The organism is Variovorax sp. 160MFSha2.1 (assembly GCF_048305075.1).
GTDB lineage: Bacteria > Pseudomonadota > Gammaproteobacteria > Burkholderiales > Burkholderiaceae_C > Variovorax > Variovorax guangxiensis.
Genome location: NZ_CP157624.1, coordinates 4,801,706 through 5,028,902 on the forward strand (window position 1 = coordinate 4,801,706; position 227,197 = coordinate 5,028,902).

The window sequence follows — 227,197 nt, forward strand, 5'->3', positions numbered from 1 at the left end:
TTCCTGTCTTCCGTCTTGATCCTGCGCCGCGGCGCGGGATGGAGAAGTGCTGCCGCAAGAAGCGCGGCCTCTTTCTTCTCTCTTCACCGGGTTCGAGCAAAAGAAATTCGATCGAGGACGCAAATGGCCGCTCTCTCATCACCGACCGCCTGGCCTGCAGGCACGCACCGGCCCGCCGCCTGGGCGCAGCGCACGCCCGCAGGAAGCCGCGTTCACGGCGCACATGGCCCGCATGCCGAGCCCGTGGCCCGGAACTCCACCGCGGCTGCGGAACGCATCGCCGCTCGCAGGGCCTGCGCCTTCGTGTTCATCGCGAACCTGCCGTATCTGGTCGAGGCCTACGGGCAGGACTTCGCGTCCGCCACGAGCCTCGAAGTGCAGCGCCGGCTGTGCGCCAACTTCATCTCGCTGCCCTCGTCCGACATGGCCCGGCTGCGTGACGACTGCTTCCTGCTGTGGGAGAACGAGGCATTCGATTGCGCGGCTCACGGCATGCGCGATCGAGGTGACGCGCCGCATGCCTCCCGCCCCATCGAGACGCTGCTCGCGGTGCTCGGCGCCGAGCCCGTGCGGGCCGGCGGCATCGCCGCGCTGGTGCAGCTGCATGCCGACTGGATCGACGTGCGCTCGCCGCAGCAGCTCGGCGCCTCCGAGATCGAGCTCACTCTGTGGACCGCGCAGCCCTTCCCCGACTCGCGCGAGAGCCGAGCCGACGGCTGGCGCCAGCTCTACCGCGCCGACATGGACGTGGCCGTGCGCGTGAGCGAAGCGCTGCGCGCCGAAGACCTCTCGTTCTCGTGGCAACCGGTGGTGCACCCGGGCAGCGTGGCCACCACTCTCTACCGCGCCGGCCGTGCGCGCATCGCGCCGAGCCACGGCGAAGCGGCCTCGCTCCTGCCCGAAGTCTTCATGCCCTGCCTGCAGCGACTGGGCCTCACGCGCGCCTTCGACCGCACCGTGATGCGGCGCGCCGTGGCCGCGCTGCGGCTGCAGCCTTCGGCGCATATCGGCGTGAGCATCTCGGCGCAGGGCATCCAGGTCGACCACTGGTGGGCCTCGCTGCTCGCGGTGCTGGACAGGGAGCCTGCGCTGGCCTCGCGGCTCGTGATCGAGATCGCGGACAGCGCCGCGCTGCCCGACCTCGAGGCAGCGCACGACTTCTGCGTGCAGCTGCAGCTGCGCGGCTGCCGCATCGCCATCCGCGACTTCGGCAGCGGCACCGACAACCTCGCGGCCGTGCAGGCATGCGGGCCCGACATCGTGAAGCTCGACGCGGCCCTGCTGCGCCGCGCGCGCGACAACGAGTTCGGCCGGGAATGCCTGCGCGGAATGCTCGCGATGTGCGCGCACTTCGCGCCGCACGTGGTGGTCGACGGCGTGGAGCGCGACGACGACGTGCACATCGCATCGCACGCCGGCGCGCAATGGCTGCAGGGCTACGGCATCGGCCGCGACGGAGGCAGGCCATGAGCATTCCCGCCGACATGCAGCTGCGCCTCGCGCGCCTGAGCACCGACCTGCTGCAGATGCAGCGCGCCGTGCTGGAACTCATGCAGGAGTGCGGCCCGCAGGACCCCGAGGCCAGCGAGCACGACCTCATCGCCGCCGCGCAGTACCGCGCGCTCGAAGCTGCATTGCACGCGCCCGGGGCGGCTTCGCCATCGCGCAACGAAGCAACCAACGAGGGCGGCGAGCTGCTCGCATGGCCCGGCTTTCCCCAACCCGTGCAACGGGCGATGCGCGCATGAGCTTCAGGCGTTCACACCCGGTTCCCGTCTTTCCCATTTCCCTACGCAGGACTCCCATGCCAATCCAATTTGCCCTGGCCCCCAGCGGCGCGTCGCCCTCCTTCGCCGCGCGCTCTCTTTCCTCGAACGCCGCACGCGCCGCGCTGTGCATGCTGCTCGCCGTCGCGGCCGCGTGCGCCTCTGCCAACAACGTCGGCGAGAACAGCGCCTGGCAGTTCCAGACCTCCGCCGACAAGGCCAACCAGGCGGCGGTGCAGGACATGATCCAGCGCAAGAAGGCCGGCTCGTACGGCGCGGCCAACTACACGACCAACAACTACGTCGGCAAGCAATACAACTGCGACGTCACCTCGACCGCGCAGGGCAACCAGGGCACCAACAGCACCACCGCCAACTCGCCCGGCACCAGCGGCGCGTCGGCCAACTCCACCGGCAACTCGAGCACGGGCGTCGGCGGCACCGGCACGGTGAGCACGGGCCAGGCCAACAGCGGCGCCGTGGGCTCCGCGGTGATCGGCTCCACCACCAGCAACGTGCAGGGCTGGTCGAGCCAGGCCCTGAACTCCAACCAGACCAACACCGGCAGCCAGAGCGCAAGCATCAGCGGCAGCACGGCCTGCGCCTTCGGCGCACTCAACTGACCACCCAACCGACAGGGAAGAAAAAGGAATGACCGCATTCAAGTCGATCCGCGCGTTGCCGCTCGGAAAAAAAGCCGCATCGCGCGGACTGGTTGCAGCCGCAGCCGTCATGAGCCTGGCCGGCTGCGTCGTCGCGCCGCAGCAGCAGATGGCGCCGAAGGAAGCGCCTGTGGTGCTCGGCCCCGCCGTGCGCGAGAACGTCACGCCCATGGAGGCGGTGCTCGCCTGCTTCGGCGATCACGTGGCGTCCGCGATGACCGCAACGCAGCGCCCGCCCATCGTCATCACCGTGGGCGACGTGAAGGACTACACCGGCAAGTACAGCATCAACGAAGGCAACGCCATCACGCAGGGCGGCGCGCTCATGGTGTATTCGGCGCTGGGCAAGCTCGGCGGCGCGGTGCAGGTGGCCGAGCGCTTCGACCCGGTGATCGCCGAGCGCGAACTCGGCTATGCCGACCGCCGCCAGCTCGGCGACGGCCGCACCCACCAGCTCGCGGGCCCGAACGGCGGCCAGACGGTGCCATGGCTGCCGTACTTCGGCGGCTCGATCAACAAGTCCGACTACTTCATCGTCGGCGGCATCACCGAGCTCAACTACAACATCAACTCCGGCGGCGCCGAGATCGGCGTGAACCAGGTGGGCGTGAAGGCGCGCACCTTCAGCCAGTCGGTAGGCATCGACCTGCGCATCGTCGACACCAAGACGCTGATGATCGTGAAGACCATCAGCCTGACGAAGCAGTTCAACGGCTACGAAGTCGGCTTCAACGTCTTCCGCTTCTTCGGCAGCAAGCTCTACGACATCGACGTGGGCGCCAAGGGCCAGGAACCGGTGCAGATGGGCGTGCGCGCGGCGCTCGAGGAAGGCGTGGTGCGCCTGGTGGCTGCGGTGTCCAAGGTCGATCCGAACCCGTGCCTGGGCATGCGCATGACGGGCGAACTGACCCTCACGCCCGCCGAGCAGATGCGCAAGGTGCCCAACCCGCTGGTCGACGCCTCGGGCGCGCCGGTGCAGCAGGGCGAGGCCGTCAACGCGGCCAGCCAGACGGGCGCGAGCCTCACGGGCTCCAGCCTGCAGATTCCCTTCGAGTTCGGCGCGGCCGCGCTCACCGGCGGCACGCTGAACCTCATCGACCAGATCGCGGCGGCCGCGGCCAAGGCCCCCACCGAGGTGGTGCTGGTGGCGCGCGACACCGAGAACTGGGACGCCGGCAAGCGCGACCTGCTCACCGACCAGCGCATCGGCGTGGTCACCACCGCGCTCGCATCGCGCGGCCTCGCGCCCGGCGGCATCAGCGTCACATGGCGTCCAGACAAGGCCGACACGTCGATCCACCGCGACGGCCCCGGCCTGCAGGAGATCGCCAAGCTCCGCGTCCAGGGCGCGGGGAGGGGTGGGCCGGCCCGTCCGGTCCGTGAGGAGAACGCAACCGGAGGGAAGTAAGTCACCGAGAGGCACCACGAAGTCTTCATCCCAGGACGACGCGACGTCCGTCATTTCGCTTTTCATCGAACCAGTCTTTTTTCCAGATTCATCAAAGGAAGAACCATGCAGAAGAACCGCAAGAACCCGCGCGGCCGCGCCAACGGCGCGCCGCTCAGCAGCATCGGCCTGGCCGTGCTGGCCACGCTCGTGGCCGGCGGCGCACAGGCAGCCGACACGACGGTCTCCACCATTCCCACGGTGGCCGTCAACACCACGGCCTACCAGAGCGTGCAGTCGGTGCAGGACAAGTCGCAGCCCGTGACGGCCACGGCTGCCGGCAGCGTCATCGACGTCACCACCGCAGGCCCGCAGACCGGCGGCAGCAACACCGTCACGCAGAACAGCGTGAAGGCCAGCGCCACGGCCAACGCATTCACCAACGCCGTCGACCTGTCGCTCGCGGGCGGCAGCGGCCAGGTGCCGGCCGAAGGTGCGGCCTCGCTCGGCGTGCAGACCAACAGCGGCGTGGTCTCCAGCAGCGCCACCGGCAACACGGTGAAGGTCGACCTCGACGGCTTCTCCGGCGGCGGCGCGGCCAACACCGCCAACACCATCTCGGCGAGCACCACCATCAACAGCGGCTCGTCGACCGTCTCCGGCACGGTGCCGGTGGACTACGCCTCGACCAGCCCCGGCTCGGTGACGCTGAGCTATTCGCCTGCCGGCTCCAGCAGCGCGGCGCACGGCAGCCTGGTCGCGACCTCGGTGCAGCAGGGCACCGGCGGGGCTTCCTCCGCCTCGGCCAGCGGCAACACGGTGACGCTCACGCTGACCGCCGACGGCGAAAACAGCGTTGCCGCCGCACCCGCGCTCGACGGCAACACGGTATCCGCCACGCTCAAGGGCAACACCGCCAACAGCACCATCAGCGTGCAGTCGGGCGGCGCGCCGGCCTTCACCGGCTCGGCCGTCGTCTCCAACCAGCAGGTGAACCAGTCGGCCACGCCGGTCACGCACTCGGCTTCGGCCAACGGCGACGGTGTGATCGCCTCCATCGGCGGCAACGCCACAGGCGACACTAATACGCTGAAGGGCTCGCTCTCGGTCCAGGGCAACACCATCTCCAGCGCCGCCACGGGCAATGAAGCCCTCGGCGCCACCGCCGGCACGGCCGGCAACCGCATCGTGCTGGCCGACGGCGTGTCGGTCTCAGGCTCGGGCGGCGCGACGGCCAACACCGGCGCCTACAACGGCGGCAGCCTGTCGAGCACGCTCGCGGCCGACCTCGCCGTGTCGAGCAGCCAGGGCAACGTGGGCGTGTCGCTCTCCGCCGCCACGCAGGGTTCGGGCGTCATCGCCGCCGTGCAGTCGGTGGACGGCGGCGCGGTCACCGTAGCGAACAACGCTGCCATCGCCTCGGCCACCGGCAACGCAGCGTCGAACGCGATCCTCAGCGGCAAGGATGCCGCCGCGTTCACCGCGACCGCCGCGCTGGCCAACCAGCAGAGCAACTACAACGGCGGCGTGAGCGCCCTCTCGAGCCTGGGCGTCATCGGCGCGATCACCGGCTCCGAGGATGGCACCAACAACGCCAGCGCCGTCTCGGTCACGGGCAACCGCTCGGCCGCCACCGCCTATGGCAACAACGCCAGCCAGAGCCTCGCGCTCGCGGCCAATGCGCTGCCGCTTTCGGGTTCCACCGCCGTGCTGTCGGGCGGCAGCCTGCCCGATGGCAACGTCACCGCATCCGGCGCGGCCACCGTGACGAACCTGCAGGGCAACTACTCGGCACCGGTCTCGGCGCAGACGGTGGGTTCCGTCGTCGGCCTGATGGGCGACTCGCGCGGCACCGGCGGCGACACCATCCACGGCAGCAGCTTCACCGTGGGCGGCAACACACAGGAAGCGGTGGCCGTGAGCAACAGCGCCGGCAATGCGCTGTCGCTGACCGGCACCACCGTCGGCTCCGGCGCGGGCGTGGCCAACGTGCAGGTGACCGACGGCGGCTCGCCGGTCGGCGCCCTGCTCGCGGGCTCCACCGCCGCGGCCTACCTCGGCACGCACGCCACCGACAGCACCGTCGCGCTCACCAACAACCTGCAGCGCGCCGTGGCCTACGGCAACTCGGCGGCCAACAGCCTGAACGTGACGGCCAACAGCGCCACCGTGGCTCCCTCCGAGGCGCCCGCCTCGGTCGCAGTGCCCGCAGCCGGCTCGGCCGGTGTCACCGCGGCCTACGGCCTGCTGAGCAACCAGACCGCCGCCGGCGCCGTGAGCGCGGTGGCCGATGGCACGGGCTTCCTGCCCGTGGGCGCGCAGACGGTGCTGATCGAAGGCAACGTCACCCGCAGCAGCGTGTCGAACCAGGGCAACGCCTTCGTCGCCGCCGCCTACGGCAACGACGCGACCAACGCCGCCAAGCTGGCGCTGGGCACCGGAGGCACCGTGGCCGGCGCGGCCTCGGTGGGCAACCTCACCAGCGTGCAGAACGCCGCCGGCTCGGTCGTCACGGCGACCGCCTCGGGCGGCAACGTGGTGAACACGGCCATCGAGGACGACGTGGCCGCATCCACGGTCGCGACTTCGGGCAACCAGCTGCAGGCACTGGCCTACGGCAACCGCGCGAGCGGCAACACCCTCGACGTGTCGGGCAACACGCTGGCCACCGTCAGCGCACAGCCGCGCGCCGTGAGCAACGGCGGCACGGCCATCGCCGATGCGGCCTTCAGCGTGCAGAGCGTGCAGAACGCCTCGGGCAGCCTCACTGCCTCCCTGCGCTCCGAAGACGCCCCGGGCACGACCGCTTCGCAGATCCGCACCCAGATCGGCGGCGACGTGACGGGCTCCAGCGTGGCATCGAACGGCAACGGCGCCAGCGCGGCCGCAACGGCCAACAGCGCCGCCAACGGCCTGACGCTCGCGGGCAACGGCCTGTCGACCTCCAGCGCGGTGCAGAACGTACAGAACAGCAGCGCTTCGGTGCAGGCACTCGCGGGCCAGGCCGGCACGCCGGGCACGCCTGCGTCGCCTGCCACGCCGTTCACGTACAGCGCTCATGTGCTGGACCCTGATGCCCTTGGCGGCAGCACACTCGGCGGCAACACGACCATCACCAGCGGCACGCTGGGCGTACTTCAGTCGAGCCTGACTTCGCAGGAGATCGCCTACCTGACCTCGAACGGTTGGACGGTCGGCACCGGCGCGAACACCGGCCTGCTCACGGCACCGGCGAGCATCCTGGGCACGGTGACCACCGCCACCTACGACAACCTGCGCAACGCACAGTCGGTCCCGTTCGGCGCCACCATCCCCGGCACGTCGGCCGTCGCCGCCATCCCGAACCAGGGTGGCGTCGCGGTCGCGGTGGGAGGCAACGTCACGGGTTCGCAGCTCGCGGTCAACGGCAACAGCAGCAGCGCCGCCGTCACCGGCAACAGCGCCACCAACAGCGCCTCGGTCACCGGCAACACCATCGCCTCGGGCGGTGCCGCGACCACGGCCAGCGCGGGCAGCCTTGCGCTCGGCGCGACCGGCGCACAGGCCGACCACACGGTATCGAACCTGCAGCAGGTCACGGGCGGCGCGACGCTTTCGACCAGCGTCTACGGCACCTACGCCATCGACGCGACCGCCGGCGCGGCCATCTCCGGCTCGACGCTGAGCGTGTCCGACAACAGCCAGCGCGGCAGCGCCGTGGCGAACACGGCCACCAACAGCCTGAGCCTGAGCGGCACCAACGTGTCGAACACCACGGCCCTGTCGTCGGCGCAGTCGGGCAACGCGGCCGTCTCGGCGGCTTCCGACCTGGAGCTGTATGCACCGGGCGCGGTCTCGGCCTCGTCGGTGGACCTGTCGCGCAACAAGAACGTATCGCTGGGCGTGATCAACGATGTCGCCAACACGCTGAGCGTGAAAGCCTCCAACGCGACGCCGGCCGGCGCCACCGCCAACGCGCAGCTGGTGGCAGGCACCGCCACGGGCGACAACGTGCTGAACAACGCGCAGTCGGCCACCACCTCGGTGAGCAGCGCTGCGACGACGCGCCTGTACAACCAGGACCAGACGGCCTCGGCCACGACGGGCCTGGCCAACAGCACCGCGACGATCGCCGGCAACAGCACGACCGCCGAGGCCTCGGCCAACCGCGCCGACAACAGCGTGGCGCTCAACGGCGCCGCGGTGCTGGGCGCGAACGCCGGACTGAACAACACGCAGACCAGCAGCGCGGCCGTGTCGGCCAACGCCTCGACGTCCGCCACGTTCAAGCTCGAAGGCACCTCGCCGGCAACGGCCGCGGCGCTGAACAGCGGCATCACCATCGACGGCAACAGCACCACGGCGCTGGCACGCGGCAACGCAGCCAGCAACGCGCTGAACGTGTCGGCAGGCAGCGGCTACGCCGCGGCATCGCCGGTCGCAGGCAGCTCGGCCGGCGGCGCGATGCAGGCCACGCAGGCCACGGCGGCATTGCTCAACACGCAGGGCAACACGGGTAACGTGACGGCCAGCGCGAGCGGCACGTACCAGGTCGCGCTCAACGGCGTGACCGCCGGCACGGCGCCCGGCATCACGAACGGCACCGCCGCGCTGACGAACAACACCGTCGCCGCGCAGGCCTACGGCAACTCGGCCACCAACGCGGTGACCGTGGCTGCCACGGCGGCCAACCGTCCGACGGTCGCGGTTGGCAACTACCAGACCAACAGCGGCGCCATCACCGCGACCGCCACCGCCGTGAACTACGGCGTGGGCGTGACCGGTGCGGCCGCCGGCAGCACGCTGCGCGCGGCAGGCAACCAGGTGACGGCGACCGCGGTGGGCAACTCCGCCGTGTCGACGATCGCCTCGGCCCGCTGAGCGTCGCCCCCCTTGCCCCGGCCGGTGCGCTGCGCGCCCTGCCGGGGCTTTTTCCGCCCGCCTCCGGGCCGGGCATTCGCGCGAACCATGTACCTGCATCCCCTCATCACCAACGTGCCGCCGGCGGAGCGAGCGGCGCTCGTCCAGAGCTGCGAGCTGCGCTCATTCAGGCGCAACGAGATCGTGCTGGAGGCCGACACCTGGACCGACCGCATCTATTGCGTGGCCAGCGGGCTGCTTCGTGTCGTCGCCCACGGCAGGGGCAGCGCGCAGGCCAGCGACGTCACCACCGATTTCATCCGCCAGGACGACTTCTTCCTGAGCCCCTCATTCGCTGAAGACCGCTACCAGGCCATGCAGACGCTGGTCGCCGCGCTGCCTTCGGCCGTCTACCTGGTGCCCGTGGCCGCCATCCGCCGCATCTGCGGCGCGCACCCCGAAGTGGCCATCGGCCTGCTCGGGCTTGCAATGAAGCGCATGAGCGTCATCCGCAGCCAGCTGCGCCGCATCTCCGCGCTCTCGGCCGAGGACCTGGTGGGGCGCGTGCTGCACCAGCTCACGCTGCTGGCGCCCGCTGGCACTGGCGGCTACGACAAGCGCATCACCCAATCGGTGATCGCCTCTTATTCGGGACTGTCGCGCGAGGTGGTCAACAAGACCATGCGCGACATGGAGAGCCGCGGCCTCGTGCGGCGCGACGAGCACGGCGTGCATGTGCAGCCCGACTTCGCCGCAACCGACTTCGGCGGCCTGCTGCCGCTGGAGCAGAACCTGTCTTCGGTCGAGCCGCGGCAGCACGACCCGATGCTGCCGCCGGAATTCTTCGACCTGCCACGCACGCGGCGCGAAGCCGAACCCGGCAAGGATTGAAAACGTGCGCCCGGCGGCGAATGCGAACGCCGGGCTTTCCTTCAGGCGAAGTCGGTCGTCGCGAAATCGTTGGCGACGTGCACGCCGTCATCGTCGCGGCGCACCAGGCCACGCAGTTCGAAGTCGCGCATGGTCTTGTTGACCACCTCGCGCGACAGCCCCGAATAAGAGGCGATCACCGACTGGGTGATGCGCTTGTCATAGCCTTGCTCACCCGCGGGCGCGAGCCGCGTGAGCTGCTGCAGCACGCGAAGCACCGAGTCTTCGGCCGTGTGCACGGAGATGCGGTGGAACTGGCCCCGCAGCGTGCTCATGCGCTTCATCGCAAGGCCCAGCAGGCCGAGCGCCACTTCCGGATGTCTCTTGCAGAGGCTGCGCATCTCCCCGACCGGAATCAGGTACACCGACGAAGGCAGTGCGGCAACCAGCGTCTTCTTCGAGCAGTAGCTGTCTTCCTGCATCGACAGATGGAAGAAGAAGTCGTTGGGTCCGATGAACTCCGTGGTCATCTCCGTGTCGCCGCGCTGGTTCAACGAGACCACGCGCAGCAAGCCGCTCGCCACGCAGTAGATCTGGTCGGTCGAATCGCCGGCGGCCAACACGACTTCGTTGCGCTTGTAGGAATGCAGGCGGGTGGACTCGCCGAGCTTGGTGCGCTCCGCCAGCGGCAGACTCGCCATCAGGGGATGTAGGTACATCATCGAATGGTGCTTCCCAAGGCCGCTTCGAGGGAACACACAAACATGGGAGGCCGTGCATCCGATCCGCTCAGGCAGGCTGCGCAAATGTATGCATGACATGCACCGCCGCGCATCGCGACGCAGCAGGCCGCGCTGCTCCATGTCGCGCATGGTCTTGTTGACCACCTCGCGCGACAGGCCCGAGTACGAGGCGATCATCGATCGCGAGATGCGCTCGTCGTAGCCGCCCTCGCGCACGCGCGCCAGTTGCGTGAGCTGGCGCAGCACGCCCCGTTAAACAGCACGGCTCCCGCAGCGGGGGCATTCCAGGCGCCGGCCGCCTCTGACCAGCATTCGAACCGATGCGCTGCTGGAGCCTGTTCGGGGGCTGCGAGACTCTTTGCACCGGAATGTGATGCGCAGCACATCTGCGCCCCGAAAGCAGGTGCGCGAGGGCAAGGCGATTAATACCATCGACTTCGCTCTCCGGCGCCACGGACAGGACAACGATCCGCCAGCCGCAGGCCAGTGCAGCCTTCCACCACTTTTCATGATGCAGTCCCTCCACGCCCCAGAGGAAATCGCCGTGCCCATGCACCCAGGCCACTCCGCCCACGCCATGGCGGTGGCCGGCGCCCTGTGCGAACTGTTCACCCAGGCCAGCGAAGTTCAGCTGGCGTTCCTGCTGCGCTCCATCGAGACGGGCGACGCACCGGCCGCGGCCCGCGCCGCGCAGGGCATCCTTGGCGCCATCGCGTCTTCGGCGGCCCGATGCGAACCAGCGTCCGACGCTCCCGCCGCCCCGCTGTCGTCGCGCGAGCTCAAGGTGCTGTGCATGATCGCGGGCGGCTCGACCAACCGCCAGATCGCGGACGCGACGCATCGCTCCATCAACACCATCGAGGCGCAGGTAAAGAGCATGTACCGCAAGCTCGGCGTGCGTTCGCGCACGCAGGCCGTGCGGGAGGCAATGCAGCGAGGACTGCTGATGTGGCGCGACGAGGGCGCGCCGGTCGCCGTGGTTCGCACGCAGAGTTCAGCGCTCTGCTGAGGAGCCTGCAGGCAGCCACGCCCGCTCTCTCGCAACGGCCCTTTCAAGCGGAGGGCAAACAGGCAAGCTATATTGCCCGCTCCCAACCAAGACGAGAGAAGCCGACATGGCAAAAGCCTACTGGGTCAGCGCATACCGCGCCATCAAGAACGCCGACAAGCTCGCGGCATACGCAAAGCTGGCAGCCCCGGCAATCACCGCAGGCGGGGGCCGCTTCCTGGCACGCGGCCTGCCCACGAAGGTCTACGAGTACGGCCTGTCGGAGCGCACCGTTCTGATCGAATTCGACAGCATCGAGCAGGCCACGGCCACGCATGACAGCCCTGAATACCAGGCGGCGCTTGCTGCGCTGGGTGATGGCGCCGAGCGGGATCTGCGGGTTGTCGAGGGACTCTGATCGGCCTCTGAGCTGCTGAAGTCTTGAGGGCGTCGAGCACGCCCTGCAGTCGGACATCGTGCTCGGCCCTCGCTGAGCCTCCACATCCGGCCATCGCCGGGAGACAACCCCATGCAACCGACCGGAACCCTGCGCGGCATCGCCGCAATGCTGCTGGCCTGCGCCTTCTTTGCCTGCATGGACGCCATGCTCAAGACCCTGGCGGGGCACTATCCGCCGCTGCAGGTGATGGCGCTGCGCGGCCTCACCGCCCTGCCCCTGGTGTGCATGTACATCGCCTGGCGGCGCGAGATGGGCGGCGTTTTCAACCGCAAGCTGCGCTGGCGCCTGCATCTTCTGCGCGCCGTGCTGAACATGACGATGCTCGTGCTCTTCGTCCACGGCCTGAAGACCCTGGGCCTGGCAGAGGCCTACACGCTCACCTTCATCGCGCCGCTGCTGATGGTGCTCATCGCGGTGCCGATGCTGGGCGAATCGATACTGCCGCGGCACTGGGTCGCCATCGGGCTGGGCTTCACAGGCGTGGTGATCGCGCTGCGGCCCGAGCAGGGAGCCTTCCTTTCGACGGGTGCGCTGGCGATCCTCGTGGCCGCGGTCTGCTATGCGCTGTCGAACATGCTGGGCCGGCTCATCAGCCGTACCGAGCCGAGCGCCGCGCTGGTCTTCTGGACGACGATCGGCATGGCCGTGGGCGGAGGCCTGCTTTCGGCGCCGCAGTGGGTGCCGATCCAGCCCCAGCACACGTGGGTGCTCGCCGGCCTGGCCATGAGTGGCTTCCTGGGCCAGCTGGCCATCGCCGAGGCTTTCCGCCATGGCCAGGCCGCCGCCATCGCCCCCTTCGAATACAGCGCGCTCGCATGGGCGCTCTTGATCGACTGGCTGTTCTGGCAGACCGCGCCTGACACCTGGACGCTGGGCGGCGGCGCATTGATCATCGCGAGCGGGCTGTGGCTGGCGCGAAGCGAGGCGCCGAAGTCCGCGCGGGAGAATCAGCAGGCAGCCTGAGCCGATAACGTATCAGGGCGCGACGCGGCTCAGGAACATGTGCGTGGCACGCTCGCCCGCCACCTGCCGTTCGCAGCGGTAGCCCAGCGCCGGCAGATCCAGACCCGCGAACAGTGCCTCGCCCTTGCCAAGCAGTACCGGTCGCACTGCAAGGTGCAGTTCGTCGATCAGCCCTGCCTTCAGGTATTCGCGCACGGTGGCCACGCCGCCTCCCACGCGCACATCGCGCCCGCCCGCGGCGGCCCGCGCCTGCGTCAGCGCATCGTGGATGCCGCCGGTGACGAAGTGGAAGGTGGTACCGCCCTTCATCGTCAACGATGCACGGGGATGGTGGGTCAGCACGAATACGGGCACGTGGTACGGAGGCTCGTCGCCCCACCAGCCCTTCCAGCTTTCGTCGGGCCAGGGGCCGCGCACCGGGCCGAACATGTTGCGCCCGAGGATCCAGGCGCCCATCTCGGCGAAGCCCTGCTCGGCGATCTCGTTGTCGATGCCGGTCTCGCCATTGGCCTCACCCGTCTTCTGCATCTGTTGCCAGACGCGCGTGGGAAAGAACCAGTCCATGAGTTCCGGCCCGCGGACACCCAGTGGGTGCTCCAGGCTCTGATCGGGGCCGGCCGCGAAGCCGTCCAGCGAAACACCGAAGCTGCGCACAAGCAATCGGGACATGGGGTCGTCTCCTGCAAAAAGCGGAGCGACAGTTTAGACCTCGCAAGCCGAGAGCAGATTTCCCGGGCGAAGGGGCGAGAGTGAGCACCCTGTCCGCCCTCTGATGGACAACAATCGGCCAGCAACTCAGGACTTCATACCCTCGCACTCGCAGCCATGGCTCACCTACCAATCTCCGCTTCCGATGAAGACCTCATCAAGTTCGCAGACGAATGGGCAAGGCTCCTCGAAGCCGAAGACTACGCGGCAGCCTTCGGATTCACCGCGCAGGAACCATCGATGCAATGGACGCCGGAACTGATCCGGCAGGTCATCAAGTCGTACGGCGAATGCAGCGCCGGCCAGAAGGTCACGCTGAACGGCGAACCCACCGACATCCACCAGCGAAAGGAAGTCACGCGCTGGCAGGATGATGGCCATGGCAGCATCGGCGAGATATGGTACGACCTGAACATCGACGGATATGCCTCCGACCTCACCGCGACCTTCTACATCGAAGAAGGCCCGGATGGGCTGACGGTGCGGTTGAACGACATTCACGTCATGTAGTTTCCGTTCGGCCATCGGCAGCCCCGTACGGCCACCACACAACTCGCTCTTCGCTTTTCATCCACCAATGAACCTGCCGAATTTCGACCGCGACGCGGCGCGCGACCTGATGAAGGAGAAAGCCGGCGCGCCTTTCTCCGCGTTCGATGTGGCCACCCGCGCTCATCACCGCCAGGACAGGCAATTCCACGCGGAGGCAGCCCTTCTCTTCTGCCTTGCAGCCGAAAGAGCCGATGCCGAGCATCGCGCGGATCAGTCCAGGCCCAATCAGGCGATCAACCATCTCGTGCGGGCGGGCATCGCGTTCAACCGCGCAGCGGAGATCGAGACCGCTGAACCATTGCTGCGCCAGGCCATCGCCTTCGATTGGGCCGGAAACGGACTTTCGAACGACAGGCACATGGTCGAGTGGGCCTTCTACCAGCTGCTGCTGAACGCCCGGCAAGAGCCGGAGCGCTTTGCGCAACTGTTCGATGAAGCCGTGTCGCGATGCGCCGAAGTCGACAGGGACTACACGGCGATCCACCCGCACCAGGAAGAACTGCTGGAGATCGCCATCGGCATGGAGCATCGTCCCATCGTCGAACGGCTCGCCACAAAGATCGCGGAACGCCGCCCGGCCAAGAAGGCGACCAAGGAATTGCTGGCGCGGGCCAGGGCACTGCTCGCGAACTCCACCTGATCGATGAAGGGAATGGGAGACATGGCAGTCAAGCGAATGGACAACATCCTGATCGTTGTCGATGACCTGGAAGCGGTGAAGGCATTCTTCGTCGAACTCGGTCTCGAGCTCGAGGGCCAGACCACGGTCGAAGGGCCTTCCGTCGGCGGCCTCATAGGGCTTGGAGACGTTCGCGCCACCCTTGCGATGCTCCGGACTCCGGATGGGCAAGGAATCGAGCTGGACAAGTTCCACACGCCGGATGCGGTGCGGTTCGGCCCCGTGAATGCGCCGGTGAACACGCTGGGCCTTCGCCGCATCATGTTCGGCGTGGACGACATCGATGCCGTGGTTACCCGGATGCAGGCCCATGGCGCGGAGATCATCGGCCAGATGCAGTACGGGGAGTCGTACCGGCTCGCATATATTCGCGGGCCCGAGGGCATCATCGTCGGGCTTGCCGAGCAACTCGGGTAAGAACCGCCTCGATCAGCCAGCCACGCAACCTGCGCACGACTCTGGTAGAGGCACTCACGCCTCATCTCCTGCGAGGGCTGTACTCGGCGCAGGACTTCTTGCCTGCAGAAAGCAGGCATTGCATCCGCTCATCCTCCACACCTACCGCATCAAGGTATGGACTCGTCCCCGTCGCACCGTCGGGGTAGGTCACCAGATAGCGGTGGCTCTCCTGAGGGTCGGCGCGAACCGTCATGGCCATGTCTTCGACAACTCTCACTTCCAGGGTCATGGTTCCAGATGCCGAGGGATCGAGGTTCGGCGGAAAGAAGAGTGACTTGGGCCGCAGCCGAAGTTCATTCTTCGAAGGATCGTCCTTCACAAGGATCACAGGGAAGTACGCGAACTCCGCCTTCACGTTCGGGGTGCGAATGGCATCCTTCGCGCTCCTGAAGTTGAACTCGCTTCCATGCGAGATCACTTCCCTGCCTTTGACCAGCCGATGGTTGCTGCGGTACTTGAATGAAGTTTCCAGCGATGCCAGTTTCCACTGGCAAGCACCTCCTGCATCGATGGCGAAGCGCGCCTTGTAGGCGTCACCCGCAGTCTCCCTGACGAGATCGACCTTCTCGAAACTCAAGGCTCGCATCATGGCAGTGCCGCTCTGCGACTGGCCACCCACGCCGTAGCGCGTCGCTTCCTTGCATTTCTCAGATGCGTACCGCAGCGTGACGGGCTGGGGCTCCACACCATCCGCAGCCTTCACGATCAGCGTCAGCCAGCGTGCATCCGCGGAGGGGCTTTGCGTGCGGTCTGCCTTTCGATCCAGGTCAGATGCCGATGTGCAGCCCGCCAGGAAAGAACAGATCACGAACAGGGGAATGCCAAGTCTCTTCTTCATGTGTCTCGTGTCGACTTCGTCGAAGCGGCCGGCGATCTTGATGAGCCGGCGCGCTCCGGGTTGCCAACACTATAGGGGCCGGCAGGTTGGCCGGATGCCTGGCCCTCGGGACTTCAGAAGAGCTCAAGGCGCAAGCGTGAGCTTGAAGATCTGGTTGCCGTTCGATGCACCCACGTAGATGGTCCCGTCGCCGGCAACGGCCACGCCGATCGGGAAGTTGAACGCCAAGGCCGTGCCGCTGCTGTCCCGCAGCGTGCTGATCTCACCCGATGGCGAGACCACGCGCGCCACGCCATCCCATGCCTGGGTCAGGAACACGTTGTTGTTCGCATCGACCGTCACGCCATAGGAGTAACCGAGCTTGGCCGGCGTGGCGGAGGTGCCGTCGACCACGCCGGCGCCCGCATTGCCGTTGGCGCAATCGCCCAACAGCGTGCTCACCGTGGCGCTGGCCACGTCGATCTTGCGCAGGCAGGGGCTGTCGGTGTCCGTGTCGTACAGCGTGCTGCCATCGCGGCTGATCGCCAGGCCCTGCGGACGAGCCATCTGGGCGGCCGTGCCTACTCCGTCCAGGTAGGCCTGCGTGCCGTCGCCCGCAAGCGTGCTCGTGGTGCCGTCGGCCGCGACCTTGCGCACGCGCTTGTTCTCCGTGTCTGCCACGAACAGGTTGCCCGCGCTGTCCAGCGCAATGCTGGCGGGGTTGTGGAACAGCGGAGTGGCCGGGCTGTCGGCATAGCCGCTCGTGCTGTCGCCAACCCAGGTGCTGAAGGTCGTGGCGTTGGGGGCGATCTTGTTGATGCGGTGATGGTCGCTCACGTACAGCGTGCCATCGGCTCCAAGCGCCAGGCCATACGGCGTATTCATGGTCGTGCCTGGTGTCACCTCTGCGCCGTTGCCGCTGGCCGTGTCGATTTTGTAGACCGAGCCATTGCCGCCCATGGCCACGTAGAGGTTCGCGCCGCTCGCATCCAGAAGCAGTTGATAGGGATGGTTGTAGCTCACACCCGTGGTCGCCAGCACGTTGGCGACCCATGGCTTGACCGTCAGCGTGGCGGCGTGGCTGGTCACGCTGCCGTCTGCGCCCGTCACCCGTACGCGCAGTTGCTGGCCGCTGTCGGCCAGTTGATTCGCAGCAGTGGTGAAGCTGTCTCCGCTGGCTCCGGAAATATCCGTCCAGCTGGTGCCTCCATCGACGCTGCGCTGCCACTGATAGGCCGTGGCGCGCACGGCTTGCACCTTCAACGTGGCGGACACACCCTGGCCAACAGTGGTATCCGATGGCTGCATCGTGATGGAGGGCGTGGTGTCTTCCGGTGCGGGCGCAGGCGCCGGTGTTCCCTGCGAAGCGGGCGCGGGCGCGGGGGCGACAGCGAACCCGGGGAACCCGCCGCCTCCTCCCCCGCCACCTCCGCAGGCGGCCAGCAGGAGATTCGTCATGAGCAGCGCGGCAGGTGCACGCCATGCACGGGAAACGGTACGAGTGGCAATCATGATGGGCCTTCCTTTTTTCAAGTGGAGTGAACGAGAAGGCCTTCACGTTAGGGAACGTAACTCCCGCAATCCAGTGTCGAAGGTCATCGGATTGCGCAGAAAAAAAGATGCTCAGGAGTGCAGGGAAGTGTCCGTCGTATCGCGTCGCTTCAACGCTGAAAGGGCCTGCAGCAACCTCTCGGCGGCCACCGGCTTGAGCAGCACCTGCAACCCGGAGTCGCGCATCTGCTGTTGTCGTTGCGGTGCGGTTTCCCCGGTGATCAGCAGCACCTGCAGGCCGGGGCCGAAGCGCGCGCGCAATCGCTGCGCCGCAGCCAGTCCGTCGGCACCATCGGCCAGGCGGACATCGCACAGCAGCACTTCGACAGGGGCACTGCCATGTGCGGCGTGCGACAGCACGGCCTCAGCCTCGGCTTCGCCAGCCACTGCATCGATGGCCACGCCGTGGGCCTGCAGCAGCCCGGTGACGGCCTGGCGGATCGCGACTTCATCGTCGACGATCAGCACGCGATGCGGCAATGGCAAGGCAGCGCCCTGGCGCGCAGCGGATGGCGCGACGCCAAGGGCCGACACCGCAGGAAGCACCAGGCGAAAGCGACTGCCGCGATGCAGGCGCGAACGCACCTGCAGCGGATGTGCCAGCAGGCGCGAGATCCGCTGCACGATGGACAGGCCGATGCCCAGCCCTCGCGCCCGGTCGCGTCCCGGATTGCCCACCTGGTAGAACTCGTCGAAGATCCGGCCGAGGTGCTCGTCCGCAATTCCGATGCCGGTGTCGCAGATGTCGATCCACACCACCGGCCCTCGCGCACGGGCGGCCACCACCACGCCGCCGCGCTGCGTGTACTTGAGCGCGTTGTCGACGAGATTGGACAGCAGCCGCTGCAGCAGCTGCGGATCGCTCAGCACCCAGCACGGCGTGGCGCGCAAGCGAAGCTGCAGTTCCTTGTCGGCCGCCTGCGCCGCAAACACATTGTTGAGCGCGAGAAACAGTGGATTGAGCTCCACGGGCCGTATCTGCGGCGCCACCTCGCCGGCATCCAGCCGCGAGATGTCCAGCAGCGTGTCGAGCGAATCGCCGAGCGTTCCGACCGCATCCATCAGCCGCGCAGCGTGATCCCAATCCTCGCTGCCGCGAAGCTTCTTCTCGATGACGGCTCCGAACAGCGCGATGGCATGCATGGGCTGGCGCAGGTCGTGGCTCGCAGCGGCGAGAAAGCGCGTCTTCTCCTCGCTGGCGCGCTGCGTGGCTGCAATCTGGTGGCTCAGCTGCTCGGCCAGCGCCTCCTTCTCGAAACGCATCGTCAACGAAGCGGTCAGCAACCGGTGATGCTGCAGCGCGAACATGATCATCACGCACATGTACAACAGACAGCCGCTGGCCAGGAACAGGTGCGTGCTGTCGCCCCGCCAGGCCAGTGCCAGGGTAAGGCTGGCCATGCTGGGCACGATGAAGCGCGGAATGTTGCGCTTGAGAACCGCCAGCGACAGCGCTCCGCCCGCGCAGCCGCCCATCATCATGACGATGACCATGACCCAGAGCCCCAGGTTGCGCCCCGCCGGAACGCACAACCAAGGCGCAAGGCCCCAGACGCAGGAGCGCAGCAGCACATTGCGCGCATTGAAGCGCGCCCAGTACTCGGGGTGCTCCGCCGCATCGGGGCTGCGCTGATAGCGCCTGTAGGCGCGCCGCAGCGTCAGCGCCAGGTGCAGCGCCATCCACAGCAGGACTTGCCAGCGCCACGTGGCCAGGAACAGGCCGATGCCCAGCGACTGCGCCGTGAGGAAGTCCGCAAGATAGGCCGCAGGCGCGTTGGCATGGACCGCGGCGACCTGCTCGCGCAGCACCCGCTGGGCCAGTTCGGGCGGATGCAGGTCATTCATGCAGGCATCGCCACGTCGAAGGCCGCATGACGCAAAGAGATCAGCTCACCGAAGGCTGCTGATGAGCTGGGCCCGCGAGCGCATGCCGAACAGCAACAGCAGGGTGGACACATGGTTCTTCACCGTGCCTTCGGTCAGATGCGACAGCTGCGCGATCTCCTTGTTCGACTTGCCGGACAGCACCCAGTCGAGGATCTCGACCTGACGCGCATTGAGCTGCGGCTGCAGCTCGGCTGGTACTGGTGTTGCGCAGATCGAGACCGCAGGCGCAGGCTGCGAGACCGGCTGAACGACCAGATCGTTGTCCCTCACGTAGCGCAACACCTCGCCCAGATGACCGGTCTTGGGCAGGAAGGCCTGAGCCCCGAGCGCCATCACTCCCTGCATCAGCGCATGGCTGTCCTTGCCCGAAAGCACGACCACGCGCGACGCGGGAAAAGCACGCCTGAAGCGCACCAGCGTATCCAGGCCTTGAGAGTCGGGCAGATCGAGATCGAGCAGCACCAGAAGATGCGACGAGATATGGAACTCGTACAAGCGCAATGCGTCGGCGAGGCTGCGTGCCTCGTGCACCGGCACGCTTGCGGTCTCGGCCAGCAGCAGCGCCCGAAGGCCCAGACGCACCAGCTCGTGGTCGTCGACCACCAGGATGCCCCGCGCCGATATGGCGACACCGGCCTCGCTACGCAACGGTGCGGCATGCGAAGACAGTGATGCGGCGTTGGCCATGGTGCGGGCATCTTAGTTCCGATGTTTGCGAAGCTGAAATGACCAAAGTCATGAGGAACAGGGCACTGTTGCTTGCAGCGGCGGCTGTTCTCTTGCCCTGGCGACGCATGAACTCTGCGGATCTGGCTGGCGATCAAGTTGATCTCCAACGGTTCGATACCAGCTCTCACAGAGGAGAGAAGCGTCAGAAGCATCGCTCTCGCCGACTCCAGATGCCTGACCACGATGCCGGACGTGCTCGCCCTTCCGGAGTTCGGTTGCCTCGCAAATAGGAAGGCATACGCAAGAAGACATATGCCTTCAGAACGCCTCGCTTCAGGAAGCATGGAGCACTCGCCCTGCAGACCTGATGCCTCGCGTGCGGGCCCGTGCTCCATGCCGCTGGATAAAATGCGTGACTGCTTCCCTGGCCAAGCCCCATCGGGCTCTGCGCCGCTGCTCCTCAACCACTTGCCAAACTCCTTGCATCCCACGGACTCGCCGATGAGAAAGGCTCTGCTCCGTCCATCAATCTGGGTAGGCATCAGCATGAGCCTTGCCGCGACGCTCGCCGGCGCAACGGCGGGGGTTCAGGTGGAAAAGATATCGCGAGACATGCCCGCAGGCGTCGCGCTCCCGGGGCCGGATGAAGTTGTCCCTGCAAGCGCCGCAGCCAGTACGCCCGCGGCAGAGGCCGCCTCGCTCGCCGAGCGAAGAATCCGTGCGGTTCGCGCTCAGTGGCCCATCGAGGACGAATCATTGCGTCGCGTGATCATGCACTGGGGCTCCACCGTGGGCGTAGAGGTCCGCTGGGACAGCACTCGCGACTACACCCTCACACCCGAGGTACGCGCCGGACATTTCAGCGGGTCGTTCAAGGATGCGTTGTTCCAGCTCGCGCAGAAGTATCAGATGCTGGATGCGCCGCTGCTGCTCGAGTTTTCGGAGGACGGCACCGTTCTTCGGGTGAGCGATCAGGAAAGGCCGTAGTAGGTTCTTCGCTCCTTGTGGCGATGCGTGAGCTGCGCTCCGCGAGTGCGGTGCCAACCTTCCTTCAACTACAGTCGGCCGTGGGCGGACGCATGATGTCCCCCCGAACGTCCACCGTTCCACAAGGAGTTTCGATGAACTTCAGGCCATCAAAGTCCGCACGTTCCCTGCCGGCGACCGCAACAGGCGCGCACGCCGTCGGTACAGCCGCAGTGGGCTCCATCGTGATTGGCGCCGCAGCCCTCGGCGCCCTCGCCGTCGGGGCCTTGGCTATCGGTCGGCTCTTCGTGGGCCGGGCACGAATCCGTCGGCTGGAGATTGACGAACTTGTTGTTCGTCGCATTCGAATCATTGAGCAACTGACGCCGCCGCCGGCGTCGATGCCTGTCGGCGAGCCCATCAAGACACGGGCCGAGGCGGCGAAGTAGCCGCAACGGCTACCGGTCATCAGCCTGGGCAACATGAACCCACACCGGAACATGACCTCCGCCAAAGCACGCGCCGTCCCCATGCCCAGCAACAGCGCGCTGACACCGCTCTACGCCGTTGCCGACCTCCTGGACGCTTTCGCAATCCGACTGCCGGCAGAGGCCAGCAACGATATCGAGGTGCTGGCACGCTTCGCGCTCGAGCGGCAGGCGGGGTGGATTCGCGCGCTCACGTTTGCACGTGACGTGGTGATGGCCCCATTCGGCGTGAAGTCATCTCGCGCCGTCGGTCTTGCCGGAAAGGCGCGTGGGCCAGTCACCAGGAGTAAGGCCTATTCCCGTCGTATGGGTTGCTTTCCAGCCGGTCGCCTGGGTTAGGAAGCCTCGTTATCTCCATTCGGCGACCGCTTCTGGGCGTATCGGGCGACAGCAAGAGCTTTTCTCGCACCTACAACCTATCCGGCATTGGTCGACCAAGACCCACTTTCCCTCAGTCGCTTGATCCATCGTCCATCCATGAAGAGCTACGTCCTTGCTCTCGATCTTGAAGGCACCTTGATCTCGAACGCCATGAGCCAGATACCGCGCCCGGGCTTGGTTGAGTTCTTGACTCGTTGTGCCGAACTCTTTCCGCGCATCGTCATGTTCACCACGGTCAAGGAAGAGCGATTTAGAACGATCGCGCGCTTGCTGGTGGATGAGGAAGTCGTGCCCGCCTGGTTTGCGGATATGGAATACATCACCTGGCACGGCGAGACAAAGGACCTCCGGTTTGTCCCCAGCGTGCATCCATACCAAGTATTGCTAGGGGGCCTGCTCGCTTCGCATCTCGGCCTTCAGCCCACGCACGCCGCGTCCAAGCTTGCGACGCAGCAAGGCCCTGAGCGTTGCCGAGTTGGCGTAGCCGACTTCGGTGGCAATGTCCTCGAGGCTGTAGCCTATGGACGTGAGATGCAAGGCGTGTTCGACCCGCAAATCCTGCACGAACGACAGAGGCGTCTTACCAAGCACTGCTTCGAGGCGTCGGTGCAGAGTGCGCGGACCGACAGACAGCGCATCGGCAGCCTCCTGAATCGAGAAGCCGCGCGTGAGGTTGTCGCGCACCCAGCGATCGAAGCGCGCGATCAGCGGATCCGCCTGCGACAGGTGATCCTGAATCATGTAATTCGCCTGAGACGAGCGCTTGTCTATCAGCAGGAAGCTGGCCACGCGCTGTGCAAGCTCAGGGCTGCGCTGGCGCACCATCCATAGAGCAAGATCCAGGTGCGCCATCGCGGCACCGGCCGTCACAACGGCCCCGGAAGGCACAACCATGCGCTTGTCGTCCAGCTTCACCGCCGGATAGCGCTTGCGAAACATCGATGCCAACGACCATGTGGTCGTGGCGTGTTGTCCGTCGAGCACGCCTGCCTCCCCCAGCAGGAAGGTACCACCGCACGCCGCTGCGATGTTGACACCCGCGTTGCTCCAGGTGCTGAGCAAGCCGATGGCTTCTCGAACGTCGGTCCGCGACAACGCGCGCTCCAGCAGTTCCGGCAGCTTTGCATTGAGTGCTGGCACTACCACCCAGTCCACGCGCGGTAGCGTCGGAGCCACTTCGGTGGTGAGCGTCAGTCCATGCGCGGTCCGCACGCGTCGCCGCACGCCTATTGCGCTCACGGTGATCGGTAATCTGCGCGCCCCCTGCAGCGCGGCCAGTTCGTTGGCCGTAGAGAACGTATCGAGCAGCACGGAGAGCCCGGAGTCGAACACGCCGTCGAGCGTTAGTATTGCAATACGCATGTCAAAATCGATGCCAAAGTAGTCATTTTTGACTGTAGCTTATCGGCCTGGTCAAGCCTAGAGTTCGTGCACTCTTCAGCTCCATCACCGCCGATGCCACACGATCTCGCCTCAAGGCTCCCTCCCGAACTTCACAGCCTCGCCCTGGTCACGCTGACCACAGCGCTGATGTGGATTCCCTATCTGCTGGCGCGAGTCCTAGCCCACGGCTTGTGGCCTGCGCTCGCCAATCCGCCTTTGGCGCCGCCCGCCATCCGACCGTGGGCAGATCGCGCGAAGCGCGCGCATGCCAACGCCGTCGAGAATCTGGCCGTGTTCGCGCCGCTCTTGCTCACCGCGTCAGCAATCGGCGCGGCCGACGCAACAGTCGTCCTTGCAGCACAGGCCTATCTAGTCGCGCGTGTGGTGCACTACGTGGTCTACGTGTTCGGCATCCCCATCGCGCGCACGCTGGCTTTCCTGTGCGGCTTCGCGGCTACGCTGGTTGTGGCTTGGCGAATTCTCGGCATGGCTGCGTGACGGAGAGTTTCACCATGAACGCGTCTGGGAATAAGGGTATTGCAATAGCTTCGTCGATTCTTGATGAGGTGACTTGGGCGGCGCTCGGCGGCCCTCAGGCCCATCTGGCGCAACTCGACGCCGATGGGCGGCGATACACGCCGGAGGTAGCACCCTTCGCGGCCGTCCGGGGGGACGATGTCAAATTGGTCGCGGCGATGGTAGGTCGACTGGGTGCAGCGGAAACGCTGGCGTTCGCGACGCTGGCGCCGCTTGGCGAGGTCGATGGAGCGGTCACAGTAATGCGTGCGATGCTCCTGCAGATGGTGCTTGGCGACGCGGCGGCGGCTATAGACGGTCCGACGCGGGCCGACATCGGGAAGTTGTCCGCTAATGATGTGCCGGCGATGCTCTGCCTTGCGCAGGCGACACGGCCCGGTCCGTTTGGGCCACGCACGATCGAAATGGGCAGCTACCTCGGTATTCGTGTCGATGGTGCGCTGGTCGCCATGGCGGGAGAGCGTCAGCGCGTGCCCGGATTCTCTGAAGTCAGCGCGGTCTGCGTGGACCCGGCATGCCGCGGAAGAGGCTACGCCGGCGCGCTCGTGGCACGGCTCGCACTTGACATTCTTGATCGCGGTGCAGTCCCGTTCCTGCATGTCGTGAAGGAAAACGTCAATGCGATCGCGCTCTATCAACGGCTGGGCTTTGTGACACGCCGAGAGCTTCATCTCGCGATCTTCAAAAACGGCTTGCGCGACCAGACCTGAACTCGCCAGAGGAATGGATCCGAAACGCGAACATCAAAGCGAGTGATATTTATCGGCCCACGCGCGATCGCTGGCAGCGGCTTAAGCAGCAGTCACTTCAGCCATGACCGTCCGGCGACCGGATTAGAGGGGCAAATATCAAGGAGCGACTGTCTTGTACTGGCCCCAAGCTGCCGCCCAACGCTCCAGCACCCTGTCGACATCAACCGCCCCCAGAAGCAAGCCCCCGAGCCCCGCGCCTGCTCTCCCGAACCAGCACCATCACCCCCGAAATCAGAAAGTACACAGCCCCGACCGCCGCGTACCCCACGATCGTCTGAAGCACCGGCGCACCACTCCCCTGCTGCGCCACGAAGAACCCACCAGCCAGCGCTGACTGCGCCCCGCTCAGCATCATCACCCACTGTCCTCCGTTGTCCTTGCGGCGGCGAACGGCCGTGGCCAACTGCAGCAGGCCTGCAACGATCGCCCAGCCCCCGAAGATCGCCAGTGCGATGTGCAGCTTGAACACGAGGGAGCCCGCGACCGCCAGCGTAACCAGCGCGCTGATCCAGATGTTGAGCAGCTGCGTGGCATTGGCCTTCGCACCACCTGTCATCCTCACGTCCAGCAGGTTCGCAAACGCATCCCAGGCGGGATAGACGATCAGCAGCACGGTCGCCAGTGCGGGCGATTGCTTCGCGACGGTGAAGACCGCCGCGACCCACGCGAACGAGAAGGCGGCACGGACGAGGTAGTACTTGCGCAGCCAGGCGGCTCGCTGGGATTCGGTTTTCAAGGGGTCGGACATGATGAGGAATGAAAAGGAGAAAAGATCGTCGTCCATCGAGTGAACGGTACGGACGCACCCATTCTTTTCCCTCCCCGCCGCACGCGGTATCCGTCGGATGACCGACAGAGCCCCGAAAAACTGTGCGATGCTGGGTGCCCGCCGCCGCGATTCCCTCCTGCCCCCATGTCCGACGACACGACGACCATCACCGTTTTCGACGCGGTCCGCGCGCTGGCCTTCATCGGCGACCTGAGCATGGGCCAGCCGACGGACCACTCGCTGCGCACGGCCTGGCTGGCCGGGAAGATCGCCGCCGAGGCCGGGTGCGACGCGTCGCAGGTCGAGGCCGTGCGGCATGTCGCGCTGTTGCGATGGTCGGGCTGCACAGCCAATGCGCAGGAGTTCGCGGATTTCCTCGAAGACGATGTACAGGGCCGGCAAGCGCTGCTCGCATCGCGGGCACCCCGCATGCGCCAGCCGCACATCAGCGGACCGGTGCCCGATGCCGTGCTGGCCATGGCCGACATCCATTGCGAGATTGCCGGCGACATCGCGAACACGCTGGGGCTGAGCCGCGAGACCGAAGCCGCGCTGCGCACGGTGTTCGAGGCTTACGACGGCAGCGGCGTGCCCGGCGTGCTTCAGGGCGAAGACGTTCCGCTTGCGACCTACGTGGTGGCGCTGGCGAGCGATCTGGAAATCTTCGGGCGTCTCTACGGAATCGATGAAGCGCTCACTGTGGCGCGCGGACGTGCGGACAGTCTCTACCCGGCCTTCCTCGTCGATGCGAGCATGCCCTTCGCCCCGGCATGGATGAAGGAGCTGGATTCCCCCGCCGCGCCATGGACCGAGCCGGCGGAGCAGCCCGCATCGATGCTGCGACGCATGGGCCTGGAACTGGTCGGCGATGTGATCGACCTCAAGCTGCCGTGGATGACGGGCTACTCGCGCCGCGTGGCCAGCCTGGCGCGCGATTGCGGCGCACAACTCGGTCTGGACGAGGCCGCATGCCACCGCACGTACAAGGCCGGCCTGATCCACGGCATCGGTCGGGCGGCGGTTCCCAACGCGATCTGGAATGCACCCGAGCCGCTGCCGGCGTCGTCGCTGGAGCGCGTGCGGCTCGTGCCCTACTGGACTTCGCGCGCTGCCGGGCAGATCGACGGTCTCGCAGCCGAAGCGGAGATCGCATCCTTCGCCTTCGAGCGGCGTGACGGCTCGGGCCACTTCCGCGGCCGCTCGGGCTCGGCGATGCCGCTGGAGGGGCAGATCGTCGCCGCGGCCGAGCAGTGGCAATCGCACCGCACCCGCCGTCCCTGGCGGCCGGAACTCACGCAGGCACAGGCGCTCGACTGCATGAAGGAAGACGCCAAGGCAGGCCGCTTCGATCAGGAAGTCGTCACGGCGCTGCTCGCATGCGTTCAGCCGGGCAGCGTTTCAAAGCCCGTTGTGCCGGCACAGGTCGATGCGTCCCTTTCCCAGCGCGAACTCGAAGTCCTGCGCTGCATCAGCCAGGGCCACAACACGAAGGAAGTGGCCCGTGTGCTGGGCATCAGCCCGAGCACGGTGCGCACTCATGTCGAGCGCGTGTTCCAGAAGCTCGGGTGCACGACCCGTGCGGCCGCGACGCTGAAAGCCGCGACCAGGGGGCTCATCTAGCAGCAACGGCGGCACGCAACGACCGCAGCGTGCCCTCGGCCGCCTCGATGCGCCGGCGCAGTTCGTCGTTGACGACGCGCACCAGCGCGCTGAGTTCGGAGCGGCTGGAGCAGACCTCCTCCGCATCGTTCACGCGCTGCGGGCAGATGAGCCTTTCGAGGCCGGCGTAGGCGTGCCGGACCTCGTGCAGGCTATCGATGTCGTCACAGGCCTGCAGCGCAAGCGATTCGGCGCCGGTGGATTCTTGAGAGTCGGGGAATGAAGAGACGCGCGCGGACGCGCGAGCGGATGCAGCCATGAATTGGCCTCCAAGACGTTCAGTTATTAAAAACAATGCCGCTGGCCAAGAGGCGCTTGCGGCGGCGTCGCAGAGGTGACTCGGGAGACCAAGCCCGGTCACGCCTTTTTGTGACGTGACGGGGCGCAGTATAGCTACGGAGGTATTCATGGCAGCGGCCCCAAACCGGCGATGTCCCTACACCCGACGGCCTCATCCCGGAAGCTGGAACAATCCGGCCACCATGGACGGTCTGGATCTCATCAAAACATTTCGCGAAGTCGCCTTTCGCCGCAGCTTCTCCCGCGCGGCGATCTCGCTGGGCATGTCCAAGGCCACCGTGAGCCGCTACGTGGCCGAACTCGAAGCCCGCAGCGGCGTGCGGCTGCTCAACCGCTCCACCCGCTCCCTGAGCCTCACCGACGCCGGCCAGGTGCTGCTGGAACGCAGCACGCAGTTGGTGACGATGGCCGAGAACACGCTCAACGACCTGCAGGCGCACGGCTCGCATCCGCGCGGGCGGCTGCGCATGAGCGCGCCGCACGGGTTGATTGCCGGATGGCTCTCCGACGTGATCGCGGGCTTCATCAAGCTCTACCCCGACGTGTACGTGAGCCTTGTATTCACCAACGACGACCTCGACCTGATCGAGGAAGGCATCGACATCCACCTGACCGGCGGGCGCATCGACGACATGAACCTGATCGTGCGCCGCCTCGTGCAGTTCGACATGGTGGTGTGCGCGGCGCCTTCCTACTGGGCGCAGCGCGGCATGCCGCAGGTGCCCGAAGACCTGAGCCGCCACGACGTGCTGAGCTTCTCGGCCAAGCAGACGACCAACCTGCCCTTCGAGACCGACGGCGAGCCGTACGAGGTGCCGGTGCACAGCCGCATGGAAGCCAACGATGCCGTCGCGCTGATCGAACTGGCGCTGCGCGGCGTGGGCGTGGCCTACGTGCCGGAGCCGCTGGCGCAGTCGCACCTGGAGCGCGGCGCCCTGGTGCCGGTGCTGCGCGACCACATGCCGCGCGAGCACTGGCTGTACGCAGCCTACTCGCAGCGCCGCCACAACAGCGCCGCGATGCGCGCGATGCTCGACTACCTCGAGCAGTCGATGGACGCGCTCACCGAAGGCCCTGCCCTGCCGCCTCCGATGCCCGTGACGGTGGCACCGCCGCCACCGGTCACATGCGCCCTTTCCAAGGCACAAGGCGCCGCTCGAGCCACCGCATCAGCAGGTCGAAAAGATAGGCCACCACGCCAATGACGACGATGCCCATGATCACGATGTCGGTGCGCAGGAAGTTCGACGCGTTCAGCACCATCTGACCCAGCCCCATGTTGGCCGCCACCATCTCGGCGGCCACCAGCGTGGTCCAGCCGAAGCCGATGGCGATGCGCATGCCCACCAGGATGTCTGGCAGCGCCGAGGGCAGGATCACGTGGCGGATCACCTGCATGTAACTCGCACCCATCGAGTAAGCCGCGTTGATCTGCTCCTGCGACGCGCTGCGCATGCCCGAGCGCGCGGCCAGCGCCAGCGGCGCGAAGCAGCTCAGAAAGATCAGCAGCACCTTCGGCAGCTCGTCGATGCCGAACCAGATGATGATGAGCGGCAGGTACGCCAGCGGCGGCAGCGGCCGGTAGAACTCCAGCGGCGGATCGAAGATGCCACGCCAGAAGCGGCTCATGCCCATCGCGATGCCCACCGGAATGGCCGTGGCACAGGCCAGCAGGAAGGCCGAGAACACGCGGAACATGCTCGCCAGGAAGTGCTGCCACAGCGGCTTGTCGTTGGCCTGGCCGGTGAGGTATTCGTAGAACTGCTGGAACACCGCCTGCGGCGTGGGCAGGAAGAGCGGCTTCACCCAGCCCATGTTCGTGACGAGGAACCACAGCGCCACCAGCGCGATCACCGTGACGATGCTGATCGTCAGGCTGGAGCCCTCGCCCGGCACCTTGAAGGAGCTGGTCTTGAGCTTGGCGCCCGTTGCCGGTGGTGCTGCAGGCGTCGGCGATGCGGCGGGCTTGGAAGGTGTTGGCGTCATGGCGACGGGGGATGCGATCGACACCTCAGGCATGTGCAACCTCGCGATGATGAATGATCGACAAGACTTCTTCACGCATGCGGATGAAACCGGGCTCCGACTTCACCTTGCGCGAATCGCCGTGCGAGAGGTACTGGCGCGAGAACGGCACGTCGTCATACACGTGCGAGATGCGCCCCGGGCTCGGGCTCATCACGATCAGCCGGGTGGCGAGGAACAGCGCCTCCTCCACCGAGTGGGTGATGAAGAACACCATCTTGTTCGACTTCGACCAGGCTTGGAGAAGAATCTCCTGCACCTGCTCGCGCGTGAACGCATCGAGCGCGCCCATGGGCTCGTCCATCAGCAGCACGGCCGGGTCGCTCGCCAGTGCGCGCGCAATGCCCACGCGCTGCTGCATGCCGCCCGAGAGCTCGTACACCGCGCGATCGGCGTACTTCTGCAGGCCGACAAGATTCAGTTTCTCTTCGGCAATGCGGTCGCGCTCGGCCTTGCCCATGCCGCCGAGCCGGAGGCCCAGCGCCACGTTGTCGCGCACGTTGAGCCAGGGCATCAGCGCGTGCTTCTGGAACACCACGCCGCGGTCGGCACCGGGGCCGGCCACGGGCTTGCCGTCGAGCAGGATCTCGCCGGTCGAAGGCGGCAGGAAGCCCGCGATGCTGTTGAGCAGCGTGGTCTTGCCGCAGCCCGAGGCGCCGAGCGCGACGACGAAGTCGCCGTCGTGCATCGTAAGGTTCACCGGCGCCAGCGCTTGGAGCGTGCCGCCCTTGACCGCGTAGTTGACCGTCAGGTCGCGAATGTCGAGCGTGGGCATGTGGTGCCGCTCCGGTTCACTTGCCCATGGCCTTTTCGACGTACGCCGTCGTCACGTAGGCGCTGTAGTCGGGCTTCACCTCCTGCACCCGCCCCTGCTCCTTGAGGAACACGGCCGTGTTCGCCATCGCCTTGGCCGCGCCGCCACCCAGCCACGTGGGCGAGACCTGCTCGGCCATGGTCGGGAACGAATAGAGCGCCATCGCCGGGCCCACGTCCTTCGGGTCGGCCTTGGTCCACTTGGCCATGGCTTTTGTCTGCGGCGAATCGGGTGTCCAGCTCTTGCCCGTGGCCTTGTATTCCTCGTTCGCGCGGTTGAGCGCCTTCACGAACGCGACCATGAAAGCCTCGTTGGCGGCTGCCCACTTGGCGTTCACCACGATGCCCTCGAAGGTGGGCGCGCCGCGCTTGCCGATGCTGCCCGACGTGGCGATGGTCTTGCCCGTGCCCTTGATCTTGGAGAGCACCGGGTCCCAGATGAAGGTCGCGTCGATGTCGCCGCGCTCCCATGCGGCGGCGATCTCCGGCGGGCGCATGTTCATCACGTTCACGCTCTTGGGGTCGACACCGTCCATCTTCATGCCGGCCATCAGCTGGTAGTGCGCGGTCGACACGAAGGGCGTGGCTACCTTCTTGCCGGCCAGGTCCTTCATGCTGTTGATGCCCGACGCGTTGCGGGCAATGAGCGCCTCGGCGTTCGCGATGTCGGCCGAGATCCAGAACAGCTTGATGTCCTGCCCCTGGCTCGCCGCGGCGGTCAGCGGGCTAGAGCCGGTCTCACCCATCTGCACGTCGCCTGAAGCCATCGCGCGGATCACGTCGCCGCCGCCGGAGAACATGCGCCAGTTGATCTTGTAGCCCGTGGCTTTCTCGACCTCGCCGGATTCCATGACCAGGCGCAGGGGGACGAGCATGTCCTGGTGGGCGAAGGTAACTTCCTTGGCCTGCTGGGCGTAAGCCGTGCCGCACAGGGCTGACAGCGTGGCGGCGAGAACGGCGAACTGGAGGGGGAGACGGCGGGACATGGTCATCTGGTTGCTCCGGTGGGTGAATTGAGTCTCGCCGGACTTTGCACCCATCGGGAGCAGCCAGGAAGTACCAGCGACTGTGTCGGCATGGAGCCAGTCGGTGAGTGAATACCCTTGTTGTGGTGCGTTCTGCACGGGGGAGGTGCACTTTGGAAGTTGGCTTTGCCTCGGTGAGACGCTGCTGGGTGGTTGCTTCCCGAGGCCGGGTCTCGGCCCGGCGGCCGACCTACTTTTCTTTGCTTCGCCAAAGAAACGTAGGCAAAAGAAAGGCGACCCTACTGTCTGCGTCCCTCCGCTTCGCTACGGGCAACCTGCGGTGCTCGACGTAGGAGGGGGTCCGCAGAACTCGCTTCGCTCAAACAGCTGCGGCCCTTATCCCTCCTACGTCTGCGCTCCTCGGCGCAGCCAGAAGGGAGTTGGAAACCAACAGGCCATCGCTGCGCTCGGCCTTCTGAACAGCCTGCACTGGCCTTCGCTTCGCTCGGCGAGGCGTCCGACCTCAGCATCAACTTCAACGGCTCCAGTAGCCACAAGAACTCATTCCAAGCACGGCAGGCGCGCAGCGCCTGCCGTGCCTTGGGGGCCGAGCAACGCGATGGCCCGAGCATCTCCCCTCCCCTCTGGCTGCGCCGAGGAGCGCAGCGTTTCGCGGATCAGGGCTCGCAGCTGTCTGAGCGAAGCGAGTTCTGCGAGACCCCGCGAAACGCGAGCACCGCAGGTTGCCCCTTCGCAAAGCGAAGGGGTCGCAGACAGTGGGGTCGCCTTTTCTTTGCCTACTTTCTTTTGGCGAAGCAAAAGAAAGTAGGTCGCCCGCCGGGGCGAGTCCCGGCCTCGGGAAGCAAACAAACTCAGTGATTGAACCCGCTAAAAGAACGCACTTCCCCACGAGCCAAAGCCAGTTCCCCCACAGCCAAAGCCAAAGCCCGAATCCCAGCCGGAATCTGCCCAGCAGCAATAGAAGAAAGCCTCAACCGAAAGAACGGACAAGGATAAGGAGGCCGAGCAAAGAACACATCCCCCGCCTCGATCAACACCCCATGGCTTCGAGCCATCAACGCCAACTCAGTCGCATCCACCCAAGTAGGCGCCTGCACCCATATGGAAGCCCCTCCGGAAGGCAGCCGAAACTCGAAATCAGGCAAGTGCTCCCGCAACGCCTGCGCCGCAATGGCCAGCCGCTCCTGCATCGCATGATTGACGCGCCGCGCATGCGACTCGTGATGCCCCAGCGAAAGAAACAGCGCGTACGCATGCTGCAGAAAGGCACTCGGATGCCGCACCATCGCATGCCGAATCACCCTCAGCTCCTTGATCAAGGCGCGCGGCGCCACGATGAACCCCAGCCGCAGCGCAGGCGAAAGGCTCTTAGAAACAGACCCCACGTAAATCACCCGCCCCGTCTTGTCCAGGCTCTTGAGCGCCGGCATGGGTGTGCCTTCATAAAGGTTCTCAGCCTCGTAGTCGTCCTCGATGATCACGAAGTCCTGCAGCTCCGCCTTGCGCAACAGCCACTGCCGCCGCTCCAGGCTCAGCGTGGCGGTGGTAGGGCTCTGGTGCGAAGGCGTGACGAACAGATAGTCCGCAGCGGGCAGCGCATCGACCACCAGCCCGTCTTCATCCACATCGACCTCCACCCACTTCGGTTGCCGCAGCGAAAAGCTGTTGCGCGCATGCGGGTGCCCCGGCTCCTCCAGCCCCACGCGGGTCTGTTCGTCGAAGAGCGCCTCGGCCAGCAGGTAGTAAGCGTGCTGCGCGCCCATGGTCACGAGGATCTCTTCCTTCAGCGCGAACACGCCGCGCTTGGGCAGCAGTCGCGTACGGATCTGCTCGATGAGGTCGGGAACGTCGTCGGTCTCGAAATCCGGCGTCCAGTGCGGCAGCTGCGAGCGCGCCAGGCTGCGCGCACAGCACTCGCGGAAGTCTTCGGTGGGAAACAGCTGCGGGTCGTAGTTGCCGTAGACGAAGGGGTACGGATAGTCGCGCCACTGGTCGGGCTTCGACAGCGTGGGCTTGTCGACCAGCGAGCGCAGCACGCGGCCCGACCAGTCCGGCGGCTGGCTGGCCTGGCCGCTGCGTCCCACCAGCGGTTCGGCGGGCACCGCAGTCAGAGGGCGGGCGCCATGCGCGACGAACACGCCGCTGCGCGGGCGCGCCTCCAGGAAGCCTTCGTCGATGAGCTGTAGATAGGCCGAAGTGACGGTGTTGCGGCTGAGCCCCAGCAGGGCGGCGAGTTCGCGCGACGAGGGCAGCGGCGCGCCGGGCGCGAGGTGTTCTTCGAGGATGGCCTGCACCACGCTGGCGCGCAGACGGGCCTGCAGAGGCAGCGCCGGTTGATCGGGCAGCGCGAACAGCTGCGCCCACTGGATGGCTCGCGGATTCGGGGGCATGGTGCGCCGCAGTTTAGGGCAGCCATGCCGGTCCGTGGCGCATTGGCGGCACATCCGAGGCGCATCCGCGGCGCTCTGGCTCGGTCGAATCCCACCATCTGGCCCTATCGCGCAGGCAGGCCGCTGCCTACGCTTGCTCCATCGAATTCCTGGGCCTTCGTGCAGCCAACGCCATTTCCAACGCCATGCCTTCCTCGAATACCGCCACCGTGACCACCGACACCCTCGCCGCCTTCAGCGATGCCTGGAACCGCCACGACATCGACGCGCTGATGAGCTTCATGACGCCCGACTGCATCTTCCAGACCGCCGCCGGCCCCGAGGCCTGCGGCACGCGCCACATCGGCACCGAAGCTGTGAGGAAGGCCTTCGCCGCCGCATGGGCCACGGTGCCAGACGCGCAATGGACCAACGGCGTGCACTTCGTGCATGGCGACTTCGGCACCTCGCAGTGGACCTTCACCGGCACCGCCGCCGACGGCAGCCGCATCGAGACCGACGGCATCGACGTCTTCACCTTCAGGGACGGAAAGATCCACCTGAAGAACGTGTTCCGCAAGGCACGGCCGAACCTGCCCGCCGCGAAGTGACACGCCAGTCTCCTTTCCCTTCCTTCGATTGGAGCCCCTCATGACCATGACAGGCACCGCACAGCGGGACAACGCCGGCACGGCCAGCATCGACGGCGCAGCGCTCCGCCAGCAGCAGCAACTGCAGCAGCCCAAGGCCCCCTCCCGCCCCTACGATCCGCAATACGACCCGCTGCTCGCTCCCGACCCCGGCTCGGGCCGCGCCTACGCACCCACCTGGTGGGTGGCCAGTGCTGGTACGCCGCCGGAGGACGACGGCCCGGTCACGAGCGACATCGACGTGGACGTGGCCGTCATCGGCTCTGGCGCCACCGGCATGTCGACTGCGCTCTACCTCGCGCAGGAGCACGGCATACAGGCCACGGTGCTGGAGGCCAACCAGGCGGCCTGGGGCTGCTCCAGCCGCAGCGGCGGCCAGGGGCAGAACGCGAGCGGCCGCCTCAAGCGCTCGCAGTGGATCGAGCGCTGGGGCCTCGACACCGCGAAGAAGCTCGACGCCGAGATCCGCAGCGGCTTCGAGAACTTCCGCCACCTCACCACGCAGATCGACTGCGACGCCTGCGACGGCGGGCATCTCTATCTTGCGCACCGCAAGGAGAAGCTGCCCATCCTCGACGCCGAGGCGCGGCTGATGCGCGAGAAGTTCGGCTACGCCACCCGCATGATGAGCGCGGAGGAGGTGCGCCGCGACTACTGCGACGAGCGCGAGACCGTCGGCGCGCTGTACGAGGCCGAGGGCATCGGCATCCATCCGCTGAAGTTCACCTTCGGACTGATGCGGCGTGCGCGCGCACTTGGCGTGAAGGTGCACACGGCGAGCCCCGTGCAGGGCTGGGAGACCATCGACGGCGTGCACCACCTGCGCACGCCCGGCGGCGTGGTGCGCGCGCGCCGCGTGGCGGTGTGCACCGGGGGCTACACGGGGCAGGCGCTCAACCCGATGCTGAAGGACCGGATCATGCCGATCCTGTCGAACTCGGTGGTCACGCGCCCGCTCACCGATGCAGAGCTGCAGGCAACCAACTTCCGATCGAAGACCTTCCTGACCGACACGCGCACCCTGCGCTTCTACTACCGCCTGCTCGAAGGCAACCGGCTGCAGCTGGGCAGCCGCAGCGCGGTGACCGGCGCCGATGCCGAGGGTGCGGTGCACCTGAAGCTGCTCACCGACGCCATCGCACGCAAGTTCCCGCCGCTGGCGGGCATCCGCATCGACTACTCGTGGTGGGGCTGGGTCGACATGAGCCACGACATGATGCCGCGCATCACGCAGCCCGACGCAAGCAAGAGCATCTGGTACGCGGTGGGCTACGGCGGCAACGGCGTGTCGTTCTCGACCTGGGCCGGCAAGCGGCTGGCCGAGCGCGTGGCGGGCAAGGACGCGGGCCGCGAGGTGTTCGAGCTGCCCATCTACCACTCACAGCTGCCCTTTCCCAACGTGATGGGCATGGTGGAGTCGCGTGCATTCGCGCCCTTCCGTCGCGTGGGGCAGCGCATGCTCTACAAGTGGTATTGGCTGCGGGACGAGAAATAGAAAGGGCTTGCCAGGCGCACCGCCAGCGCGCATTCCCCGAAGTGGCGCACGGCACTGCCGCACAACGGGGCAAACCCACCCCTTCTGGCCCTGCGAGTCGCAGCGGGTTGGCTCTTCGCCCGCATGCACCCAGCGCCTATCTTCGACACAAGGTCCTCGCCCTGGCGAGGTCCGAATCCGATTGCCTGTGTCGAACTCCCCGAGGTCCTGTCATGCAGCTCCCGCTCCCTCCTCTTCCTCCCCTGCTCACGCGCCGCGCCACCCTGCTTTCCGCCACGCTGCTGGCAGCGAGCACCCTGCTCCCGCTGCCCGCTTCCGCGGCCGAGGAGCCGAAGCGCGGCGGCACGCTGGTGATCGGCAGCACGCAGACGCCGCGGCATCTCAACGGCGCGGTGCAGTCGGGCATTGCCACCGCCATGCCCTCCACGCAGATCTTCGCGAGCCCGCTGCGCTTCGACGACAAGTGGAACCCGCAGCCTTACCTGGCCGAGTCGTGGAAGCTGGCGGAAGACGGCAAGTCGCTCACGCTCAAGCTGCGCAAGGACGCGGTGTTCCACGACGGCAAGCCGATCACCTCGGCCGACGTGGCCTTCTCCATCATGGCCATCAAGGCCAACCACCCGTTCACGACCATGATGGGCCCGGTCGAGAAGGTGGACACGCCCGACCCGTACACCGCCGTCATCCGCATGAGCGTGCCGCACCCGGCCATCGTGCTGGCGATGTCGCCGGCGCTGTGCCCCATTCTTCCCAAGCACATCTACGGCGACGGGCAGGACCTGAAGAACCACCCGCGCAACACCACGGACGTTGTCGGCTCGGGCCCCTTCCGCGTGACCGAGTTCAAGCCCGCGCAGCGCATCGTGATGGAGCGCTTCGACAAGTTCTTCCTGCCCGGCAAGCCATACCTCGACAAGGTGATCGTCAACGTCACGCCCGACATGGCCAGCCTGGTGCTGGGCCTGGAGCGCGGCGACATCCAGATGCTGCCCTTCGCCACGCTGCCCACGGACCTGAAGCGCTTCGCGAACGACCCGCGAGTGTCGCTCACGCCCAAGGGCTACGACGGCATCGGTGCGCTCAACTGGCTGGCCTTCAACACCGCGAAGAAGCCGCTGTCGGACGTGCAGGTGCGCAAGGCCATCGCCACGGCCATCGACAAGAACTTCATCGCCAAGGCGCTGATGGGCGGCTTCGCGACCGTCTCCGACGGTCCGCTGGTGGCCAGCAGCCCCTTCGCGGTGCCCGACCTGGTGCGCTATCCGCTCGACCTGAAGAAGGCCGGCGAGATGCTCGACGCCGCCGGCTACAAGGCCGGCGCGGGCGGCGAGCGCTTCAAGCTCACCATCGACTACCTGCCTGGCGCGGACGACCAGCAGAAGAACGTGGCCGAGTACATCCGCGGGCAGCTTAAGAAGGTGGGCATCACGGTGGAGGTGCGCGCCTCGGCCGACTTCCCGGCCTGGGCCAAGCGGCTGGCCTCGCACGACTTCGACATGTCGATGGACACGGTCTTCAACTGGGGCGACCCGATCATCGGCGTGCACCGCACCTACCTGTCGACCAACATCAAGCCCATCGTCTGGACCAACACTCAGTCGTACGCCAATCCGAAGGTGGACGAGCTGCTCAACACCGCCGGGGGCCTGATCGATCCGACGCAGCGCAAGGCCTACTACGCGACCTTCCAGAAGATCGTGACCGACGAGCTGCCCATCGAGTTCATCAACCAGGTGCCGTACCACACCATCACCAGCAAGAAGGTAGCGAACGTGCCGGTCACTATCTGGGGGCCGCTGTCGCCGCTCGACGAGGTGTACCTGAAGTAGGCGGGCGGGCGACATCATGGGCACACTTCGCTACGCCGCCTCGCGGCTGCTCCAGGCCCTGGGCCTGGTGCTGGCCGTGGTGGTGCTCAATTTCGTGCTGGTGCACGCGGCGCCGGGCGATCCGGTGGAAACCATCGCGGGCGCCAGCGGCGGCATGTCGCCCGAGCTGATGGCGCAGTTGCGCACGCAGTACGGGCTCGACCGCTCGCTGCCGGTGCAGCTGGGCGTGTACCTCGGCAAGGTGGCGCAGGGCGACCTGGGCTACTCGTACTTCTTCAACCTGCCGGTGACCAGCATGATCGCCGAGCGCGTGCCGGCCACGCTGCTGCTGGTGCTGAGCGCGGTGCTGCTGGCCTTCTTCGTGGGCACCGCGCTGGGCGTGCTTTCATCGCGCAGGCCCAACGGGCTGCTGTCGCAGTTCATCACCGTGCTGTCGCTGGTGGGCTTCGCGGCGCCGGTGTTCTGGCTGGGGATCATGCTGGTGATACTGCTGGCCTCGGTGTTTCCGGTGCTGCCGGTGGCGGGCATGCGCTCCATCGACTCGACGGGCAGCGGCGGCTTCGCCGACATGCTCGACGTGGCGCACCACCTGGTGCTGCCCACGCTCACGTTGAGCCTGGTGTATCTCGCGCAGTACAGCCGGCTCGCGCGCTCGTCGATGCTCGACGTGCTGGGCTCCGACTTCATCCGCACCGCGCGCGCCAAGGGGCTGGCCGACCGCGTCGTGCTCTACAAGCATGCGCTGCGCAACGCGCTGCTGCCGGTGGTGACGGTGCTGGGCCTGCAGTTCGGCAACGTGCTGGCGGGCGCGATCCTGGTGGAGACGGTGTTCAACTGGCCCGGGCTCGGCCGGCTGGCCTTCGAGTCGGTGCTGCGGCGCGACTACCCGACCATCCTCGGCGTGCTGCTGTTCTCCTCCATCGTGGTGGTGGTGATGAACCAGCTCACCGACCTGTGCTATCGCTTCATCGATCCGCGGATCAAGGCCTCATGAGCAAGGTGATTCCAATGTCGACCGCTGCTGCTTCCGCTGCCGCATCCCCCAGGCCCGCGGTGCGCGTCGAGCACCCGGGCATGGAGGCGATGCGCATGTTCCTGCGCAATCCGGCAGCCATCATCGGCATGGCGATGCTCGTCGCCGTGCTGCTGGTGGCCATCCTCGGGCCGTGGCTCTACCCCGCCGACCCGTTCGAGATCAAGGCCGCGCCGCTCACGCCGCCCTTCAGCGAAGACGCCTGGCTCGGCAGCGACTACCTCGGCCGCGACGTGCTCACCGCGCTGATCTACGGCGGCCGCGCAACCTTGCTGGTGGGCGCGGTGGCCGCGCTGCTGTCGGTGCTGATCGGCATCACGCTGGGCGCCTTCGCCGGCTACTACGGCGGCAAGGTCGATGCCGCGCTGATGAAGCTCACCGAGTTCTTCCAGGTGCTGCCGGCACTGCTGTTCGCGATGGTGGTGGTGACGCTGTTCTCGCCCACGCTGGTGACGGTGACGCTGGCCATCGGCATCGTGAGCTGGACCGGCACCGCGCGGCTCACGCGCGCCGAGTTCATGAAGTACCGGGGGCTGGAGTTCGTGCGGGCAGAGCGGGCCATCGGCGCGCGCGACGCACGCATCATCTGGAAGGTGATCCTGCCGAACGCGCTGCCGCCGCTGGTGGTGTCGGCCACGCTGGCCATCGGCGCGTCGATCCTTTTCGAAGCGGGGCTCTCCTTCCTCGGCCTGGGCGATCCGAACCAGATGAGCTGGGGCCTGATGATCGGCTCCAGCCGGCAGTACGTGCTGTCGTGCTGGTGGGCCGTGGCCTTTCCGGGTGCGGCGATCTTCATCACCGTTCTGGCCGTGAGCCTGATCGGCGACGGCCTGAACGATGCCCTCAACCCGAAGCTGAGGGAAAGATGAAGTCCACCGTGCGTGCGAAAGGTATCTCTGTATGACTCCGCCTTCCGATGACACGCTGCTGCGCGTGCAGGACCTGCACGTCGAGTTCAGCACGCGGCGCGGCAAGGCGCTGGTGCTCAACGGGGTCGACTTCGAGATCCGCGCTGGCGAGACGCTGTGCGTGGTGGGCGAATCGGGCTGCGGCAAGAGCATGACGGCGCTGGCGCTGCTGCGGCTCATTCCCTCGCCGCCGGGGCGCATCCGCGGCGGACGGGTGCTGTTCCAGGGCGAAGACCTGGTGCAGGCCACCGACGCCCGCATGCGCGAGGTGCGCGGCAACCGCATCTCGATGATCTTCCAGGAGCCGATGACGTCGCTGAACCCGGTGTTCACCGTGGGCGACCAGATCGGCGAATCGCTGCAGCTGCACGCCAGCATGAACGCGCACGCGGCGCGGCAGCGCGCCATCGAGATGCTGCGGCAGGTGGGCATTCCGGCGCCCGAGCGGCGCGTGGACGAGTACCCGCACCAGCTCTCCGGCGGCATGCGACAGCGGGTGATGATCGCGATGGCGCTGGCCTGCAGGCCCGACATACTGATCGCCGACGAGCCCACCACCGCGCTCGACGTGACGGTGCAGGCGCAGATCTTCGACCTGCTGCGCGAGCTGCAGCGCGAGAAGGGCACGGCCATCATGCTCATCACGCACGACATGGGCGCAGTGGCCGAGATGGCCGATCGCGTGATGGTGATGTACGCGGGCCGCGTCATCGAGCAGGGCATCACCGAGCAAGTGCTGTCGGAACCCGGCCACCCCTACACGCGCGGGCTGATCGACTGCCTGCCCGAACTCGGCAGCAGCGCGACGCAGGAAAGCGACGGGCGCCACGACCTCGCCGAGATCGCCGGCGTGGTGCCTTCGATCTGGGAGCTGGGCACCGGCTGCGCCTTCCGCGAGCGCTGTCCGCGCGCGATGCCGCGCTGCGCGGCCGAGGTGCCGCCGATGTTCGCAGTGCATGGCGAGGTGGCCTCCGGCGTGCCGCATGGCGCAGCCTGCTGGCTGCATGCCGAGCCGGCGGCTGCGGCACAACCCCGAAGGGAGGCCGCATGACGTTCATCGGCAAGACCGATACGCTGCTTTCGGTCGACGACCTGAAGGTGCACTTCCCGCGCGGCAAGTCCGGCTGGGGCCGAACGCCCGAGGTGGTGAAGGCGGTGGACGGCGTGTCCTTCGCGGTGCGCCGCGGCAGCACGCTGGCGGTGGTCGGCGAATCGGGCTCGGGCAAGACCACGACCGCGCTGGCGGTGATGCGGCTCGCGCCGGTCACCTCGGGGCGCATGCAGCTGGGCGACACCGATCTGGGTGCGCTGCAGGGCGAGGCGCTGCGTCAGGCGCGCACGCGCATGCAGATCATCTTCCAGGACCCGTTCTCCTCGTTGAACCCGCGCGAGCGCGCGGGCGCCGCGGTGCGTGCGCCGCTCGACCTGATGCGGGTGGGCACGCCCGAGGAGCGCACGCGCCGCGTGGCCGAGCTCTTCGAGGCGGTGGGCCTGCGGCCGGAGCAGCAGCACCTGTTTCCGCACCAGTTCTCGGGTGGGCAGCGCCAGCGCATCAACATCGCCCGGGCGCTGGCCACCAACCCGGAGCTGGTGGTGTGCGACGAGCCGGTGTCGGCGCTCGACATCGCCATTCGCGCGCAGATCCTGAACCTGCTGGCACGGCTGCAGCGCGAGCTGGGCCTGACCTACCTCTTCATCTCGCATGACATGGCGGTGGTGGAGCACATCTGCGACGACATCGCAGTGATGTACCTGGGCCAGATCGTCGAGCGCGCGCCGCGCCGCAGCTTCTTCGCGCGGCCGCTGCACCCGTACAGCGTGGCGCTGATGTCGGCGGTGCCGACCGTGAGCGGCGGAAGGCGTCGCGCCGCGAACCGCATCAAGCTGAGCGGAGACCCGCCCAGCCCCATCGACCCGCCCAAAGGCTGCCGCTTCGCCGGCCGCTGCCCGGTGGCGGAAGCGGCCTGCGCGGCGGAACTGCCGCCGCTGCGCGAGGTCGCGCCCGATCATTGGGTACGCTGCAGGCGCGTCGACGTCGTCGACGTCGTCGACGTCGTCGACGGGCTGCCGCGCCCTCCTCTTTCGATTCCCGAGTCGCCATGAGCCAGACGAACAACACCACCATCTTCGCCGCCCGCAAGATCATCACCATGAACCCGATGCAGCCGCATGCCACCCACGTGGCGGTGCGCAACGGCCGCGTGCTGGCCGTCGGCGCGCTCGCGGACATGCAGGGCTGGGGGCCCTTCACGCTCGACGAGCGCTTCGCCGGCAAGGTGCTGATGCCGGGCCTCGTCGAAGGCCACTGCCACCTGAAGGAAGGCAGCATGTGGGACTGGACGTATCTCGGCTGGTTCGACCGCCGCGACCCCGAGGGCAAGGTGTGGAGCGGCCTGCGCTCGATGGACGAGGTGGTCTCGCGCCTCTCCGACGTGGCCGCGAGGATGACGGCCGAGGGCATTCCCGACACCGAGCCGCTCGTCGCCTGGGGATTCGATCCGATCTACTTCGGCGGCGAGCGCATGACGGTGCGCCACGTGGACCGGGCGAGCAGCACGCGGCCCATCGTCATCGGCCATGCCAACGGCCACCTGATGAACGTCAACAGCGCGATGCTGCGCATCGCCGAGATCACGCGCGACAACGAGGTCGAAGGCGTGGTCAAGTTCGCCGATGGCGACAGCGCGGGCGAGCCCACCGGCGAGCTGCAGGAGCCGGCCGCGATGTTCCTGGTGCTGCGCAAGATCGGCAATGCCGGCCTGCTCGCGCCGATGACCGAGGCCGGCGTGCGCTCCTTCGCGCGGCTGGCCTGCCTGCAGGGCGTGACCACCGCGACCGACCTGGTCAACAAGCTCACGCCCGAGGACTGCAGCGTGCTGGAAAAGGCCACGGGCGACGACGGTTTCGGCGTGCGCATCCTGCCCGCGTTCCAGGCCTTCCACGGCACGCACGGTGCCGCGCAGGGTGCGGAGCACGTGAAGTCGCTGATGCCGCGCAACACCGACCGGCTGCGCTACGGCCTGGTGAAGATGATGCTCGACGGCTCGATCCAGGGCTTCTCGGCGCGGCTGCGCTGGCCGGGCCACTTCAACGGCGCGCCCAACGGCATCTGGGTGACCGCACCCGCACAGTACGAGGCCGACTTCGAGACCTACCACCGCGCGGGCCTCACGATCCACACGCACACCAACGGCGACGAGGCCAGCGAGGTGGCCATCGACGCCATCGAGCGGGTGCTCGCGCGCGCGCCGCGTCCCGACCACCGCCACACGCTGCAGCACGGCCAGATGATCGACGCGCCGCTGTTCCGCCGCATGGCATCGCTGGGCCTGTGCGCCAACCTGTTCGCCAACCACATCTGGTACTGGGGCGACCAGCACTACGAAATGACCATGGGCCCCGACCGCGCCAACCGCCTCGACGCCTGCGGTAGCGCGCTCGCGGCCGGCGTGCCGCTGGCCATTCACTCCGACGCGCCGGTGACGCCGCTCGGCCCGCTCTTCACCGCATGGTGCGCCGTCAACCGCATCACGCCCCAGGGCCGGGTGCTGGGCGAGGCAGAGCGCATCACCGTGCCGCAGGCGCTGCGCGCCATCACGCTCGGTGCCGCATGGACGCTGAAGCTCGACGGCGAGATCGGCAGCATCGAATGCGGCAAGCGCGCCGACTTCTGCGTGCTGGAAGACGACCCGCTGGAGATGGACCCGATGGCGCTGAAGGACGCGCGCGTGTGGGGCACGGTGCTGTCGGGCCGCGTGTTCGAGGCGCAGAGGGTTCAAGTGAGCCGGGGCGCGTGATGCCGGCAAGTCGCTTGCCGTTCACCGTCATCGGCGGCTTTCTGGGGGCAGGCAAGACCACGCTGCTCAACCGCTGGCTGCGCGAGGCGAAGGGGCTGCGCATGGCGGTCCTGGTGAACGACTTCGGCGCGCTCAACATCGATGCCGATCTCATCGCCGCCACCCACGGCGACACCACCGCGCTGACCAACGGCTGCGTGTGCTGCCAGATCGGCGACGACCTGGGCCGCGCGCTGGTGGACGTGATCGAGGCGAAGAAGCCCTTCGACGCGGTGGTGATCGAGGCCAGCGGCGTGTCGGACCCGTGGCGCATCGCGCAGATCGGCATGGCGGCGCCGGAGTTGAGCCTCGAGGGCGTGATCGTGATGGTGGATGCGAGCGCGGCGGCGCGGCAGTCGACGGACCCGCTGCTGGCCGATACGCTGGCGCGGCAGTTGAAGTCGGCCGATCTCGTGGTGCTGAACAAGGCCGACATCGCAGCGCCCGATGCGCTGGTCGCGGCGAGGTCATGGGTCGAGGCGAACGCGCCCGGAACGCCGTGCATCGAGACCACGGAAGCGGCGGTGCCGCTGGCGCTGCTGTCGGGGCTGCCGCAGCAGGCCTTGGGCACCGCTCACGCATGCGGCCCCGACTGCGATCACGGCCATCACGCACCCGACCACGGCGCACTGTTCCAGACCTGGAGCGCGCAGCCCGGCGCGATGATTCCCGCGGCCGCGCTTCGCGCCTGGCTGCGCGAAATGCCTGCGGGCGTGCTGCGCCTGAAAGGCCTGCTGCGCACCGGTCATGGTGCCGTCGGCGAGGAGTGGTCGGAGGTGCAGTACGCCGGCCGCCACGGCTCGCTGCGCAAGGCGGCACCGCCCTCGGGGCTTGCCCGCGCCGGAGTGGTCGCCATCGGCCTGCATGGCCAGCTGCCTGAAAAGGCACTGAAGGAATTCTTCGTTCGCTGAGCGCCGGCCGTGTTGCCCATGTTGCAATTGCACGTTTTCAACGCGCAGTTTCCGACGACATGACCTCTTCCCTGCTGATCCGCCCTCCGGTGCCAGAAGACTACGCGGCATGGAAGCCGCTCTGGGACGGCTACAACGCCTTCTACGGCCGAGAGGGCCCGAGCGCCCTCGCCGACGAGATCACGCAGGCCACCTGGCAGCGCTTCTTCGACGCCTACGAACCCGTGCATGCGCTGGTCGCCGAGCGCGACGGGCAACTGGTCGGCCTCACCCACTACCTCTTTCACCGCAGCACCACCCGGCTGGAGCCGACCTGCTACCTGCAGGACCTGTTCACCCTGCCTTCCGAACGCGGCAGGGGCGTCGGCCGCCAGCTGATCAGCGGTGTGTACGAGCGCGTGAAGCTCGCGGGCGGCCATCGCGTGTACTGGCAGACGCACGTGACCAACACGGCGGGCCGCACGCTCTACGACAAGGTCGCGACGCACGACGGCTTCATCGTGTACGGCACGCTGGTCTGATCCGCGCTCAGTACTTGATCGTCACACCGGCCTTCACGCCGTTGTTGGCCTTTCCATCCGACTGCACGCCCCCCGAGAACGACACGTTGCCGCCGGTGCTCGCGCCCAGCGAGTACGTGGGCCGGGGCGTGGACGTGTCGGTGCCGATGTAGGTGCCGCTGCCGTCGGGGCGCTGTACGCCGACGGTGGCGCCGTTGACGGTGGCCGATGTCTCGGTGGGATTGACGTTGGGGGCGACGTAGACGGAGCCCTTCTCGTCGCTGTCTACAGGCAGCTTGATGGGCTCTGCCCTCGCCGCGAAGCCGAGCATGCCCACCAGCGCAGTGGTGGCAAATATCAATCGATGCATTCCGGCGATGTTTGGCGAAGCGGCGGTTGCTGCCCGTAGGACGAAAGGAAATCCGGCGCACGGACCGTGCCGCCGGTTGCCGTCACGAGTTAACTTGTTGTTGACTTGAGTACTTGCGTACTCAAGCTCGAACCTGTGGCAATGGACCCGATCACGCTCTACGATCCATGCACGAAATCGAGCAGGAGAACGTCCCCCATGTCCATCAACGAAGTCGTCATGCCGGAGCAATTGCTGAACGCGCTGGAGGCCCAGAGCCGCACGCCCATCGCGCGCATCGGCGAGGCGCTCATCTCGCTGGGGATGGTCACGCAGGAGCAGCTTCGCGCGGGCCTGGACCGGCAGAAGCTGGACCCGATGGTGCCGCTGGGCGAGACGCTGGTGCGCATGGGCGTGGTGAGCCGGGGCCAGTTGCAGACGGCGCTGGTTCGCAAGATGGGCTATCCGCTGGTCAACCTGCATCTCTATCCGCCGGCGGCCGAGGCGCTGCGCAAGCTGCCGCACGCGGTGGCGCGGCGGCTGCAGGTCATGCCGCTGATGCTGCACGAGGGGCGACTCATCGTCGCCATCGACGATCCGACCAGCCGGCATTCGGCGCTCGACGAGGTGGAGTTCATCGCACAGCTGAAGGTCACGCCGGTGGTGGGCCAGTGTCTGGACCTCGACGGCGTGCTGAACGCGGTGTACGAGAAGATCGGCGAGCACACGGGCGCGGCGCCCAACCCCTTCGCGGCCCACTTCGACCCGAGCCAGCCGCTGGACTTCGACGTGGCCGGCACGAGCGAGCTGCTGCAGACGCTGGAGAAGGAAGTCGCCGCGCCGCCGGCGGCAAGCGAGGCGCCCATCGAGCAGTCCGACAACTCGCTGGTGCGCATGATCAACAGCATGATCATCGAGGCGCACCGCGAGGGCGTCTCCGACATCCACATCGAGAGCTACCCGGGCCAGGAAAAGACCCGCATCCGCTTCCGGCGCGACGGCCTGCTCTACACCTACCTGGAGCTGCCGCCGAGCTACCGCAACGCGATCGTCGCGCGCGTGAAGATCATGTGCGACCTCGACATCAGCGAGAAGCGCAATCCGCAGGATGGCAAGATCAACTTCGCGAAGTACTCGCCACAGCACCGCATCGAGTTGCGCGTGGCGACCATTCCCACCAACAACGGCCTCGAAGACGTGGTGATGCGCATCCTGGCGTCGGCCAAGCCCATTCCGATGGACCGGCTGGGCCTGTCGCCCGACAACCTCGCGCAGTTGACGAAGGCGGTCGAGCGCCCCTACGGCATGGTGCTGTGCGTGGGCCCCACGGGCTCGGGCAAGACCACCACGCTGCACTCGGCGCTGATGCACATCAACACGCCCGAGCGCAAGATCTGGACGGCGGAAGACCCGGTGGAAATCACCCAGGCGGGGCTTCGGCAGGTACAGATCAATCCGCGCATCGACTGGACCTTCGCGAAGGCGCTGCGCGCCTTCGTGCGCGCCGACCCGGACGTGATCATGGTCGGCGAGATCCGCGACGAGGAAACCGCCAAGACCGCCATCGAGGCCTCGCTGACAGGCCACCTGGTGCTCTCGACCCTGCACACCAACAGCGCGCCCGAGACCGTCACCCGCCTGCTGGACATGGGCATGGACCCGTTCAACTTCGCCGACTCGCTGCTGGCCGTGCTCGCCCAGCGGCTGGTGCGCCGCCTGTGCACGCAGTGCACCACCGGCACGCCCGCGAGCCCCGAGGCTTTAGAGGAACTGCTGGACGACTACATGCACGCCTTCGGCCCCGAGCAGCAGCGCGACGCGGCCCAGCGCCAGGCGGTGCTGGCCGGCTGGGTGCAGCGCCATGGCCGCGACGGACGGCTGCACACCTACACAAGCAAGGGCTGCAAGCACTGCGGCGACACCGGCTTCAAGGGCCGCGTGGGCATCCACGAGCTGATGAGCATGTCGAAGACGCTGCGGCGGCTGGTGCAGACCGGCGCGCGCGCCGAGGAGCTCCAGCAGGCCGCGCTGCAGGAAGGCATGCGCACGCTGCGCCAGGACGGCATCGAGAAGGTGCTGGCCGGGCAGACCAGCATCGAGGAAGTGCGCGCGACCAGCAACGCCTAGGCGGCCAGCCGACGTTGCCCGTGTCCCCCACCCGGCGCGGTCACCCGGCGCAGGCGGCGCCTTGCTGCGCCGGGTACTCCATCTCCAGCATCACCCAGTCGCGCCGGGCATCGCCGTGTCGACCGGCGATCTCACACAGCGTGCGGTCGAGTTGCGGCACCGGCTTGAGCGTGGCCGACAGGGGCAGCCGGGGCGCGCCATCACTGACGCCATCGCCGGCGGAGGCGGGCCTGGCCAGCAGCACCAGTCCGCTGCGCAGCCTGACCGGGCCCGAGGCCGACACCGCCTCGACACGCACGCGCCCGGTGCGCTCCCATGCGTCCACAGCCAGCGCGAGGGAAACGTCGTCCGTGCCGTCGCGCACCTCGACGCTCCAGCGCTCGACGCGCCAGAACGCGGCCTTGTTGAGCAGGTAGGCGAAGCGCTTGCCGGCGTCGAGGCCGAAGGGCGTGCTGTCGTGCGCTGGGCTCCACGAGGCCACGCCCAGTTCGGCCGCGAGCGCGGAGGCCTTTTCGCGTCCGCCGATGGCCTCCACCAGCGCCAGCATCGCGGGCACCGATGCGGTAATGCCGGTGGTGGTGGCCACGCCGCGGTCCACCACGTAGCGCCGGTGCGGCAAGTGCGTCGAGCCCGCATGGCGCTTCAGCAGCGTGCCGCGGTCGTACCAGTGGCCCGCGAAGCGCCGGCCGTCGAGCAGCCCGGCCTGCCCCACCACAAGCGCGCCGGAACACACGCCGATCACCCGTGCGCCCTGCTGCGACTGCCGCCGCAGCCAGGCGGTGATCTCGGGCGCATCGTCCTTGAGCATCGCGGGGACGATCACGTAGTCGGCACCGGCGGGATGCGTGCGGTCGAAGCCGGCGAAGTCCTGCGCGCCGTCCACCTGCAGCGCGGGAAACAGGTCGATGCGGCCGGCGCGCGGCGCCACGATGCGCACGTCGGCGATGTCGGCGCGCCCGAGCACCGCGTACGGCAGGAGCAGATCGGTCATTTCGGTGCCGTCGTTGGACGCGAGCACGGCGATCACCGGCCGGCTGCCGCCCGGGCTGCGAGGCTTCATCGCATCAACGAAGGCCTGCTGGTCGCGCTGGAGCGCGGCCGCATCGTCGCGCGGCGGTGGCGGCAGCGGCGCGCCAGAGGAGCAGCCCGCCAGAACGAGCACCGCCATGCCGGCGGCAACCAGCGCGCGTGAAAATGACCCCGTGAACATCGCCGTTCCTCCATGGCTGCAAGCAATGCCCCGAGACTACGAATGCCCACCCTGCCCCACAAGGACGAAGAAGCCGCTGTTTCTGCCAGCCATGGCGCCGGCGGCGCGGTGGTGCTGCTCGCCTTCGATGGCGTCGAGGCCATCGACATCGCCGGCCCGGCCAGCGTCTTCAGCAAGGCCGAGCAGATGCGCCCCGGCACTTATCGGCTGCATATCGCGTCGCCCGCGGGCGGCAGCGTGCCCACCAACGGCGGCCTGAGCTTCGCGGGCACGCTGGCGCTGCGCGAACTGCCAGCCGCGATCGACACGCTGATCGTGGCCGGCGGCGACGAGCCCTCGGTGCGCTCTGCCATCCTCGAACAGAAGGTGAGCGAATGGATCGCCGAGGTCGCACCGCGCGTGCGCCGCGTGGGCAGCGTATGCACCGGAGCCTTCGCGCTCGCAGCCGCCGGCCTGCTCGACGGGCGCGAGGCCACCACCCACTGGAGCGCCTGCGACATGCTGCAGCAGCTGCGCCCACGGGTGCGCGTGCAGCGCGAGCGAATCTACGTGCAGGACGGCCCGATGTGGACCTCCGCCGGCGTCACCACCGGCATCGAGCTGGCGCTGGCCCTCGTGGAAGACGACCTGGGCCATGCAGTGTCGATGGACATCGCCCGCACGCTGGCGCTGCCGATGCTGCGCGGCGGCGAGCAGCCGCAGCTGAGCCAGGCACTGGAGGCACAGGCCACGGCCAGCCACCGGCTGCGCGAGCTGGTCGCGTGGATAGGCACGCATCCGCAGGAAGACCTGTCGGTCGAGGCGATGGCAGGGCGCGTTCAGATGAGCCCGCGTAATTTCGCGCGCGCCTTCGCCACCCAGACCGGCTGCACGCCCGCGCGCTTCGTCGAGCAGACCCGTGTGGCCGCCGCCGCGCAACTGCTGCGGCAGACGGGCTGGACGCAGGAGAAGATCGCCAGCCGCAGCGGCTTCCGCTCGGTGGATGCGCTGCAGCGCGCGTTCGCGCGCCAGCACGGGGTGACGCCGCAAGGCTATCGCGACGTGGGCGGCCGCGAGGGCCGCTGAGCAGTCCGATCGCGGCGGCCGCCCTTCGCATTCCCACCGAACGGCAGCCCGGCGGGCGAAGGCTCATGAACGGCCCCGAAAGGGCCGGATTTACCAGTTCTCGGGGATGGCGGTACTGGAAACAAAAACACACACTCGTGCTGTTTTTTTGTCTGTCTGCCGTTTCAGCGAAGGAGGAACTCATGACCACTCAGCCCAAACACGTACTCAGAAGCCTGCAGGCCGCCGCATTGCTCGCCATCGGAAGCGCCCACGCGGCAGGCTATGTAGCCGGCGCCCCGGGCAACCCGGGGCCCAACCAGCCGGGCTGGACGAGTTCCAGCGGCGGTGCCGCCGCCACGGTCCAGGGTGACGGCGCTACCGCCATCGGCGCGGGCGGCGACGGCAGCAACGGAACCGCCGGCGGAAGCGGCGGCATAGGCGGAGCCGGCGCCAGCGCGAGCGCGAACGGCGCGACGGCCATCGGCGGCGGCGGCACTGCCGGCCAGGGCTTCGCGGGTGGCACGGGCGGCGCCGGCGGCAGCGGCGCGCAGGCCTCGGCCAGCGGTGCCATCGCGGTCGGCGCGGGAGGCCAGGGCGCGGAAGGCTGCTGCGGCTTCCCCGGCACGGCCGGCGGCAGCGGCGCACAGGCATCGGGCACCTCGGCGGTCGCCATCGGCAGCGCATCGGGCACCACCCGGGGCGCGGTGGCATCGGGCAACGGCAGCACGGCGATCGGCGGCGCCTACAACGGTTCCGCCGGCGCGTCGGCACTGGCCACCGGCGGCGTGGCCATCGGCTCGGGCAGCCAGGTCGCGGCCGGCGCTGCCAACAGCATCGCCATCGGCGCCAACTCGGTCGCCACCGCGGCGAACACGGTTTCCTTCGGCTCGGCGGGCCAGACGCGCACCCTCGTCAACGTGAGCGCGGGCGCGGTGAACGCCACCAGCACCGACGCAGTCAACGGCAGCCAGCTCCACACCGTGCAGCAGACCTCCGACACCGCACTGGGCCTCGCCCAGAACTCGGCGCAGTACGGCGCCGGCGGCACCGCGCTGCAGCTCAACGCCAACGGCGGCGCGGGCACCACCATCAACAACGTGGCCGCCGGCCAGGCGAGCAGCGACGCGGCCAACGTCGGCCAGGTGCAGCAGGCGCAGCAGACGGCCATCACCACCGCCAACAACTTCACCGTGCAGCAGGTCAGCGCGCTGCAGTCGCTGATGAACCAGGCGCTTTCCAGCGGCGTGTGCGCGGTGAGCGCAAGCGGCTCCGTGGCCTGCGGCCCAGGCGCGGGCGCCAGCGGCGCAGGCAGCACCTCGATGGGCACCAACGCGCAGGCCAGCGGCGAGAACACCGTGGCCGTCGGCAACGGCGCGCAGGCCAACCATGCGGGCTCGGTCGCCATCGGCGCGGGCGCGAAGGCGCTGGCCGACCCGACCACCGCAGTGGGCAACAACGCCGTGGCCACCGGCAACAACGCCGTCGCGCTGGGCGCCAACACGCTGGCCAGCGGCAACAACGCGGTGGCGCTGGGCCAGGGCTCCGTGGCCGACCGGGACAACACCGTGTCGGTCGGCAACGCAGCCACCAACCAGTTGCGCGGCATCACGAATGTCGCGCCCGGCCTACTGGCCACCGACGCCGTCAACCTCGGCCAGCTGCAGCAGGCGGTGGCCAACGCGACCAGCCAGGCGAACGCCTTCGCCGCGCAGGGCGTCGCGGCCGCGCTGGCCATGCCGTCGATGCCGACATTGGCTGCAGGGAAGAAATGGATGGGCGCCGCCGTGGGCAACTACGCGGGCGCGTCGGGGGTGGGCGTGGCCTTCGGCTATCAGTTCAGCGACAACCTGAACCTGGGCGTGGGGATTTCGACCGCGACCAGCAGCGGGAGCGGCAGCCGGGTGGCTGCTCGGGTGCAGGCGGGGTATGCGTGGTGAGGCGCGGGTGCAGCATCGGTTGGTCGTGGGCCGGCGGCTTCAGCGAACGACGAATGCCGCATTGGCCAGCACATAGCCGACGGGCGTGAACACGCCGCCTCCCACGTATTGCAGCTCCAGCGAGTCCTGCTGCCCTCCGGAAATCGACCCGGCCGTGCCGAGGGTGGTCGAAGTGCGACGCGTGCCGAGTTGGATGGCCGAGCCCGCCTTGGCGGCGGCCACCTTCAGGCCGTCGGTGCTGCTCGCGACCGCAGTCCAGCTACCGCCGTCGCTGGTCGCGCGCCAGGTCCGGCCGCTGTCGCTGGACTCGTAGAGGCGGCCACCGCTGGTGGCGGCCACGACGTAGCGGCCGTCGGCGGACGTGGCAATGCCTCGCCAATCACGGCTGACGGTCTGCGCTTCCCATGTGGTACCCGAATCGATGGAGAGCCAGATCGCGCCCGTGTCCACGGTGGCGTACAGGGTGCTGCCGTCCGCCGATGCCGCCACCGACCACCAGAACTGGCCGCTCGCGCGCGGGGTCCAGCTCACGCCATAGTCGGTCGAGACAAACAGCTGGGAGCCATTGGTGGCCGCCACCAGAACCCGGCCATCGGCCGAAGAGGCCACGGCGCGCCAGGCGCGGCTCGATTCACGCGCCGTCCAACTGCCACCGCCATCCGCCGAGGTCCAGATCTGCCCGAGGTAGGCGGTCGCGACCAGGTGCGACCCGTCGGCGGAACTGGCCACCGCGCTCCAGGCGCGGGACGATCCGTCGTTGGTCCAGTTGAGGCCGCCATCGGCCGAGCGGTAAAGCGCACCGCCGTTGGATGCAGCAATCAGCGACAGGCCATCGCTGGAAGAAGCGATCCCACTCCAGGGCTGTCCCATGAGGCGCGGGATCCAGGTCGCACCGGAATCGTCCGAGGTGTACAGCTCGCCGCTGGTGGACACTGCCGCCAGGCGGGTGGCATCGGCGGACGAGGCAATGCCGCTCCAGCTGCCGGCGGGCGACACCGGGCGCCAGTCGAAGTCCGTTCCGCCAGGCAGGCCGCGCGTGTCGATGCGCTGCCCCGCGTTCTGCGCGATGGTCCACCCGCCGCTGCCCACTCCCACCACCTTGATCCAATCGCCCACCGTGGGCGCGGGCGGCAGCGTGAGCGTGACGCCGGTGCTCGAATTCGCCTGATAGCCGGTGTTCGACTCGGTCTGGAAACTCGAGGCGGTGACGCTGACCCAGCGCGTGTCGGCCGGCGCGGCCGCGCACACGTAGGCCGTGGCCGTGACCTCCGCGGCGTCGAGCACGCCGTTGGCGTTCAGGTCCAGCCCGGACTGCACTCGTTGACCGCCATAGGCGCAGGTGCCGCCCGGTGCTTCAGCGGCGAATGCGAGCAGGCTGTCGCGGCCATTCGACCCTACAGCACCCGCTGCGCCCGTGGCGCCCGGCGCACCGCCGCAGACGTATGCAGAACTCGTCACCTCCGCATCCTCGAGCACGTCATTGCGGTTCAGGTCCTTGCCGGCCAGCACCTGCGAGCCGCCCTGCGCGCAGTTGCTGCCGGCAGGCTCGGCCCGCATGCGCACCAGCGTGCTGAGGCCATCCGCCCCGGCGGTGGCGTTGCAGATGTACTGGGTGGACGTGACTTCGCTGTCCGCGAGCACGTGATTGTTGTCGGCGTCCAGGCCGGCCTCGACGCGTGCACCGCCCAGGGTGCAGTTGACGCCGACCGCCTCCGGCTTGATGCGCATCAGGACGGTGGATTCGCCGGATGTGCCGCCGGGCGCAGGCGCGGCGGGCTGCTGCGCGGGGGGAACGAAGAATGCCCCGCTGCCCGCACCGCCTCCGCCACCGCCACCGCCACACGCGGCCAACGCCACAGCGGAAATCAGGCCTGCGGCCAGGCGGGCATTGCGAACGCAGAAGCAGGCAAATCTGGACGAGGGCATGAGCGGGCGCGGTGAATGTACGAAGGCGCGATTTGGGTTGCACCGGCGAAGTGAAACGCAACGCATTGTAAGAAACTGCCGCACAAATTCACATCTCGACAAGCAGGCGTACAGAGACGTCGGCCGGCATGCCAAGAGCCCGGAACGAGGCGCTCGTTGCAACAGAACCCGCTTTTTGCCGCTGAATGGACAGGTCACGCGCCGCCGCGGCTGCCCCCGCGTTCTCGATCAGGGCAGATGCTTGCGCCCTCGCACGCTCTCCCGCGTCGGCCCGAAGGAGCCGAAACGAACCGGCAGGCCGCTCAGCGCCTCTGCGTGCTCCACCCACGCATGCGGCGTGGCGATGAGATTCGGCTCGTAGATCGGCTCGGCGCTTTGCAGCAACTGCGTCAGCGCCTGCTGGTGATCGAGGTCCCGCACGCCGCCCAGCGGCAGCGAAGCGATCCGCCCCGCATCGTCCGTGCGATAGCCCGCGCACCATCGCAAACCTGCCCTCTCGATGGCATCCAGGTGACTCACCGCCAGCCCGTCGAGCGTTCCGACCACATCGAGCGCATAGCGCAGCAGCACCGCATCGGGGTGCCCCCTGCGGAATGCGCCCTGCCAGCCTTCGTCGGCGTTGTGCGGTTCGGCCAGCCGCGCATCGAGCATGCGGTCGTGCGTGGGCAGCGGGCCCGGGCCGTGGCGCGTGAGGTAGCTGCGCAGCACGCCCAGATGCTGGACGGGGGCGTCGATGCCGGCATCGTGCAGCACGGCTTCGACGGCGGCGGTCGAGATGGTGCTCCAGGTGGTGTGCGGATGGAAGCCGTGCCATTCGTCGAGCAGCACGCCCTGGGCGCCCTCGAAGATCACGGTGCCGGACCGCGCGAGGCGTTCGGCGATGCGGTCGATGCTCGCGGGCGGCGATTGCGCCACGCATGGTGCGGCGGCTTCGAGCCAGCGCCGCGCAAGCGTGTCGTCGCGCAGCATGGCGATTTCCTGCGCGGCATCGGCATGCCGCAGCGCCGGGCTGGCCGCGAACTCGTGCAGAAGCGCGGTGCGCAGCGCTTCGATCTTTTCGAATGCACGTGCAGGATTGCGCAGATCGCCATAGCGCAGCGCTTCATCGGGCGAGGCCAGCGCCTGCCGCGCGGTCTCGCCCACGCCGACGCCGCAGCTGCCGTGCGCGGCCTCGCCCCGTTCCAATTCGCGCAGGCGGCCTGCGGCCTGGTGGAACGGCGTGGTCACGCGGCAGCGCGCGTCGACGAGCAGCCGCCCGAAGGCGTCTTCCACGCCGACCCGGCGCAGCGCGGCTTCCTCCACGCGCAGCGCCGTGGGGTGCACGACCACCGGGCTCGCAAGTACGGTGCCCACGCCCGCATGGAAGCTGCCGGCGCCGAACTGCGAGAAGGTGTGGTGCCGCCCGTCGGCCAGCACGACGTTGTGTCCGGCCTGTGCGCCGCCGTTGAAGCGCACCACGGTGTGGGCGTCCAGCGCGCCGCCGAGGTGGTCGGTGAAGAGCCCCTTGCCGCAGTCCCCGAAGCCGAGGCCCAGCAGCGAGACGTAGTGCGTACGAGCGTGCGCCGTCACACGGCCGTCAGCCGAACAACCGCTTCCACCACGACGAGCGCGCACCGGCCGCGGCTGCCGCCACGCTGGGCGGCGCATGACGTGGCGCGCCCGGGTCGAGCAGCGCGGCGTAGGCGTCGAGCGCGTGCAGCACGCCGCCCACGCGTTCCTTCTCCATGCCGGTGGCGCTCATCACGCCGGCCAGCGCTTCGAGGCTGGGCACGGCCTTCTCGGTGAGGGCGACGATGCCGGCGGCCACGGCGCAGGCGTCGTCGGGCGAGTCCATGCAGATGACGTGGTCGCCCAGCAGTTCGCGCCAGCGGCCTTCGCAGCGGCGGCGGCGCTGCGCGTCGGGGATAAGGAAGAACAGATGCGTGGTCTCGGCCGCGGCGGCGATGACTTCCTCGATGGGAATGTCCTCGTCGAGCTTCTCGCCGATGAGGCCCTCGATCTGGTGGCGCGAGACGGCCGGATAGGGCAGCTCGTCGCCGGTCACGAACAGGTAGCCGCGCTTCCTGCGCTTGACCCAGCAGTCCATGTCGGTGTGCTGCGCCATCACGTAGAAGGCGAGCTCGTAGCTTTCCTCGCCGGTGCCGCCGCCACCGCCTTCCAGGTAGCTCCAGGTGAGCCACTGGTCCATGAGGTTGGCGGTCGATTCGAACTGGCCGACCTGCAGCGGTGCATGGTCGGAGTTGGCGTCGCCGATGGCCATGAACAGGAGCTGCGGGTCCGCCACGCCGCAATCGGTCAGCAGCTTCATGAAGGTGGGCAGCTCGCGGCGCGCGAGGAGCTGCGGGATGTCGCCCATGGAGCCCGTCACGTCGAGCGCGAAGGCGATGCCCAGCGAGTTCGGATGGTCGGCGTTGTCGCGCGACTCGCGCACCTTGAGCCCTTGCGGGTTCATCAGCGGATGCGTGGAACGCTGCGTGAAGACTTCCGCGCCCGGTCTCGCGGCGCGGTCGGCGATGAGTGCCGTGTGGGCGGCGTGCGAGTAGTTTCCGTAGCCCATGGGTTCTGCTCCTCTGTGACTGTTGTACGTATGCCTTGCGTCAGGCGCCGGCGTGCGGTGCGGGCGTCGGATCGAAATGGACGAACCTCGGCGCACCGAAAGCTTCGCGCGAAGCCGCCGACAGCGCCTGCTCGATGCCCTGCGCGCCCAGGCGCCCGCAGGCGGCTGCGTCCTCGCTGCATTCGCGCAGCAAGGCGGCGAGAGGCGCGGGTGTGTGGGAACCAAGGCCGGGCTCGCCGGCTGCTGCGCCGTGCAGAACGGCGCGCACGGCCCAGGCCGATTGCATCAGGTCGCGCGTGACGGCCGCGTCGTGCGCCGGCCCGGTGGCCTGCTGCGCGCGCGACCAGCCGATGAGCAGCACGCCATGGTCGCGCGGATGCACGAGCGCGTGCGAGGGCGACAGGTCGCGGTGCGTCCAGCCGGCGCCATGAACGAAGGCCAGCACTTCCAGCATGCGGCGCCAGATCCATACGGCGTGGCGCGGGTCGATGCCTTGCGGGTTGGCCTGCCGCACGTCTTGCAGGCCGCCCCAGAAACCGGTCGGGTGGCGCAACACCAGCGCCTGCCGCGAGCCGTCGCTCATTGCACTCGCCAGCCCTTCGGCCACGCCGATGCCCAGCGGCTGCGGCAGGCGGCGGGTGAAGTAGGCCGCGCCGGGCACGGAAAGATCCTGCAGCGCTTGCAGCACGGTGAATTCGCGCTGCAGCACGCCGTCTGCCGAACTCTCGCGTGCAAGCTTGAAGGTGACGCGCTCGGGCAGCGCGCCCAGTCGTTCGGCCAGCAGTACATCGCTGTGCTCGCCGGTGGCCAGCGGCGCGAGCACGCGGTAGCGACCGCCGCGCCACGCAAGAACGCGGCCGCCGGGCACGTCGGCATTGGCCCGGCGCCATGCGGCACGGAAGCTCTCGCGCTCGACGGTCTCCTGCCCGCGCACCACGGTGGCGCCGCAGTAGCTGCAGTTCACCGTGCGCCACCGGGCGGCGCGCGGCAGGGGCGCGGAGCACTGGGGGCAGCTGAGAGCCTGCAGCGACAGCATGGCCCGCGCCCTACTCTTCCCTGGGCGGGGCCGTCGGGTCCGGCGAGGCCAGCACCCGGTCGATGCGGCGGCCTTCGAGCGCGACGATCTCGAAGCACCAGCCGGCGCAGTCGATCTGCTCGCCCACCTCCGGCAGGTGGCCCGACACGGCCATCAGCAGGCCGGCCACGGTGTTGTAGAGGCCACGCTCCTCGTCGGGCAACTCGCGAATGCCCAGGCGCGCGCGCAACTCCGACACGGGCATGAGGCCGTCGAGCTCCCAGAGGCCGTCGGCGCGCTGGTGCGCCCAGGCGTCGGTCTGCATGCCGGGCTGCAACTCGCCGGTGATGGCTTCGAGCAGGTCGCGCGGCGTCATGAGGCCCTGCACCACGCCGTATTCGTCGACCACGAACACGAGCCGGCCGGCGCGGGCGCGGAACTGCTCCAGCAGCTCCATGCCGGTGAGGGTCTCGGGCACGAACACGGCGGGCGACGCCTCCTGGCCCAGCACGCCGGTGTGCGCGGGGCCCAGGCGCAGCAGGTGCGCAACGCTGATCACACCGACCACGTCGTCCAGCGAATTGCGGCACACCGGATACCAGGAGTGCACCAGGTTGAGCGCGCCCGCGTCGGCCACCTTCTGCAGCGCCTGCTGCACGGTGAAGGAGGCGTCGAGCCATTCGATGTCGGCGCGCGGGATCATCAGCGACGACAGGCGCCTGTCGTCGAGGTGGAACACGTTGCGCACCATCTGGTGCTCGTGCTGCTCGATGACGCCGGCGTCCACGCCCTCCTCGAGGCTGGCGGAGATTTCCTCCTCGGTCACCGAACGCGCCGCGTTGGCGTCGATGCGCAGCACCTTCAGCGTGGCGGCGGTAGCGCCCGCCAGCAGCCACACGAAGGGCTTCGCACCCTTGGCCAGCCCGCGCATCGGGCGAGACACCCAGCGCGCCACCGGCTCGGGATAGAGCTGGCCGATGCGCTTGGGCACCAGCTCGCCGAAGATGATGGTGAAGAAGGTGATGCAGGTGACCACCAGCGCGGTCGACGCGATGCTGGCCGTGCCGCGGCCCATGCCCAGCCCTTCCATCCACACGCCGAGCGGCTCGGCGAAGGCGGCCTCGCCCACGATGCCGCTGAGCATGCCGATGGAGGTGATGCCGATCTGCACCGTCGAGAGGAACTGCGTGGGCGATTCCATCAGCTTCAGCGCGGCCACCGCGCCGGCGTCTCCCGTTTCGGCCAATGCCGCGAGACGTGCGCGCCGGCTGGTGGAAAGGGCCATTTCGGACATTGCGAACAACGCGTTCAGCGTGGTCAGCAAGGCCAGGAGGAAGACATCCATGAACTGAGGGAGAGAATGGGGGAATGGCACTTTACTTGATCGGCGACCTGCAAGGCTGCGACGCCCCCTTCCGGCGGCTGCTGCGGAAGATCGACTTCTCCCCCAGCCGCGACACCCTCGTGCTGCTGGGCGACCTGGTGAACCGGGGCCCCGATTCGCTCTCGGTGCTGCGCCACGTGCAGGGCTACGGCGCCTCGGCACTGAGCCTGCTGGGCAACCACGACCTGCACCTGCTGGGCGTGGCGCACGGCGCGCGCAAGGCCGGCCGCAAGGACACGCTGGGCGAGCTTCTCGCCGCCGCGGATGCCGAGGCGCTGCTCGACTGGCTGCGCAACCAGCACATGGCGCTGCACATGCGCATAGGCGCCGGCGACCTGCTGATGGTGCATGCGGGCGTGCTGCCGCAATGGACGGTGGGCGACACGCTGGTGCTGGCCTCCGAACTCGAGTCGGTGCTGCGCGGCCCGGCGCTGGGCGAATTCCTGATGTCGATGTACGGCAACGAGCCGGCCCGATGGAGCGACACGCTCACCGGAAGCGCCCGCCTGCGCGCCATCGTCAACGCGCTGACGCGCATGCGCTTCTGCACCGCGGACGGCGTGATGGAGTTCGAGGCGAAAGACAGCGCCGCCACCGCGCCCGAGGGCTACATGCCGTGGTTCGACGTGCCCGGGCGCAAGACGGCCAACGCCACCGTCGCATTCGGCCACTGGTCCACGCTGGGCTGGCTCTCGCGGCCCGACCTGCTGTCCACCGACACCGGCTGCGTCTGGGGCGGCTGCCTCAGCGCGGTACGCATCGGCGCGACGCTGGACGAGCGCGAGCTGATCCAGGTCGAGTGCGAGCAGGCGCAGAAGCCGGGCAAGTAGCCGGCGGCGGAGGAGTCAGGAAGAAGGCAGCCGGAACTTGTCGAGCGACATGCGCTGGCCGCCCTTCTCGTCGAAGTTGCCGGGCGCCAGCCAGCGCTCGAAGGCCGTGCGCAGCGCCGGCCACTCGCTGTCGATGATCGAGAACCACGCCGTATCGCGTGTGCGGCCCTTGTAGATCACCGCCTGGCGGAACAGCCCCTCGTACCTGAAGCCCAGCCGCAGCGCCGCGCGCTTCGAGGGCTCGTTGAAGTTGTCGCACTTCCATTCGTAGCGGCGGTACCCCAGCTCGTCGAAGGCGAACTTCATCAGCAGGTACTGCGCCTCGGTGGACATCGGCGTGTTCTTGAGCAGTGGCGAGAAGTTGACGGTGCCCACCTCGATGGCCCCGTTGGCCGGATCGATGCGCATCAGCGCCAGCGAACCCACCGCGCGGCCGCTTCGCACGTCGACGACGGCGAAGTGCAGCGGATCGCTGCTCTTCGCGATGCGCTCGACATAGGCCCGCAGGCCGGCCAGATCGGCGGGCCGCTCCACGCCAAGGTAGGTCCAGTCGCGACCATCGGGCGCCTGCGCATAGGCGGCGTACAGATCGTCGGCGTGCTTCGCAACGTCGAGCGGCTCGAGCCTGCAGAAACGGCCCTCGATGACGCGGCGCGGCGGCAGGGCGCGGGGCGTCCATTCGGGAACCTCGGGGCCGATGGACTGGCCGAACTCGTTCTGGCGGGCTGACATGGGTGGAAGCTCTTTCGGTGGATGGTGAACGGCGGGGCCGAAGAGCGCTAAAGTAGCCGCAACGTGGCGCCACGAGAAGTGCCATGCAGAGCCAATTTCATGGTGCCACGCTCCACTTCCCCCTTGCCGCCTCCCCCCTTGCCGCCTTCTTCCTTGCTCGAATCCCCGCTCTCCAGGGAGCGCCGGTCGGGCCCGATGCAGCGCCAGCTGCACGACCGCCTCAAGAACGCCATCCTCGACGGCAGCCTCGCCCCCGGCAGCCGCCTGCCGGGCTCGCGTGCGCTGGCCGAGGCGCTCGGCATCTCGCGCAATACGGTCACCGCCACCTACGAGCATCTGGCGGCCGAAGGCTATGTGCGGCCCGACAGGCAGGGCACACGCGTGGCCGAGCTCTCGTCGCCGGCGCCATCGAAGCGTGAGCGTGCTGGCAAGCAGGCCGGCACGCCGGCCACCGCGCAGCGCCTCGCAAGGATCCTGCCGAGCGCTTCACGTGCCGACATGGGCGCGGCGCTGCGTCCCGGGGTGCCCGCGCTGTCGCACTTTCCGCTGGCCGCATGGCGTCGCTCGCTGGAACGTGCGATCCGCGGCGGCGGCTGCGCGGCTCTGGGCTACGGCGACGCGCTGGGCGAGCCGGCGCTGCGCGCTGCCATTGCGCAGCACCTGTCGGTGGCGCGCGGCGTGCGCTGCGAGCCGCGGCAGGTCGTCATCGCCGAAGGCGCGCAGGAAGCCATCTCGCTGTGCGTGCGGCTGCTGTCCAACCCGGGGGACACCGGCTGGGTCGAAGATCCGGGCTACCGCGGCGCGAAAGCCGCCATGCATGCGGGCGACATGCGCATCGTGCCCATGCGCGTCGATGCCGAGGGCCTCTGCGTGAGCGAGCGCGACTGGCGCAAGCACCCGCCGCGGCTGGTCTACACCACGCCGTCGCACCAGTACCCGGCCGGCTCGGTGCTGAGCATCGCGCGCCGGCTGGAACTGATCGCGCAGGCCCGGCGGCACGGCGCGTGGATCGTCGAGGACGACTACGACAGCGAGTTCCGCCACACGGGCGAGCCCATCGTGGCCATGCAGGGGCTGGTGGACGACGCGCCGGTGCTCTACGTCGGCTCCTTCAGCAAGACCATGTTCCCGTCGCTGCGGCTCGGCTTCCTGGTGCTGCCCGAGCGCCTGGTGTCCGCCGTGCAGGCACCGCTGGAGGAGATGCTGCGCGGCGGCCATCGCCACGAGCAGCTCGCCATGGCCGACTTCATCGAGAGCGGCCAGTTCAGCAGGCACCTGGGCCGCATGCGCAGGCTGTACCGCGATCGCCAGCAGGCACTGCGGCTCGCGCTCGAAAAGCATTTCGAGGTACCGCACGAGATCGACGGCGGCCACTGCGGCATGCATCTCACCGTGCGCTTGCCCGGGCGCTTCGACGACCGGAGGATCGCCGCCGAGGCGCTGCGCCAGCGCATCGCGCCCACGCCGCTGTCGGGCTTCGCGATGCGGCCGATGCCATCGGACAACGGGCTGGTGCTGGGCTATGGAAACACGGCGAGCGAGCTCTTCGCGCCGCTGGTCACGCGGCTGTCGCAGCTCGCGCGAGCCTCGGAACCCGGCGGCGTCTAGCCGAGCTTGCCCACCACGTGCTCGCGCCTGAAATTGCGCGGCGTGCTCCCCACCACCTGCCGGAAGCGCCGGTTGAAGTACGCCTCGTCGGCAAAGCCGCACTGGTGCGCGATCTCCCGCACCAGCAGCGAGGTGGACGCGAGCAGTTCCTTCGCGCGTTCGATGCGGCGCTCGGTCACGAGGTCGGTGAAGGTTCGGTCGGTTTCCTTGCGCAGCAGGTTGGCCAGGTAGTTGGGCGAAAGGAATGCGGCCGCCGCGGCGTCGGTGAGCGACAGCGGCTTGTCGAGGTTGTCGCGCACGTAGCGCACCACGCGCTGCAGGGCGTCGCGCTGCGAAGTCTTGCCGTCGTGCTGCAGCGAAAGCCGCATCAGCGCGTTCTCCTGCCGCATGCAGGCCAGGCCGACGATCTGCTGCAGGATGCCGCGCATGGCGGTCTTGGCGCCGAAGCTGCGGCTCGCGTTCAGCGCATGCAGTTCGTCGAGCCAGCCGCGGATGCGCGCGAAGTCGGCCTCGTCGAAGGCGAAGTCGACGTACTCCTGGAACAGGAAGGGCGCGAGGTCGGGATGACGCGCGAGCGGCACGTCTTCCAGGTCGAGCGCGTCGACGTCGAGCTCGGGCCACAGGAAGCGCTGGTCGAAATTGACGATGCAGTACAGCGCCTCGGGCGGATGCGGGATCACGTGCACCCGGTACGGCAGCACGAAGCTCAGGTGGCGCGGTCCGAAGGGGCGCACCTCGCCGCCGATGGACTGCTGCGAGCTGCCCTCGATGCCGACCTGGATCTGGAAGTACGCATGCCGGTGCGGCAGCGTGAGTTCGTTGCGCGCACCCTGGAAGCGGATGTCGAAGTCCAGGTGGTCGGCACGCTCGTGCATGCCGTAGGTGCGGACGGACGTGGGTGTGGAGGGGCGCATCGGGGCAGGCGTCTTCGTCTTTCGCCCGTGAGGGTACGCCATCTGGCGCACCGGCGATCCGGCCGCACCCGCCGGATCTGGCGAGCGCCCTGTCTTCGGGCTCAGACGACCGCGACTTCGAGCACGCCCACGCCGGCCACGCTGCCGCGCATGCGGTCGCCGCGCTGCACCGCCGCCACGCCGGCCGGGGTGCCCGTGAAGATCAGGTCGCCGGGCTGCAGCGTGAACAGCGTCGAGAGGTAGGCGATGGTGTCGGGCACGTTCCAGATCATGTCGGCGAGGTCGCCCACCTGGCGCTGGGCGCCGTTCACGTCGAGGCGGATCTCGCCGTTGGCCGGATGGCCGGCCCTGGCCACTGGCACCAGCTCGCCGCAGGGCGCGGAGCCGTCGAAGGCCTTGCCGGTGTCCCAGGGGCGGCCCATCTTCTTGGCCTCGCCCTGCAGGTCGCGGCGGGTCATGTCGAGGCCGACGGCGTAGCCGTAGACGTGACCGAGCGCGTCGGCGGCGGCGATGTTCGCGCCGCCGGTCTTCAGCGCGACCACGAGTTCGATCTCGTGGTGCACGTCGTTCGACAGCGGCGGATAGGCGAACTCGCCGCCGTCGGCCACGATGGCACTGGCCGGCTTCATGAAGAAGAACGGCGGCTCGCGGTCGGGGTTGTGGCCCATCTCGCGGGCGTGCTCGGAGTAGTTGCGGCCCACGCAGAAGATGCGGTTGACAGGGAAGCGGACCTGATCGCCCTGGATGGGCAGCGAATGGACGGGTGCGGGGGAAATGGCATAGGAAGTCATGCGACGACTCTAGCCAGCGCAACTCCGCGCCCCGCGCACGCAACTACGCGAGTCTTGGACTCAGCTACGGTCGTGCGTTTTTCTTTCAGCCGGCCACGCCGAAGCCGGTGTCGAAGGTGCCCTTCACATCCAGCGGCTGCCTGATGAGCCCGACCTGCCGGTAGAAATCGGCCGTGCCCTGCTGGTCGGCGATGACCTGCGCGTCGATGGCCACCCACTTCTGCTGCCGCCGCTCGAACTGCAGCTTCGCCGCCTCGAGCGGGATGCCGATGATGCGCGCCAGCGCGGCCGAGTAGGCATCGACGTTGCGGTACGACCAGAGTTGCGCCTTCACCACACGCTGCAGAAAATCCTGCAGCACCGGCCGCTTGGCGGCGATGGCGCTGTCGGTGGCCGCGAGGTAGCTCAGCCCCGGCAGCAGCCCGCGCCCGCTCACGAGCACGCGTGCGTGCTTGCTCACCTCGGCCAGCGCGGTGTAGGGCTCCCACGTGGCCCAGGCATCGACCGAACCCTGCGTGAGCGCGAGCTTGGCATCCGCCGGCGCCAGGAAGCGCAGGTTCACGTCCTCCGGCTTGAGGCCGGCCGAGGTGATGGCCTTGAGCGTGACGTAATGGCCGATGGAGCCGCGATTGGTCGCGACGCTCTTGCCCTTCAGGTCTGCGGCGGTCTTCAGCGGCGAGTCGGGCCGCACGAGCACGGCCGTGCCGTAGGAGTCGGAGCGGTTCGCGCCGATGGCCTTCACGCGCGTGCCGGCCGCCAGCGCGAAGATCAGCGGCGCGTCGCCGATGGGGCCCGAGTCGACGGCGGCGGCATTGAGCGCCTCGGCCAGCGGCGCGGCGGCCGGGAACTCCGACCACTGGATGTCGTAGCTGAGCCCTTCGAGCCCGCCAGCGGCTTCGAGCAATGCTCGCAGCCCGCCCTTCTGGTCGCCGGCTTTGAGCACCGGGCGGCCCTGCGCTGAAACCACGCCGGGGAAGGCTATGGAAGAAGCGACGGCAGCGGCGACGGCCGTGCCTTGAGCGAGGAACTGACGACGGGAACTGTGGTTCATGCTGATGCGGCTTCCGTCCGTGTTCATGCCAGGGGATCGAAGGAAACGTGGTCGGCGAAGCGCACCGGGTCGGTGGTCTTCTTGAGCACGCCCACGCCGCGGAAGTCGCGCGCGTAGAACTCGACCTCGTCGCGCAGGTTGCGCCCCAGCGGGTGGTGCTTGTGCGTGAGCGTGCCCAGCAGCGCGCGCAGGTCTTCCACCGCCACGTTGGGCGAGTACTTCGAAAAGAGCCTGGCCGACTCGTTCGGGTTCTCGGCCACGTAGTCGGAGGCCTGCGCGATGGCGCGCACCAGCGAGGCGACCGTCGCCTTGTCCTTGCGCACCAGTTCGCCGCGCGCGCCGACGATGCAGCAGACCTTGTCCTTGTATTCGCCAGAAAGGTTGCTCGCCACCTCGACGAAGGCGCCCTGGTTGCGCTTCTCGATCAGGTAGATGTTGGGATCGCCGTCGGCAATGGCCTGGATCTCGCCCTTCTTCACCGCGATGTCGAGCAGGTCGGCCGGGTACTGGCGCCAGGTCACGTCCTTGTCGGCGTCGATGCCGTTCTTCGCGAGCAGGATCGAGAAGAAGTTCTTGCCCGGGCTCGCGATGTCCGACACGCCGATGGTCTTGCCCTTCAGGCTCGCGAGGTCGATGACGCCCGCGCTCTTCGCGCCCACCAGCCGCACGCAGCCGCCATGCGAGCTGCCGACGATCTTCACGTCGAAGCCCGATTCGAGCGGCTTGAGCCAGCGGTGGATCATGCCCACGGCCGCATCCGCCTTGGCGGTGGCGAGCGACTCCAGCAGTTGGTCGGTGGAGCCCGTGTAGTTGATGAGGTCGACCTGCAGCCCGTTGCGCTCGAAGTAGCCGCGCTCCTGCGCCACCACCACGGGCGAAAGGCAGAAGGCCGAGGCGTTCCAGGCGAAGGTGAGCTTGCGGGACTGCTGCGAGAAGGCCTGCGAGGCGATCAGGCCACCCGAGGCGACCACGGCGGCGGCGCCGCCTGCGCGCAGCACGCTGCGGCGGGAAAGAGTGGGGGTCATCATGTTCGCGTCAGAGCAGCAGTTCGGGCTCGGCCTCGACCAGGCCTTCGTAGAGGCTGTCGAAGGAATGGATGGCGCCTTCGGGCCCGCCGATCTGGCCGTGCGTGTGGCGCGCGGTGGCTTCGTCGATAGGCTGCGGCTTGCCGGCGGCCTCGGCCAGCAGCTGCGTGTGGCAGGCGTTGTCCAGCGCGATGTACCACCACGCGGCGGCCTCCACCGTGGGCCCCGCCGTGAGGATGCCGTGGTTCTTGAGGATCGCGCCCTTCCTGTCGCCCAGCGCCTGGGCGATGCGCTCGCCCTCGCCGGTGTCGACCACCATCCCGGTGAAGTCGTCGAACAGCGCCACGTCGTCGTGGAACACGCAGCTGTCCTGCGTGATGGTGTCGAGCTTGCGGCCCAGCGTCGACCAGGCCTTGCCGTAGGTCGAGTGCGTGTGGGCGGCGGCGACGATCTTCGGGTTGTGCTCGTGGATGGCCGCGTGGATCGCAAAGGCCGCCTTGTTGAGCGGCCTGTCGCCGATCACGGTCTCGCCCTTCGAGTTGACGAGCAGCAGGTCGGAGACCTTGATGCGCGAGAAATGGATGCCCAGCGGGTTCACCCAGAAGTGGTCGGTGAGCTCCGGGTCGCGCGCCGTGATGTGGCCGGCAAGCCCCTGCGCGAAACCGAAGCGTGCGAACAGGCGGAAGGCGCCCGCCAGGCGCTCCTGCCGGTGGCGGCGCTCCGCCTGCACGGTGGTGCGCGGCGGGACGGGATCGAACCAGTATTTCTGCTGCGGGTTCTGGTTGAGCTTCAGGGGCTGCGAAGCCGCGCTGCGGTCGATGGAAAGAACTGCGCTCATGGTGATTCCTCAGGCCGCCTTGCGTTGTTGCTGCGCGCGCTGCGCCACCAGCTCGCGCGTGCGCGGGATCAGCTCGCGGCCGTAGTCGAGCGCGTCTTCCAGTGGATCGAAGCCGCGGATCAGGAAGGTGGTCACGCCCAGGTCGTAGTAGTCGAGCAGCGCATCGGCCACCTGCTCGGGCGTGCCGACCAGCGCGGTGCTGTTGGAACGCCCACCGATTTCCTGCGCCACCGCGGTCCACAGCCGCTTGTCGAGCCGTGAGCCCTTCTCCGCCGCGGCCAGCAGGCGCTTGGCGCCTTCGCTCTGCTGGGGGCCGCCGCGGTTGTAGCCCTGCACCACGCGCAACCTTTTGGTCTCGGCCAGGATGTTCTCGGCGCGCGCCCATGCGGCCTCCTCGGTATCGGCCAGGATCGGCCGGAACGACACCGAGAAGCGCACGCTGCGCCCATGCTTCGCCGCCTCGGCGCGCACGCGCGCGGTGAGTTCGCGCGCCTGGTCGAGCGATTCGCCCCACAGCGCGTAGACGTCGGCGTACTTGCCCGCCACCGGAATCGCTGCCTCCGATGCGCCGCCGAAGTACACCGGCACGTGCGGCCTGCCGTTGCGCGTCTGCAGCGGCCTCACTTCGGAGAAGGCGTTCTGGAAGCGGTAGTGCGCGCCTTCGTGGTCGAAGGGCTTCTCCGCCGTCCACACCTTGTGCAGCACCTCGAGGTACTCGTCGGTGCGCGCGTAGCGCTGGTCGTGGTCGAGCCAGTCGCCGTCGCGGCGCTGCTCCTCGTCGGAGCCGCCGGAGATGTAGTGCACGCCGAGCCGGCCGCCGCTGAACTGGTCGAGCGAGGCGAACTGCCGTGCGGCCAGCGTGGGCGCGACGAAGCCGGGGCGGTGCGCGAGCATGAAGTGGATGCGCTCGGTCACCGAGGCCGCATAGGCCACGGTGAGCGTGGCGTCGGGGCTGGTGGAGTGGTGAGGCACGAGCACGCGGTCGAAGCCCGCCGCCTCGTGGGCCTGCGCGAAGGCGCGCACGTAGTCGCGGTCGAGCGCGGGGCCCTTGGCCGGGTGGATCTCCGAGACTTTCTGGCCCTGGATCATGCCGATGAATTCGACGAGGCCGTCTTGTTGCTGTGGCTGCTGGCTCATGGTGCTGTCCTTGTTTGAATGTTCATGGGAGATGGTTGTCAGGCGGCGGGCAGGCGCAGCACGCTCTCGAAGCTGCGGTCCCACAGGGGCTTCACGTCGGCCGGGCCGTCGAGCACGCCGATCTTCAGGAAGGTGTCGGCCACGTCCTGGTGGCTGCGCACCACCGCGTCGCTGACCGGGCCCAGGCTGTAGTCGCCGCTGCGGCGGTTGAACAGCTCGACGATGTCGCCCACGGGCACGCGCGTCTCGGCCGACTGGGCGCGGGCGTAGGCGAGGAAATTGCCGTTGATCCACGCGAACGAACGCTGCAGCCGCTGCAGCAGGTCGGCCAGCGCGGCGCGGCGAAGCTGGTCGTCGAGCGCGCGCGGATTGGCGTAGATCGGGAAGTTGCCCGAGAGATAGCCCACGCCGGTCTTGATGACCCGCGCCCCGTACTGGGTGCGCGCGAGCTGGCCGTTGTAGCCGTAGATGGCCCAGGCATCGAGGTCGCCGCGCGCGAAAGCCGAGAGGCCGTCCGAAGGCGTGAGGCTCACGGCTTGGATGTCGTTGAACGTGAGGCCCGCCTCGGCCAGCTGCTTGGCGAGGTAGTAGTGCGAAGTGGTGGCGCGCACGTAGCCCACGCGCTTGCCCTTGAAGTCGGCGATGCTGCGGATCGGCGCGTCCTTGCGCGCCAGCGTGGCCTGGTTGTTCAGGTCCTCGTGCGTCACGGCCACCAGCTTCACGCTGGATTTCTGCCGCGCCGCGAACACCGGCGGAATCTCGCTGCCCGAGCCCAGGTCGAGCGCGTCGCCGTTGATGGCCTCGATGTGCAGCACGCCGTTGTTGAGCTCGCGCCAGTCGATCTTGTACGGCGTGCCGGCCTGGCCCGACGCAGTGAGCAACGGCCGCCACAGGCCCTTGTAGGTGCCCACGCGCAACGTGACGCCAGAGAGATCGCGTGATGGCGCAGCGGCTTGCGCCCAGCTGCCAGAGCCGGTGGCGGCGAGCGCCGCGGCGGTCTGCAGCAGCCGGCGACGGTCCGGAAGAAAGTCTGATTTCATGCAGCCGGACCGTAACCAGACGCCTCGCGGAAACGAACGCAGAAAAACGAGTTTGCATATGCGGGATGCGTCGTTTTCGCGCGGCGGGCGGGCCGCTACCGTGCGGAAACCATGAGTGCACTTCCCTTGCGCCGCGCCAGCGCCGCGCCCGAACACCCCTCCCCCGCCACCGTCGATGCTTCCGTGCTGGCCCGACTCACGGCCCAGTTCGCAGCCACCGCCGCCGACCACGACCTGAGCGGCGCCTTCCCTCGCGAGAACTTCGCGGCGCTGCAGGCGCGCGGCCTGATCGGCCTGGTCGCGCCCGCCGAGCACGGCGGCGGCGGCGCCACGCTGGCGACGGCCCGGCGCGTGATCTCGGCGGTGGCGCGCGGCGAGCCGGCCACGGCGCTGATCCTCACGATGACCTACCTGCAGCACCATGCGCTGACGCGCCCGGACAGCCGCTGGCCCGCGCACCTGCGCGAGCGCGTGGTGCGCGACGCGGTGGAGAACGGCGCACTCATCAACGCGCTGCGCGTGGAGCCGGCGCTGGGCTCGCCCGCGCGCGGCGGCCTGCCCGGCACGGTCGCACGTCGCGACGGTGACGGCTGGCAGATCGACGGCCACAAGCTCTATACCACCGGCATCGAAGGCCTGAGCTGGCTCGCCGTGTGGGCGCGCACGGACGAGGCGCAGCCGCGCACCGGCGTGTTCCTGGTGCCGCGCAACGCGCCCGGCGTGCGCGTGATCGCGAGCTGGGACCACCTGGGCCTGCGCGCCTCGGGCAGCCACGAAGTCGTCTTCGAGAACGTCGCGATCGACGCCGACCATGCGGTGGACCTGCGCGCGCCGGCCGACTGGGCGCCCGACGCGGGCAGCCAGACCGACATCGACGCCCACGCCACGCAGCAGGCGTGGATGACCGTGCTGCTCGGCAGCCTCTACGACGCGGTGGCGCAAGCCGCGCGCGACTGGCTGGTCGACTTCCTGAACCGGCGCGCGCCTGGCAGCCTCGGCGCGCCGCTGGCCAGCCTGCCGCGCGTGCAGGAGCACGTCGGCGAGATCGAGGCGCTGCTGCGCACCAACCGCGTGCTGCTAGCCGACGCAGCCGCAGCGGTCGATGACGGCCATGCGCAGCCGGCAGCCGACAGCGGCCTGCTCAAGTACACGGTGACGGGCAACGCGATCCGCGTGGTCGAACTCGCGCTGCAGCTGAGCGGCAACCACGGCCTCTCGCGGCGCAACCCGCTGGAGCGGCACTACCGCGACGTGCTGTGCAGCCGCATCCACACGCCGCAGAACGACGCGATTCTGGTGGCGGCGGGCAAGCGCGCGCTGTTGTCTTCGGGGGCTGCGGCATGACGTCTGCACTCTTCTCCAGGTCATCACGGCGTGGCTGGCTCAAGCAAGGCGCCGCGCTGTCGCTGACCGCTGCCGGCTCGCTGCGCGCCTTTGCGCAGCCCCAGACCGCGCTGGTGCTCGGCGACCAGGCCGGTGGCCTGCGTTCCCTGTTCGAGGCCTCGCGCGCGCTCGACGGTGTCCCCTTTGCCTACCGCTGGGCCAACTTCCAGGGCGCCGCGCCGCTCTTCGAGGCGCAGCGCAGCTCGGCGGTGGACACCGCCATGGCCGGCGACCTGCCCGTGCTTGCCGCAGCCGTGGGCAAGACGCCGCTGAAGATCGTCGCCACGCGCGTCGGCAAGGCCGAATCGCTGGGCATCGTGGTGCAGCCCGATTCGCCACTGCGCAGCGTCGCGGACCTGCGCGGCAAGACGGTGATCGTGTCTTCCGCGCGCGGCAGCATCTCGCAGTACCAGCTCTACGGCGCGCTCGAAGAAGCCGGCGTGAAGCGCGAGGAGGTGACGGTGAAGTTCGTGCTGCCCACCGACGCGGCCGCGGCCTTCGCGTCGAGGCAGATCGACGCCTGGGCCATCTTCGACCCCTACTACACCATCGCCGTGCAGCAGGGCGGGCGCATCTTGCGCGACGGGCGCGGCATCAACACCGCGCTGGGCTTCATCACGGCCACCGAGTCTTCGCTGGCCGACCCTGCCAAGCGCGCGGCCATCGTGCAGTTCCTCGACCGGCTCGCGCGCGCGGGCGACTGGGCGCTGGCCAATCCCGAGGCATATGCCCAGGCCTACAGCCAGCTCACGCGGCTGCCCATCGAGTCGTCGCGCATCATCACCGCGCGGGCCTCGGTGGCGGGACGGCCGGTGAGCGAGGCCGACATCGCCGCGCTGCAGACGGTGGCCGACCGCTCGGCACGCGACGGCATCCTGCCGGTGCGGGTGGACGTGCGCGCAATCACCGACACTGGGGTCTGGAAACGCCCCGCATGACGACAAACTCCCTGACCCCACTTCGCGAATTCGTCGGCGCCTTCGGCAGGCTGCTCGATGGCGCGCCCGACGAGCCGCGCATTCTTTCGGAAGGCGGCGAGCTGCTGCGCACGCTGGTGTCGCGCGACGACTGGCTGCCGGAAGCCTTCGCACAACCCGACCCCGTGTACTACCGGCAGTTCCTGCTGCACGCCGACAGCACCGAGCGCTTCTCGATCGTGAGCTTCGTGTGGGGACCGGGGCAGGCCACGCCCGTGCACGACCACACGGTGTGGGGGCTGATCGGCATGCTGCGCGGCTCGGAGTACAGCCAGGGCTATGCGCTGGACAGCGGCGGGAACGCGCGCCCGCATGGCGAGGCGGTGCGGCTCGACCCCGGCCAGGTGGAGGCGGTGTCGCCCACCGTCGGCGACCTGCACCGCGTGCACAACGCGCACGCCGACCGGGTGTCGATCAGCATCCACGTGTACGGCGCGAACATCGGCGCCGTGCGGCGGCATACTTACCCGGCGGAGGGCGGCCGCAAGCCCTTCGTCTCCGGTTACTCCAACACGCTGCTGCCCAACCTGTGGGACCGCAGCGCAGAACTCAGAGCCTCGACAGACGCATGACGACGACCACCGCCAACAGCTTTCCCGTTCTTTCCTACGCCGCCGTGCGCGAGCGGCTCATCGCCCGCGAAGAGACCGCGCTGCTCGACGTGCGCGAGGAAGACCCGTTCGCGCAGGAGCACCCGCTGTGGGCGGCCAACCTGCCGCTGTCGCGCATCGAGATCGAGGCCTGGCGGCGCATTCCGCGGCGCGACACGCTCATCGTGCTGTACGGCGAACACGCCGGCACCGACCTCGCGCCGCAGGCCGCGCGCACCCTTGCCGCCCTGGGCTACACCAACGTGCACCTGCTCGACGGCGGCCTCGAAGGCTGGCGCAAGGCCGGCGGCGAACTGTTCCGCGACGTGAACGTGCCGAGCAAGTCCTTCGGCGAGCTGGTCGAGCACGAGCGGCACACGCCGTCGCTCTCGGCGCCCGAGGTGAAGGCGCTGATCGACGCGAAGGCCGACGTGGTGGTGCTCGACGCGCGCCGCTTCGATGAATACCAGACGATGAGCATTCCCTCGGCCACGAGCGTGCCGGGCGCGGAACTGGTGCTGCGCGTGCGCGAACTGGCGCCCGATCCGGCGACGCGGGTGATCGTGAACTGCGCGGGCCGCACCCGCAGCATCATCGGCACGCAGTCGCTGGTGAATGCGGGCATCCCGAACCCCGTGGCGGCGCTGCGCAACGGCACCATCGGCTGGAAGCTGGCCGGACAGGTGCTCGACCACGGCGCGGACAGGCAGGCCCCGGCGGCCGTGTCCGAAGCCCATCGCGCGCATGCGCAGGCCGATGCGCGACGCGTGGCCGACAAGGCGGGCGTGCATCGCATCGCGCTGGACGCGCTGCACACACTGGAAGCGCCCGGACGCACCGTCTACCGCTTCGACGTGCGCACGCCCGGGGAATACGCGGCGGGCCACCTGCCCGGCTTCGCCAGCGCGCCCGGCGGGCAGCTGGTGCAGGAAACCGATCACCAGGTGCCGGTACGCGGCGCGCGCATCGTACTGGCGGACGACGACGGCGTGCGCGCATCGATGAGCGCATCGTGGCTGGCGCAGATGGGGTGGGAGGTCTATGTGCTCGATACGGTGCCGGCAGCGGCCGAGTTCAGCGAGACGACTACTCCTGCGAGCGCATACCCCCCGGTTGCCGTCGCGGTGAGCGAGATCGCACCGGCCGAGCTGGCTGCGCTGCTGAAGCAGCCGGGCACCGCGGTGATCGACGTGACCACCAGCGCCAACTACGTGAAGCGCCACATTCCGGGCGCCTGGTATGCGATCCGCGCGCAGTTGCCGCAGGCGCTCGACACGGCCATCCCGCCCTCGTCGCGCTACGTGCTGACCTGCGGCAGCAGCCTGCTCGCCCGCTATGCCGCGGCCGACCTGCGCGCGCTGCTCGATGCTCGCGGCCAGCGCGATGTGCAGGTGCTGGTACTGGCCGGCGGCAATGCGGCATGGTTCGCCGCGGGCCTCGGCCAGGAGAGCGGCGAAATCCGCCTCGCGACCGCGCGCACCGACCGTTATCGCCGCCCCTATGAAGGCACCGATGCGCCAGCCGAGGCGATGCAGGCTTACCTGGATTGGGAGTACGGCCTTGTCGCGCAGTTGGGTCGCGATGGAACGCACCATTTCAAGGCGATCTGAAGACCTGGCAAGCGCGAAAGCGTTCTGAAAGGAAAGAGACACGCCGGTCACAGTGTGTCGCCCGGGTAAAGGCCGTCATCCGGCGGTACTGGACGACGTTGGAGGTTCACACCGACAACAACTCGTTCCAGGAGCTTCGCCATGAGATTCCCATCTCTTCTTGCAGTGTCCGCCACCGCCGTGCTGGCGGCCACGCTCACCGGCTGCGTGGTCGCGCCGGCCGCCCCTGCCCCCGTGTACGCGGCGCCTCCTGGCGTGGCCTACGTGGCGCCTACGTATGTATCGCCGGGCGTCGGCTTCGTTTGGGCATATCACCCGCGCTATGGCTGGGGCTGGCACCACCCGCAATACGGCTGGCATCGCGGCTGGAGGTGACCAGGCTCACCCCCAGGCTGCGCGCACTTCGTGTCGCTGCGCCCGCTAACGGGGGGCGATACCTGAGGCCCGGCAAGGCCGGTTCCTCGGTGTTCTCGAATCAGAAAAAGGGGAGTGCCAGTGCCCTGTCGGGCGATCAGCTCGGCTCGGCGCTCTTGAACAGGGCTGGGACCTTGCGCTTGGACTTGATGTTGCTGGAGATGCCGCGTCCGGGCGTCGAGGCCTTGGCGGCGGCTTCCCATGCCGGCGTCGCGTCGGGCTGGCCGGGCTCGTAGGGCTTGTCGAAGAACGGGTCGCGCGGCGCCGCGGGTGCGCGATGCGGCCGTCCGCCGCCGCCACGACGGGCGTCGGCGTCACGGCGTTCGCGCGGCTGGTCGAGCACGTCGCGTGCATCGCCCGCTTCGCCTTCCTCGCGCCAGTGGCGGCGTCCGTCGTTGATGCGGCCGCGCGGGCGGTCTTCCTCGAATTCGACGGGCTCGAGTTCGATCTTCTTCTTGATCAGCTTCTCGATGTCGGCCACCAGGCGGGCATCGTTGCCGCCGCTGGCGAAGCTCACCGCCAGGCCCGAGGCGCCGGCGCGGCCGGTGCGGCCGATGCGGTGCACGTAGTCTTCTGCGTTGAACGGAATGTCGAAGTTGAAGACGGCGGGCACGTCCTTGATGTCGAGGCCGCGGGCCGCGACGTCGGTGCACACCAGCAGGTCGACCTCGCCGGCCTTGAAGGCCGCGAGCGACTTCAGGCGCTCGTCCTGGCTCTTGTCGCCGTGCAGGGCCGAGGTGCGAAGGCCATCGCGCTCCAGCGAACGCGCGAGCCGCGCGCAGCCAAGCTTGCTGTTGACGAAGACGAAGGCCTGCGTGATGCCGCGCTGGCGCACGATCTGCCTGAGCGCGCGGCGCTTGTCGTCGTCGGCCACACTGTAGAAATGCTGCTCGACGGTGGAAGCCGTTTCGTTGGGCCGTGCCACTTCGATGGTGACCGGGTTCTGCAGGTAGCTGCCGGCCAGCCGCTTGATTTCGGGCGAGAAGGTCGCGGAGAACAGCAGCGTGGTGCGCTGCTTGGGCAGGTAGCTCAGGATGCGCTGCAGGTCGGGCAGGAAGCCGATGTCGAGCATGCGGTCGGCCTCGTCGAGCACCACGTACTCGACCTGGTTGAGCACCGCGTTCTTGGCTTCGATGTGATCGAGCAGCCGGCCCGGCGTGGCCACCAGCACTTCGACGCCCTTCTTCAGTTCCAGCGTCTGCGGCTTCATGTCGATGCCGCCGAACACCACCGTGCTGCGCAGGTTGGTGTACTTGGCATACAGCTTTATCTGCTGCGCAACCTGGTCGGCCAGCTCGCGCGTGGGCAGCAGCACCAGGGCCCGCACCGGATGCCGCGCGGGCGAGGTCGAGGCGTTTTCGTGCTTGAGCATGCGCTGCAGCAGCGGGAGGGAGAAAGCCGCCGTCTTGCCGGTCCCGGTCTGGGCGGCGCCCATCACGTCCTGGCCCGAGAGCACGACCGGAATGGCCTGCGCCTGGATCGGAGTCATGGTCTCGTAGCCCATTTCGGCCACGGCGCGCGCCAGCGGTTCAGCCAGCAGTAGATTGGAGAAGGAGCTTGTCATTGAGCCCGCTATTGTCGCATTGCCGCAAAAAACGGCAGTGACCGCGCCATGACAACGCCCGCGCCGGCCAAATTGCTATTTATTTTATAGCATTCGAGCCAGCTTCAACGGGCGCTTGCAGCTACCGCAGCTCAGAGGCTGCGTGCGTTGAAGGTGTCGCAGGCCTTGATGTCGCCGCTCTGGTAGCCCGTGCCGAACCAGCGCTGGCGCTGGGCGCTGGAGCCATGGGTGAAGCTGTCGGGCACCACCGCGCGGCCCGCGGAGCGCTGCAGCGCATCGTCGCCGATCTTCTGCGCGGCATTCATGGCGGCCTCGATGTCGCCCGGGTCGAGCCACTTCTTCGACTCCTGCGAATGATGGGCCCACACGCCCGCGAAGCAGTCGGCCTGCAGCTCGACGCGCACGCTCATCGCGTTGTTCTGCGTCTGGCTCAGGCGGCTGCGCATGCCGTCGACCTTGGCGGTGATGCCCAGTTCGTCCTGCACGTGATGGCCGACCTCGTGCGCGATGACGTAGGCCTGCGCGAACTCGCCCGGCGCGCCGAGCTGGTTCTTGAGCGTGTCGTAGAAGCCCAGGTCGATGTAGACCTTCTGGTCGCCCGGGCAGTAGAACGGTCCCATGGCCGACTGCCCGGTGCCGCAGGCCGTGGGCGTCGCGTTGCGGAACAGCACGAGCCGCGGCGGATGGTAGGTGCCGCCGTTCTTGCGGAAGATGTCCGTCCAGACAACTTCGGTGTTCTTGAGCACGGTCGAAACGAAGGCGGCCTCGCGGTCGTTCGACGGCGGCCTGGGCGCGGGCCCCTGTTGCTGCTGTTGCACCTGGGCCGGGCCACCGCCGCCGCTGAGAAGGCTCAGCACCGTGAGCGGGTTGATGCCGAAGACCCAGCCGGCGATCAGCGCGACCGCGATGGTCCCGATGCCGATGCCGCGGCCGCCGATGAAGCCGCCACCGCCTCCGCCGCCTTCACCGCGGCGGTCCTCGACGTTGTCCGATTGTTCGTTGCCTTCCCATCTCATCGCGCTCTCCTTGCCGGCCTTTTGCAGGAGTGATGGCCGGTGACCGCAGGATGGTACTTCGGGTGCGGCGCACCCGTGTAAGCGCTTATGCCGAACCGATCAGGTCTTCGGCAGGGTCACGCCACGCTGGCCCTGGTACTTGCCGCCGCGGTCCTTGTAGCTGGTTTCGCAGACCTCGTCGCTCTCGAAGAACAGCACCTGCGCGCAGCCCTCGCCCGCGTAGATCTTGGCGGGCAGCGGCGTGGTGTTGCTGAATTCGAGCGTCACGTAGCCTTCCCATTCGGGCTCGAAGGGGGTCACGTTGACGATGATGCCGCAGCGCGCGTAGGTGCTCTTGCCCAGGCAGATGGTCAGCACGTTGCGCGGTATGCGGAAGTACTCGACGGTGCGCGCCAGCGCGAAGCTGTTGGGCGGGATGATGCAGTAGTCGCCGTGCATGTCGACGAAGCTTTTCTCGTCGAAGTTCTTCGGGTCGACCACCGTGCTGTGGATGTTGGTGAAGACCTTGAATTCAGGCGCGCACCGGATGTCGTAGCCGTAGCTCGAGGTGCCGTAGCTGATGATCTTGTGGCCGGAGGCCTCGCGCACCTGGCCGGGCTCGAAAGGCTCGATCATGCCGTGCTGCTCGGCCATGCGCCGGATCCATTTGTCGCTCTTGATAGACATTGAAAAACACCCCAGTCTTCGCGCACTTCGTGTCGCTACGCCAACCCCTCGAGGGGCAACACCAGCGGCCCGGCAAAGCCGGTTCCGCGGGGTTCCTGGAAAGGTGTCGCCGCGCCCGCTGGGTCGGCGATTGTGGCATGGGCGGATTCGCCCTCTGCAGGCTCAGCCAGCCTGAGAGATCACCGTGCGTTCGACCAGCCGGTCGTCGCCCAGCACGATCATCGCGAAGAGCATTTCTTCCAGCGAGTTCGCCTGCTTCGTCTTGCGTGCCAGCAGCGGCGTGGCCGCCGGGTTCAGCACCAGGAAGTCGGCCTCGCAGCCCGGCTGCAGGTTGCCGATGACGCCGTCGAGCCCCAGCGCGCGCGCCGCGCCGCCGGTGTGGCGCCACCAGAGTTCCGACGGCGCGATGCTCAGGCCGGCCTTGGTCTGGCCCTCACGGCCGACGTAGTAGGCGGCCATCATGGTGTGGAACGGGCTGAAGCTGGTGCCGCCGCCCACGTCGCTGGCCAGGCCGTAGGGGTAGCCGACGCGGTCGGCCGCGCCGAAGTCGAAGAAGCCGCTGCCCAGGAACAGGTTGCTGGTCGGACTCACGGCCGCAGCCGTCTTGGTCTCGCGCAGCAGGGCGCGGTCGGCCTCGTCGAGGTAGATGCAGTGGGCGTACACGGCCCGCTCGCGCATCAGGCCGAAGCCTGCATACACGTCGAGGTACGAGCGCGCCTTGGGGTACAGCTCGCGCACCCAGCTCACCTCGTCGCGGTTCTCGGCCACGTGCGACTGGATCCAGGTGTCGGCGTATCTCGCGGCGAGCTCGCCCGCGCCGCGCATCTGGGCGTCGGTGCTCGCAGGCGCAAAGCGCGGCGTGATGGCGTAGCCCAGCCGATCGACCTTGTGCCACTTGCGAATCAGCGCCTCGGTGTCGACGAGGCTCTGCTCGGTCTTGTCGCGCACGCCGTCGGGCGAGTGGCGGTCCTGCAGCACCTTGCCGGTGATCAGGCGCATGCCGCGGCGCTGCGCGCCTTCGAAGAGCGCGTCGACCGAGGCGACGTGCGACGTCGCGAAGGTCAGCGAGGTGGTCACGCCATTGCGCAGCAGCTCGTCGAGGAAGAACTGCGCCACTTCGTTCGAATGCGCGGGGTCGGCGAACTTGCTCTCCGCGGGAAAGGTGTAGTTCTCGAGCCAGGGCAGCAGGCCCGGCGCCGGCGAGCCGATGATGTCGGTCTGCGGATAGTGGATGTGCATGTCCACGAATCCCGGCGCGAGGATGCGCCCTGGCAGGTGGGTCGTATGTGCGCCGGGATGGCGGGCCGCGACGTCGGCATGGCTGCCGGCATCGAGCACGCGCTGGCGGCCGGCGGCATCGGGTGCGACGACCAGCAGGCCGTCCGCGTCGAAAACGGGCTTGCCGGAGGCGTCGAATCGCAGGAGGGAGGCGCGGTAGGCTTTTTTCATCGTGGGTGCGGAGGGTAATCCACCCCCGCTCAGCCGCAATTTCCATGCGCATATGAGTGCTATATGCGCAGCGCACTCGCCGCGGCGCCGCGCCTAACGGGGCAGCGCGCGCGACTGGATGTCGAAGGGCACGCCGGTCGGCACCGGTCCGTCGCCCTCCTTGCGCCTGGTGAGCAGCGAGTACTTCGACTCGATGAAGTAGACGCGGTCGCCCCACACCGCGCCGGACGAGGGATCGTTGAGCCCCGCAACCACCGTCCGCAGGCCGAGCCTCGCGCCTTCGACGCGCGCCACAGTGATCTGCCCGCCGTAGGGGCCTTCGCCGAAGGCATTGCTCTCGAACAGCACGAGCCGCCCGGGCTTCCACGCGCGGATCGCGTCCACATTCTTCAACTCGCGCGGCGCCTCGACGCGCGTCACCTCGCCGGCCTTGCCGTCCGCGACTAGACCGATGCGCAGCACGTAAGGCGCCGCCGCCACAAGGCTCACGTAGACGTCGCGCCCGCCGTCGATGGCGATGCCGTTCAGGCCCTTGTAGGGGCCCGAGCCGGCCAGCGCGGGATCCTCCTTCCACGTAACCAGCGAGGCAGCGCCCGGTGCGAGCTTCAGCACGCGCGGGTGGTAGGAGTCGGTCACGTAGAGATTGCCGCGCGCGTCCTGCGCGAGGTCGTTGCAGTAGCCGCCGTCGGGCATGGTGTAGCTCGCGCGCGGCGCGCCGGTGGCAAGGTCATAGCGCTTGAGCGCGCTCGGCGTCGACGGCACGGTGGTGAAGCCGATGTTGCCGGAGCAGACCCACAGCGCGCGGCGCTTCGCGTCGACCAGCACGCCCTGCCCGTTCGCGAGCCCGTTGGTGCCGGGCTTGACCAGCACCTCGGCCTTCGGCGCCGAGCCCGGCTTCAGCCGGGCGACAGCGCCCTGCCGCCAGCTGCCGACATAGAACGCGCCGTCGGGCCCGATGGCCACGCTCTCCGGATACCAGTCCTCGGGCAGCGCCTGCACCACGGGAGGGACGGCGATGGCCGCCGTCGCCGCGAGCGCCAGCAGCGCGCCTGCAAGCCGTGGATGCACGCTCTTCATTGCCACACGCGGAAGACGCGTCCCGTCAGCGGACCTTCGACGCTGCGCACATAGGCCAGCGCCACGCGCGCGGCTGATACGGTTTCGACGCCCGGAAAGAGCGCGCCATACGCCTCCATCGATTCAGTCAGCAGCGTCGGGCTCACCGCGTTGATGCGCAGCCCGCGCGCCAGTTCGACCGCCGCGCCCTTCACGAAGCCCTCGACCCCGGCATTGACGGCAGCCGCATTGCCTCCGCCGCGAACCGGATCGTCGGCCGCGACGCCCGTGGTCAGCGTGATCGAGCCGCCGTCGCGCAGCACATGCTGGCCGAGCAGCGCGAGCCGCACCTGCCCCAGCAGCTTGTCCTGCAGGCCTACATTGAAGTCCGCCGGCGTCATCTCGAACAGCGGCCCGAAGAAGAGCCCGCCCGCCGTCGAGACGATCGCATCGACACGGCCGACCGCTGCATACAGCGCCTCGACGCTCGCGTCGCTGGTGATGTCGACCTGGTGATCGCCGCGCGTGCGCCCCGCGCGTATCACCTCGTGGCCACGCCCAGCCAGCGCCTGCGCCACCGCACTGCCAATCGCGCCCGTCGCGCCCACAACAAGAACCTTCATGGAAAACCTCGCAAAGTGAATCAAACAAGCGGTGATTGTTTTGCGAACCATTCATTTGATAAATTTCCTCGCAGTTAGCTCATTCGGAATCAGGAGTTCGCAATATGGACAAGCTGCGCGCAATGGAAGTCTTCGTCGCAACGGTGGACGCGGGCAGCTTCGCCGCCGCGGCCGAGGCGCTCGATCTCTCGGCCGTGATGGTCGGCAAGCACATCCGCGCGCTCGAGGAGCAGCTGGGCGCCCGCCTGCTCGAGCGCACCACGCGCCGCCATTCGCTCACCGAGATCGGCGCCGCGTATCTGGAGCGCTGCCGCGACGTGCTGGCCAGCGTGCACACGGCCGACGGCGTGGCCGAGTCGATGCGCGCCATGCCGCAGGGCGTGCTGCGCGTCACCGCGCCCGTGGCCTACGGCGCGCACCGCCTCACGCCGGTCATCGGCGAGTACATCGCCGCCTATCCGCAGGTGAAGGTGGAGCTGAGCCTCAACGACCGCGTGGTCGACCTCGCCGAGGAAGGCTTCGACTGCGGCATCCGCTCGGGCACGGAGGTAGACGACCGGCTCATCGCAAGGCCGCTCGCGCTGGCGCGTATGTACGCGGTGGCCAGCCCCGCGTGGGTCGCGCGCCACGGGCAGCCGAAGCACCCGTCCGAGCTCGAAGCCTTCCCGCTGCTGGGCTTCGCGGCCTGGGGGCCGAACCATTCCTGGCGCTTCACGCGCGAGGGCAGGACAGTGCACGTGCCGGTGCGCGGGCCGCTCACCACCAACAACGGCCAGGCGCTGCTAGCCGCCGCCATCGCCGGCGTGGGCGTGATCGTGCAGGCCGACGCCCTGCTCGCTCCCGCCCTCGAGTCAGGCCGGGTGGTGCAACTGCTGCCCGACTGGGAACTGCCCACGCGGCCGGTTCACATCATCCGGCTGCCGGAAGCGCGGCCCAGCGCGAAGCTGCGGACCTTCGTGGATTTCGTGGTGGAGCGGCTAGGCTGAAGCGAAACGCTTCGGATGCATCTCATTCTGGACAAATTATCGAATTTGCCTAATATGAGATACACATGCCATCCACTTCCCCACCCACCACCGCCACGGCCGACCGTCGCCTTGCCACGCTAGGCCGCCGCATCCATGCACGCCGCAAGGCGTTGAAAGTCAGCGCAACCACCGCCGCAGAGGCGGCGGGCCTGTCCCGCATGACCTTGCACAGGATCGAGCGCGGAGAGCCCTCCGTCACGATGGGCGCCTACATGAACGCGCTGGGCGCCCTGGGTCTCGATGTCGACGTGGTGACATCCACCGAGCCCCCCACCCTTGCGCCGCTCCCTGGCGGCATCCGAGTTGCCGACTACCCTCAACTGCGCCGGCTTGCCTGGCAACTGGACCCGGCCACCGAACTCACACCCAAGGAGGCATGGGGCACCTACGAGCGCAACTGGCGCCATGTCGACATCGCCGCGCTGGATGCGAGGGAGCGACAGCTGCTGGCAGACCTGGCGCGCAGCCTCGGCAGAAAGCCGCTGCATGTTTGAGCGGCCACACCATCAGCGTGTCGCATTCGTGCTGGGCGCACTCGACGCGGATCTGCTCGCCCGAAGCCACTGCCTTTTCGGAGGCGGTACGGCCATCGCGCTTCGCTACGGCGAGTACCGGGAATCCGTGGACATCGACTTTCTCGTATCCGACATCGGAGGCTATCGGCATCTGCGCCAGTTGCTGACGGGAAGCCAAGGCCTCGGTGCTCTCGCGCATCGAGGCTTGCAGATACAGCAATCGGCCGAGCTCCGCGCCGATCAGTACGGCATCCGGTCGTCGGTTCGCGTGGACGACACCGAGATCAAATTCGAAATCGTGCTCGAAGCACGTATCGAGCTCGAATCGCCGGGAGCGGAAGACAGGATCGGTGACATCGCGACGCTGACGCCCCTCGACATGGCAGCGAGCAAGCTGCTCGCAAACTCGGACCGCTGGGCCGACGACAGCGTATTCAGCCGCGACGTCATCGACCTCGCGATGATGAACCCCGGCGCCAGGCTGTTGCGTCAGGCAAGGGCCAAGGCCAGCCGCGCCTATGGCGACAGCATCGAGACCGACCTGGCCAAGGCCGCCGAGGCACTGCTTTCGCGGCAGGGTCGAATGGACCGCTGCATGGCCGTTCTGCAGATGACTCCGACCGTCACGCCCGCGCTGCTTCGCCAGCGCATCAAGGCTCTGCTGCCTCGCGTTTCTCGCGACGGGCGCCAGCCGGGCTAGCGCCCGATCCGCCCCTGCACGCCCTCGGCCAGCCAGTTCATCGTCAGGATCTGCTCGTCGTTCAGTTGCGCGCCCTTGGCGATCACGACGCGGCCCTCGTTGTCGCGCACGTCCGCCAAAACAGCACGGAACGGCTGCAGCTTGCCCGCCGCGATGTCCTTCTGCCGCGCCAGCACCTCGTCCTGCACGGCCTTCGGTACCTTGGTGCCGAAATCGCCCACGCGGATCATCCCTTCCTTCACGCCGCCCCAGAGGTTGGCGCTTTTCCAGCTGCCGTCGAGCACCGCCTTCGCGCGCTGCGTGTAGTAGCCGCCCCACTGGTGCGTGACCGCGACGACCTGCGCGTCGGGCGCGATCCTGCGCATGTCGGAGTGGTAGGCGATGGCCAGCTTGCCGCGCTCCTGCGCCGCCGCCATCACGGCGGTGGAGCCGGTGTGGAAGGCGACGACGTCGGCGTTCTGGTTGAACAGCGCCATGGCGGCGTCACGCTCCTTGGGCGGATCGAACCATTCGTTGAGCCACACCACGCGCACCTGCGCCGAGGGGTTCACCGAGCGCATGCCCAGCGTGAAGGCGTTGATGCCCTGCAGCACTTCCGGGATCGGAAAGCCCGCGACGTAGCCCGCGATGTTGGTCTTCGTCATGCGTCCGGCAGCGATGCCCGCGAGATAGCGGCCTTCGTAATAGCGCGCGTTGGCCGTCGCCACGTTGGGCGCGGTCTTGTAGCCGGTGATCGACTCGAACTTCGCGTCGGGGAAGTCCTTAGCGACCTTCATCGTCGGCTCCATGTAGCCGAAGCTCGGCGTGAAGATGAGCTTGTTGCCCTGCTGCGCGAGGTCGCGGATCACGCGCTCCGCATCGGCGCCCTCGGCCACGTTCTCGACGTAGGTGGTCTTGACCCTGGCGCCCAGCGCGGCCTCGACGGCCTTGCGGCCTTCCTCGTGCTGGCGCACCCAGCCGGCGTCGGTGACGGGCGTGACGTAGACGAAACCGATCTTCAGCGGCGCCTGGGCCTGCTGCTGTGAAAAAGCGGGGGATAAAAAGCCGGCGGCCGCCAGCGCCAGAACGGCGCGGCCCGCGAGGTTTTTGTACATGGTGTTCCTCTACATGGCCCCGGAGATGCAAAACCCCGCAACCGGCCGGGACGCCCGATTGCGAGGGGCGGGATTTTAAACGGCGCCGCAGTCCGCGATGCGGCCGGGGCGTTGGCCTACTTCAATGTCGGCGCTTCGCCTCAGGCCCGATGCGCCGGGATGCAGGAGGCTTGCAGCACCGATCGATTCACTATCCAGAAAGAGAGAAAGGAAGGCCAGCCACCATGACCGCATCCACCGTCAACGATTCGCTGACCCCGCTCGACATCTCTCAAGCCGTGCTTGAAGGCGAAGAAAACCCGAACGCGGCACGGCCGCTCACGCCCAAGGAACGTGCCGCACGCGGCCTGCATGCCGAACCGGGCCGCCGCGCGCGCATTCGAGGCATGCTGCGCAGCCCTGCCCTCGCCTGGTGCGGCGCGGCGGCCACGGGGCTGGCGCTGGCGCTGCTCTACGCGCGCCGGTCCCACCGCATCTGAACCGGAAGACCCGGTTCGAGCTCACGCCGGGCCGGCGCCGACGCGGTAGCGCGCCGCGGGAGCGGTGCTGGACAACCGCCCCGACATCGCACGCCGCGCCGCATCGAAGGCCTCCCACTCGGCCAGGTCGGGCAGCGCGGGGACCGTGACCTGCTCGCCCTGGTCGAGCCCGGCCAGGGCGGCGTCGACCATGTCTTGCGCTGTCATGACGATCTCCTTGGGCAGGTGTTCCATCGGCACGCCTGCGATGCCCCAGAACTCGGTAGCCGTCGCGCCTGGCAGCACGGCCTGCACACGCACGCCCTTGTCCTTGAGCTCGTGCTGCAGCGACTGGCTCAACGCGAGGACGAAGGCCTTGCTGCCGCCGTACACGCCGTTGAGCGTCTCCGGCGAGATCGCGACGATGGAGGCAATGTTCACCAGCGTGCCTTCGCCGCGTTCCACGAAGCCGGGCACGGCCGCATAGGTGAGCCGCGTGAGCACGCTCACGTTGAGCGCGATCATCTCTTCCATCTTGTCGACGTCGGAGGCCAGCAGCGGGGCGGCGGCGCCGACGCCGGCGTTGTTCACCAGCATGGTGATGTCGCTGCGGGTGCGCAGCGCGGCCTCGACTGGCGCGAGGTCCTTGCGGCTCATCAGGTCGGCGGGAAGAACCTCGATCTTGCGGCCGGTTTCGCGCACCAGCTTCGCGGCCAGCGCCTCGAGGCGTTCGCGGTTGCGCGCCACGAGGATCAGGTCGAAGCCGCGCCGCGCGAGACGGTCCGCGTACACGGCGCCGATGCCGGACGACGCGCCGGTGACGAGGGCCGTGCCCTTGGGGGAATTTGCCGAAGCAGCAGCAGTAGTAGTAGTAGTAGTAGTAGTTGCGGTCATGGAGCTTTCCTTTTTCGCCGCATCGATGTGTGCGGCGGTGGGGAAAGTCTCCTCCTGCAAGGCTATGGCGTAAATGTCATATAAGCCACCTTTCAGGACATCCTGCCGCTCAGGCCACGGCCGCCTCCCGGCGCGCCACGCGTCGCACGCTCTGTGGCGGCTGCCCCAGCGTGCGCAGGAAGGCGCGACGCATGCGCTCGGGGTCGCCGAAGCCCGTTTCGCGCGCGACCACGCCGAGCGCGAGGCTGCCTTCGTCGATCAGCGCACGCGCCGCCTCCACGCGCAGGTTCTCCACCGCATGCGCGGGCGACTGGCCTGTCTCCGCCTTGAAGGCACGGCTGAACTGGCGCGGGCTCAGGTGCGCGACCTCGGCCAGTTCCTCCACCGACAGCGTATCGCGCAGGTTGGCCCGCGCATGCACCAGCGCCTTCTGGATGCGGTCGGACTTGGGCTCCAGCTCCAGCAGCGCGGAGTACTGCGACTGCCCGCCCGCGCGCCGGTGGTAGACGACCAGCTTGCGCGCCGCGAAGCGCGCCGCTTCCACGCCGAGGTCTTCCTCCACCAATGCCAGCACGAGGTCGATGCCCGCGGTCATGCCGGCCGACGTCCACACCGGCCCGTCGTTGATGAAGATGCGGTCGGGCTGCACCTTCACCGCGGGATGGCGCTTCTGCAGTTCGCCCGCGAAGGACCAGTGCGTGGTCGCCTTGCGGCCGTCGAGCAGCCCCGCGTCGGCCAGCCCGAAGGCGCCGGTGCAGATGCTGGCCACGCGGCGCGCATTGCGCAGCCCGGCGCGCAGGAAGCGGCACATCTTGTCGGAGGTGGGCGCGATGAAGAGCGCGCCGCTCAGCACGAGCGTGTCGTACCTCGCCGTGCCGAAGCGCCTGCTGTCCGTGCTCACGCCCGACGAACTGGCCACGAGGCCTCCCTCCTCCGACAGGAGCTCGACCTGGTAGACCGGCTTGCCGGCGTGAATGTTCGCAAGCTCGAACGCGGCGATGGCGGCGAGGTCGAGGATCTGGAAGCCGGGGAAGACGAGCACGCCGATGCGTTTCATGGCGATGTCCTGAAAGGAGGTTTACGAACGATGCAGGACGCGAGACTAAGCGACCTGGTCCAACCGCGCAGGCATCAGGGACTCGCGGCATGCCTTGCCGCGCTACGATGGCCGCCGCCGCCAATCGGCAAGCGCCATCGCGCATGCGTCGTCCCACAATGGGTGTTCCCCATGACGCAACCGACGACAACCGCAACAACGACCGCCCCTTCAGCCGAGCAGGGCGCCAATCTCCACTGGCAGCGCAACCTCGCCGTCTGCATGTTCGGCTCCTTCACGACCATCATCGCGATGACGCTGCTGCTGCCCTTCCTGCCGCTGTACGTCGAGCAGCTTGGCGTAAAGGACCACGCGGCCATCGTCCAGTGGTCGGGCGCGGCGTACGGCGCCACCTTCCTGAGCGCCGCGCTGGTGGCGCCGCTGTGGGGCCGGCTGGCCGACCGCTACGGGCGCAAGCCGATGCTGATCCGCGCGAGCCTGGGCATGGCGGTGGCAATGGCGCTGATCGGCGTCGCGGGCAATGTGTGGCAGCTGGTGGGGCTGCGGCTGCTGGCGGGGCTGCTGGGCGGCTACGCCTCGGGCTCGATGGTGCTGGTGGCCACCCAGACGCCCAAGGACCGCACCGGCTGGGCGCTGGGCACGATGTCATCGGCGATCATGGCGGGTAACCTGGTGGGGCCGCTGGTCGGTGGCGCGCTGCCGCCGCTCATCGGCATCCGCGCCACCTTTTTCGCGGCGGGCGCGATCATCTTCGTGGCCTTTCTCGCGACAGCCTTCCTCATTCGCGAGGAGCGCAAGGCACCTGCCGCACGCAAGCAGGATGGCGGCAGTGCTGCCGAGCAGACCGGCTGGGCCGCCGTGCCCGACAAGCGCCCCCTGGTCGCGATGCTCTTCACCGGCATGCTGCTGATGCTGGCGAACATGTCGATCGAGCCGATCATCACCGTCTACGTCGCCACGCTGGTGGAAGACCCGAACCGCGTGACGATGATGGCCGGCCTCGTGATGTCGGCGGCTGCGCTGGGCAGCATCCTCTCGGCCTCGCGGCTGGGCAAGCTGGCCGATCGCGTGGGTCACTGGAACGTGATCGTCGGCTGCCTCGCGGTGTCGGCGCTGCTGCTGGTGCCGCAGGCTTTCGTCAGCTCGGGCTGGCAGCTGGTGGTGCTGCGCTTCCTGATGGGGCTTTCGCTCGGCGGGCTGCTGCCGTGCATCGCGAGCGTGATCCGCCACAACGTGCCCGAGCGCGTGGCCGGCAACATGCTGGGCTACTCGACTTCGGCGCAGTACACGGGCCAGGTGGCGGGGCCGCTGCTCGGCGGCTTCGTGGGCGGGCACATCGGCATGCGCGCCGTGTTCCTCGGCACCTGCGTGCTGATGGCTGCGGGTGCCGCGTGGAACTGGCTGGTGAAGCGGCGCTGAAGCGCTACTTCGCCCCTCTGCCTCACTCGCGGATGGTCACGCTGCTGTAGGCAGCATCGGCCTTGATCTCCGATTCGGAGAACGGCAGGCGCAGCCACTGTCCGGCGCTGTAGGCCCGCGTGTAGTCGGCATTGTGCGCCGAGGCCGGGTCGTCCGACAGCGAGAAGCTCAGCAAGGTGTGGGCCTCGACGCCGCCGGCGGGGAACCGCACGATCTGCATGTAGCTGTTGCCGTTGGGGTCGCCGTCCATGGTGTAGCCGCCCTTGTCGAGCGGGTTCTCCGAGCACATGACGGTGAAATAGCCCTGGGTATCGCAACCGCCGGACAGCGGCACCTTGCGGCCGTTGCGCGTCACGAAAAGAGCTTCGCCGCGCGGCGCGTCGAGCGCGTAGCCGCTGGCCTGCACGCGCAGCACGGCCGCGCCGAAGGCCTGGCGCAGGTCGTCGGCTGCCGAGGCCTTGAGGCCGCGTGGCGTGCCGATGGGGTCGTTCGCGCTGAAGGGCACGGCATAGAGCTTGTCGGCAGGCAGGCGCACGGCGCGCGCCCAGAACTCGTCCCATACGTGAGCACCGCGCGCCGAGGCCACGCCGGTGTTGTTCCATGCCTTCAGCACCTCGCAGGCGGGACCGGTGTCGACGCCCCGCGGCGGCGAGAACGACTCGCCGGTCTGCGCGTCACCCTTCACCTCGATGCGGGGCACGCCGCACACCATCTCCAGCGCGGGGGCCTTGAACAGCTCGGCGGTGTAGGCGCGGCTGTCGAGCGTCGCACGCTCGACTGCTTGGACCGTCGCGCCCTTGGCCGTGCCCTGCGCGATGAGGTGACCGAGCCGCGTGCGGAAGCTCTGCGCGTCGCTGCCGGTCGGTCCGAAGATGGCCGGGTAGCCCGTGAGCGGTGCCTTCGGGTTGGCGAGCCAGTAGCTGTCGTTCATGTTCGCCACATAGTCGTCGCGCAACAGGTTCGGCATGCGCGAGGCGCCAATGGCACCCTTCTGCACCGAATCGGCATCGGTCTGCCAGTCGCAGGCACTGCGCGAGCCGTCGAACACGGGCACGCGCGGCAGCACGGCCGCCATCGCCTTGCCGGCCGGCGTGGTGCAGTTGGCCACCTGCTCGGGCGAAACGTTGGGCACTGCGCCGATGTCGCCGTACCAGACCTGGGCGCTGCCCCGGCCCACGGCCACGGTGTTGACCCAGGGGATCGAAGCTTCTTCGCGCTGGATGGCCATGAGCTCGTCGAGCGACTTCGCCTGCGCCCAGCGCAGCCAGGTGCGGAAGGTGCGGAAGTTGTCGGCGTTGATGTCGCGGATGGCGAAGGCAGCGGACCGGTTCCAGGCCAGCGCCGGATTGATTGCGCCCAGGTTCACGAGCGGGCCGTATTCCGAGGCGTAGAGCGTGCGCGTCACCGGCTCGACACGGCCCGAGGCCCGCTTCACCTTCACGGTGATGGCACGGGCCTGCATCCTCACGGGCTTGCCGTCGCGCAGATAGCTGGTGGCGTCGCCGGGCACGAGCGCGAGCTGGTAGAGGCCGAAGCGCCGCGCCGCCGACACGGTGTGGCTCCACGCGATGTCGTTGTTGAAGCCGATCAGCAGCACCGGCACGCCGAGGAAGGAGGTGCCGCTCGCGTCGAGCTGCCCCGGAATGGTGAGCTGCGCCTGATAGAAGCGGTCAGGCCCGCGCCAGTACCAGTGCGGGTTGCCGAAGAGCAGCGGGCTCGAATCGCCGGTGGCGGCCGTGCCGAAGCCGATCATGTTGCTGCCCACGCCCGCCGCGCCGCCGACCTGGAGCGCCATAGGCTGCGCGTCGCTCGTCCCGGGCGACGACACCCCGGCGCCGGGCGGTGCCGCGTTCGCGATGTTCGAGAGAAAGTTGCTGTAGCCCGCCGCGAGGTTGGTGGCGTACATGCGGCGGAAGATGTCTGTGGCGCTCACCGGCCGCACCCACGCTTCGTTGCGGCAGGCCGCGTGGGCATTGCCCTTGTCCACGGCGCCGCTCTTCAGGTCGCGCACGTATCGGTTGTAGCCGGCGGCGAAGCCTTCGACCATGCCCCGGATGGCCGCGGGCTGCGCGCGGTCCATGGCGTCGATCACTTCGTCCGTGATCACGTGGCGATGGAAGAAGTCCGAATCGATGTTCGCGGGCTTGCCGGTGGTGCTGCTGGCTGGCGGCTTCGCCTGCGCCCCGAAGAACTCGGAGCGCTCGCCGCGGTAGGTGAGAAAGCCGTCGGCCATGGTGCAAAGGTTGTCCTGGGCCTGTGCGTAGCCGTAGCCATAGCCCGCGCCGGCCCAGTCGCCGGCCTTGATGTGCGGCACGCCCATGGCGGTGCGGCGGATCTCGGCCTGGTAGCCCGCAGAGCGTGCCGAGGCATCGAAATGAGAAGTCGAAGACCGGCTCGAAATGCCTGAACAGGCCGCAAGGGCCATGGCAACCGGCAAGAGAAAAAGCGGCCTGAGGCCGCCTCTGAGTTTTGGGCGCATGCAGTGTGTTCCTGTTGGATGAGGAGCGCAGCTGCGTAAGCCCTGAGCGTGCGTGGCGCGTTCGCCGCCGATCTTACGGCCAGCGGCAGACGGCGCGCCCCGCACGCGCTTTTTTCATTTTTTCACTGCCCGACAGGATTGCCGGGCGCCGATCACTCGGCGACCGACTTGCTGGTGTAGTTCGCGTCGGCCTTGATCTCCGGTTCGGAGAAAGGCACCTTGAGCCACTTGCCCTCGCTGTAGGCGCGCGTGTAGTCGCCGTTGTGCGCCGAGGCCGGGTCGTCCGAGAGCGAGAAGGTCAGGAAGGTGTGGGCTTCCACGCCGCCGTCGGGGAATCGCACGACCTGCATGTAGCTGTTGCCGTTCGGGTTGCCGTCCATGGCGTAGCCGCCCTTGTCGAGCCGGTTCTCCGAGCAGGCGATGGTGAAGTAGCCCGGCCCGCCGCAGCCGCCGTACAGCGGGATCTTCTTGCCGCCGCGCGTGGCGAACAGGTAGTCACCACGGGGTGCGTCCACCGCGTAGCCGCTGGCCTGCACGCGTGCCACCGCGGCTCCGAAGGCCTCGCGAAGCTGGGTACTGGCGGCACTGTTGAGGCCGCGCGGCGTATGGATCGGGTCTGCCGGATCGAAGGGCACGGTGTAGAGCGAAGCTGCGGGAATCTGCGAAGCGCGATTCCAGAACTCGTCCCACAGGTGCGCCCCCTTCGCGCCGGTCACGCCCGTGCCGTCCCATGCCGTGAGCGCGGTACATGCAGCGCCCACATCCACGCTCGGGCCGATGGCCTCGGTGGTCAGCGGGTCCTTGGTCACCGCGATGGGCGTGCCGTCGCACACGATCGGCAGCACGTCGGCCTTGAACAGCTCCGCCGTGAGCACGCGGCTATTGAGCACCATGCGCTTGACGGTGTCGGGCGTCGCGCCCTTCGCGCCGTAGCTGTCGGAGCCGTCGATGCGTCCCTGCGCCAGCACGTTGCCCATGCGGGTGCGGAAGCTCACGGGGTCGGAGCCGGCCGGGCCCATGATGGGCGGGAAGCCGGTCATCGGCGCCTTCGGGTTGGCGAGCCAGTAGCTGTCGTTCATGTTCGCCACGTAGTCGTCGCGCAGCAGGCTGGGCATGCGCGATGCGCCGATGGCGCCCTTCTGCGCCGAGTCGGCATCGGTCTGCCAGTCGCAGGCGCTGCGCGAGCCGTCGAAGATCGGCACGCGCGGCAGCGCGGCCTGCATCGACGCGCCCGCCGGGGTGGTGCAGTCGGTGACCTGCGCGGGCGACACGTTGGGCACCGCGCCGATGTCGGCGTACCAGGCCTTGGCGCTGCCACGGCCCACGGCGACGGTATTGACCCACGGAATCGCGGTTTCTTCGCGCTGGATAGCGATGAACTCGTCGAGCGACTTCGCCTGGTTCCAGCGCAGCCAGTTGCGGAAGGTGCGGAAGTTCTCGCCGTTGATGTCGCGCATCGCGAACGCGGTGGTCTGGCTCCAGGCCAGTGCCGAGTTCATCGGGGCCAAGTTGACCATCGGGCCGTATTCGCTCTTGTAGAGCGTGCGCGTGACCTGCGTCATCGCGCCGTCGGTGCCCTTCACCTTCACGGTGATCGTGGAAGGCTGCATCTTCACGGCGATGCCGTCGCGCATGTAGCTGGTGGTGTCGCCCGCTGCGAGCTTCAGCTGGAAGAAGCCGAAACGACGCGCAGTCGACACGGTGTGGCTCCACGCGATGTTGTCGTTGAAGCCGATGAGGATCACCGGAATGCCGAGGAACGAGGTGCCGCTGATGTTCAGCTCGCCCGGAATGGTGAGCTGCGCCTGGTAGAAGCGGTCGGGCCCGCGCCAGTACCAGTGCGGGTTGCCGAAGAGCAGCGGGCTCGAATCGCCGGTGGCCGCGGTGCCGAAGCCGATCATGTTGCTGCCGACGCCCTCATGGCCGCCGACCTGCAGTTCGGGCCCGTCGATCTTCAGCGCCGCCATCTGCACCGCCGCCTTCTTCTGGGCGGGGCGGTGCGCCGACACCTTAGTGGGCGCCACCACGGCAGGCGCCGTCGCGTTGGCGATGTTCGCGAGGAAGTTGCTGTAGCCGCCCGCAAGGTTGGCCGCGTACATGCGGCGATAGATGTCGTCGGTGGTGATGGGCTGCACCCATGCCTCGTTGCGGCAGGCCGCATGGGCCGTGCCGCCGGCCTTCACCTCGCGCACGTAGCGGTTGTAGCCGGCGGCGAAGCCGACGACGAGCTTCTTCAGGTTGTCGGGCTGGGCGTCGATCATCTTCTGCAGCACGTCGGCCGAGATGACATGCCGGTGGAAGAAGTCGGAGTCGATGTTCTTCGGCAAGCCGATGGTGCTGCTGGCCACCAGCTTCGCGTCGGCGCCGAAATACTGCGAGCGCTCGCCGCGGTAGGTGAGGAACGAGTCGGCCATGGTGCAAAGGTCGTCCTCGGCCTGCGCGTAGCCGTAGCCATAGCCCACCCCGGGCCAGCTGTCGGCCTTGATGTGCGGCACGCCCATCGACGTGCGGCGGATCTCGGCCTTGTAGGTGGCCTCGGCTGGCGGATTCGTCGGCGTGGATGGCGAGGACGGGAAGAACACGAAGCCGTTGCCTCCTCCACCACCGCCTCCACAGGCGGTGAGCGCAGCGGCGGCGGCGAGCGCGAGCAACGACGGCGGCACGACGCCGCGACGGATCGAAAGTCTCATGAGGTCTCCAGTTGATGCTGATGCTCTCTTGGCGGAGCGTCCCGGAGCTTAGGCAGCCTCACGGCTCGCGGCTTGTACGCAGCCGCTGCATTGCATGCGATGGCCCCTGCGGCCGATCGCGTCAGTGCAGCGGCGCGTTCTGGCCCCACGCGTGCGAGGCATGCTCATCGGCCGTCACGCGCACCTGGCTGGCCAGGAACGAAGGCGGCAGGCCGAAGTAGCGCTGGAAGGTGCGGCTCATGTGCGCCGCATCGGTGAAGCCGCTGACCAGCGCCACGTCGGTGAGCGAACGCTGCCCGGTGAACTGCTGCACCGTGCGGCGCACCTTGGTCCACAGCGCATAGCGCTTGACCGACACGCCCACCTGCTCGGCGAACAGGTGCGTGAGCCGGTCGGGCGACAGGCAGGCCACGGCCGCGAGATCGCGCAGCGCGATCTGCCCTGCATGCGCGCGGATGGCCTGCAGCACGCGGTCGATGCGTGGATCGAGCGGCGCCTGCAGCTCGGGGCTCTCGGTGATGGCCTCGACCATCTTCGCGCTGAGCGACTGCAGCCGCTCGTTGGACAAGGCGCCGCATTGCGCCGGCCCGAAGTCGTCGCGCAGCGCGCCGAAGCGCCGAGCGTCGACGGGCTGGATGCCATGGCCGCCCATGCGGCGCGCGAGCATGCGGTAGGCGCTGGAAGCGGGGTCGAGGTTGAGCGAGAGCAGCCCGCAGCCGTCGACGTCGAGCCGCCGCGACACGTGCGGTGCGACCAGCGCGGCGGTGCAGTGCACGCGGGTGCCGTCGACCGCCTCCAGCGTGAAGGGATGCCCGCTGACCGACGCCAGCAGCGTGGCCGACGAGCGGGCCGTCAGGCCCGACTGGATGGCCGGTGTGATGTAGAGGAACCTGTCATCCCACAGGTGCAGGAAGTTTTGCGTTGCCATGCCGTATCACTTTTGTTCTTGTCTCCAGCGGCGGATTCTCACGCATCGGCAACCCGGCCGGCTGCACGTGCTGGCGAACGGCCTCCAGCAGCAGCCCGGCAAGGCGGCTCGCCGGCGCCTCGGGCAGGGCCTGCGCACGATAGAGCACGAGCGATATCTGCGGCAGCGCGGGCAGCGCAAGCGTGGAGCGGTCGATGGCCCGCACGTGCGACGGCAGGCCGAATGGCGTGCGCACCGTCAGGCCCAGCCCGGCCGATGCCGCCGCCCACAGCGCGGCGAGGCTGGCGCTGCCGAAGGCACGGCGCCACGGCACGCCGGCCTTGTCGAGCGCGGTGATGACGATCTCGCGCAGCGGACAGGGTGCGTCGAGCATGATGAGCGGCAGCGGCTCCTTGCTCTTCGGCTGGCGTGCGCCTCCGACACGCGGCTCACGCTGCTCGCGCTGCGTCCACCACGGCGCCTCGACGCGCTCCGGCGTGCGCGGGCCGATCCACAGCAGCGGCAGCCGCGCGACGCGCTCGGCATACGGCGACAGCGGCTGGTCGCCGACGTCCCACGCTAGCGCGAGATCGAGCTGGCCCAATTCGAGCCGCTCGCGCAGTTCACCGCTGCGCGCCACGCAGGCCTCGATGCGCACCTTGGGATGCGCGCGTGCGAAGCGGCCCAGCACGGCCGGCAGCAGCGTCTCGCCGAAGTCTTCCTGAAGACCCAGCCGCACCGAGCCCTGCAAGTCGACGCCGCGCATCGCGGCGCTGGCTTCGTCGTTGAGTTCGAGCATGCGGTGGGCATACGCCAGCAAGGTCTCGCCGGCATCGGTGAGCTCCAGCCCCCTGCCCGCCTTGCGGAACAACGCAGTGCCGGCCTGAGATTCGAGCTTCTTCAGCTGCGCGCTCACGGCGGAGGTAGAGCGCCCCAGCTTGTCGGCCGCACGGGCGAAGCTGCCGAGCGCGATGCCGGTGGAGAAAGTGCGCAGCACGTCTAGATCGAACATCACCTGGCTCATTGCGGTTCCTTCGGGTTTCGTGGCGATCGTCCTGTTTTTCAGGACGATTCGCCAATTATTTTCTGATTTTCAAAACCTTCGCCGAGGCGGAAACTGCCCGGCAAGATGACCCATTCACCCTCTTCCCCCATCCCCTCTTCATTCACGCCGCGCCATCGCTGGAAGGTGCTGGCGGCAGGCGTGGCTGCCAACGCCGCCTTCTCGGTGGCCTTCAGCGGCATCCCGATGACCGCCGTGCTGATGCGCACTGGCTACCAGCTCGACAACGCCACCCTCGGGCTGGTGCTCGGCCTCATGGGGCTGGGCATCGCGGTGAGCGAGCTGCCCTGGGGCCTGCTGACCGACCGCTGGGGCGACCGCCCGGTTCTGCTGGCGGGCCTGGGCAGCACGGCGCTCGCGCTGGTCGCGATGGCGCTGTGGGCCGCGCCGGCCGCGGGGCACATCCCCGGGCTGGGCTGGCTGGGCAGCGGGCTGCTGCTGGTGGGGCTGCTCGGCGGCAGTGTCAACGGCGCCAGCGGCCGCGCGGTGATGACCTGGTTCGACGCCAGCGAGCGCGGCCTCGCGATGAGCATCCGCCAGACGGCCGTGCCGATGGGCGGCGGCATCGGCGCGCTGGTGCTGCCTTACGTCGCGCTGCACTTCGGCTTCGCGGCGCTCTATGGCCTGCTCGCGCTGCTGTGCGCGCTGAGCGCTGCCATGAGTTGGGCGTGGGTGCATGAACCGCCCATCGCGGTGGCCGGCGACACGGCTTTGCCGGCTTCAGCCGCCGCGCCGAAGAGCGGACCGCTGCGCGACGAGCGCGTGTGGCGCATCGTGGCCGGCATCGGCATTCTTTGCGCGCCGCAGTTCGCGGTGCTCTCCTTCGGCACGGTGTTCCTGCACGACTTCGGCCATGCGGGCCTGGCGACCATCACCGCGACGATGGTGTTCGTGCAGGTCGGCGCGATGGCCATGCGCGTATGGAGCGGCCGCTGGACCGACCGCAACAGGAACCGGCCGGCCTACCTGCGCGCCTGCAGCGGGCTCACGGTTCTCCTGTTCGCGGGCCTCGCCGTGCTGGCGCTGGCATCGGGCGCGCATGCGGCCGACTCGGCGGCGCTGCGCATCGCGCTGGTCGTGCTGCTTGGCGTGAGCGGCGTGTGCGTATCGGCATGGCACGGCGTGGCCTACACCGAGCTCGCCACGCTGGCCGGCGCATCGCGTGCCGGCACCGCGCTGGGCATGGCGAACACCAGCGTGTTCCTGGTGTGCTTCGTCACGCCCTTCTCCATTCCGCACCTGCTGGCGCTGCAGGGCTGGCCGATGGTGTGGCTGGCGGCCAGCGCCTGTGCGCTGGTGGCGATGCCGCTGCTGGTGGCGCGGCCCGCCGCCGCCGATCAGAAGCTCGCGAAGACGGCGTTGAGCCGCTCGACGTAGGCGCGCCTGGCGGCCGCGTCGATGAAGCTGCCCTCGAAACTGTTCGCCGCGAGCTGCCAGGCCTGCTGCACGCTCAGGCCGGTGGCGGCGAAGGTCTCGGTGAAGTTCTGGTTCATGTAGCCGCCGAAGTAGGCCGGATCGTCCGAGTTGACGGTGGCCACCAGCCCCGCGTCGAGCAGCGCGCCGAGGTTGTGCTTCGACAGGTCGGGGAACACGCAGAGCTTGAGGTTCGACAGTGGGCAGACGGTCAGCGGAATGCGGTTCTTCGCGAGGCGCTTCATCAATTCCGGGTCCCTGGTGCTCTGCACGCCGTGGTCGACGCGCTCGACCTTCAGCACGTCGAGCGCGCTCCAGACGTATTCGGGCGGGCCCTCTTCTCCCGCGTGGGCGACGAGGTGGAAGCCCAGCTCGCGGCAGCGCGCGAACACGCGGGCGAACTTCTCGGGCGGATGGCCCACTTCGCTCGAATCGAGCCCCACGCCGATGAACTTGTCGCGGTAGGGCAGCGCCTGCTCCAGCGTCTCGAAGGCATCTTCCTCGCTCAGGTGCCGCAGGAAGCACAGGATGAGCGCGGCGCTCACGCCCAGCTTCGAGCGTGCATCGGTGCACGCGCGGTGCAGGCCGTTGACCACCGTCTCCATCGGCACGCCGCGCGCGGTGTGCGTCTGCGGGTCGAAGAACATTTCGGTGTGCACCACGTTGTCGGCCGCGGCGCGCTCCAGGTAGGCCCAGGCCATGTCGTAGAAGTCCTGCTCCTTGAGCAGCACGCTGGCGCCGGCGTAGTAGATGTCCAGGAAGCTCTGCAGGTTGGTGAAGGCGTAGGCCTTGCGCAGTTCCTCGACGCTGGCGTAGGGAATGGACACGCCGTTGCGCTGCGCGAGCGCGAAGATGAGCTCGGGTTCGAGCGAGCCCTCGATGTGCATGTGCAGCTCAGCCTTGGGCATGGCGCGCAGCAGCGCGGGCAGGCGGTCGGCGGCGATGCGGTCGAAGCTCTTGTCGTAGGTGGGGCGGAAATCGGTCATGGTGGGTGCGAACTGCTGCTGCGTTGTGATCCCGCACAGCATAAGGGCAGCCACCTGCCGGCGCGATGTCTGAAACCGTATAGGTCTCAGTCGATGCTGCGTGCCGAACTGGTGAGCGAGCGTGCGCACAGCAGCAGCGTGGGCGCCAGCTTGCGCACCGCCTCCTCCAGCGTCCAGCGGCTGGTGGGCGCCACCACGTGCACCGAGGCCACCGGCCGCCCCTGCGCGCCCAGCACGGGCGCGGCGACGGTCATGTCACCGAGGAAGAGCTCCTCGGCATTGGTGGCGAAGCCCTGCTGGCGCGCCTGGCGAAGCTCTTCCAGGATCTCGTCCACGCCGGTGCGGGTGTGCATGGTGTGCGCCACGCGGTCGGAGGCTTCGATGAGCGCGCGCGCCTCGTCCTCGGGCAGCGCGCTGAGAAAGGCACGCCCCGAAGCGGTGCAATACATGGGAATGCGGCTGCCGATGGGCATGTGCACCGGTACGAACTGCGCGCTGACGAAGCGCGCCACATAGACCATGTCCAGCCCGTCGGGTTCGGTGAGGCAGGAGGTCTCTGTCGTCACCTTGGTGAGCTCCGACAGGAACGGGTTGGCCACGTCGATCAGCGAATGGGCCGCGAGGTAGTTGAAGCCGATCTCCATGACCCTGGGCGTGAGCTGGTAACGCCGCGTCTTCGGGTGCTTGCGCACATAGCCCAGCTTCTCGAGCGTGAAGACCATGCGCTGGGCCGAACTCTTGGTGATGTCGGTGGCCTCGGCCACGTCGGCCAGCGTCATGGTGCGGCGCCGGGCGCTGAAGGCGCGCAGCACGGCCAGGCCCTTCTCCAGCGACTGGTTGAAAAGCAGGCTCTGGCTGTCTTCGGGGGCTGTGTCGGGGGTGGCGTCCATGGCGGTGGAGTATAGCCACATCCCTTCGAAATATCGAATATCGATATTTATGATTCGACTAGTGGTTTGTATTTATTGTCTAGAGATTCAAAAGAATCGATTATTGGCATGCATGTTGCATCGCGCTGCCCCGCATCACTTTCCTTCGCTGCCTCTTTTTTCTTGTCTCTTTCTTCAACATCCCTTGCTTCGAGGAGTGCTTCCATGAATCGCATCGTTCGCCGCCTTCATCGCCTGGCCCTGGGTCTTTGCATCGCCGGCGCCGCCTCCCTGGCCGCCGCGCAGGGCGCCGCGCCCACCTACAACGTGGGCGCCACCGCCACCGGCGTGCCCTTCACCTTCCTCGACGTGAAGACCAACAGCATCCAGGGAATGATGGTCGACACCGTCACCGCCGTGGGCAAGGCCGGAGGCTTCGGCGTGAACGTGCAGCAGACGGTGTTCTCGGCGCTGATCCCCTCGCTCACCGCGCGCAAGATCGACATCGTCTCCGCCGCCATGCTGAAGACGCCGGCGCGCCAGGAGGTAGTCGACTTCAGCGACCCGGTGTACTCCTACGGCGAGGGCCTGATCGTCAAGGCCGACGACACCCGCGCATACGTCTCGCTCGACGAGCTCAAGGGCGAGGTGGTGGGCGCGCAGGTCGGCACGGTGTTCCTCGACATGCTCAACAAGAAGGGCATCTTCAAGGAAGTGCGCAGCTACGACTCGGTGGCCGACATGACGCGCGACCTCTCGCTCGGGCGCATCAAGGCGGGCCTCGGCGACCAGCCCATCATGGCCTACCAGATCCGCCAGAACACCTTCCCCGGCGTGAAGCTGGTTGACAGCTACAAGCCAGTGAACGTGGGCGATGTGTGCCTGGTGGTGCGCAAGGGGGACGCGGAGACGCTGGCGCGCATCAACAAGGCGATCGCGGCGATCAAGGCCGACGGCACGCTCGCCAAGATCGTCCAGAAATGGGGCATCTGAGGGCGCTCTGACTCATGGCTGCTCCCTCCTTCCTCCAGCACGCGCAGGACTTCCTGCCGATCCTCCTGCAGGGTGCCGTGGTCACCGTGCAGGTGACCGTGCTCTCCTTCCTGCTGAGCAGCGTGCTCGGCCTCGGACTCGCGCTGATGAAGCTCTCGCCGGTGCGCCCGTTGTCGATGGCGGCTACTGCGGTGATCAACGTGATCCGCGGTCTGCCGATCATCGTGCAGCTCTTCTACATCTACTTCGTGCTGCCGGATTTCGGCGTGCAGCTCACGGCCTTCCAGGCCGGCGTGATCGGGCTGGGCATCGCCTATTCGGCCTACCAGGCGGAGAACTTCCGCGCGGGCATCGAGGCGGTAGACCCGGGCCAGCGCGAGGCGGCGCAGGCCATGGGCATGCGCTCGGCGCTGATCATGCGGCGGGTGATATTGCCGCAGGCCTTCCGCATCGCGCTGCCGCCCTACGGCAACACGCTGGTGATGATGCTGAAGGACTCCTCGCTGGTCTCGACCATCACCGTGGCCGAGATGACGCGCGCCGGCCAGCTCATTGCCTCGTCGACCTTCCAGAACATGACCGTCTACACGCTGGTCGCCCTGCTCTACCTGCTGATGAGCCTGCCGCTGGTGTACGGCCTGCGCCGGCTCGAGAAGCGCTTCGCCGCCGGGAGGAAGCAGCCATGATCCACGTCGAGGGACTCGAAAAGCGCTTCGGCGCGCACCGCGTGCTGCAGGGCGTGAGCCTGCATGTGGACAAGGGCGAGGTGGTGTGCCTGATCGGCCCGTCGGGCTCGGGCAAGTCGACGGTGCTTCGCTGCATCAACGCGCTGGAGTCTTACGAGGGCGGCGAGATCCGCGCCTTCGGCGAGCGCGTGGACCGCGACGCGCCGAACATCCACCGGCTGCGCAGCCGCATGGGCATGGTGTTCCAGCGCTTCAACCTGTTCCCGCACCGCACGGTGCTGGAGAACGTGATGGAAGGCCCCGTCTACGTGCTGCGCCAGAGCGCCGCGCAGGCACGCGAGGAAGCGATGGCGCTGCTGGCCAAGGTCGGGCTGGCCGAGAAGGCGCAGGCCTGGCCGGCGCAGCTCTCGGGCGGGCAGCAGCAGCGCGTGGCGATCGCCCGCGCGCTCGCGATGAAGCCCGAGGCCATGCTGTTCGACGAGCCCACGTCGGCGCTCGACCCCGAGCTGGTCGGCGACGTGCTCGGCGTGATGCGCGCGCTGGCCGACGAGGGCATGACGATGATCGTGGTCACGCACGAGATGGGTTTTGCCCGCGAGGTGGCCGACCGCGTGTGCTTCCTGCACAGCGGCAGCATCGTGGAGGAAGGCCCGTCCGCGCAGGTGCTGGGCGCGCCGCGCCATGCGCGCACGCAGGACTTCCTGCGCCGCGTGCTGCATCCTTCCGGCGCCGCGGCGTCCGCGGAGGTGCGCGCATGAGCGCTGGCGCACTGCCACCCTCCCTTTGGGCCGCCACTGCGCCGCCGGCATCGCCGACGCCGCCTCTGGCCGAGTCGCGCAGGGCCGACGTGCTGATCATTGGTGGCGGCTTCACGGGCCTCTCGGCCGCGTTGCACCTGGCCGAGGCCGGCGCACAGGTCTGCGTACTGGAAGCGCACGAGCCCGGCTGGGGCGCCTCTGGGCGCAACGGCGGACAGGTGAACCCGACGCTGAAGCACGACCCCGACGAACTCGTGCGGATCTTCGGCGCCGAGCGTGCGGAGCCGCTGATCGACGCGGTCTCTCGCTCGGCCGACCTGGTGTTCGAACTGATCGCGCGCCACGGCATCGACTGCCAGCCGGTGCGCAACGGCTGGCTGCAGCTTTCCTATTCGGAGAAGGACGTGGCCGGCCTGCACGCGCGCGCCGCGCAATGGGCCAGGCGCGGCGCGAAGACGGAGACGCTGGATCGAGCGGCCGTCGCGGCGCGGCTGGGCACCGACACCTTCGCCGGCGGATGGCTCGACGGCCGCGCCGGCGGCATCCAGCCGCTGGCCTACACGCGCGGGCTGGTGCGCGCCGCGCAAAGCCTGGGCGCGGCGGTGCACGGCGGCACCGAGGTCACGGCGCTGGAGCGTCGCGGTTCGCACTGGCATGCGAGCACGGCTACGGGCGCGAGCGTCACCGCCGGGCAGGTGCTCATCGCGACCAACGGCTACACCGGCGCGCTGTGGCCGGGGCTGAAGCGCACGGTGCTGGCGGCCAACAGCTTCATCGTGGCCACCGAGCCGCTGAAGGGCGCGGCGGCCGACGCCATCCTGCCGCGCGGCGAAACCGCTTCGACCTCGCAGCGCCTGCTGCTCTATTTCCGCAAGGACGCGCAGGGCCGCCTGCTGATGGGCGGGCGCGGCCATTTCGCCGATCCGGCCGGTCCGGCCGATTTCGCGCACCTGGAGCGCTCGCTGGAGCTGCTGTTCCCGCAGCTCGGGCGGCTGCGCTACGAGTACCGCTGGGCCGGCCGCATCGCCGTCACGCGCGACTTCATGCCGCACGTGCACACGCCGGCGCCGGGCATGACGATCGCGCTGGGCTACAACGGCCGGGGCATCGCGCTGGCCACGAGCATGGGCCGGCACGTGGCGGCGCGGATGCTGGACGCGGGGGCGGATTTTCCGTACCCGGTGTCGCCGATACGGCCAATACCGCTGCATGGTCTGCAGCGCTTCTATATCGCGGGCGGCGTGGCGTGGTACAGCCTGCTGGACCGGCTGGCCTGAAGCACGGGTCGCGGCAGAGTCGCCTAGGCGCGCGCGGCGCCTTGCCATGGCTGCCGCGCATGCGTCAAATGGCGGGCATCGACCACAACAGCCCCAGGAGACTCATGCCGATCGACACCCTCGCCACCTGGCACCGGCTCGTCAAGGAACGCAATGTCGCAGGGCTCGACGCCCTGCTCGACGACGCGGCGGTATTCCATTCACCGGTGGTGCACACGCCCCAGGTGGGCAAGCGCATCACGCAGAAATACCTGGCGGCGGCATTCCAGGTCTTCTTCAACGAGAGCTTCCGCTACGTGCGGGAGCTGAAATCGGAGCGCGACGCCGTGCTCGAATTCGCGCTGGAACTCGACGGCATCCAGATCAACGGCGTCGACATGATGAAGTGGAACGACGAAGGGAAGATCACCGAGTTCAAGGTGATGCTGCGCCCGCTGAAGGCCGTGAACCTGATCCACCAGAAGATGGGCGCCCAGCTGCAGGCGCCAAATTCCTAACCCCCTCGCGCGCCCCTCCCCATTCGCAGGACACCGCGGAACCGGCTCCGCCGGGCCGCAGGTGTCGCCCCGGAAGGGGGTTGGCGAAGCGACACGAAGTGCGCGCAGCCTGGGGGAGAACTTTATTCCGCCACTACCTGCAGCGTGCCCTGCTGGCTGTAGGCACGCACGCACATGCGGGTCAGCTGCACCAGGAACTGGAACACGGCCGGCTCGCCCAGGCAGTCGGGCGTGATCGCCATGATGTCCTTGCGTAGTTCCATCAGCCGGTTGCCCGACATCGCCATCTCGGCGGAGGCGCCGTAGTAGTTCCTCCAGAAGTCCTGCAGGAGACCTCGCTTGACCTCGTCGATCACCAGCGTGTAGCCGCGCTCCCAGACCTCCTCCTCCATCGGCAGGCAGTCGACCTGCGGATCCTCCAGGTGGCCGCCCCGGGGCACCAGGCACACGCGCCGCATGGCCACTCTCTCAACTGTTGCTTGCCGCATGTGCATGGCCGGACTCCTGGAATTCGATGGCCGCCGCCGGCACCGTGCCGGGGGTGGCTGGGTGGACAGGGTGGCGGGTGCTTCTTTTCTTCATGGTCGTCGTCCTCAACGAAGCCACAAGGCGTGTGACAGGCTTGGAGTTCTTCATGCCGCCGCGAGCATGCGCAGGCGGCTTGCGTTCGAAAGCGCCAGGCTCTCCGGCTGGTCCCAGCTTCCGTCCGCGTTCAGCGTGGTGGTCAGTGCATAGACGCCGGGCGGGTACGCCAGCTCCAGCGGGTTGCCGATCGCGCCGACGTCGATCACGTCGCCTTCCTCGAAGTCGCCGTAGGCGATGAAGTACTTCGGATGCGGCGAGAAGGTCAGGTTCTGGCCGGTGCGCGCCTGCACCGCGTACACGGTGCTGCCGCCCATGGTCACGCCCACGGCGGCGGCCGACCTGGCCGGAATGGCCGTCGACTGGGCCAGATAGAGGCGCGACTGCTCGGGCCCCTGCGAGGGATTCACGAACCGGTAGGTGCGATTGCAGTCGAGCGTGATCTTGTTGTTGGCACCGCTCGGCTCGTAGGTTTCGGTGGGGGTGAACTGCACGCCGGGCTGCAGCTCGCCGGTCTCGGCCCAGGCGAAGCCCACATCGACGCTCCACTGGAACTTGACGCGGGAGGTCGGCCCCGGGTTGGAGAACCTGGCGAACCAGGCCAGCGACAGCGCATTCGGCGCCAGTTGCGTCGGGTCGTTCTGGAACACCATGAAGTAGGCCGAGTGGCTTGCATGGTTGTTGACCGTGACGGAATAGATCATTCCCATGACGACTTCCCGAATGAAACAGAGTGGTGGGCGGCAGTACGGGCCACGATGGCACCGTGCTGGACCTCACTCTAGGGAGCGCAGGGGGTGATTTGAATTACAGACGATTACAGAGGTTGCGCTCCGCCACGAATTTCGAAGGGGTAGTTGCCCAGGCGCACGGTACCGCGCCGGCGCTCGACCAAGGGCGGCTCGGCCAGGTGCGCCGGCAGCGCGTTCAGGATCTGGTGCTTGGCGCGGAAGATCTGGATGTTCACGTAGGAAGGCTCCACGCCCAGCATGCGCGACAGCTCGTCGAGCCCGACCCAGCCCTGGCTCTGCGGCGCGATGCCGCGCTGCGCGTCCTTCTGGCGCAGGCGCGCCAGCGTGACCAGCGTGTAGTGGTGAATGCGCTCGCCCAGCGGCACCGACCTGCCCTGCGCCACCAGGTTCAGGCTGGTGTGCTCCTCGTTCTGGCTGACCTCGAAGTGCAGGGCCACGCCGGCCGACATCGGCACCGGCATGGGCGTCGATATGGGCGTCTCGGAGGTGAGGTCCAGGTCGTCGCACAGCACGAACTCCCAGGTGCCGGACGAGGTGCGCACCGTGGCGCCGTCGCTCAGCAGCTCGATGCCGTCGATGTGCTCCAGCATCCACTTGCCGTCCTGGAAATACACGTTCGCCTCGGGCTCGTGCTCGTCCGGCAGCAGGTTCTCGCGCAGGTTCAGCTCCACGATGCCGCCGGCTTCGTCGACGCCGGACGGAAAGAGGCAGGTGGCCGGCGGCGAGAGGTCTTCCACGGTCCAGACCGACTCGTCGCCGATGCCCATGCGGACCTCAGCGCCGGCCGGCAGCGCGGTCCAGCGGCCGCTGGGCAGGCGCTGGCCGTTCAGCGTGGTGCCGTTGCGGCTCTGGTCGGCGATTTCCCACGCCTGCCGGCTCCAGCGCACCATCGCGTGGACCTGGGACACGTCGGGCGCCTGCAGCACCGTCTGGCAGACCGAGGCGCGCCGGCCGAATGCATGTACCGGCCGCAGCACGGTGGCACGCCGGTCGAGCTTGTTCCTGAAGATGGCCATCGCCGCATTCTCCTACGCGATCTCACACGTACAGCGCCTGCGGATTCAGGTCGCCTTCGCGCAGGGAAGTGTCGCGCCATCCGAGGGCGACCGGCACGCCGTACAGGCGCGGATTGCCAAGTTCCGGCCAGATGTGGCACAGGCCCGGCACCACCACCTTCACCGTGCACAGGGGGAGATCGGGGCGGGTGTGGTCCAGGACGATGGTTTCCAGCCCGAGCGAGGCGGCGATGCCGACGCAGCGGCGGATCTCCCCGGCGATGTCGGACCGGGCGGCGGGGGCCGCCGCAACCGGCGCGGCGCCTGCGGGCAGGAGAAAGGCCGGCGCCCCCTCCTCCCCGGATTCGGCGGCCGGCACCGCGAAGCTCTTGCCGGCCGCGATCAGCTGGCTCATCTCGGTGAGCGCCCGCTCGCATGCCAGCGCCCGGTCGGGGCTGCACCCGAAGCCGACGGCCCAGGCGCCCGTGTCCAGATGACGACCGACGGCGACGACGACCGGAATGCCGAAATCGTGCGTGATGTCGAGCACCCAGCGCTCCCAGCGCGGGCCGCAGGTGCGCTCGATGCGCTGGAGGATCTCCGCAGACAGGCTGTCGAGCCCGACCGCCGGCCTGCGGTGCCGGCCGTACCACCAAATGGCGGCGGCGTCGCGCTCCACCAGTTCGAGAAAGCCCTGGAGGATGGCTTCCTCGCGCGTATTCCCCGCCGCGCAGCCGTTGGAGGTCCAGCCCACGTGGAACTGGCTCTGCGCCGGTGCATTGGCGAAGCAGAAGGCCAGCGGCAGGTAGCGGGGCTCGTCGGCGGTCAGCGACCAGGCGGGCGTCCACCATGACGCTGCTTCCTGCGGCGCGGCGGACGTGGTCGCCGCGTGCGGCGGCTTGTGCGTGTGGAAGCGTTCGCGCTGCCGGTCGCTGAAGAGCGCCAGCGCCTGCGGCTCGATGCAGGGCGCGTCCAGGTCGGCCGCGGGCGCGATCACCCAGGCCTCGTCGCCCTGGAAGAAGGCCGAATGCCGCTCGACCGCCTCGCAAAGCGCGCTGGCGAGGGACTGCTCCATCGACATGCCCTTGCCCAGGCACACCTGGGTCAGCACGCCGGGCAGTTCGTCGTCGCCGGCCGGCGGCGTCCTGAAGATCTCGCTGCGGTAGACCGTCAGCGCGCCCTCGGTCTCGGCGTTCAGCGGCACGATGCGCGCGACCGCGCCGGTGAGCGGGCTGACATGGCGCATCAGCCGCTCCCCGGTGACCGAGGCCGGCACGGTGCGCCAGCCGCCGTCGTGGCTCGCGGTGGGCAGGCCGGGCGCCAGCACGACGCGCTCGCGCTGCCGGCGCGCCACGAGATTCGGCGTTCCGCAATGCGGGCATTGCGGGCGGACGGCGACGAAATGAGGCTGCGGCGAATCCAGCGTCCGCACCTGGGCGCCATCCGCCTGCGCCACGATGTCGAGCGCGATCGGGAGCAGCTGGCCGAGGCGCTCGGCGACGAGCCCTTCGCCGGCACGCACCGGCGAGCCGCTTTCTTCGTTTCCGTGGCGCGATTGCCACCAGGCACGTGCCGGGCGGTTCCGGAGCCAGCGATGCGCAAGGCAGTGCCAGCACGGGCCGGAAGACCTGAAGACCGGGCCGGCCATGGCCTGCTCGCCGGTCGGCTTGACCAGCAGCCAGGGGCGGCCCGCGGCACGCTGCTGCGCGTCGATGACGGCAAGCCGGGGGTCGAGATAGTCGTCGCAGAAAACCAGGGTGAGGCCGGTGCCGGCGGGCAGCGACCGTGCCCAGTGGCCGGGCACATCGCCGCCGACGGCCTTCGACAGCGCGACCGCGTCCACATCGCCGGACAGGGCGGTGCGCACGGGCACCGCCGAATAATCGGGAACCAGCCAGGAATCGGTGTCGCCCTTCGCGACAGGCCGAACCAGCCCCTGGCGCGCCAGCGTCTCCAGCGCATGGAGCATCTGCGCGAGCTGCGCGGCGGCTTCCCCGGTACGGCAATAGGCGGCGAGGCTGACGCCTTCGCGAAGCACCCGCTCCAGGGCCATGACGCCGGGCGAGCCCAGCACCAGCAGGTCGTTCTCGCTGGCCAGCAGCAGGCGGTCTTGAAGCACCACTGGCGGCAGGAACCTGTCGTGCCAGCGGAAGACGTCGGAGAAGAAATCGGGAGTCACGGCGCTATTCATCGCCGTGGCGCCCCAGTTCGAGGCGCACCACGCCGTACGGCGATGCGCCGGTCGTGGCCCGGAATGCCGCTTCGAAGAGCCGGTGCTTTTCCGAGAACTGCCCGTAGATGTGGTCTTCCGAGAGCACCCGCATCGACGGATGCAGGCGCGCGATCTGCGCGGCGTTCTCGAAGCCCGAAACCACCGGCAGCCGCATGCCGCCCACGGCCGTCGACTGGGCCGCGAGCACCGGATGCACGTGGTCGAGCACGACGACGCAGGGTGCCGTGCCTTGCGCGAAGCGATCGGCAAGGCTGCGCAGCACGGTCTCCAGCGGAGACTGCGGCAGGTAGGGGCACACGCCCTCCAGCATCACGAGCACCGGCCGGTCGCCCGGCAGGCCGGCGGTGTCGAGCCAGCGCTCGTCGAGCACGGAGCAGGCAATGTCGGCGCCCTCGCCTTCGTCGGCGTGCGGTACGTGTTGCGCCCGCAGCCCGATGGCATCGGGCAGGTCGATGTTGAGCCAGCGCGAGCGCGCCACCAAGGCGCCGAGCCGGCTGCGGCGCGTGCACAGCCCCGCGCCCAGCGTGATGCACAGGGCGCCGGGATGATCCGAAAGAAAACCGGCCGCGAAGCGGTCGAAGAGCGCTGCGCGCAGCACGATGCTGCGCACGAAGGCCGGGTCGGCCGCATAGGCCGAGATGTCGAAAGGCAGCGACGCGGCAATGCGCCTTGCCTCGGGATCGGAGAACACCGACGCATCGGCCACGGCGCCGGAATTGGCGCGCGCGGCCAGCGTCAGCAGGAGCGTGGCCGTGGCACCCTGCAGCGCGGGCGCGCTTTCGGCCGGCTCCTGCCCTGTCGCGGACTCAGCAGGTGAAGGGATAGGGGTCGCCCGTGTTGTTGTACGAGGTCAGCGCGATGGCGCGCATGTTCTCTTCCACCGGTGCCGTCGGGTAGTTCAGGCGGATGGCGTTCTTGATCGCGGTGCCGTCGGCGTTCTTCTGGTTCCATTCGCACTTCGTCGCGTCCCAGGTGAAGGCCGAGTTGGTGGTGAACAGGATCTTGAAGTTGAACGGGTTGTTGTAGCCCAGCCATTGGCTCAGCACGTTCGCCTTGTCGGTCTCGGGGTCGCGGGTCAGCTCGTACTGCAGCTCGGGCGACTGCCATGCGATGGCGATCGCGCGCAGCACCACGCCGCCGAAGGCCAGCAGCGAGCCCTCGTTGCCGCCGGGAATGCCCAGGCCGGTGGGCAGCGCGCCGCCCACGATGCCCGGAGGAATCTCGAAGGCAGCGGAAGAACCCATGAAGTTCGGGAACAGCTGGTAGTAGGCGGCCAGGGCTTCGGTGGCGTTCGAGGCCGGAGCCTGCGGCAGCACGATGACGAAGGAGTCGTCGGGGCCGACCCAGCCGGAAGTCAGCATCGGCTTCCATTCGGCGCGCTGGGCCGGATCGGGGCTCTGGAACAGCGACACGTCCAGCTGCGGCCAGGCCGTCGGCAGGCCGAAGTCGCGGTGCAGCATCGGCTGGATGTCCTGCTGGTCGAGCAGTTCGCGGCGGTAGGCGTCGTCCTGCCACGAACGGGCGATGGCGCGCAGGTAGGCCAGGCGGAACTCGAGCAGCGGATCACCGCTTTGGACTTGGAAAGTCATGATTACTTCATCCTTGGTTCAAGAGGAAATCGGCGCGTGCGTCGGCACGCGCGCGGGCAACTCCGGCCGCAGTGCGGCCAGATTCTTCAGGCGCTCGGCGATGTCGGGCGAGGCGGAGTCCGCCAAAGCCTGCATCGCCGACAGCGCCTCGTATTCGGTCCTGTACTTGGCGCCTTCGCGCGCCACCTCGGCGGCTTTCGCGAAGCACGCGGCCACTGCGCCGCGGTCGCCGCCCGAGGCCTGCAGGTAGCGGGCCTTCTGCAGGTGCAGCTCCGAGCGGTAGAGCCCTTCCTTGAGCTCGTCGGTCATGCGCAGGCATTCGTCGATGCGCTGCAGCGCCTCGTCCCAGCGCCCGTTGGCGGCCAGCGTGTCGGCAGCGAAGGCGCGGTAGTAAGTCTGGCAGTAGCGGCAGCCCATGGCCCACAGCGCCTGGATCCAGGCATCGGCCTGCGCAATGTTGGCGACGTCGCCGGTGGCCCAGCAGCGGATGATCTCGGCGTAGCCCTGGAACGCCGGCAGGCCGTAGCGCTGCGTGATGCCCAGCAGCTCGCCGGTGCTCACCAGTGCGCGCGCTTTGTCGTTGCGGCCCTGGTGGCCCAGGCTCTGGTAGAGCAGCGCCATGCTCAGCGACGGGATGTGCGACATCTCGCGTGCCCAGCGCACGGCATTGGTGGCGTCGGCGCGCGCGGCGGCGTCGTGGCCCGCGAACCAGCGCACCAGCGCGCGGCCGGTGGTCGCCCACACGCGGGTGTCGAAGCCGAAGTCGGCCGCATGGTGCGCGTGGGCCTCGGGGTTGTAGCGCTCGACGGCGTCGGTCAGCGACTGCTCGGCGCGCTCGAAGTCGCCGTCGGAGTAGTGCGCGAGGCCGAGGTAGGTCTGCGCCGCGACGAACACGCCCTGGTCCTGCTGCTGCACGGCCTGGTCGAGCAGGCGGTTGCTCAGCTGCTGCACCTCGGCGCGATTGCTCGCCACGTGGTGGAAGGTGATCAGCGTCCAGAGATGCTGCACCTGCTTCTCGCGCGGCACCTCGTCGGACAGCAGTTCCTGCGACAGCGCGATGCGGTCGACCACCTGCGCATGCGCCCAGCCGTACTTGTTCATCATGGCCTGCGTGACGTAGCTGTTCACGTCCAGCCGCGCCTCGCGCTGCGCCTCGCCTTCCAGGTGCGCCATCCAGCCGTCGATGTGTTGCGCGTAGGAAATCGTTTCGTCGTTGAGCGAGCGGTGCTGCGTGATGCGCAGCTGGCGCACCGCCAGCGCCACCGCCTGCGCGTACTCGCCCGCATCGGCCCAGTGCTGGGCCACGTTGCCGGGTTCGTTCGCCACGTATTGCGGCTGGCTGTCCATCAGCGTCTGCGCGACGTTGCGGTGCAGCTGCCGGCGCTGCGCGACCAGCATGCTCTCGTAGGCGGTATCGCGGATCAGCGCGTGGCGGAAGATGAAGCTGCCCGGCTGGCCCGCAGGCGCGACCAGGCCCGCATCGAGCAGCACGGACATGTCCTTGTCCATCGCCTCGGCGCTCTTGCCCGAGCAGGCGCACAGCAGTTCGGCCTCGAACTGGCGTCCGATGGTGGCGGCGAGCTGCAGCAGGCCCTTGACGGCGCCGAGCCGGTCGAAGCGGCTCACCAGAGAGTCCCGCAGCGTGACCGGAATCGCCGCCGGCTGCGCCGTGTCCTTGAAGACCCAGACGTGGTCCTTCTCGACCAGGTAGGCGTCGAGCATCATGCGCGCCATTTCCTGGATGAACAGCGGCACGCCGTCGGTGCGCTGCACCACGTTGTCGATCACCTGCGGCGCGACGGCGCGCGGCGCCAGCGCCTGCCGCGCCAGCTCGGCGGCCTGCACATCTTCGAGCCGGCGCACCTCGATGCACTCGGCCTGCATGGCCTCGGGCTTCACCCATTCGGGGCGCGCAGTGAGCACCAGCAGCACGCGCCGCTGCGGCAGCTGGGCGATGAGCTGCTCGACGAACTCGATGGTCGTGGGGTCGGCCCAGTGGACGTCCTCCAGAAGCAGCAGTAACGGCGAGGCCTCGGCCATGTGCAGCAGCCACTGCGCGATCGACTGCAGCAGCAGCGCCTTCTGCATCGGCGGCGACATCTGGCTCGGCGTGCGGTCGCCCAGCGGCAGCGACAGCCACGCGCAGAAGATCGGCAGCACGGCCTCGCCATCGCAGCCTGCGGCCTGCAGGGCCTCGCGCAGGCGCTCGCGGCGCGCCTCGGGCGAGGCGGCGTCGGGCATGGCGTCGAGCCGCTGGCGCAGCAGCGCGAGGAACGGCGTCAGCGCGTTGTTCTGGTTCTCGGGCTGGCACTGCGCGACGACGGTCTGCAGCCCCTCCTTGGCGACCTGCTCGCGCAGCACGTCGGCCAGGCACGACTTGCCGATACCGGGCTCGCCGCGAATCCACACCGCGCCACCCTGCCCTTCGCGGGCCCGGGTCCATGCCGAGCGCAGCTGCTGCAGCTCGGCCTCGCGGCCGATGCAGGCCTTGTGCAGCGCCTGCTCGGCGAAGCCGTCGGAGGCCAGCGCCTGCTGCTCGCCGCCGAGGCGGTAGGTCTGGATGCCGCCTGACTGGCCCGGCAGCGTGACGGTGCCGGCCTTGTCGAAGCTCGCGTGGCGGCTCAGCAGGCGGTAGCTGCTCTCGCTCGCCAGCAGCGTGCCGGTGTCGGCCACGCCTTCGAGCCGCACCGCGACGTTGACGGCATGGCCCGAGGGAATCTCGCCGGCGGCGACGATCGCCATGCCGGTGTGCATGCCCATGCGAATACCGAGGTGCACGCCGTGCTCCTGCTCGATGGCGGCGGAGCGCTGGCGGCTCAGGGCGATGAGTTCCATGGCCGTGCGGCCGGCCTGCCGCGCGTCGGTGTCGCTGGCGTGCGGATAGCCGAAGAGCACGATCATCCGGTCGCCCAGCGTGCCCGCCAGCAGGCCGCCGCGGCGCGTGGCGGTCTCGGAGAACAGCGCGAGCTCGTTGCGCTGCAGCAGCTCCAGGTTCTCGATGTCGGAAGGCAGGGCCTCGTCGGCGCTCTCGTCGTCGGCCGCGTCGGGCCACACCGAGACGCTGCAGCACAGCACGGTGAGCTGGCGCTTCTCGGAGAAACCGCGCGTGGTGATCACGGTCTGCGCGAGCGCTTCGTCCTGCGCCTGCTTGGCTGAACGCAGCACGCCGACGAGGTCGTCCAGCCGCAGGCGTCCGAGTTCGGCCAGCAAGGTGGCGGCGGAATCGCTGCGGTCGGCCGCCTTCTTGCGCAGCGCCTGGCGCAGCACGGAGGCGACCGGGTGGCTGGCGATCTCTGCGGGCAGCGGCACCTCCTGCGGGCTGAGCTGCTGGTGAAGGATCTCCGCCGCCGAGGCGCCGCGGATGGCGGGCGCACCGGTGAGGCACTCGATGAACATCAGGCCCCACGCGTACAGGTCGGACTTCACGCCCGGCGGCTCGCCGCGCAGCTGCTCGGGCGCGCTGTAGGCCGGCGTGCCCAGGGCCTCGTCGGTCATCGTGAGCGTGGGGAACTCGTCGCCGCGGTTCGAGGGAATGACGGTGCCGATGCCGAAGTCCAGCACCTTCGCGTGCGGAACGGCGCCGGTGAACGTGACCATCACGTTGTCGGGCTTCAGGTCGCGGTGCACGATGCCCGCGCTGTGCGCGCAGTCGAGTGCGTCGAGCACCTCGGCCATCAGGTGGCCGGTCTCGGTGGCCGTGAGCGCGCCCTTGCGCCGGATCAGGCTGGTGAGCGTTTCTCCGGGCACGTACTCGAAGACGCCGTAGACGCAGGGCCCCTGCTCGCCCTTGTCGAGCAGCTGCACGATGTGCGGATGGTGCAGCGAGGCGCACAGCTTCGTCTCGCGATGGAAGCGCGCCACGCGCTGGCTGCCCACCTGCAGCTTCACGACCTTGATCGCGACCACGGTTCCCGTGCTTCGCTGCAATGCGCGATAGACGATGCCGTAGCCGCCGGCGCCCAGCTCCTCCAGCAACTCGTAACCCGGAATCTCCAGCGGCTCGGGCAAATTCGGCTGCGACGCCGCGTGCGTGGGATTGGTGACTGCGTCCTGCATTTCAGTCTCGTCGTGATGGAGCGTGGATGGTCCTCCGGGACTTGCCTCGGACTGCGTTCCGCCCTGCGACGGCACGCAATAGTGACACTAATTGTTACTTTAGCGGAGGCCGAGAGGTTTCAGGTAGGTAACCCCTTAAAAAAAGAAAACCCGCAACATGTGCGGGTCGTTAGAACTTTTCGGTGTATATGAAGCGCCCGGCGCAGCCCGGGCTCCTTCGCGAACACCGCGGAACCGGCTTTGCCGGGCCGCAGGTGTTGCCCCCGGTAGGGGGTTGGCGCAGCGGGCACGCAGTGTCCGCGCAGCCTGGGGGCGAGCTTTACTTCTTGTCGCCGCCGGGCACCTTGCCTTCCACGCCCTTGACGTAGAAGTTCACGCCCGACAGGAACTTGTCGTCGGCCACCGCGTCCTTGGCGACCACTTCCTTGCCGTCCTGGCCGAGGATCGGGCCCTTCCAGATCACGAAGCTGCCGTCCTTCAGGCCCTTCTTCACTTCCTCGACCTTGGCCTTGGTTTCGGCCGGCACGTCTTCGGCGATGGAGACGAGGTCGATCGCGCCTTCCTTCACGCCCCACCAGGCCTGGCCGGTGGTCCACTTGCCGTCCAGGGCTTCCTGGGTGGCCTTGATGTAGTACGGGGCCCAGTTGATGGTGGCCGAGGCCAGGTGGGCCTTGGGACCGTAGGCGGTCATGTCGGAGTCCCAGCCGAAGGCGCGCTTGCCCTTTTCCTGCGCGGTCTTGAGCACGGCCGGCGAGTCGGTGTTCTGGAACAGCACGTCGGCGCCGCCGTTGATGAGGGCGGTGGCGGCTTCGGTTTCCTTCGGCGGGCTGAACCACTCGTTCACCCACACGACCTTGGTCGTGATCTTCGGGTTCACCGACTGGGCGCCCAGCGTGAAGCTGTTGATGTTGCGCAGCACTTCGGGAATAGGCACCGAGCCGACCACGCCCAGCGTGTTGCTCTTGGTCATGGCGCCGGCGATCACGCCGGCCATGTACGCGCCTTCGTACGTGCGGCTGTCGTAGGTGCGCATGTTGTCGGAGGTCTTGTAGCCGGTGGCGTGCTCGAACTTCACGTCCTTGCTGTCGGCCGCGACCTTCAGCATGGGCTCCATGTAGCCGAAGGTGGTGCCGAAGATCAGCTTGTTGCCCTGGCCGACCATGTCGCGGAACACGCGCTCGGCGTCGGCGCCTTCCGGCACGCTCTCGACGAAGGTGGTCTTGATCTTGTCGCCGAATTCCTTCTCGAGCGCCTTGCGGGCGTTGTCGTGCGCGAAGGTCCAGCCGCCGTCGCCAACCGGGCCGACGTATGCGAATGCGATGTTCAGCGGCGCTGCCGGGGCCGGAGCCGCCGCGGCGGGTGCCGGGGCCGGCGCGGGTGCAGCCGCAGGAGCCGCCGCTTCTTCTTTCTTGCCGCAGCCGATCAGGGCCGCCGAAGCGACCGCCGTGAGGGCGGCCAGCTTGAGCAGGGAGCGCTTGTTCAGATCATTCATTGTCGGAAATCCTCAAAAGGACAGGTTGGCGGGAAAACGAAAAACGCGATTATGAGCCGGGGTAGAACGGTTTCCCGATGGAAGCCGGCATGTTGGCGCGGATGAAAGCCGGGTTGCGCGAGATCAGCGCCAGCACCACGATCGGCGCGATGTACTGCAGCATGCTGAGGAACTGCGCCGGCACGTCCACGCCGCTGCTTTGCAGGTGGAAGCCCAGCATCGACACCCCGCCGAACAGGTAGGCGCCCAGCAGCACGCGCACCGGCCGCCAGGTGGCGAAGGTGGTGAGCGCCAGCGCGATCCAGCCTCGGCCGGCCACCATGCCCTCGACCCACAGCGGCGTGTACACCGTCGAGAGATACGCGCCCGCCAGCCCGCACAGCGAGCCGCCCGCGATCACCGCCATGAAGCGGATGCGCCGCACCGGGTAGCCCAGCGCATGCGCCGACTCCGGCGACTCGCCCACCGAGCGCAGCACCAGGCCCGCGCGCGTGCGGTAGAGGAACCAGATCAGCCCGAAGGTCAGCACCACCGCGAAATACACCATCGGGTGATGGCGGAACAGCGCCGGCCCGACCAGCGGGATGTCGCCCAGCACCGGAATGGCGTACGAGGCGCTTTCCGGCAGCTTGGCCTGCACGAAGCTGATGCCAGCGAAGGCCGAGAAGCCCACGCCGAACAGGCTCAGCGCGAGGCCGGTCGCGTACTGGTTGGTGTTGAGCCAGATCACCAGCACGCCGAAGAAGGCCGCGAGCAAGGCGCCCGCCGCCATGCCGGCCAGGAAGCCGAGCCAGGGGTTGTGCGTGGTGACGACCGTCGCGAAGCCCGCGATGGCGGCGCAGAGCATCATGCCCTCGGCGCCGAGGTTGACGATGCCGGCCTTCTCGTTGATGAGCAGGCCCAGTGCAGCGATGGCGAGCACGGTGCCAGCGCTCAGCGTGGAACCCAAGAGGAGTGCGTAGCTTTCCATGGTCAGTTGCTCCCTTCGGTGGCACGCGCGACGGGTGCGGTAATGGGCGTGCTCGCCTGCAGCGAGGCAGTGGTCATGGAGGATGCCGCCTTCGCAGCCGCCTTGCGCCGGATGCGGTAGGCAATGAGCGTGTCGCAGGCCAGCAGCGTGAACAGCAGCAGCCCCTGGAACACGCCGGTGAGCGACTTGGGCAGCCCCAGTCGCGACTGCGCCAGCTCGCCGCCGATGTAGAACATGCTCATCAGGATGGCCGAGAAGATCATGCCCACCGGATGCAGACGCCCGACGAAGGCCACGATGATGGCCGCGAAGCCGTAGCCCGCCGGCACGTAGGGCGTGAGCTGGCCCAGCGGCCCTGCCACTTCGAGCGCGCCGGCAAGGCCGGCTGCGGCGCCCGAGGTCAGCAGCGCGACCCACACAGCGCGCCGCGCCGAGAAGCCCGCATAGCGCGAAGCCGCCGGCGCCAGCCCGCCGACCTGCTGCGCGAAGCCCGCGCGCGTGCGGAACAGGAACACCCACAGCGCCCCCGCCCCCACGAGGGCGATGACGAGGCCGATGGTCACGCGCGAGCCCTTGAACAGTCGCGGGATCTGCGTGACCGCCTCGAAGGTCTTGGTCTGCGGGAAGTTGTAGCCGTGCGGGTCCTTCCAGGGTCCGTAGACCATGTAGCCCAGCAGCAGCGTAGCCACGTAGACCAGCATCAGGCTCACCAGGATCTCGTTGGCGTTGCACCTGTCGCGCAGGAAGGCGACGATGCCCGCCCACACCATGCCGCCGACGATGCCCGCCAGCAGGATGGCCACGACGATCCACTGCCCCGTGTTCTTGTCGGCCAAAAGCGCCACGCCGCCCGCCGCGATCGCGCCGAACACGAACTGCCCCTCGGCGCCGATGTTCCACACGTTGGAGCGGAAGCACACCGCCAGCCCCAGCGCAATGATGAGCAGCGGCGTGGCCTTCACCATCAGCTCGCCGATGGCGTAGCCGCTCTTGATGGGCTCGTAGAAGAACACCAGCAGGCCCTTGACCGGGTCCTTGCCCAGCGCGGCGAAGAGCGCGACGCCGATGAGCACGGTGATCAGCAGCGCCAGGATCGGCGAGGCATAGCTCCAGAAGCGGGACAGCTCCGGACGCGGTTCAAGCTTGAGCATGGGCCGCCTCCGAGGTTTTATTGCCTTCGCCCTGCCACAGGCCACTCATCCACTCGCCGATCTGCTGCAGCGTGGCGGCCGCGCGGTCGATGGAAGGCGACAGCCGCCCCTTGGCGATCACATGCAGCCGGTCGCTGATATTGAACAGTTCGTCGAGCTCCTCGCTGATGACCAGCACGGCGCAGCCCGCGTCGCGCAACGCGAGGATCTCGGCGTGGATCAGCGCGGCCGCGCCCACGTCCACCCCCCAGGTCGGCTGCGAGACGATGAAGAGCTTCGGGTTCGCGTCGATCTCGCGCCCGACGATGAATTTCTGCAGGTTGCCGCCCGAGAGCGAGCGCGCTGCCGCCTTCGGACCTCCTGCCTTGACCTTGAAACGCTCGATGATGGCCTTGGCCTGGCGCTCCAGCGCGCCGGTGCTGATCCACCCGCCCCGGCCCACGGCCTCGCTGCGCGTGAGCAGCAGGTTGTGCGCGAGCCCCAGCGTGGGCACGGCGCCGCGGCCCAGCCGCTCCTCGGGCACGAAATGCAAGCCCAGCGCGCGTCGCGCCCGGGGGCGCAGCCGCCCTGCCGGCTTGTCGAATACGCGCACCATCGGCGCCTCGGCGCGCACGTCCTCGCCCGAGAGCGCGTAGAGCAGCTCCTTCTGGCCGTTGCCCGAGACGCCCGCGATGCCGACGACCTCGCCCGCGCGCACCTCGAAGGAAATGCCGTCGAGATCGACGCCGAACTGGTCCTCGCGCGCCAGCGACAGCCCGTCGACGCGCAGCGCCACCGCGCCCGCGTGCACCGGCCGGTGCTGCAGCGGCGGCGGCTCGCTGCCGATCATCAGCCGCGACAGCGACTGCGTGCTCTCGTTCTGCGGATTGCACACCCCCGTCACCTTGCCGCCGCGCAGCACGGTGCAGGCGCTGCACAGCTCCTGGATCTCGTGCAGCTTGTGGCTGATGTAGAGGATGCTGCAGCCCTCGGAAGACAGTTTCTTCAGCACCGTGAAGAGCTTGATCACCGCCTGCGGCGTCAGCACAGAGGTCGGCTCGTCGAGGATCAGCAGCCTGGGGTTGGTGAGCAGCGCGCGGATGATCTCCACCCGCTGCATCTCGCCCACCGACAGCGTGTGCACCGGGCGCGAGGGGTCGATGTCCAGGCCGTACTCGCTGGCCTTGGCGGTGATGCTGCGCGTGACCTCGGCCAGCTGCAGCGATTTGTCGAGTCCCAGCCAGACGTTCTCGGCCACGGTGAGCGTGTCGAACAGGCTGAAGTGCTGGAACACCATGCTGATGCCCAGCGCCCTCGCCTGCTGCGGGTTGCGCAGGCTGACGGCCTGGCCGTCGAACATCACCGTGCCCTCGTCGGGCTTCACCGAGCCGTAGATGATCTTCATCAGGGTCGACTTGCCGGCGCCGTTCTCGCCGAGCACGGCGTGGATTTCGCCGGGCGCGACGCTCAGGGAGATGTCGCTGTTGGCCACCACCGCGGGATACCGCTTGGTGATGTGAGCGAGCTGGAGTCTGGGGGTTGTCATGCCGGGTTTCGTGGATTTGTCTCGTTCAACAGCAACAAAGCGGGAACGGCCATGAGTCTAATGGCGTCCCCGCGACCATCGGCGCCCGACGGCGCTTCGCTCAGCTCACTGCTTCAGTGCCCGCCGATGTAGGCGAACTTGAAGAGGAACACGGCTGCGATGACCCAGACCATCGCATGCACTTCCCGTGCCCGCCCGGTGCACAGCTTCAGCACGGCGTAGGTGATGAAGCCGAAGGCCAGGCCGTTGGCGATCGAGTAGGTGAAGGGCATGGCCAGCGCGGTCACCGCCGCCGGGATCACTTCGGTGGTGTCCTCCCAGTCGAGCTCGACCAGGTCGCGCAGCATCAGGCAGCCCACGAAGAGCAGCGCCGGCGCGGTGGCGTAGGCCGGCACCGAGCCCGCCAGCGGCGAGATCATCAGGCAGGCCAGGAAGAGCAGCGCAACCACCACGGCCGTGAGGCCGGTGCGCCCGCCCGCCTGCACGCCGGCCGCGCTTTCCACGTAGGCCGTGGTGCTCGAGGTGCCGAGCAGCGAGCCCGCGAAGATCGCGCCGCTGTCGGCCAGCAGCGCCTTGTTCATGCGCTCCATCTTGCCCGGTACCAGCAGGCCTGCGCGCTTGGCCACGCCCATCAGCGTGCCGGTGGCGTCGAACATCTCGACCAGGAAGAACACCAGCACCACGTTCAGGATGCCGCCCTTGAGCGCGCCCAGGATGTCCAGCTGCATGAAGGTCGGCGCGATGGACGGCGGCGCGTCGAACACGCCGTGGAACTTGTTGCCGCCGAAGAAGAAGGACAGCACCGTCACCGTGATGATCCCGATCAGGATCGCGCCGCGCACCTTGAGCTTGTCCAGCGCCACGATGATGAGGAAGCCCAGCGTCGCCAGGATCACCGGCGCCGAGTGCAGGTCGCCCAGCGTGACGAAGGTGGCGGGCGATGCGGCCACCACGCCGGCGCTCTTCAGTGCGATGAGCGCCAGGAACATGCCGATGCCCACCGTGATCGCCGTTCGCAGCGACTGCGGTATGCCCTGTATGAAGAGCTCCCGCAGCCCGGTGACCGTGACGATCAGGAACAGGCAGCCCGAGATGAAGACCGCGCCCAGCGCCACCTGCCACGTGTAGCCCATGCCCAGCACCACCACGTAGGAGAAGTAGGCGTTCAGGCCCATGCCCGGCGCCATGGCGATCGGGTAGTTGGCGTACAGGCCCATGATGAGCGTGCCCAGCGCCGCGATCAGGCAGGTGGCCACGAAGACCGCGCCCTTGGGCATGCCCGCGTCGCCGAGGATCGACGGGTTCACGAAGATGATGTAGGCCATCGTCAGGAAGGTGGTCAGCCCCGCGATGACTTCGGTGCGCACCGTGGTGTTGTGCGCATCGAGCTTGAACAGGCGTTCAAGCAGACCCGAGCCGCTTGCGCTGCCCACAGCCGCGCGCGAGCGCGCGGACTCGACATGCCCCGGCGCGCGGGGCTCGGCGCCCTTGGGCGCCTGTTCAAACGTACTCATTTCGCTTGTCTCCAGCTGTTGTAGTGGCGGTTTCATCGTTCCCCCGCTCACGACGCCGGCGCGAACGGGGTTTTCTCAGGGGTCCGAGGTTTCAGGTGCGGCGGGCGGGCGCGCCGTGGCGCCTGATATGGCGGAAGCCGGAGGCCGCAGCGACGCCGCCACCTCCTTGATGCATTCGCGCAGCCAGCGCGCCGAGCTCGACGAATGGGTGCGTTCGTGCCAGAGCTGGTAGTACATGAGGCGCGGCAGCGCCACCGGGCAGTCGAGGATCTTCAGCGGCAGCCGCGCAGCGAAGCGCTCGCAGTACTGTCGGCCGGTGGTCAGCACCAGCAGGCTGGAGGCGACCATGTCCGGAATGAGCCCGAAGTGCGCGCAGCGCGCCGTGATGTTGCGCTGCCGGCCCAGCTCGTCGAGCATCTGGTCGATGATGCCGCGCCCCCCCGGGTGCATGGGCGTGGGCGCGATGTGCTCGGCCGCCAGCCAGGTCTCCAGGTCCCAGCCGCGGCGCACCGCCGGATGGTCCTTGTTGACCAGCGAGACCACGTCGTCCCCGAAGAGCCGCGCCATGTGCAGGTCTTCCGGCGGCTTGAGCCAGTTGCCGATCACCAGGTCGACCTGGCCGAGCGCCAGGTGTCCGTGGTAGTCCGAGTCGGGCGTGAGCGCGTGGATCTCGATCTGGCACAGCGGCGCGTCGCGCTTGACCTGCGCCACCAGCATGGGCAGGAACAGCGGGTCCATGTAGTCGCTGGCCGCGATGCGGAAGGTGGTGGCCGCCGACTGCGGATCGAAGCCGCGCGCATCCGAGAACAGCATCTCCGCCGCGCGCAGGATGCTGGCCGCAGGCTCGATCATGCGCAGCCCCGCGTCGGTGGGCACCATGCCAGAGCCCGATCGCACCAGCAGCGGATCGCCCGAGAGCTCGCGCAGCCGCTTCAGTGCAGCCGACACCGCCGGCTGGTACATGCCCAGCCGGATGGCCGCCCGCGAGACGCTGCGGTCGGTCAGCACGGTGTGAAGCACCCGGATGAGGTGCAGATCGATCTTGTCGAAAAGAGCCTGGTCTCTCATGGCCGCGTGCCTGGTAGTGAGCAATGCGGATGGTTATACGCCGGAAGAAATCGGGCAGCCGAACGCAGAAGGCAGACAGAAGTTGCGCAGAAGTCGCGAAAGGGACCGAAGACATTTTTTCGGTTTTCCTTCTGCGACCTTCGCGAAACCTTCGCGTCCTCTGCGTCCGGCTGTCCGCTTTCACGGCAGCCATCACCCCTGCACGGCAGTGATCGCACGCAGGATCGACTCGCTCGTGGCCGGCGCCTTCAGCGGCGGATCGACCCTGTGGCCGCCCGCGGCCGAGACCGCGTCGCGGATCGCGAAGAACACCGAGAACGGCAGCAGCAGCGGCGGCTCGCCCACGGCCTTGCTGCGGTGGATCGAGTCCTCGAAGTTCTGACCCTCGAACAGGCGCACGTTGAACACCGGCGGGCAGTCGTTGGCCGTCGGGATCTTGTAGGTGCTGGGCGCGTGCGTGGTGAGCTTGCCGCTCTGCGGATGCCACACCAGCTCCTCGGTGGTGAGCCAGCCCATGCCCTGGATGAACGCGCCCTCGACCTGGCCGATGTCCACCGCCGGGTTCAGCGACTTGCCCGCGTCGTGCAGGATGTCGGCGCGCAGCAGCTTCCATTCGCCGGTGAGCGTGTCCACGATCACCTCGCTCACCGCCGCGCCGTAGGCGTAGTAGTAGAACGGGCGGCCCTGCATCTTGTCCTTGTCCCAGCTCAGGCCGGGCGTGGCGTAGAAGCCGTCGGACCACAGCTGCCTGCGGTCGAGGTACGCCTCGCCCACCACGGTGCTGAAGGCCAGCGAGCGGCCGTTGACCTCGACCGTGTCGTTGGCGAAGCGCACCTCGGAGGCCTTGCCGCCGTGGCGCTCGGCCGCGCATTCGGCCAGGCGCTCGCGGATCTGGCGCGCCGCGTCCTGCGCGGCCTTGCCGTTCAGGTCGGCGCCGGTCGATGCGGCCGTGGCCGAGGTGTTGGCCACCTTGGTCGTGTCGGTGGCCGTGACGCGCACGCGCTCGAAGCTCACGCCCAGCTCGTGCGCCACCACCTGGGCCACCTTGGTGTTCAGGCCCTGCCCCATCTCGGTGCCGCCATGGTTCACCAGGATCGAGCCGTCGGTGTACACGTGCACCAGCGCGCCGGCCTGGTTGAAGTGCTTCACGTTGAACGAGATGCCGAACTTCAGCGGCGCCAGCGCCAGCCCGCGCTTGAGCACCGGGCTCTTCGCGTTGAAGGCAGCGATGTCCTCGCGCCGCGCGCGGTAGTCGCTGCTGGCCTCCAGGTCGGCCACGAGTTCGTGGACGATGTTGTCGGTCACGGTCTGGCGGTAAGGCGTGACGTTGTTCTCCGTCTTGCCGTAGAAGTTGACGCGCCGCACGTCCAGCGGATCGAGCCCCAGCGCACGGCCCACCGAGTCCATGATGTTCTCGATGGCGATGGCGCCCTGCGGGCCGCCGAAGCCGCGGAAGGCCGTGTTGCTCTGCGTGTTGGTCTTGCCCGAGAAGCCGTGCATGGCCACGTTGGGCAGCCAGTAGGCGTTGTCGAAGTGGCACAGCGCGCGGGTCATCACCGGACCCGAGAGGTCGGCCGAGTGGCCGGCGCGCGAGACCATGGTGATCTCCGCGCCCAGGATGCGGCCCTCGCCGTCGTAGCCCACTTCGTACTCGTACCAGAAGCAGTGGCGGCGGCCCGTGACCATGAAGTCGTCGTCGCGGTCCAGCCGCAGCTTCACCGGGCGCTGCAGCTGGCGCGCCGCGATGGCGGCCACGCAGGCGAAGAGCGCCGACTGCGATTCCTTGCCGCCGAAGCCGCCGCCCATGCGCCGGCATTCGACGTGCACCTCGTTCGACTGCAGGTGCAGCGCATGCGCCACCAGGTGCTGCATCTCGCTCGGATGCTGCGTGGAGCAGTGGATGTGCAGCGCGCCGCCTTCCTTCGGAATGGCGTAGCTGATCTGGCCTTCCAGGTAGAACTGCTCCTGCCCGCCCACGTCGAAGGTGGCCTTGTGGCGGTGCGGCGCCGCGGCGATGGCAGCCCGCACGGCCGCCTCGTCGCCCTCGTTGGCGGCACCGCCGCTGCGCACGATGTGCATCGGCGGCACCACGTACTGGCCGCGCTCGTGCGCGGCCTGCGGCGTGAGCACCGGCGGCTGCGCCTCGATGGTCAGCGCGTCCTTGGCCTTCGCGGCGGCGCGGCGCGCGGCGTCGCGGGTCTCGGCGATCACCGCGAACACCGGCTGGCCGAGGTAGCGGATCTCCCCGCCGTCGCTCACCGGCAGCAGGATCGGGTCGTCATGGATGATCGAGCCGCAGTCGTTGGTGCCCGGAATGTCGTCGGCCGTGATGACCGCGACCACGCCCGGCATCGCGCGAATGGCGTCCAGCGAGATCGCCGTGACGCGCCCGTTGGCCGCCGGTGAAAGCCCCAGCGCGCAGTGCAGCGTGCCGGCGAGCTCGGGAATGTCGTCGATGTAGGTGGCCTCGCCGGCCACGTGCAGGTGGGCCGACTCGTGCGGGCGGCTGATGCCCACGCGCATGCCGCGCTCGTGCGCCAGCGCTTCTGCGCCCACGTCGATGCGCGCGGCGGTGTTGGCCAGGTAGTCGGCGAAGGCCTCGGCGGGCTGCAGCAGGCGGGCGTCGATGGGTTTGTTCATGTTCAGATTCCTTCCGCCGCCGCGTTGACGGCATGGGGCATCACGCTCCAGACGCTGGTTTCCTCGATCGGCAGCGCGTCCTCGGCGCGCGTTTCGAGCCAGAGGCGCTGGATGAGGTTCTGCGCCACCAGCAGCCGGTAGTCGGCCGATGCGCGCATATCCGACAGCGGCTTGAAGTCCTGCGCCAGCGCGAGCTTGGCGGTGGCGACGCTGGCCTGCGTCCACGGCTTGCCGACCAATGCGGCCTCGGCGTTCGCCGCGCGCTTGACCACGGCGGCCATGCCGCCGAAGGCCAGGCGCACGGCCTTCACCGTGTCGCTGCCAGCCTCGAGCTCGATGGCGAAGCCCGCGCACAGCGCCGAGATGTCGCAGTCGAAGCGCTTGCTGATCTTGTAGGCGCGCACCTGGCGACGCATCGCGGCGTGCGGAACGGCCAGGCCCTGGACGAACTCGCCCGGCTGCAGCTGGTTCTTCATGTAGTCCAGGTAGAACTCGGGCAGCGGCATGCGGCGCACCACATCGCCTCGGCGCAGTTCGATCTGCGCATCGAGCGACATCAGCACCGGCGGCGAATCGCCGATGGGCGAGCCGTTGGCCACGTTGCCGCCCATGGTGCCGGCATGCCGGATCGGCGGCGAGGCGAAGCGCAGCCACACCTCGGCCAGGCTGGGCACGCGGTCCACCAGCGCCGCGAAGGCGGACTCGAGCGAGGCGCCGGCGCCGATGTAGAGCTCGCCGCCGTTGTCCTTGCGGTCCTCGATGGTCTTCAGCTCGGCCACGTCGCCCAGGTAGATGATGTCGCCCAGGTCGCGGAACTGCTTGTTGACCCAAAGCCCCACGTCGGTGGAGCCGGCCAGCAGCTGCGCGCGCGGCTTCTGCTCGCGCAGGGCGGCGAGCTGGGCCAGGGTCTTCGGGGCGTGGAAGTGGTCGATGCGCGCGCCCAGCGGGGCGGCGTAGTCGAAGCCCTCGTTCTTCAGCGCGGTGAGCGCGGCGATCACGGGTTGGGTGTCGAGGCGCACGGCGGGCAGGTCGAACATGCGCTGGCCTGCGTCGAGGATGGGGCGGTAGCCGGTGCAGCGGCACAGGTTGCCCGAGAGCTCGTCGGCCAGCTGCTGGCGCGTGGGCTGGGTGCCGCCGGCCTGGTGGTGCTCGTAGCTGGCCCACAGCGACATCACGAAGCCGGGCGTGCAGAAGCCGCACTGGGAGCCGTGGCAGTCGACCATCGCCTGCTGCACGGGGTGCAGCGTGTGCACCGGGTGCTTGCCGTTGCTGCCGGTCTGCGTCTTCGGCAGGCACTGCGCCTGCGCCTTGAGGTCTTCGACAGTGAACAGGGCCTTGCCGTGCAGCGTGGGCAGGAACTGGATGCAGGCGTTGACGGTCTGCAGGCTCAGGCCGTCGACGGTGCCGGGAGCCTGAGGGTCGGCGGCCAGCTCGCCGATGACGACGGTGCAGGCGCCGCAGTCGCCTTCGTTGCAGCCTTCCTTGGTGCCGGTGCAGCGGGCGTCCTCGCGCAGCCAGTCGAGCACGGAACGGGTCGGGTGGACGCCGGTGACGTCGACGATCTTTCCGCGATGGAAGAAGCGGATCGGTTGAATCTTGCTGCTGTCGGTGCTCATGCTTTTAGGGCTCGTGGGCGACCCTTCGTGGGTCAGTCATGGACGTTAGCGGCTTGTCCGGCGTCTTGCATACACAGGTGCCCATAACGCGTATGTGGGGGCCGGTATGCCACGTACGGGGAAACCCTTGCGTGGGGGTTGCAATTCCCGGGCCACCGGGGGATTTTCGGATGGCCCCGGGCGAGGTTCAGCGCTGCGCGATGGCCACCCAGGCAGTGGCCACCAGCGTCGAACCCGCCACCGCGAGCAGCCCGCCGACCAGCCACTTGAGCGTGCGCGGCTGCAGCTTGTTGGGCAGGCGGTGATGCAGCCGCGTCACGCCGTAGACCACCGGCATCGCGCAGCCGGCCAGCAGCGCCGAATGCCATGAGAAGTGCCCCGTGGGCACCACGATCACCAGCCGCACCAGCGAGTTGAAGGCGAACATCAGCAAGAGCGCGCGGCGCACCAGCTCGCGGTCCAGCGGCTGGCGGTACATGTGGAACACGATGGGCGGCCCCGAACTGGAGAAGAGCCCGCCCAGCACGCCCGACAGCCCGCCGATGACGGCGAAGCTCGCGCGCCCCGACACCACCGGCAGCGGCTTCGCCTGCAGCACCAGCAATATCGCGCAGCCCAGGATCGACACGCCCAGCAGCCCGCGCAGCCAGTCGACCGCGCCGCCGCTGAGCCATGTCAGCAGCATCAGGCCGACGATCACGCCCACGGTGCTGCCGTTGAGCGCCGGCTTCATCAGCTGCCAGGGCACCACGCCGGGCCGGGCGCGGAAATACGTCCAGGCGTTGATCAGGCTCAGCACGGTGGCTGCGTTGGCCGTGTCGCTCACGCTGGCGACGTGCAGCACCGACACCAGCCCGAGCAGGATCAGGCTGAACGCGAAGCCGGTGAGGTTCTGCGCGTAGGTGGCAAGGGCCACGCAGGCCATGAAGACCAGCACGGGGCCGGCCTGGGAAAGAATCGCTTGCACGGGCTGCTCGCTCAGAGTGCGGCGGCAGGCGCGGAACGGAAACGGGAGGCGTGGGGGAAGAAAGCGGGAGACGGAACGGACATTCGGAGGCAATCGGGGGCAACTGAAGGCGCGGGCAGCAAGGAAGGGCGCCTGCCCAAGAATAACCGCGCCCCCGATCCGGGGCCCGCTCACGGTTTCTCGGAGAAGAGCTCCGTGATGACCTGCCTGAGCCAGCGGTTGCCCGGATCGGCCTCGAAGCGCTTGCTCCAGTGCAGCGACACCGTGAAGTCGCGCAGCGGAAACGGCGGTTCCACGATGGCGTAGCCGCCCTCCTGCGCGAAGCCGCGCGCGATGTTGCGCGGCATCACCACCGCGAGGTCGGTCGCGCGCACGATGGCTGGCAGCACCATGAAATGCTCCGTTGTCAGGCGCAGCCGGTCTTCCAGGTTCAGCAGCTGCAGGATGCGCAGCGTCTCGGCGTGCGTGCGCACCGCCACGTAGTCGAGCTCCTGCAGGGCCTCCAGCAGCGCCTGCCCGCTGCGCCTGCGCTTCACGAAGGGATGGTCCTTGCGCAGCAGCACGATGTAGCGGTCCTTCAGCAGCTGGGCGCGCTGGGTGTCCTTCACGCCGGGCAGGAAGCCGAAGGCGAAGTCGACCTTGCCGCTGTCGAGGCCGGCCGCCACGTCGCCCGGCGCCAGCGGCATGGTCTCCAGCCGCACCCCCGGCGACAGCTCGCGCAGCCGCGCCATCAGCGCCGGCAGGAAGCGGCCCTCGCCGATGTCGCTCATGTGGATGCGGAAGGTCTTGCGCGACACCTGGGGCTCGAAGCGGTCAGGCTCGTGCAGCGCCTCTTCCAGCGTGCTCAGCGCCGCCTGCACCGCCACCGCGAGCCGGTCGGCGCGCGGCGTGGGGGCCACGCCGCCGGGGGCGCGGGTGAAGAGCGCGTCCGCCAGCAGCAGCCGCAGCCGCCCCAGCCCGTGGCTGGCCGCCGGCTGCGTGAGGCCCAGGGACTCGGCCGCGCGGCTCACGTTGCGCTCGCGGTAGACCGCGTCGAAGAGCCGCAGCAGGTTGAGATCGAGCGCTTCCATATGCATGCCATTCATATTACTTAGCTCGATCATTTTATTGAGCATGGCGGCGGCGCCACGCACACTGGCGGGCGCTGTCCGGATCGCCCCTCGAAAGGCGCCGGCCGGCGCCCCACGACAAGAAGGAGACGAGACATGGCCCCGATTCGTGCACTCCGCGCGTTCCGCGCGCACGCGGCGCTCGCCGCCCTGCTCTGCACCGCCGTTACCGCCGCCGCGCAACAGCCGCCGGCCGAAGAACCTGGCTGGGCCAAGGGCCGGCCCAAGACCGAGGCGGCCACGCGCATGGCACCGGTGCCCTCCTTCCCCATTCCGACAGCGCCCGACCAGCTGCCCACGGCCAAGTTCAAGCTGCCGCCGGGCTTCAAGGTCGAGACCTGGGCCTCGGGCGTGCTCGACGCGCGCGAGCTGCGCCAGGGCGCGAAGGGCACGGTGTTCGTGAGCACGCTCTTCGTGGGCAACAAGGTCTACGCCATCGCCGAGAAGGGCGACCGCAAGCCGAAGACCATCATCGACAAGACCGAGTTCGCCACCGGCATCGAGTTCGACAAGGGCGCGCTCTACCTCGCCACGCACAAGCAGATCCTTCGCTACGACGGCATCGAGGACAAGCTCGACAACCCCGGCGCGCCGGTGGTGCTCAACGACAAGCTGCCCGGCGGGCAGGACCACAGCTGGCGCTACCTGCGCATGCACGAAGGCAAGCTCTACTACGCCGTGGGCGCGCCCTGCAACCTGTGCGAACCCGACGACGCGCATGCGCGCATCTTCCGCATGAACCCCGACGGCAGCGGCATCGAGACCGTGGCGCGCGGCGTGCGCAACACGGTGGGCTTCGACTTCGACCCCAAGACCGGCAACCTCTGGTTCACCGACAACGGCCGCGACTGGCTCAGCGAAGACCTGCCCAACGACGAGCTGAACGTGGTCACCAGGCCCGACCAGCACTTCGGCTACCCGTACTGCCACCAGGGCAACATCCTCGACTCGGAATTCGGCTGGGGCAAGAGCTGCAGCGACTACCAGAAGCCCGCCGCACTGCTCGGCCCGCACGCCGCCGCGCTGGGCCTGACCTTCTACAACGGGAAGATGTTCCCGGCCAGGTACCGCGGCGCCATGTTCATCGCGCGCCACGGCCCGTGGAACCGCACCGTCAAGTACGCCGACATCGCCGTCGCCTGGCCCGACGGCAAGGGCGGCGCGAAGGTGGAGCCCTTCATGACCGGCTTCGTCGAGAACAACAACTACCTCGGCCGCCCGGTCGACTTCCTGGTGCTGAAGGACGGCTCGATGCTCGTGAGCGACGACCACGCCGGCGCCATCTACCGCATCAGCTACGGTGGCCGATGACACCTGCGAGCCTTCTCTTCCGATGCGCGGTGGCGGCAATGACCGTGGCAGCGGCGGCATCGCCGGCCGGTGCGCAGGGCACCAAGGGCAGCGTCTACGCCCAGCGCTACGCCGAACTGTGCGCCTCGTGCCACGGCGCCAACGGCCGCAGCGACATGGCGGGCACGCCGGTGCTCGCCGGGCAGCATTCGTTCTACGCCATCACGCAGCTCTACCTGTTCCGCGAAGGACGGCGCGACAACCCCGCGATGAGCGCGGTGGCCAAGACCATGAAGGACGAGGACCTGCGCGGCTTCTCGGACTTCATCGCCACCCTGCCCGCCGTGCCCGCGCCGCCGCCGGCCACGCCGCCCGACGCGGCGCGCATGGCACGCGGCCAGGCACTGGCGCAGGAGAACCGCTGCCTGCTGTGCCATGGCGCCGACCTGGCCGGCGGGCAGCAGGTGCCGCGCATCGCGCAGCAGCACGAGGACTACCTGCAGCTCACCCTGCAGGGCTTCCGCACGGGCAAGCGCCCGGGCTACACGCAGGCCATGAGCGAGGCGGTGGGCCGCATGTCGCCTGAAGACCTGGACACCCTTGCCTACTACGTGGCGCGCTTCCCCGGCGCCGCAGCAAAGCCGACTTCTTCGCCCACCAGATAGACGCCATCACCCGACGTGCGGCACCCGCAGGACAAGCGCGGTGCGGGCACGGCTCACCCCGAATCCCGAACAACCCCCTCAACATCGGAGCCGAATCTCTTGGAAGTTTCATTCAGCAAGGAAGTGGAAATGCTGCGCCTCGGCGCGGGCGACACCTTTCACGGCGAGGGCATCCTCGCGATCACCAAGGGCCTGCTGCAGTCGGGCGTGGCGTATGTGGGCGGCTACCAGGGCGCGCCGGTGTCGCACCTGCTCGACGTGATGGTCCAGGGCAAGGCCTACATGGACGAACTGGGCGTGCACGTCGAGGCCTGCTCCAACGAAGCCTCGGCCGCCGCCATGCTCGGCGCCTCCATCCACTACCCGCTGCGCGGCGCGGTGACGTGGAAGTCGATCGTCGGCACCAACGTGGCGGCGGATGCGCTGTCGAACCTGTCGTCGCCGGGCGTGACCGGCGGCGTGCTCGTCGTGGTGGGCGAGGACTACGGCGAAGGCGCCAGCGTGATCCAGGAGCGCACGCATGCCTACGCGCTCAAGTCGAGCATGTGCCTGCTCGACCCGAGGCCCGATCTCGGCGTGATGGTGCGCATGGTCGAGGAAGGCTTCCGCCTCTCGGAAAGCTCGAACATGCCCTGCCTGATGGAGCTGCGCATCCGCACCTGCCACGTGCGCGGCAGCTTCGAGTGCAAGGACAACGTCGCGCCCGCCGTCTCCACGCGCTCGCTGATGGAGGAGCCCGCCGGCTTCGACTACATGCGCCTCGCGCATCCGCCCGTCACCTTCAGGCACGAGAAGCTCAAGGGCGATGCGCGCATCCCGGCCGCGCGCAGCTACATCGCCGAGCACGGCCTCAACGAGCTGATGCCCGGGCGGCGCCATGCCGACCTCGGCATCGTGGTGCAGGGCGGGCTCTACAACGCGCTGATCCGCAGCCTGCAGCAACAGGGCCTGGCCGACGCCTTCGGCGAGACGGACATCCCGATCCTGGTGCTCAACGTGACCTACCCGCTGGTGCCCGAGCAGGTCGCCGACTTCTGCGTAGGCAAGCGCGCGGTGGTGGTAGTGGAAGAAGGCCAGCCCGAGTACATCGAGCAGGACATCGCCACGCTGCTGCGCCGGCGCGACATCCAGACGCCGCTGCACGGCAAGGACATGCTGCCCCCGGCGGGCGAGTACGGCGTGGAGGTGCTCTCGGCGGGCATCGGCGCGTTCGCCGCGAAGTACATCGAGCCGGACGAGGCCTCGCACTCGGCGCAGGCCTGGCTGGCTGGCAACCGCGAACGCCGCGAGGCCGTGGCGCGAAGTCTGAGTTCTCCGCTGCCCAACCGGCCGCCGAGCTTCTGCGTCGGCTGCCCGGAGCGGCCGGTGTTCTCCGCGCTCAAGCTGGCGCAGCAGGAGACCGGACCGGTGCACGTGGCCGCCGACATCGGCTGCCACGCCTTCGGCACTTTCGAGCCTTTCTCGATGGGCCATTCCATCCTCGGCTATGGCATGAGCCTCGCGAGCCGCGCGGGCGTGGCGCCGATGATGAACCGGCGCACCCTGTCGATCATGGGCGACGGCGGCTTCTGGCACAACGGCCTGCTCACCGGCGTGCAGAGCGCGCTCTTCAACGGCGACGACGCGGTGCTGCTGATCTTCAAGAACGGCTACACCTCGGCCACCGGCACGCAGGACATCATCTCCACGCCGGACGACGAGATCAAGGAACGCGCCGAGGACAAGCAGCAGAGCCTGGTCGACAAGAACCAGACCATCGAGGCCACGCTCAAGGGCCTGGGCGTGCAGTGGATGCGCACCGTGACCACCTACGACGTGGAGCGCATGCGCCGCACGCTCACCGAGGCGCTCACCAGCGACTTCGACGGCCTGAAGGTGGTGATCGCCGAGGGCGAATGCCAGCTGGAGCGGCAGCGCCGCATCAAGCCGTGGATCTCCAGCCTGCTGAAGAAGGGCGAGCGCGTGGTGCGCGTGAAGTACGGCGTGGACGAGGACGTGTGCAACGGCGACCACGCCTGCATCCGCCTGTCGGGCTGCCCCACGCTCACGCTGCGCGACAACCCCGATCCGCTGAAGGTGGACCCCGTGGCCACCGTCATCGACGGCTGCGTCGGCTGCGGGCTGTGCGGCGCGAACGCCCATGCGGCCACGCTGTGCCCGAGCTTCTACCGGGCCGAGGTGGTGCAGAACCCGAAGTGGCATGAGCGGCTTCTTCACGGCCTGCGCGGTGCCTTCGTTCGCGCACTGCAACCGGCATGAGGGGCGAGGAAACCATGGAACAGAACCGCCCCATCACATTGCTCGTCTGCGCCCTCGGCGGCGAAGGCGGCGGCGTGCTTACCGAATGGCTGGTCGACACCGCGCGCCATGCCGGCTACGCGGCGCAGAGCACGTCCATTCCCGGCGTGGCGCAGCGCACCGGCGCCACCACCTACTACATCGAAGTGTTCCCCGTGCCGCTCGCGCAGCTCGGCGGGCGCCGCCCGGTGTTCAGCCTGAGCCCCGTGCCGGGCGCGCTGGATGCCATCGTCTCCTCGGAGCTGCTGGAAACCGCGCGCCAGATCGGCAACGGCATGAGCGCGCCGCAGCGCACGCTGGTCATCAGTTCGTCGGCGCGCATCCTCACCACCGCCGAGCGCATGGTGCCCGGCGACGGCCGCGCCGACGCGCAGCGGCTGCTCGACGTGGTGAAGGCCTTCAGCCGCGAGCACCATGTGTTCGACATGAACGCCATCGCGCGCGACAGCGGCACGGTGGTCAGCGCGGTGATGCTCGGCGCCATCGCGGGCAGCGGGCTGTTTCCGTTCCCGCGCGAGGCCTACGAGCACGTCGTGCGCGGCGGTGACACCAGCGCGCCCGAGAAGCTGGGCAAGATGGCCGCCGCCAGCCTGCGCGGCTTCGCCTCGGCCTTCGACGCGGTGAACGCGCCGCGCGCGCAGGCCGCCTTCGTCAGCAGCGTGATGGCCGGCGACACCAACGACGCGCCGCCGCCCGCCGCAGCCCTGCCCGCCGACCTGGCACGGCGCTTTCCGCCGGCCGTGCACGACATGCTCGCGCTGGGCCATGCCCGCGTGCTCGACTACCAGGACGCCGCCTACGCATCGCTCTACGCCGAGCGGCTGGGCCGCCTGCTCGATGCGGAGCGCGCCGCCGACCCGGCCGGCGCGCGGGGCTTCGCCATCACCCGCGAGGCCGCGCGCTGGCTCGCGCTGTGGATGGCCTTCGACGACATCGTGCGGGTGGCCGCGCTCAAGGGCCGCGCCAGCCGCGCGCAGCGCGTGCGGCGCGAGGTGCGCGCCGGCGAGGAAGACATCGTGAAGGTCTACGACCACTTCAAGCCCGGCGCGGCCGAATTCGCGGCGCTGCTGCCGCCCTCGCTCTCGCGCCGCGTCACGGCCTGGGACCGGGGCCGCCAGTCGCGCGGCCTCGCGCCCTGGGCGCTGCCGCTGAAGGTGGGCAGCCACTCGGTGCTGGGCATGGCCTCGCTGCGGCTGCTGGCCTCGCTGCGCTGGCTGCGCCGCCTGGGCAGCCGCTTCGCGCAGGAGCAGGCACTCATCGAACGCTGGCTCAAGGCCGTGGAAGCAGGCACGCGCGAGACCTGGGCGCTGGGCCACGAGCTGGCGCTGTGCGGACGGCTCATCAAGGGCTACGGCAGCACCAACGAGCGCGGCAAGCACAACCTGCTGCATGTGATCGACGAACTCGCCGGCCGCAGCACCCTGCCCGCCTCGGCTCGTGCCACGGCCATCGCGGCGGCGCGCGAAGCGGCACTGGCCGACGAGGGCGGCAAGGCGCTCGACGCCACGCTGGCCGCGCACGGCGCCGCGCCACGTCCGGTGCAGGCGCAGCCGATCCGCTGGATGAAGCGCCCCCCGTCGGTCAAGGCCTGACCGGACGCTGCGAAATACAAGAAAAGGAGACAAGACCAATGACCCGCCCCGCCCTTCCCTGGCGACGATGCCTGCTGGCACTGGCCGCCGCTGCCATGCTCGCCCCGGCGCATGCCAACACCCCATGGCCCGCCAAGCCGATCAAGGTGATCGTCAACTTCCCCGCAGGCGGCGCCGCCGACCAGATCGCGCGCGCCATCTCGCAGCCGCTGCAGGAGTCGCTGAAGCAGCCGGTGGTGATCGAGAACCGCGCCGGCGCCAACGGCAACCTCGGCGGAGAAGCCGTGGCCCGCGCGCCGGCCGACGGCTACACGCTGCTGATGAGCTCTGGCGGCATGGTGTCGGTGAACCCGCACCTGTACTCGCGCATGAGCTTCGACCCCGCGAAGGACCTGGTGCCGGTGGCGGCCGCCGCGCGCGTGCTGGTGTTCCTGGTCACGCGGCCCTCGCTGCCGCCGGCGAACGTGAAGGAGTTCATCTCGTACGTGAAGGCCAACCCGGGCAAGCTGTCGTACGGCTCGCCGGGCAACGGCAGCTCGCCGCACCTCGCGGGCGAGATGTTCAAGACGCAGGCCAACCTGTTCGCGCTGCATGTGCCCTACCGCGGCGCCGCGCCCGCGCTGCAGGACCTGCTGGCCGGCCAGATCGACTACGCCTTCGACCCCGGCATCGCGCTCACGCAGGTGCGCGCGGGCAAGCTGCGGCTGCTGGCCGTGGGCAGCCCGAAGCGCTCGCCGCTCTTCCCCGACGTGCCCACGCTCGACGAGGCCGGCCTGCGCGGCTTCGACGCCGACACCGTGTTCGGCTTCTACGCTCCGGCCGGAACGCCGCCCGAAGTGGTGGCGCAACTCAACGCGCAGATCAACCGCACGCTCGCGCTGCCGGCCGTGCAAGAGCGCATCGCGTCGATCGGCGGCGAGCCGCAGCCCGGCTCGCCGGCTGCGTTCCAGCAGCGCGCGGCGACGGACTTCCAGCGCTTCGGCGCGCTGATCCGCGAGCGCCGGATCGCGGCGGACTGAGCAAGGATGGCCCAACTGCTCAACGTGGAAGACTACCGGCGCCGCGCCCGAAGCGCGCTGCCGCGGCTGGTGTTCGACTACATCGACGGCGGCGCGGAAGACGAGCGCTGCATGCAGCGCAACCGCGACGCGCTCGAAGCGCTGCCGCTGATTCCCGAATGCCTGCGCGACACCAGCAAGGTGGACATCGGCATCGAACTCTTCGGCCGCCGCTGGCGCGCGCCCTTCGGCATCGCGCCCATCGGGCTGGCCGGCCTGGTGCGCCCGCGCGCCGATGCGCAGCTGGCCGCTGCAGCGCAGGCCGCCGGCGTGCCCTTCGTTCTTTCCACCGCCTCCAACACACGCATCGAGGAGGTGCGCAACGCCGCGCCCGATGCCGCGCTGTGGATGCAGCTGTACGTGATGGGCGAGCGCGCCATCGCCGAGCGCATCGTGCGCCGCGCGCGCAATGCAGGCTTCGAGGCGCTGGTGCTCACGGTAGATGTTCCCGTGAGCGGCCTGCGCGAGCGCGACCTGCGCCACGGCTTCCGTGTGCCCATGCGGCTCACGCCCGGCACGGTGCTCGACATGGCGCGGCATCCCGCGTGGCTGCTGCGGCTGGCCGGCGGCGGTATGCCGCAGTTCGCGAACCTGCTGCCCGATGAAGACGACGGCGCACCGGTCTCCGCGCAGACGCAGGCCGCGCTGCTCTCGCGCGCCATGGACCGCACGCTGACCTGGGACAGCCTGGGCTGGCTGCGCAGGCTCTGGGACGGGCCGCTGCTGATCAAGGGCCTGCTGGGTGCCGAGGACGCGCGCTGCGCACTGCGGCATGGGGCGGACGGCATCGTGGTCTCCAACCACGGAGGCCGCCAGCTCGATGCCGCGCCGGCCACCATCGCCGCGCTGCCGGCCATGCTCGATGCGGTAGGCGGCCGCATTCCGGTGCTGGTGGACAGCGGCATGCGGCGCGGCAGCGACATCGTCAAGGCGCTCGCGCTCGGCGCCAGCGCGGCGCTCGTGGGCCGCGCGCCGATCTACGGCCTGGCCTGCGGCGGCGAACAGGGCGCGCTCTCGGTGCTGCAGCTGCTCGCGCAGGAAACCGAACGCACGATGACCCTGCTCGGTGCCTCGCGCGTGGGCGAACTCGGGCGCAGGCACGTCGAAATACATGCGCCGCGTTCGCACGCCGAACAGGCTGGGCCCGCACCCGTGCAGGCGCACGGGAAAGCCTCCATTTACCCCGCGCACGCGGCTGCCTAGATTGCGGATTCACTCGTAGAGACACACAACACAACGAAGGAGACCATGAAAGCCAATCGCCAATCCCGTCCGTCCCGTCGCATGGCCACGAGCCTCGCGGCGGCCACCGCAGCCCTCGCGCTGATCGCCCCGGCCGTGCAGGCGCAGGACAAGCCGGTGCAGCTCAAGCTGTCGAGCTGGGTACCCGCGCAGCACCCGCTCAACCCCGCGCTGCAGGCGTGGGCCGACGACATCAAGAAGGAATCGGGCGGCACCATCACCGCGATCCTCTTCCCGTCGGAGCAGCTGGGCAAGGCATTCGACCACTACGACATGGCGCGCGACGGCATCGCCGACTTCTCGTACGTGAACCCGGGCTACCAGCCGGGCCGCTTCCCGGTGATGGCAGGCGCGTCGCTGCCCTTCCTGTTCGCCAACGGCAAGGAAGGCTCCGCCGCCATCGATGCCTGGTACCGCAACTACGCGGCCAAGGAAATGAAGGACGTGAAGTACTGCTTCGCCTTCGTGCACGACCCCGGCACCTTCCACTCGCGCAAGAAGATCACCGTGCCCGGCGACGTCAAGGGCATGAAGGTGCGCCCGGCCACCAGCACCGTGGGGCAGCTCATCACCTCGCTGGGCGGCACCAACGTGCAGGCCTCGGCCCCCGAATCGCGCGACATGCTCGAGCGCGGCGTGGCCGACGCCATCACGTTCCCGTGGGGCTCCATCGGCCTCTTCGGCATCGACAAGGTGGTGAAGTACCACATGGACGTGCCGCTTTACGTCACGCCCTTCGTGTGGGTGATGAACAAGGGCAAGTACGACGCCATGTCCGCCGCGCAGAAGAAGGTGATCGACGACCACTGCACCAGCGAATGGGCGCAGAAGGTGGCCGGACCGTGGGCCGACTTCGAGTTCGCGGGCCACGCCAAGATGGCGGCACTGTCGGGCCACGAGATCTACAAGCTCACGCCCGATCAGCTGGATGCATGGCGCAAGGCGGCGGCACCCGCCGAGGCGCAGTGGGCGGAGGGCGTGAAGAAGGCCGGTGAAGATCCGAAGGCCGTCATGGACGCGCTGAAGGCCAGCCTCGCCAAGTACAAATCGGCGCTCTGAGCGATGGCTACACGGTCCGCCAGCTATATGGACCGCGCGATCAACACCATTGAATGGCTCGCCGCCATCTTCGTGGGGATCGTCGCGCTCAACATCTTCGTGGCCGTGGTGCTGCGCAAGTTCTTCGACACCTCGATCCCGGACGCCTACGACTTCGGCCGAATGCTGCTGGGCATCCTGATCTTCTGGGGCATCGCGGCCACCAGCTACCGGGGCGGCCACATCACGGTGGACCTGGTGTGGACGGCGGCGGGCCCGCGCATGAAGCGCGCCATCGACGTGTTCGCCACGCTGGTGCTGCTCTTCGTGGTGGCGGTGCAGACCATCATGCTGTTCGACAAGGTGCGCGGCACCTATGTCGACAACGTGCAGACCTACGACCTCAACATCCCGACCTGGCCGTTCTACGCCGTGGCCTGGGCCGGCGACGTGTGCGCCGTGCTGCTGATCGCCATCCGCACCTACAGGCTGATCTTCCATCCCGAACAACTCGAAGAAGTTCACGCAGAACAGAAGGCCGACGAATGAGCCCCGATGCAGTCGCAGTGTTGGGCTTCGTCGCCCTTTTCGTATTGATGCTGTTGCGCGTGCCGGTCGGCATGGCGATGGGCCTGGTGGGCGTGGTGGGCTACAGCTACCTCGTCGGGCCGGGCCCCGCGCTCAAGCTGGTGGGCCAGACCTCCATGCGCACCGTGACCGACTACACCTTCGGCGTGATCCCGATGTTCATGCTGATGGGAGCGCTGGTGTCGGTCTCGGGTGTGAGCCGCGAGCTCTTCAAGGCCGCCAACTCGATGATCGGCCACCTGCGTGGCGGCCTGGGCGTGGCCACCGTGGTGGCATGCGGCGGCTTCGCGGCGATCTGCGGCTCGTCGGTGGCCACGGCCGCCACGTTCTCGGCGGTGGCCTACCCGGAGATGCGCCGCTTCAACTACCCGCAGTCTTTCTCCACCGGCGTGATCGCCGCGGGCGGCACGCTGGGCGCGATCCTGCCTCCATCGACCGTGCTTGCGGTGTACGCCATCCTCACGCAGCAGGACATCGGCAAGCTCTTCATGGCGGGCATCGTGCCGGGCATCCTCGCGATGGCCATGTACGTACTGACCATCGCGGTCATCGTGAAGACGCGGCCGGGCTGGCTGCCTGGCGGCGAGGTGAAGCCCTGGTCGGAGCGCCTGAAGGACCTGAAGAACGTGTGGGCGCCGCTGGTGCTGTTCGTGTTCGTCATCGGCGGCCTGTACGGCGGCTTCTTCACGCCGACCGAGGCGGGCGGCGTGGGCGCGAGCGGCGCCTTCATCCTCGGGCTGGTACGGCGCAAGCTCGACGGGCCGAAGATCCGCGAAGCGCTGCTGTCGGCCACGCGCACGGCGGCGGCGGTGTTCACGGTGCTGATCGGCGCGCTGCTGTTCGGCTACTTCCTCACCATCACGCAGAGCCCGCAGAAGCTCACCGAGTTTCTTACCGGCCTGGGCATCGGCCGCTACGGCGTGCTCGCGCTCATCATGCTCATGTACCTGGTGCTGGGCTGCCTGATGGACGCGATGGCGATGATCATCCTCACGGTGCCGATCATCTACCCGGTGATCGTGCACCTGGGCTTCGACCCGATCTGGTTCGGCGTGATCATCGTGATGACCGTCGAGCTCGGCCTGATCCACCCGCCGGTGGGCATGAACGTGTTCGTCATCAAGAGCGTGGTGAAGGACGTGAGCTTCACCACCATCTTCAAGGGCGTGCTGCCGTTCATCGTGACCGACATCGTGCGGCTGGTGATCCTGATCGCGTTCCCCATCATCGCCCTGTGGCTGCCGACGAGAATGGGCTGATGAGCAATACAAGCACCAACACAACCAAGGAAGTCGTCTATACCGTGCGCGTGGAGTTCGGCGACTGCGACCCCGCCGGCATCGTCTGGTTTCCGAACTTCTTCCGCTGGATCGACGCGGCCTCGCGCCACTTCTTCGCCGAATGCGGCGTGCCGCGCTGGGAGGAAACGACCGAGACGCTGGGCGTGATCGGCACGCCGCTGGTCGACACGCACACGCGCTTCGTGAAGTCCGCGAGCTACGGCGACACGCTGCAGATTGCGGTGCGCATCACCGAGTGGCGCGAGAAGAGCTTCGTGCAGACCTACCGCGTGACGCGCGGGAGCGAGCTGATCCTGGAGTGCGAGGAAGTGCGCATCTTCGGGGCGAAGCGCGAAGGCGGCGGGATCCGGGCCGTGGCGATTCCGCCTTCCATACGGGTGCTCTGCGAGTAGCCGCGAAGCCGGCGCCACCTGCCCGACGCTGGTTTTCACCTACGCCATATTTCTTCTTTCTCTTGCCGCATCACGCGTCCTGAGTCCTTTCGGCAGATATTCACCTCGCCCATGCCTCACAAATAATCACACGCATTACAAAGGCTTGGAGGCGAGCCGTGAACCATGTCTACCGTGTGATCTTCGACCGCCGGCAGAGCCGGTATCGCGTGGTTTCCGAACTGGCGAAGAGCGCCAGCGGTTCCGGAGGGACAGCAGTCAGGGGACGAAGGCGCACCGCGCGCAGGGGCGCAGCTCCTGCGCTCGGGGCCCTCGCGGCCCTGGCCGCACTGGCACTGCATGGCGGCACGGCGCTCGCGGCCTGCACGCCCGCCTCGCCTGTCGACAACGACGTGGTCACCTGCACCGGCGTTCCGATCCTGCTGCCCCCCAACCCGAACAGCTTCCTGAGCAACGCCAACGGTCTTGCCGTCACGGTGCAGTCGGGCGGCATCATGAGCACCCTGCCCGGCGGCACGGCGATGACGCTGGGCGGCAACGGCATCACGCTCAACAACCTGGGCGCCATCGACGCCAACGCAGCGGGCTCCCTCGTGCTCTCGCGCGCCCTCACGATCGGCAACCTGGTCGTGCCCGGCAGCGGCAACGTCACGGTGAACAACCAGGGCACGATCGAAGGCACCTTCGACGGTACCTTCGGCCTGCTGGGCGCGGCGGCCGTCATCGCCACCACCGGGACCACGACTTTCAACAACAGCGGCACGATTGGCATGAGCGCGCTCGGGCTCTTCGATCCGATCAACTCGATCGCCGTCGCCGTGTACGGCGGTGGCAACGTCAACTTCACCAACACCGGAACGATCACCGGCCGCGTGGCCTTCCAGAGCCCCGACAGCGGCGGCAACGCCTTCGTCAACGCTGGCACGATCAACGGCAGCGTCTCGCTGGGCACGACGCTGAGCAACGACACTTTCGTGGCGGTCACGGGCTCGTCGATCAACGGCGGGCTGGTGCCGCTGCCCGGCGTGACCATTCCGACGCCCGCGGTGCCGCCGAGCTTCCTCACCTTCGCCGCCGGAGGTACGGTCGACGCGGGCATAGGGGGCAACGACACGCTGGTGCTGCAGAACACCGTGGCGGGGCCTGGTTCCGGCAGCGGCGGCGCGGGCACGGTCTCGAGCCTGCAGTACCTGAACTTCGAGAACCTCGTCGTCAACAGCGGCACCTGGACGCTCGAGGGCCCCGCGGTGAGCGGCGCGGCCGCGCTCAACGGCGGCACCGCGATCTTCGACAATGCGCTGTCCTTCGGCACCGGAACGCTCACGGCGAACGGTGGTTCCATGCAGGCCTCGGTGGCAGGCCTGACGCTGACGCAGAACATCAGCCTCACGGGCGGCCTGATCGTTCAGGGCGCAAACTCCCTGACGCTCGGCGGCACCGTCACCGGCGCCGGGGGGCTGATCAAGAACGGCAGCGGCACGCTCACGCTGTCGGGGAACAACGACTTCAGCGGCGGGCTGGCCCTCAATGGCGGCGGCCTGACGCTGGGCAACGCGAGTTCTCTCGGCACGGGCCTGTTCCTGGTCGGCGGCCCCGCCACGCTCAACACCGCCTTCACCGGTACGCTGACCAATCAGGTGCAGCTCAACGGCGCGCTGACGCTCAACGGCGCGGGCACGCTGAGCTTGAACGGCAACATCAACGGCGGCGGCAGCCTGACGCTCGCCAGCGGCGACCTGGTGCTGAACGGCGCCAACAACTACAGCGGCGGCACCGTGCTGCAGGCCGGCTCGATAGACCTCGGCTCCGCAACCGCGCTCGGCTCCGGCGCATTGACGGTCGATGGCGCCGCCACGCTGACCGGCAAGAACGGCCTCGCGTTGAGCAACGACATCGTGCTCAACAACACGCTGAACCTGGGCGGCGGCGGAAGCGGCGGTGCGCTGACGCTCAACGGCAAGATCAGCGGCGCGGGCGGGATGAGCCTGGCCGGCGCGCCAGGGCTCACGCTCAACGGTGCCAACGACTTCAGCGGTGGCTTCAACCTGGGGGGCGGCCAGCTCACCGTGGGCAACAACCTCGCGCTGGGCACGGGCGCGGTGACGGTGAGTGGCGCCAGTTCGCTGGCAGCGAATACGCCCGTGGGCCTGACCAACAACTTCAACCTGAATGCGGGGCTGAACGTTGCGAGCAGCAGCGCTCTCTCGCTCAACGGCACCATCGGCGGCCTCGGCGGACTGACGCAGTCGGGGCCAGCCAAGCTCACCTTGGGCGGCGCCAACGGTTTCGCCGGCGGAGTGAACCTGCTGGGCGGCGGACTGGGCGTTGGCACCAACACCTCGCTGGGACTCGGCGCGCTCACGGTCAACGGCGCGGCCACGCTCGATGCCAGCGCGGGTGTGAACCTGGGCAACGCGGTAGTGCTCAACGCGGGCCTGGATGTGGGCGGCAGCAACGACATCGCGCTGGGCGGGGTGGTGTCGGGCGCGGGTGCGCTGTCGTTCAACGGCACCGGCAAGCTGAGCCTGAACGCCGCGAACGCCGGCTTCAGCGGCGGCGTCACGCTGGGCAGCGGCACGCTCGGCGTGGGCAACAACCTCGCGCTGGGCACCGGCGGGCTCGCCGTGACAGGCAACGCGAGCCTCACGGCGAACGTGCCGGGCATCGTGCTCGGCAACGGCGTAACCCTGGGCAGCGGGACCACGCTGAGCCTGACCGGTGCCAACGCGCTCGCGCTGGGCGGCACCATCACCGGCGCCGGCGCGCTCGCGGTGAACGGTCCCGGCGGCGTCACGCTGGACGGCGCGAGCGACTTCTCGGGCGGCGTTTCACTGGCGGGCGGCACTCTCTCGCTGGGCACCAGCACCTCGCTGGGCAGCGGCACCCTCGGCGTGACGGGCAATGCCGGCCTGCAAAGCGCGGGCGGCGCCCTGACGCTGGTCAACGCCGTATCGCTCGGCGCAGGCGCGGGCCTGACGGTGGGCGGCGCCAACGATCTCACGCTGAACGGGCCCATCGGCGGCGGAGGCTCCCTCATCAAGACTGGCGCCGGCACGCTGGTGCTCGGCGGCGCCAACAACTTCGGCGGCGGTGTGACGCTGCAGGCCGGCACGCTCGGCGTGGGCACCGGCACCTCGCTGGGCACGGGCACGCTGACTGTGAGCGGCGCCGCCACGCTGACATCGAGCGCCGACGTCGCGCTGGCGAACGACGTCACGCTCGATGGCGCGCTGAGCGTCACGGGCGCGAAGAACATCGCACTGGGCGGCGTGATCGGTGGCGGCTCCGGCCTCAGCTACAGCGGCACCGGCATCCTGAGCCTTGGCGGCGCGAACGCCTATGCAGGCACCACCACCGTCGCTTCGGGCACGCTGCTGGCCACCAATGCGAGCGGCAGCGCCACGGGCACCGGCGCGGTCACGGTGCTGACCGGCGCCACGCTGGGCGGAACCGGCCGCATCGGCGGCGACGTCACCCTGAACACGGGCGCGAAGCTGGCTCCGGGCGCCGGCACCGCCGGAAGCTTTGGCGTGCTGGCCGTGGGCGGCAATCTTTCGCTCGCCGCCGGCAGCACGCTCGATTTCGATTTCGGCGCGCCTGGCCCCAACTTCAGCACGCCGGGCGCGAGCGACAGCGTGAGCGTGGGCGGCGACCTGTCGCTCGGCGGCGCGGTGACGCTGAACGTCGCCAACGCCGGCAGCTTCGGCCCCGGCGTGTACCGGCTCGTCGACTACGGGGGCTCGCTGACGGGCGCCGGCAGCCTTTCGCTCGGCGGCTTGCCGGGCGGCAGCACGGTGCTGCTGCAGAACCTCAGCGCCGACAAGCGCTTCAACCTGCTCAACACCACCGGCCTGACGCTGAATTTCTGGAACGCCGACGGCCTGGCCAGCCCGGTGCAATCCGGCGGCGGCACGGGCACGTGGTCGACCACCAGCCCGGTTTGGACCGACGCGGCCGGCACCGTGACCGTGCCCATGCAGCCGCAGCCGGGCTTCGCCATCTTCGGCGGCGCGCCGGGCACCGTGACCATCGACAAGACCGGTGGCGCGGTGCAGGCGCTGGGCATGCAGTTCACCAGCGGCGGCTATACGCTGGCCGGCGATGCGCTCACGCTGCTGGGCAACGGCGGCGGCAAGGCCGAGATCCGCGTGGGCGACGGCAGCGCGGCCTCTACGGGCTTCGTCGCGACGGTGAACAGCGCCATCGACGGCAGCGCGGGCATCGCCAAGACAGGCGCGGGCACGCTGGTGCTGGGCGGCACCAACACCTACACAGGCGGCACGGCCGTGCAGGGTGGCGTGCTGTCGGTTTCCGCCGATGCCAACCTCGGCGCGGCCGGCGGCGGGCTCGCGCTCGACGGCGGGCGCCTGCAGGTCACCGGCACGGGCTTCGCCGGTACGGCACGCGACATCGACATCGGCGCGGCGGGCGGCGGCATCGAGGTCGTCGACGCGGCCCACGACTTCACCGCGAGCGGCACACTGGGCGGCAGCGGCACCTTCGTCAAATCGGGCCAGGGCACGCTGACCCTGGCCGGCACCAACAACCACACGGGTGCCACGGTGGTCGACTCCGGCACGCTGCGGCTCGGCGCGGCCGATCTGCTGAACCCGGCGGCGACGATCGCGCTGGCCGACAAGGCCGGCGCCACACTGGACCTGAACGGCTTCGACCAGACCATCGGCTCGCTCTCGGGCGGGGGCAGCGCGGGCGGCGAACTGAAGCTGGGCAGCGCGACGCTCACCACCGGCGGCGACAACACCAGCACCACGTTCGGCGGCAGCCTGAGCGGCAGCGGCAGCGTCGTGAAGCAGGGCACCGGCACCTTCACCCTCGCCGGCTCGAACAGCTACGGCGGCGCGACGCAGGTGAATGCGGGCACGCTGCAGGCCGGTGCCGCCAACGCCTTCAGCGCGACTTCGGCCCACGGCGTGGCCGCGGGCGCGACGCTCGACCTCGCGGGCTTCAACCAGACCGTCGCGTCGCTGAACAACAGCGGCACGGTTTCGCTGCCGGGCGCGACGGCCGGCACCAGCCTCACCGTGACCGGGCCTTACGTGGGCAACAACGGCGTACTGCGGCTGGGCGCGGTGCTGAACGCGAGCGGCCCGTCCGACCGGCTGGTGCTCGACGGCGCCGGCGCCACGGCCAGCGGCCGCACCACCGTGCAGATCGTCAATCTCGCAGGCCTGGGCGCGCTGACCACGGGCAACGGCATCGAGGTGATCAGCGCCCTCAACGGCGCGACCACCACCGCGCAGACCACCAGGGACGCCTTCACGCTCGCCGGCGGGCACGTGGATGCCGGTGCCTACGAATACCGCCTCTATCCCGCCGATGCGAACGGTGCGGGCGAGAACTGGTACCTGCGCTCGACCACGGGCGCGGTCGGCCCCGGCGTGCCAGGTGCACCGGGCGGGCCGGGCCTGCCGACCTATCGCGCCGAAGTTCCGCTCTATGCCGCCCTGCCCCAGCAGTTGCGCCAGGCCAATGTCGCGATGCTCGGCAACCTGCACCTGCGCGGCGGCGACGAGATGCGGCAGCCCAACGACGCCGGCGACACGACGACTTACGCCGGACGCCGCGCATGGGGCCGCGTGCTGAGCACCGACATCGACGTGCGCCAGCGCGGCACCGTGAGCCCCGAGAGCAAGGGCCGCCTCACCGGCTTCCAGGCCGGCACCGACCTGTGGGCCGATGCGAACTGGCGTACCGGCATCTACGTCGGCCAGCTCGAGGGCGACGTCGACGTGCGCGGCTTCGCAAGCGGCATCCAGGGCCTGCGCGTGGGCCGCAGCGATCTGCGCAGCCGCTACCTCGGGGTGTACGCCAGTTGGCACAACGATGCCGGCTGGTACACCGACATCGTGCTGCAAGGCGGCCAGCACCGCTACACCGCGCGGCCGCTTGCGAGCATGGGCAGCTCGGGCAAGGGCGACAGCTTCCTGGCTTCGTTGGAAGTGGGCAAGGCCTTCGACATCGGAGGCGGCTGGCGCGTGGAGCCGCAGTTGCAGCTCATCCACCAGCGCCTGAGCATGGACGGCGCGAGCATCTCCGGCGCGTGGATCACGCAGGACACGCACGACGGCCTGATCGCGCGCGCCGGCGTGCGCATCAAGGGCTCCATCGCCACCGGTGCCGGCTTGCTGCAGCCCTACGCGCGCATCAACGTGAACCGCGCATCGAGCGGCACCGACATCGCGCGCCTGACGGGGCCGGCCGGCAGCACCGGCATCGCCAGCGAAACAGGCGGCACCAGCACCGAACTGGCCGGCGGCTTCACCCTCGCACTCGGCGAGCGCACGGCGATCTACGGCGAGCTGGGCAAGCTGTGGGCCACCGGCGGAGACACGCGCATGAAGAGCTCGCTCAACGCCTCGGTGGGCGTGCGGGTGCGCTGGTAGCCCCGGCGTCGGCTTGCAGTCGCGCGAGCAGGCCATCCACGCCCAGGTCGATCAGGTCGAAGACCTCGACAAAATCCTTCTGCCCGCCGTACCACGGATCGGGCACGTCGCCCTCGATGCCGTCGGCGTATTCGGTGAACAGATGGATCTTGCCGGCCGTGCTGGCGGGCGCGAGCCTGCGCAGCGCCGCGCAGTGCTGCGCGGTCATGCCGATGATCAGTTCGAAGCGATCGAAGTCGGACTTGCGAACCTGCCGCGCGCAGTGCGCGTGCATCTCGATGCCGCGCCGCCTGGCCTCGGCCACGGAGCGCGGATCCGGCGGGTTGCCGCACTCTTCATTGGAGATGGCGGCGCTGTCGACTTCGACATCGAAGCCGGCTGCGCGAGCCTTGTGCATCAGGAGAACGTGGGCTGTCGGGGAGCGGCAGATATTCCCCGTGCAGATGAACAAGACTGACGGTGTCTTCATCGAATTGAATGCAGATTGAAAGGTTAGCGTCGAATGCTGCAGGCCAATCGCAACATGGAGGCAATAAGCCCGCGAATCGCATCGTAAAACACCGTCCCGCGGGTTGACGCACCCTGTGATGCGGTGCAACAATCCGGAAATCTTCATTTCGGAGCCCCGTGCGTGGACAGTGCCAGTTGGATCAGTGACAAGACGCGTGCCTCGGCAGGCGTGACACATCCGGCCCTCTAGCGCAGGCTTCCCCCGCGCTGCGTGCCGGTCGTTGCACACAGCGTGACCCGTTTGCCATTCCGGCAAGCGGCTCCCCTCCTCCCGATTCCCGTCGTTCTCGTCACTGACTTTTTCAGTCAGCTTGCGTGCGTCCGTGCGCGAGGCCCTTCTGTGCGAAGGAGTCTTGTCATGCGTCACTTCCATCTTCGTCGTCAGCCGCACGAACAACCGCGTGTTCGTCCGTCGGCGCACGTGCCTGCGCACGCTGCGGCGGCGGAAGCAGCGCCTGCCGTGGATGCCAGGCTCGACCAGGCCGCCGCGCTCTGGACCACGCGCCGCATCCGCAGCTATCTGCTGCTGCAGCCGATCTGCGTGCCCCGCCGCTGAAGCGCGCGCCGCCACTCTTCTCTTCGAGCAACCCGCAAGCAACCCGCAAGCAACCCAGGAGCACACCATGGACCCCGCCTCTTGTTGGCGCCATAGCGCGCCCCCTTCGCCAAGACCTATTCCAACAACGACGCGGCCCGCTGTCGCGCCTCGCAGAGGGTTGAGCCCGGCCGGCTGATCGATGCCGGGGTTCTCCTTCCGCGGGCGCCGGTGGCGGCCGCTCCGAAGGAGAACATCATGAAGAACGTACTCAAGTCCTTTTTCGAAAGCTTCCTGCGCAGCCGCCACATGCTGCACCACTTCGAGCGCTGGCAGACGCTGCTGGGTTCGAAGCCCGTCGGAACCGGCTCCATCAGCATGCCGCCCGACATCGCGAAGGCCCTGAACGCGGCCTCGCGCACCGATGCCGGCGAGATGCTGGTCAAGCTCGGCAGTTCGCCGCGCGGCCTCGGCGAAGGACACGCGCAGGTGCTGCGCAAGCGCCTGGGCAGCAACGAGGTGCGCCACGAGCAGCCGCTGCGCTGGTGGCAGCACCTGTGGCAGTGCTACCGCAACCCGTTCAACCTGCTGCTGACAGTGCTGGCGCTGGTCTCCTACGTCACCGAGGACATGAAGGCCACGCTCGTCATCGGCAGCATGGTGGTGCTGTCGACGGTGCTGCGCTTCCTGCAGGAGTCGCGCTCCAACAAAGCAGCCGACCGGCTCAAGGCGATGGTGAGCAACACCTCCACCGTGCTGCGCCCCGCCCCGGGCCACAAGGCGGGCGCGGCCGGCGACGAGGGCTTCGACACCACGCACGCCGGCACGGTGCGCGTCGAGGTGCCGATGCGCGACCTCGTGCCGGGCGAGGTGATCGCGCTTTCGGCCGGCGACATGATTCCGGCCGATTGCCGGCTGATCACGGCCAAGGACCTCTTCATCAGCCAGTCGGCGCTGACGGGCGAGGCGATGCCGGTCGAGAAGTTCGTGGTCGACCGTGGCGACCATGCGGCAGGCGTGCTGGAACGCGAGAACCTGCTCTTCATGGGCACCAACGTGATCAGCGGCACTGCCACCGCGGTGATCGTGCACACCGGCGACCGCACCTTCTTCGGCGCGCTGGCCCAGCGCGTGACGGCCGCCGACCGCGGCACCAGCGCCTTCCAGGCCGGCATCAACCGCGTGAGCTGGGTGCTGATCCGCTTCATGCTGGTGATGGCGCCGCTGGTGCTGGTGATCAACGGCGTGGCCAAGGGCGACTGGTGGGAGGCCGCGCTGTTCGCGCTGTCGATCGCGGTCGGCCTCACGCCCGAGATGCTGCCGATGATCGTGACCGCCACGCTGGCCAAGGGCGCGGTGGTGATGTCGCGCCAGAAGGTGATCGTCAAAAGGCTCGAAGCCATCCACAACTTTGGTGCGATGGACGTGCTGTGCACCGACAAGACCGGCACGCTGACGCAGGACCGCATCGTGCTCGAGCGCCACACCAACGCATGGGGCGAGCAGTCCGACCACGTGCTGCAGCTGGCCTACCTCAACAGCTTCCACCAGACGGGACTGAAGAACCTGCTCGACAAGGCCGTGCTGAGCCACGCCGAGATGCAGCTCGAAACCCGCCTGCAGACCGCCTACCGCAAGATCGACGAAGTGCCGTTTGACTTCTCGCGCCGCCGCATGTCGGTGGTGGTGGCCAACGGCGGCAGCGAGCACCTGCTGATCTGCAAGGGCGCGCTGGAAGAGATCCTCTCGGTGTGCACCTCGGTCGAACGCGGCGCGGAAGTACTGTCGCTCGACGCCGACGTGCTCGCGCGCATCCACAGCGTGGCCTCGGAGCTCAATGCCCAGGGCCTGCGCGTGGTGGCCGTGGCCAGCCGCTCGCTGAAGGTCGATGAGCAGAAGCCGGCCTACGGCGTGACTGACGAATCGGGGCTCACGCTGCTGGGCTACGTGGCTTTCCTCGATCCACCGAAGGAATCGACCGCGCCCGCGCTGCGCGCGCTGGCCGAGCACGGCGTGGCGGTGAAGGTGCTGACGGGCGACAACGAGCTGGTCACGCGCAAGGTCTGCGCCGACGTGGGCCTCGAAGTGGGCCGCATCGTTCTCGGCGCGGAGATCGAGGAGATGGTCGATGCCGACCTGAAGCTGGTCGTCGAAGCGCACCAGGTCTTCGCCAAGCTCACGCCCGCGCACAAGGAACGCATCGTGCACGCGCTGCATGCCAACGGGCACGTGGTGGGCTTCATGGGCGACGGCATCAACGACGCGCCCGCGCTGCGCGCCGCGGACATCGGCATCTCGGTGGACAGCGCGGTGGACGTGGCCAAGGAGTCGGCCGACATCATCCTGCTCGAGAAGAGCCTGATGGTGCTGGAGCAAGGCGTCATCCAGGGCCGCCGCACGTTCGCGAACATGCTCAAGTACATCAAGCTCACCGCGAGCTCGAACTTCGGCAACGTGTTCTCAGTGCTGGTGGCAAGCGCGTTCCTGCCCTTCCTACCGATGCTGCCCCTGCACCTGCTGGTGCAGAACCTGCTGTACGACGTGTCGCAGATCGCGATCCCGTTCGACAACGTGGACGACGAGTTCCTCAGGAGCCCGCAGCGCTGGAACCCGGCCGACCTGGGCCGATTCATGGTGTTCTTCGGCCCGCTGAGCTCGGTGTTCGACATCCTCACCTTCACGGTGATGTGGTTCGTCTTCGCAGCCAACTCGGTGGATCACCAGACGCTCTTCCAGTCGGGCTGGTTCGTCGAGGGCCTGCTGTCGCAGACGCTGATCGTGCACCTGATCCGCACCCGCAAGATCCCGTTCCTGCAAAGCCGCGCCGCATGGCCGCTGCTGATCATGGGCGCCGCCATCGCCGCCGTGGGCATCTGGCTGCCGATGGGGCCGCTGTCGCACTACTTCAAGCTGCAGGCCCTGCCGCTGGCGTACTTCCCGTGGCTGGCGGCGATGCTGCTGGGCTACGCGCTGCTGACGCAGGCGGTGAAGGGGTGGTATGCGCGCAGGTACGGGTGGCAGTGACTTCCCGTGGTCGTCCGGGCTGCATGACATGTTCATGACACCGGGCGGCTTCAAACTGCCGCACCAACATCAACAACAACAAGAGGGAATCCATCGATGCAAGCCATTCACAACATCAACCTGGCTTCGCTGCTCGACACCTTCATCAGCGTGGCCGCTGCGTTCATCCTCGGCTCGGTGATCGGCCTGGAGCGCCAGATACGGCAGCGCACGGCGGGCCTTCGCACCAACACGCTGGTGGCCGTGGGCGCGGCGGTGTTCGTCGACATGGCCTACCGGCTCGACGGCAGCGGCGGCGCCGTGCGCGTGGTGGCCTATGTGGTGTCGGGCATCGGCTTCCTGGGCGCGGGCGCGATCATGAAGGAAGGCGCCAACGTCACGGGGCTGAACACGGCGGCGACGCTGTGGGGATCGGCGGCAGTGGGCGCCTGCGCGGGCGCGGACCTGCTCGGCGAAGCACTCATTGCGGCGCTGTTCGTGCTGGCCAGCAACACGTTGCTGCGGCCGGTTGTGAACCGCATCAACCGCCAGCCGATCAGCGAGGAGAGCAGCGAAGCGACGTACGTGGTGCGCGTGATCTGCTCGCGCGCGGCGCGGCCCGACGTGCTCGACCATCTGCTGGTGCTGCTGGAGGCCGCGAACTACCCGGTGCGCGACGTCGACCAGCACCCCTTCGGGCCGGCCGACACCGAGATCGGTGCGACGCTCTACGCGACGGCGGTCGAGCCCGAGGAGCTCGACCGCGTCATCGAGGAACTGGAGGCACTCGACGGCGTGCAGCAGGCCTTCTGGAATGCCACCGCCGAAGAGTAAGGGGCGTCAGACGCCCAGGATCGAGACCGCCTTGGTGTTGAGGTAAGCCTCCAGCGCCTCTGGGCCGCCTTCCGAGCCGTAGCCCGAATCCTTCACGCCGCCGAAAGGCATTTCCGGCGAGGGCGTCGCGGGCTGGTTGATCCAGAGCATGCCCAGTTCGAGCTTCTGGCTCAGCAGGTGGGCGTTCTTGATCGACTTGGTGAAGGCGTAGCCGGCCAGGCCGAAAGGCAGGCGGTTCGCTTCGGCGATCGCTTCTTCCAGCGTGTCGAAGCCGCGGATGGCGGCGATGGGGCCGAAGGGTTCGTTGTTGAACACGTCGGCATCCAGCGGCACGTCGGTCAGCACGGTGGGCGCGAAGAAGTTGCCGGCATCGCCGACGCGCTCGCCGCCCGTCGCGACGGTGGCGCCCTTCTTGCGAGCATCTTCCAGCACGTAGGCCATGGCCGTGAGGCGGCGCGCATTGGCCAGCGGGCCGAGGTTGGTGCCTTCGGCAAGGCCGTCGCCGAGCTTCAGGCCTTCGGCGTGCTTGACCAGCAGGCTGGCGAACTCGTTGCGCAGGCTGTTGTGCACCAGGAAGCGGGTCGGCGAGATGCAGACCTGGCCCGCGTTGCGGAACTTGGCGGCACCGGCGGCCTTGACGGCCAGCGCCACGTCGGCGTCTTCGGCGACGATGACCGGGGCATGGCCGCCGAGCTCCATCGTCACGCGCTTCATGTGCTGGCCGGCCAGCGCGGCCAGTTGCTTGCCGACCGGGGTCGAGCCGGTGAAGGTAACCTTGCGGATGATCGGGTGGGCGATCAGGTAGTTCGAGATCTCGGCGGGGTTGCCGAACACCAGGCCGACCACGCCGGGCGGGATGCCCGCGTCGACGAAGGCGCGCAGCAGCGCGGCGGGCGACGCCGGGGTTTCCTCGGGCGCCTTCACCAGGAACGAGCAGCCGGTGGCCAGCGCCGCGCCAAGCTTGCGCACGATCTGGTTGATCGGGAAGTTCCAGGGCGTGAAGGCGGCGACGGGGCCCAGCGGCTCCTTCAGCACCAGTTGCTGCGCGGCCAGGTTGCGCGAGGGCACGATACGGCCGTAGACGCGGCGGCCTTCGTCGGCGAACCACTCGATGATGTCGGCGGCGGCCATCGTCTCGACCTTGGCCTCGCCCAGCGGCTTGCCCTGCTCCTGCGTGAGCAGCTTGGCGATTTCGAGGGAGCGTTCGCGGATCAGGCCCGCGGCGCGGCGCATGACGGCGGCGCGCTCGTTGGCGGGGGTGTTGCGCCAGGTTTCGAAGCCGCGCTGCGCCGCGGCGAGGGCGCGGTCCAGGTCGGCGATGCTGGCATGCGCCACCTTGCCGATGGCCTTGCCGGTGGCGGGATTCACGACGTCCAGCGTCTTGCCGCCGGTGGCGTCGACCCACTCGTTGTCGATCAGCAGGCGGGTGTCGGTGTAGGTGGCGGTCATGGCGAGCTATTCCTTCAGGACTGGATGATGAAAAGAAGAATGGGGAATTCTGGGTGTGCGGCGCGGCACCGGGGGTGGCGACGGCGGCGGCGGCCACGGGCCGCAGGGGGCATAGATTAACCCGAGTTCACAAACCTCGCCGGCTGGGCGGCCACCGGCGAGGGCCGGACCAGCCATGCGCGCCGAACATAATCGCCGCCCAACCAACACCAAGAGGGATCAGAGGAACCATGCACTCGGCACTGCGCAACAACCTGTTTTTCATCAAGGAGCACGTCGGCATCTTCAAGGCGGCCAACAACTACGACATCTTCGACCCGCACTCGCAGCAGAAGATTCTGGAATGCCGCGAGCCCGACCTGGGCTTCTTCAGCAAGCTGCTGCGCTTCACCGACTACAAGCGCTTCACGCCCTTCAACGTGGTGGTGTCGACGCCCGAGGGACAGAAGGTGCTGTCGGTCAGGCGAGGCGTTTCCATCTTCCTGTCGAAAGTGGAGGTGCTGGATGAGAACGACCGGCTGGTCGGCTCGTTCAAGCAGAAGCTCTTCTCCATCGGCGGCAAGTTCGATGTGCTCGACGCGCAGGAGCAGGTCGTCTGCACGCTCAGGGGCAAGTGGGCCAGCTGGGACTTCCGCTTCGTGCAGGGCAGCAGCGAGCTTGCCGCCGTGTCCAAGAAGTGGGCGGGGCTGGGCAAGGAGCTCTTCACCACCGCCGACAACTACATGCTTTCGATCGACCCGGGCGTGCCGGCCAGCGACGCCCGCCGCCTGCTGATCATGGCGGCCGTGATGTGCATCGACATGGTGCTGAAGGAGTAACGGGGAGCCGCTCCTTCAGCCGCCCGACTACAACACCAGCAGCGCGCGGAAGTCGTTGACGTTGGTGTTCGTGGGCCCGGTCACGAACAGGTCGCCGATGGCGTCGAAGTAGCCGTAGGCGTCGTTGCGGTCGAGGTGGTCGGACAGCTTCTTTCCGGCGGCCGTGGCGCGCGCCAGCGTATCCGGGGTGACGAAGGCGCCGGCGTTGTCTTCCACGCCGTCGATGCCATCGGTGTCGGCCGCCAACGCCCACACCTGCGGCTGGCCCATGAGTGCCCCGGCCAGTCCCATGCAGAACTCGCCGGCCCGCCCGCCCCTGCCCTTGGCCTGGCCCGGCTGGCGGGGACGGATCGTCACGGTGGTCTCGCCGCCCGAAAGAATGACGCAGGGCCGCGCGAAAGGCTCGCCGCGGTGCGCCACGGCGCGCGCGAGCGCGGCATGCACCTTACCGACTTCGCGCGACTCGCCTTCCATCTCGTCGCTGAGGATGTGCGCCTCCATGCCGGCCTCGCGCGCCGCCCGCGCCGCCGCTTCGAGCGACTGCTGGGGCGTGGCGATCATGTGCGTCTCGTGGCCCTTGAACACGGCGTCGTCCGGCTTGGGCGTCTCGAGTTCGCCGCTCTCGAGGCGCGCACGCACCGGCGCGGGCACCTCGATGCCGTAGCGGTCGAGGATGGCCAGCGCGTCGGCGCAGGTGGTGGCGTCCGGCACGGTCGGGCCGCTGGCGATGACGGCCGGATCGTCGCCGGGCACGTCGCTGATGGTCAGCGTCACCACGCGGGCCGGCGCGCATGCCGCCGCCAGCCGGCCGCCCTTGATGCGCGACAGGTGCTTGCGCACGCAGTTCATCTCGCCGATGCCGGCACCGCTTTCGAGCAGCTGCTTGTTGATGCGCTGCTTGTCGGCCAGCGTCAGCCCTTCGGCGGGCAGCACCAGCAGCGACGAGCCGCCGCCGGAAATCAGGCACAGCACGAGGTCGTCTGCCGTGAGGCCCTTCGTCAGCGCGAGGATGCGCTCGGCCGCCTGCTGGCCCGCCGCGTCGGGCACGGGGTGCGCGGCCTCGACGATCTCGATGCGCTGCGGCAGCCCTTCCGGGCGCGGCGGAATGTGGTCGTAGCGCGTGACGACCAGCCCCGACAGCGGCGCGTCGGCCGGCCACAGGGCCTCCAGCGCGTGCACCATCGAGCCGCCGGCCTTGCCGGCGCCCAGCACCAGCGTCCGGCCCTTGGGTGGCGGCGGCAGGTGGGCGCCCAGCGTGGACAGCGGCAGCGCGCGGTCCACCGCCACGCGGTAGAGATGTTCGAGGAAGGCGCGCGGGGCTTCGCGCGGATCGGGGGCGGGGCCGAAGGCCGGGGTCGATGCGGTCGTCATTGCTGCTTTGTCTCCAATCCGGCGATTGTGCTGCGGACCGCGACCGGCCCCGCTTGCCGCCGGTCAACTTCTGTCTGACTAGTTGGTCTTTGCGCCTGCCTGGAACCAGCGGCCGACCAGGGCCCGCTCTTCGTCGGTGATGCCCGTGGCGTTGTTCATCGGCATGATCTTGGTGACCACCACCTGCTGGTAGATGGCCTGGGCGTGGGCCGCCACCTGCTCGGGCGAATCGACGCGCACGTTCTTCATCTGCACGGCAGGGCCGTGGCACATGAAGCAGCGCTGCTCGAGCACCTTCTGCACGTCCTTGAACTGCACGGCCGGAGCGGCGGCAGCCACCGCGGGCGCGGCGACCTGCTCTGGCTTCATCCACACGATCGTCAGGCCCAGCACCACGATGCCGACCAGCGCATAGGGCAGCGGATTGCCCGCGTTGCCCAGCTTGAAGCGGTGCCGCACCACGAAGAACTGGCGGATGGCCGCGCCGCCGAGCATGATCAGCAGCAGCACGATCCAGTTGTACTTGTGCGTGTAGGCGAAGCTGTAGTGGTTGCTCAGCATCGCGAACAGCACCGGCAGCGTGAAGTAGGTGTTGTGCACGCTGCGCTGCTTGCCGCGCTGGCCGTGCACCGGGTCCACCGGCCTGCCTTCGCGCAGCGCCGCCACGTTCTTGCGCTGGCCGGGGATGATCCAGAAGAACACGTTGCCGCTCATGGTCGTGGCCATCATGGCGCCCACCAGCAGGAAGGCCGCGCGACCCGCGAACCACTGGCAGGCCAGCCAGGTCGCGAAGGCGATGAAGACGGCGATCAGCACGCCGACGATGGTGTCGCCGTGCTTGCGGCGTCCGAAGATCTGGCAGATGCCGTCGTAGACCATCCAGAACACGACGAAGAATGCCAGCGCCACGGCGATGGCGGCGCCGGGCTGCCAGTCCATCTTCGACTTGTCGATGAGGTAGGTGCTCGCGTTCCACAGGTACGACATGGTGAACAGCGAGAAACCCGTGATCCAGGTGGAATAGCTCTCCCAGTAAGACCAGTGCAGGTGGTCCGGCAGCTTCTTGGGCGCCAGCGCGTACTTCTGCATGTTGTAGAAGCCGCCGCCGTGCACGGCCCATTGCTCGCCGCCCACGCCCTTGTCGAGCGATTCCTGGTCCTGCGGCTTCTCGAGGCTGTTGTCCAGCATCACGAAGTAGAAGGAGGCGCCGATCCAGGCGATGGCGGTGATGACGTGGACCCAGCGCAGCAGCAGGTTGGCCCAGTCGAGGTAGTAGCTTTCCATATGCTTCTCTCTCAACCCGATTGGCGCGTGAGGACGCCAGGAAAGGGTTTCAGCCTGCTCACCACCGCGGGCGCTGTAAGCAGAGAAAGTGCCGCGAACGCAGGCTCCATGGGCAGATGGGCCTCGCTCCGCTGCGGCTTGTTGTGGACCGAAAGTGTATACAGTTTTGGCAAGGGAGGGTGCGGTTTTTTTGGGATGCGACCGCCGGGAAAACCCTGTTCAGCCCAGCGATTGCAACAACTGTGCCGCCACCGCCACCGCGATGACCTCGGGCTCCTTGCCCGTGATGCCGGGCACGCCGATCGGGCAGGTGACGCGGGCCAGTTCGTCGGCCGTGAAGCCGCGCGCCTCCAGCCGGTGGCTGAAGGTGGCCCATTTGGTCTTGCTGCCGATCAGGCCGATGTAGGGCAAGTCGTCACGCTCGCGCAGGCGCTTGAGGCAGGCGATGACGATGTCCAGGTCTTCGGCATGGCTGAAGCTCATGATGAGCACGCGGCTGCCCGGCGCGAGCGCGGCCACGGCGTCCTGCACCGGCTCGGAATGCTCGGTGTCGATCTGCGCGGGCAACTCTTCGGGGAAGACGCCGTCGCGGCTGTCGATCCAGCGCACCGAGAACGGCAGCGTCGACAGCAGTCGGGCCAGCGCCGCGCCCACGTGCCCGCCGCCGAAAAGGGCCACCGGCTCGAGCTGAGCGAGCAGGTCCTGCTGCAGCCTCGGCGCATCGGCGGAGGTGATGCGTTCGTAGGAGAGGAACATCACCCCGCCGCAGCACTGCCCCAGGCTGGGTCCTAGCGGATAGCGCTGGATGCCGTCGAAGGGCTTGCGCGTGCCTGCCAGCAGCTCGCGCGCTTCCTTGGTCGCCTGGAACTCCAGCTGCCCGCCGCCGATGGTGGCGGTCAGGCCGTCGGCCCACACGGCCATCCAGGTCCCGGCCTCGCGCGGCGCCGAGCCCTGTGTGGACTCGACGCGCACCAGCACCGCGTCTTCATGGCGCAGGCGCGCCAGCAATTGATCGACCGCACCGCTCATCGTCATCGATACCTTCGGTTGCCGGGCGCGCGACGACTCACGGTATAAACCCGGCCATGAATCGCCAGCTTACGCCTCGCCGCCTCGCACTTGCAGCTTCTGTTGTTTCGGCCCTCTGGCTTGCCGGCTGCGGCTCCACCGGGTCGGTGCCCGGCCAGCTGAGCGGGGCCAGCGGCGATGTCGGGGCCGGGCCGGTGCCGTCCGCATCCAGTGCTTCTTCCGCACGCGCCTATCGCCGCGATGCCGCGCGCCATGTCTATGAAGCCAACCGCTCGCGCATCTACAAGGGCCAGCTGCCGCCGGTGCTGTACGCGGTCGGCACGCTCGAGGTGAACATCGACGCTGGCGGCAAGGTGCGTTCGATGCACTGGCTGCGCGCGCCCAAGCATGCGCCCGAAGTGATTGCCGAGATCGAGCGCACGGTGCTGAAGGCGTCGCCCTTCCCTTCGGCAACGCGCCTGGGCTCCGTCACCTGGACGGACACCTGGCTGTGGGACGAGAGCGGACGCTTCCAACTCGACACCCTGACCGAAGGCCAGCAACAAGGCGACTGAAGCCCCGGCTCAGGAGCCGCGGTAGGTGGAGTAGCTCCACGGGCTCACGAGCAGCGGCACGTGGTAGTGCTGGTCGGTGTGGGCCACGCCGAAGTCCAGCGAGACCTTGTTCAGGAAGTTCGGCTCCGGCAGCTTGACGCCGAGGGCCTTGAAGTAGCCGGCCACGTCGAACACCAGGCGATAGGTGCCGACCTTCAGCGAATTGTTGTCGTAGAGAGGCCCGTCGCTGCGGCCGTCCGAATTCAGCGTGAAGCGCTTCACCAAGGTGGCGACGTCGCCGTCGGTGGTGTACAGCGCAACCTCCATGCCGGCCGCGGGGCCGCCGTGCATCGTGTCCAGTACGTGAGTGCTCAGGCCCATGGGGCGCTCCTTGAAAATCCGAAAAGCTCGGATCGGTGGGTGCGGGAAATTCCGGTGGACAAAAGTGTATACAGTTACCGGCTTTGGGTCTATCATGAAAAACATGGAGTCCTCCACCACCCGTTCGATCGTCGATGCCCTCACAAAGGCCATCGTCGAGCACCGGCTTCAGCCCGGCACCAAGCTGGCTGAGCAGAAGCTGGCCGATCACTTCGGCGTCTCGCGCACGCTGGTGCGCCAAGCGCTGTTCCAGCTGTCGCAGAACAAGCTCATCCGGCTGGAGCCCGCGCGCGGCGCCTTCGTGGCCGCGCCCGCAGTCGACGAGGCCAAGCAGGTGTTCGCGGTGCGCCGCATGCTCGAGGCCGAGATGACGCGCGAGTTCGTGCGCACCGTCACCCCGGCCAAGATCAAGGCGCTGAAGGAGCACGTGGCGCTCGAGAAGTCCGCCGTGTCGGGCGAAGACGTCTCCGGCCGCACCGAGCTGCTGGGCGACTTCCACGTGCGCATGGCCGAGCTCATGGGCAACCAGGTGCTGGCGCAGATCCTGGGCGAGCTCATCTCGCGCTGCGCCCTCATCACGCTGATGTACCAGAGCGCCAGCGCGGCCGAGCACTCCAACGACGAGCACGCCGACATCGTGAAGGCGCTGGCCGCGCGCGACGAGGAGCGCGCCGTGCGCCTCATGACCGAACACCTCGAGCACGTCGAGGCCAACCTCACCTTCGACCGCAAGGTGCCGACCAACGACATCTCGCTGGCGTTGTCCTGATCCACACAATGACTGTCTACGACTCCACCCTGCCCTATCCGCGCGACCTGATCGGCTACGGCCGCAACCCGCCCCATGCGCAATGGCCGAACGGCGCGCGCGTCGCCGTGCAGTTCGTGCTGAACTACGAGGAAGGCGGCGAGAACGCCACGCTGCACGGCGACGCGGGCTCCGAGCAGTTCCTCTCGGAGATGTTCAACCCGGCGAGCTTTCCCGACCGGCACATCAGCATGGAAGGCATCTACGAGTACGGCTCGCGTGCCGGCGTATGGCGCATCCTGCGCGAGTTCGAGAAGCGCGGGTTGCCGCTCACCGTGTTCGGCGTGGGCATGGCGCTGCAGCGCTATCCGGAGCTGACCGCCGCTTTCAAGGAACTGGGCCACGAGATCGCCTGCCACGGCTGGCGCTGGATCCATTACCAGAACATCGACGAGGCCACCGAGCGCGAACACATGCGCCTGGGCATGGAAGCCATCGAGAAGCTCACCGGCGAGCGCGCCGTGGGCTGGTACACCGGCCGCGACAGCCCCCGCACGCGCCGCCTCGTGGCCGACTACGGCGGCTTCGAATACGACAGCGACTACTACGGCGACGACCTGCCCTTCTGGATGAAGGTGCAGAAGACCGACGGCACCGTCGTGCCGCAGCTCATCGTGCCCTACACGCTCGACTGCAACGACATGCGCTTCGCGCTGCCGCAGGGCTACTCGCACGCCGACCCGTTCTTCCAGTACATGAAGGACAGCTTCGACGCGCTCTATGCCGAAGGCGACCCGAACGGCGACGACAGCCCGAAGATGATGAGCATCGGCATGCATTGCCGCCTGCTCGGCCGGCCCGGGCGCATCACCGCGCTGCAGCGCTTCCTCGACCACATCGCCAAGCACGACAAGGTGTGGGTCTGCCGCCGCGTGGACATCGCGCGCCACTGGAAGCAGGCGCATCCCTTTGAAGCCGGAGCCGCATCATGAGCCTCACCATCGCCCAACTCAACGCCGCGGCGCCGGCCGAAGCCGTCGCGCTGCTCGACGGCATCTACGAGCACTCGCCGTGGATCGCCGAGCGCGCCCTCGCCGCGCGCCCCTTCCGCTCGCTCGCGCACCTCAAGCATGCGCTGGTGCAGGCGCTGGCCGCTTCGTCGGCCGATGAGCAGATCGGCCTGATCCGCGCCCACCCCGAGCTCGCCGGCAAGGCCATGGTCAGCAAGACGCTGACAGCCGAATCGACCAACGAGCAGAGCAAGGCCGGCCTGACCGACTGCACGCCCGAGGAGTTCGCGAAGATCCAGCAGCTCAACGCCGACTACAACGCCAAGTTCGGATTTCCCTTCATCCTAGCGGTGCGCGGCCCGCGCGGCACCGGGCTGGCCAAGCGCGAGATCATCGAGACCTTCGCTCGCCGGCTGCACAACCACCCCGGCTTCGAACTCGGCGAGGCGCTGCGCAACATCCATCGCATCGCCGAGATCCGCCTCGACGACAAGTTCGCCGCCGACATCACGCTCGGCAACGACGTGTGGGACTGGCAGGAGCAGCTCTCGGTGCACACCGACCCCGGCTATGCCGAGAAGGGCCAGCTCACCGTCACCTACCTGACCGACGCGCACCGCGCCTGCGCCGCGCAGATCAGTGCGCTGATGCGCGACGTGGGCTTCGACTCGGTGCACATCGACGCCGTGGGCAACGTGGTCGGCCGCTATGAAGCCGCAGGCTTCGTCGAAGGTTCTGGCGCCACGCCCGACGCAAAGACCCTGCTGACCGGCTCGCACTACGACACCGTGCGCAACGGAGGCAAGTACGACGGCCGCCTCGGCATCTTCGTGCCGATGGCCTGCGTGCGCGAGCTCAAGCGCCAGAACAGGCGCCTGCCCTTCGCCTTCGAGGTGGTGGGCTTCGCCGAGGAGGAAGGCCAGCGCTACAAGGCGACCTTCCTTGGCTCGGGCGCGCTCATCGGCCACTTCGACCAGCGCTGGCTCGACCAGAAGGACGTCGACGGCATCACCATGCGCGAGGCCATGCAGCACGCGGGACTGAAGCAGGAAGACATTCCGAAGATCCAGCGCGACCCGGCCCGCTACCTCGGCTTCGTCGAAGTGCATATCGAGCAGGGCCCGGTGCTCACCGAGCTCGACCTGCCGCTGGGCATCGTCACCTCCATCAACGGCAGCGTTCGCTACGTGGGCGAGGTGATCGGCATGGCCAGCCACGCCGGCACCACGCCCATGGACCGCCGCCGCGACGCGGCCGCGGCCGTGGCCGAGCTGATCCTCTACACCGAGCAGCGCGCCGCGAAGGACGGCGACTCGGTCGGCACCGTCGGCATGCTCGAAGTGCCCAGCGGTTCCATCAACGTGGTGCCGGGGCGCTGCAAGTTCAGCCTCGACCTGCGCGCGCCCAACAACGCGCAGCGCGACGCGCTGGCCAACGACGTGGTCGCGGCGCTGAAGGACATCTGCGAGCGCCGCGGCGTTCGCTACGAGCTTGAGGAAACCATGCGCGCGGCCGCCGCGCCCAGCGCGCCCGCCTGGCAGCAACGCTGGGAAAAGGCCGTCGACGCGCTGGGTATTCCGCTCTTTCGCATGCCCAGCGGCGCCGGCCACGACGCCATGAAGCTGCACGAGGTGATGCCGCAGGCGATGCTGTTCGTGCGCGGCATCAACTCGGGCATCAGCCACAACCCGCTCGAATCGAGCACCAACGACGACATCCAGCTCGCCGTGGAGGCCTTCCAGCTCCTGCTGGACAACCTGGCGACCGAACAAGCCCACTGAAACACAGAAAAAACGCCATGACCGACTACGCCAAGCTCGACGCCTGGATCGACGCCCACTTCGACGAGGAAGTGAAGTTCCTGCAGCAACTGGTGCAGGTGCCCACCGACACGCCGCCGGGCAACAACGCGCCGCACGCCGAGCGCACCGCCGAGCTGCTGAACGACTTCGGCCTCACGGCCGAGAAGCACGCCGTGCCCGCGCAGGAAGTGAAGGACTACGGCCTCGAATCGATCACCAACCTGATCGTGCGCCGCAAGTACGGCGACGGCGGCCGCACGGTGGCGCTGAACGCGCACGGCGACGTGGTGCCGCCCGGCGAAGGCTGGACGCACGACCCGTACGGCGGCGAGATCGTCGACGGCAGCCTCTACGGCCGCGCCGCCGCCGTGAGCAAGAGCGACTTCGCCAGCTTCACCTTCGCGCTGCGCGCCCTCGAGGCGGTGGCCAAGCCGGCCAAGGGCAGCATCGAGCTGCACTTCACCTACGACGAGGAGTTCGGCGGCATCCTGGGCCCGGGCTGGCTGCTCGAAAAGGGGCTGACCAAGCCCGACCTGATGATCGCGGCCGGCTTCAGCTACGAAGTGGTCACGGCGCACAACGGCTGCCTGCAGATGGAGGTGACGGTGCACGGCAAGATGGCGCACGCCGCCGTGCCGGCCACCGGCATCGACGCGCTGCAGGGCGCCACGAAGATCCTGAACGCGCTCTATGCACAGAACACCCTCTACAAGCAGGTCACGTCGAAGGTCGAGGGCATCACGCACCCGTATCTGAACGTCGGCCGCATCGAGGGCGGCACCAACACCAACGTGGTTCCGGGCAAGGTGGTGTTCAAGCTCGACCGCCGCATGATCCCCGAGGAGAACCCGGTCGAGGTCGAAGCCACCATCCGCAAGGTGATCGCCGACGCGGCCGCCGAGAGTGAAGGCATCACCGTCGAGATCAAGCGCCTGCTGCTGGCCAACTCGATGAAGCCCCTGGCGGGCAACAAGCCGCTGGTCGACGCGATCCAGAAGCATGGCGGCGAGCTGTTCGGCGAGCCGATCAAGGCCATGGGCACCCCGCTCTATACCGACGTGCGCCTGTACGTGGAAGCCGGTATTCCCGGCGTGATCTACGGCGCCGGCCCGCGCACCGTGCTCGAATCGCACGCCAAGCGCAGCGACGAGCGCGTGGTGCTGGAGGACCTGCGCCGCGCGACCAAGGTGATCGCGCGCACGCTCAGCGACCTGCTGGCGTAATCAAACGGGTCGGGCGGGGGCAGCTCAGCCTGCCCTGGCGGGCGCAGGCGCCGAGCGCGCGGCGGCCCACGCCATCACCTCGGGCAGCGGCGCGGGCCGCGCGAGGTGATAGCCCTGCACCAGTCCACACCCCAGGTTGCGCAGCACGTCGAGCTCGGCCTGCGTCTCCACACCCTCGGCCACCACCTGCACGCCCAGCGAGTGGCCGAGCTGCACGATGGCATCCACCAGCACCTCGTTGCTCGGCGAGGACGACAGGTCGAGGATGAAGCTGCGGTCGATCTTCACCTGCCGCACATATTCGCTGCGCAGCGAGGCCAGCGACGAGTAACCCACCCCGAAGTCGTCGACCACGATCGCCACGCCCGCGGCCGAGAGCGCGTTCAGCCGGCCGCGCGTGGCGTGGGTGTCGAGCGCCACCTCCTCCGTGATCTCGATCTGCAGCCGCCGCGGCGCGATGCCGCGCAGCTTCAGCATGCCGAGCACGATGTCGTCCACCGCCAGCTGTGCCATTTCGCGCGGCGAGACGTTGACGGCCACCGGCACGGCCGCGAGGCTCGAGCCGGCGGCCTCCATCTGGCGCATGCCCCGGCAGACCTCGTCGACCAGGTGCCGCAGCAGCGGCTCGGCCACGCCGGTGCTCGCGGCCGCGTAGATCACGTCCTCCGGGGCGATGTGGCCGTGGCGGGGGTGGTTCCAGCGCATCAGCGCCTCCAGGCTGTGGACCTCGCTGCCGTCGCTGCTCATGATCGGCTGGTACCACACGCCGATGCCGCGCGATTCGATGGCCTGCAGCAGGTCGCGCTCCACGTCGCGGCGCGTGGCCAGGCGCTGGTTGAGCGCGCTGTCGAAGACCTGGTAGCGGTTACGTCCGGTGCGCTTGGCCTCGTGCAGGGCCTCGTCGGCGAAGCTGATCATGTCGGCCACCTCGGCTTCGCCCGAGAGCGAAATGCCGATGCTCACGCCCAGGTGGCCACCGTAGTGCGCCGTGGCGAAGGAAATGGAGCGGATCAGCGCCTGCGCGATCTCGGGCGGCGCCTGGCGTTCATTGCGCAGGCAGTAGAGCAAGGCGAACTCGTCACCGCCCCAACGGCCGAGCACGGCCTGCATCTCGGCAGTTTCGCGCTGCAGCCAGTGGGCCACGTCCTGCAGGACGCGGTCGCCCACCTTGTGGCCGAAGGCGTCGTTCACCGCCTTGAAGCCGTCGAGGTCCAGCAGCAGCAGGGCATGCTGGCGGCCATCGTGCGCGGCGAGGTGCAGCGTGGCCGCGTCGGTGAAGCCTTCGCGGTTGAGCAGGCCGGTGAGCGAGTCGTGCGAGGCGCGGAAGGCCAGTTGCTGCGTCGCGTCGAGCGACTGCGCGTGCGCCTTGCGCAGCTGCACCGCCATCGCGGTGGCCTCGTTGCGGATGCGGCTGCTTGCGCGGAAATTCCTGTCGCTGTGCACCGCGCCACGCACGAGCGCCGCCAGGTACAGCAGCACCATCGCCGCCAGGCTCAGGTTGTCGAAGCCGCCCGCATAGGCCAGGCAGCCGGCCACCGACAGCAGCGCCGGCACGATGAAGCTGATAGGCACGAATGCATAAGCGATGCCGTAGGTAACCGCCCCTGCGCAGATACCGCACACCACCGTCAGGTAGAACACCGCCTGCGGCGAGGAGTACCCGTCGCACAACAGCGGGATGAGCGCCCACACGCAGCCCGACACCGCCGCCATGGCCGCCGCGACCCGCAGATGCCACTCGACCGGGCGGGCATCCGGCGAGGTCGCGATGCCGTTCTCGGGCACGATGCCCGGCCAGGGCGCGAAGGGCCAGCGGCAGATGTAGCTGCGGATGCCGTTCACCATGAGCGACAGCAGCAGCCAGCAAAGACCTTCGAAGGCGCGGCCGGCGTTCAGGGCGACCAGCGCCGCGACGCAGCTCAGCACCACGTTGATGGGGATGGCCGAGAGCACGCTGCGGCGCACCGCCACCATCTGGTCGGTGCGCACCATGCGCGACAGCACCTCTTCGTCGACGGACGCGGTGAGCGGTGAGGAAGGCGCGCTGGAATTCATGAGCCGCACAGTTTATAGAGCGCAGGGCACATAAGCGCCCCAGTGGTGCGTGGCGACAACGAACTTTCGTTCAACTTTCATCGGGACGTCATCGCGACCTCCGAGACTCGCGGCTTTTCTCGAAGACGCGCACTTCAGGTGCGCGTCTCCTTTTCCAGCCTGCCATGTTCAATCTTCCGATCTCCCTCCCGACCGCCCTGCCCGCCCTGCCGTTCCGCCGCACCCTGTTCTCCACGCTCGCCGTCGGCACCCTGATGCTCACCGGCTGCGGTGGCGGAGGCGGCTCCAGCGGCCCGGCCTTCCTCCCCGCCGCCCCCGGCACTCCGACCGCCGTTGCGCCGGCACCCGCACCCGCCCCGGCACAGCCGCCGGCTCCCGGCCCGGCGGGCCGATGGACTGTCGGCGACCTGCACATCCACACGATGCAGTCGGACGACACCCAGCAGATCTCCACGCTCGACCAGGTGCTGGCCAAGGCCTTCGACCAGTTCGGGCTCGACTGGGCGGCAATCTCCGATCACCTGCGCCTGTCTTCCTACGACAACAACGGCAACAAGCTGGCCGCGCAGATTCCGTTCTCCGAAGGCATGGCCAAGTACCAGGTGCCGCGCATCAAGGCGCTGCAGGCCGGCGGCAAGTACGCCGACAAGACCATCTTCGCGGCCTTCGAATGGGACATGCCCTCGCACGACCACGGCAACGTGGGCATCCTGACCGACAACCCGATGTCGGACGCCGCGCTCAAGGCCGTGAGCCAGTTCGAGTATCTCTTCACCAACCGCGATCCGGCGCTCTTCCCGGCCGCCGACGTGGCCGCCTGGGGCCCCAAGGCCGGCACCGGCTACAACACGCACGCCGAGACCATGGCGGCGATCGCCTGGCTCAAGAAGAACTACCCCGAAACCAGCTACCTGCAGATCAACCACCCGTCGCGCAACCCCGGCAAGTACACGATCGCGCAGCTGCGCGAGATGAACGACCTGGCGCCGAACATCGTCTTCTCGCTCGAAGGCATGGTCGGCAACCAGATGGAGCCCGACCGCGGCGGCTACAACAGCGCCTACATCGATGCCAACCTGCCTTCGCGCACCTATGGCGGCGTCGACTACCTCGTCGCCAAGCTCGGCGGCACCTGGGACGCGCTGCTCTCCGAAGGCCGCCGCATCTGGAACGTGGCCGACTCCGACTACCACTTCACCATCTCGCAGGGCCAGTACAGCAGCGGCTACGCGCCTGGCGAGTACGCGAAGAACCATCTGTTCGGCAACATCAAGGATCCGAAGTCGCTGCTCACGGCCATGCGCTCGGGCAAGCTCTTCGCGGTGAACGGCGGCCTGATCGATGCGCTCGACTTCAAGGTCCAGAGCGCCAAGACGGCCGGCGAGATGGGCTCCGAAGTGGCGGCAAAGGCCGGTGAAGACCTGACGATCACCATCCGCTTCAAGAGCCCCGAGCGCAACAACTTCGAGTACCAGCTCGGCAGCGGCCGTTTCGCCAACGTGAAGCCGGTGGTCGACCACATCGACCTGATCGCGGGCGACGTGACCGGCCCCGAACTGCCGGGCACACCGGGCTACTCGCGCGACACCAACCCGTCGACGCGCGTGCTCAAGCGCTTCACGCGCGCCGACTGGAAGCTCGATGCCGACGGCTACTTCGCCGTGAGCTACACGGTGAAGGCCGGCAACAACCAGTACTTCCGCCTGCGCGGCACCAACCTGGGTACCGACGTGCCCAACGAAACGGCCGGCGGCGAGCCGCTCTTCGACGCGCAGACCACGGGCACCGACAACGTGGCCCGCTTCAACGCGATCAACGTGCGCAACTACAGCGACCTCTGGTTCTATTCGAACCCGGTGTTCGTGAAGGTCGCCGCGCAATAGCCGGGCGGCCGAACGCCGCGCAGCCCCCCCGGCTCAATCGCCGGGCATGCGCGGCGGGTTCAGTTCGACGCGCCGGGCGGCCTTGGTGCGCATGCGGATGTTGAGCATCTCCACGATCAGCGAGAACGCCATCGCGAAGTACACATAGCCCTTGGGCACGTGATGGTCGAAGCCCTCGGCCACGAGCACCACGCCCACGACCACCAGGAAGGACAGCGCCAGCATCTTGATGGTCGGATGGGCCGAGACGAAGCGGCCGATGGGGCCGGCGAACAGCATCATCAGCAGCACTGAGGCGATCACTGCGGCGATCATCACGCGCACGTCGTCCACCATGCCGACGGCGGTGATGATGGAATCGAGCGAGAACACCAGGTCGATGATCATGATCTGCAGGATCACCGAGGCGAAGGTCGCCTTGACGGCACTCTGCTTGTGCTCATGCTCGCCTTCGAGCGACTGGTGGACCTCGCTCGTGCTCTTCCAGATCAGGAAAAGCCCGCCCAGGATGAGGATCAGGTCGCGCCCCGAGATCTCCTGGTTGAACACGGTGAACAGCGGCGCCACCAGGCCGACGATCCAGGCGAGCACCAGCAGCAGCCCGATGCGCATGAACATGGCCATGAAAAGGCCGATGCGCCGCGCGAACTCCCGCTGGGCCAGGGGCAGCTTGTCGACCAGGATCGAGATGAAGATGATGTTGTCGATCCCCAGGACCAGCTCCAGGGCGGTCAGAGTGGCGAAGGCGATCCAGACCTGAGGGTCGGTAAGAAGTTCGAGCATGGAACGACGCGGTTGCAGCACGCGCGGCCGGCGGCCGCTGCGGGCGAGCGCATCTTACGGGTCCCCGCGCGCCAGGCGCCAGCGTCCCCTCGCCTCATGGGCCATTACATTGCCGGCCATCCCGGCCCGGGCGCTGGCCGATTGCTTGCAAAAATGAGGTTCTCAATCTCATTTCGACGGCTAGTGGAATGAAGGCAGATCGGCGAGCATCCGTGCCCGGAAGTACCGGACAGCGCATCCGTCTTCCGGCATAGCCCCAAGCAGCAACGATGTGGATCGGTGCGGAAACTCAAACCATCGTTGTCGGCCCTGATGCCGTTTTGCCTCGCGATTCGAACATGCACGAAGAACCCGCCCGCGTCATACCAGGGCGGACGAGCCTTGCAGCTGCGAAGTACCTCTGCGACCCCAGGTTGCGCGGGCACTGACGCATGAGGGCGTCACCCAACGGCCCGCGCGGCGTTCGCGCCGCATGGTTCGGCTTGCTGATTTGCGGCGCACTGGGCGCGGCCCATGCGCAGAACACCGTCAAGGCGGTATCGGGCTACGTGCAGCATGGAACCGCGGTCGTCCAGATCGACCTGGCGCAGCCGCTCGATGAGCTGCCCGGCGGATTCGCCATACAGAACCCACCGCGCATCGCGCTCGACTTTCCCGGGGTTGCCAGCGAAGTCGGCCGCGCGGCCGTCGAAGTGAACCAGGCCAACCTGCGTTCGATCAATGTCGTGCAGGCAGGAGAGCGCAGCCGGGTCGTGCTGAACCTGTGGCAGCCCGCTTCATACAAGACCGAGATACAGGGCAGTTCGCTCAAGGTCACACTGCTGTCCGCCGGCGCTGCCGCCTCCCCGACGCAGGCTCGCACGCCCGCAGGCGCCAAGGCGGCGCCCGCCGGCGGCGAGCCCATCACCCTGAACTTCTTCAACGCAGACATCGAGGCGGTGGCCCGCACCATGGCGGTGGTCACCGGCCGCGACGTGGTGATCGACCCGAGGGTGAAGGGCACGATGAACCTCGCCACCGAACGCGCGATCCCTCCGGCCGCGGCCTTCGACCAGTTCGCCCTTGCGCTGCGGCTGCGAGGCTTCGCCCTGGTGGAAGCCGAGGGGCTCTACAAGGTGGTGCCCGAGGCCAGCGCCAAGCTGCAAAGCGGTAGCGTCAACACCTCGATCGGCGCCATCCCGCCGAACGCCGGCAACCAGGTCGTCACGCAGATATTCAGGCTCAACTACGAGTCGCCGAACAACCTGCTGCCGGTGCTGCGTCCGCTGATCGCGCCGAACAACAGCATCAACGTGAACCCGGGCACCAACTCGCTCGTGATCACGGACTACGCGGACAACATGCGCCGGCTCGCGCGCGTCATCGCGTCGCTGGATGTTCCAAACGCATCCGACGTCGAGATCATCCAGCTGCGGTACGCACTCGCCGCCGACATCGTGCCGATGCTGCAGCGGCTGATCGACGGCGGCAGCTCGGGTGCATCGGGCGGGCCGGCCATTTCCGGCATGTCGAGCATGCCAGGGTCACCGGATGCGATGCCTGTCGTGAACGCAGCGGACACATCGTTCCGCACCACCCTGATGGCCGATCCGCGCAGCAACTCGGTGCTCGTGCGGGCGGCCAACCCGGCGCGCATGCAGCTCGTGCGCGCGCTGATCGACAAACTCGACCGCGCGCCGGCGGACACCGGCAACGGCGCCGCCGGCAACATCTACGTGGTCTACCTGAAGAATGCGGATGCGGTGCGGCTCGCCGCTACGCTGCGTGCCGCGATGGCGGCGGGCCAGCAGAACGCGTCCCAGGCTGCAGGCGGCGGCTCGCCCCAGCAAGGACAGCAAGCCTCGCCGGTGGGCCTGAACGGCGGCGGCCAGGGCAGCGCTTCGAGCGCCGCCGACGCGCCCCTGAACAACGCGAACCAGCCCTCCACCGGCGGCCAGATCCAGGCCGACCCGTCCACCAACTCGCTCATCATCACCGCCCCCGAGCCGCAATACAGGCAGATGCGCGCGGTGATCGACAGGCTCGACGGCCGGCGCGCGCAGGTGATGATCGAAGCGCTGATCGTCGAGGTGAACGCCAGCAAGGCCGCGAGCTTCGGCGTGCAGTGGCAGAGCGCGCTGGGCCGCAACGCGGTCATCGGCACCAACTCCAGCCTCAACAGGAACAACATCCTCGCGCTCACCCAGGCACTGGCCACACGCAATGCCGCCGGCGTGGCGGGCCAGATCGCGCCGGGGCTGAACATCGGCGTGGGCGGCAGGATCGGCGGCCAGTACGTGCTGGGCGCCATCGCCAACTTCTTCAGCAGCGACGGCGATGCCAACATCCTCTCCACGCCCAACCTGCTGACGCTGGACAACGAGGAGGCCCGTATCGTCATCGGCCAGAACGTGCCCTTCGTCACGGGACAGTACGCGAGCGCGGCCGGCTCGGCCGGCGTCAATCCGTTCACCACCGTGGAGCGCAAGGACGTGGGCCTCACGCTGCGCGTGCGCCCGACCATCAACGAGAACGGCACGGTGAAGCTCACCATCTTCCAGGAAGCCTCGACGGTCGACCAGAACACGGTCAACAACCAGAACGGGCCGACCACCAACAAGCGCTCCATCGAGTCGAACGTGCTGGTGGAAGACGGGGGCCTGGTCATGCTCGGGGGCCTGCTTTCCGACACCTACAACAACACCATCGAGAAGGTACCGCTGGCCGCAGACGTGCCGGTGGTGGGAAACCTGTTCAAGAACGAGAACCGGACGCGCACCAAGAGCAACCTGATGATGTTCCTGCGTCCCGCCGTGATGCGCGATGCGGACGCCATCGAGTCCTTCTCCTATGGCCGCTACGACGAGATCCGCGGCATGCAGCAGCGCACGCAGCCGGACACCGGCAACCTCATGCTGCGCGCCGTGGATGCGGCGCCGCTGCTGCCGGCAACACCGCCGTTACCTGCGCAGGGACGAAACGGCAGCACCCGCATGGAAGGCACCGAACTCATCCCTCCACCGCGCGCCGCCACGGACGACCGCAAGCTCGCGCCGAGCCCGTTGCGCGGCGCGCTGCCGCCGACGGCAGACCCTGTGAGTGCGCGCGAGCTGCCGTAGGACGGACGGCAGGGCTGCTGCCTGCCGATCGTCGGCTCAGGAGCCGGATCTGAGTTCGAGCACGTAGCCCTTGCCTCGCACCGTGTGCAGCAGCTTCACGTCGAAGGGCGCATCGACCTTGTTGCGCAGGCGCAGTATGGCCACGTTGATCGCATTGGTGGCGGGATCGAACTCCGTGCCCCAGACTTCGCGGGCGAGCGTTTCGCGCGACATCACGCGCCCCTGATTGCGAAGCAGCGCAAGCAACAGCACGAACTCCATCCTGGTCAGCCCGAGGTCCTTGCCGTCGCGGGAGCACGTCGCATCTCGCTCGTTGATTTCCAGATCATCCAGCCAAAGTATCGGCTGAGGACGTGCAACGCTGTTGCGCGCCAATGCCCTGATGCGCGCCAGCAGCTGGGGCATCGTGAAAGGCTTGACCAGGTAGTCGCTCGCGCCAAGTTCCAGCCCTGCCAGGCGCAAGGCGACGCTGTCGCGCTCGGTAAGAACAAGCAGCGGCGCATTCGTCTTTCGCCGGATTGATCGCACGGCACTGAGTCCTGCGGCGCCGAGTTGCATGGAGTTCAGCAGAACCAGTGAATAGTCCCGTGCGAGCGCGGGAGTCTCCATCGCATTGGTGCCGCGTGCCTTATCGATCAGCAGCCCCCGCTGCTGCAACGCTTCATTCATCGAATCGCAAAAGCTGGAGCGATGATCGACGAGCAATATCCGGGTGGCATCGATATCTTCGGCAGGCCCCTTAACTCGACCTTTCGAAGCCCCGGGGAATGAACCACCCGATTCGTTCTCGAGCGAAAGTTGGGAATCCAGCAGCCGCACAGTTTCTCCTTCCAAGGCGCCAAGATGGAACTACCGTGCCGTTATATGTTTGCTGCAAATCATTGATCTAATTCATTACTTAGGAAGATGACTGGTCTTTTCATCTTCCTGCTTGTGGAGCGTTCGATTTCTTCCTCGTCGAGGGGATCCAGGCTGAGCGCAGCCTGACACGGATCGACTTGACAGTGGAAATATCGTTACCGCATGAAATTCATTCCGGCGCTGTCATCGGCGGTTCTCGAGAGCCCGTTGGGTCGTTCCCTGTGCCACGTGCACATCACCGGGAATATCGAATGAGAAAAGCATCTTCTCTGCCCGCCTTTCAACTCGCCGGAATTCTGATGGTGAGCCTGATCGCAGGCTGTGTCGTTCAACCACCGGCCACGGCAGTCCGCACCGTCGTTCAGCCCGCACAGGTCGCCGTCGCCGCGCCACCGGTCGTGAGCGTGTACGTCGATCCGCCGCTGTATCAGCCTCCTGCCATCGCGGTGGCATGGGCTCCGCCGCCGATGCTCGTGGAAGTGCCACCGCCCTCGCCATTCGTGGGCGCCGTGTGGACCGGCGGCTACTGGACATGGCACGGCAACTGGGTGTGGGCCGCGGGCCGCTGGTCCGCGCCTCCACAGCCGGGCTATGCATGGGTGCAACCCTATTACGAGCATCGCGACAACGTGGTGGTCTTCGTCGCCGGCCATTGGTCGCCGCCGGGCGTTGCATTCGTGCCGCCGCCGTTGGGCCTGAGCCTCGCGGTGTCGATCGCGGCGGCCGGCGTGGTGGCGGGGATCGCTCCGATCGGGCCGCCTGGCGTGTTCGTTCCCGCGCCTCCCGGTTCGCGGCTCGGCCTGATCGTGCCCGCGCCGATCGGTACGCCGCCGGCGGTGGTCGTCAGTGCGCCGCCCGTCACCAACGTCGGCATGCGCGTGCAGAACACCACGATCAACAACGTGACGAACAACACGACCGTCAACAACATCACCAACGTCACGAACATCGCCAACAACAACCAGACAGTGAAAGTGGTGGCGCCAGCCAGCGCGACTGCGAGTGGGCGGCCGTTCGAAGCTGCGATACCGGCAAGCGCCCACCTTGCCGCCGCGCTCCCGCCCGTCGTGCATTCGATGGCGCCCGTTCCGGCGAACCCGAAGCCGATCGCCGCGCTGCCGGCGGACCGCCAGCCGCCACCCGTGGCGCGGCCGGCGGAGGCTGTGCGCCCTACGGCTCCCGGCACTCCTGCCGCACAGCAGACTGCCGCGGTTCGCCCGCCTTCGCAGCCGCCCTCCGCGCCTCGGGCACGCCCCGAGCCGCTCGTGTCCGAAGCGCCCGCCAGGAGGCCCGAGGCAGCGATGGCCTCGCCGACACCGGCGCAGGCTCACGCGGAGATGTCCCAGCAACCGAAGCCGGCCGCCGTGGAGCCGCAGGCCCGTATGGCGCCCGGGGAAGATCCTCGAATGGCGCATGAAGGGCGTCCGGCAATCGCCGCGCGCGAGGGAGCCGAGCAGAAGATCCAGCGTCCGCCAAGACCCGCGCCGGCTCCTGTACCGAGGCCGCGCCCGCCCGCGCCGCCACATGGGCACCCCGAGCATCCCCCGGCTCCCCACGAACGCAGCGCTCCCCCGCACAAGAAAGAGCACGGCCAGTAAGGTCGTCGCCCGCCTCACGCCGCCGCATCGGGCGATACCGGCCGCGTAGCGGTGCACCTCACGGGTGCACCGCTACGCGGCCGCGCCCCGTTCCGAGGCATCCGGCCCGGTCCGCACCCGACGCCAACGCAAGACCTCAGGGATTACACCGATATATGAGTTCTCCAATGAGCTTGATTGCGCCCATTTTTTGTATACAAATAACGCATCCGAAAAACCGGCGCGAAATTTGCGTCAAAAACAGGTCCTGATCCACCCACTCGCACGAGGAAGAAGACCATGAGCACAGTCGTCAGCCAGGCCCCCGCGGGGGCGAGCGAAGCCGGCATTGCGCCGCACGCGGAATCCAACGCCATCATCAAGCCCGGCTACCACCCGCGCCTGACCAACGAAGACCTCGCTCCGCTGAAGAAGCAGACCTGGGGCCAGTACAACATCTTTGCCTTCTGGATGTCCGACGTGCACAGCGTGGGCGGCTACATCACCGCGGGCAGCCTGTTCGCGCTGGGCCTGTCGAGCTGGCAGGTGCTGGTGTCCCTGCTGGTGGGCATCGTGATCGTGCAGATCTTCTGCAACCTCGTGGCCAAGCCCAGCCAGGTGACGGGCGTGCCTTACCCCGTGGTGTGCCGCGCGCCCTTCGGCGTGCTGGGCGCGAACATCCCGGCCATCATCCGCGGGCTGATCGCGGTGGCCTGGTACGGCGTGCAGACCTATCTCGCCTCGGCGGCCTTCATGGTGCTCGCATTGCACATGGCGCCGGGCCTGGCGCCTTACGCCGAGGTCACCAGGTACGGCTTCGCGGGCCTGTCCGCCCTGGGCTGGGTCGCCTTCATGGTCATGTGGGTCCTGCAGGCCTTCGTGTTCTGGCACGGCATGGACGCGATCCGCAAGTTCATCGACTGGGCCGGTCCCGCCGTGTACGTGGTCATGGCCATCCTGTGCGGCTGGCTGGTGTGGAAGGCCGGCTGGAGCAAGATCGACCTGAACCTGGGCGGCATCAAGTTCCAGGGCTGGGACGCGCTGCCCGTGATGCTCTCGGCCATTGCACTCGTGGTGAGCTACTTCAGCGGCCCGATGCTCAACTTCGGCGACTTCTCGCGCTACGGCAAGAGCTTCGAGGCGGTGAAGAAGGGCAACTTCTGGGGCCTGCCGGTGAACTTCGTGTTCTTCTCGCTGCTGACGGTCATCACCACCGCGGCCACGCTGCCGGTGTTCGGCGAGCTCATCACCGACCCCGTGCACACCGTGGGCAAGATCGACAGCACCACCGCCGTGGTGCTGGGCGCGCTGACCTTCATGATCGCCACCATCGGCATCAACATCGTCGCCAACTTCGTCTCGCCGGCCTTCGACTTCTCCAACGTGGCGCCGCAGCACATCAGCTGGCGCACGGGCGGCATGATCGCCGCGGTGGGCTCGGTGTTCCTCACGCCGTGGAACCTCTACAACAGCCCCGAAGTCATCCACTACACGCTCGACGTCCTCGGCTCTTTCATCGGCCCGCTGTTCGGCATCCTCATTGCCGATTACTACATCGTGCGCAGGCAGCGCATCGACGTGGACGCGCTCTACAGCATGAGCCCCAAGGGCGAGTACTGGTACAGCGGCGGCTACAACCCGAAGGCGATCCAGGCGCTGGTGCCCGCGGCCATCGTGCCCATTCTTTGCGTGATGGTGCCGACGCTGCGCGGCGCCGCCAACTATGCGTGGTTCATCGGCATGGGCCTGGGCTTCATCATCTATGCCGTGCTGAACCGCAGCGACAAGACTTGAATCATCGGTTAGTCAGATAGACAGAAAGAAAGGGACCGCGCCGTGCGCATCAAGATCATCAATCCGAACACCACCTGGAGCATGACCGAGAAGATCGGTGCCTGCGCCCGGGCCGTGGCGCAGGCCGGCACCGAGATCGTCGCAGTGAGCCCGGCCATGGGGCCGGTGTCCATCGAAAGCCACTACGACGAGGCTCTGGCCGTTCCGGGCCTGTTGCAGGAAATCGCCGCGGGTGAACGCGACGGCATCGACGGCTACGTGATCGCCTGCTTCGGCGACCCCGGCCTGAAGGCCGCGCGCGAGCTGGCGCGCGGCCCCGTGGTGGGCATCGCCGAGGCGGCGATGCACCTGGCCAGCATGATCGGCAGCCGCTTCAGCGTGGTGACCACGCTGGGCCGCACCATCGGGCAGGCCTGGCACCTGGCCGAGATCTACGGCATGGAGCGCTTCTGCGCCAACGTGCGCGCCTGCGAGCTGCCGGTGCTCGAACTGGAGGAGCCCGGCTCGCGCGCCCGCGAGCGCATCGTCGACGAGTGCCGCCGCGCATTGGAAGAAGACGGCACCGACTGCATCGTGCTCGGCTGCGCCGGAATGACCGACCTGTGCGAGCACATCGAGGGCGTGCTGGGCGTGCCGGTGATCGACGGCGTGGCCGCCGGCACCAAGCTCATCGAGTCGCTGATCGCGCTGAAGCTGCGCACCAGCAAGCGCGGAGAGCTCGCAAAGCCCCTGCCGAAGCCCATCATCGGTGCGCTCGAAAGCTTCACACTCTCGCGCTAGGCCACAATCCGCGCATGCCCCGCGCCAGTTCCAAACCTTCCGTTCCCCCCGCTGCCGCCGTTCCGGACGAGAACGGCTCAGCCGTGACCGACAAGAACAGCTCCATCGAGAGCATCGCCAACGACATCGCCACCGCGATCGTCGAGAAGCGGCTGCCGCCCGGCACCTGGCTGCGCGAGGAAGCGCTGGGCCGCGTGTATTCGGTGAGCCGCACCAAGGTGCGCGCCGCCCTGCTGATGCTGTCGAAGGACAAGCTCATCGAGATGATTCCTGACAAGGGCGCCTTCGTGAGCCAGCCCTCGGTGGAGGAGGCTCGCGAGGTCTTCGCCGTGCGGCGCATCCTCGAGAGCGAGGTGGTGCGCCTCTTCATCGCATGTGCCAAGGCGCGTGACTATCAGGCGCTGGAGCAGCACATCAAGTTCGAGCGCACCGCCCTGCGCCAGACAACCACCATGGGCACCGTGCGCGAGAAACTGCTGGGCGATTTCCACGTGGCGCTGGCCGAAGCCACCGGCAACCGCACGCTGGCCGAGCTGGTGCGCGAACTGGTGGCGCGCAGCTCGCTGATCGCGATGCTGTACCACTCGTCGAACGACCCGCATTGCTCGTCGGACGAGCACGCCGAGTTCCTGCGCCTGTGCCGCAAGGGCGACGTGGAAGCCGCCGTGAAGAGCATGACCGAGCACCTGGAGCGCATCGAGGCCAGCCTCGAGCTCGGCACCGAAAAGCCCGACCGGCAGCTCGACCTGGTCAAGGCCCTGCTGGCCTGACCCGGCATGCGGAAGAACCTCGGCCTCGCGCTGCGACAGATGCGGCTGCTGCGTGGCATCAAGCAGACGCACTTCGCGCAGTTGATGGGCGTGAACCAGGCGACGGTGTCGCGCTGGGAGCGTGGGCAGCTCGCGCTCTCGCCGGCACAGCAAGCCATGGCGCACAGGCTGCTCGCGGCGGCCTGCGACTCGGCGCAGGACGCGGCGCTGAAGCGGCTGGTCGAATCGTCCACGCACAAGGTGCACCTGGTCTGCGACCGCACGCACCGGCTGCTGGCCGCATCGCCTTCGCGGCAGGCCGAATGGCGCGCCGACGCCAGCGAGTTCATGGGCCGTTCGCTGATCGGCTTTGCCTCCAAAGAGATACTGGAAGCCGAAGCCACGCTCGAAGAGCTGGGCTGGCATGCGGGCGAGCTGTCGTCGCTCGAAGTCGCGACCGGGGCGAACACCGACCGGATCGTTCCGATCCTGCCTGGGCGCGTGCTGTGGGAGCGCATCGCGCTTTCCGACGGACGCGCGGGGCGCATCGTCACCACCATCGCCTGACCACGTCGCCGGCAGGGCGGCCCGTGCTCCTGTCATATAAATGCGGCATGCTGTAGCCCAAAAGGGCTACTCGCTGTTCTTCTGCGCGAGGGCCGCCGACGAACAATCTCCTCAGCATGCTCCGGCCCTCCTTGTCCAGCGCCAAGCCGCATCCTGCGATCACTGCGTTCTTCCAGCCGATCGTGGATCTGCGCCAGGGAACGATCTTCGGCCACGAGGCCCTGATACGCGGCGGTGCCGGCATCGCGCTACCCAGCCCCGAGGCAATGCTCGCGCTGGCCGCGGCGGAGTCGAGGCTGACCGGCTTCGAGCTTCACTGCGTGGAAGCGGTGCTCGCGCAATGGGGCCGCCTGAGCAAGCCGGGTCGGCTCTTCGTGAACATGAGCGCCGATACGCTGATCGAGGCCATGAGCGCCGCCGGCGGCACATGCTGGCTAGAGCGCATGCTGGCGAACTACAACATCGCGGTGCGCGACGTGACGGTGGAGCTAACCGAGCAATGCGCCGCGGGCGATGCCGAGGCGCTGCGCCAGGCAGTCAAGGCGCTGCATGCGCTGGGCGCGCGCATCGCGCTCGACGACTTCGGCGAGGGCCATTCCAACCTGCGGCGCTGGAAAGAACTACAGCCCGACTTCGTCAAGATCGACAAGCTGCTTACCCAGGGCATCGCCAACTGCCCGCAAAACGTGGCGCTGGTGCGCGCCATCGCCGGCCTGGGCAATGCGATGGGAAGCGAACTCATCGCCGAGGGCGTGGAGAACGCCAAGGACCTGCGCGTACTGCGCGACCTGGGCATCGCGCTCGGCCAGGGCTACCTGTTGGGCCCGCCCGCGCCGGAGCTGCTGCCGGCGCTGCCCGAGGCCGTGGCGGCCGCCATCGGCGATTCCCGCATCGCGGTGATGCCGCATGCGGCGCAAGCCTCGCAACCCAGCGTGCTGCGCGGCCTCTCGGTGATCCAGGCGCCCGCGCTGAGCCCGCAGACGCCGGTCGACGAGGTCGCGGCGGCCTTCCAGAAGCATCCGGCGCTGCATGCACTGGCCGTGGTCGACGATGGAACGCCCGTGGCGCTGATCAACCGCCAGTCGTTCATGAACGACTACGCGCGGCTGTACTTCCGCGAGGTGCACGGCCGCCGCCCCTGCCTGGCCTATGGCAGCAGCACGCCGCTGGTCGTGGAACGCGAGGAGAACGTCGAGAGCCTGCTCGGCATCCTGATGTCGGAAGACCAGCGCTACCTGAGCGAAGGCTTCATCGTGACGGAGCAGAAGCGCTATGCGGGGCTGGGCACGGGCGACCAGCTGGTGCGCGCGGTCACCGAGGCGCGCATCGAGGCGGCGCGGCACGCCAACCCGCTGACCTCGCTGCCGGGCAACATCCCCATCAACATCCACATCGCGCGGCTGCTCGACAGCGGCGCCGACTTCGCGGCCTGCTATGCGGACCTGAACAGCTTCAAGGTGTTCAACGACCACTACGGCTACTGGCGCGGCGACGAGATGATCCTGCTGCTCGCGCGGCTGGCGACGCAGCATGCGGATGCGCATCGCGACTTCGTCGGCCACATCGGCGGCGACGATTTCCTGGTGCTGTTCCAGAGCCCCGACTGGTACCGGCGCTGCGCCGGGCTGATCGCCGAGTTCAACCGGCAGGCACCCGGCCTCTACGACGAAGCCGATCGGCAGTCCGGCGGCATCGAGGGCGAGGACCGGCATGGCGTGGTCCGCTTCACGCCCTTCGCCACGCTGGCGATAGGCGCGGTGCGCATTCCGCCGGGCATGTTCCGGCATGCTGAAGACGTGGCGAGCGAAGCGGCCATCGCGAAGCACGACGCCAAGCAGGCAGCCTCCGGGCTCACGGTGCGGGAAGCAAGGCCACGCGCCTGAATCGCGCATAACTTATGCGTGGACGGTCCATGCGGCCGCGGCTAGTCTTGCGGCCATGACCATCCTCATCACCGGCAGCGCCGGCCACCTCGGCGAGGCCCTGATGCGCACGCTGCGCGCAAGCTCGCAGGCGGTGCGCGGCATCGACATCGCTTCCTCCGGGTTCACCGACCGCACCGGCTCCATCGTCGACCGCGCCTTCGTGCGCGGCTGCATGAAGGGCGTGCGCACCGTCATCCACGCGGCCACGCTGCACAAGCCGCATGTGGCAACGCACAGCCTGCAGGAGTTCGTCGACACCAACATCACGGGCACGCTGGTGCTGCTCGAGGAGGCTATGGCGGCGGGCGTCGGATCCTTCGTGTTCACGAGCACGACCAGCACCTTCGGCTACGCGCTCACGCCTGCAGAGGGCATGCCGGCTGCGTGGATCACCGAGGACGTGACGCCTGTTCCGAAGAACATCTACGGCGTGACCAAGACATCGGCCGAGAGCCTGTGCGAGCTGTTTCATCGCAAGCAACAGCTGCCAGTGGTGGTGCTCAAGACTTCGCGCTTCTTCCCCGAGGAAGACGACGATGCCGCGGCGCGCAGCCTGCACTCGCTGGACAACGCGCAGGCCAACGAGTTGCTGCATCGCCGCGCCGATATCGAGGACGTGGTGCAGGCGCATCTTCTTGCGGCCCGGCACGCACCGCGCATCGGCTTCGGCCGCTACATCATCTCGGCCACCACGCCCTTCGCGCGCGACGACCTGCAGATGCTGCGGGAGAACGCGGCCGCCGTACTGCGCCGACTCTTCCCCGAGGCGGAGGCGCTCTACGCGAAGCAGGGATGGACGCTGCCAAGGCAGCTCGATCGCGTCTACGTGAACGAACTCGCGCGGCGCGACCTCGGATGGCAGCCGCGTCATGACTTCGCTCATGTGCTGCGCAGCCTGCGCGAGGGCCGCGATTTCCGCAGCCAGCTCGCGCGCAAAGTGGGCAGCAAGGGCTATCACGCCGAGGCTTTCGACGACGGCCCCTACCCCGTCGCATAGAGAAAAACGACCGGGGCAAGGCCCCGGACCGGATACGGGTTTTCCTGAATCCGGATTGTTGCATAAGTTGTATACAGTTTGGCGTACACAAACAGGTGTGCGCATGCCGAGCCGTGTCGCCCGCCTCTCCTCGATCAATCCCTCTCTCGCCGCAGCAGGAGAAACACGATGACGGCCGACAGCCCCCCCTCAACAGTCCATCCCGTGGATCAGCGGCTGCCCACCGGCAAGCTCGCCGCCCTCGGCCTTCAGCACGTGCTGGTGATGTATGCGGGCGCCGTCGCGGTGCCGCTGATCGTCGGCCGCGCGCTCAAGCTCAGCCCCGACGAGGTTGCACTGCTGATCTCCGCCGACCTGTTCTGCTGCGGCATCGCCACGCTGATCCAGGCGCTGGGCGCCACGCAGTTCTTCGGCATCAAGCTGCCGGTGATGATGGGCGTGACCTTCGCCTCCGTCGCGCCCATGGTGGCCATCGCCAACGCCAACCCCGGCCAGAACGGCGCGCAGCTGCTGTTCGGCGCCATCATCGGCGCGGGCGTGGTGTCGATACTGATCGCGCCGCTGGTCAGCCGCATGCTGCGCTTCTTTCCGCCGGTGGTCACCGGCACCATCATCGCGGTCATCGGCATCAGCCTGATGCGCGTGGGCATCAACTGGATCTTCGGCAACCCCGTGGGCCCGACCGCGCCCGCGCTGGTCGACCCGGTCTATGCGAAGTGGCTCGCCGAGGTGACCTCGCCCGGCAGTTCCATTCCCGCCGTGCCCAAGGGCTTCGCGATCCTGCCGACGGTGCCCAATCCCAAGTACGCGGACCTCTCGGGCTTCGGCGTGGCCGCGCTGGTGCTGGTGTCGATCCTGCTGATCGTGAAGTACGCCAAGGGTTTCGTCGCCAACATCTCGGTGCTGCTGGGCATCGTGATCGGCGCCGTCGTGGCCTCGCTCACCGGCCTCATGACCTACGAGAAGGTGGGCAAGGCCGCGTGGGTCGACATCGTGCTGCCCTTCCACTTCGGCATGCCGCAGTTCGATCCGATCCTGATCCTCACCATGACACTGATCATGATCGTCGTGATGATCGAATCGACAGGCATGTTCCTCGCACTCGGCGAAATGACCGAGCGCAAGATCAGCCAGAAGGATCTGGCGCGCGGCCTGCGCACCGACGGCCTGGGCACGCTGATCGGCGGCGTCTTCAACACCTTCCCCTACACCAGCTTCTCGCAGAACGTGGGCCTGGTTGCCGTCACCGGCATCAAGAGCCGTTATGTGTGCGTGGCCGGCGGCATCATCCTGATCGTGCTGGGCCTGCTGCCGAAGATGGCGGCGCTGGTCGAATCGCTGCCCACCGTGGTACTCGGCGGCGCGGGCCTCGTGATGTTCGGCATGGTGGCCGCCACCGGCATCCGCATCCTCTCGGGCGTGGACTTCAGGAACAACCGCCACAACGCGATGATCGTCGCGGTCTCGCTGGGCATCGGCATGATTCCGCTGATCGCGCCCAACTTCAAGCAATGGATGCCGCACGCCATCCACTCGCTGATCGAGTCGGGCATTTTGCTGGCGTCGATCGCGGCGGTGCTGCTGAACCTGTTCCTCAACGGCGCGAAGCACGATGAGAGCGCCGTGATCGCCGCGGCGAAGCAGGCCGAAGCCCACTGATCGCCGCCAGCGCTCAGATCATCGCCAGGGGCATCTTGCGCTTCGGCGGCGGATGCAGGCGATCCAGTTCGGCCAGGGTCGCCGCATCGAGCTTCAATTCGGCAGCGGCCAGGTTCTCCTTCAGGTGGGTGCTGCGTACCGCCTTCGGAATCGCAGCCACACCGGGCCGAGCGATCACGGCGGCCAATGCGAGTTGCGCTGCCGTCACGCCCAGTCGCTCGGCCAGTTCCACCAGCCCATCGTCCTCGGCCAGCGCGCCCTGGTCGATGGGGCTGTAGGCCATCAAGGGCATGCCGCGCTCGCGCTGCCAAGGCAGCAGGCCGAACTCGGGCCCTCGTTCGCCCAGCGACAGGTAGACCTGGTTGGCCGCACAAGCCGGGCCGTCGCCACCGGCTGCCTCCTCCAGTTCCTCCATGTCGTCGATGTCGAAATTGCTCACGCCCCAGTGCGCGATGCGGCCATCGTCGACCAGCGAATGCATCGCCGCCACCGTCTCGCGCAGCGGATGGTTGCCTCGCCAGTGCAGCAGGTAGAGATCGAGGGCGTCGAGCCCGAGCCGCTTCAGGCTGCGTTCGCAGGCATCTCGCGTGCCGCGTCGGCTGGCGTTGTGCGGATAGACCTTGCTGACGATGAAGAGCTCTTCGCGCCGCACGTCGTTCGCACGCAGGGCCTCGGCGATGGCCTGACCCAGCACGGTCTCGGCGCCGCCCTCGCCGTACATCTCGGCGGTGTCGATCAGGCGATAGCCGAGCACGATGGCTTCGCGCACGGCCTTGACCTCGTCGGCACGGCGTTTCGCGTCTTCGCCCATGCGCCATGTGCCCAGGCCCAGGACCGGCATCTCGCCGCCGGTGGGGAGTTGAAGTGTTCGCATCGGCCCATCCTAAGAGGGATGCGCCCGCTTGTCAGCCAGCCGACAGCGGCAGCCACACGGTCGCGCGCAGGCCACGACCGCCCTCCCCGTCGGACAGCTCGATGCGCCCGCCATGCTTCTCAAGCACCGACCTGACGATGGCCAGCCCCAGTCCGCTGCCCGACTGCGTCTGGTCCGGATTGCGGAAGAAGCGGTCGAACACGCGCTCGCGCAGCGCGGGCGGAATGCCCGGGCCCTGGTCCGTCACGCGCAGCACCGCATCCGATGACTCGCGCCCGACGCGCACCGTGACAGCGCCGCCATCGGGGCTGTACTTGATGGCGTTCTCCACCAGGTTGCTCACCATCGAGATCAGGCTCTCCCTCTCGCCGTGCACCGGCACCGGTTCGGGTACTTCAGAGGCGAACTCCAGCGCGATGCCGCGCGCCCGCGCCAGTGCCTCGACGAGCGGAATGCGGTCGCGCACCAGCGCATCGAAGGCCAGCGTCGCGGGCAAGGCGTCCAGCGGCATCTCGTCGCTTCGCATCAGTTGCCGCAGCTGGCCCACCAGCCGTGCCGCGCGGTCGTTGCTTCGCAGCAGGTTGGCCATGAGCTCGCGTTGCCCGGGGTCGGAGGTCCGGGCCTTCAGCGCCTCGACGTTCACGCGCATCGCATCGAGCGGGGTGCGCAGCTCGTTGGCCGCGTCGGCGATCAGGCCGCGCTCGCGCGATGCGCGGTCGCGCACGCTGCGCAGCAGGCCGTTGATGCCGTTCACCAAGGGCTGCAGTTCCTTGTGCGGCGGCTCGAAGGTCAGCGGCGAAAGATCGGCCGGGCCGCGCTCGGCCGTCTCCTTCGTCACCTGCCGCCACGGCCGCAGCGCAAGCATCACCGAGAGCCAGGCCGGGAAGACGACGAACGGCAGGCTGATGGCCAGCGGCAGCAGGTAGTAGCTGCGGTGTTCGATGGTGAAGTTCAGGCGCAGCACGTCGGGCTCCGCCAGCAGTACGCGCGTGTCCAGCAGCGGCGAAGTCATCGAGCGGGCGCGCCACACGCGATCGCCGGCGCGCACCTGCTCCACCCGCCCGGGCATCTGCGTGTGCATGAGCGGCGCACTCGGCGCGGAGTTGTAGATGAGCCGGCCCTGCTGCCACACCTGCAGCACGGGCGCCCGATCCTGATCGGATTTGAAGTCGCTCGAAGTCTCCTGCAGCGCCATGTCGAAGGCCTTGAGCGTCTGCTGCTGACGCGCGGGATCGAAGGCCAGGTTCTGCGCGCAGGCCATGATGCTTTCGAAGACCTTGTCGTAGCGCACCAGCTCGGGCAGGCGGTTCGAGTCATACAGGAAGAGCGCCAGCGTGGCGCACCACAGCAGCCCCGCCACCGCGATCTGCGCGAACAGCAGGCGCCGCACCAGCGAGGGCTGGAGCCACCGTCGGATGCGGCGTGCGACCGCCTTCGCGGCAACGGACAAGAAATTCATGGGTCTCCTGGCGAGCGGTCTCTGCGGAGCGCCTCGCGAGCGCGCGGAGTATCCGGCACGGCCGCGCGGGCTGCTTCAGAAAGCCTTCATGTAGGAGGCTCAAGGGCTTTCATGCGAGAGTCATCGGGAGCTTTCGCCTTCTAATTATTCGAATTCGAAGTCGGTTCCGTGACACACGATTTCTTCATTGCCATAGGGAAACGCATCGACACAGCCTTCTTATTTTGTCAAGGCGAACTGGGTGCGAACCCCCTGCGCAGGCCCGTTTCTCGCTTCTAGAATTTTTTCGAAAGCCCGCGTCACGAGCGCCGGTGCCCCCGAACGAAACGAACTTTGAACAGGTTGAGTCAATGCAGAAAAAGCACAGGATTGCAGTCATTCCCGGAGACGGCATCGGCGTCGAGGTCATGCCCGAAGGGCTGCGCGTTCTCGACGCGGTCGGTCGCCGCTTCGGCATCGATTTCTCCTACGACCATTTCGACTGGGGTTCCGACCACTACGTGCGCACCGGCCTGATGATGCCGGCCGACTGGGCAGAAAAGATCCAGGGCCACGACGCCATCTACTTCGGCGCCGTGGGCGCGCCCGACAAGGTGCCCGACCACATCGCCGTGTGGGGCCTGCTCATCAAGATCCGCCGCGACTTCGACCAGTACGTCAACCTGCGTCCGGTGCGCCTGATGCCCGGCGTGCCCGGCCCGCTGGCGCACCGCAAGCCCGGCGACATCGACTTCCTGGTGGTGCGCGAGAACACCGAGGGCGAATACACCTCCGTGGGCGGCCGCCTGTTCGAGGGCACGCCGCGCGAAATGGCGATCCAGGAAGCGGTGTTCACCCGTACCGGCGTGGACCGCATCATCGACTACGCGTTCACGCTCGCCAACCGCCGCAAGCGCAAGAGCCTGACGGCCGCCACCAAGTCGAACGGCATCTCCATCACCATGCCCTACTGGGACGAGCGCCTGGCCGAGATCGCCAAGCGCTACCCCGACGTGGCGACGAACAAGTTCCACATCGACATCCTGTGCGCGCACTTCGTGCAGCACCCCGACTGGTTCGACGTGGTCGTGGCCTCCAACCTCTTCGGCGACATCCTGTCCGACCTGGGCCCGGCCTGCACCGGCACCATCGGCATCGCGCCGTCGGCCAACCTCAACCCCGAACGCAAGTTCCCGTCGCTCTTCGAACCGGTGCACGGCTCCGCACCCGACATCGCGGGCAAGGGCATCGCCAACCCGATCGGCCAGATCTGGTCGGCCGCGCTGATGCTCGATCACCTCGGCGGCGACGATCCCGTCTATGCACAGGCTTCGGCCGCCGTGCTCTCCGCCATCGAGACCGTGCTCAGCGAAGGCCCCCGCACCCGCGACATGGGCGGCACCGCGAACACCGTGGACGTGGGCCGCGCCATCGCCGAATGCATCTCGGCAGCATGACGCCCTGCCTCCCCAGTAGCGACCTGAGAGGCTGAGATGGGCCTGTTCCTGCTGAAGCGCACGCTGACGCTGATCGGCACCCTGATCGGCGCCTCGGTCATCGTCTTCCTCGTGCTCGAGATCCTGCCCGGCAACGCCGCGCAGATGCTCATGGGCCCCGACGCCTCCCCCGAGGCCGTGGCCGCCCTGGCCACCAAGCTCGGCCTCGATCAGCCCGCGTGGACGCGCTACTGGCACTGGATCGGCGGCCTGCTCACCGGCAACCTCGGCGACAGCTACGCCTACAGTTCGCCCGTGCTCGACCTCATCCTCGAACGCCTCGCGTTGACGGTGCCCCTGGCCGTGCTCGCCATGGCGCTCACCGTCGTGATCGCCCTGCTCGTGGGCGTGACCGCCGCGGCCCGCCACAACAAGCTCGGCGACGTCGGCCTCATGGGCATGGCCCAGGTCGGCATCGCCATTCCGAACTTCTGGTTCGCCATCCTGCTGATCCTGGTGTTCTCGGTGCAGCTGCAGTGGTTCTCCGCCGGCGGCTTCGAGGGATGGGGCGAAGGCATCTTCGCGGGGATCAAGTCGCTGCTGCTGCCAGCCCTTTCCCTGGCCGTGGTGCAAGCGGCGATCCTGGCGCGCATCACGCGCTCGGCCGTGCTCGAAGTGATGCGCGAGGACTTCGTTCGCACCGCGCGCGCCAAGGGCGTGTCGCAGCGCATGGTGCTTTGGACTCATGTGCTGCGCAACGCGATGATCCCCGTCATCACGGTCATGGGCATGCAGTTCTCGGAGCTCTTGGCCGGCACCATCGTGGTGGAGAACGTGTTCTATCTTCCCGGGCTGGGCCGGCTGATCTTCCAGGCCATCAGCAACCGCGACCTGATCGTGGTGCGCAACTGCGTGATGCTGCTGGCGGCCATGGTGGTCATCGTGAACTTCGTGGTCGACGTGCTCTATGCCGTCATCGACCCGCGCATCAAGGCCAGCGACATATGAGCGCCGTCAATCCAACCTCCGCCGCGCTGCCCGCCGCCCCCTCCGGCGTGGCACTGAAGGCCCCCGGCTTCTGGCGCCGCGCACTGCGGCATCGCAGCTTCTGCATCGGGGGTGTGCTGGCCGCACTGCTGGTGCTCGCCGCGTTGATCTCCTATGTGTGGACGCCCTACTCGCCCTACGGCATGGACATGGCGAACAAGCTGCAGGCGCCGTCCGGTTCGCACTGGCTCGGCACCGATGCGTTCGGCCGCGACGTGGCCTCGCTGCTGCTCGTCGGCGCGCGCGCATCCATCCTGGTCGGTGTGATCGCGGTGGGCATCGGCCTCGTAGTCGGCACGGCACTCGGCCTGCTCGCGGCCGCCAAGCGCGGTTGGGTCGAAGAGGCGGTGATGCGGCTGTCCGACTTCACGCTGGCGTTTCCCGCCATTCTCTCGGCCATCATGATGACGGCCGTATTCGGCGCAGGCATCGTGAATGCCATCGTGGCCATCGGCATCTACAACATCCCGACCTTCGCGCGCATCACGCGTGCATCGGCCAACGCGATCTGGTCGCGCGAGTACGTCGCCGCCGCGCGCGCCTGCGGCAAGGGCAGTTTCGCGATCACGATGCAGCACGTGCTGCCGAACATCTCGGCCGTGCTGATTGTCCAGATCACCATTCGCTTCGCCATCGCCATCCTCGCGGAAGCCGCCCTCTCCTACCTGGGCCTGGGCACGCAGCCGCCGCAACCCTCGTGGGGCCGCATGCTCAGCGAAGCCCAGACCCTCATGTTTCAGCAGCCGCTGCTGGCCGTCTTCCCCGGCATGGCGATCGCGCTCGCGGTGCTCGGCCTGAACATGCTCGGCGACGGCCTGCGCGACCTGCTCGATCCTCGTCTTGCGCGTGCACGGTGAAGAGGTGGTCGATGAACGAGCACTTCAAATGCGGGTACCAGTACGCAGAGGGCGCGAAGGTTTCGCGAAGGTCGCGAAAGAAATCCATAAACAATTTTCCTGATTCCCTTCTGCGACTTCTGCGACTTCTGCGTAGCTTTTGTCTTCCTTCTGCGTTCGGCCGCCCGATCCCGATCCACTGACCATGCCACTCCTCGAAGTCAACAACCTCCAGATCGGCCTGCAGACCCAACGCGGGCCGGCGCAGGCCGTGCGCGGCATTTCCTTCTCGCTGGAGCGCGGCGAAACGCTGGGCATCGTCGGCGAGTCGGGCTGCGGCAAGTCGATCACGGTGATGTCGCTGATGGGCCTGCTGCCCTCCACCGCCAAGGTTTCGGGCAGCATCAAGCTCGACGGGCAGGAGCTCGTCGGGCTGCCCGAAAAGAAGATGTGCGAGATCCGCGGCAACCGCATCGGCATGATCTTCCAGGAGCCGATGACGGCGCTGAACCCGGTGCACACCATCGCACGCCAGGTCGGCGAGCCGCTGCGGCTGCATCGCGGCCTGACCAAGGAGCAGGCCCGCAAGGAAGCGCTGAACCTGCTCGACCGCGTGGGCATTCCCGACGCGGCCTCGCGGCTCGATGCGTACCCGCACCAGTTCTCCGGCGGCCAGCGCCAGCGCATCGGCATCGCGATGGCGCTCGCCTGCGGCCCCGACCTGCTGATTGCCGACGAGCCGACGACCGCGCTCGACGTGACCATCCAGAAGCAGGTGCTCGACCTGATCCAGGGCCTGGTCAAGGAAATGGGCATGGCGCTGATCCTGATCTCGCACGACCTCGGCGTGATCTCCAACAGCGTGAAGCGCATGCTCGTGATGTACGGCGGCAGCGCGGTGGAAAGCGGCCCGACCGACGCGGTGTTCGCCGGACGCGCCCATCCCTACACCCGCGGCCTGTTCGCGGCGCGCCCCGCCCTCGGCGCGGTGCGCGCGGGCCGGCTGCCGACCATCCGCGGCAGCGTGCCGGAGCTGGTCGACATGCCGCGCGGCTGCGCCTTCGCCGGCCGCTGCGCCCACACCATCGACCTGTGCCAGAGCACGCGGCCGCGCGAGACGCTGCTGCCCAACGATCACGTGGTGCGCTGCCTGCGGCTCGGAGAAATCGCCGCATCCACCGCCAGGACCGCCACCGCATGAGCCAGCCCGCTGCTAACGCCCGCCAGCCCCTGCTGGCAGTGAACAACCTCTATCGCCACTACGCGCTGCCGCGCGAAAAGCTCTTCGGCCCGCCGCCGACCGTGAAGGCGCTCAACGGCGTGAGCTTCGAAGTGCAGGCCGGCCAGAGCGTAGGCATCGTCGGTGAATCAGGCTCGGGCAAGTCGACCATCGCGCGCTTGGTGATGGCCCTCGATACGCCGACCTCGGGCACAGTGTCGCTCGAAGGTCGCAACCTGCACGCGCTTTCCAAGGAAGAGCTGCGCGTGGCACGCCGCGACTTCCAGATGGTGTTCCAGGACCCGTACGGCTCGCTCGATCCGCGCCAGACGGTCGCGCGCATCGTCGCAGAGCCGCTCGAAGCGCTCGCGGCCACCACTCGCGCCGAGCAGCGCGAACGCGCCGCCGAAACACTCGCCGCCGTGGGCCTGCGCACCACCGACCTCGACAAGTACCCGCACGAGTTCTCGGGTGGGCAGCGCCAGCGCATCGCCATCGCACGCGCCCTCATCACGCGCCCCAAGCTCATCGTGGCCGACGAACCGGTGAGCGCGCTCGACGTGTCGGTGCAGGCTCAAGTACTCAACCTCATGCAGGATCTGCAGCAGCAGTTCGGCATCAGCTACCTGCTCATCAGCCACGACCTCGCGGTGGTCAACCACCTCTGCGACAACGTGTGCGTGGTCTTCAAGGGCCGCATCGTCGAACGCGGCCGGCCGGCCGACCTGTTCGAGCACGCGCAGCACGAGTACACGCGCACCCTGCTTTCCGCAGTCCTGCACACGCCTTCGCGCTAGCCGGGGCGCGCCCTCTTTCCCTCCCTTTCACCCTCACCTCCAGGAACTATCGAATGTTGAAGCGACGCACACTCATGACTTCCGCCATGGCCGCGGCGATCCCGGGTGTCTTCCTGCCCCAGGCCCGCGCGCAGGCCGGCAAGAACACGCTGACGATCGGCATGCCGCTCGAACCGCCGGGCCTGGACCCGACCAGCGGCGCGGCATCGGCCATCGCGGAGATCACGCAATACAACATCTTCGAGACGCTCACCAAGGTGAACGCCGACGGCAGCGTCACGCCGATGCTGTCGGAGAGCTGGTCCTCCTCGCCCGACATGAAGACCTTCGTCTTCAAGCTGCGCAAGGGCGTGCGCTTCGAGAACGGGCAGCCGTTCAACGCGAACACGGTGAAGTTCTCCTTCGACCGCGCGGGCAGCGCCAAGAGCACCAACAAGGACAAGCGCTTCTTCAGCGAGATCGGCACCGTCGTGCTCGACGAGTACACGGTGGGCGTCAACAGCACGCTGTCGAACCCCGACCTGCCCTTCATGCTCGGCCAGTCGACCGCCTGCATCGTGGAGCCCAAGAGCGCCGAGACCAACGCCACCGCCCCCGTGGGCACCGGCCCCTACAAGCTGAGCGCCTGGCAGCGCGGCGCCTCGTGCACGCTGGTGAAGTCGCCCACCTATCGCGACCCGAACCTCGCGAAGACCGAGAAGTTCGTCTTCCGCTTCATGTCGGACACGGCCGCGCAGACCGCCGCGCTGCTGTCGAACGACATCGACATCTTCCCGCGCGCGGGCACGCGCTCGGTGAGCCAGTTCAAGGGTAACTCGCGCTTCCAGGTGATCGAGGTGGGCACGCGCGGCAAGGTGATCCTGACCATCAACAACCGCAAGAAGCCGTTGGACGACGTGCGCGTGCGCCGTGCGATCCTGGCGGCCATCGACCGCAACGCGATCATCCAGGGCGCGGCCGACGGATTCGGCAAGCCCATCGGCAGCCACTATGCGCTGGGCGCGCCAGGCTTCATCGACACCACCGCGATGAACCCCTTCGACGTGGAGAAGGCCAAGAAGCTACTGGCCGAGGCCGGCGTGAAGACGCCGCTGGAGCTGCGCCTGCAGCTGCCGCCGCCCTCCTACGCCCGCCAGGGCGGCGAGGTGATCGCCGCGCAGCTCGCGCAGATCGGCATCAACGTGAAGATCCAGAACGTCGAATGGGCGCAGTGGCTCAGCGGCACCTTCGGCGGCGCGCACGACTTCGACCTGACCATGGTCGCGCACGTGGAGCCCTTCGACCTGGTGAAGTACACCGAGCCCGACTACTACTGGGGCTACGACTCGAAGAAGTTCCGCGACCTGTTCGTCACCATCCAGAACGAAGAGAACAAGAAGCGCCGCGCCGACCTGCTGGCCGACGCCCAGCGCATGCTTGCGACCGATGCGGTCAACGGCTTCCTCTACCAGGCGGTGTTTCCGACCATCGCGCGCAAGGAAGTGAAGGGCCTGTGGCCGAGCATGCCGATCGTGGTGAACGACCTGGCCGCAATCTCGTGGGGCTGATGCGATGAGCACCTCGACATCGAAGCCGCTTTATGCCCTGGGCGTGCAGGAGCTGCATGCCGCCTACGCGGCCAAGGAACTCTCACCGGTGGAAGTGGCGCGCTCGGTGAACGAGCGCATCGCGGCCTACGAGCCCGAGCTGCACGCCACCTGGCTCTTCCGCCCCGAGCTGGCGCTGGAGCAGGCCCGCGCCTCCGAAGCCCGCTGGCTGGCCGGCAAGCCGCTGGGCACGCTCGACGGCGTGCCCGTGACCATCAAGGACAACCTCGCGACCAAGGGCGATGCGATGCCGCTGGGCACCGCCGCCTACGAGCTGGTGCCGATGACGTACGACTCGCCGCCCGCCGCGCGCCTGAAGGAAGATGGCGCTGTGCTGGTCGCCAAGACCACCATGCCCGACCTGGGCATGCTGTCGTCGGGACTGTCGAGCTTTCATGAACTCTCGCGCAACCCGTGGGACCTGTCGCGCACGCCCGGCGGCTCGAGCGCGGGCGCCGGCGCCGCAGCCGCTGCAGGTTATGGCCCGCTGCACGTGGGCACCGACATCGGTGGCTCGCTGCGCCTGCCGGCGAGCTGGTGCGGTATCTACACGCTCAAGCCCAGCTTCGGCCGCATTCCGCTGAGCTCGCCCTACATGGGCCGCTGCGCCGGCCCGATGACGCGCACCGTGGCCGACTCGGCGCTGATGATGGCCTCGGTCGCGCAGCCCGACGACCGCGACTATTCGGAACTGCCGCCGCCCGCCATCGACTGGACGGCCTTCGAGGTCGACCCGTCGTTCATCAAGGGCAAGCGCGTGGCGCTGCACATGGACGCGGGCTGCGGCCTGCCGCTCGATCCGCAGATCGCCGAGGCCGTGCGCCGCGCGGCCGAGCGCATCGAGGCCGCCGGCGCCGTGATCGAAGAGATCCCGCCCTTCATGACGCCGAAGATGCTGCAGGGCATGGACCACTTCTGGCGCATGCGCTCGTGCATCGACATCCAGGCGATGGCGCCCGAAGTGCGCGCGAAAATCCTGCCGTACATCCGCGAATGGGCCGAGAGCGCGGCCGGCTTCTCGGGCGCGCACATCTTCGACGCCTACAGCCAGTTCATCGCGGCGCGGGCGGCGGCCATTGCGGCCACCAAGGCCTACGACTTCGTGATCTCGCCGGTGTCGCCCAACATGCCCGCGCCGGCCGACCACGCATCGCCCACCAACGACCCGATGCTGCCGCTGGAGCACATCGGCTTCACGGTGCCCTACAACATGTCGGAGCAGCCCGCTGCCTCGATCAACTGCGGCTACTCGGCCGAGGGCCTGCCGATTGGCCTGCAGATTGCCGGCCGCCGCTTCGACGACCTGGGCGTGCTGCAGTTCAGCCGCGCCTTCGAGCAGATCCGCGAACCGCAGAAACCCTGGCCGGAACCCAACACGTCCCGCTGACCGGCCTTCAGGAGACAAGACATCATGAACGCAGCAGCCCACTACATCGACGGACGCCACGTGCAGTCCGAAGGCAACGCCACCATCGACGTGATCGACCCGAGCGATGGCAGCAAGTTCGGCGAGATCGCGCGCGGCACCGCCGCCGACGTGGACACCGCCGTGCGCGCCGCACGCCAGGCCATGGGCGAGAACTTCGACGGCCCCTGGGGCGGCATGACCGCGCTGCAGCGCGGCCGCCTGCTCGCCAAGCTCGGCGCCGCCCTCATGGAGCACCACGAGGAGCTGGCCCAGCTGGAGGCGCGCGACACCGGCAAGGCGCTGCGCGTGGCGCGCAACGACGCCACCGCGCTGGCCCGCTACATGGAGTACTACGCCGGCGCCTGCGACAAGCTGCACGGCGACACCCTGCCCTACGAGCGCGGCTACACCGTGCTGACGGTGCGCGTGCCGCACGGCGTGACGGGCCACATCATTCCCTGGAACTACCCGATGCAGATCGCGGGCCGCAGCGTGGGCGCCTCGCTCGCGGCGGGCAACGCCTGCGTGGTGAAGCCGGCGGAGGACGCGAGCCTGTCGCTGCTGCGCCTGGCCGAGATCGCGACCGAGGTCGGCTTTCCGGCAGGCGCACTCAACGTGGTGACCGGCTACGGCAAGGAAGCCGGCGCTGCGCTGTGCGCACACCCCGGCATCGACCACATCTCGTTCACCGGCTCGACCATGACCGGCCGCAGCGTGGGCCTGGCCGCGGCCGAGCGCCATTGCCCGGTGACGCTGGAGCTGGGTGGCAAGTCGCCGCAGATCGTGTTCGCGGATGCCGACCTCGACGCGGCGGAGCCGGTGCTGCTCAACGCCATCATCCAGAACGCCGGCCAGACCTGCTCGGCGGGCAGCCGCGTGCTGGTGGAGCAGTCGGTCTATGAAGAAGTGGTGCAGCGGCTCGCGAAGCGCTTCACGGCCGTACGCGCCGGCACGCCCGCCGAAGACCTGGACATGGGCCCGCTCATCAACGAAAAGCAGTTCCGCCAGGTGCGAGACATGGTCGCGACCGCCGAGGCCGCCGGCCTGAAGGTGGCGGCGCGCGGCACCGTGTCGCCCAACGCATCTTCCACCGGCTACTACCAGGAAGCTGTGCTCTTCCGCGACGTGCCGCACGAGAGCGACATCGCGCAGCGCGAGATCTTCGGCCCGGTGCTGGCCCTGACGCCTTTCGCCGACGAGGCCGAGGCGGTGCGCCTGGCCAACGGCACGGACTTCGGGCTGGTGGCCGGCGTGTGGACCCGCGACGGCGCGCGCCAGCTGCGCATGGCGCACAAGCTGCACTGCGGCCAGGTCTTCGTCAACAATTACGGTGCGGCGGGTGGTGTAGAACTGCCATTCGGCGGCGTGAAATCCAGCGGCTTCGGCCGCGAGAAGGGCTTCGAGGCCCTGCTCGGCTTCACGACCCTCAAGACCATCGCCATCAAGCACGGATGAAGACAACACATGACAAGCACTGAACAGCAGCAAGCGCCGCGCAAGGTCGGCCTAGTCGGCGTGGGCCTGATGGGCCACGGCATCGCCAGCAACATCGTCAAGCACGGCCACCAGCTCACCGTGCTGGAGCACGCGGGCAACCAGCCCATCGACGGCCTGCTGAAGGCCGGCGCCACTTCGGTGAAGGACGTGGCCACGCTGGCCGCGCAGGTCGACGTGCTGATCCTGTGCGTGACCGGCACGCCGCAGGTCGAGGCCGTGATGCTGGGCGACAACGGCGCGCTCACCACGCTGCGCCCCGGCACCGTGGTCATCGACTGCTCCACCGCAGTGCCCGCCTCCACCGCCAAGGTGGCTGAAGCCGTGAGCGCCAAGGGCGGCAAGTTCATCGACGCGCCCATGACCCGCACCGCGAAGGAAGCCGCCGAAGGCCGGCTGAACCTGCTGGTGGGCGGCGACGAGCAAGTGCTTGCCTCGTGCCTGCCGCTCCTGCGCTGCTTCGCCGAGAACGTCACGCACGTGGGCGGCATCGGCGCCGGCCACGCGATGAAGCTGCTGCATAACTTCGTGTCGCTGGGCACAGTGGCACTGCTGTGCGAAGCCGCCGCCTGCGCCGAACGCGCCGGCGTGAGGCCCGACGTGTTCGTCGACGTGCTCGCCAAGGGTGGCGGCAACGGCGTGGCGCTGGAACGCGTCAAGCCCAAGCTGCTGACCGGCAGCACCGATTCGCTGAAGTTCTCGATGGCGAATGCGAAGAAGGACCTGGGGTACTACAACGACATGGCCCAGCAGTCGTCTTCGAGCCATGGCATTGCGCAGGCTGTGGATGCGCTGCTGACGCATGGGGTCGAGAAGTTCGGTGGGGACCGGATGGTGCTTGATCTGGTCGAGGCGCTGCGCTGAATATTTGATCGTTCCTGCCCTGTGCGATGCCGATTCATTCGGGGTTCATGCACAGGGCACCGGACAGGCATTGCTCCGAAGGATCGATCTCGGCCACGGTCGACATGGGCATGACTGCGTTCAATGCCCGCTCCAGACTGGTTTCAGCCAGTCGACACGGCCCGCTGAATGACTGCCATGCGCCGCGATCGAGCCATCCGGCGGCGCGTCGAGCCGCTTCACTGCCGTAGCGTGGAAGACGGATCTGCGCCTCTCAATCGGCACTCGCTCAGATTTCCGTCTGCTCCGAGATCTCCAGGGCGTCATCCACATCGATGCCCAGATATCTGACGGTCGACTCGAGCTTGGAGTGGCCGAGCAGCAGCTGCACCGCGCGGAGGTTCCTCGTTCGCCGGTAGATCAGCGTCGCCTTCGTCCGTCGCATCGAGTGCGTTCCGTAGTCGGCAGGATCTAACCCAAGTTCTCTGACCCAGCCACCAAGAATCCGGGCGTACTGCCGGGTGCCGAGGTGCGGCGAGTCGTGCATTCGGCTCGGGAACAGGAAGTCGTCCGATCGCAGTCCGGTGCGCCGGATCCAGGCCTGCACAGCCTCGCGGGTTCCGGGCGTCAGCTCGAACTGCACCGGACGCTGCGTCTTGTGCTGCATCACTGTTGCCCGTGGGGCAACTTGCTCTCCGTGGCAGACGTCCCTGACTTTCAGGCTGACAAGGTCGCAGCCTCGCAGCTTACTGTCCAAGCCCAAATTGAAGAGAGCGAGTTCGCGCACTCGACCCTGCAGTTGCAGCCGCACCCGCAGCGCCCAAATGTCCTTGAGCTTGAAAGGCGCCTTCTGGCAGACGATCTTGCCCTTTTTCCAGGGCCCACGACAGGTTCCAGTGTCTGCATGATGGTCTCCCATCGAGTTGAGGGAATGTGAGCATGCGCGCGCCGTGTGCAGTTGTCCTTGATGCAGCACTTGCGTTCCATGGGTTAGGCATCCGCTTTCGCGGCTATGCCTGAACTGCGGCAAGGGGCACAATTGGCGACAACCAGTCATCTGACCCTTGCTAGTTACTTTGGAGCTATCCCGATCTCTGACATACATGTCAGAGAGGCGTTGAGATTGAACCACCATGTCACAACTCAGCCAACCCCCGCTTCGGGTGCGACTGGATGCGATTCCTTGGAGCAACTTCAGGACCTGCCTCGGCCCGGCGGACAAGATGGGGGAAGTACTGGAACGCCTCGCAAGCACCGACTCGGCCGCTGCACTCGCGGCAAGCCGCGAACTCTGGTGCGATTTGGTTTCGGGTGGTATCGGCCCTCCGCCAGTAGCGATTCATGCGCTCCCGTTTGTTCTCGACGTCTTGCCTCAAGCTGGTGAACAACTAACGACTGAACTCCTTGAGCTTGTCTGGCGCTGCGTTCACTTCGACCGACCAGATGAGATGGGAACTCTTCAAGAACTGCGGCACATGGTTATCGCGCAGCGCACGCGTCTGTTCGGGTATGTCACCGACCCCAATCAGGAAATAGCAGAGTTGGCGAAGGACATACTTGCCGATATAGGTGAGAAGACCGTCATCAGTAAGCCCGCTTAAGAGAGGGACTGTCTGTTGTAGGCCCCCACTGACGGCGGCGCGCCTACGGCAGAATGCGGCCACAACCGGACCTTCGACATGAGAAACTGACGCCCCCATGAAAGCTATTGCCGTTGAGATATCCCAAGTTGTTGATGACAGCGGATATCCAACCTTCGTGGAATGCCTCTTGATCGATGCGATGGGGCAGACACACCGTTTCGTGGAAAAAGAGCCCGTCGTGAGCGCGACTGGAATTGACATCGATTCGCTTCCAGCTCCTGGCGTTATTGCTTGTGAAGTTGAGTCGGAGTGGCTGGATTCGGGCGGTCGCTCGGTCGTCCGTGTTGCGACGACGCGGCCCTGGGGAGTCGAGTCCACCGCGGGTAGCAGTAGTTTTGTTGTGCTTGCTGAGCAGCTACGAGAGATTTGAGCGTCGAACAGAATTCGGCCAACACCGGACCTTCGACGCCGACGTCCAGTTTCTAGTCGGTGAACTGCACCGAGTACTTCCAGTCGCCGTCTTGCTCCTGGCTAACAGAGTACGACGCGGATCGCCAGATGGAACCGCGCTCGCGGAAAAGGTCAGCGAGCGCGTAGAGGCTCGCATAGATTTCCTCGGTTGGGCTAACAGGCCCCGGCTGACCGTCAGGCGACGTGATGACGATGGTCATCCGCTCTTGCGAGCCTTCCTGTTCCCGGTCGGCGACGAGGCTTGCTGCCTTCCACCATTCCGGGGTCGCAGCAATGAGGGCATTCGCTACCGCTGCGTCGAGCGGCGCTTGTCTTTCAAGCCATTCGTCCATCTATGATTCCCGTGGGCCGTGTCGGCCCGGAAGGTAGCATGCCGCCGACTCAAGTCGGCCAGGAGCAGACGGTCAGCGCCCATCTCCAATCCTTGAGGATCTGTCCATGTACGCTTTGAAAGTCTCAATCAATGGGCGGGAGCCTGTCACAGGCGGCGCGACCGACCTGTGTGTGCTCTCTGCCATCCTTTCCCTGACAGGAAAGCTGGGGCCTGAGGCAGCGCCGCGGCGTGATGATGGAAGCGTCGATATTGACCTGCGTCTGGGAGGCCTGACGGCACGGGCGAATGGCGCTGCGGACGAACACTTAGAGTGGTTGCGCGCCAATTTGCAGGCAGGGGATGTGGTGAGCATTCGCGTCGTCGAGACAGACCTTGCTGACCCAGTGATTTCTGGACATGAGGCCGAACGCATAGCGGACGACGAAAGGGCGTACTTCGAGCATTGCAAGAAGGCATATCTTGAGATGCGTGAGAAGTACGAGCCGACCTCTGGAGCTTAGTGAGTATGAGCTTCCACTCTGCCAACTGCCGTCTCCGGCCAGAAGCGGAAATTCATAGATGAGAAGTTTTCTTGGCACTGCGCTGCTTGTAATCTCATGCGCGGCTTCGGCTATGCCTCCGGTGGAGATGTGGAGCACTGCAACTGCGACGAGACCCTCAGACGGCTGGGTCGTGGTCCACAGATTCGCCGACCACTTGTCCTCGGACTTCAAGAAATCAAGCCAGCCCGAACGCGTCTCAATAGTCTGGCGGTATACCGGAAGCAAGGGGCTTCCTGCGACTCCAGAACGAGAGGCGATGGATACGTTGGAAGACGCCATCGAGCGCTTGGCGCCGAACAGGGCAACTTTAGCCATCGTATCGACGGGCAACAACCGGCGCACGTGGGTCTATTACACCGAGTCTGCCAGCAACTTCATCGAAGCTGTCCGAAGCGCGCAGTCTCACGCTTCGAATGTTTCGCTCGAATTTGAGACTGCCGCCGACCCAGGATGGGCCTTTCACGATTCATTCGTGCGTTCCATCCGCCGATAGCCGGTGTGCAGGATGAGTCCGCTATTGGAAAGGTGAGACGTCTGATATGGGCCCAAAGCAGAAGTAGCTCGCGCTCAATAGCAGTCACTTGCGACGCTCGGCCTGGTCCGTTGAATTTCCGAATGGACATATGCTAAGTCGTCCTCCAAACCAGCAGCGTAGCGGTTCGCCGTCACCAAGCAGGTTGGGCATGCGCGTTGGAGGTCGGATAACATTGCTGCGCTTCGTGGATGGGTGGAGCGCTGAATTTGATCAGAACTGCAGGTAACTTTCACACCGTCAGACTTCCTGCTAACAATAATGTCTCAACTAAAAAAATGAAGATGGGAAAAATGCTCAAGCGACCTGACTTGCGCACCCTCTTGGGTCGCCTTGCAGTGATCGTAGCCTTGCCTCCGATGCTTGGTGCTTGTGGAGCCTACGGGCCGGCGTTCACCGAACCTTCGGCTCCGAATCCAAACCAGGGCGCGATCTATGTTTATCGGATGACCGCATTTGCGGCTGGCGCATCAAGGCAGCCGGTACTTGTCGATGGCGTCCAGGTTGCGGTGCTGAAGAACGGCGGGTACTTCAGGCGCGACCTTGCACCTGGTAATCACACGCTGGAGGTTAAAGGCTACGGGCCAGCAGCAATTAACTTCAGTGTTGAACCTGGGAAGACACTTTTCTACAGATACACCATCGAACATAAAAGTGCTGAGCATATATACGGGTCACTCGCCTTCAACCACAAATTTGCTAGTTCTCTTGACAGCATTCCTCCAAATATCGCCCTCATAGAGCTGAAACAAACCCAAGGGCTGGACTGAACGCGGTCACTGGTATCTATTTCCGAATGGAATCCCTTCGGAATCAAGCATGCACTTGAAGACACTCGCTACCGTTGTTCCGTTGGCCGCCCTGGTATCAGGTTGCGCTACGGCAGTGCCCCCAAAGTTGATTGGCAAAGGTCGTGTTCTTGAGGTTGTCGCCTTGAATGAGGCGACACTCCAACGTCATCGAGTCGATGTGGCGATCGCATTCGTGATCCCACTACCATCGTCTACACCAATAGCTACACCGTGGCGCTTGTACACGGTGCGACTGCTTGACGGCACCGAGGTAAAGAAGGTGGCTGAGGGGCAACTGCTTATCGGAACATGCGTGACGCTTCGCGAGCAAGCCGCGCCCACCCGTGATGTGATCACGGCTGACCACGAGATCGCAACGATTTCCCCCAGCGAAGGCTGCTAATAGGCTTGGGCAGGTCGCTCCCCAATTGTGAATGACAGGTTCTGGTCGACATTGGCCGGTCGCCTGGCAGTCTAGATGCAAGCATCTCAGCTGTTGCCTTCAGCGGTAATCAGAAAGACGGGTTGGATTGCCGACCTTGATAACTCTGCCCCTGAATCTGACATGCCAATCCGGGTCGCACTCTTTGTGTGCGTGTATGTGGAGCCCGCTCTCCACGGGTACTACGTCGAGAGGCAGCAGGTTGTCAGTAGGTTGCGCAAGCAGTTCCACCTCATCGCCAGGCTCAAGGATTACCTCTTCAGGGACCATCTCAAGATACAGCGTCATAGCGAAAGCGGTTTCGTTCTTGAAGCTGCCAACTATTGGGTAATTTTCTGGCGTCATGGCGAAGGTCTGATTCTGGCCGTGCTTTGCCTAATCGTCAGCGAGATTGTTCTGCACCGATACTTCTTCAACCTCGAAGCTCACCTTGTCGTCGAAATGAACATAAGCGATGACGGTGTCCCAGAACTCGTCAAGCAGCGCCTGTCCATTGCTGTCGAAGTCATTCAGCGCAGATAGGCGCAGCACACCATCCTTTGCTTCGCACCTTACATCTTTCTGCCAAGGGCGCTCGGCGAACTCCGAAAGCATGTCAGACACCGCATCAACGAGCTGAGCTTCCGTTAATCCCATGCAGATTACGGTGACACGATATAAGGGCATCTTCAAAGTCCGCTTCTGGCCGAGAGCAGCTACTACTCTGCAGGCTCAAAGGGACCAAATTCCCGATGGACTTCGCCAGCGCGAATGTCACGAGCCCATGTGTCAAACATTTCTTCGCCAACACCGCGTGCAAAGAACGTGACCGATGGGAATGCCAGCGAAATTTCTCGAAGCATCGCTATTAAGAGTTCGGCATGGATGGAGTTGTAGCCCGGGCGATCAAGCCCTTTTCCCTCGGCGGACGCCAGCAGGTCTTTGAGGACATCCAGCGACCAACCATTACCGACAACAAAGCTCTTGGCTGCTTCAGCGATCAGTTGAGGCGTGAGGCTTCCATGCGCGTAGTCGGCATCGTCCCATTGCAGTTCTAAGCGGGTGTAGTAGCTCATATCTTTCTCCCTCATCGATAAAAGATCCTAGAAAGCGCTCCCAGATTTCCGCTCTTGGCCGATGGGGCACTCGCAGGGGCACGTGCGAAGTCAATCTTCCAGCGGGGCGGTGCCGGTCGGCTTACCCGTATCGTCGAATGCGAACTTCCAGACATTGACCAGTTCGACCGGCTCCTCTCCGCAGACTGTGAACTCGAAGGTGCCTGCCGGAAAGTCGTAAAACATCCCGGCCTGGAGCTCGGTCGCGAGGTCGCCCTGCTGAAGCCGACACGCTCCTGACAGGACGTACATGCGACCTGCTTGATGGCTGCTTGGAAATCTCGCACCTGCCTTGTACCCGTTCCGACTCACGCGGAACTTCGAGACATCAGGAAACAATCGCCCTGTAGCTTCAAGAGTGAGAGGCTCAGTTGAAACGTCGCCCCAGATACGCGCGAGACTGTTCATTGCTATGTCCGGTTTTGGCTGACTGTAGCCGAGGCGAGGCTGACGCCCCGGGCCCCTTGCAGCAATCAGTTCCAGCCACCGTAAATGACCACTACATCGGATAGCAGTCGTTTGTCTGGTTGTAGTGGGATGTCCGTCGAAGTTCAGCACCATGCAGGCGACAGCGCTAGCTCTCGCGCCTAGGGAACGTCTGAACAAGTCCACCGATCATGCCGCTGCGCGTTGACTGACGCAAAGGAACTTGCGCGATGAGCCAATTGAGTTTTTCGGACGCGGAGTACGCCGGCAAGAGGAAGAAGACGCGGCGCGAGGTGTTCCTCGAAGAGATGGAGCAGGTGGTTCCGTGGAAGGCGCTGCTGAAGCTCATCGAGCCGCACTACCCGGTGGCCGGGCGCGGACGCAGGCCGTACCCGCTGGAGGCGATGCTGCGGGTGCACCTGATGCAGAACTGGTTTGCGCTGTCGGACCCGGCGATGGAGGAAGCGCTGTATGAGATCGCCTCGCTGCGCAACTTCGCGGGGCTGAACCTGAGCGAGCCGATTCCGGACGAGACGACGATCCTGAACTTCCGGCACATGCTGGAGGAATCCGATCTGGCCGAGGACATCTTCAAGCAGGTCAACGCGCACCTGTCGCGCAAGGGGTTGCTGCTCAAGCGAGGCAGCATCGTCGATGCGACCATCATTGCGGCGCCCAGCTCGACGAAGAACGCCGAGGGCGAACGCGACCCCGAGATGCATCAGACGAAGAAGGGCAATCAGTGGCACTTCGGGATGAAGGCGCACATCGGCGTGGACGCCGACAGCGGCCTGGTGCACACGGTCACAACGACGCCGGCCAATGAAGCGGATGTGGAGCAAGTGGCCGATCTGCTGCATGGCAAGGAGACTCAGGTGTGGGCCGACTCGGGCTATCGCGGCGCGCAAGGCCGCGTCGAGCGTGACGTGAAGTGGCACATCGCCGCGCGGCCCAGCGACATCGCCAAACTGCCCGAGGGCAAAGCCAAGGCGCGAGTACAGCAGCGCGAACACGCAAAGGCCAGCATACGCGCGAAGGTCGAGCATCCCTTCCGAGTGATCAAGCGCCAGTTCGGGCTGGTGAAGGTGCGCTTCCGTGGGCTGCAGAAGAACACCGCGCATCTGCTCACCCTGTTCGCGCTGTCGAATCTGTGGATGGCGCGAAGGCAATTGATGGGAGTCGTGCGTCTGAAGCTGGCGTGAGGGCCATGAACGACGCCGAAATCTCATTCAAGGTCGATTCGAGCATGCATTTGTTCAACCCTTGTAGCCCGCACGCGCTCAAATCGCGCTCGTTCGCCTGTTGTTCAGACCTTCCCTAGCACTATGGGGTGCAGATGATTTCTTGCGCCCGCACCGCTGGCCTCTCTCAAATTCCGTCATAAAGCGTTCAGGGGAAAAGCTGCAACCATGTGATCGATGAAGGCCTGGGCGGCAAGCGGAAGCCGCCAAGCGCACGAAATCGCAGTCCTCAGGATGATCCGTGCGAGGGCCGACCCCATGACTTGGCTGGCGGTGGAAAGAGCAGCGCCCCAGGGCTAGCCGGTTCGCCCTGCATGCCGTGCACGCGGCCTCGCGTAGGAAGTTGCTGTCTTCGTTGGAGACTTGCCTTCATTGAGTCGCCCAGGGAAGACCTCGACCACCCAGTCGATGAAGACCCGCAGTCGATGGGTGACATGCCGGGTCTGCGGGTAGACGACGTGGAAAGGATACGGCGCCGGTCGCCAGGGCTTCAGGATCTCCACCAGCGAGCCGTCGCGCAGCGACGAGTCGGCCGCATAGGTGAATGTCTGCACGATCCCCAGGCCTGCGACGCACGCGGCCAGATGTGCGTTGCTTTCGTTGACGCCCATGCGATGCTCGACCTTGATCTCGATCTTCTCGCCGTCGCGCTCGAATCGAAACGGCATGGCCCGGCCCGTCTGGCTGGACACGTAGCTCACCAGCCGGTGGCCGTTTTTCAGTTCGTCGGGGTATGCCGGCGTGCCGAACTGCTTGAGATAGTTTCGCGTGGCGCAGGTGATGAGCGCCGCGTTGCCCAGGTGCCGGGCCACGAGCGATGAACTGTCCAGCGGACCGCCGCGTATCACGCAGTCGACGTTGTCGCCGATCAGGTCCACCGGGCGGTCGGACACGCCCAGGTCAATGCGGATGTCCGGGTAGCGCGCCATGAAGTCCGGCAGCAGCGGAATGAGCACGTCACGCGCAGTGGAGCCGCCGACGTCGATGCGCAGATGTCCGCGCGGCCTGCCGCGTGCGAGATTGAACGAGGCATCGATGTCTTCAAGATCGCGCAGGATGCGCGTGCACTTGGCGTGGTAGTCCTGGCCTTCCGGCGTCACCGTCACGCGCCGGGTCGTGCGCTGCAGGAGCGACACCCCGAGATGGGCTTCCAGCTCTCGCACCAGCTTGCTCACCGTGGCGATGGGCATGTCGAGCGAATCGGCCGCGCGGGTGAACCCGCCGGCTTCCACCACGCGGGCGAAGGCGCGCATCGCCAGCAGTTGGTCCATGGGCACTCCTTGCTGCAGAACAAGCCCTTGATTATCCATATGCGTGGATAGTCATTCCATTCATCTCTCTTTTTCATTCAATGAGCGAGGCCTACATTTGCTCCATGCCTCCAACAAGGCGTCGCTGCAGAAGTGCAGCGGACTGCCGCGAGGCATCGATCCATCCTCATCCATTCACGAAACGGAGCACACCATGAACAAGCAACTCGAAGGCAAGATCGCCCTGGTCACCGGCGGCAGCAGCGGCATCGGCCTCGGTGCCGCGAAGGAACTCGCGGCGCAGGGCGCGCGCGTCTTCATCACAGGCCGTCGCCAGCAGGAGCTGGACGCGGCGGTCGCTCAGATCGGCTCTTCCGCCACGGCGCTGCGCGCCGACGCATCGGTGCTGTCGGACCTCGATGCCGTCTACGCTCACATCGCGAAGACGGCCGGCCGGCTGGACATCCTGTTCGCCAACGCAGGCGGCGGCGACATGATGCCGCTGGGCGCCATCACCGAAGAGCACTTCGACCGCATCTTCGGCACCAACGTGCGCGGCGTGCTGTTCACGGTGCAGAAGGCGCTGCCCCTGCTGAGCAACGGGGCCTCGGTGATCCTCACCTCGTCCACCACCTCCATCCAGGGCACGGCCAGTTTCAGCGTCTACAGCGCGAGCAAGGCGGCGGTGCGCAACTTCGCGCGCTCCTGGGCCCTGGACCTCAAGGACCGCGGCATCCGCGTGAACGCCGTGAGCCCCGGCCCGATCCGCACGCCCGGCCTGGGCGACCTCGTGCCCGAGGAAGCGCGCCAGGGGCTCTTCGACCACCTGGCATCGCAGGTACCTCTGGGCCGGCTGGGCGAGCCCGGCGAGATCGGCAAGGCCGTGGCCTTCCTCGCGTCCGACGCCGCCAGCTTCGTCAACGGCATCGAGCTCTTCGTCGACGGCGGCATGGCCCAAGTCTGAGCTGCCCACGCATCCAGAGGAAATTGCAAATGACCAAACTGACCACCGCGACCGATCTGCTCAACGCCTATCTGGACAGCGTCTCGAATCCCACGGCAGCCGGTGCACTCTTTGCGGAAGATGGCATCCTGGAACTTCCAACCATCAATGCACGAGCCCAGGGGCCGGCCGCTGTTGCCAATTTGCTGACGGGGTTGCTGAAGAAAGTTCCAGACTTCGCTTTTCAAGAGCCTACGTTCTGGATCCAGACGCCCGATCGAGTGTTTGCCGAGTACAGGGTCGAGGCACTGGTTCCGGACACCGGCAAGATCTACCGGCAAGTCTACGCGGGAGTTCTGATCGCAGAGGACGGTCGAATCAAGCTGTTGCGGGAGGCTCTTGATACGGCCGAGGCGACTCGCGCGTTCAAGAAGGACTGAGTTCGACCTGCCCCTTCCGACGTACCAATGTTGAGGTGGCGAGTCCAAGGTTGTGGAGACTACTTGATCTCCGGTGATTGCCTTGCATCGCCAGCGCGCTGGCGATGCAAGGCGGCGAACCTGCAGCCCGCAGACCAGTTCCTACCCGCCAGCCTCAGGCGCCCCACGCCGCGCCTTCTCGCTCATCTGAAACAGCTCCCCAGCCTTGCGAGCCATTTCAGCCGCAAGCCAAAGCAGGTTGTCCAGTCGTCGAGGCCCATCACCGCTGCACCAGTCGATCTCTTCACCGTGGCAGACCCACAGGAGAGCTTCAAGCTGAGTGAGGGTGTTTTCAAGAAGATCCGCCGGGTCTTGGGCGGTTTCTGCGGAAGCTACCGGCGTGCGAGGCCGGGCTATAGTCTTGGTAGCCATTTTTTGTGCGGTTCCTTCCAAGGTTGGTGCACGAACTTGGTTAGACGGCTGGGGTGCTGGTAACACCCTGGCCGTCGCCTTTTGATACCTCGCATCTGCATCGTTGCTTTCGCACCGACGACCTGCCGCGAGGCAAGCAGCCTTCGAACATCTGGTGGTAGCTTGGTGTGTTGCGCCTTTCTTCTCCCCTTGGCGGGGTATCGAGTGACAGGGGCATTCACTCTAGAGAAGAACACGGCAAGCGGCCGTTCCGCACAGCACGAAGTCGCAGAGACTGCCAACAAATGCAGCTTCCGCAATACGCTGTGCGCAGACCCCGCGGGCCTCTCAGCGAGTCAGCCCCGTCGGCGTGAGCGTCGCCCTGAACAAGCAGCGCATCGATTGGTTCGAGCTTGCTTGAATCGTTTTCGGCCGGATCGAGGCGTTGCGCTGAACGCCCCTTCCCGATCTCTTTGCTGCATGCGGAGCGCCCTTGTACGGGCGCCCCGCAGCGTTCAGTTCACCGTATGCGAGCCCAGGCCCGCGGAGGTGTCGATGGGAAAACTGTCCCATTGCGTCGCCGTATCGAAAGCAATGCCCGGGTTGGGATCGCCCGATTTGACGGTGGGCTTGCGGCGCAACGTCTGGTTCAGCGTGCTGGCGCCGTTGGCGCTCTTCCACTCGGTTCCGGGGTCGAACCCGACCTGGCCGATGCGGTCGATGACCGTGCCCGATTTCTCCAGCGTCAGGGCATCGTCGCCGTTGAAGTTGGCGACGCCGCTGTCGAACGTGCCGACAGGCTTGAAGGCGGCGGTGGCACCGGAGTTCGCCAGCACGACCGTGCCGCCAGGCGGCAGGGAGCCGCTCAGCGCCTGCGTGCTCGTAGCCGCGGTCGCGCCGTTCGAATACAGCTTGACGGCATAGAGGCTCAGGTCGATCGCCGAAGCGGTCGGGTTGTAGAGCTCGATCGCCTTGTTGTTCGACGAACCTTCCACGTACTCGCTGAAGAACAGATCGGGCGGGCCGGGCGGCAGCACCACGACCGTGGTGGTGACATTCACATTGCCCGTCTTCGTCGCGGTCTGGCCGGCGGAGTTGGTGAGCGTGACCACCACGCTGAAGGTGCCGGGGGCCGCGTAGGTGTGCGTGACGGCGCCGGTGCCCGCTGCCGTGGTGGCGGCGGTGCCGTCACCCCAGTCCACCGTCAGCGACGTCAGGGTGGTCGCACCACCAGGCGTGGCTTCGGTGATATCCATGCTGTAGGTCTCGCCGGTCTTCGCCGAAGCCGGAATCGACGCGCTGACGATGGGCTCGACCACGGCGGCATCGGCCGCGAGGTTCAAGCCCACCAGCACCGGGTCATGGTCCGACGCGCGGAACGGCGTGGGCGCGTAGCGGTCGTCGGTGGTGAAGTCGGTGTTGTAGTCGAGCGCGGTCGGTTCGTCGGAGTTGATGTGCCACACGTTCACGCCGTTGACCTGCGTCGCCAGCGAGGCCGATACGTAGGCATGGTCGAGCGCGCCGGTCTCGCCGCCGAACACGTAGGTGTAGCGGTCGGCCGCGGGCATGCGCTTGAGCAGGCTCTCGTTGCCCGCGGCCTCGAGTTGCTTGGTCGGGTCTTCGAGCAGGTAGCTGTTGAAGTCGCCCATCATCAGCACATCGGTCTCGCCGGTCGTGCCCATGGCCTTGAGCTTGCCGACGAAGCTGTTCAGTGCCTGCGCCTGTTTGACGCGCGCGAGGTTCCAGCAGCCCTGGCCCTGGTCGACGTCGCCCGTGGTCGGGCAGCTGCCCTTGCTCTTCAGGTGATTGACCACGAACCAGAAGCCGCCGTTGTTGCCGACCACGCTGAAGCGCTGGGCCAGCGGCGGGCGGCCGCTGGCGGCGGTGTAGTCGGCCAGGTCGGCGCCGGTCGGCAGCACGGCGTTGCCGACGCGCTGCACCTTCGCGGGCTTGTAGAGGATGTCGACCTTGATGGCGTCGGTGCCGAACACACCGCTGTTGACCGCCGCATAGGTGTTCGCGCCGACCTTGGCGTTGAGGGCGGCCAGCAGGTCGTTCGTCGCGACGTCGGTGTTCTGGATCTCCATCAGGCCGATCACGTCGGCGTCGAGCCCCGCGATGGCCGCCACGATCTTGGCCTGCTGCCGCTTGAACTCGTTCAGGTTGTTCGCGCCGCGGCAGTCCGTCGCTACGCCTGTGCCGAGCAGGCAGACCTGGCCGGTCTGGCCTGCAGAGTTCGTGCCGTCCTGGAAGGTGGTGAAGTAGTTGAGCACGTTGAGGCTGGCCACCTTCAGCGAACCGCCGACCACCGGCGCCGTGGGCTGGCGCGGGTTGGCCTGCGCGAACACCGGCGCGACCGTCGGCTGGATGCGGTAGGCGCCGAAGTTGTGGCTCAGGATGCCGGTGATCTTCTGCGTGGTGTCACCCATGCGGCGGGTGCCGTCGGTGCCGGCCGCGCTCAGGTACGGAATGGGGTTCGGGTTGGACACCGACGAGCCGTCGTCCAGCATGATGCGCGAGAGCAGGTTCTGCGCATGCGTCGCCGTCGCGTTGCCGTTGGTCGGGTTGAACTGGCGCCCGTTCAGCGACAGCACCATCTGGCCGTAGCGGCCCAGCTCGAAGAGCTCTGTCACCGCCAGGGGCTGCGCGATCTCGACCAACATGCCCTCGTAGCGCTCCAGCGTGGATTCGTCCGCCACCGGCAGCGTGATCTGCGTGGGCTTGACGACCACGCCGCTGCCGCAGACGCTGATGGCCAGCGCAGTGGCGCCAGTTCCGGCGATCTCGGTGATGCTGTCAGGCTTCGCGCCGGCACCGGCTGTCTGGCCGAACTCGGTCACCTCGCCGGTGACCTGCACGAAGTCGCCGACGGCCACGCGGGTGCTGCCGCTCGGCGCGTAGACGAAGACGCCTTCGGAGGTCAGCGGATCGGCATCGGGCACGAGCTGCTGTACGAAGAATCCATTCAGCTTCACCGAGGCGGAGCCGGAGTTCTGGAAATCGCCCACCACCACGCCGCGCACGGTCACGGCCTGGTTCGCCATGGGGCTGATGTGGCCCGTGCCTTGCACGGACGAGATGGCCGTCAGAGGTGCGCCGGCCGGAACGGCTGCCGCGCACGTGGGCGGCGTCGCCTCGGGTGTGGCGTTGTCAGGCTGCGTGGCCGGTGGCTGCGTCGCCGGAGGCGGCGTGTTGCCGGAGGGCGAGCCGCCGGACGATGGGGGAATCAGTGGAAAGGAAGCGCCGCCACCACCGCCGCCGCAGGCGGTCAGCGCGATGGCAAGAGCAGTCAGCGCCAGTGTCCTGAATGGCCACGCGGGCCTCGATCCTCGTCCTCGATGCGTCATTTGGGGTCTCTCTTGTTGTTGGGGCCGGCAAGCGAACCGCGGCCGTTTTTATGGTTCTTGTGTGTAACCCCCGAGACACCCCCAGGCAGCCCTGGGTGATGGGGCGCCGGGCTGGCCGCCAGCGCCAAGCCGAATCCCGCCTGTGTCCTGTCCTGCTTGTGTCGAGCATGAATATCGCAAGCCTCGCGGCATGTTTCCCAGGAGGAGATGGCGCGAGGTCCCGCCGGAACATGCACCAAGGTCGAGCGCCTCTGCGCGTCTCTTGTGAAGTCGCCTGTGCGGATATCAGCCGGCGGCAATGGCTTTTGCCAATGGCGCCCATTGCGCCGCAAAGGCCTCCGCGCGCAGCGCCGGCTCGAAACTTTGCACCGAGACGGTGACCACGCGCTCGATCACGAAGGCGTCCTGCTCCATCATGGCTTCGAGTTCATTGGAGTCGGCGCAATGGACCAGCATCACCCCACCCGTGCCGTCCGCGAGTGGTCCTGCGGCGAGGATGTGTCCCGACTTGGTGAACCTGCCCAGCCATTGTTTGTGGGCGTCCAGATGCCCGTTGACTTCCTCGATGGGGCGCGCGTAGTTCAGCGTTACGACGTAAAGCATGGTTTTCCTCGGATGTTGAATGAAACGTGTGTTTGGGGCGATGCGCCTTCAGTCGCGCAGAGCCGCGTCGACCACCCGCAGCACGCCGGCCCGTGCGTCTTCCATGGCACGCGCCCGGATATCCGGGCCCCTGGACATGCTCTCGGCCCGCAGGTAATGCACGTCGGTGATGCCGATGAATCCGAAGGCCGCCTTGAGATAGGTCTCCTGGAAGTCGAGCGCGGCCATGGGCCCCGCGGTGTAGACGCCGCCGCGCGTGGAAGCGACGATCACGCGCTTGCCGCCGGCCAGGCCGACGGGACCGGCGGGCGTGTACTTGAAGGTCTTGCCGGGTTGCATGACGCGATCGATCCAGGCCTTCAACTGGGTCGCGACGGAGAAGTTGTACATGGGCGCGCCGACGACGATGACGTCGCTGCCCTGGAGTTCGTGAACCAGCGCGTCGGACCGGGCATGTTCACGCGCCACGTGGGGGTCGTCCGAAGCGATGGACAGGTCGCGGAATCCGGAAGCGATGGGGCCGTCGAGATGAGGAATGGCGTCCAGCACGAGGTCGCGGTAGACGACGTTGGCGTCCGGGTTGTGCGTGCGGATCGCCGACACGATGGAAGCACTGAGGGCGCGTGAACCGGAGGCATCGCCGAGGATGCTGGAATCGAGATGAAGGACTTGCATGATGTGGGAGTGTCGAGAGGAGCCATGAAGATAGGCGCAGCCTCCTCGCGGCACCAGACGGCACAATCGCAACTCTTCGTTCTGGCCCGCAGGACAATCAATGCAGCAGCCCGCACCCGCACAGTCCCCAGACCTCGCCATGCGCGGGAACTCGCCCGTGGACCTGAATGATTTCGCCCTCTTCGTGGCGGTCGTGTCGCACGGCAGCTTCTCGGCTGCCGGGCGCGCAATGAGCATGCCGAAGTCGCGCATCAGCCGACGCATCGCCGATCTCGAGAAGCGGCTCGGCGTGCGGCTTCTGCAGCGCTCCACGCGTGCGATGCATGTGACCGAGGTCGGCGCTGCGTTCCTTCAGCACTGCGAGGCCATGACCCATGCCGCCCGTGCCGCCATGGAAGTGGCCGAGCATGCGAACGCCCGGCCGGCCGGGCGGTTGCGCGTTAGCTGCCCAGTGGGGATCGCGCATCTTTTTCTCGCGCCGGTGCTCCCGGTGTTCCTGACGCGGTACCCCGACGTCCGCCTCGACCTGGAATTGACCAACCGAAGGGTCGACGTCGTCGCTGAAGGATTCGATGTGGCGGTGCGAGTGCGGACCGTCGTCGACGATTCCCAACTGATCGTGCGCAACTTCGGCCTGAGTCAGCAGGTGCTGGTGGCCAGCCCAGGCTTCGTCGCGGCGCACGGCCCGTTCGGAACCGTGGCCTCGCTACAGGGCCAGGTCGGCATCGGGCTCGGCGTGACCCTGGGCGAGCGTCCGGCTTGGCGGGTCACCGGTCCGCAAGGCGTCGATGAGGCCATCGAGTACGTGCCGATGCTCGCGACCGACGATGTCCACCTGATCTGGCAGACCGTGCTCGCGGGCGTAGGCATCGCGAAGCTTCCCTTCAACCTGTGTGCGGAGTCGATCGAGAAGGGGGAACTGAAAATCCTGCTGCCCGACCACACGCTCGCGCCGCACCAACTGCATGCCGTGTTTCCATCACGGCGCGGCCTGGTGCCTGCGGTTCGGGCACTGATCGACGTGTTGAGCCTGGAGCTCACTCAGGCGATGACGGAGGCCAACCGCCGCTTTTCAGTGCTGCTCGAAGCCGCCCAGCGCGATTGACGCTGCGCAATCGGCGCGCGGCTGCTAGGGTGTCGTGGCCGCCGCTTCGGCTGCGCGTTCGATGAACGCGGCAACTTCCTTCGGGTGAGAAACGAGCGACATGTGGCTCGAGCGAAGCGCGATGCTCTTCGCGCCGATGTTCTGCACGGTCCAGCGCTGCACGCGCGGTGCCAGTGCGTTGTCGTTCTCGGTGACGAGGTACCAGCTGGGCTTGTCGTGCCAGGCTGCGTGGGTCACTTTTTCTTCGAACGCGCGCGCCGCCATCGGCTGTTGCGCCGCGGCCAGCAGTTGCACCTTCGCCAGCGGCACGTCGCCGGCCATCACCTTGCCGAAGGCACCCGCATCGTCGAGCCACACGAGGCCGTTGGCGTCGGGCTGCATGCCGTCCATAGGCGCCTTCTGTCGGGTCAAAAGCTCGGCCACGGACTCGTTGGAGTCGGGCACGAGCGCGGAGAGGTAGACCAAGCCCTTCACATTGGGTGCATTGCCGGCTTCGGTGATGACGGCGCCCGCCCAGGAGTGCCCCACCAGCAGCACCGAATCTCCCTTGCGTTCCAGCACGCGGCGAGTGGCAGCCACATCGTCGGCCAGGCCCGTCAGCGGGTTCTGCACGGCTGTGGCGTTGTAGCCCTTGCGCTGCAGGAGCGCGGTGACCTCGGACCACGAGGAGCCATCGGCGAAGGCGCCGTGGACCAGCACGATGTCTTTCACGACGCGCGGCCCGGCTGGGCCGGCCGTGGCGAGGGCTGCGAACAGCGACAACGCAGCAAAGGCGACAGACAGTTTCATCAAGCGCTTCATACCTTGAATCCTCGAAGAGGAACGGGAAGTCGAAGAGGCTCCTTGCGGAAGCGGACGGTGCCATCGGGTTACCCCTATCCAGGGGCACGCCGGATGCAAATACATTTTACTGAAAATCCGTAATGTAAATACATGCACAGACCTTCCGCACCCCGTCGCACGCATGCCGAACGCAGCGCCGCCACAAGAAAACACCTGATCGCCACGGCCATCGATGTGATCCAGACCCGAAGCCTGGAGGACATGTCGATCCACGAACTGGCCAGGACCGCCGGCATGACTTCCGGCGCGGTCCAGCATCACTTCGAATCGAAGGCGGTGCTGATGATGCAGGTGCTCGGCGAGCTCATCCAGTCGGGTGTGGATGCGGGCGAACTCTGGCCTGCGGAAACCTTGCCGCTGCACGAACGCGCGTCGGCTTTCGTCAACGCGGCCTGGCAGTTGATCTACGCGCAGCCTCGCTTCGTCGCAGCCTGGAACATCTACCTCGGCACGCGCAATCAACCCGAAGTCCTCGCGCAAATTGCCAGTCTTCGGATCGAACTCGGCGAACAAATGGAAGCGGGATTCTTCGGCGCCTTCCCGGAACTCGAGAACGCCGCCGATCGGCACGCAGTCGTAGGGCTTGTCTTCTCCGCGCTGCGGGGCCTGGGCCTCCTGCAGCTCTTTCCCTCTACCGCCGAGGAAGTGCGCTCGGAGCGATCGCAAGCGCAACTCGCGTGCCTTGCGGATCTGATCGTCGCGCACTGCGAAGCGGCCGCGGCGCCTCGCAAGCCCAGGAAGCCTTCGCGCGCCCCGGCGGCACGCAGCTAGGCCCGGGCGAACACCTATTTTCCAGGAGACAAGATGAACCCTATCCACACGCCCAGGCTGCTGCTCGCGATCCTCATCTCTTCATGCGCCGCAGCCAGTTGGGCAGACGCTGCGGTGTACCCAGCCAAGCCAATTCAACTGATCGCGCAACAACCGCCGGGCAGCGCATCGGACTCGATGACGCGCGTCTGGGCCGACTGCATCGCACGCGAACTCGCGCACCCGGTGATCGTGCAGAACAAGCCAGGTGCCAATGGCTTGCTGGCCATCAACAACCTCAAGGGGCAGTCGCCCGACGGCTACACGCTGATGAGCATCGGCATGTCCCAGATGAGCATCACGCCCTACACCTACAAGCAGCGCCCCTACGATCCGGCGACCGACTTCGAGGGCATCGCGATCCTGGGCACCTCGCCGCTCGTGCTCACGGTGCCCGCGGGCGAAGGCATCGCGCGGCTGGCTGACCTGGAGAAGCTGGCGAAGACCACGCCCGGCGGCATCAACTTCGGGTCTCCCGGCAAGGGAAGCCCGGCACACTTGCTGACCACGGCGCTGCTGGACAAGGTTGGCGTGCCAGGCACGCACGTGCCCTTCGTCGGCGAGGGCGCGGGCCTCACCGGGCTGATCGGCAAGCAGATCCAGGCCATGACGCTCGTGATCGGCACGGCGGCGCAGCAGGTGAAGGCCGGCAAGCTCGTGGCACTGGCGGTCTTCGACAGCCAGCGATCGAAGCTGCTGCCTGACGTGCCTACGATTGCCGAATTGGTTCCGGCCGCGGCAGATCTTGCGAGGCCTTCCTGGATTGCGGTGGTGGGCAAGGCGGGGCTGCCACAGCCGATCGCGGCCAAGCTCAACGTAGCAACGGAGCAATGCCGCACCAACGAACAGTACAAGGCACGCATGGAGGCAATGAACGTCACGCTCATTGCTTCCGCGCCTGCGGATGTGCGCAGCTGGGCAGCTCGCGATGCCGCGGTGTGGCGCCCATTGATCGACAGGCTGGGCCTGGCCACCGAATGAACGCGAAGCACGCACCCGAGGTGCGCCTGGCCCATGGCGGCGGGCTCAGGGGTGCATGGCTCGACGGCGTGCGTGTCTTCAAAGGCGTGCGCTATGCGCAGCCGCCCTTCGGCGCGCTGCGATTCGAGGCCCCGGTGCCCGTGCCCGGATGGACAGGCGTGCGCGATGCCTCCTCGTTCGGCCCGGTCGCCTTCCAATGGCCGCGCGACCCGCAGGCGCAGGACGACCCGCGCGGCGGCGAAGACGCGCTGCGGCTGAACATCTGGGCGCCGGATGCGCCGCCCGGCGCCCATCTGCCGGTGATGGTCTGGGTCCATGGCGGTGGGTTCTTCCGCGGCGGCGCGAGCGATCCACTGTACGACGGCGCCTCGTTCGCAAGGCAGGGCGTGGTGTTCGTCTCCATCCAGTACCGGCTTGGCGTGGACGGCTTCGCACACCTTCCTTCGGCGCCGGACAACCGCGGGTTGCTCGACCAGCTCGCGGCGCTGCAGTGGGTCCAGGCCTTCATCTCCGCTTGGGGCGGCGACCCCGAAAGGGTCACCGTGTTCGGCCAATCCGCGGGGGCCGGTGCCCTGGCTTGCCTGATGGGCATGCCCGCTTCGCGCGGCCTCTTTCACCGCGCAATCCTTCAGAGCCCGAGCATCGCTTGTCAGAGCGTGGACGAAGCCACCGTGGCTTTCCGGGCGATCGCGTCGGTGGCCGGCATCGAGCCGACGCGATTGGCCATGGCCGCGGCGCCCATCACCGTTCTTCTGCAAGCGGTGCATGCACTGGCGAGCGACCCGCGCCTGCGAAAAGCGCACGGCATGAGCGCCCGCAACCTCTTCCCGTTGCGCCCTGTCGTCGACGGGCGGATCCTGCGGGCAGAGCCCCTGCAGGCGATGGCGGATGAATGGACGGCCGCACCGAGGCGCTTGCAGATCCTGGTGGGCAGCAATGCGCAAGAGATGCGCCTGTACTACGTGCCGACGGACGCGCTCTCCCGCCTGACCGCCACGGACCTCGAGGACTTCGTTCGCGAAGCCGGCCTGCCGATGCCCGCCGGCCAGGAAAGCCCCGGCGCCGCGCTGTGCGCGTTGCAGTCCGAGTACTTCTACAGCACCCCTGCCCGGCGGATCGCCGAGCTGGCCGACGCGCACCTCGGGCCGACGTACCGGTATCTCTTTTCCTGGCGCTCGCCGCAATGCGGCGGCCGGTTGGGCGCCGCGCATGGTGTCGAATTGCCATTCGTCTTCGCAAACCTGCATACCCCCATGGGCCGCGAGTTTGCGGGAGCCGCGGCGCCCGGTGAGCTGGCGCGCGAGATGCACGAAGCCTGGGCGCGGTTCGCAAAAGAAGGTGATCCGGGCTGGCCCGCGCACACATCCGCGCGCCCCTGGACCAGGACCTTCGACGGGCCTTCGAGAAAGGTCGCCTCGGCGCATTCGCAGCCAATGTCTCCCATCGAAAGTCGAGAAGCAGTTTTCATGTCCAGGCAAAACACAGCACTGTCAGTTGAAGAAGTCCGCGAGGCGCTGGTCGGGGTTCTGGGCGAATCCCGGGTCCTGCAGGACCCGGGTCGCCTGGAGGCGCATTCAGGCGATTGGAGCGAGGCCAAGCGCGTGCGCCCATCGCTCGTCATCTGTCCACGGACGCCGCAGGAAGTGGCCAGTGCGCTCGCTGTCTGCTCGCGCCTGGGGCAGCAGGTGGTGGTGCAGGGTGGCCTCACCGGCCTGGCCGGAGGCGCGACGCCGTGCAACGGCGAGATAGCGCTCTCGCTGGCCAGGCTCAACGCCGTGGAGGACCTCGACGAGGTCGCGGGGACCGTGCGGGTGCAGGCCGGCGTGGTGCTCGAAGAACTCCAGCAGTGGGTCGAAAAGCGGGACTGGACTTTTCCGCTGGACCTCGGTGCCCGTGGCTCCTGCCATGTCGGCGGCAACGCAGCCACGAACGCGGGCGGCAACCGCGTCATCCGCTTCGGCACGATGCGTGAACGGGTCCTCGGCCTGGAGGTCGCGCTGCCCGACGGCCGGCTTCTGTCGATGCTCAACCGGGTGACGAAGAACACGACTGGCATCGACCTGAAGCATCTTTTCATCGGGTCTGAAGGCACGCTGGGGGTCATCACCCGGTTGGACCTGAAGCTGTCGCCCAAGCCGACATCGTCGAGCACCGCCCTTTGCGCGCTGCCGTCATTCGAGGCAGCAACGCAGCTCGTGAGAGACCTGCAGCGGGCCTTGCCGGGGCTGTCGGCGTTCGAGGTGATGTGGAGCGACTATCTGGCTGCCGCGACGCAGATCACTTCGCTGCGGCGTCCGTTCGAGGAAGACCATCCGGTGTACGTGCTGATCGAGACGCTCGGGGCCGACGACCTTGCCGATCGGGAGGCGCTTGAGCGAGCCTTGGGGCAGGCACTCGATTCAGGCCTGGTCGCCGACGTGATCGTGGCCCAGTCCGTGGAGGATTCAAGGCGCCTCTGGACGTACCGTGAAGCCGTTGGTGAACTCCTCGGTGCATTGAAACCCTTTGCCGCCTTCGACGTGGGCATTCCGATGTCTCGCATGCAGGAGTTCGTCGAGCAGGTCGGACGGGATCTCAGGCAGCTCTTTCCGGACCAGAAGCATCTCTTCTTCGGTCACATCGGCGATGGCAACCTGCACGTGCTGTCCGGTCCGCACAGTGCCAACGGCAGCCTGCACGAGATCGAGAAGATGGTGTATCTCGCCACGGAACGGGCGGGCGGCTGCATCTCCGCGGAACACGGCATCGGCGTGGTCAAGAAGGAATTCCTGCCCCACAGCCGTACCGGCGAGGAGCTCGACACGATGCGCAGCCTCAAGCTGCTTTTTGACCCGGCGAACATACTCAACGCAGGGCGCGTCTTCGATGCCGCCTGAGGCCCCATGAAACCCGACCCGAGACACATATGACGAGAGAAAATCATCCAAACCGCTGGCTCGGCGTAGCTGGCCTTGTTGCCTGCTCTGCGCTGCTTGCTGCGTGCGGCGCAGGCCGCTGGAGCGGCAAGGCCGTCAACCTGGCCGTACCGGACAAGACCTCGCTCGCTCAGGCTTGCGCCGGCATGGCCGGCAAAACGGTGTCGCCGGGGCAGATCGCGCTGACGAGCGGCAAGGCAACGGTGTCTTCGGCCATGCTCGTACCCGCCGTCACTACCGCGCCAGCTTTCGCCGAATATTGCAGGGTGCAGGGCACGATCGCTCCCCTTACGGCGGGTGCAGATCCGATACGCTTCCAGCTCAACCTGCCGACCACATGGAACGAAAAGGCCGTCATGGTGGGAGGTGGCGGTTTCAACGGCACGGTCATCGATGGCGTCGCCGCGCTTCGCGACGCGGCACCGGGTCAAGCGCAGCCGATCACCCAGGGTTTCGCGACCTTCGGCACCGACTCTGGCCACGACGGAACGACTTACAACGCTACCGATCCAGCCAGGTTTGCGTTGAACGACGAGATGTTCCTGAACTTCGCGCATCAGTCATACAAGAAGGTCAAGGACGTCGCGCACGTGTTGATGCAGCAGTACTACCTGCGCACGCCGTCCAAACAGTACTTCTACGGCGGCTCCGAGGGCGGGCGCGAGGGCCTCACCATGGCGCAGCGCTACCCGCAAGATTTCGACGGCATCGTTTCCGTCGTGCCCGTGATCAGCTGGACGGGACTCTTCAACGGGTTCATCAGCTACCAGTTGCCGCAGTTCTCCGGCGGGGCAATCAACGCCAGCAAGGTGCGCCTGCTCGCCAAATATGTGAACACCACATGCGACGCGCTGGACAACAGCGCAGATGGCGTGGTGAGCAACTATCTCGCCTGTCCGTCTCGCATCGACCTGCAGCGCCTGCGCTGCCCTGGCGGCGGCGACACGGGCGACACCTGCCTGTCCGACGCGCAACTCGCTGTACTCAAGGCGTCGTACGGACCGACAGTCCTGCCTTTCCCGCTCGCCAACGGTCTCACTACCTACCCGGGCCGCCTGTACGGCGGCGAGATCCAACTCGGCGGGGAAGGCGTGGGTCGATGGGTGACGACAGGCCTCGTTCCCAATCTGCCGCCGACTTCGGCAGACGCTCGCGGTGTGATCTACGGCAGCAGCTACGCTCGCCATGTGATCGCGAAGAACGCCGCCTTCGACATCCGCACATGGAACGCCTCGAACTTCCAGGCGCGCATCCAGAAGGTGTCGGCGCTGATGGACTCGACCGATCCCGATCTTTCGGCCTTCCGCGCGCGGGGCGGCAAGCTCATCATCCGCGAGAACGCGGGCGACTGGGCGCAGAGCCCGATGGCCGGCATCCAGTACTACCAGAGCGTCGTCGACAAGCTCACGCAGCCGGTCGTCGACGAGTTCGTGCGCCTCTACGTTTCACCCGCATCGAATCATGGCGGTACGGCGGCAAGCCTCACGACAGGCGCCGAAATTCCCACCAATCACGATTTGCTCACGACGCTGGATAAATGGGTGACGAGTGGCAACACGCCGGCCGATGCACTCGTGCAGGTGCGCAACTCGCCCTCCGCTCCCTTCAGCACTCTCGCGACGCGCCCCATGTGCCGCTATCCGAACTACCCGGCGTACGTGTCGGGCGACGTGACGAAGGCTGAAAGCTATCGTTGTGTTGCGTCGTTGCCCTGACTTGTCGGGCGTCTGCGCAATCACATCTATCGCAGGCTGCCGAAGAGTGCGATTCAACCGAACCGCCCTCCATCACAAAGGCCGAAGACCGGGGGACATTCGCGCAGCAAGGCACCCCGTCGGCGTGAGCCTCGCCCTGAACGAACCCGGACCCGAGCCTCAGGACATCCCGCGCGCCAGCAGATGGTCGACAAGCCTGCGCTGCGGAAAGCTCAACGCCTCCTGCCGCGTGCACAGATACATCCGCCGCGAAGCCCACGCGTCCGTGAGATTGATGAAGCGCAGCTTCATCTCCTTGCGATAGGCCACCGCAGCGCCTTCGGGCAGGATGCCCACGCCCATGCCCGCTTCGATCATCCGGCACACGGCCTCGAAGCTCTTCACGCGCACACGCAGGCGCAGCACCTTGCGCGCGCTCATTGCGGCGTCTTCCATGGTGCGGGAGATGGCGGAGTCGTCTTCCAGGCCGACGAAGTCGTAGTCGAGCAGCTCCTCGAACGACACCTCGCGCCCGCGCCACGGGTGCTTCTGCCGCACGATGGCCACGAGCCTGTCCGTGCGGTACGGAATGAAGTGCAGCGCCGGGTCGGCCGCCTCGCTGGTGATGACGCCGACGTCGGCCTGCCGGTCGCGAATCGCCTGCACGATGTAGACGCTGCGGTGCTCTTCCACGCTCACGCGGATCTCGGGGTAGCGCTGGCGGAAGCTCGCCACGTCGTCGGGCAGGAACTGGCCCATGGCCGATGCGTTGGCATGCAGCCGCACGCGGCCGGTGGCGCCCTGCGCGTAGTCCGACAGGTCGGCGCGCATGCGGTCGACGTCGCGCAGTATCTGCCGCGCATGCATGGCGAGCGACTCGCCGGCGCCGGTGGGCGTCACGCCCTTCGAGGTGCGGTTGAGCAGCACCACGCCAAGTTGCTCTTCGAGGATGGCAAGGCGGCGGCTGGCGGCCGACAGCACCATGTGGCTCTCGGCGGCGGCCTTCGACAGGCTGCCGTGCTCAATGGCGCGAAGGAAGAGCGCCAGCGAATCGAGGTCGGGTCTCATGGTGTGTGGGTCGGGTCTGCGAGGCAGACATTGTCGGGCCGGCGGGGTCCGGGGCTCCGGCCGAAATACTTTCGGCGGATCGCGCCCGCAAAAGACAGATCTTCCGGAATTGGCTGCTCTTTGCCAAAACGAAGAAGCACTTTCCGCGGACAAGCCGGAAGAATCGTTGCTGCCCCGGCGTCTACCCCGCCGGGGCATTCCGCGAGCCGGCCCTCTACCGGGGCAAAGCCCGCATTCCGACGAGTCCTACCCGGAGTCTTTTTCAGTCATGGCATCCCACGAACTGGCCAGCGTTGCGCTGGACGACAAATACACGGCCACCGAAGGCCGGATCTACCTCAGCGGCATCCAGGCACTGGTGCGCCTCATGCTCGTGCAGAAATGGCGCGACCAGAAGGCCGGGCTGAACACCGCGGGCTTTGTCTCGGGCTACCGCGGCTCGCCGCTCGGCGGCCTGGACGAGGCGCTGTGGAAGGCGCAGCCCCAACTCGAAGCCAGCGCGGTGAAGTTCCTGCCCGGCGTGAACGAGGAACTCGCCGCCACCGCCGTGTGGGGCACCCAGCAGGTGCACCTGACGGGCGAGTCCGCCGTCGATGGCGTCTTCGCGATGTGGTACGGCAAGGCCCCGGGCGTGGACCGCTGCGGCGACGTGTTCAAGCACATGAGCCACGCGGGCACCTCGCCCCATGGCGGCGTGCTGCTGGTGGCGGGCGACGACCATGGCGCGTCTTCGTCCACGCTGCCCAACCAGAGCGACCACCTGTTCGCCGCGTCGATGATCCCGATGCTCTACCCGCAGAGCGTGGAGGAGTACATCGAGCTCGGCCTGCATGGCTTCGCGATGTCGCGCTTCGCGGGGCTGCCGGTGGGCTTCAAGGCGCTGGCCGACACGGTGGAGTCTTCAGGTTCCATTCCGGCCGGCGTGCTCGACGTGCACACCCAGCTGCCTTCGGACTTCGTCTTCCCGCCCGGCGGCGTGCATGCGCGCCTGTCGACCGACACGCTCGGCGTGCAGGCGCGCAAGCAGGAAGCGCTGATGCAGGACTACAAGATCTACGCCGCCATCGCCTATGCGCGCGCCAACCGGCTCAACCGCGTGACCATCGATTCGCCGAAGGCACGCCTGGGCATCGTGGCCTCGGGCAAGTCGTACCGCGACGTGCTCGAGGCGCTGGAAGAACTGGGCATCGACGCCGACGAGGCTGCGCGTATCGGCATCCGGCTCTTCAAGGTGTCGATGCCGTGGCCGCTGGAGCCCGATTCGATCCGCGAGTTCGCCGATGGCCTCGAAGAAATTCTTGTGGTCGAGGAGAAGCGCCAGATCGTCGAATACCAGCTCAAGGAGCATCTCTACAACTGGCGCGAGGACGTGCGCCCGCGCGTCATCGGCAAGTTCGACGAGCAGGGCGAATGGGGCGCGCATCCGCGCGGCAAGTGGCTGCTGCCGGCCACGGCCGATTTCTCGGTGGCGCAGATCGCGCGCGTCGTAGCGGGGCGCGTGGCGCGCTTTCACACCAGCGACCTCATCCGCATGCGGCTCGCCATCCTCGACGCGAAGGACGTGGTGCTGGGCAAGGCGGTGACCACGCCCTCGCGGCCGGCCTGGTACTGCTCGGGCTGCCCGCACAACACCTCGACCAAGGTGCCCGAAGGCAGCCTCGCGCTCGCGGGCATCGGCTGCCACGTGATGGCCACCGCCATCTACCCCGAGCACAACCGCACGACCACGCACATGGGCGGCGAAGGCGCGCCGTGGCTGGGGCAGGCGTGGTTCTCCAGGCGCAGGCACGTGTTCGCGAACCTGGGCGACGGCACCTACTACCACTCGGGCTCGCTCGCCATCCGCGCGGCCGTGGCCGCGGGCGTGAACATCACCTACAAGATCCTCTACAACGACGCGGTGGCGATGACCGGCGGCCAGCCGGTGGACGGGCCCATCACCGTGCCGCGCATCGCGCACCAGATGGCGGCCGAGGGCGTGAAGCGCCTTGCGCTCGTGGCCGAAGACCCGTCGCGCTGGTCCGACCGCAGCGTGCTGCCGCCGGAACGCGAGGGCTTCGCGCTCACCGTGCACCACCGCGACCAGATGGACGCGGTGCAGCGCGAGCTGCGCGAGTTCGAGGGCGTCTCGGTGCTGATCTACGACCAGGTATGCGCCGCCGAGAAGCGCCGCCGCCGCAAGAAGGGCGAGTTCCCGCAGGCCGCGCGCCGGGTGTTCATCAACGACGCGGTCTGCGAGGGCTGCGGCGACTGCGGCGAGCAGTCGAACTGCACCGCCCTGCTGCCGAAGCAGACCGAGCTGGGCCTGAAGCGCGCGGTCGACCAGAGCGCCTGCAACGCCGACGAGTCGTGCATCAAGGGCTTCTGCCCCAGCTTCGTGACGGTCGAAGGCGTGAAGCCGCGCAAGCAGGCGCCGGTCGCCGCGAAGGCTGCAGCCGAAGAGGCGCCTCTGCCCGAGCCGAAGCAGCCAGCGCTCGAAGGCATGCACAACATCCTGATCACCGGCATCGGCGGCACGGGCGTCATCACCATCGGCGCGCTGATCGGCATGGCCGCGCACCTCGAAGGCAAGGGCGTGAGCGTGCTCGACATGACGGGCATGTCGCAGAAGAACGGCTCGGTCACGTCACATGTGCGCATCGCACGCGACGCGGCCCAGCTGAAGGCGCAGCGCATTCCCACCGGCGAGGCCGACCTGATCCTGGGATGCGACATGCTGACGGCCGGCGCGCCCGACGCCATCGCGCGCATGCGGCCGGGCCGCACCTATGCGCTGGTCAACACCTTCGAGCAGCCCACGGGCCATTTCGCGCAGCAGCCCGACTGGCAGTTCCCGGCGGCGCAGGTGCGCGCGCTCATCGAGGAATCGGTGGAAGGCCGTGCCGACTTCGTCGATGCGACGCAGCTGGCCACGCGGCTCATGGGCGACGCGATCGCGGCCAACCTGTTCCTGCTGGGCTTCGCCTTCCAGAAGGGCCATGTGCCGCTGTCGGCCGAGGCGCTGGACAAGGCCATCGAGATCAACGGTGTGGCGGTGAAGGCGAACCAGGCCGCATTCCGGTGGGGCCGCAAGGCGGCGCTCGACCTCGCGGCGGTGACGCGAGAAGCTTCGCCGCAGAAGGTCGTCGCGCTGCAGCGGCCGCAGAGCCTGGAGGCGCTGGTCAGGAGCCGCACCGAGTTCCTCGCGTCGTACCAGAACGCCGCGTACGCGCAGCGCTACGCGGAGCTGGTGGAGCGCGTGCGTGCGCTCGAAGAGCGCGAGCGCGGCAGCAACCAGCTGGCGAAGGCTGTCGCATCGGGCCTCTTCAAGCTCATGGCCTACAAGGACGAGTACGAGGTCGCGCGCCTCTACACCGACCGGCGCTTCATGGAAAAGCTGGGCGAGCAGTTCGAGGGCAAGCCGGTGCTGCGCTTCCATCTCGCGCCGCCGGTGCTCGGCCGCCGCGATGCCGAGGGCCGCGCGGTGAAGACCAGCTTCGGGCCTTGGGTGATGGGTGCCTTCCGCGTCCTCGCGAGCCTTCGCGGCCTGCGCGGCACGGCCTTCGACCTGTTCGGCCGCACCGCCGAGCGGCGCATGGAGCGGCAGCTCATCGAGGACTACCGTGCAATGGTCGAGGACGTGCTCGCGCGCTTCGATGCCATCGACTTCGATACTGCCCTGTCGCTCGCACGGCTGCCCGAGCAGATCCGCGGTTTCGGGCATGTGAAGGAGGAAAGCGTGGTGTCGGCGCGAGTGCGGTGGGAGGCGCTCGCAAGGCAGCTCGACGCGCGCCCGGCCGGGCGGGCCATGCAGCGGGCCGGCACGCAGGAGCAGCCGGTGGCGGCCTGAACGGAAGGTGGGCGGAAGGTCGGCGGAAGGCGGGCGGCAGAGCCTGCCCGGGAGGATCAGGGCAAAATCCTCCCGCCGCCGGTCGGCCCTGCCCCCATGCCGCCCACCATGTCCACCCCCGCCCCCGATCCGACGCATACGGCGTCGGCGACCGCCCAGGCCCGCCCTCGCCGGCGGCATCGCAGCACGATCGCCTGGATGGCCGCGTGCACGCTGGCCCTGCTGCTGATCGGCCTCGCGGGCCAATGGGCGGCGAACCGCGAAGCGAGCTTCCAGGCCGACTCGATCCGCCGCGCCATGGAAGTGCACGTGCTCGGCCTGCGCGACGCCGCCGGCAAGTACAGCTACCTGCCCTTCACCGCGGGCCTGCATCCCGACGTGCTGGCCGCGCTGGCCCGCCCCAACGACATTGCCGCCAAGCAGCGCGCCAATCTCTACATCGAGCGGGTGAACCGGCAGGCCGGTTCCGACGTGCTCTACCTGATCGACATGCAGGGCCTCACGCTGGCAGCCAGCAACTGGAACACGCCGCAGAGCTTCGTCGGCCAGTCGTATGCCAACCGGCCCTACTTCATCGACGCCCGCGCGGGGCGCAACGGCCTTTTCTATGGCGTGGGCCAGACCACCGGCGAGCCGGGGCTCTTCATCTCCTCGCCGGTGCGCGGCGAAGGCGGAGAGATCCGGGGCGTGGTGACGGTCAAGGTCAGCCTGCGCCAGGTGCAGGAAACCTGGACCTTCGTGCGCGACCCCATCCTGCTGACCGACGCTCGCGGCGTCGTGTTCCTGAGCTCGGTACCGTCGTGGATGTACCGGTCATCGCGTCCGCTGCAGGCCACCGAGCTCGAAGGCATGCGTCGCGACCAGCAGTACGGCACGCGCACCAGCTTCACGGCACTGCCGTGGAGGGTGGAACGCGAGGAAGGCCAGCTCGGCTACCTGGTGCGCACCGACATCGGCGGCCGCCCGCGCGAGTACCTCGCGGTGGACGAGCGCCTGCCCGACCTCGGCTGGACGCTGACAGTGATGACCGACCACGCGGAAGTCTCCAATGCCCGCGAGCGCGCCTGGATGCTGGGCCTGCTGTGCGCCGTCGTGCTGCTGCTGGCCGGCCTCTACTGGCAGCTGCGCGAACGCCGCTTCGCCGAGCAGCGCGACGCGCGCCGCGTGCTGGAGCTGCGCGTGCGCGAGCGCACCCACGACCTCGACGAGGCCCATGCCTTCCGCAAGGCGATGGAAGACTCTCTGCTGGTGGGCATGCGCGCCCGCGACCTCGAAGGCCGCATCATCTACGTGAACCCGGCCTTCTGCGAAATGACCGGCTATGGCGCCGACGAGCTGCTGGGCAAGCTGCCGCCCTACCCCTACTGGCACCCGAACGACGTGACGCAGCACTGGCGCCACTACGACGCGATGATGAGCGGCCAGCCCGTGCGCTCCGGCTTCGAGTCGCGCCTGCGGCACCGCGACGGGCACGAGGTCATCACCATGGTCTACACCGCCGCGCTGATCGATGCCGACGGCAAGCACGCCGGCTGGATGAGTTCGGTGGTGGACATCACCGAACAGAAGCGCGCCGAGCTGCGCCAGCGCCAGAACGACGAGCAGTTGCAGCACGCCCAGCGCCTGGCGAGCCTGGGCGAGATGGCCTCCACGCTGGCCCACGAACTCAACCAGCCGCTGATGGCGCTGAGCAACTTCGCCAGCGCCGCCAAGGCCTTCGCCGAGCAGGGCAACCAGCAATTGCTGGTGAGCAGCCTGGACGAGGCCGTGATGCAGGCGCAGCGCAGCGCCGAGATCGTGCGGCGCATCCGCGGCTTCGTGCGCCAGCGCACCGTGGGCACGGAAGACTGCTCGGTGGCAGCGCTGGCCGGCAACGCCATCGCGCTACTGCAGGGCGAGATCCGCATGCGCCAGGCGCGCGCCGAGCTTCGCATTCCGCCCGGACTGCCCGAGGTGCGCGGCGACCGCGTGCTGCTCGAGCAGGTGCTGCTCAACCTGCTGTCGAACAGCCTGCACGCCATGCAGGCCGTACCGCCCGAGCAGCGGCTGGTAGAGATCGAGGCGGGGCTCAAGGAAGGACGCATGCACATCCACGTGGCCGACCGCGGCCCGGGCATCGACGCCGCCGTGGCCGAGCAGGTGTTCTCGCCCTTCTTCACCACCAAGACCGGCGGGCTGGGGCTGGGCCTGAACATCTGCCGCACCATCGTCGAGGCGCACAGGGGTCGCCTCACCTTTGCCGACCGTCCGGGCGGTGGCACAGTCTTCACCCTCGAGCTGGAAATATCGCCACCGACATGACCCACAACAGCGCCGCTCCCGCCAACAACCTGTGCATCGTGGACGACGACGAGGCCGTGCGCCGCTCGCTCGGCCTGCTGCTGCTGTCGCGCGGCTACGCGGTGCAGACCTTCGCCTCGGGCGAAGCCTTCCTCGAAGGCACCGACCTGCAGCGCGCCGGCTGCGTGATCATGGACCTGCGCATGGAAGGCATGAGCGGCCTGCAGGTGTTCGACACGCTGCGCACGCAGGACAGCCCGCTCGTGGTCATCTTCCTCTCGGGCCACGGCGACATTCCCATGGCCGTGGAGGCCGTTCAGAACGGCGCCTTCGGCTGGCTCGAGAAACCCTGCAACGACGAGCGCCTGCTCGACACCATCGCCCGCGCCCTGCAACAGGCCGGCGAGATCGCCACCCGCCGCCAGGCCCGCCAGGCCGCACAGGCGCTGTGGGACAAGCTCACCCCGCGCGAGATGCAGGTCGCCCGGCTGGTCGCCGAGGGCAAGCCCAACAAGCAGATCGCGCAGGAACTCGCCCCGCTGGAGCAGCGCACGGTGGAAACGCACCGGGCGCACGTGTTCGCGAAGCTGGGGCTGGCGAACAGCCATCAGCTGGATCGGTTCCTGCGGGAACACTCGCTGTAGCTCGCCGGGCACCGGCCACCGCCGACGGCGCACGCCCGTCGCGGCCCCAATCTAGGTATTTACCCTTGCGTATCGATACGTAGACGGCCAACGGCCGGTTACGGACGACAGCGCTGCCGCGGCCGGACAGACTCGCCGCAACGGTCCCCGCGTGCCTTTTCTTCTTAACGCCGCGGGCCGCAGCCAGAGACAAGGACCCCTTTCATGACCGCCATCGCAAGCGCGGCCGCCGGCGCTTCCAGCCCCGACGCGGCACCCGCCACCGCCAACAACAACACGCCCTACACCTTCGAGGAAAAGCGCAAGCGCATCTTCGCCATCTTCGCCGCCTCGTCCGGCAACCTGGTGGAGTGGTTCGACTTCTACGTCTACGCCTTCTGCGCCATCTATTTCGCGCCAGCCTTCTTCCCCAAGTCCGACCCCACGGTGCAGCTGCTGAACACCGCCGGCGTGTTCGCCGCCGGCTTCCTGATGCGCCCGATCGGCGGCTGGCTGTTCGGCCGCATCGCCGACCGCAAGGGCCGCAAGACTTCGATGGTGACCTCGGTGGTCATGATGTGCGTGGGTTCGCTGGTCATCGCCTGCCTGCCCACCTATGCGCAGATCGGCGCGGCCGCTCCGGCGCTGCTGCTGCTCGCGCGGCTGCTGCAGGGCCTGTCGGTGGGTGGCGAATACGGCACCACCGCCACCTACATGAGCGAAGTGGCGATGCGCGGCCAGCGCGGTTTCTTCTCCTCGTTCCAGTACGTCACGCTGATCGGCGGCCAGCTGCTCGCGGTGGTGGTCGTGGTGGTGCTGCAGCAGGTGCTCGACGAAGCCGAGCTCAAGGCCTGGGGCTGGCGGATTCCCTTCGTGCTCGGCGCCGTTGCGGCCGTGGTGGCGCTGATGCTGCGCCGCACGCTGACCGAGACGGCCAGCAACAAGACCCGTGCCGCCAAGGGCGCGGGCACGATGCGCGAGCTCTTCACCCATCACAAGCGCGCCTTCTTCGTGGTGCTCGGCTACACGGCCGGCGGTTCGCTGATCTTCTACACCTTCACCACGTACATGCAGAAGTACCTGGTGAACTCCGCCGGCATGTCGATCAAGACCGCCAGCAACGTGATGACGGCCTGCCTGTTCATCTACATGTGCATGCAGCCGCTGTTCGGCGCACTGTCGGACCGCATCGGCCGCCGCAGCAACATGCTGCTGTTCGGCGCCCTGGGCGCGCTGATGACGGTGCCGGTGCTGAGCAACCTGCAGAACGTCGGCAGCCCGCTGGTGGCAGGTGCGCTCATCACCCTCGCGCTGGCGGTGGTGAGCTTCTACACCTCGATCAGCGGCATCGTGAAGGCGGAGATGTTCCCGCCCGAGATCCGCGCACTGGGCGTGGGCCTGTCGTACGCGGTGGGCAACGCGATCTTCGGCGGCAGCGCCGAGTACGTGGCGCTGGGCCTGAAGTCGATCGGGCACGAGTCCTACTTCTACTGGTACGTGACGGCCATGATGGTCGTGGCCTTCACCGTGAGCCTTCTGCTGCCGAAGCAGGCGAGCTACCTGCATCACGACAAGTAGGCAGGCGCTACCGCAATGAAGTTCCGGGAGGCCCGCGCCTCCCTCAAAAAAACGCGGGCCCCTGGGAAAGCTTTTCGAGTCAGCGAGCCGCAAGAAAGCATGAGGGTACGAACATGGCGAGACGGATGGTCCACAACGCAAGCATCACCTTGAAGCTGCCGCGCGACATGGAAACCGGCGCAAGGGTCACGGCCCTTCGGGCCGCCGGTGTCCCGGTCGACGCGGAAGGCAACGCACAGCAGGGATTTCTCTTCGTGCGCTCGGGTGATGGCTACAAGAGTCAGGTCAGCATCTTCAGATGGTTTCCCGACGAGGTGAGCCCCATCACCCGCGGAGCCTCCGGCGCCGCGGAGCCCTCGGCCCGCGAGCATCGCCCCACAGCACCGCCGGACGACACGCTCGACCACTGGCTGGCCCAGATCCTCACCGCGCCCATCCCCGGCACCGACAGCGCGCTGCAGTGCGAGCCCGAGGCCTTGCCGGCCACCGCGGCTGCGATTGCATCTGCGCCTGCACCTGCACCTGCGACCGCAACTGCGGCAACGGCAGGCTGAAGCTCGCGGCCGGCGCCGGCCGGCAGCCTCAACCCGCGCCCCGCTGCGCCAGCGCGACCGCGTCGGCGCCCGCCGGAAATCGCAGTTGCCCCGTCGCATCGTTCGCCGCGCGCCAGACCGCCTCGGCGACATCCAACTCCTTCGTCAATTGCGTGGCCTGCGCCAGCGTACCGAAGATCGACCGAGCAAGGGGCGCATACGGCTCGGTGATCAGGCCCTGCATCCGCTCGCCACCGTTCTCGGTGAATCGCGTCGTGGGCGCGTAGCCGGGTTCGACGAGCTTCACGGCGACATCGAATGCCCTCAGCTCGTGAGCGAGCGAGGCCGTGAAGCCCTCGATCGCCGTCTTGCTGGCGGTGTAGGCCGCAACCAGGGGCATGGGCGCAAGGGTCGCGCTCGACGTGACGTTGACGACCACGCCCCCGCGGCGCTCGCGGAACGCGGGCAGCACGGCCTGCGTCATGGCCATCACGCCGAAGGTGTTGGTCTCGAAGAGCTCGCGCGTCGTCGCCATCGGCGTGGCCTCGAAGGCACCGAACAGGCCGATGCCGGCGTTGTTGACGAGCACGTCGACAGGGCCTGCCGCGTCCAGCGCGGCGACGATGCTTTCGGGCCGCGTCACGTCGAGCGCAAGCACGCGCATGCGCGGGGAGTCTTCGAAAAGTCCGTCTTGCGGCTTGCGCATGGTCGCGACGACGTTCCAGCCTTGAGCATGGAAATGGCGCGCAGTGGCAAGGCCGTAGCCGGACGAGCAGCCGGTGATCAGAACAGTCTTCATGGTGGTCCTCTGAGTGGGTAAGTGAACGAGCGGTTGGAAGGAACTCGTACGATAGGCTCGACCTACCGGACTATCTACAATCATCAATCCACGATTTGTTTGCGAAAGTCCATCCATGGCCATCGACCCGCTGTCGCAGGTGATCGCGCTGCTCAAGCCCCGGGCGGTGTTCTCGAAGGTGATCAGCGGCGCCGGACGCTGGGGCGTGCGCTACACGCAGTTCGGCCTGCCGAGCTTCTGCGCACTGCTCGAAGGCAGTTGCCTGCTGTCGGTCGATGGAGCGGAAACGCTGACGCTCACCGCGGGAGACTTCGTGCTGCTGCCCACCACGCCCGGCTTCACGATGACGAGCCTGGAGCCCGGCACGCCGGTGCCCATCGACGCGCGCAAGGCGGCCATGGACACGAGCGGCAGCGAAATACGCCACGGCACGCGCGGCGGCCGGCCCGAGGTGCGGATGCTGGGCGGCTACTTCGAGTTCGACTCGCCCGATTCGGCGATGCTGGTGTCGCTGCTTCCCGCCGTGCTGCATGTGCGGGGCTCGCAGAAGCTGCCGCTGCTGACCCAGATGGTGCGCGAGGAATCGCTGGACCGTCGGCCGGGCCGCGAGCTGGTGCTCACCCGGCTCGTGGAAGTGCTGCTGGTGGAATCCCTGCGCACCACCTCCGGCGAAGAGGCACCGCCCGGCCTGCTGCGAGGCCTGGCGGACAAGCGGCTCGCGGCCGCGTTCCGCCACATGCATGGCGACCCCGCGCGCGGCTGGACGGTGGAACAGCTGGCGCGCAAGAGCGCGCTATCGCGCTCCGCCTTCTTCGACCGCTTCAGCCGCGCGGTCGGCATGCCGCCGATGGAATACCTGCTCTCATGGCGCATGGCCCTCGCCAAGCAGCTGCTGCGCCGCGAAGAGCTGGCGATCGCGGAAGTGGCCGAGCGGGTGGGCTACGGTTCGGCCAGCACCTTCAGCACGGCGTTCAGCCGGCATGTGGGGCAGCCGCCGGGGAAGTTCGCGCGCATGCACTGACGGTGCGCGCGAACGGGGCCGCCTCAAAGCAGTTCGCCGCGTTACCCAGGCGGGCAACGCGGCGAACAGGTCTCTCATTGCTTGCCGCCGAAGCGGCCGGCAGGCGTGGTTATTCCTCCATCGCCGGCACGGGTTGCGGCGGCAGGGCCGCGCCCTTGTTCTTGCGCACCTTGATCAGGAACGAAGCCACCTGCCACACGATGAACACGCCGACCAGGCTCAGCAGCGTGGCGCTGATCGGGCGCGTGGCGAAGATGCCGAAGCTGCCGCGGCTCAGCAGCATGGCGCGGCGGAAGTTCTCCTCCAGCATCGGCCCGAGGATGAAGCCCAGCATCAGCGGCGCGGCGTCGAGCTCAAGACGCATGAACATGTAGCCCATGAAGCCGAAGGCGGCGGTGATGAAGATGTCCTC

General features: G+C 67.8%; 193 protein-coding genes (1 of these 193 only partly in view). 107 read left to right on the plus strand and 86 right to left on the minus strand.

Going from position 1 to position 227,197, the window contains the following annotated elements; genetic code table 11:
- Positions 1-123: 123 nt before the first annotated feature.
- The 6 genes from ABL838_RS21855 (at position 124) to ABL838_RS21880 (ending at position 9,545) form a co-directional block, all read left to right on the plus strand.
- A complete protein-coding gene (locus ABL838_RS21855) occupies positions 124-1,470 on the plus strand; it encodes an EAL domain-containing protein (RefSeq protein ID WP_418121879.1) in 1,347 nt (448 codons plus the stop codon).
- A complete protein-coding gene (locus tag ABL838_RS21860; protein WP_126024446.1) occupies positions 1,467-1,748 on the plus strand; it encodes a hypothetical protein in 282 nt (93 codons plus the stop codon). Before ABL838_RS21855 ends, ABL838_RS21860 begins: the two co-directional genes overlap by 4 nt.
- A gap of 56 nt (positions 1,749-1,804) precedes the next feature.
- Positions 1,805-2,389 carry a hypothetical protein gene (locus ABL838_RS21865; protein ID WP_369661379.1) on the plus strand — a complete coding sequence of 195 codons (585 nt, stop codon included), beginning with the start codon at positions 1,805-1,807 and terminating at the stop codon, positions 2,387-2,389.
- A 28-nt stretch (positions 2,390-2,417) separates the two neighbouring features.
- On the plus strand, positions 2,418-3,836 hold the full coding sequence (locus tag ABL838_RS21870; RefSeq protein ID WP_418121880.1) for a CsgG/HfaB family protein: 1,419 nt from the start codon (positions 2,418-2,420) through the stop codon (positions 3,834-3,836).
- Between the two features lie 105 nt (positions 3,837-3,941).
- Positions 3,942-8,675: a beta strand repeat-containing protein gene (locus tag ABL838_RS21875; RefSeq protein WP_418121882.1), complete on the plus strand. Its 4,734-nt coding sequence runs from the start codon at positions 3,942-3,944 to the stop codon at positions 8,673-8,675.
- An 87-nt stretch (positions 8,676-8,762) separates the two neighbouring features.
- Positions 8,763-9,545 (plus strand): Crp/Fnr family transcriptional regulator, encoded by a 783-nt coding sequence (locus ABL838_RS21880; RefSeq protein WP_418121883.1) that lies wholly within the window; start codon positions 8,763-8,765, stop codon positions 9,543-9,545.
- 41 nt (positions 9,546-9,586) lie between these two features.
- On the opposite strand, the gene ABL838_RS21885 is transcribed toward ABL838_RS21880, so the two are convergent.
- Entirely contained in the window at positions 9,587-10,513 is a 927-nt protein-coding gene (locus ABL838_RS21885; RefSeq protein ID WP_418121885.1) for a helix-turn-helix domain-containing protein, read from the minus strand.
- A 304-nt stretch (positions 10,514-10,817) separates the two neighbouring features.
- Between ABL838_RS21885 and ABL838_RS21890 the strand changes: the two genes are divergently transcribed.
- The 3 genes from ABL838_RS21890 (at position 10,818) to ABL838_RS21900 (ending at position 12,678) form a co-directional block, all read left to right on the plus strand.
- Positions 10,818-11,276, plus strand: a complete 459-nt coding sequence (locus ABL838_RS21890) for a response regulator transcription factor (RefSeq protein WP_240650784.1) — start codon at positions 10,818-10,820, stop codon at positions 11,274-11,276.
- Between the two features lie 106 nt (positions 11,277-11,382).
- Positions 11,383-11,673, plus strand: coding sequence for a DUF1330 domain-containing protein (locus ABL838_RS21895; RefSeq protein WP_126024439.1), 291 nt, complete (start codon positions 11,383-11,385; stop codon positions 11,671-11,673).
- Between the two features lie 111 nt (positions 11,674-11,784).
- The gene (locus tag ABL838_RS21900) at positions 11,785-12,678 is read left to right on the plus strand and encodes a DMT family transporter (protein ID WP_126024438.1); all 894 of its coding nucleotides are present in this window, start codon (positions 11,785-11,787) and stop codon (positions 12,676-12,678) included.
- 12 nt (positions 12,679-12,690) lie between these two features.
- Here ABL838_RS21900 and ABL838_RS21905 read toward each other — a convergent pair whose 3' ends face one another.
- Complete coding sequence (locus ABL838_RS21905) at positions 12,691-13,347, minus strand: dihydrofolate reductase family protein (RefSeq protein WP_418121887.1); 657 nt, start codon at positions 13,345-13,347, stop codon at positions 12,691-12,693.
- A gap of 156 nt (positions 13,348-13,503) precedes the next feature.
- Between ABL838_RS21905 and ABL838_RS21910 the strand changes: the two genes are divergently transcribed.
- From ABL838_RS21910 to ABL838_RS21920, 3 genes are all read left to right on the plus strand, one after another.
- Positions 13,504-13,896: a DUF7668 domain-containing protein gene (locus ABL838_RS21910; RefSeq protein WP_369661374.1), complete on the plus strand. Its 393-nt coding sequence runs from the start codon at positions 13,504-13,506 to the stop codon at positions 13,894-13,896.
- 67 nt (positions 13,897-13,963) lie between these two features.
- Positions 13,964-14,578, plus strand: a complete 615-nt coding sequence (locus ABL838_RS21915; protein ID WP_418121889.1) for a hypothetical protein — start codon at positions 13,964-13,966, stop codon at positions 14,576-14,578.
- Positions 14,579-14,599: 21 nt separating this feature from the next.
- On the plus strand, positions 14,600-15,034 hold the full coding sequence (locus tag ABL838_RS21920) for a VOC family protein (RefSeq protein WP_418121891.1): 435 nt from the start codon (positions 14,600-14,602) through the stop codon (positions 15,032-15,034).
- Positions 15,035-15,095: 61 nt separating this feature from the next.
- Here the strand turns inward: ABL838_RS21920 and ABL838_RS21925 are convergent, their stop codons facing one another.
- From ABL838_RS21925 to ABL838_RS21940, 4 genes are all read right to left on the minus strand, one after another.
- Positions 15,096-15,914 (minus strand): hypothetical protein, encoded by an 819-nt coding sequence (locus ABL838_RS21925; protein WP_418121893.1) that lies wholly within the window; start codon positions 15,912-15,914, stop codon positions 15,096-15,098.
- A gap of 123 nt (positions 15,915-16,037) precedes the next feature.
- Positions 16,038-17,405, minus strand: coding sequence for a hypothetical protein (locus tag ABL838_RS21930; RefSeq protein WP_418121894.1), 1,368 nt, complete (start codon positions 17,403-17,405; stop codon positions 16,038-16,040).
- 111 nt (positions 17,406-17,516) lie between these two features.
- A complete protein-coding gene (locus ABL838_RS21935) occupies positions 17,517-19,289 on the minus strand; it encodes an ATP-binding protein (RefSeq protein WP_418121896.1) in 1,773 nt (590 codons plus the stop codon).
- Positions 19,290-19,334: 45 nt separating this feature from the next.
- Positions 19,335-20,018 (minus strand): response regulator, encoded by a 684-nt coding sequence (locus ABL838_RS21940; protein ID WP_418121898.1) that lies wholly within the window; start codon positions 20,016-20,018, stop codon positions 19,335-19,337.
- Between the two features lie 528 nt (positions 20,019-20,546).
- Here ABL838_RS21940 and ABL838_RS21945 point away from each other — a divergent pair.
- From ABL838_RS21945 to ABL838_RS21955, 3 genes are all read left to right on the plus strand, one after another.
- Positions 20,547-20,987 (plus strand): TcpQ domain-containing protein, encoded by a 441-nt coding sequence (locus ABL838_RS21945; RefSeq protein ID WP_369661367.1) that lies wholly within the window; start codon positions 20,547-20,549, stop codon positions 20,985-20,987.
- Positions 20,988-21,121: 134 nt separating this feature from the next.
- On the plus strand, positions 21,122-21,415 hold the full coding sequence (locus ABL838_RS21950; protein WP_418121900.1) for a hypothetical protein: 294 nt from the start codon (positions 21,122-21,124) through the stop codon (positions 21,413-21,415).
- Between the two features lie 51 nt (positions 21,416-21,466).
- A complete protein-coding gene (locus ABL838_RS21955) occupies positions 21,467-21,793 on the plus strand; it encodes a DUF2867 domain-containing protein (protein ID WP_418121902.1) in 327 nt (108 codons plus the stop codon).
- Between the two features lie 426 nt (positions 21,794-22,219).
- Here the strand turns inward: ABL838_RS21955 and ABL838_RS21960 are convergent, their stop codons facing one another.
- On the minus strand, positions 22,220-23,197 hold the full coding sequence (locus ABL838_RS21960) for a GlxA family transcriptional regulator (protein WP_418121904.1): 978 nt from the start codon (positions 23,195-23,197) through the stop codon (positions 22,220-22,222).
- 93 nt (positions 23,198-23,290) lie between these two features.
- Between ABL838_RS21960 and ABL838_RS21965 the strand changes: the two genes are divergently transcribed.
- Positions 23,291-23,716, plus strand: coding sequence for an MAPEG family protein (locus ABL838_RS21965; RefSeq protein WP_418121906.1), 426 nt, complete (start codon positions 23,291-23,293; stop codon positions 23,714-23,716).
- 14 nt (positions 23,717-23,730) lie between these two features.
- Positions 23,731-24,465 (plus strand): GNAT family N-acetyltransferase, encoded by a 735-nt coding sequence (locus tag ABL838_RS21970; RefSeq protein ID WP_418121908.1) that lies wholly within the window; start codon positions 23,731-23,733, stop codon positions 24,463-24,465.
- Between the two features lie 202 nt (positions 24,466-24,667).
- Here ABL838_RS21970 and ABL838_RS21975 read toward each other — a convergent pair whose 3' ends face one another.
- Positions 24,668-25,255: a DUF308 domain-containing protein gene (locus ABL838_RS21975; protein ID WP_418125891.1), complete on the minus strand. Its 588-nt coding sequence runs from the start codon at positions 25,253-25,255 to the stop codon at positions 24,668-24,670.
- 165 nt (positions 25,256-25,420) lie between these two features.
- Between ABL838_RS21975 and ABL838_RS21980 the strand changes: the two genes are divergently transcribed.
- Entirely contained in the window at positions 25,421-26,896 is a 1,476-nt protein-coding gene (locus tag ABL838_RS21980; RefSeq protein WP_418121909.1) for an HD domain-containing phosphohydrolase, read from the plus strand.
- Here ABL838_RS21980 and ABL838_RS21985 read toward each other — a convergent pair.
- Positions 26,889-27,194 carry a hypothetical protein gene (locus tag ABL838_RS21985; protein WP_418121911.1) on the minus strand — a complete coding sequence of 102 codons (306 nt, stop codon included), beginning with the start codon at positions 27,192-27,194 and terminating at the stop codon, positions 26,889-26,891. The two genes, ABL838_RS21980 and ABL838_RS21985, sit on opposite strands and share 8 nt — an antisense overlap.
- A 223-nt stretch (positions 27,195-27,417) precedes the next feature.
- Here ABL838_RS21985 and ABL838_RS21990 point away from each other — a divergent pair, with 223 nt between their 5' ends.
- Entirely contained in the window at positions 27,418-28,440 is a 1,023-nt protein-coding gene (locus ABL838_RS21990; protein ID WP_126024404.1) for a LysR family transcriptional regulator, read from the plus strand.
- On the opposite strand, the gene ABL838_RS21995 is transcribed toward ABL838_RS21990, so the two are convergent.
- The 4 genes from ABL838_RS21995 to ABL838_RS22010 form a co-directional block, all read right to left on the minus strand.
- The gene (locus ABL838_RS21995; protein ID WP_126024402.1) at positions 28,358-29,254 is read right to left on the minus strand and encodes an ABC transporter permease subunit; all 897 of its coding nucleotides are present in this window, start codon (positions 29,252-29,254) and stop codon (positions 28,358-28,360) included. The genes ABL838_RS21990 and ABL838_RS21995 overlap by 83 nt on opposite strands.
- Positions 29,247-30,035, minus strand: coding sequence for a taurine ABC transporter ATP-binding protein (locus ABL838_RS22000; RefSeq protein ID WP_184641581.1), 789 nt, complete (start codon positions 30,033-30,035; stop codon positions 29,247-29,249). The genes ABL838_RS21995 and ABL838_RS22000 overlap by 8 nt, the downstream gene beginning before the upstream one ends.
- Positions 30,036-30,051: 16 nt before the next feature.
- Entirely contained in the window at positions 30,052-31,065 is a 1,014-nt protein-coding gene (tauA, locus tag ABL838_RS22005) for a taurine ABC transporter substrate-binding protein (protein WP_369661349.1), read from the minus strand.
- A gap of 845 nt (positions 31,066-31,910) precedes the next feature.
- Positions 31,911-33,449, minus strand: a complete 1,539-nt coding sequence (locus ABL838_RS22010; protein ID WP_418121912.1) for a PLP-dependent aminotransferase family protein — start codon at positions 33,447-33,449, stop codon at positions 31,911-31,913.
- A gap of 185 nt (positions 33,450-33,634) precedes the next feature.
- Between ABL838_RS22010 and ABL838_RS22015 the strand changes: the two genes are divergently transcribed.
- The 10 genes from ABL838_RS22015 to ABL838_RS22060 all read left to right on the plus strand — a co-directional run bounded on the left by ABL838_RS22015 (position 33,635) and on the right by ABL838_RS22060 (position 44,611).
- A complete protein-coding gene (locus ABL838_RS22015) occupies positions 33,635-34,039 on the plus strand; it encodes a nuclear transport factor 2 family protein (RefSeq protein WP_418121913.1) in 405 nt (134 codons plus the stop codon).
- Positions 34,040-34,079: 40 nt separating this feature from the next.
- Entirely contained in the window at positions 34,080-35,573 is a 1,494-nt protein-coding gene (locus tag ABL838_RS22020) for an NAD(P)/FAD-dependent oxidoreductase (RefSeq protein ID WP_260310686.1), read from the plus strand.
- Positions 35,574-35,785: 212 nt separating this feature from the next.
- The gene (locus ABL838_RS22025; RefSeq protein WP_145761049.1) at positions 35,786-37,402 is read left to right on the plus strand and encodes an ABC transporter substrate-binding protein; all 1,617 of its coding nucleotides are present in this window, start codon (positions 35,786-35,788) and stop codon (positions 37,400-37,402) included.
- A 16-nt stretch (positions 37,403-37,418) separates the two neighbouring features.
- Positions 37,419-38,396 carry an ABC transporter permease gene (locus ABL838_RS22030; RefSeq protein WP_126185252.1) on the plus strand — a complete coding sequence of 326 codons (978 nt, stop codon included), beginning with the start codon at positions 37,419-37,421 and terminating at the stop codon, positions 38,394-38,396.
- 14 nt (positions 38,397-38,410) lie between these two features.
- Positions 38,411-39,304 (plus strand): ABC transporter permease, encoded by an 894-nt coding sequence (locus tag ABL838_RS22035; RefSeq protein ID WP_409327469.1) that lies wholly within the window; start codon positions 38,411-38,413, stop codon positions 39,302-39,304.
- A gap of 31 nt (positions 39,305-39,335) precedes the next feature.
- Positions 39,336-40,394 carry an ABC transporter ATP-binding protein gene (locus ABL838_RS22040; protein WP_418121916.1) on the plus strand — a complete coding sequence of 353 codons (1,059 nt, stop codon included), beginning with the start codon at positions 39,336-39,338 and terminating at the stop codon, positions 40,392-40,394.
- A complete protein-coding gene (locus tag ABL838_RS22045) occupies positions 40,391-41,446 on the plus strand; it encodes an ABC transporter ATP-binding protein (protein ID WP_418121917.1) in 1,056 nt (351 codons plus the stop codon). The genes ABL838_RS22040 and ABL838_RS22045 overlap by 4 nt, the downstream gene beginning before the upstream one ends.
- On the plus strand, positions 41,443-43,140 hold the full coding sequence (locus ABL838_RS22050; RefSeq protein ID WP_418121918.1) for an amidohydrolase: 1,698 nt from the start codon (positions 41,443-41,445) through the stop codon (positions 43,138-43,140). The genes ABL838_RS22045 and ABL838_RS22050 overlap by 4 nt, the downstream gene beginning before the upstream one ends.
- Positions 43,140-44,090, plus strand: a complete 951-nt coding sequence (locus ABL838_RS22055) for a CobW family GTP-binding protein (RefSeq protein ID WP_418121919.1) — start codon at positions 43,140-43,142, stop codon at positions 44,088-44,090. Before ABL838_RS22050 ends, ABL838_RS22055 begins: the two co-directional genes overlap by 1 nt.
- Before the next feature lie 59 nt (positions 44,091-44,149).
- The gene (locus ABL838_RS22060; RefSeq protein WP_126024385.1) at positions 44,150-44,611 is read left to right on the plus strand and encodes a GNAT family N-acetyltransferase; all 462 of its coding nucleotides are present in this window, start codon (positions 44,150-44,152) and stop codon (positions 44,609-44,611) included.
- Positions 44,612-44,618: 7 nt separating this feature from the next.
- On the opposite strand, the gene ABL838_RS22065 is transcribed toward ABL838_RS22060, so the two are convergent.
- A complete protein-coding gene (locus tag ABL838_RS22065; protein ID WP_184641576.1) occupies positions 44,619-44,960 on the minus strand; it encodes a hypothetical protein in 342 nt (113 codons plus the stop codon).
- Between the two features lie 198 nt (positions 44,961-45,158).
- Here ABL838_RS22065 and ABL838_RS22070 point away from each other — a divergent pair, with 198 nt between their 5' ends.
- Positions 45,159-47,066: a GspE/PulE family protein gene (locus ABL838_RS22070; RefSeq protein ID WP_418121920.1), complete on the plus strand. Its 1,908-nt coding sequence runs from the start codon at positions 45,159-45,161 to the stop codon at positions 47,064-47,066.
- A gap of 40 nt (positions 47,067-47,106) precedes the next feature.
- Here the strand turns inward: ABL838_RS22070 and ABL838_RS22075 are convergent, their stop codons facing one another.
- A complete protein-coding gene (locus tag ABL838_RS22075; RefSeq protein ID WP_418121921.1) occupies positions 47,107-48,276 on the minus strand; it encodes a DJ-1/PfpI family protein in 1,170 nt (389 codons plus the stop codon).
- Between the two features lie 42 nt (positions 48,277-48,318).
- Between ABL838_RS22075 and ABL838_RS22080 the strand changes: the two genes are divergently transcribed.
- Together ABL838_RS22080 and ABL838_RS22085 are read left to right on the plus strand one after the other, a co-directional pair.
- Positions 48,319-49,341, plus strand: a complete 1,023-nt coding sequence (locus ABL838_RS22080; RefSeq protein ID WP_418121922.1) for a GlxA family transcriptional regulator — start codon at positions 48,319-48,321, stop codon at positions 49,339-49,341.
- A 182-nt stretch (positions 49,342-49,523) separates the two neighbouring features.
- Complete coding sequence (locus ABL838_RS22085; RefSeq protein ID WP_418121923.1) at positions 49,524-51,260, plus strand: YadA family autotransporter adhesin; 1,737 nt, start codon at positions 49,524-49,526, stop codon at positions 51,258-51,260.
- A gap of 39 nt (positions 51,261-51,299) precedes the next feature.
- On the opposite strand, the gene ABL838_RS22090 is transcribed toward ABL838_RS22085, so the two are convergent.
- From ABL838_RS22090 to ABL838_RS22110, 5 genes are all read right to left on the minus strand, one after another.
- Complete coding sequence (locus ABL838_RS22090) at positions 51,300-53,186, minus strand: WD40/YVTN/BNR-like repeat-containing protein (RefSeq protein ID WP_418121925.1); 1,887 nt, start codon at positions 53,184-53,186, stop codon at positions 51,300-51,302.
- A gap of 228 nt (positions 53,187-53,414) precedes the next feature.
- Complete coding sequence (locus tag ABL838_RS22095) at positions 53,415-54,755, minus strand: adenylosuccinate synthetase (RefSeq protein WP_418121926.1); 1,341 nt, start codon at positions 54,753-54,755, stop codon at positions 53,415-53,417.
- A 7-nt stretch (positions 54,756-54,762) separates the two neighbouring features.
- Complete coding sequence (locus ABL838_RS22100; RefSeq protein WP_418121928.1) at positions 54,763-55,743, minus strand: VWA domain-containing protein; 981 nt, start codon at positions 55,741-55,743, stop codon at positions 54,763-54,765.
- Positions 55,744-55,783: 40 nt separating this feature from the next.
- The gene (locus tag ABL838_RS22105; protein WP_418121930.1) at positions 55,784-56,779 is read right to left on the minus strand and encodes a protein kinase family protein; all 996 of its coding nucleotides are present in this window, start codon (positions 56,777-56,779) and stop codon (positions 55,784-55,786) included.
- A gap of 10 nt (positions 56,780-56,789) precedes the next feature.
- Positions 56,790-58,103: a hemolysin family protein gene (locus ABL838_RS22110; RefSeq protein ID WP_184641567.1), complete on the minus strand. Its 1,314-nt coding sequence runs from the start codon at positions 58,101-58,103 to the stop codon at positions 56,790-56,792.
- 23 nt (positions 58,104-58,126) lie between these two features.
- Here ABL838_RS22110 and ABL838_RS22115 point away from each other — a divergent pair, with 23 nt between their 5' ends.
- Positions 58,127-58,972: a symmetrical bis(5'-nucleosyl)-tetraphosphatase gene (locus tag ABL838_RS22115; RefSeq protein ID WP_184641566.1), complete on the plus strand. Its 846-nt coding sequence runs from the start codon at positions 58,127-58,129 to the stop codon at positions 58,970-58,972.
- Between the two features lie 15 nt (positions 58,973-58,987).
- On the opposite strand, the gene ABL838_RS22120 is transcribed toward ABL838_RS22115, so the two are convergent.
- A complete protein-coding gene (locus tag ABL838_RS22120) occupies positions 58,988-59,704 on the minus strand; it encodes a GNAT family N-acetyltransferase (protein WP_418121931.1) in 717 nt (238 codons plus the stop codon).
- A 99-nt stretch (positions 59,705-59,803) separates the two neighbouring features.
- Here ABL838_RS22120 and ABL838_RS22125 point away from each other — a divergent pair, with 99 nt between their 5' ends.
- The gene (locus tag ABL838_RS22125; protein ID WP_418121932.1) at positions 59,804-61,312 is read left to right on the plus strand and encodes a PLP-dependent aminotransferase family protein; all 1,509 of its coding nucleotides are present in this window, start codon (positions 59,804-59,806) and stop codon (positions 61,310-61,312) included.
- Here the strand turns inward: ABL838_RS22125 and ABL838_RS22130 are convergent.
- The 7 genes from ABL838_RS22130 to ABL838_RS22160 all read right to left on the minus strand — a co-directional run bounded on the left by ABL838_RS22130 (position 61,309) and on the right by ABL838_RS22160 (position 68,108).
- Positions 61,309-62,226: an AraC family transcriptional regulator gene (locus ABL838_RS22130; protein WP_418121933.1), complete on the minus strand. Its 918-nt coding sequence runs from the start codon at positions 62,224-62,226 to the stop codon at positions 61,309-61,311. The two genes, ABL838_RS22125 and ABL838_RS22130, sit on opposite strands and share 4 nt — an antisense overlap.
- Positions 62,227-62,327: 101 nt before the next feature.
- Complete coding sequence (locus tag ABL838_RS22135; protein ID WP_418121934.1) at positions 62,328-63,017, minus strand: fumarylacetoacetate hydrolase family protein; 690 nt, start codon at positions 63,015-63,017, stop codon at positions 62,328-62,330.
- A gap of 85 nt (positions 63,018-63,102) precedes the next feature.
- On the minus strand, positions 63,103-64,068 hold the full coding sequence (locus ABL838_RS22140) for an ABC transporter substrate-binding protein (protein ID WP_418121935.1): 966 nt from the start codon (positions 64,066-64,068) through the stop codon (positions 63,103-63,105).
- Positions 64,069-64,091: 23 nt separating this feature from the next.
- Entirely contained in the window at positions 64,092-65,093 is a 1,002-nt protein-coding gene (locus ABL838_RS22145; RefSeq protein ID WP_418125892.1) for an ABC transporter substrate-binding protein, read from the minus strand.
- A 10-nt stretch (positions 65,094-65,103) separates the two neighbouring features.
- Positions 65,104-65,931: a class II aldolase/adducin family protein gene (locus ABL838_RS22150; RefSeq protein ID WP_184641562.1), complete on the minus strand. Its 828-nt coding sequence runs from the start codon at positions 65,929-65,931 to the stop codon at positions 65,104-65,106.
- A gap of 9 nt (positions 65,932-65,940) precedes the next feature.
- The gene (locus tag ABL838_RS22155) at positions 65,941-67,068 is read right to left on the minus strand and encodes an LLM class flavin-dependent oxidoreductase (protein WP_418121937.1); all 1,128 of its coding nucleotides are present in this window, start codon (positions 67,066-67,068) and stop codon (positions 65,941-65,943) included.
- Positions 67,069-67,106: 38 nt separating this feature from the next.
- Positions 67,107-68,108, minus strand: coding sequence for an ABC transporter substrate-binding protein (locus tag ABL838_RS22160; protein ID WP_418121938.1), 1,002 nt, complete (start codon positions 68,106-68,108; stop codon positions 67,107-67,109).
- Between the two features lie 111 nt (positions 68,109-68,219).
- On the opposite strand from ABL838_RS22160, the gene ABL838_RS22165 reads away from it, so the two are divergent.
- The 5 genes from ABL838_RS22165 (at position 68,220) to ABL838_RS22185 (ending at position 73,043) form a co-directional block, all read left to right on the plus strand.
- Positions 68,220-69,452, plus strand: coding sequence for an acyl-CoA dehydrogenase family protein (locus ABL838_RS22165; protein WP_418121940.1), 1,233 nt, complete (start codon positions 68,220-68,222; stop codon positions 69,450-69,452).
- Complete coding sequence (locus ABL838_RS22170; protein WP_418121941.1) at positions 69,449-70,429, plus strand: ABC transporter substrate-binding protein; 981 nt, start codon at positions 69,449-69,451, stop codon at positions 70,427-70,429. Before ABL838_RS22165 ends, ABL838_RS22170 begins: the two co-directional genes overlap by 4 nt.
- Positions 70,426-71,040: a cysteine dioxygenase gene (locus tag ABL838_RS22175; protein WP_418121942.1), complete on the plus strand. Its 615-nt coding sequence runs from the start codon at positions 70,426-70,428 to the stop codon at positions 71,038-71,040. The genes ABL838_RS22170 and ABL838_RS22175 overlap by 4 nt, the downstream gene beginning before the upstream one ends.
- Positions 71,037-72,668, plus strand: a complete 1,632-nt coding sequence (locus tag ABL838_RS22180) for a rhodanese-related sulfurtransferase (protein WP_418121943.1) — start codon at positions 71,037-71,039, stop codon at positions 72,666-72,668. The genes ABL838_RS22175 and ABL838_RS22180 overlap by 4 nt, the downstream gene beginning before the upstream one ends.
- Positions 72,669-72,809: 141 nt before the next feature.
- Positions 72,810-73,043, plus strand: coding sequence for a hypothetical protein (locus ABL838_RS22185; protein ID WP_126024346.1), 234 nt, complete (start codon positions 72,810-72,812; stop codon positions 73,041-73,043).
- Positions 73,044-73,179: 136 nt separating this feature from the next.
- Here ABL838_RS22185 and ABL838_RS22190 read toward each other — a convergent pair whose 3' ends face one another.
- The 6 genes from ABL838_RS22190 to ABL838_RS22215 all read right to left on the minus strand — a co-directional run bounded on the left by ABL838_RS22190 (position 73,180) and on the right by ABL838_RS22215 (position 79,456).
- On the minus strand, positions 73,180-74,646 hold the full coding sequence (locus ABL838_RS22190) for a DEAD/DEAH box helicase (protein WP_126024345.1): 1,467 nt from the start codon (positions 74,644-74,646) through the stop codon (positions 73,180-73,182).
- A 131-nt stretch (positions 74,647-74,777) separates the two neighbouring features.
- A complete protein-coding gene (locus ABL838_RS22195; RefSeq protein WP_184641555.1) occupies positions 74,778-75,662 on the minus strand; it encodes a neutral zinc metallopeptidase in 885 nt (294 codons plus the stop codon).
- Positions 75,663-75,761: 99 nt separating this feature from the next.
- Positions 75,762-76,328 (minus strand): dCTP deaminase, encoded by a 567-nt coding sequence (gene dcd / locus ABL838_RS22200; RefSeq protein ID WP_019655140.1) that lies wholly within the window; start codon positions 76,326-76,328, stop codon positions 75,762-75,764.
- A 162-nt stretch (positions 76,329-76,490) separates the two neighbouring features.
- A complete protein-coding gene (gene guaD / locus ABL838_RS22205; RefSeq protein WP_418121944.1) occupies positions 76,491-77,777 on the minus strand; it encodes a guanine deaminase in 1,287 nt (428 codons plus the stop codon).
- A 93-nt stretch (positions 77,778-77,870) separates the two neighbouring features.
- A complete protein-coding gene (locus tag ABL838_RS22210) occupies positions 77,871-78,854 on the minus strand; it encodes a hypothetical protein (protein WP_418121945.1) in 984 nt (327 codons plus the stop codon).
- Entirely contained in the window at positions 78,851-79,456 is a 606-nt protein-coding gene (locus ABL838_RS22215; protein ID WP_418121946.1) for a short chain dehydrogenase, read from the minus strand. The genes ABL838_RS22210 and ABL838_RS22215 overlap by 4 nt, the downstream gene beginning before the upstream one ends.
- A 104-nt stretch (positions 79,457-79,560) precedes the next feature.
- Between ABL838_RS22215 and ABL838_RS22220 the strand changes: the two genes are divergently transcribed.
- The 3 genes from ABL838_RS22220 (at position 79,561) to ABL838_RS22230 (ending at position 81,699) form a co-directional block, all read left to right on the plus strand.
- Positions 79,561-80,442, plus strand: coding sequence for a LysR family transcriptional regulator (locus ABL838_RS22220; RefSeq protein ID WP_184641551.1), 882 nt, complete (start codon positions 79,561-79,563; stop codon positions 80,440-80,442).
- Positions 80,443-80,507: 65 nt separating this feature from the next.
- The gene (locus ABL838_RS22225; protein ID WP_184641550.1) at positions 80,508-80,978 is read left to right on the plus strand and encodes a helix-turn-helix domain-containing protein; all 471 of its coding nucleotides are present in this window, start codon (positions 80,508-80,510) and stop codon (positions 80,976-80,978) included.
- Positions 80,971-81,699 (plus strand): nucleotidyl transferase AbiEii/AbiGii toxin family protein, encoded by a 729-nt coding sequence (locus tag ABL838_RS22230; RefSeq protein ID WP_184641549.1) that lies wholly within the window; start codon positions 80,971-80,973, stop codon positions 81,697-81,699. The genes ABL838_RS22225 and ABL838_RS22230 overlap by 8 nt, the downstream gene beginning before the upstream one ends.
- Here ABL838_RS22230 and ABL838_RS22235 read toward each other — a convergent pair.
- Complete coding sequence (locus tag ABL838_RS22235; RefSeq protein WP_418121948.1) at positions 81,696-82,793, minus strand: BMP family ABC transporter substrate-binding protein; 1,098 nt, start codon at positions 82,791-82,793, stop codon at positions 81,696-81,698. The genes ABL838_RS22230 and ABL838_RS22235 overlap by 4 nt on opposite strands.
- 224 nt (positions 82,794-83,017) lie before the next feature.
- On the opposite strand from ABL838_RS22235, the gene ABL838_RS22240 reads away from it, so the two are divergent.
- Complete coding sequence (locus ABL838_RS22240; protein ID WP_418121949.1) at positions 83,018-83,272, plus strand: hypothetical protein; 255 nt, start codon at positions 83,018-83,020, stop codon at positions 83,270-83,272.
- A 21-nt stretch (positions 83,273-83,293) separates the two neighbouring features.
- On the opposite strand, the gene ABL838_RS22245 is transcribed toward ABL838_RS22240, so the two are convergent.
- Together ABL838_RS22245 and ABL838_RS22250 are read right to left on the minus strand one after the other, a co-directional pair.
- A complete protein-coding gene (locus ABL838_RS22245; protein WP_418121950.1) occupies positions 83,294-84,145 on the minus strand; it encodes an SDR family NAD(P)-dependent oxidoreductase in 852 nt (283 codons plus the stop codon).
- Positions 84,146-84,254: 109 nt separating this feature from the next.
- On the minus strand, positions 84,255-85,202 hold the full coding sequence (locus ABL838_RS22250; RefSeq protein WP_418121951.1) for a GlxA family transcriptional regulator: 948 nt from the start codon (positions 85,200-85,202) through the stop codon (positions 84,255-84,257).
- Positions 85,203-85,373: 171 nt separating this feature from the next.
- Here ABL838_RS22250 and ABL838_RS22255 point away from each other — a divergent pair, with 171 nt between their 5' ends.
- On the plus strand, positions 85,374-86,621 hold the full coding sequence (locus ABL838_RS22255) for an MFS transporter (protein ID WP_418121952.1): 1,248 nt from the start codon (positions 85,374-85,376) through the stop codon (positions 86,619-86,621).
- Between the two features lie 22 nt (positions 86,622-86,643).
- Here ABL838_RS22255 and ABL838_RS22260 read toward each other — a convergent pair whose 3' ends face one another.
- The 4 genes from ABL838_RS22260 to ABL838_RS22275 form a co-directional block, all read right to left on the minus strand.
- A complete protein-coding gene (locus ABL838_RS22260; RefSeq protein WP_418121953.1) occupies positions 86,644-89,100 on the minus strand; it encodes a penicillin acylase family protein in 2,457 nt (818 codons plus the stop codon).
- Between the two features lie 152 nt (positions 89,101-89,252).
- Positions 89,253-91,790, minus strand: a complete 2,538-nt coding sequence (locus ABL838_RS22265; protein ID WP_418121954.1) for a penicillin acylase family protein — start codon at positions 91,788-91,790, stop codon at positions 89,253-89,255.
- 121 nt (positions 91,791-91,911) lie between these two features.
- Positions 91,912-92,718 (minus strand): helix-turn-helix domain-containing protein, encoded by an 807-nt coding sequence (locus tag ABL838_RS22270; RefSeq protein ID WP_418121955.1) that lies wholly within the window; start codon positions 92,716-92,718, stop codon positions 91,912-91,914.
- Positions 92,684-93,721, minus strand: coding sequence for a LysR substrate-binding domain-containing protein (locus ABL838_RS22275; RefSeq protein ID WP_418121956.1), 1,038 nt, complete (start codon positions 93,719-93,721; stop codon positions 92,684-92,686). The genes ABL838_RS22270 and ABL838_RS22275 overlap by 35 nt, the downstream gene beginning before the upstream one ends.
- Before the next feature lie 105 nt (positions 93,722-93,826).
- Here ABL838_RS22275 and ABL838_RS22280 point away from each other — a divergent pair, with 105 nt between their 5' ends.
- On the plus strand, positions 93,827-95,137 hold the full coding sequence (locus ABL838_RS22280) for an MFS transporter (protein ID WP_418121958.1): 1,311 nt from the start codon (positions 93,827-93,829) through the stop codon (positions 95,135-95,137).
- Here the strand turns inward: ABL838_RS22280 and ABL838_RS22285 are convergent.
- The 3 genes from ABL838_RS22285 to ABL838_RS22295 form a co-directional block, all read right to left on the minus strand.
- Positions 95,098-96,159 (minus strand): adenosine deaminase, encoded by a 1,062-nt coding sequence (locus tag ABL838_RS22285; protein ID WP_418121959.1) that lies wholly within the window; start codon positions 96,157-96,159, stop codon positions 95,098-95,100. The genes ABL838_RS22280 and ABL838_RS22285 overlap by 40 nt on opposite strands.
- Before the next feature lie 86 nt (positions 96,160-96,245).
- Positions 96,246-97,049, minus strand: coding sequence for an IclR family transcriptional regulator (locus tag ABL838_RS22290; protein WP_184641538.1), 804 nt, complete (start codon positions 97,047-97,049; stop codon positions 96,246-96,248).
- 47 nt (positions 97,050-97,096) lie between these two features.
- On the minus strand, positions 97,097-97,255 hold the full coding sequence (locus tag ABL838_RS22295; RefSeq protein WP_184641537.1) for a hypothetical protein: 159 nt from the start codon (positions 97,253-97,255) through the stop codon (positions 97,097-97,099).
- On the opposite strand from ABL838_RS22295, the gene ABL838_RS22300 reads away from it, so the two are divergent.
- From ABL838_RS22300 to ABL838_RS22320, 5 genes are all read left to right on the plus strand, one after another.
- Entirely contained in the window at positions 97,254-98,021 is a 768-nt protein-coding gene (locus ABL838_RS22300; RefSeq protein WP_184641536.1) for an ABC transporter substrate-binding protein, read from the plus strand. The genes ABL838_RS22295 and ABL838_RS22300 overlap by 2 nt on opposite strands.
- Positions 98,022-98,035: 14 nt before the next feature.
- The gene (gene ehuD, locus ABL838_RS22305; RefSeq protein WP_184641535.1) at positions 98,036-98,707 is read left to right on the plus strand and encodes an ectoine/hydroxyectoine ABC transporter permease subunit EhuD; all 672 of its coding nucleotides are present in this window, start codon (positions 98,036-98,038) and stop codon (positions 98,705-98,707) included.
- A complete protein-coding gene (locus ABL838_RS22310) occupies positions 98,704-99,465 on the plus strand; it encodes an amino acid ABC transporter ATP-binding protein (protein WP_418121961.1) in 762 nt (253 codons plus the stop codon). The genes ehuD and ABL838_RS22310 overlap by 4 nt, the downstream gene beginning before the upstream one ends.
- A complete protein-coding gene (locus ABL838_RS22315; RefSeq protein WP_418121962.1) occupies positions 99,462-100,742 on the plus strand; it encodes an NAD(P)/FAD-dependent oxidoreductase in 1,281 nt (426 codons plus the stop codon). The genes ABL838_RS22310 and ABL838_RS22315 overlap by 4 nt, the downstream gene beginning before the upstream one ends.
- 104 nt (positions 100,743-100,846) lie before the next feature.
- Complete coding sequence (locus ABL838_RS22320) at positions 100,847-101,239, plus strand: nuclear transport factor 2 family protein (protein WP_418121964.1); 393 nt, start codon at positions 100,847-100,849, stop codon at positions 101,237-101,239.
- Positions 101,240-101,361: 122 nt separating this feature from the next.
- Here the strand turns inward: ABL838_RS22320 and ABL838_RS22325 are convergent, their stop codons facing one another.
- From ABL838_RS22325 to ABL838_RS22405, 17 genes are all read right to left on the minus strand, one after another.
- Positions 101,362-101,697: a hypothetical protein gene (locus ABL838_RS22325; protein ID WP_126024326.1), complete on the minus strand. Its 336-nt coding sequence runs from the start codon at positions 101,695-101,697 to the stop codon at positions 101,362-101,364.
- A 174-nt stretch (positions 101,698-101,871) separates the two neighbouring features.
- Positions 101,872-102,531 (minus strand): hypothetical protein, encoded by a 660-nt coding sequence (locus tag ABL838_RS22330; RefSeq protein ID WP_240650771.1) that lies wholly within the window; start codon positions 102,529-102,531, stop codon positions 101,872-101,874.
- Positions 102,532-102,638: 107 nt separating this feature from the next.
- A complete protein-coding gene (locus tag ABL838_RS22335) occupies positions 102,639-103,589 on the minus strand; it encodes an FHA domain-containing protein (RefSeq protein WP_126024325.1) in 951 nt (316 codons plus the stop codon).
- A 22-nt stretch (positions 103,590-103,611) separates the two neighbouring features.
- Positions 103,612-105,747, minus strand: a complete 2,136-nt coding sequence (locus tag ABL838_RS22340; RefSeq protein ID WP_418121966.1) for a TOMM precursor leader peptide-binding protein — start codon at positions 105,745-105,747, stop codon at positions 103,612-103,614.
- A 4-nt stretch (positions 105,748-105,751) separates the two neighbouring features.
- Positions 105,752-106,507 carry a class I SAM-dependent methyltransferase gene (locus ABL838_RS22345; RefSeq protein WP_418121967.1) on the minus strand — a complete coding sequence of 252 codons (756 nt, stop codon included), beginning with the start codon at positions 106,505-106,507 and terminating at the stop codon, positions 105,752-105,754.
- Positions 106,508-106,607: 100 nt separating this feature from the next.
- Complete coding sequence (locus ABL838_RS22350) at positions 106,608-107,390, minus strand: BMA_0021/BMA_0022 family TOMM bacteriocin (RefSeq protein ID WP_126024322.1); 783 nt, start codon at positions 107,388-107,390, stop codon at positions 106,608-106,610.
- Positions 107,391-107,408: 18 nt separating this feature from the next.
- The gene (locus tag ABL838_RS22355) at positions 107,409-111,446 is read right to left on the minus strand and encodes a TOMM system kinase/cyclase fusion protein (protein WP_418121968.1); all 4,038 of its coding nucleotides are present in this window, start codon (positions 111,444-111,446) and stop codon (positions 107,409-107,411) included.
- A 319-nt stretch (positions 111,447-111,765) separates the two neighbouring features.
- A complete protein-coding gene (locus ABL838_RS22360) occupies positions 111,766-112,938 on the minus strand; it encodes a BMP family ABC transporter substrate-binding protein (RefSeq protein WP_184641528.1) in 1,173 nt (390 codons plus the stop codon).
- Between the two features lie 49 nt (positions 112,939-112,987).
- Positions 112,988-113,908, minus strand: coding sequence for an ABC transporter permease (locus ABL838_RS22365; RefSeq protein WP_126024319.1), 921 nt, complete (start codon positions 113,906-113,908; stop codon positions 112,988-112,990).
- A gap of 2 nt (positions 113,909-113,910) precedes the next feature.
- Complete coding sequence (locus tag ABL838_RS22370) at positions 113,911-115,059, minus strand: ABC transporter permease (protein ID WP_369661306.1); 1,149 nt, start codon at positions 115,057-115,059, stop codon at positions 113,911-113,913.
- Positions 115,046-116,584: an ABC transporter ATP-binding protein gene (locus ABL838_RS22375; protein ID WP_126024317.1), complete on the minus strand. Its 1,539-nt coding sequence runs from the start codon at positions 116,582-116,584 to the stop codon at positions 115,046-115,048. Before ABL838_RS22375 ends, ABL838_RS22370 begins: the two co-directional genes overlap by 14 nt.
- 113 nt (positions 116,585-116,697) lie before the next feature.
- On the minus strand, positions 116,698-118,098 hold the full coding sequence (locus tag ABL838_RS22380; protein ID WP_418121969.1) for an NCS2 family permease: 1,401 nt from the start codon (positions 118,096-118,098) through the stop codon (positions 116,698-116,700).
- 75 nt (positions 118,099-118,173) lie between these two features.
- Complete coding sequence (locus ABL838_RS22385) at positions 118,174-119,166, minus strand: LysR family transcriptional regulator (protein ID WP_126024315.1); 993 nt, start codon at positions 119,164-119,166, stop codon at positions 118,174-118,176.
- A 192-nt stretch (positions 119,167-119,358) separates the two neighbouring features.
- Entirely contained in the window at positions 119,359-121,806 is a 2,448-nt protein-coding gene (xdhB, locus tag ABL838_RS22390) for a xanthine dehydrogenase molybdopterin binding subunit (protein WP_418121970.1), read from the minus strand.
- A gap of 2 nt (positions 121,807-121,808) precedes the next feature.
- Positions 121,809-123,422: a xanthine dehydrogenase small subunit gene (xdhA, locus tag ABL838_RS22395; protein WP_418121971.1), complete on the minus strand. Its 1,614-nt coding sequence runs from the start codon at positions 123,420-123,422 to the stop codon at positions 121,809-121,811.
- Between the two features lie 187 nt (positions 123,423-123,609).
- Positions 123,610-124,389, minus strand: coding sequence for a TSUP family transporter (locus ABL838_RS22400; protein ID WP_418121973.1), 780 nt, complete (start codon positions 124,387-124,389; stop codon positions 123,610-123,612).
- 170 nt (positions 124,390-124,559) lie between these two features.
- Entirely contained in the window at positions 124,560-125,465 is a 906-nt protein-coding gene (locus ABL838_RS22405; RefSeq protein WP_418125894.1) for a LysR family transcriptional regulator, read from the minus strand.
- A 129-nt stretch (positions 125,466-125,594) separates the two neighbouring features.
- Here ABL838_RS22405 and ABL838_RS22410 point away from each other — a divergent pair, with 129 nt between their 5' ends.
- From ABL838_RS22410 to ABL838_RS22460, 11 genes are all read left to right on the plus strand, one after another.
- The gene (locus ABL838_RS22410) at positions 125,595-126,809 is read left to right on the plus strand and encodes a PQQ-dependent sugar dehydrogenase (RefSeq protein WP_206169551.1); all 1,215 of its coding nucleotides are present in this window, start codon (positions 125,595-125,597) and stop codon (positions 126,807-126,809) included.
- Between the two features lie 38 nt (positions 126,810-126,847).
- Positions 126,848-127,453, plus strand: a complete 606-nt coding sequence (locus ABL838_RS22415) for a c-type cytochrome (RefSeq protein WP_418121974.1) — start codon at positions 126,848-126,850, stop codon at positions 127,451-127,453.
- Between the two features lie 99 nt (positions 127,454-127,552).
- Positions 127,553-129,712 (plus strand): thiamine pyrophosphate-dependent enzyme, encoded by a 2,160-nt coding sequence (locus ABL838_RS22420; protein WP_418121975.1) that lies wholly within the window; start codon positions 127,553-127,555, stop codon positions 129,710-129,712.
- A gap of 14 nt (positions 129,713-129,726) precedes the next feature.
- A complete protein-coding gene (locus ABL838_RS22425) occupies positions 129,727-131,343 on the plus strand; it encodes an indolepyruvate oxidoreductase subunit beta family protein (RefSeq protein WP_418121976.1) in 1,617 nt (538 codons plus the stop codon).
- A 38-nt stretch (positions 131,344-131,381) separates the two neighbouring features.
- The gene (locus tag ABL838_RS22430; protein WP_184641518.1) at positions 131,382-132,362 is read left to right on the plus strand and encodes a Bug family tripartite tricarboxylate transporter substrate binding protein; all 981 of its coding nucleotides are present in this window, start codon (positions 131,382-131,384) and stop codon (positions 132,360-132,362) included.
- A gap of 6 nt (positions 132,363-132,368) precedes the next feature.
- Positions 132,369-133,604, plus strand: coding sequence for an alpha-hydroxy acid oxidase (locus ABL838_RS22435; protein WP_418121977.1), 1,236 nt, complete (start codon positions 132,369-132,371; stop codon positions 133,602-133,604).
- Positions 133,605-133,649: 45 nt separating this feature from the next.
- A complete protein-coding gene (locus ABL838_RS22440) occupies positions 133,650-134,702 on the plus strand; it encodes a TRAP transporter substrate-binding protein (RefSeq protein ID WP_418121978.1) in 1,053 nt (350 codons plus the stop codon).
- A 3-nt stretch (positions 134,703-134,705) separates the two neighbouring features.
- Entirely contained in the window at positions 134,706-135,230 is a 525-nt protein-coding gene (locus tag ABL838_RS22445) for a TRAP transporter small permease (protein WP_240650770.1), read from the plus strand.
- Entirely contained in the window at positions 135,227-136,528 is a 1,302-nt protein-coding gene (locus ABL838_RS22450) for a TRAP transporter large permease (RefSeq protein ID WP_019655093.1), read from the plus strand. Before ABL838_RS22445 ends, ABL838_RS22450 begins: the two co-directional genes overlap by 4 nt.
- Complete coding sequence (locus ABL838_RS22455) at positions 136,528-136,962, plus strand: acyl-CoA thioesterase (protein WP_418121979.1); 435 nt, start codon at positions 136,528-136,530, stop codon at positions 136,960-136,962. Before ABL838_RS22450 ends, ABL838_RS22455 begins: the two co-directional genes overlap by 1 nt.
- Before the next feature lie 158 nt (positions 136,963-137,120).
- Positions 137,121-143,366 (plus strand): autotransporter outer membrane beta-barrel domain-containing protein, encoded by a 6,246-nt coding sequence (locus ABL838_RS22460; protein WP_418121981.1) that lies wholly within the window; start codon positions 137,121-137,123, stop codon positions 143,364-143,366.
- Here the strand turns inward: ABL838_RS22460 and ABL838_RS22465 are convergent.
- Positions 143,332-143,763, minus strand: a complete 432-nt coding sequence (locus ABL838_RS22465) for a low molecular weight protein-tyrosine-phosphatase (RefSeq protein WP_418121982.1) — start codon at positions 143,761-143,763, stop codon at positions 143,332-143,334. The two genes, ABL838_RS22460 and ABL838_RS22465, sit on opposite strands and share 35 nt — an antisense overlap.
- Positions 143,764-144,669: 906 nt before the next feature.
- Between ABL838_RS22465 and mgtA the strand changes: the two genes are divergently transcribed.
- Complete coding sequence (gene mgtA / locus ABL838_RS22470) at positions 144,670-147,435, plus strand: magnesium-translocating P-type ATPase (RefSeq protein WP_418121983.1); 2,766 nt, start codon at positions 144,670-144,672, stop codon at positions 147,433-147,435.
- Between the two features lie 96 nt (positions 147,436-147,531).
- Complete coding sequence (locus tag ABL838_RS22475; protein WP_126024302.1) at positions 147,532-148,248, plus strand: MgtC/SapB family protein; 717 nt, start codon at positions 147,532-147,534, stop codon at positions 148,246-148,248.
- 6 nt (positions 148,249-148,254) lie between these two features.
- Here ABL838_RS22475 and ABL838_RS22480 read toward each other — a convergent pair whose 3' ends face one another.
- Positions 148,255-149,697 (minus strand): NAD-dependent succinate-semialdehyde dehydrogenase, encoded by a 1,443-nt coding sequence (locus ABL838_RS22480; protein WP_126024301.1) that lies wholly within the window; start codon positions 149,695-149,697, stop codon positions 148,255-148,257.
- A gap of 230 nt (positions 149,698-149,927) precedes the next feature.
- Here ABL838_RS22480 and ABL838_RS22485 point away from each other — a divergent pair, with 230 nt between their 5' ends.
- Complete coding sequence (locus ABL838_RS22485) at positions 149,928-150,515, plus strand: phospholipid scramblase-related protein (RefSeq protein ID WP_418121984.1); 588 nt, start codon at positions 149,928-149,930, stop codon at positions 150,513-150,515.
- A gap of 27 nt (positions 150,516-150,542) precedes the next feature.
- On the opposite strand, the gene ABL838_RS22490 is transcribed toward ABL838_RS22485, so the two are convergent.
- The 3 genes from ABL838_RS22490 to xdhC all read right to left on the minus strand — a co-directional run bounded on the left by ABL838_RS22490 (position 150,543) and on the right by xdhC (position 154,199).
- Positions 150,543-151,886 (minus strand): glycerate kinase type-2 family protein, encoded by a 1,344-nt coding sequence (locus ABL838_RS22490; RefSeq protein WP_418121985.1) that lies wholly within the window; start codon positions 151,884-151,886, stop codon positions 150,543-150,545.
- 78 nt (positions 151,887-151,964) lie between these two features.
- Entirely contained in the window at positions 151,965-153,170 is a 1,206-nt protein-coding gene (locus tag ABL838_RS22495; protein ID WP_418117405.1) for a urate hydroxylase PuuD, read from the minus strand.
- Positions 153,171-153,389: 219 nt separating this feature from the next.
- Positions 153,390-154,199: a xanthine dehydrogenase accessory protein XdhC gene (gene xdhC, locus ABL838_RS22500; protein WP_418125895.1), complete on the minus strand. Its 810-nt coding sequence runs from the start codon at positions 154,197-154,199 to the stop codon at positions 153,390-153,392.
- Between the two features lie 56 nt (positions 154,200-154,255).
- Between xdhC and ABL838_RS22505 the strand changes: the two genes are divergently transcribed.
- On the plus strand, positions 154,256-154,753 hold the full coding sequence (locus ABL838_RS22505; protein ID WP_418121986.1) for a hypothetical protein: 498 nt from the start codon (positions 154,256-154,258) through the stop codon (positions 154,751-154,753).
- A 9-nt stretch (positions 154,754-154,762) separates the two neighbouring features.
- On the opposite strand, the gene uraH is transcribed toward ABL838_RS22505, so the two are convergent.
- Positions 154,763-155,113 carry a hydroxyisourate hydrolase gene (uraH, locus tag ABL838_RS22510; protein ID WP_184641509.1) on the minus strand — a complete coding sequence of 117 codons (351 nt, stop codon included), beginning with the start codon at positions 155,111-155,113 and terminating at the stop codon, positions 154,763-154,765.
- Positions 155,114-155,207: 94 nt separating this feature from the next.
- Between uraH and ABL838_RS22515 the strand changes: the two genes are divergently transcribed.
- From ABL838_RS22515 to ABL838_RS22530, 4 genes are read left to right on the plus strand one after another with little or no spacing between them, the layout of a single operon-like run.
- A complete protein-coding gene (locus ABL838_RS22515; protein WP_019655080.1) occupies positions 155,208-155,882 on the plus strand; it encodes a GntR family transcriptional regulator in 675 nt (224 codons plus the stop codon).
- An 8-nt stretch (positions 155,883-155,890) separates the two neighbouring features.
- On the plus strand, positions 155,891-156,853 hold the full coding sequence (gene puuE / locus ABL838_RS22520; RefSeq protein ID WP_126024296.1) for an allantoinase PuuE: 963 nt from the start codon (positions 155,891-155,893) through the stop codon (positions 156,851-156,853).
- Positions 156,850-158,652, plus strand: coding sequence for a 2-oxo-4-hydroxy-4-carboxy-5-ureidoimidazoline decarboxylase (gene uraD / locus ABL838_RS22525; RefSeq protein WP_418121987.1), 1,803 nt, complete (start codon positions 156,850-156,852; stop codon positions 158,650-158,652). Before puuE ends, uraD begins: the two co-directional genes overlap by 4 nt.
- A 17-nt stretch (positions 158,653-158,669) precedes the next feature.
- Positions 158,670-159,896, plus strand: a complete 1,227-nt coding sequence (locus tag ABL838_RS22530) for a M20 family metallopeptidase (protein ID WP_126024294.1) — start codon at positions 158,670-158,672, stop codon at positions 159,894-159,896.
- 24 nt (positions 159,897-159,920) lie between these two features.
- Here ABL838_RS22530 and ABL838_RS22535 read toward each other — a convergent pair whose 3' ends face one another.
- On the minus strand, positions 159,921-161,951 hold the full coding sequence (locus ABL838_RS22535; protein WP_418121988.1) for a putative bifunctional diguanylate cyclase/phosphodiesterase: 2,031 nt from the start codon (positions 161,949-161,951) through the stop codon (positions 159,921-159,923).
- A gap of 164 nt (positions 161,952-162,115) precedes the next feature.
- Here ABL838_RS22535 and ABL838_RS22540 point away from each other — a divergent pair, with 164 nt between their 5' ends.
- A complete protein-coding gene (locus ABL838_RS22540; protein WP_418121989.1) occupies positions 162,116-163,834 on the plus strand; it encodes an S-layer protein in 1,719 nt (572 codons plus the stop codon).
- Between the two features lie 33 nt (positions 163,835-163,867).
- Here the strand turns inward: ABL838_RS22540 and ABL838_RS22545 are convergent, their stop codons facing one another.
- Positions 163,868-164,617 (minus strand): TerC family protein, encoded by a 750-nt coding sequence (locus ABL838_RS22545; RefSeq protein WP_126024292.1) that lies wholly within the window; start codon positions 164,615-164,617, stop codon positions 163,868-163,870.
- 431 nt (positions 164,618-165,048) lie between these two features.
- Between ABL838_RS22545 and gspD the strand changes: the two genes are divergently transcribed.
- On the plus strand, positions 165,049-167,715 hold the full coding sequence (gene gspD, locus ABL838_RS22550) for a type II secretion system secretin GspD (protein ID WP_418121990.1): 2,667 nt from the start codon (positions 165,049-165,051) through the stop codon (positions 167,713-167,715).
- Positions 167,716-167,751: 36 nt separating this feature from the next.
- Here the strand turns inward: gspD and ABL838_RS22555 are convergent, their stop codons facing one another.
- Complete coding sequence (locus ABL838_RS22555; protein WP_418121991.1) at positions 167,752-168,534, minus strand: winged helix-turn-helix domain-containing protein; 783 nt, start codon at positions 168,532-168,534, stop codon at positions 167,752-167,754.
- 293 nt (positions 168,535-168,827) lie between these two features.
- Here ABL838_RS22555 and ABL838_RS22560 point away from each other — a divergent pair, with 293 nt between their 5' ends.
- From ABL838_RS22560 to ABL838_RS22595, 8 genes are all read left to right on the plus strand, one after another.
- A complete protein-coding gene (locus ABL838_RS22560; RefSeq protein ID WP_418121993.1) occupies positions 168,828-170,174 on the plus strand; it encodes a hypothetical protein in 1,347 nt (448 codons plus the stop codon).
- A gap of 279 nt (positions 170,175-170,453) precedes the next feature.
- Complete coding sequence (locus ABL838_RS22565) at positions 170,454-171,947, plus strand: NCS1 family nucleobase:cation symporter-1 (RefSeq protein ID WP_126024288.1); 1,494 nt, start codon at positions 170,454-170,456, stop codon at positions 171,945-171,947.
- Between the two features lie 42 nt (positions 171,948-171,989).
- Complete coding sequence (locus ABL838_RS22570; protein ID WP_418121995.1) at positions 171,990-172,727, plus strand: aspartate/glutamate racemase family protein; 738 nt, start codon at positions 171,990-171,992, stop codon at positions 172,725-172,727.
- 14 nt (positions 172,728-172,741) lie between these two features.
- Positions 172,742-173,497 (plus strand): GntR family transcriptional regulator, encoded by a 756-nt coding sequence (locus tag ABL838_RS22575; protein ID WP_418117417.1) that lies wholly within the window; start codon positions 172,742-172,744, stop codon positions 173,495-173,497.
- Positions 173,498-173,503: 6 nt separating this feature from the next.
- Positions 173,504-174,043, plus strand: coding sequence for a helix-turn-helix transcriptional regulator (locus ABL838_RS22580; RefSeq protein ID WP_418121997.1), 540 nt, complete (start codon positions 173,504-173,506; stop codon positions 174,041-174,043).
- 116 nt (positions 174,044-174,159) lie between these two features.
- Complete coding sequence (locus ABL838_RS22585; protein WP_418121998.1) at positions 174,160-175,926, plus strand: EAL domain-containing protein; 1,767 nt, start codon at positions 174,160-174,162, stop codon at positions 175,924-175,926.
- Between the two features lie 55 nt (positions 175,927-175,981).
- Positions 175,982-176,965 carry an NAD-dependent epimerase/dehydratase family protein gene (locus ABL838_RS22590; protein ID WP_418122000.1) on the plus strand — a complete coding sequence of 328 codons (984 nt, stop codon included), beginning with the start codon at positions 175,982-175,984 and terminating at the stop codon, positions 176,963-176,965.
- A 168-nt stretch (positions 176,966-177,133) separates the two neighbouring features.
- Positions 177,134-178,624, plus strand: a complete 1,491-nt coding sequence (locus ABL838_RS22595) for a nucleobase:cation symporter-2 family protein (RefSeq protein WP_418122001.1) — start codon at positions 177,134-177,136, stop codon at positions 178,622-178,624.
- Positions 178,625-178,637: 13 nt separating this feature from the next.
- Here ABL838_RS22595 and ABL838_RS22600 read toward each other — a convergent pair whose 3' ends face one another.
- Together ABL838_RS22600 and ABL838_RS22605 are read right to left on the minus strand one after the other, a co-directional pair.
- Positions 178,638-179,498 (minus strand): aldo/keto reductase, encoded by an 861-nt coding sequence (locus ABL838_RS22600; RefSeq protein WP_369661271.1) that lies wholly within the window; start codon positions 179,496-179,498, stop codon positions 178,638-178,640.
- A gap of 31 nt (positions 179,499-179,529) precedes the next feature.
- Positions 179,530-180,957, minus strand: coding sequence for a sensor histidine kinase (locus ABL838_RS22605; protein WP_418122003.1), 1,428 nt, complete (start codon positions 180,955-180,957; stop codon positions 179,530-179,532).
- Between the two features lie 350 nt (positions 180,958-181,307).
- Here ABL838_RS22605 and ABL838_RS22610 point away from each other — a divergent pair, with 350 nt between their 5' ends.
- The 9 genes from ABL838_RS22610 (at position 181,308) to ABL838_RS22650 (ending at position 191,623) form a co-directional block, all read left to right on the plus strand.
- Positions 181,308-182,393, plus strand: coding sequence for a tartrate dehydrogenase (locus ABL838_RS22610; protein WP_418122004.1), 1,086 nt, complete (start codon positions 181,308-181,310; stop codon positions 182,391-182,393).
- 36 nt (positions 182,394-182,429) lie between these two features.
- Complete coding sequence (locus ABL838_RS22615) at positions 182,430-183,380, plus strand: ABC transporter permease (protein ID WP_369661268.1); 951 nt, start codon at positions 182,430-182,432, stop codon at positions 183,378-183,380.
- Positions 183,377-184,276, plus strand: coding sequence for an ABC transporter permease (locus ABL838_RS22620; RefSeq protein ID WP_126023518.1), 900 nt, complete (start codon positions 183,377-183,379; stop codon positions 184,274-184,276). The genes ABL838_RS22615 and ABL838_RS22620 overlap by 4 nt, the downstream gene beginning before the upstream one ends.
- 184 nt (positions 184,277-184,460) lie before the next feature.
- A complete protein-coding gene (locus ABL838_RS22625) occupies positions 184,461-185,456 on the plus strand; it encodes an ABC transporter ATP-binding protein (protein ID WP_184641491.1) in 996 nt (331 codons plus the stop codon).
- Positions 185,453-186,271 (plus strand): ATP-binding cassette domain-containing protein, encoded by an 819-nt coding sequence (locus tag ABL838_RS22630; protein WP_418122005.1) that lies wholly within the window; start codon positions 185,453-185,455, stop codon positions 186,269-186,271. The genes ABL838_RS22625 and ABL838_RS22630 overlap by 4 nt, the downstream gene beginning before the upstream one ends.
- A 53-nt stretch (positions 186,272-186,324) precedes the next feature.
- Positions 186,325-187,818, plus strand: a complete 1,494-nt coding sequence (locus ABL838_RS22635; protein ID WP_418122006.1) for an ABC transporter substrate-binding protein — start codon at positions 186,325-186,327, stop codon at positions 187,816-187,818.
- A gap of 4 nt (positions 187,819-187,822) precedes the next feature.
- A complete protein-coding gene (locus ABL838_RS22640) occupies positions 187,823-189,244 on the plus strand; it encodes an amidase (protein WP_418122007.1) in 1,422 nt (473 codons plus the stop codon).
- A 24-nt stretch (positions 189,245-189,268) separates the two neighbouring features.
- Complete coding sequence (locus tag ABL838_RS22645) at positions 189,269-190,720, plus strand: aldehyde dehydrogenase family protein (RefSeq protein ID WP_418122008.1); 1,452 nt, start codon at positions 189,269-189,271, stop codon at positions 190,718-190,720.
- A 9-nt stretch (positions 190,721-190,729) separates the two neighbouring features.
- Positions 190,730-191,623 carry an NAD(P)-dependent oxidoreductase gene (locus ABL838_RS22650; RefSeq protein ID WP_418122009.1) on the plus strand — a complete coding sequence of 298 codons (894 nt, stop codon included), beginning with the start codon at positions 190,730-190,732 and terminating at the stop codon, positions 191,621-191,623.
- A 268-nt stretch (positions 191,624-191,891) separates the two neighbouring features.
- Here ABL838_RS22650 and ABL838_RS22655 read toward each other — a convergent pair whose 3' ends face one another.
- The gene (locus ABL838_RS22655) at positions 191,892-192,521 is read right to left on the minus strand and encodes a tyrosine-type recombinase/integrase (protein ID WP_418125896.1); all 630 of its coding nucleotides are present in this window, start codon (positions 192,519-192,521) and stop codon (positions 191,892-191,894) included.
- 214 nt (positions 192,522-192,735) lie between these two features.
- On the opposite strand from ABL838_RS22655, the gene ABL838_RS22660 reads away from it, so the two are divergent.
- Positions 192,736-193,203: a hypothetical protein gene (locus ABL838_RS22660; RefSeq protein ID WP_418122010.1), complete on the plus strand. Its 468-nt coding sequence runs from the start codon at positions 192,736-192,738 to the stop codon at positions 193,201-193,203.
- Between the two features lie 97 nt (positions 193,204-193,300).
- Positions 193,301-193,615: a hypothetical protein gene (locus ABL838_RS22665; protein WP_418122011.1), complete on the plus strand. Its 315-nt coding sequence runs from the start codon at positions 193,301-193,303 to the stop codon at positions 193,613-193,615.
- A gap of 52 nt (positions 193,616-193,667) precedes the next feature.
- Here the strand turns inward: ABL838_RS22665 and ABL838_RS22670 are convergent, their stop codons facing one another.
- Positions 193,668-193,988 (minus strand): hypothetical protein, encoded by a 321-nt coding sequence (locus tag ABL838_RS22670; protein WP_418122013.1) that lies wholly within the window; start codon positions 193,986-193,988, stop codon positions 193,668-193,670.
- A gap of 106 nt (positions 193,989-194,094) precedes the next feature.
- Between ABL838_RS22670 and ABL838_RS22675 the strand changes: the two genes are divergently transcribed.
- The 3 genes from ABL838_RS22675 to ABL838_RS22685 all read left to right on the plus strand — a co-directional run bounded on the left by ABL838_RS22675 (position 194,095) and on the right by ABL838_RS22685 (position 195,834).
- Positions 194,095-194,490, plus strand: coding sequence for a hypothetical protein (locus ABL838_RS22675; RefSeq protein ID WP_418122014.1), 396 nt, complete (start codon positions 194,095-194,097; stop codon positions 194,488-194,490).
- A gap of 127 nt (positions 194,491-194,617) precedes the next feature.
- On the plus strand, positions 194,618-195,025 hold the full coding sequence (locus ABL838_RS22680; protein ID WP_418125897.1) for a DUF695 domain-containing protein: 408 nt from the start codon (positions 194,618-194,620) through the stop codon (positions 195,023-195,025).
- 248 nt (positions 195,026-195,273) lie between these two features.
- On the plus strand, positions 195,274-195,834 hold the full coding sequence (locus tag ABL838_RS22685; protein WP_418122015.1) for a DUF2846 domain-containing protein: 561 nt from the start codon (positions 195,274-195,276) through the stop codon (positions 195,832-195,834).
- An 838-nt stretch (positions 195,835-196,672) separates the two neighbouring features.
- Here ABL838_RS22685 and ABL838_RS22690 read toward each other — a convergent pair.
- The 3 genes from ABL838_RS22690 to ABL838_RS22700 all read right to left on the minus strand — a co-directional run bounded on the left by ABL838_RS22690 (position 196,673) and on the right by ABL838_RS22700 (position 197,643).
- Positions 196,673-196,933 (minus strand): hypothetical protein, encoded by a 261-nt coding sequence (locus tag ABL838_RS22690; RefSeq protein ID WP_418122017.1) that lies wholly within the window; start codon positions 196,931-196,933, stop codon positions 196,673-196,675.
- A gap of 62 nt (positions 196,934-196,995) precedes the next feature.
- Positions 196,996-197,352, minus strand: a complete 357-nt coding sequence (locus ABL838_RS22695; RefSeq protein WP_418122019.1) for a hypothetical protein — start codon at positions 197,350-197,352, stop codon at positions 196,996-196,998.
- Positions 197,353-197,442: 90 nt separating this feature from the next.
- Positions 197,443-197,643: a hypothetical protein gene (locus ABL838_RS22700; RefSeq protein WP_418122021.1), complete on the minus strand. Its 201-nt coding sequence runs from the start codon at positions 197,641-197,643 to the stop codon at positions 197,443-197,445.
- A 404-nt stretch (positions 197,644-198,047) separates the two neighbouring features.
- Between ABL838_RS22700 and ABL838_RS22705 the strand changes: the two genes are divergently transcribed.
- Positions 198,048-199,019 carry an IS5 family transposase gene (locus ABL838_RS22705; RefSeq protein ID WP_418122023.1) on the plus strand — a complete coding sequence of 324 codons (972 nt, stop codon included), beginning with the start codon at positions 198,048-198,050 and terminating at the stop codon, positions 199,017-199,019.
- 335 nt (positions 199,020-199,354) lie between these two features.
- Here ABL838_RS22705 and ABL838_RS22710 read toward each other — a convergent pair whose 3' ends face one another.
- On the minus strand, positions 199,355-200,329 hold the full coding sequence (locus ABL838_RS22710) for a LysR family transcriptional regulator (protein ID WP_418122026.1): 975 nt from the start codon (positions 200,327-200,329) through the stop codon (positions 199,355-199,357).
- A gap of 193 nt (positions 200,330-200,522) precedes the next feature.
- On the opposite strand from ABL838_RS22710, the gene ABL838_RS22715 reads away from it, so the two are divergent.
- Together ABL838_RS22715 and ABL838_RS22720 are read left to right on the plus strand one after the other, a co-directional pair.
- The gene (locus ABL838_RS22715; RefSeq protein WP_184642738.1) at positions 200,523-201,272 is read left to right on the plus strand and encodes a glucose 1-dehydrogenase; all 750 of its coding nucleotides are present in this window, start codon (positions 200,523-200,525) and stop codon (positions 201,270-201,272) included.
- Positions 201,273-201,301: 29 nt separating this feature from the next.
- Positions 201,302-201,691 carry a nuclear transport factor 2 family protein gene (locus ABL838_RS22720; RefSeq protein ID WP_418122028.1) on the plus strand — a complete coding sequence of 130 codons (390 nt, stop codon included), beginning with the start codon at positions 201,302-201,304 and terminating at the stop codon, positions 201,689-201,691.
- Between the two features lie 141 nt (positions 201,692-201,832).
- On the opposite strand, the gene ABL838_RS22725 is transcribed toward ABL838_RS22720, so the two are convergent.
- From ABL838_RS22725 to ABL838_RS22740, 4 genes are all read right to left on the minus strand, one after another.
- Entirely contained in the window at positions 201,833-202,102 is a 270-nt protein-coding gene (locus ABL838_RS22725) for a hypothetical protein (protein WP_418117437.1), read from the minus strand.
- Positions 202,103-202,596: 494 nt separating this feature from the next.
- Positions 202,597-205,428 carry an ExeM/NucH family extracellular endonuclease gene (locus ABL838_RS22730; protein ID WP_418122030.1) on the minus strand — a complete coding sequence of 944 codons (2,832 nt, stop codon included), beginning with the start codon at positions 205,426-205,428 and terminating at the stop codon, positions 202,597-202,599.
- 285 nt (positions 205,429-205,713) lie between these two features.
- The gene (locus tag ABL838_RS22735) at positions 205,714-206,031 is read right to left on the minus strand and encodes a YciI family protein (protein WP_418122032.1); all 318 of its coding nucleotides are present in this window, start codon (positions 206,029-206,031) and stop codon (positions 205,714-205,716) included.
- A gap of 48 nt (positions 206,032-206,079) precedes the next feature.
- Positions 206,080-206,706: an FMN-dependent NADH-azoreductase gene (locus tag ABL838_RS22740; RefSeq protein WP_418117440.1), complete on the minus strand. Its 627-nt coding sequence runs from the start codon at positions 206,704-206,706 to the stop codon at positions 206,080-206,082.
- A 157-nt stretch (positions 206,707-206,863) separates the two neighbouring features.
- Here ABL838_RS22740 and ABL838_RS22745 point away from each other — a divergent pair, with 157 nt between their 5' ends.
- Positions 206,864-207,811, plus strand: coding sequence for a LysR substrate-binding domain-containing protein (locus ABL838_RS22745; RefSeq protein WP_418122034.1), 948 nt, complete (start codon positions 206,864-206,866; stop codon positions 207,809-207,811).
- A gap of 24 nt (positions 207,812-207,835) precedes the next feature.
- Here ABL838_RS22745 and ABL838_RS22750 read toward each other — a convergent pair whose 3' ends face one another.
- Positions 207,836-208,600 (minus strand): alpha/beta hydrolase, encoded by a 765-nt coding sequence (locus ABL838_RS22750; protein WP_418122035.1) that lies wholly within the window; start codon positions 208,598-208,600, stop codon positions 207,836-207,838.
- Positions 208,601-208,744: 144 nt separating this feature from the next.
- On the opposite strand from ABL838_RS22750, the gene ABL838_RS22755 reads away from it, so the two are divergent.
- From ABL838_RS22755 to ABL838_RS22770, 4 genes are read left to right on the plus strand one after another with little or no spacing between them, the layout of a single operon-like run.
- A complete protein-coding gene (locus ABL838_RS22755) occupies positions 208,745-209,425 on the plus strand; it encodes a TetR/AcrR family transcriptional regulator (RefSeq protein WP_126023505.1) in 681 nt (226 codons plus the stop codon).
- Positions 209,426-209,458: 33 nt separating this feature from the next.
- A complete protein-coding gene (locus ABL838_RS22760) occupies positions 209,459-210,445 on the plus strand; it encodes a Bug family tripartite tricarboxylate transporter substrate binding protein (protein ID WP_418122038.1) in 987 nt (328 codons plus the stop codon).
- Entirely contained in the window at positions 210,442-213,321 is a 2,880-nt protein-coding gene (locus ABL838_RS22765; protein WP_418122040.1) for a carboxylesterase family protein, read from the plus strand. The genes ABL838_RS22760 and ABL838_RS22765 overlap by 4 nt, the downstream gene beginning before the upstream one ends.
- Before the next feature lie 29 nt (positions 213,322-213,350).
- A complete protein-coding gene (locus ABL838_RS22770) occupies positions 213,351-215,075 on the plus strand; it encodes a tannase/feruloyl esterase family alpha/beta hydrolase (protein WP_418122041.1) in 1,725 nt (574 codons plus the stop codon).
- Between the two features lie 159 nt (positions 215,076-215,234).
- Here ABL838_RS22770 and ABL838_RS22775 read toward each other — a convergent pair whose 3' ends face one another.
- On the minus strand, positions 215,235-216,122 hold the full coding sequence (locus ABL838_RS22775) for a LysR family transcriptional regulator (RefSeq protein WP_126023502.1): 888 nt from the start codon (positions 216,120-216,122) through the stop codon (positions 215,235-215,237).
- Positions 216,123-216,390: 268 nt separating this feature from the next.
- Here ABL838_RS22775 and ABL838_RS22780 point away from each other — a divergent pair, with 268 nt between their 5' ends.
- From ABL838_RS22780 to ABL838_RS22800, 5 genes are all read left to right on the plus strand, one after another.
- Positions 216,391-219,951, plus strand: coding sequence for an indolepyruvate ferredoxin oxidoreductase family protein (locus tag ABL838_RS22780; protein WP_418122043.1), 3,561 nt, complete (start codon positions 216,391-216,393; stop codon positions 219,949-219,951).
- A 108-nt stretch (positions 219,952-220,059) separates the two neighbouring features.
- Positions 220,060-222,252 (plus strand): sensor histidine kinase, encoded by a 2,193-nt coding sequence (locus ABL838_RS22785; RefSeq protein WP_184642729.1) that lies wholly within the window; start codon positions 220,060-220,062, stop codon positions 222,250-222,252.
- On the plus strand, positions 222,249-222,875 hold the full coding sequence (locus ABL838_RS22790) for a response regulator transcription factor (RefSeq protein ID WP_184642728.1): 627 nt from the start codon (positions 222,249-222,251) through the stop codon (positions 222,873-222,875). Before ABL838_RS22785 ends, ABL838_RS22790 begins: the two co-directional genes overlap by 4 nt.
- A 204-nt stretch (positions 222,876-223,079) precedes the next feature.
- Positions 223,080-224,432 (plus strand): MFS family transporter, encoded by a 1,353-nt coding sequence (locus ABL838_RS22795; protein WP_126023498.1) that lies wholly within the window; start codon positions 223,080-223,082, stop codon positions 224,430-224,432.
- 125 nt (positions 224,433-224,557) lie between these two features.
- The gene (locus ABL838_RS22800) at positions 224,558-224,986 is read left to right on the plus strand and encodes a hypothetical protein (RefSeq protein WP_418122044.1); all 429 of its coding nucleotides are present in this window, start codon (positions 224,558-224,560) and stop codon (positions 224,984-224,986) included.
- 28 nt (positions 224,987-225,014) lie between these two features.
- Here ABL838_RS22800 and ABL838_RS22805 read toward each other — a convergent pair whose 3' ends face one another.
- Positions 225,015-225,764 (minus strand): SDR family oxidoreductase, encoded by a 750-nt coding sequence (locus ABL838_RS22805; protein ID WP_418122045.1) that lies wholly within the window; start codon positions 225,762-225,764, stop codon positions 225,015-225,017.
- 115 nt (positions 225,765-225,879) lie between these two features.
- On the opposite strand from ABL838_RS22805, the gene ABL838_RS22810 reads away from it, so the two are divergent.
- Complete coding sequence (locus ABL838_RS22810; protein WP_418122046.1) at positions 225,880-226,785, plus strand: AraC family transcriptional regulator; 906 nt, start codon at positions 225,880-225,882, stop codon at positions 226,783-226,785.
- Between the two features lie 109 nt (positions 226,786-226,894).
- Here the strand turns inward: ABL838_RS22810 and ABL838_RS22815 are convergent, their stop codons facing one another.
- On the minus strand, positions 226,895-227,197 hold the end of the coding sequence (locus ABL838_RS22815) for a tripartite tricarboxylate transporter permease (protein ID WP_184642724.1). The gene runs 1,224 nt beyond the window's last position; 303 of the gene's 1,527 nt are visible here — the last part of the coding sequence; its start codon lies beyond the right edge, outside the window — the gene reads right to left on this strand; the stop codon is at positions 226,895-226,897.

What these genes read in the sequence shown, in the direction of transcription:
- ABL838_RS21855 (WP_418121879.1), top strand. Translation starts at nt 124, where the DNA reads ATGGCCGCTCTCTCATCACCGACCGCCTGGCCTGCAGGCACGCACCGG.
- ABL838_RS21860 (WP_126024446.1), top strand. Translation starts at nt 1,467, where the DNA reads ATGAGCATTCCCGCCGACATGCAGCTGCGCCTCGCGCGCCTGAGCACC.
- ABL838_RS21865 (WP_369661379.1), top strand. Translation starts at nt 1,805, where the DNA reads ATGCCAATCCAATTTGCCCTGGCCCCCAGCGGCGCGTCGCCCTCCTTC.
- ABL838_RS21870 (WP_418121880.1), top strand. Translation starts at nt 2,418, where the DNA reads ATGACCGCATTCAAGTCGATCCGCGCGTTGCCGCTCGGAAAAAAAGCC.
- ABL838_RS21875 (WP_418121882.1), top strand. Translation starts at nt 3,942, where the DNA reads ATGCAGAAGAACCGCAAGAACCCGCGCGGCCGCGCCAACGGCGCGCCG.
- ABL838_RS21880 (WP_418121883.1), top strand. Translation starts at nt 8,763, where the DNA reads ATGTACCTGCATCCCCTCATCACCAACGTGCCGCCGGCGGAGCGAGCG.
- ABL838_RS21890 (WP_240650784.1), top strand. Translation starts at nt 10,818, where the DNA reads ATGCACCCAGGCCACTCCGCCCACGCCATGGCGGTGGCCGGCGCCCTG.
- ABL838_RS21895 (WP_126024439.1), top strand. Translation starts at nt 11,383, where the DNA reads ATGGCAAAAGCCTACTGGGTCAGCGCATACCGCGCCATCAAGAACGCC.
- ABL838_RS21900 (WP_126024438.1), top strand. Translation starts at nt 11,785, where the DNA reads ATGCAACCGACCGGAACCCTGCGCGGCATCGCCGCAATGCTGCTGGCC.
- ABL838_RS21905 (WP_418121887.1), bottom strand. Translation starts at nt 13,347, where the DNA reads ATGTCCCGATTGCTTGTGCGCAGCTTCGGTGTTTCGCTGGACGGCTTC.
- ABL838_RS21910 (WP_369661374.1), top strand. Translation starts at nt 13,504, where the DNA reads ATGGCTCACCTACCAATCTCCGCTTCCGATGAAGACCTCATCAAGTTC.
- ABL838_RS21915 (WP_418121889.1), top strand. Translation starts at nt 13,964, where the DNA reads ATGAACCTGCCGAATTTCGACCGCGACGCGGCGCGCGACCTGATGAAG.
- ABL838_RS21920 (WP_418121891.1), top strand. Translation starts at nt 14,600, where the DNA reads ATGGCAGTCAAGCGAATGGACAACATCCTGATCGTTGTCGATGACCTG.
- ABL838_RS21925 (WP_418121893.1), bottom strand. Translation starts at nt 15,914, where the DNA reads ATGAAGAAGAGACTTGGCATTCCCCTGTTCGTGATCTGTTCTTTCCTG.
- ABL838_RS21930 (WP_418121894.1), bottom strand. Translation starts at nt 17,405, where the DNA reads ATGATTGCCACTCGTACCGTTTCCCGTGCATGGCGTGCACCTGCCGCG.
- ABL838_RS21935 (WP_418121896.1), bottom strand. Translation starts at nt 19,289, where the DNA reads ATGAATGACCTGCATCCGCCCGAACTGGCCCAGCGGGTGCTGCGCGAG.
- ABL838_RS21940 (WP_418121898.1), bottom strand. Translation starts at nt 20,018, where the DNA reads ATGGCCAACGCCGCATCACTGTCTTCGCATGCCGCACCGTTGCGTAGC.
- ABL838_RS21945 (WP_369661367.1), top strand. Translation starts at nt 20,547, where the DNA reads ATGAGCCTTGCCGCGACGCTCGCCGGCGCAACGGCGGGGGTTCAGGTG.
- ABL838_RS21950 (WP_418121900.1), top strand. Translation starts at nt 21,122, where the DNA reads ATGAACTTCAGGCCATCAAAGTCCGCACGTTCCCTGCCGGCGACCGCA.
- ABL838_RS21955 (WP_418121902.1), top strand. Translation starts at nt 21,467, where the DNA reads ATGACCTCCGCCAAAGCACGCGCCGTCCCCATGCCCAGCAACAGCGCG.
- ABL838_RS21960 (WP_418121904.1), bottom strand. Translation starts at nt 23,197, where the DNA reads ATGCGTATTGCAATACTAACGCTCGACGGCGTGTTCGACTCCGGGCTC.
- ABL838_RS21965 (WP_418121906.1), top strand. Translation starts at nt 23,291, where the DNA reads ATGCCACACGATCTCGCCTCAAGGCTCCCTCCCGAACTTCACAGCCTC.
- ABL838_RS21970 (WP_418121908.1), top strand. Translation starts at nt 23,731, where the DNA reads ATGAACGCGTCTGGGAATAAGGGTATTGCAATAGCTTCGTCGATTCTT.
- ABL838_RS21975 (WP_418125891.1), bottom strand. Translation starts at nt 25,255, where the DNA reads ATGTCCGACCCCTTGAAAACCGAATCCCAGCGAGCCGCCTGGCTGCGC.
- ABL838_RS21980 (WP_418121909.1), top strand. Translation starts at nt 25,421, where the DNA reads ATGTCCGACGACACGACGACCATCACCGTTTTCGACGCGGTCCGCGCG.
- ABL838_RS21985 (WP_418121911.1), bottom strand. Translation starts at nt 27,194, where the DNA reads ATGGCTGCATCCGCTCGCGCGTCCGCGCGCGTCTCTTCATTCCCCGAC.
- ABL838_RS21990 (WP_126024404.1), top strand. Translation starts at nt 27,418, where the DNA reads ATGGACGGTCTGGATCTCATCAAAACATTTCGCGAAGTCGCCTTTCGC.
- ABL838_RS21995 (WP_126024402.1), bottom strand. Translation starts at nt 29,254, where the DNA reads ATGCCTGAGGTGTCGATCGCATCCCCCGTCGCCATGACGCCAACACCT.
- ABL838_RS22000 (WP_184641581.1), bottom strand. Translation starts at nt 30,035, where the DNA reads ATGCCCACGCTCGACATTCGCGACCTGACGGTCAACTACGCGGTCAAG.
- tauA (WP_369661349.1), bottom strand. Translation starts at nt 31,065, where the DNA reads ATGACCATGTCCCGCCGTCTCCCCCTCCAGTTCGCCGTTCTCGCCGCC.
- ABL838_RS22010 (WP_418121912.1), bottom strand. Translation starts at nt 33,449, where the DNA reads ATGCCCCCGAATCCGCGAGCCATCCAGTGGGCGCAGCTGTTCGCGCTG.
- ABL838_RS22015 (WP_418121913.1), top strand. Translation starts at nt 33,635, where the DNA reads ATGCCTTCCTCGAATACCGCCACCGTGACCACCGACACCCTCGCCGCC.
- ABL838_RS22020 (WP_260310686.1), top strand. Translation starts at nt 34,080, where the DNA reads ATGACCATGACAGGCACCGCACAGCGGGACAACGCCGGCACGGCCAGC.
- ABL838_RS22025 (WP_145761049.1), top strand. Translation starts at nt 35,786, where the DNA reads ATGCAGCTCCCGCTCCCTCCTCTTCCTCCCCTGCTCACGCGCCGCGCC.
- ABL838_RS22030 (WP_126185252.1), top strand. Translation starts at nt 37,419, where the DNA reads ATGGGCACACTTCGCTACGCCGCCTCGCGGCTGCTCCAGGCCCTGGGC.
- ABL838_RS22035 (WP_409327469.1), top strand. Translation starts at nt 38,411, where the DNA reads ATGTCGACCGCTGCTGCTTCCGCTGCCGCATCCCCCAGGCCCGCGGTG.
- ABL838_RS22040 (WP_418121916.1), top strand. Translation starts at nt 39,336, where the DNA reads ATGACTCCGCCTTCCGATGACACGCTGCTGCGCGTGCAGGACCTGCAC.
- ABL838_RS22045 (WP_418121917.1), top strand. Translation starts at nt 40,391, where the DNA reads ATGACGTTCATCGGCAAGACCGATACGCTGCTTTCGGTCGACGACCTG.
- ABL838_RS22050 (WP_418121918.1), top strand. Translation starts at nt 41,443, where the DNA reads ATGAGCCAGACGAACAACACCACCATCTTCGCCGCCCGCAAGATCATC.
- ABL838_RS22055 (WP_418121919.1), top strand. Translation starts at nt 43,140, where the DNA reads ATGCCGGCAAGTCGCTTGCCGTTCACCGTCATCGGCGGCTTTCTGGGG.
- ABL838_RS22060 (WP_126024385.1), top strand. Translation starts at nt 44,150, where the DNA reads ATGACCTCTTCCCTGCTGATCCGCCCTCCGGTGCCAGAAGACTACGCG.
- ABL838_RS22065 (WP_184641576.1), bottom strand. Translation starts at nt 44,960, where the DNA reads ATGCATCGATTGATATTTGCCACCACTGCGCTGGTGGGCATGCTCGGC.
- ABL838_RS22070 (WP_418121920.1), top strand. Translation starts at nt 45,159, where the DNA reads ATGTCCATCAACGAAGTCGTCATGCCGGAGCAATTGCTGAACGCGCTG.
- ABL838_RS22075 (WP_418121921.1), bottom strand. Translation starts at nt 48,276, where the DNA reads ATGTTCACGGGGTCATTTTCACGCGCGCTGGTTGCCGCCGGCATGGCG.
- ABL838_RS22080 (WP_418121922.1), top strand. Translation starts at nt 48,319, where the DNA reads ATGCCCACCCTGCCCCACAAGGACGAAGAAGCCGCTGTTTCTGCCAGC.
- ABL838_RS22085 (WP_418121923.1), top strand. Translation starts at nt 49,524, where the DNA reads ATGACCACTCAGCCCAAACACGTACTCAGAAGCCTGCAGGCCGCCGCA.
- ABL838_RS22090 (WP_418121925.1), bottom strand. Translation starts at nt 53,186, where the DNA reads ATGCCCTCGTCCAGATTTGCCTGCTTCTGCGTTCGCAATGCCCGCCTG.
- ABL838_RS22100 (WP_418121928.1), bottom strand. Translation starts at nt 55,743, where the DNA reads ATGGGCTACGGAAACTACTCGCACGCCGCCCACACGGCACTCATCGCC.
- ABL838_RS22105 (WP_418121930.1), bottom strand. Translation starts at nt 56,779, where the DNA reads ATGCTGTCGCTGCAGGCTCTCAGCTGCCCCCAGTGCTCCGCGCCCCTG.
- ABL838_RS22110 (WP_184641567.1), bottom strand. Translation starts at nt 58,103, where the DNA reads ATGGATGTCTTCCTCCTGGCCTTGCTGACCACGCTGAACGCGTTGTTC.
- ABL838_RS22115 (WP_184641566.1), top strand. Translation starts at nt 58,127, where the DNA reads ATGGCACTTTACTTGATCGGCGACCTGCAAGGCTGCGACGCCCCCTTC.
- ABL838_RS22120 (WP_418121931.1), bottom strand. Translation starts at nt 59,704, where the DNA reads ATGTCAGCCCGCCAGAACGAGTTCGGCCAGTCCATCGGCCCCGAGGTT.
- ABL838_RS22125 (WP_418121932.1), top strand. Translation starts at nt 59,804, where the DNA reads ATGGTGCCACGCTCCACTTCCCCCTTGCCGCCTCCCCCCTTGCCGCCT.
- ABL838_RS22130 (WP_418121933.1), bottom strand. Translation starts at nt 62,226, where the DNA reads ATGCGCCCCTCCACACCCACGTCCGTCCGCACCTACGGCATGCACGAG.
- ABL838_RS22135 (WP_418121934.1), bottom strand. Translation starts at nt 63,017, where the DNA reads ATGACTTCCTATGCCATTTCCCCCGCACCCGTCCATTCGCTGCCCATC.
- ABL838_RS22140 (WP_418121935.1), bottom strand. Translation starts at nt 64,068, where the DNA reads ATGAACCACAGTTCCCGTCGTCAGTTCCTCGCTCAAGGCACGGCCGTC.
- ABL838_RS22145 (WP_418125892.1), bottom strand. Translation starts at nt 65,093, where the DNA reads ATGACCCCCACTCTTTCCCGCCGCAGCGTGCTGCGCGCAGGCGGCGCC.
- ABL838_RS22150 (WP_184641562.1), bottom strand. Translation starts at nt 65,931, where the DNA reads ATGAGCGCAGTTCTTTCCATCGACCGCAGCGCGGCTTCGCAGCCCCTG.
- ABL838_RS22155 (WP_418121937.1), bottom strand. Translation starts at nt 67,068, where the DNA reads ATGAGCCAGCAGCCACAGCAACAAGACGGCCTCGTCGAATTCATCGGC.
- ABL838_RS22160 (WP_418121938.1), bottom strand. Translation starts at nt 68,108, where the DNA reads ATGAAATCAGACTTTCTTCCGGACCGTCGCCGGCTGCTGCAGACCGCC.
- ABL838_RS22165 (WP_418121940.1), top strand. Translation starts at nt 68,220, where the DNA reads ATGAGTGCACTTCCCTTGCGCCGCGCCAGCGCCGCGCCCGAACACCCC.
- ABL838_RS22170 (WP_418121941.1), top strand. Translation starts at nt 69,449, where the DNA reads ATGACGTCTGCACTCTTCTCCAGGTCATCACGGCGTGGCTGGCTCAAG.
- ABL838_RS22175 (WP_418121942.1), top strand. Translation starts at nt 70,426, where the DNA reads ATGACGACAAACTCCCTGACCCCACTTCGCGAATTCGTCGGCGCCTTC.
- ABL838_RS22180 (WP_418121943.1), top strand. Translation starts at nt 71,037, where the DNA reads ATGACGACGACCACCGCCAACAGCTTTCCCGTTCTTTCCTACGCCGCC.
- ABL838_RS22185 (WP_126024346.1), top strand. Translation starts at nt 72,810, where the DNA reads ATGAGATTCCCATCTCTTCTTGCAGTGTCCGCCACCGCCGTGCTGGCG.
- ABL838_RS22190 (WP_126024345.1), bottom strand. Translation starts at nt 74,646, where the DNA reads ATGACAAGCTCCTTCTCCAATCTACTGCTGGCTGAACCGCTGGCGCGC.
- ABL838_RS22195 (WP_184641555.1), bottom strand. Translation starts at nt 75,662, where the DNA reads ATGAGATGGGAAGGCAACGAACAATCGGACAACGTCGAGGACCGCCGC.
- dcd (WP_019655140.1), bottom strand. Translation starts at nt 76,328, where the DNA reads ATGTCTATCAAGAGCGACAAATGGATCCGGCGCATGGCCGAGCAGCAC.
- guaD (WP_418121944.1), bottom strand. Translation starts at nt 77,777, where the DNA reads ATGAAAAAAGCCTACCGCGCCTCCCTCCTGCGATTCGACGCCTCCGGC.
- ABL838_RS22210 (WP_418121945.1), bottom strand. Translation starts at nt 78,854, where the DNA reads ATGAAGAGCGTGCATCCACGGCTTGCAGGCGCGCTGCTGGCGCTCGCG.
- ABL838_RS22215 (WP_418121946.1), bottom strand. Translation starts at nt 79,456, where the DNA reads ATGAAGGTTCTTGTTGTGGGCGCGACGGGCGCGATTGGCAGTGCGGTG.
- ABL838_RS22220 (WP_184641551.1), top strand. Translation starts at nt 79,561, where the DNA reads ATGGACAAGCTGCGCGCAATGGAAGTCTTCGTCGCAACGGTGGACGCG.
- ABL838_RS22225 (WP_184641550.1), top strand. Translation starts at nt 80,508, where the DNA reads ATGCCATCCACTTCCCCACCCACCACCGCCACGGCCGACCGTCGCCTT.
- ABL838_RS22230 (WP_184641549.1), top strand. Translation starts at nt 80,971, where the DNA reads ATGTTTGAGCGGCCACACCATCAGCGTGTCGCATTCGTGCTGGGCGCA.
- ABL838_RS22235 (WP_418121948.1), bottom strand. Translation starts at nt 82,793, where the DNA reads ATGTACAAAAACCTCGCGGGCCGCGCCGTTCTGGCGCTGGCGGCCGCC.
- ABL838_RS22240 (WP_418121949.1), top strand. Translation starts at nt 83,018, where the DNA reads ATGACCGCATCCACCGTCAACGATTCGCTGACCCCGCTCGACATCTCT.
- ABL838_RS22245 (WP_418121950.1), bottom strand. Translation starts at nt 84,145, where the DNA reads ATGACCGCAACTACTACTACTACTACTACTACTGCTGCTGCTTCGGCA.
- ABL838_RS22250 (WP_418121951.1), bottom strand. Translation starts at nt 85,202, where the DNA reads ATGAAACGCATCGGCGTGCTCGTCTTCCCCGGCTTCCAGATCCTCGAC.
- ABL838_RS22255 (WP_418121952.1), top strand. Translation starts at nt 85,374, where the DNA reads ATGACGCAACCGACGACAACCGCAACAACGACCGCCCCTTCAGCCGAG.
- ABL838_RS22260 (WP_418121953.1), bottom strand. Translation starts at nt 89,100, where the DNA reads ATGCGCCCAAAACTCAGAGGCGGCCTCAGGCCGCTTTTTCTCTTGCCG.
- ABL838_RS22265 (WP_418121954.1), bottom strand. Translation starts at nt 91,790, where the DNA reads ATGAGACTTTCGATCCGTCGCGGCGTCGTGCCGCCGTCGTTGCTCGCG.
- ABL838_RS22270 (WP_418121955.1), bottom strand. Translation starts at nt 92,718, where the DNA reads ATGGCAACGCAAAACTTCCTGCACCTGTGGGATGACAGGTTCCTCTAC.
- ABL838_RS22275 (WP_418121956.1), bottom strand. Translation starts at nt 93,721, where the DNA reads ATGAGCCAGGTGATGTTCGATCTAGACGTGCTGCGCACTTTCTCCACC.
- ABL838_RS22280 (WP_418121958.1), top strand. Translation starts at nt 93,827, where the DNA reads ATGACCCATTCACCCTCTTCCCCCATCCCCTCTTCATTCACGCCGCGC.
- ABL838_RS22285 (WP_418121959.1), bottom strand. Translation starts at nt 96,159, where the DNA reads ATGACCGATTTCCGCCCCACCTACGACAAGAGCTTCGACCGCATCGCC.
- ABL838_RS22290 (WP_184641538.1), bottom strand. Translation starts at nt 97,049, where the DNA reads ATGGACGCCACCCCCGACACAGCCCCCGAAGACAGCCAGAGCCTGCTT.
- ABL838_RS22300 (WP_184641536.1), top strand. Translation starts at nt 97,254, where the DNA reads ATGAATCGCATCGTTCGCCGCCTTCATCGCCTGGCCCTGGGTCTTTGC.
- ABL838_RS22295 (WP_184641537.1), bottom strand. Translation starts at nt 97,255, where the DNA reads ATGGAAGCACTCCTCGAAGCAAGGGATGTTGAAGAAAGAGACAAGAAA.
- ehuD (WP_184641535.1), top strand. Translation starts at nt 98,036, where the DNA reads ATGGCTGCTCCCTCCTTCCTCCAGCACGCGCAGGACTTCCTGCCGATC.
- ABL838_RS22310 (WP_418121961.1), top strand. Translation starts at nt 98,704, where the DNA reads ATGATCCACGTCGAGGGACTCGAAAAGCGCTTCGGCGCGCACCGCGTG.
- ABL838_RS22315 (WP_418121962.1), top strand. Translation starts at nt 99,462, where the DNA reads ATGAGCGCTGGCGCACTGCCACCCTCCCTTTGGGCCGCCACTGCGCCG.
- ABL838_RS22320 (WP_418121964.1), top strand. Translation starts at nt 100,847, where the DNA reads ATGCCGATCGACACCCTCGCCACCTGGCACCGGCTCGTCAAGGAACGC.
- ABL838_RS22325 (WP_126024326.1), bottom strand. Translation starts at nt 101,697, where the DNA reads ATGCGGCGCGTGTGCCTGGTGCCCCGGGGCGGCCACCTGGAGGATCCG.
- ABL838_RS22330 (WP_240650771.1), bottom strand. Translation starts at nt 102,531, where the DNA reads ATGGGAATGATCTATTCCGTCACGGTCAACAACCATGCAAGCCACTCG.
- ABL838_RS22335 (WP_126024325.1), bottom strand. Translation starts at nt 103,589, where the DNA reads ATGGCCATCTTCAGGAACAAGCTCGACCGGCGTGCCACCGTGCTGCGG.
- ABL838_RS22350 (WP_126024322.1), bottom strand. Translation starts at nt 107,390, where the DNA reads ATGACTTTCCAAGTCCAAAGCGGTGATCCGCTGCTCGAGTTCCGCCTG.
- ABL838_RS22355 (WP_418121968.1), bottom strand. Translation starts at nt 111,446, where the DNA reads ATGCAGGACGCAGTCACCAATCCCACGCACGCGGCGTCGCAGCCGAAT.
- ABL838_RS22360 (WP_184641528.1), bottom strand. Translation starts at nt 112,938, where the DNA reads ATGAATGATCTGAACAAGCGCTCCCTGCTCAAGCTGGCCGCCCTCACG.
- ABL838_RS22365 (WP_126024319.1), bottom strand. Translation starts at nt 113,908, where the DNA reads ATGGAAAGCTACGCACTCCTCTTGGGTTCCACGCTGAGCGCTGGCACC.
- ABL838_RS22370 (WP_369661306.1), bottom strand. Translation starts at nt 115,059, where the DNA reads ATGCTCAAGCTTGAACCGCGTCCGGAGCTGTCCCGCTTCTGGAGCTAT.
- ABL838_RS22375 (WP_126024317.1), bottom strand. Translation starts at nt 116,584, where the DNA reads ATGACAACCCCCAGACTCCAGCTCGCTCACATCACCAAGCGGTATCCC.
- ABL838_RS22380 (WP_418121969.1), bottom strand. Translation starts at nt 118,098, where the DNA reads ATGAGTACGTTTGAACAGGCGCCCAAGGGCGCCGAGCCCCGCGCGCCG.
- ABL838_RS22385 (WP_126024315.1), bottom strand. Translation starts at nt 119,166, where the DNA reads ATGAGAGACCAGGCTCTTTTCGACAAGATCGATCTGCACCTCATCCGG.
- xdhB (WP_418121970.1), bottom strand. Translation starts at nt 121,806, where the DNA reads ATGAACAAACCCATCGACGCCCGCCTGCTGCAGCCCGCCGAGGCCTTC.
- xdhA (WP_418121971.1), bottom strand. Translation starts at nt 123,422, where the DNA reads ATGAGCACCGACAGCAGCAAGATTCAACCGATCCGCTTCTTCCATCGC.
- ABL838_RS22405 (WP_418125894.1), bottom strand. Translation starts at nt 125,465, where the DNA reads ATGCATATGGAAGCGCTCGATCTCAACCTGCTGCGGCTCTTCGACGCG.
- ABL838_RS22410 (WP_206169551.1), top strand. Translation starts at nt 125,595, where the DNA reads ATGGCCCCGATTCGTGCACTCCGCGCGTTCCGCGCGCACGCGGCGCTC.
- ABL838_RS22415 (WP_418121974.1), top strand. Translation starts at nt 126,848, where the DNA reads ATGACCGTGGCAGCGGCGGCATCGCCGGCCGGTGCGCAGGGCACCAAG.
- ABL838_RS22425 (WP_418121976.1), top strand. Translation starts at nt 129,727, where the DNA reads ATGGAACAGAACCGCCCCATCACATTGCTCGTCTGCGCCCTCGGCGGC.
- ABL838_RS22430 (WP_184641518.1), top strand. Translation starts at nt 131,382, where the DNA reads ATGACCCGCCCCGCCCTTCCCTGGCGACGATGCCTGCTGGCACTGGCC.
- ABL838_RS22435 (WP_418121977.1), top strand. Translation starts at nt 132,369, where the DNA reads ATGGCCCAACTGCTCAACGTGGAAGACTACCGGCGCCGCGCCCGAAGC.
- ABL838_RS22440 (WP_418121978.1), top strand. Translation starts at nt 133,650, where the DNA reads ATGAAAGCCAATCGCCAATCCCGTCCGTCCCGTCGCATGGCCACGAGC.
- ABL838_RS22445 (WP_240650770.1), top strand. Translation starts at nt 134,706, where the DNA reads ATGGCTACACGGTCCGCCAGCTATATGGACCGCGCGATCAACACCATT.
- ABL838_RS22450 (WP_019655093.1), top strand. Translation starts at nt 135,227, where the DNA reads ATGAGCCCCGATGCAGTCGCAGTGTTGGGCTTCGTCGCCCTTTTCGTA.
- ABL838_RS22455 (WP_418121979.1), top strand. Translation starts at nt 136,528, where the DNA reads ATGAGCAATACAAGCACCAACACAACCAAGGAAGTCGTCTATACCGTG.
- ABL838_RS22465 (WP_418121982.1), bottom strand. Translation starts at nt 143,763, where the DNA reads ATGCACAAGGCTCGCGCAGCCGGCTTCGATGTCGAAGTCGACAGCGCC.
- mgtA (WP_418121983.1), top strand. Translation starts at nt 144,670, where the DNA reads ATGAAGAACGTACTCAAGTCCTTTTTCGAAAGCTTCCTGCGCAGCCGC.
- ABL838_RS22475 (WP_126024302.1), top strand. Translation starts at nt 147,532, where the DNA reads ATGCAAGCCATTCACAACATCAACCTGGCTTCGCTGCTCGACACCTTC.
- ABL838_RS22480 (WP_126024301.1), bottom strand. Translation starts at nt 149,697, where the DNA reads ATGACCGCCACCTACACCGACACCCGCCTGCTGATCGACAACGAGTGG.
- ABL838_RS22485 (WP_418121984.1), top strand. Translation starts at nt 149,928, where the DNA reads ATGCACTCGGCACTGCGCAACAACCTGTTTTTCATCAAGGAGCACGTC.
- ABL838_RS22490 (WP_418121985.1), bottom strand. Translation starts at nt 151,886, where the DNA reads ATGACGACCGCATCGACCCCGGCCTTCGGCCCCGCCCCCGATCCGCGC.
- ABL838_RS22495 (WP_418117405.1), bottom strand. Translation starts at nt 153,170, where the DNA reads ATGGAAAGCTACTACCTCGACTGGGCCAACCTGCTGCTGCGCTGGGTC.
- xdhC (WP_418125895.1), bottom strand. Translation starts at nt 154,199, where the DNA reads ATGAGCGGTGCGGTCGATCAATTGCTGGCGCGCCTGCGCCATGAAGAC.
- ABL838_RS22505 (WP_418121986.1), top strand. Translation starts at nt 154,256, where the DNA reads ATGAATCGCCAGCTTACGCCTCGCCGCCTCGCACTTGCAGCTTCTGTT.
- uraH (WP_184641509.1), bottom strand. Translation starts at nt 155,113, where the DNA reads ATGGGCCTGAGCACTCACGTACTGGACACGATGCACGGCGGCCCCGCG.
- ABL838_RS22515 (WP_019655080.1), top strand. Translation starts at nt 155,208, where the DNA reads ATGAAAAACATGGAGTCCTCCACCACCCGTTCGATCGTCGATGCCCTC.
- puuE (WP_126024296.1), top strand. Translation starts at nt 155,891, where the DNA reads ATGACTGTCTACGACTCCACCCTGCCCTATCCGCGCGACCTGATCGGC.
- uraD (WP_418121987.1), top strand. Translation starts at nt 156,850, where the DNA reads ATGAGCCTCACCATCGCCCAACTCAACGCCGCGGCGCCGGCCGAAGCC.
- ABL838_RS22530 (WP_126024294.1), top strand. Translation starts at nt 158,670, where the DNA reads ATGACCGACTACGCCAAGCTCGACGCCTGGATCGACGCCCACTTCGAC.
- ABL838_RS22535 (WP_418121988.1), bottom strand. Translation starts at nt 161,951, where the DNA reads ATGAATTCCAGCGCGCCTTCCTCACCGCTCACCGCGTCCGTCGACGAA.
- ABL838_RS22540 (WP_418121989.1), top strand. Translation starts at nt 162,116, where the DNA reads ATGTTCAATCTTCCGATCTCCCTCCCGACCGCCCTGCCCGCCCTGCCG.
- ABL838_RS22545 (WP_126024292.1), bottom strand. Translation starts at nt 164,617, where the DNA reads ATGCTCGAACTTCTTACCGACCCTCAGGTCTGGATCGCCTTCGCCACT.
- gspD (WP_418121990.1), top strand. Translation starts at nt 165,049, where the DNA reads ATGAGGGCGTCACCCAACGGCCCGCGCGGCGTTCGCGCCGCATGGTTC.
- ABL838_RS22560 (WP_418121993.1), top strand. Translation starts at nt 168,828, where the DNA reads ATGAGAAAAGCATCTTCTCTGCCCGCCTTTCAACTCGCCGGAATTCTG.
- ABL838_RS22565 (WP_126024288.1), top strand. Translation starts at nt 170,454, where the DNA reads ATGAGCACAGTCGTCAGCCAGGCCCCCGCGGGGGCGAGCGAAGCCGGC.
- ABL838_RS22575 (WP_418117417.1), top strand. Translation starts at nt 172,742, where the DNA reads ATGCCCCGCGCCAGTTCCAAACCTTCCGTTCCCCCCGCTGCCGCCGTT.
- ABL838_RS22580 (WP_418121997.1), top strand. Translation starts at nt 173,504, where the DNA reads ATGCGGAAGAACCTCGGCCTCGCGCTGCGACAGATGCGGCTGCTGCGT.
- ABL838_RS22585 (WP_418121998.1), top strand. Translation starts at nt 174,160, where the DNA reads ATGCTCCGGCCCTCCTTGTCCAGCGCCAAGCCGCATCCTGCGATCACT.
- ABL838_RS22590 (WP_418122000.1), top strand. Translation starts at nt 175,982, where the DNA reads ATGACCATCCTCATCACCGGCAGCGCCGGCCACCTCGGCGAGGCCCTG.
- ABL838_RS22595 (WP_418122001.1), top strand. Translation starts at nt 177,134, where the DNA reads ATGACGGCCGACAGCCCCCCCTCAACAGTCCATCCCGTGGATCAGCGG.
- ABL838_RS22600 (WP_369661271.1), bottom strand. Translation starts at nt 179,498, where the DNA reads ATGCGAACACTTCAACTCCCCACCGGCGGCGAGATGCCGGTCCTGGGC.
- ABL838_RS22605 (WP_418122003.1), bottom strand. Translation starts at nt 180,957, where the DNA reads ATGAATTTCTTGTCCGTTGCCGCGAAGGCGGTCGCACGCCGCATCCGA.
- ABL838_RS22610 (WP_418122004.1), top strand. Translation starts at nt 181,308, where the DNA reads ATGCAGAAAAAGCACAGGATTGCAGTCATTCCCGGAGACGGCATCGGC.
- ABL838_RS22615 (WP_369661268.1), top strand. Translation starts at nt 182,430, where the DNA reads ATGGGCCTGTTCCTGCTGAAGCGCACGCTGACGCTGATCGGCACCCTG.
- ABL838_RS22620 (WP_126023518.1), top strand. Translation starts at nt 183,377, where the DNA reads ATGAGCGCCGTCAATCCAACCTCCGCCGCGCTGCCCGCCGCCCCCTCC.
- ABL838_RS22625 (WP_184641491.1), top strand. Translation starts at nt 184,461, where the DNA reads ATGCCACTCCTCGAAGTCAACAACCTCCAGATCGGCCTGCAGACCCAA.
- ABL838_RS22630 (WP_418122005.1), top strand. Translation starts at nt 185,453, where the DNA reads ATGAGCCAGCCCGCTGCTAACGCCCGCCAGCCCCTGCTGGCAGTGAAC.
- ABL838_RS22635 (WP_418122006.1), top strand. Translation starts at nt 186,325, where the DNA reads ATGTTGAAGCGACGCACACTCATGACTTCCGCCATGGCCGCGGCGATC.
- ABL838_RS22640 (WP_418122007.1), top strand. Translation starts at nt 187,823, where the DNA reads ATGAGCACCTCGACATCGAAGCCGCTTTATGCCCTGGGCGTGCAGGAG.
- ABL838_RS22645 (WP_418122008.1), top strand. Translation starts at nt 189,269, where the DNA reads ATGAACGCAGCAGCCCACTACATCGACGGACGCCACGTGCAGTCCGAA.
- ABL838_RS22650 (WP_418122009.1), top strand. Translation starts at nt 190,730, where the DNA reads ATGACAAGCACTGAACAGCAGCAAGCGCCGCGCAAGGTCGGCCTAGTC.
- ABL838_RS22655 (WP_418125896.1), bottom strand. Translation starts at nt 192,521, where the DNA reads ATGGGAGACCATCATGCAGACACTGGAACCTGTCGTGGGCCCTGGAAA.
- ABL838_RS22660 (WP_418122010.1), top strand. Translation starts at nt 192,736, where the DNA reads ATGTCACAACTCAGCCAACCCCCGCTTCGGGTGCGACTGGATGCGATT.
- ABL838_RS22665 (WP_418122011.1), top strand. Translation starts at nt 193,301, where the DNA reads ATGAAAGCTATTGCCGTTGAGATATCCCAAGTTGTTGATGACAGCGGA.
- ABL838_RS22670 (WP_418122013.1), bottom strand. Translation starts at nt 193,988, where the DNA reads ATGGACGAATGGCTTGAAAGACAAGCGCCGCTCGACGCAGCGGTAGCG.
- ABL838_RS22675 (WP_418122014.1), top strand. Translation starts at nt 194,095, where the DNA reads ATGTACGCTTTGAAAGTCTCAATCAATGGGCGGGAGCCTGTCACAGGC.
- ABL838_RS22680 (WP_418125897.1), top strand. Translation starts at nt 194,618, where the DNA reads ATGTGGAGCACTGCAACTGCGACGAGACCCTCAGACGGCTGGGTCGTG.
- ABL838_RS22690 (WP_418122017.1), bottom strand. Translation starts at nt 196,933, where the DNA reads ATGGGATTAACGGAAGCTCAGCTCGTTGATGCGGTGTCTGACATGCTT.
- ABL838_RS22695 (WP_418122019.1), bottom strand. Translation starts at nt 197,352, where the DNA reads ATGAGCTACTACACCCGCTTAGAACTGCAATGGGACGATGCCGACTAC.
- ABL838_RS22700 (WP_418122021.1), bottom strand. Translation starts at nt 197,643, where the DNA reads ATGTACGTCCTGTCAGGAGCGTGTCGGCTTCAGCAGGGCGACCTCGCG.
- ABL838_RS22705 (WP_418122023.1), top strand. Translation starts at nt 198,048, where the DNA reads ATGAGCCAATTGAGTTTTTCGGACGCGGAGTACGCCGGCAAGAGGAAG.
- ABL838_RS22710 (WP_418122026.1), bottom strand. Translation starts at nt 200,329, where the DNA reads ATGGACCAACTGCTGGCGATGCGCGCCTTCGCCCGCGTGGTGGAAGCC.
- ABL838_RS22715 (WP_184642738.1), top strand. Translation starts at nt 200,523, where the DNA reads ATGAACAAGCAACTCGAAGGCAAGATCGCCCTGGTCACCGGCGGCAGC.
- ABL838_RS22720 (WP_418122028.1), top strand. Translation starts at nt 201,302, where the DNA reads ATGACCAAACTGACCACCGCGACCGATCTGCTCAACGCCTATCTGGAC.
- ABL838_RS22725 (WP_418117437.1), bottom strand. Translation starts at nt 202,102, where the DNA reads ATGGCTACCAAGACTATAGCCCGGCCTCGCACGCCGGTAGCTTCCGCA.
- ABL838_RS22730 (WP_418122030.1), bottom strand. Translation starts at nt 205,428, where the DNA reads ATGACGCATCGAGGACGAGGATCGAGGCCCGCGTGGCCATTCAGGACA.
- ABL838_RS22735 (WP_418122032.1), bottom strand. Translation starts at nt 206,031, where the DNA reads ATGCTTTACGTCGTAACGCTGAACTACGCGCGCCCCATCGAGGAAGTC.
- ABL838_RS22740 (WP_418117440.1), bottom strand. Translation starts at nt 206,706, where the DNA reads ATGCAAGTCCTTCATCTCGATTCCAGCATCCTCGGCGATGCCTCCGGT.
- ABL838_RS22750 (WP_418122035.1), bottom strand. Translation starts at nt 208,600, where the DNA reads ATGAAACTGTCTGTCGCCTTTGCTGCGTTGTCGCTGTTCGCAGCCCTC.
- ABL838_RS22755 (WP_126023505.1), top strand. Translation starts at nt 208,745, where the DNA reads ATGCACAGACCTTCCGCACCCCGTCGCACGCATGCCGAACGCAGCGCC.
- ABL838_RS22760 (WP_418122038.1), top strand. Translation starts at nt 209,459, where the DNA reads ATGAACCCTATCCACACGCCCAGGCTGCTGCTCGCGATCCTCATCTCT.
- ABL838_RS22765 (WP_418122040.1), top strand. Translation starts at nt 210,442, where the DNA reads ATGAACGCGAAGCACGCACCCGAGGTGCGCCTGGCCCATGGCGGCGGG.
- ABL838_RS22770 (WP_418122041.1), top strand. Translation starts at nt 213,351, where the DNA reads ATGACGAGAGAAAATCATCCAAACCGCTGGCTCGGCGTAGCTGGCCTT.
- ABL838_RS22775 (WP_126023502.1), bottom strand. Translation starts at nt 216,122, where the DNA reads ATGAGACCCGACCTCGATTCGCTGGCGCTCTTCCTTCGCGCCATTGAG.
- ABL838_RS22780 (WP_418122043.1), top strand. Translation starts at nt 216,391, where the DNA reads ATGGCATCCCACGAACTGGCCAGCGTTGCGCTGGACGACAAATACACG.
- ABL838_RS22785 (WP_184642729.1), top strand. Translation starts at nt 220,060, where the DNA reads ATGTCCACCCCCGCCCCCGATCCGACGCATACGGCGTCGGCGACCGCC.
- ABL838_RS22790 (WP_184642728.1), top strand. Translation starts at nt 222,249, where the DNA reads ATGACCCACAACAGCGCCGCTCCCGCCAACAACCTGTGCATCGTGGAC.
- ABL838_RS22795 (WP_126023498.1), top strand. Translation starts at nt 223,080, where the DNA reads ATGACCGCCATCGCAAGCGCGGCCGCCGGCGCTTCCAGCCCCGACGCG.
- ABL838_RS22800 (WP_418122044.1), top strand. Translation starts at nt 224,558, where the DNA reads ATGGTCCACAACGCAAGCATCACCTTGAAGCTGCCGCGCGACATGGAA.
- ABL838_RS22805 (WP_418122045.1), bottom strand. Translation starts at nt 225,764, where the DNA reads ATGAAGACTGTTCTGATCACCGGCTGCTCGTCCGGCTACGGCCTTGCC.
- ABL838_RS22810 (WP_418122046.1), top strand. Translation starts at nt 225,880, where the DNA reads ATGGCCATCGACCCGCTGTCGCAGGTGATCGCGCTGCTCAAGCCCCGG.